The sequence below is a fragment of the Enterobacter cloacae complex sp.6700776 genome (genome assembly GCF_048284255.1).
In the GTDB taxonomy this organism is placed as follows: Bacteria; Pseudomonadota; Gammaproteobacteria; order Enterobacterales; family Enterobacteriaceae; genus Enterobacter; species Enterobacter intestinihominis.
The window spans coordinates 1-230,686 of record NZ_JBLVYK010000006.1 but is presented as its reverse complement, the minus strand read 5'-3'; the positions used below and the strand labels follow the sequence as shown (position 1 = coordinate 230,686).

207 protein-coding genes, 3 tRNA genes, 1 pseudogene, 1 riboswitch and 1 other annotated feature (1 of these 213 cut by a window edge) are annotated in these 230,686 nt (G+C 54.9%); of the genes and pseudogenes, 106 read left to right on the top strand and 105 right to left on the bottom strand.

Annotated features, from left to right (window positions below; genetic code table 11):
• The 14 genes from dksA to ACNQ0T_RS12180 all read left to right on the top strand — a co-directional run.
• On the top strand, positions 1–321 hold the 3' portion of the coding sequence (dksA, locus tag ACNQ0T_RS12245) for an RNA polymerase-binding protein DksA (protein ID WP_001155232.1). It extends 135 nt beyond the left edge of the window; the window shows 321 of its 456 coding nt (coding positions 136–456); the start codon falls outside the window, past its left edge; the stop codon is at positions 319–321.
• A 59-nt stretch (positions 322–380) separates the two neighbouring features.
• Positions 381–1,271 carry a tRNA glutamyl-Q(34) synthetase GluQRS gene (gene gluQRS / locus ACNQ0T_RS12240; protein ID WP_022647088.1) on the top strand — a complete coding sequence of 297 codons (891 nt, stop codon included), beginning with the start codon at positions 381–383 and terminating at the stop codon, positions 1,269–1,271.
• 42 nt (positions 1,272–1,313) lie between these two features.
• Positions 1,314–2,711 (top strand): polynucleotide adenylyltransferase PcnB, encoded by a 1,398-nt coding sequence (gene pcnB / locus ACNQ0T_RS12235; RefSeq protein WP_071785222.1) that lies wholly within the window; start codon positions 1,314–1,316, stop codon positions 2,709–2,711.
• Positions 2,708–3,187: a 2-amino-4-hydroxy-6-hydroxymethyldihydropteridine diphosphokinase gene (folK, locus tag ACNQ0T_RS12230; protein ID WP_038415362.1), complete on the top strand. Its 480-nt coding sequence runs from the start codon at positions 2,708–2,710 to the stop codon at positions 3,185–3,187. Before pcnB ends, folK begins: the two co-directional genes overlap by 4 nt.
• Positions 3,188–3,310: 123 nt before the next feature.
• Positions 3,311–4,102, top strand: a complete 792-nt coding sequence (gene panB / locus ACNQ0T_RS12225; RefSeq protein ID WP_022647086.1) for a 3-methyl-2-oxobutanoate hydroxymethyltransferase — start codon at positions 3,311–3,313, stop codon at positions 4,100–4,102.
• Positions 4,103–4,113: 11 nt separating this feature from the next.
• A complete protein-coding gene (gene panC, locus ACNQ0T_RS12220; protein ID WP_022647085.1) occupies positions 4,114–4,965 on the top strand; it encodes a pantoate--beta-alanine ligase in 852 nt (283 codons plus the stop codon).
• 31 nt (positions 4,966–4,996) lie between these two features.
• On the top strand, positions 4,997–5,377 hold the full coding sequence (gene panD / locus ACNQ0T_RS12215) for an aspartate 1-decarboxylase (protein ID WP_022647084.1): 381 nt from the start codon (positions 4,997–4,999) through the stop codon (positions 5,375–5,377).
• Between the two features lie 324 nt (positions 5,378–5,701).
• A complete protein-coding gene (locus ACNQ0T_RS12210) occupies positions 5,702–6,313 on the top strand; it encodes a fimbrial protein (RefSeq protein ID WP_023299349.1) in 612 nt (203 codons plus the stop codon).
• 85 nt (positions 6,314–6,398) lie between these two features.
• A complete protein-coding gene (locus tag ACNQ0T_RS12205) occupies positions 6,399–7,142 on the top strand; it encodes a fimbrial chaperone (protein WP_022647082.1) in 744 nt (247 codons plus the stop codon).
• 81 nt (positions 7,143–7,223) lie between these two features.
• Positions 7,224–9,818: an outer membrane usher protein gene (locus ACNQ0T_RS12200; RefSeq protein ID WP_417930095.1), complete on the top strand. Its 2,595-nt coding sequence runs from the start codon at positions 7,224–7,226 to the stop codon at positions 9,816–9,818.
• 38 nt (positions 9,819–9,856) lie between these two features.
• Positions 9,857–10,426 carry a fimbrial protein gene (locus ACNQ0T_RS12195; protein ID WP_032625598.1) on the top strand — a complete coding sequence of 190 codons (570 nt, stop codon included), beginning with the start codon at positions 9,857–9,859 and terminating at the stop codon, positions 10,424–10,426.
• 26 nt (positions 10,427–10,452) lie between these two features.
• Positions 10,453–11,016 (top strand): hypothetical protein, encoded by a 564-nt coding sequence (locus ACNQ0T_RS12190; RefSeq protein WP_023299346.1) that lies wholly within the window; start codon positions 10,453–10,455, stop codon positions 11,014–11,016.
• 14 nt (positions 11,017–11,030) lie between these two features.
• A complete protein-coding gene (locus ACNQ0T_RS12185) occupies positions 11,031–11,633 on the top strand; it encodes a fimbrial-like protein (RefSeq protein WP_417930093.1) in 603 nt (200 codons plus the stop codon).
• A gap of 20 nt (positions 11,634–11,653) precedes the next feature.
• Positions 11,654–12,739, top strand: a complete 1,086-nt coding sequence (locus tag ACNQ0T_RS12180; RefSeq protein WP_050581694.1) for a fimbrial protein — start codon at positions 11,654–11,656, stop codon at positions 12,737–12,739.
• 3 nt (positions 12,740–12,742) lie between these two features.
• Here the strand turns inward: ACNQ0T_RS12180 and ACNQ0T_RS12175 are convergent, their stop codons facing one another.
• Positions 12,743–13,990: a polysaccharide deacetylase family protein gene (locus ACNQ0T_RS12175; RefSeq protein ID WP_032670914.1), complete on the bottom strand. Its 1,248-nt coding sequence runs from the start codon at positions 13,988–13,990 to the stop codon at positions 12,743–12,745.
• Positions 13,991–14,053: 63 nt separating this feature from the next.
• Complete coding sequence (locus ACNQ0T_RS12170) at positions 14,054–14,494, bottom strand: PTS sugar transporter subunit IIA (RefSeq protein ID WP_023299342.1); 441 nt, start codon at positions 14,492–14,494, stop codon at positions 14,054–14,056.
• A 173-nt stretch (positions 14,495–14,667) separates the two neighbouring features.
• On the opposite strand from ACNQ0T_RS12170, the gene ACNQ0T_RS12165 reads away from it, so the two are divergent.
• The gene (locus ACNQ0T_RS12165; RefSeq protein WP_048966468.1) at positions 14,668–16,038 is read left to right on the top strand and encodes an RCC1 domain-containing protein; all 1,371 of its coding nucleotides are present in this window, start codon (positions 14,668–14,670) and stop codon (positions 16,036–16,038) included.
• A 41-nt stretch (positions 16,039–16,079) separates the two neighbouring features.
• On the opposite strand, the gene ACNQ0T_RS12160 is transcribed toward ACNQ0T_RS12165, so the two are convergent.
• Positions 16,080–16,850 (bottom strand): ABC transporter permease, encoded by a 771-nt coding sequence (locus ACNQ0T_RS12160; RefSeq protein WP_022647074.1) that lies wholly within the window; start codon positions 16,848–16,850, stop codon positions 16,080–16,082.
• Positions 16,847–17,773 (bottom strand): ABC transporter ATP-binding protein, encoded by a 927-nt coding sequence (locus ACNQ0T_RS12155; protein ID WP_003856300.1) that lies wholly within the window; start codon positions 17,771–17,773, stop codon positions 16,847–16,849. The genes ACNQ0T_RS12160 and ACNQ0T_RS12155 overlap by 4 nt, the downstream gene beginning before the upstream one ends.
• Before the next feature lie 107 nt (positions 17,774–17,880).
• Between ACNQ0T_RS12155 and can the strand changes: the two genes are divergently transcribed.
• Positions 17,881–18,543 carry a carbonate dehydratase gene (gene can, locus ACNQ0T_RS12150; protein WP_003856301.1) on the top strand — a complete coding sequence of 221 codons (663 nt, stop codon included), beginning with the start codon at positions 17,881–17,883 and terminating at the stop codon, positions 18,541–18,543.
• 64 nt (positions 18,544–18,607) lie between these two features.
• Here the strand turns inward: can and hpt are convergent, their stop codons facing one another.
• The gene (gene hpt, locus ACNQ0T_RS12145) at positions 18,608–19,144 is read right to left on the bottom strand and encodes a hypoxanthine phosphoribosyltransferase (protein ID WP_003856303.1); all 537 of its coding nucleotides are present in this window, start codon (positions 19,142–19,144) and stop codon (positions 18,608–18,610) included.
• Between the two features lie 206 nt (positions 19,145–19,350).
• On the opposite strand from hpt, the gene ACNQ0T_RS12140 reads away from it, so the two are divergent.
• A complete protein-coding gene (locus ACNQ0T_RS12140; RefSeq protein WP_023299340.1) occupies positions 19,351–21,741 on the top strand; it encodes a glucose/quinate/shikimate family membrane-bound PQQ-dependent dehydrogenase in 2,391 nt (796 codons plus the stop codon).
• An 86-nt stretch (positions 21,742–21,827) separates the two neighbouring features.
• Here the strand turns inward: ACNQ0T_RS12140 and cueO are convergent, their stop codons facing one another.
• Positions 21,828–23,387: a multicopper oxidase CueO gene (cueO, locus tag ACNQ0T_RS12135; RefSeq protein ID WP_032625523.1), complete on the bottom strand. Its 1,560-nt coding sequence runs from the start codon at positions 23,385–23,387 to the stop codon at positions 21,828–21,830.
• Positions 23,388–23,532: 145 nt separating this feature from the next.
• Here cueO and ACNQ0T_RS12130 point away from each other — a divergent pair, with 145 nt between their 5' ends.
• The 3 genes from ACNQ0T_RS12130 to speD all read left to right on the top strand — a co-directional run bounded on the left by ACNQ0T_RS12130 (position 23,533) and on the right by speD (position 25,646).
• Positions 23,533–23,880 carry a YacC family pilotin-like protein gene (locus ACNQ0T_RS12130; RefSeq protein ID WP_003856306.1) on the top strand — a complete coding sequence of 116 codons (348 nt, stop codon included), beginning with the start codon at positions 23,533–23,535 and terminating at the stop codon, positions 23,878–23,880.
• Positions 23,881–23,981: 101 nt separating this feature from the next.
• Entirely contained in the window at positions 23,982–24,851 is an 870-nt protein-coding gene (speE, locus tag ACNQ0T_RS12125) for a polyamine aminopropyltransferase (RefSeq protein WP_022647071.1), read from the top strand.
• The gene (speD, locus tag ACNQ0T_RS12120) at positions 24,852–25,646 is read left to right on the top strand and encodes an adenosylmethionine decarboxylase (RefSeq protein WP_022647070.1); all 795 of its coding nucleotides are present in this window, start codon (positions 24,852–24,854) and stop codon (positions 25,644–25,646) included.
• Between the two features lie 31 nt (positions 25,647–25,677).
• Here the strand turns inward: speD and yacL are convergent, their stop codons facing one another.
• Positions 25,678–26,040: a protein YacL gene (gene yacL, locus ACNQ0T_RS12115; RefSeq protein ID WP_022647069.1), complete on the bottom strand. Its 363-nt coding sequence runs from the start codon at positions 26,038–26,040 to the stop codon at positions 25,678–25,680.
• Between the two features lie 183 nt (positions 26,041–26,223).
• Positions 26,224–28,821, bottom strand: a complete 2,598-nt coding sequence (gene acnB, locus ACNQ0T_RS12110; RefSeq protein ID WP_417930091.1) for a bifunctional aconitate hydratase 2/2-methylisocitrate dehydratase — start codon at positions 28,819–28,821, stop codon at positions 26,224–26,226.
• Positions 28,822–29,208: 387 nt separating this feature from the next.
• Here acnB and ACNQ0T_RS12105 point away from each other — a divergent pair, with 387 nt between their 5' ends.
• Both ACNQ0T_RS12105 and ACNQ0T_RS12100 read left to right on the top strand, forming a co-directional pair.
• Positions 29,209–30,726 (top strand): DUF3300 domain-containing protein, encoded by a 1,518-nt coding sequence (locus tag ACNQ0T_RS12105; protein WP_155025544.1) that lies wholly within the window; start codon positions 29,209–29,211, stop codon positions 30,724–30,726.
• Between the two features lie 10 nt (positions 30,727–30,736).
• On the top strand, positions 30,737–31,528 hold the full coding sequence (locus ACNQ0T_RS12100; protein WP_417930090.1) for a DUF2950 family protein: 792 nt from the start codon (positions 30,737–30,739) through the stop codon (positions 31,526–31,528).
• 52 nt (positions 31,529–31,580) lie between these two features.
• On the opposite strand, the gene lpdA is transcribed toward ACNQ0T_RS12100, so the two are convergent.
• The 4 genes from lpdA to pdhR all read right to left on the bottom strand — a co-directional run bounded on the left by lpdA (position 31,581) and on the right by pdhR (position 38,636).
• Positions 31,581–33,005, bottom strand: a complete 1,425-nt coding sequence (lpdA, locus tag ACNQ0T_RS12095; RefSeq protein WP_003856313.1) for a dihydrolipoyl dehydrogenase — start codon at positions 33,003–33,005, stop codon at positions 31,581–31,583.
• A 175-nt stretch (positions 33,006–33,180) separates the two neighbouring features.
• A complete protein-coding gene (gene aceF, locus ACNQ0T_RS12090; protein WP_417930088.1) occupies positions 33,181–35,070 on the bottom strand; it encodes a pyruvate dehydrogenase complex dihydrolipoyllysine-residue acetyltransferase in 1,890 nt (629 codons plus the stop codon).
• A 14-nt stretch (positions 35,071–35,084) separates the two neighbouring features.
• A complete protein-coding gene (gene aceE, locus ACNQ0T_RS12085) occupies positions 35,085–37,748 on the bottom strand; it encodes a pyruvate dehydrogenase (acetyl-transferring), homodimeric type (RefSeq protein WP_022647064.1) in 2,664 nt (887 codons plus the stop codon).
• 123 nt (positions 37,749–37,871) lie between these two features.
• Positions 37,872–38,636 (bottom strand): pyruvate dehydrogenase complex transcriptional repressor PdhR, encoded by a 765-nt coding sequence (gene pdhR, locus ACNQ0T_RS12080; protein WP_006173806.1) that lies wholly within the window; start codon positions 38,634–38,636, stop codon positions 37,872–37,874.
• Between the two features lie 537 nt (positions 38,637–39,173).
• Between pdhR and aroP the strand changes: the two genes are divergently transcribed.
• The 3 genes from aroP to ACNQ0T_RS12065 all read left to right on the top strand — a co-directional run bounded on the left by aroP (position 39,174) and on the right by ACNQ0T_RS12065 (position 43,067).
• The gene (gene aroP / locus ACNQ0T_RS12075; protein ID WP_023299335.1) at positions 39,174–40,544 is read left to right on the top strand and encodes an aromatic amino acid transporter AroP; all 1,371 of its coding nucleotides are present in this window, start codon (positions 39,174–39,176) and stop codon (positions 40,542–40,544) included.
• Between the two features lie 164 nt (positions 40,545–40,708).
• Positions 40,709–42,106, top strand: a complete 1,398-nt coding sequence (locus ACNQ0T_RS12070) for a glycoside-pentoside-hexuronide (GPH):cation symporter (RefSeq protein WP_022647062.1) — start codon at positions 40,709–40,711, stop codon at positions 42,104–42,106.
• Positions 42,107–42,116: 10 nt separating this feature from the next.
• On the top strand, positions 42,117–43,067 hold the full coding sequence (locus ACNQ0T_RS12065) for a family 43 glycosylhydrolase (protein ID WP_417930086.1): 951 nt from the start codon (positions 42,117–42,119) through the stop codon (positions 43,065–43,067).
• 18 nt (positions 43,068–43,085) lie between these two features.
• Here the strand turns inward: ACNQ0T_RS12065 and ampE are convergent, their stop codons facing one another.
• Both ampE and ampD read right to left on the bottom strand, forming a co-directional pair.
• On the bottom strand, positions 43,086–43,940 hold the full coding sequence (gene ampE, locus ACNQ0T_RS12060; RefSeq protein WP_417930085.1) for a beta-lactamase regulator AmpE: 855 nt from the start codon (positions 43,938–43,940) through the stop codon (positions 43,086–43,088).
• Entirely contained in the window at positions 43,937–44,500 is a 564-nt protein-coding gene (gene ampD / locus ACNQ0T_RS12055) for a 1,6-anhydro-N-acetylmuramyl-L-alanine amidase AmpD (protein WP_046619925.1), read from the bottom strand. Before ampD ends, ampE begins: the two co-directional genes overlap by 4 nt.
• Positions 44,501–44,587: 87 nt before the next feature.
• Here ampD and nadC point away from each other — a divergent pair, with 87 nt between their 5' ends.
• From nadC to hofC, 4 genes are all read left to right on the top strand, one after another.
• Positions 44,588–45,481: a carboxylating nicotinate-nucleotide diphosphorylase gene (gene nadC, locus ACNQ0T_RS12050; protein WP_022647058.1), complete on the top strand. Its 894-nt coding sequence runs from the start codon at positions 44,588–44,590 to the stop codon at positions 45,479–45,481.
• Between the two features lie 174 nt (positions 45,482–45,655).
• Positions 45,656–46,093 carry a prepilin peptidase-dependent pilin gene (ppdD, locus tag ACNQ0T_RS12045; RefSeq protein WP_023299332.1) on the top strand — a complete coding sequence of 146 codons (438 nt, stop codon included), beginning with the start codon at positions 45,656–45,658 and terminating at the stop codon, positions 46,091–46,093.
• A 12-nt stretch (positions 46,094–46,105) separates the two neighbouring features.
• Positions 46,106–47,485: a type II secretion system protein GspE gene (gene gspE, locus ACNQ0T_RS12040; RefSeq protein ID WP_046619924.1), complete on the top strand. Its 1,380-nt coding sequence runs from the start codon at positions 46,106–46,108 to the stop codon at positions 47,483–47,485.
• Entirely contained in the window at positions 47,475–48,659 is a 1,185-nt protein-coding gene (gene hofC / locus ACNQ0T_RS12035) for a protein transport protein HofC (RefSeq protein WP_284098133.1), read from the top strand. Before gspE ends, hofC begins: the two co-directional genes overlap by 11 nt.
• A 33-nt stretch (positions 48,660–48,692) precedes the next feature.
• On the opposite strand, the gene ACNQ0T_RS12030 is transcribed toward hofC, so the two are convergent.
• Positions 48,693–49,736 carry a GMP reductase gene (locus ACNQ0T_RS12030; RefSeq protein ID WP_022647054.1) on the bottom strand — a complete coding sequence of 348 codons (1,044 nt, stop codon included), beginning with the start codon at positions 49,734–49,736 and terminating at the stop codon, positions 48,693–48,695.
• A gap of 228 nt (positions 49,737–49,964) precedes the next feature.
• On the opposite strand from ACNQ0T_RS12030, the gene coaE reads away from it, so the two are divergent.
• The 3 genes from coaE to yacG are packed head-to-tail and all read left to right on the top strand — an operon-like array spanning position 49,965 to position 51,532.
• Positions 49,965–50,585: a dephospho-CoA kinase gene (gene coaE, locus ACNQ0T_RS12025; RefSeq protein ID WP_022647053.1), complete on the top strand. Its 621-nt coding sequence runs from the start codon at positions 49,965–49,967 to the stop codon at positions 50,583–50,585.
• On the top strand, positions 50,585–51,328 hold the full coding sequence (zapD, locus tag ACNQ0T_RS12020; RefSeq protein ID WP_022647052.1) for a cell division protein ZapD: 744 nt from the start codon (positions 50,585–50,587) through the stop codon (positions 51,326–51,328). The genes coaE and zapD overlap by 1 nt, the downstream gene beginning before the upstream one ends.
• A gap of 9 nt (positions 51,329–51,337) precedes the next feature.
• The gene (gene yacG / locus ACNQ0T_RS12015) at positions 51,338–51,532 is read left to right on the top strand and encodes a DNA gyrase inhibitor YacG (protein ID WP_003856332.1); all 195 of its coding nucleotides are present in this window, start codon (positions 51,338–51,340) and stop codon (positions 51,530–51,532) included.
• A 34-nt stretch (positions 51,533–51,566) separates the two neighbouring features.
• Here the strand turns inward: yacG and mutT are convergent, their stop codons facing one another.
• From mutT to leuO, 23 genes are all read right to left on the bottom strand, one after another.
• Positions 51,567–51,959 (bottom strand): 8-oxo-dGTP diphosphatase MutT, encoded by a 393-nt coding sequence (gene mutT, locus ACNQ0T_RS12010; protein ID WP_032625594.1) that lies wholly within the window; start codon positions 51,957–51,959, stop codon positions 51,567–51,569.
• 57 nt (positions 51,960–52,016) lie between these two features.
• Positions 52,017–54,722: a preprotein translocase subunit SecA gene (gene secA / locus ACNQ0T_RS12005; protein WP_022647050.1), complete on the bottom strand. Its 2,706-nt coding sequence runs from the start codon at positions 54,720–54,722 to the stop codon at positions 52,017–52,019.
• Between the two features lie 59 nt (positions 54,723–54,781).
• On the bottom strand, positions 54,782–55,285 hold the full coding sequence (secM, locus tag ACNQ0T_RS12000) for a secA translation cis-regulator SecM (RefSeq protein ID WP_032621757.1): 504 nt from the start codon (positions 55,283–55,285) through the stop codon (positions 54,782–54,784).
• 280 nt (positions 55,286–55,565) lie between these two features.
• A complete protein-coding gene (lpxC, locus tag ACNQ0T_RS11995) occupies positions 55,566–56,483 on the bottom strand; it encodes a UDP-3-O-acyl-N-acetylglucosamine deacetylase (RefSeq protein ID WP_003856337.1) in 918 nt (305 codons plus the stop codon).
• 101 nt (positions 56,484–56,584) lie between these two features.
• The gene (ftsZ, locus tag ACNQ0T_RS11990; protein WP_022647048.1) at positions 56,585–57,736 is read right to left on the bottom strand and encodes a cell division protein FtsZ; all 1,152 of its coding nucleotides are present in this window, start codon (positions 57,734–57,736) and stop codon (positions 56,585–56,587) included.
• Positions 57,737–57,798: 62 nt separating this feature from the next.
• Positions 57,799–59,055 carry a cell division protein FtsA gene (ftsA, locus tag ACNQ0T_RS11985; RefSeq protein WP_003856340.1) on the bottom strand — a complete coding sequence of 419 codons (1,257 nt, stop codon included), beginning with the start codon at positions 59,053–59,055 and terminating at the stop codon, positions 57,799–57,801.
• On the bottom strand, positions 59,052–59,894 hold the full coding sequence (gene ftsQ, locus ACNQ0T_RS11980; RefSeq protein WP_417930082.1) for a cell division protein FtsQ: 843 nt from the start codon (positions 59,892–59,894) through the stop codon (positions 59,052–59,054). Before ftsQ ends, ftsA begins: the two co-directional genes overlap by 4 nt.
• 1 nt (position 59,895) lies before the next feature.
• Complete coding sequence (locus tag ACNQ0T_RS11975; RefSeq protein ID WP_154051881.1) at positions 59,896–60,816, bottom strand: D-alanine--D-alanine ligase; 921 nt, start codon at positions 60,814–60,816, stop codon at positions 59,896–59,898.
• Positions 60,809–62,284: a UDP-N-acetylmuramate--L-alanine ligase gene (murC, locus tag ACNQ0T_RS11970; protein ID WP_417930081.1), complete on the bottom strand. Its 1,476-nt coding sequence runs from the start codon at positions 62,282–62,284 to the stop codon at positions 60,809–60,811. Before murC ends, ACNQ0T_RS11975 begins: the two co-directional genes overlap by 8 nt.
• A gap of 59 nt (positions 62,285–62,343) precedes the next feature.
• Positions 62,344–63,408 carry an undecaprenyldiphospho-muramoylpentapeptide beta-N-acetylglucosaminyltransferase gene (gene murG / locus ACNQ0T_RS11965; protein WP_023299322.1) on the bottom strand — a complete coding sequence of 355 codons (1,065 nt, stop codon included), beginning with the start codon at positions 63,406–63,408 and terminating at the stop codon, positions 62,344–62,346.
• Positions 63,405–64,649, bottom strand: coding sequence for a cell division protein FtsW (gene ftsW / locus ACNQ0T_RS11960; RefSeq protein ID WP_022647044.1), 1,245 nt, complete (start codon positions 64,647–64,649; stop codon positions 63,405–63,407). Before ftsW ends, murG begins: the two co-directional genes overlap by 4 nt.
• Positions 64,649–65,965 carry a UDP-N-acetylmuramoyl-L-alanine--D-glutamate ligase gene (gene murD / locus ACNQ0T_RS11955; protein WP_023299321.1) on the bottom strand — a complete coding sequence of 439 codons (1,317 nt, stop codon included), beginning with the start codon at positions 65,963–65,965 and terminating at the stop codon, positions 64,649–64,651. The genes ftsW and murD overlap by 1 nt, the downstream gene beginning before the upstream one ends.
• 2 nt (positions 65,966–65,967) lie before the next feature.
• Complete coding sequence (mraY, locus tag ACNQ0T_RS11950) at positions 65,968–67,050, bottom strand: phospho-N-acetylmuramoyl-pentapeptide-transferase (RefSeq protein WP_003856353.1); 1,083 nt, start codon at positions 67,048–67,050, stop codon at positions 65,968–65,970.
• Complete coding sequence (murF, locus tag ACNQ0T_RS11945; protein WP_038415337.1) at positions 67,044–68,402, bottom strand: UDP-N-acetylmuramoyl-tripeptide--D-alanyl-D-alanine ligase; 1,359 nt, start codon at positions 68,400–68,402, stop codon at positions 67,044–67,046. Before murF ends, mraY begins: the two co-directional genes overlap by 7 nt.
• Positions 68,399–69,886, bottom strand: a complete 1,488-nt coding sequence (gene murE / locus ACNQ0T_RS11940; protein ID WP_032625481.1) for a UDP-N-acetylmuramoyl-L-alanyl-D-glutamate--2,6-diaminopimelate ligase — start codon at positions 69,884–69,886, stop codon at positions 68,399–68,401. The genes murF and murE overlap by 4 nt, the downstream gene beginning before the upstream one ends.
• Positions 69,873–71,639, bottom strand: coding sequence for a peptidoglycan glycosyltransferase FtsI (gene ftsI, locus ACNQ0T_RS11935; RefSeq protein WP_022647040.1), 1,767 nt, complete (start codon positions 71,637–71,639; stop codon positions 69,873–69,875). Before ftsI ends, murE begins: the two co-directional genes overlap by 14 nt.
• A 15-nt stretch (positions 71,640–71,654) precedes the next feature.
• Positions 71,655–72,020, bottom strand: a complete 366-nt coding sequence (gene ftsL / locus ACNQ0T_RS11930; RefSeq protein WP_003856363.1) for a cell division protein FtsL — start codon at positions 72,018–72,020, stop codon at positions 71,655–71,657.
• Entirely contained in the window at positions 72,017–72,958 is a 942-nt protein-coding gene (rsmH, locus tag ACNQ0T_RS11925) for a 16S rRNA (cytosine(1402)-N(4))-methyltransferase RsmH (protein ID WP_003856366.1), read from the bottom strand. Before rsmH ends, ftsL begins: the two co-directional genes overlap by 4 nt.
• A gap of 2 nt (positions 72,959–72,960) precedes the next feature.
• Positions 72,961–73,419, bottom strand: coding sequence for a division/cell wall cluster transcriptional repressor MraZ (mraZ, locus tag ACNQ0T_RS11920; RefSeq protein ID WP_014830641.1), 459 nt, complete (start codon positions 73,417–73,419; stop codon positions 72,961–72,963).
• 591 nt (positions 73,420–74,010) lie between these two features.
• Positions 74,011–75,015 (bottom strand): catabolite repressor/activator, encoded by a 1,005-nt coding sequence (gene cra / locus ACNQ0T_RS11915; RefSeq protein ID WP_003856369.1) that lies wholly within the window; start codon positions 75,013–75,015, stop codon positions 74,011–74,013.
• Between the two features lie 176 nt (positions 75,016–75,191).
• Positions 75,192–75,686 carry an acetolactate synthase small subunit gene (gene ilvN, locus ACNQ0T_RS11910; RefSeq protein WP_001252742.1) on the bottom strand — a complete coding sequence of 165 codons (495 nt, stop codon included), beginning with the start codon at positions 75,684–75,686 and terminating at the stop codon, positions 75,192–75,194.
• A gap of 1 nt (position 75,687) precedes the next feature.
• Positions 75,688–77,412 carry an acetolactate synthase 3 large subunit gene (gene ilvI / locus ACNQ0T_RS11905; protein WP_046619887.1) on the bottom strand — a complete coding sequence of 575 codons (1,725 nt, stop codon included), beginning with the start codon at positions 77,410–77,412 and terminating at the stop codon, positions 75,688–75,690.
• A gap of 376 nt (positions 77,413–77,788) precedes the next feature.
• A complete protein-coding gene (leuO, locus tag ACNQ0T_RS11900) occupies positions 77,789–78,733 on the bottom strand; it encodes a transcriptional regulator LeuO (protein ID WP_022647036.1) in 945 nt (314 codons plus the stop codon).
• A 627-nt stretch (positions 78,734–79,360) separates the two neighbouring features.
• Here leuO and leuL point away from each other — a divergent pair.
• The 5 genes from leuL to leuD all read left to right on the top strand — a co-directional run bounded on the left by leuL (position 79,361) and on the right by leuD (position 84,220).
• Positions 79,361–79,447, top strand: a complete 87-nt coding sequence (leuL, locus tag ACNQ0T_RS11895; protein ID WP_057979999.1) for a leu operon leader peptide — start codon at positions 79,361–79,363, stop codon at positions 79,445–79,447.
• A gap of 91 nt (positions 79,448–79,538) precedes the next feature.
• Positions 79,539–81,110: a 2-isopropylmalate synthase gene (gene leuA, locus ACNQ0T_RS11890; protein WP_022647035.1), complete on the top strand. Its 1,572-nt coding sequence runs from the start codon at positions 79,539–79,541 to the stop codon at positions 81,108–81,110.
• Positions 81,110–82,201 (top strand): 3-isopropylmalate dehydrogenase, encoded by a 1,092-nt coding sequence (gene leuB, locus ACNQ0T_RS11885; protein ID WP_022647034.1) that lies wholly within the window; start codon positions 81,110–81,112, stop codon positions 82,199–82,201. Before leuA ends, leuB begins: the two co-directional genes overlap by 1 nt.
• Positions 82,202–82,203: 2 nt before the next feature.
• A complete protein-coding gene (gene leuC / locus ACNQ0T_RS11880; RefSeq protein WP_417930079.1) occupies positions 82,204–83,604 on the top strand; it encodes a 3-isopropylmalate dehydratase large subunit in 1,401 nt (466 codons plus the stop codon).
• A 10-nt stretch (positions 83,605–83,614) separates the two neighbouring features.
• Positions 83,615–84,220, top strand: coding sequence for a 3-isopropylmalate dehydratase small subunit (gene leuD, locus ACNQ0T_RS11875; RefSeq protein WP_046619885.1), 606 nt, complete (start codon positions 83,615–83,617; stop codon positions 84,218–84,220).
• A 92-nt stretch (positions 84,221–84,312) separates the two neighbouring features.
• Here leuD and ACNQ0T_RS11870 read toward each other — a convergent pair whose 3' ends face one another.
• The 3 genes from ACNQ0T_RS11870 to sgrT form a co-directional block, all read right to left on the bottom strand.
• Complete coding sequence (locus ACNQ0T_RS11870; RefSeq protein ID WP_010427008.1) at positions 84,313–84,465, bottom strand: Hok/Gef family protein; 153 nt, start codon at positions 84,463–84,465, stop codon at positions 84,313–84,315.
• 216 nt (positions 84,466–84,681) lie between these two features.
• Positions 84,682–85,860: a sugar efflux transporter gene (locus tag ACNQ0T_RS11865; protein ID WP_063163138.1), complete on the bottom strand. Its 1,179-nt coding sequence runs from the start codon at positions 85,858–85,860 to the stop codon at positions 84,682–84,684.
• A 120-nt stretch (positions 85,861–85,980) separates the two neighbouring features.
• A complete protein-coding gene (sgrT, locus tag ACNQ0T_RS11860) occupies positions 85,981–86,133 on the bottom strand; it encodes a glucose uptake inhibitor SgrT (protein ID WP_003856388.1) in 153 nt (50 codons plus the stop codon).
• Positions 86,134–86,221: 88 nt separating this feature from the next.
• Here sgrT and sgrR point away from each other — a divergent pair, with 88 nt between their 5' ends.
• The 4 genes from sgrR (at position 86,222) to thiQ (ending at position 91,300) form a co-directional block, all read left to right on the top strand.
• Entirely contained in the window at positions 86,222–87,877 is a 1,656-nt protein-coding gene (sgrR, locus tag ACNQ0T_RS11855; RefSeq protein WP_022647030.1) for an HTH-type transcriptional regulator SgrR, read from the top strand.
• Between the two features lie 36 nt (positions 87,878–87,913).
• Positions 87,914–88,014, top strand: a riboswitch (TPP riboswitch).
• 31 nt (positions 88,015–88,045) lie between these two features.
• The gene (thiB, locus tag ACNQ0T_RS11850; RefSeq protein ID WP_417930077.1) at positions 88,046–89,029 is read left to right on the top strand and encodes a thiamine ABC transporter substrate binding subunit; all 984 of its coding nucleotides are present in this window, start codon (positions 88,046–88,048) and stop codon (positions 89,027–89,029) included.
• Positions 89,005–90,615 carry a thiamine/thiamine pyrophosphate ABC transporter permease ThiP gene (thiP, locus tag ACNQ0T_RS11845; protein ID WP_022647028.1) on the top strand — a complete coding sequence of 537 codons (1,611 nt, stop codon included), beginning with the start codon at positions 89,005–89,007 and terminating at the stop codon, positions 90,613–90,615. Before thiB ends, thiP begins: the two co-directional genes overlap by 25 nt.
• On the top strand, positions 90,599–91,300 hold the full coding sequence (gene thiQ, locus ACNQ0T_RS11840) for a thiamine ABC transporter ATP-binding protein ThiQ (protein WP_032621321.1): 702 nt from the start codon (positions 90,599–90,601) through the stop codon (positions 91,298–91,300). The genes thiP and thiQ overlap by 17 nt, the downstream gene beginning before the upstream one ends.
• Positions 91,301–91,343: 43 nt before the next feature.
• On the opposite strand, the gene ACNQ0T_RS11835 is transcribed toward thiQ, so the two are convergent.
• Both ACNQ0T_RS11835 and araC read right to left on the bottom strand, forming a co-directional pair.
• Positions 91,344–92,111 carry a DedA family protein gene (locus tag ACNQ0T_RS11835; RefSeq protein ID WP_017383796.1) on the bottom strand — a complete coding sequence of 256 codons (768 nt, stop codon included), beginning with the start codon at positions 92,109–92,111 and terminating at the stop codon, positions 91,344–91,346.
• Between the two features lie 118 nt (positions 92,112–92,229).
• Positions 92,230–93,075: an arabinose operon transcriptional regulator AraC gene (gene araC / locus ACNQ0T_RS11830; RefSeq protein ID WP_032625458.1), complete on the bottom strand. Its 846-nt coding sequence runs from the start codon at positions 93,073–93,075 to the stop codon at positions 92,230–92,232.
• A 335-nt stretch (positions 93,076–93,410) separates the two neighbouring features.
• Here araC and araB point away from each other — a divergent pair, with 335 nt between their 5' ends.
• From araB to rluA, 6 genes are all read left to right on the top strand, one after another.
• Complete coding sequence (araB, locus tag ACNQ0T_RS11825; RefSeq protein ID WP_417930075.1) at positions 93,411–95,120, top strand: ribulokinase; 1,710 nt, start codon at positions 93,411–93,413, stop codon at positions 95,118–95,120.
• 10 nt (positions 95,121–95,130) lie between these two features.
• Positions 95,131–96,633, top strand: coding sequence for an L-arabinose isomerase (araA, locus tag ACNQ0T_RS11820; RefSeq protein WP_063163142.1), 1,503 nt, complete (start codon positions 95,131–95,133; stop codon positions 96,631–96,633).
• 86 nt (positions 96,634–96,719) lie between these two features.
• A complete protein-coding gene (gene araD, locus ACNQ0T_RS11815; protein ID WP_023299308.1) occupies positions 96,720–97,415 on the top strand; it encodes an L-ribulose-5-phosphate 4-epimerase in 696 nt (231 codons plus the stop codon).
• 155 nt (positions 97,416–97,570) lie between these two features.
• Entirely contained in the window at positions 97,571–99,928 is a 2,358-nt protein-coding gene (polB, locus tag ACNQ0T_RS11810; RefSeq protein ID WP_417930073.1) for a DNA polymerase II, read from the top strand.
• A gap of 127 nt (positions 99,929–100,055) precedes the next feature.
• Entirely contained in the window at positions 100,056–102,962 is a 2,907-nt protein-coding gene (gene rapA, locus ACNQ0T_RS11805) for an RNA polymerase-associated protein RapA (RefSeq protein WP_241512329.1), read from the top strand.
• Positions 102,963–102,974: 12 nt separating this feature from the next.
• Positions 102,975–103,634, top strand: a complete 660-nt coding sequence (gene rluA / locus ACNQ0T_RS11800; protein ID WP_003856412.1) for a bifunctional tRNA pseudouridine(32) synthase/23S rRNA pseudouridine(746) synthase RluA — start codon at positions 102,975–102,977, stop codon at positions 103,632–103,634.
• Positions 103,635–103,665: 31 nt separating this feature from the next.
• Here the strand turns inward: rluA and djlA are convergent, their stop codons facing one another.
• Positions 103,666–104,481 (bottom strand): co-chaperone DjlA, encoded by an 816-nt coding sequence (gene djlA / locus ACNQ0T_RS11795; protein ID WP_023299305.1) that lies wholly within the window; start codon positions 104,479–104,481, stop codon positions 103,666–103,668.
• A 239-nt stretch (positions 104,482–104,720) separates the two neighbouring features.
• On the opposite strand from djlA, the gene lptD reads away from it, so the two are divergent.
• From lptD to apaH, 6 genes are read left to right on the top strand one after another with little or no spacing between them, the layout of a single operon-like run.
• A complete protein-coding gene (lptD, locus tag ACNQ0T_RS11790; RefSeq protein WP_023299304.1) occupies positions 104,721–107,072 on the top strand; it encodes an LPS assembly protein LptD in 2,352 nt (783 codons plus the stop codon).
• A 53-nt stretch (positions 107,073–107,125) separates the two neighbouring features.
• Positions 107,126–108,412, top strand: a complete 1,287-nt coding sequence (gene surA, locus ACNQ0T_RS11785; protein WP_003856417.1) for a peptidylprolyl isomerase SurA — start codon at positions 107,126–107,128, stop codon at positions 108,410–108,412.
• A complete protein-coding gene (gene pdxA, locus ACNQ0T_RS11780; RefSeq protein ID WP_022647019.1) occupies positions 108,412–109,398 on the top strand; it encodes a 4-hydroxythreonine-4-phosphate dehydrogenase PdxA in 987 nt (328 codons plus the stop codon). Before surA ends, pdxA begins: the two co-directional genes overlap by 1 nt.
• Complete coding sequence (gene rsmA / locus ACNQ0T_RS11775; RefSeq protein WP_003856423.1) at positions 109,395–110,216, top strand: 16S rRNA (adenine(1518)-N(6)/adenine(1519)-N(6))-dimethyltransferase RsmA; 822 nt, start codon at positions 109,395–109,397, stop codon at positions 110,214–110,216. The genes pdxA and rsmA overlap by 4 nt, the downstream gene beginning before the upstream one ends.
• Before the next feature lie 3 nt (positions 110,217–110,219).
• On the top strand, positions 110,220–110,597 hold the full coding sequence (gene apaG / locus ACNQ0T_RS11770) for a Co2+/Mg2+ efflux protein ApaG (protein ID WP_417930072.1): 378 nt from the start codon (positions 110,220–110,222) through the stop codon (positions 110,595–110,597).
• Positions 110,598–110,601: 4 nt separating this feature from the next.
• On the top strand, positions 110,602–111,450 hold the full coding sequence (gene apaH / locus ACNQ0T_RS11765; RefSeq protein WP_022647017.1) for a bis(5'-nucleosyl)-tetraphosphatase (symmetrical) ApaH: 849 nt from the start codon (positions 110,602–110,604) through the stop codon (positions 111,448–111,450).
• 39 nt (positions 111,451–111,489) lie between these two features.
• On the opposite strand, the gene folA is transcribed toward apaH, so the two are convergent.
• The 3 genes from folA to kefF all read right to left on the bottom strand — a co-directional run bounded on the left by folA (position 111,490) and on the right by kefF (position 114,472).
• A complete protein-coding gene (gene folA / locus ACNQ0T_RS11760; protein WP_003856431.1) occupies positions 111,490–111,969 on the bottom strand; it encodes a type 3 dihydrofolate reductase in 480 nt (159 codons plus the stop codon).
• A 114-nt stretch (positions 111,970–112,083) separates the two neighbouring features.
• The gene (gene kefC / locus ACNQ0T_RS11755) at positions 112,084–113,949 is read right to left on the bottom strand and encodes a glutathione-regulated potassium-efflux system protein KefC (RefSeq protein WP_417930071.1); all 1,866 of its coding nucleotides are present in this window, start codon (positions 113,947–113,949) and stop codon (positions 112,084–112,086) included.
• Positions 113,942–114,472: a glutathione-regulated potassium-efflux system oxidoreductase KefF gene (gene kefF / locus ACNQ0T_RS11750; RefSeq protein ID WP_023305423.1), complete on the bottom strand. Its 531-nt coding sequence runs from the start codon at positions 114,470–114,472 to the stop codon at positions 113,942–113,944. The genes kefC and kefF overlap by 8 nt, the downstream gene beginning before the upstream one ends.
• A gap of 1,070 nt (positions 114,473–115,542) precedes the next feature.
• Here kefF and ACNQ0T_RS11745 point away from each other — a divergent pair.
• Positions 115,543–117,876 (top strand): autotransporter outer membrane beta-barrel domain-containing protein, encoded by a 2,334-nt coding sequence (locus ACNQ0T_RS11745; protein WP_417930069.1) that lies wholly within the window; start codon positions 115,543–115,545, stop codon positions 117,874–117,876.
• Between the two features lie 50 nt (positions 117,877–117,926).
• Here the strand turns inward: ACNQ0T_RS11745 and ACNQ0T_RS11740 are convergent, their stop codons facing one another.
• The 10 genes and pseudogenes from ACNQ0T_RS11740 to ACNQ0T_RS11695 form a co-directional block, all read right to left on the bottom strand.
• Complete coding sequence (locus ACNQ0T_RS11740) at positions 117,927–118,160, bottom strand: YgdI/YgdR family lipoprotein (protein WP_003856439.1); 234 nt, start codon at positions 118,158–118,160, stop codon at positions 117,927–117,929.
• A 182-nt stretch (positions 118,161–118,342) separates the two neighbouring features.
• A complete protein-coding gene (gene carB / locus ACNQ0T_RS11735) occupies positions 118,343–121,567 on the bottom strand; it encodes a carbamoyl-phosphate synthase large subunit (protein ID WP_032625437.1) in 3,225 nt (1,074 codons plus the stop codon).
• Positions 121,568–121,585: 18 nt separating this feature from the next.
• Positions 121,586–122,734, bottom strand: a complete 1,149-nt coding sequence (carA, locus tag ACNQ0T_RS11730) for a glutamine-hydrolyzing carbamoyl-phosphate synthase small subunit (protein ID WP_023299297.1) — start codon at positions 122,732–122,734, stop codon at positions 121,586–121,588.
• Positions 122,735–123,188: 454 nt separating this feature from the next.
• On the bottom strand, positions 123,189–124,010 hold the full coding sequence (gene dapB, locus ACNQ0T_RS11725) for a 4-hydroxy-tetrahydrodipicolinate reductase (protein ID WP_417930068.1): 822 nt from the start codon (positions 124,008–124,010) through the stop codon (positions 123,189–123,191).
• A 205-nt stretch (positions 124,011–124,215) separates the two neighbouring features.
• Positions 124,216–125,166 carry a 4-hydroxy-3-methylbut-2-enyl diphosphate reductase gene (gene ispH / locus ACNQ0T_RS11720; protein WP_417930066.1) on the bottom strand — a complete coding sequence of 317 codons (951 nt, stop codon included), beginning with the start codon at positions 125,164–125,166 and terminating at the stop codon, positions 124,216–124,218.
• Position 125,167: 1 nt separating this feature from the next.
• Positions 125,168–125,617 (bottom strand): FKBP-type peptidyl-prolyl cis-trans isomerase, encoded by a 450-nt coding sequence (fkpB, locus tag ACNQ0T_RS11715; RefSeq protein ID WP_022647009.1) that lies wholly within the window; start codon positions 125,615–125,617, stop codon positions 125,168–125,170.
• Positions 125,618–125,733: 116 nt separating this feature from the next.
• On the bottom strand, positions 125,734–126,234 hold the full coding sequence (lspA, locus tag ACNQ0T_RS11710) for a signal peptidase II (RefSeq protein WP_023299295.1): 501 nt from the start codon (positions 126,232–126,234) through the stop codon (positions 125,734–125,736).
• Positions 126,234–129,050 (bottom strand): isoleucine--tRNA ligase, encoded by a 2,817-nt coding sequence (ileS, locus tag ACNQ0T_RS11705; protein ID WP_038415308.1) that lies wholly within the window; start codon positions 129,048–129,050, stop codon positions 126,234–126,236. The genes lspA and ileS overlap by 1 nt, the downstream gene beginning before the upstream one ends.
• A 45-nt stretch (positions 129,051–129,095) precedes the next feature.
• The gene (gene ribF, locus ACNQ0T_RS11700) at positions 129,096–130,022 is read right to left on the bottom strand and encodes a bifunctional riboflavin kinase/FAD synthetase (protein ID WP_023299293.1); all 927 of its coding nucleotides are present in this window, start codon (positions 130,020–130,022) and stop codon (positions 129,096–129,098) included.
• Between the two features lie 7 nt (positions 130,023–130,029).
• Positions 130,030–130,247 (bottom strand): annotated as a pseudogene (locus tag ACNQ0T_RS11695) (DUF2575 domain-containing protein).
• Between the two features lie 101 nt (positions 130,248–130,348).
• Here ACNQ0T_RS11695 and rpsT point away from each other — a divergent pair.
• A complete protein-coding gene (rpsT, locus tag ACNQ0T_RS11690) occupies positions 130,349–130,612 on the top strand; it encodes a 30S ribosomal protein S20 (RefSeq protein WP_003856458.1) in 264 nt (87 codons plus the stop codon).
• 58 nt (positions 130,613–130,670) lie between these two features.
• Here the strand turns inward: rpsT and nhaR are convergent, their stop codons facing one another.
• The 4 genes from nhaR to dnaK all read right to left on the bottom strand — a co-directional run bounded on the left by nhaR (position 130,671) and on the right by dnaK (position 136,124).
• A complete protein-coding gene (gene nhaR, locus ACNQ0T_RS11685) occupies positions 130,671–131,570 on the bottom strand; it encodes a transcriptional activator NhaR (protein WP_003856462.1) in 900 nt (299 codons plus the stop codon).
• Positions 131,571–131,628: 58 nt separating this feature from the next.
• A complete protein-coding gene (gene nhaA, locus ACNQ0T_RS11680) occupies positions 131,629–132,804 on the bottom strand; it encodes a Na+/H+ antiporter NhaA (RefSeq protein WP_045621246.1) in 1,176 nt (391 codons plus the stop codon).
• A gap of 173 nt (positions 132,805–132,977) precedes the next feature.
• On the bottom strand, positions 132,978–134,123 hold the full coding sequence (dnaJ, locus tag ACNQ0T_RS11675; protein WP_417930064.1) for a molecular chaperone DnaJ: 1,146 nt from the start codon (positions 134,121–134,123) through the stop codon (positions 132,978–132,980).
• An 87-nt stretch (positions 134,124–134,210) separates the two neighbouring features.
• The gene (gene dnaK / locus ACNQ0T_RS11670) at positions 134,211–136,124 is read right to left on the bottom strand and encodes a molecular chaperone DnaK (RefSeq protein WP_006810169.1); all 1,914 of its coding nucleotides are present in this window, start codon (positions 136,122–136,124) and stop codon (positions 134,211–134,213) included.
• 296 nt (positions 136,125–136,420) lie between these two features.
• On the opposite strand from dnaK, the gene satP reads away from it, so the two are divergent.
• Positions 136,421–136,987, top strand: coding sequence for an acetate uptake transporter (gene satP, locus ACNQ0T_RS11665; protein ID WP_022647004.1), 567 nt, complete (start codon positions 136,421–136,423; stop codon positions 136,985–136,987).
• Here satP and ACNQ0T_RS11660 read toward each other — a convergent pair.
• The 3 genes from ACNQ0T_RS11660 to tal all read right to left on the bottom strand — a co-directional run bounded on the left by ACNQ0T_RS11660 (position 136,964) and on the right by tal (position 140,060).
• A complete protein-coding gene (locus ACNQ0T_RS11660; RefSeq protein ID WP_417930062.1) occupies positions 136,964–138,286 on the bottom strand; it encodes an MFS transporter in 1,323 nt (440 codons plus the stop codon). The genes satP and ACNQ0T_RS11660 overlap by 24 nt on opposite strands.
• Positions 138,287–138,408: 122 nt before the next feature.
• Positions 138,409–138,996: a molybdopterin adenylyltransferase gene (gene mog, locus ACNQ0T_RS11655; RefSeq protein WP_003856479.1), complete on the bottom strand. Its 588-nt coding sequence runs from the start codon at positions 138,994–138,996 to the stop codon at positions 138,409–138,411.
• A gap of 110 nt (positions 138,997–139,106) precedes the next feature.
• Positions 139,107–140,060 (bottom strand): transaldolase, encoded by a 954-nt coding sequence (gene tal, locus ACNQ0T_RS11650; RefSeq protein WP_003856481.1) that lies wholly within the window; start codon positions 140,058–140,060, stop codon positions 139,107–139,109.
• 262 nt (positions 140,061–140,322) lie between these two features.
• On the opposite strand from tal, the gene ACNQ0T_RS11645 reads away from it, so the two are divergent.
• Together ACNQ0T_RS11645 and yaaA are read left to right on the top strand one after the other, a co-directional pair.
• Positions 140,323–141,756, top strand: coding sequence for an alanine/glycine:cation symporter family protein (locus ACNQ0T_RS11645; RefSeq protein WP_038415297.1), 1,434 nt, complete (start codon positions 140,323–140,325; stop codon positions 141,754–141,756).
• A gap of 66 nt (positions 141,757–141,822) precedes the next feature.
• Positions 141,823–142,596, top strand: coding sequence for a peroxide stress protein YaaA (yaaA, locus tag ACNQ0T_RS11640; RefSeq protein WP_250115937.1), 774 nt, complete (start codon positions 141,823–141,825; stop codon positions 142,594–142,596).
• Between the two features lie 31 nt (positions 142,597–142,627).
• Here yaaA and ACNQ0T_RS11635 read toward each other — a convergent pair whose 3' ends face one another.
• From ACNQ0T_RS11635 to yjjY, 7 genes are all read right to left on the bottom strand, one after another.
• Positions 142,628–142,915, bottom strand: coding sequence for a DUF2502 domain-containing protein (locus ACNQ0T_RS11635; protein ID WP_155019170.1), 288 nt, complete (start codon positions 142,913–142,915; stop codon positions 142,628–142,630).
• A 248-nt stretch (positions 142,916–143,163) separates the two neighbouring features.
• Positions 143,164–144,450, bottom strand: coding sequence for a threonine synthase (gene thrC / locus ACNQ0T_RS11630; protein ID WP_003856490.1), 1,287 nt, complete (start codon positions 144,448–144,450; stop codon positions 143,164–143,166).
• A gap of 3 nt (positions 144,451–144,453) precedes the next feature.
• Positions 144,454–145,383, bottom strand: a complete 930-nt coding sequence (thrB, locus tag ACNQ0T_RS11625) for a homoserine kinase (RefSeq protein ID WP_417930060.1) — start codon at positions 145,381–145,383, stop codon at positions 144,454–144,456.
• A 1-nt stretch (position 145,384) separates the two neighbouring features.
• Positions 145,385–147,847 carry a bifunctional aspartate kinase/homoserine dehydrogenase I gene (gene thrA, locus ACNQ0T_RS11620; RefSeq protein WP_022646997.1) on the bottom strand — a complete coding sequence of 821 codons (2,463 nt, stop codon included), beginning with the start codon at positions 147,845–147,847 and terminating at the stop codon, positions 145,385–145,387.
• A 24-nt stretch (positions 147,848–147,871) separates the two neighbouring features.
• Positions 147,872–147,989, bottom strand: a sequence feature (Thr leader region).
• Positions 147,928–147,996: a thr operon leader peptide gene (gene thrL, locus ACNQ0T_RS11615; protein ID WP_015572623.1), complete on the bottom strand. Its 69-nt coding sequence runs from the start codon at positions 147,994–147,996 to the stop codon at positions 147,928–147,930. It overlaps the preceding feature by 62 nt.
• A 211-nt stretch (positions 147,997–148,207) precedes the next feature.
• The gene (locus tag ACNQ0T_RS11610; protein WP_155025529.1) at positions 148,208–148,894 is read right to left on the bottom strand and encodes a tRNA/rRNA methyltransferase; all 687 of its coding nucleotides are present in this window, start codon (positions 148,892–148,894) and stop codon (positions 148,208–148,210) included.
• A 399-nt stretch (positions 148,895–149,293) separates the two neighbouring features.
• Positions 149,294–149,434: a protein YjjY gene (gene yjjY / locus ACNQ0T_RS11605; RefSeq protein ID WP_001541509.1), complete on the bottom strand. Its 141-nt coding sequence runs from the start codon at positions 149,432–149,434 to the stop codon at positions 149,294–149,296.
• A 95-nt stretch (positions 149,435–149,529) separates the two neighbouring features.
• On the opposite strand from yjjY, the gene arcA reads away from it, so the two are divergent.
• A complete protein-coding gene (arcA, locus tag ACNQ0T_RS11600; RefSeq protein WP_003856501.1) occupies positions 149,530–150,246 on the top strand; it encodes a two-component system response regulator ArcA in 717 nt (238 codons plus the stop codon).
• A 48-nt stretch (positions 150,247–150,294) separates the two neighbouring features.
• On the opposite strand, the gene creA is transcribed toward arcA, so the two are convergent.
• Positions 150,295–150,765 carry a protein CreA gene (gene creA, locus ACNQ0T_RS11595; protein WP_003856503.1) on the bottom strand — a complete coding sequence of 157 codons (471 nt, stop codon included), beginning with the start codon at positions 150,763–150,765 and terminating at the stop codon, positions 150,295–150,297.
• A 214-nt stretch (positions 150,766–150,979) separates the two neighbouring features.
• Between creA and robA the strand changes: the two genes are divergently transcribed.
• Positions 150,980–151,849, top strand: coding sequence for an MDR efflux pump AcrAB transcriptional activator RobA (gene robA, locus ACNQ0T_RS11590; protein WP_022646995.1), 870 nt, complete (start codon positions 150,980–150,982; stop codon positions 151,847–151,849).
• On the opposite strand, the gene gpmB is transcribed toward robA, so the two are convergent.
• A complete protein-coding gene (gpmB, locus tag ACNQ0T_RS11585; protein WP_006810187.1) occupies positions 151,846–152,493 on the bottom strand; it encodes a 2,3-diphosphoglycerate-dependent phosphoglycerate mutase GpmB in 648 nt (215 codons plus the stop codon). The genes robA and gpmB overlap by 4 nt on opposite strands.
• A gap of 48 nt (positions 152,494–152,541) precedes the next feature.
• Here gpmB and yjjX point away from each other — a divergent pair, with 48 nt between their 5' ends.
• The gene (gene yjjX / locus ACNQ0T_RS11580) at positions 152,542–153,057 is read left to right on the top strand and encodes an inosine/xanthosine triphosphatase (protein ID WP_022646994.1); all 516 of its coding nucleotides are present in this window, start codon (positions 152,542–152,544) and stop codon (positions 153,055–153,057) included.
• A gap of 27 nt (positions 153,058–153,084) precedes the next feature.
• Here the strand turns inward: yjjX and trpR are convergent, their stop codons facing one another.
• Positions 153,085–153,414: a trp operon repressor gene (gene trpR, locus ACNQ0T_RS11575; RefSeq protein ID WP_003856511.1), complete on the bottom strand. Its 330-nt coding sequence runs from the start codon at positions 153,412–153,414 to the stop codon at positions 153,085–153,087.
• A 55-nt stretch (positions 153,415–153,469) separates the two neighbouring features.
• Positions 153,470–155,407 carry a murein transglycosylase gene (gene sltY, locus ACNQ0T_RS11570; protein WP_022646993.1) on the bottom strand — a complete coding sequence of 646 codons (1,938 nt, stop codon included), beginning with the start codon at positions 155,405–155,407 and terminating at the stop codon, positions 153,470–153,472.
• A 226-nt stretch (positions 155,408–155,633) separates the two neighbouring features.
• On the opposite strand from sltY, the gene ettA reads away from it, so the two are divergent.
• Positions 155,634–157,301 carry an energy-dependent translational throttle protein EttA gene (gene ettA / locus ACNQ0T_RS11565; RefSeq protein ID WP_014882470.1) on the top strand — a complete coding sequence of 556 codons (1,668 nt, stop codon included), beginning with the start codon at positions 155,634–155,636 and terminating at the stop codon, positions 157,299–157,301.
• Between the two features lie 126 nt (positions 157,302–157,427).
• Here ettA and ACNQ0T_RS11560 read toward each other — a convergent pair whose 3' ends face one another.
• A complete protein-coding gene (locus tag ACNQ0T_RS11560; protein ID WP_275062544.1) occupies positions 157,428–158,327 on the bottom strand; it encodes a LysR family transcriptional regulator in 900 nt (299 codons plus the stop codon).
• Positions 158,328–158,434: 107 nt separating this feature from the next.
• Here ACNQ0T_RS11560 and ACNQ0T_RS11555 point away from each other — a divergent pair, with 107 nt between their 5' ends.
• On the top strand, positions 158,435–159,436 hold the full coding sequence (locus tag ACNQ0T_RS11555) for a zinc-binding alcohol dehydrogenase family protein (protein WP_046619848.1): 1,002 nt from the start codon (positions 158,435–158,437) through the stop codon (positions 159,434–159,436).
• Positions 159,437–159,547: 111 nt separating this feature from the next.
• Here the strand turns inward: ACNQ0T_RS11555 and nadR are convergent, their stop codons facing one another.
• The 3 genes from nadR to serB all read right to left on the bottom strand — a co-directional run bounded on the left by nadR (position 159,548) and on the right by serB (position 163,245).
• A complete protein-coding gene (gene nadR / locus ACNQ0T_RS11550; RefSeq protein ID WP_003856522.1) occupies positions 159,548–160,780 on the bottom strand; it encodes a multifunctional transcriptional regulator/nicotinamide-nucleotide adenylyltransferase/ribosylnicotinamide kinase NadR in 1,233 nt (410 codons plus the stop codon).
• A 35-nt stretch (positions 160,781–160,815) separates the two neighbouring features.
• Positions 160,816–162,201 (bottom strand): DNA repair protein RadA, encoded by a 1,386-nt coding sequence (gene radA / locus ACNQ0T_RS11545; protein WP_003856523.1) that lies wholly within the window; start codon positions 162,199–162,201, stop codon positions 160,816–160,818.
• 75 nt (positions 162,202–162,276) lie between these two features.
• Complete coding sequence (gene serB / locus ACNQ0T_RS11540) at positions 162,277–163,245, bottom strand: phosphoserine phosphatase (RefSeq protein ID WP_003856524.1); 969 nt, start codon at positions 163,243–163,245, stop codon at positions 162,277–162,279.
• A 117-nt stretch (positions 163,246–163,362) separates the two neighbouring features.
• On the opposite strand from serB, the gene ACNQ0T_RS11535 reads away from it, so the two are divergent.
• Both ACNQ0T_RS11535 and lplA read left to right on the top strand, forming a co-directional pair.
• Positions 163,363–164,007: a YtjB family periplasmic protein gene (locus ACNQ0T_RS11535; RefSeq protein ID WP_015572615.1), complete on the top strand. Its 645-nt coding sequence runs from the start codon at positions 163,363–163,365 to the stop codon at positions 164,005–164,007.
• 39 nt (positions 164,008–164,046) lie between these two features.
• Positions 164,047–165,063: a lipoate--protein ligase LplA gene (gene lplA / locus ACNQ0T_RS11530; RefSeq protein ID WP_337257895.1), complete on the top strand. Its 1,017-nt coding sequence runs from the start codon at positions 164,047–164,049 to the stop codon at positions 165,061–165,063.
• A gap of 85 nt (positions 165,064–165,148) precedes the next feature.
• Here the strand turns inward: lplA and deoD are convergent, their stop codons facing one another.
• The 4 genes from deoD to deoC all read right to left on the bottom strand — a co-directional run bounded on the left by deoD (position 165,149) and on the right by deoC (position 169,473).
• Positions 165,149–165,868, bottom strand: a complete 720-nt coding sequence (gene deoD, locus ACNQ0T_RS11525; protein ID WP_003856538.1) for a purine-nucleoside phosphorylase — start codon at positions 165,866–165,868, stop codon at positions 165,149–165,151.
• 125 nt (positions 165,869–165,993) lie between these two features.
• Positions 165,994–167,217, bottom strand: a complete 1,224-nt coding sequence (gene deoB, locus ACNQ0T_RS11520; protein ID WP_417930058.1) for a phosphopentomutase — start codon at positions 167,215–167,217, stop codon at positions 165,994–165,996.
• Positions 167,218–167,270: 53 nt separating this feature from the next.
• The gene (gene deoA / locus ACNQ0T_RS11515; RefSeq protein WP_206226953.1) at positions 167,271–168,593 is read right to left on the bottom strand and encodes a thymidine phosphorylase; all 1,323 of its coding nucleotides are present in this window, start codon (positions 168,591–168,593) and stop codon (positions 167,271–167,273) included.
• Positions 168,594–168,693: 100 nt separating this feature from the next.
• Positions 168,694–169,473 (bottom strand): deoxyribose-phosphate aldolase, encoded by a 780-nt coding sequence (deoC, locus tag ACNQ0T_RS11510; protein ID WP_003856543.1) that lies wholly within the window; start codon positions 169,471–169,473, stop codon positions 168,694–168,696.
• Between the two features lie 263 nt (positions 169,474–169,736).
• On the opposite strand from deoC, the gene ACNQ0T_RS11505 reads away from it, so the two are divergent.
• Complete coding sequence (locus ACNQ0T_RS11505; protein ID WP_048965867.1) at positions 169,737–171,272, top strand: YjjI family glycine radical enzyme; 1,536 nt, start codon at positions 169,737–169,739, stop codon at positions 171,270–171,272.
• On the top strand, positions 171,247–172,107 hold the full coding sequence (locus tag ACNQ0T_RS11500) for a YjjW family glycine radical enzyme activase (protein WP_417930055.1): 861 nt from the start codon (positions 171,247–171,249) through the stop codon (positions 172,105–172,107). The genes ACNQ0T_RS11505 and ACNQ0T_RS11500 overlap by 26 nt, the downstream gene beginning before the upstream one ends.
• On the opposite strand, the gene ACNQ0T_RS11495 is transcribed toward ACNQ0T_RS11500, so the two are convergent.
• From ACNQ0T_RS11495 to ACNQ0T_RS11460, 8 genes are all read right to left on the bottom strand, one after another.
• Positions 172,102–172,884 carry a TatD family hydrolase gene (locus tag ACNQ0T_RS11495; RefSeq protein ID WP_046619838.1) on the bottom strand — a complete coding sequence of 261 codons (783 nt, stop codon included), beginning with the start codon at positions 172,882–172,884 and terminating at the stop codon, positions 172,102–172,104. The genes ACNQ0T_RS11500 and ACNQ0T_RS11495 overlap by 6 nt on opposite strands.
• Positions 172,881–173,933: a patatin-like phospholipase family protein gene (locus ACNQ0T_RS11490; protein ID WP_023299272.1), complete on the bottom strand. Its 1,053-nt coding sequence runs from the start codon at positions 173,931–173,933 to the stop codon at positions 172,881–172,883. The genes ACNQ0T_RS11495 and ACNQ0T_RS11490 overlap by 4 nt, the downstream gene beginning before the upstream one ends.
• Positions 173,934–174,055: 122 nt before the next feature.
• Positions 174,056–174,217, bottom strand: coding sequence for a DUF1328 domain-containing protein (locus ACNQ0T_RS11485; protein WP_003856556.1), 162 nt, complete (start codon positions 174,215–174,217; stop codon positions 174,056–174,058).
• Positions 174,218–174,342: 125 nt separating this feature from the next.
• Entirely contained in the window at positions 174,343–174,960 is a 618-nt protein-coding gene (osmY, locus tag ACNQ0T_RS11480) for a molecular chaperone OsmY (protein ID WP_022646982.1), read from the bottom strand.
• Positions 174,961–175,264: 304 nt separating this feature from the next.
• On the bottom strand, positions 175,265–176,854 hold the full coding sequence (prfC, locus tag ACNQ0T_RS11475; RefSeq protein ID WP_022646981.1) for a peptide chain release factor 3: 1,590 nt from the start codon (positions 176,852–176,854) through the stop codon (positions 175,265–175,267).
• Positions 176,855–176,946: 92 nt separating this feature from the next.
• Positions 176,947–177,624 (bottom strand): pyrimidine 5'-nucleotidase, encoded by a 678-nt coding sequence (gene yjjG, locus ACNQ0T_RS11470; protein WP_022646980.1) that lies wholly within the window; start codon positions 177,622–177,624, stop codon positions 176,947–176,949.
• Positions 177,625–177,643: 19 nt separating this feature from the next.
• Entirely contained in the window at positions 177,644–178,087 is a 444-nt protein-coding gene (gene rimI / locus ACNQ0T_RS11465) for a ribosomal protein S18-alanine N-acetyltransferase (RefSeq protein ID WP_032625392.1), read from the bottom strand.
• Positions 178,056–178,469, bottom strand: coding sequence for a DNA polymerase III subunit psi (locus ACNQ0T_RS11460; RefSeq protein WP_022646978.1), 414 nt, complete (start codon positions 178,467–178,469; stop codon positions 178,056–178,058). Before ACNQ0T_RS11460 ends, rimI begins: the two co-directional genes overlap by 32 nt.
• Positions 178,470–178,571: 102 nt before the next feature.
• On the opposite strand from ACNQ0T_RS11460, the gene rsmC reads away from it, so the two are divergent.
• The 4 genes from rsmC (at position 178,572) to ACNQ0T_RS11440 (ending at position 180,064) form a co-directional block, all read left to right on the top strand.
• On the top strand, positions 178,572–179,600 hold the full coding sequence (rsmC, locus tag ACNQ0T_RS11455; protein ID WP_032625390.1) for a 16S rRNA (guanine(1207)-N(2))-methyltransferase RsmC: 1,029 nt from the start codon (positions 178,572–178,574) through the stop codon (positions 179,598–179,600).
• Positions 179,601–179,744: 144 nt separating this feature from the next.
• Positions 179,745–179,831 (top strand) — tRNA-Leu (locus ACNQ0T_RS11450).
• A 28-nt stretch (positions 179,832–179,859) separates the two neighbouring features.
• Positions 179,860–179,945: transfer RNA gene (locus tag ACNQ0T_RS11445), tRNA-Leu, on the top strand.
• A 32-nt stretch (positions 179,946–179,977) separates the two neighbouring features.
• Positions 179,978–180,064 (top strand) — tRNA-Leu (locus ACNQ0T_RS11440).
• Positions 180,065–180,105: 41 nt separating this feature from the next.
• Here the strand turns inward: ACNQ0T_RS11440 and ACNQ0T_RS11435 are convergent.
• Positions 180,106–180,375 carry a DUF1435 domain-containing protein gene (locus ACNQ0T_RS11435; RefSeq protein WP_026080652.1) on the bottom strand — a complete coding sequence of 90 codons (270 nt, stop codon included), beginning with the start codon at positions 180,373–180,375 and terminating at the stop codon, positions 180,106–180,108.
• 216 nt (positions 180,376–180,591) lie between these two features.
• On the opposite strand from ACNQ0T_RS11435, the gene ACNQ0T_RS11430 reads away from it, so the two are divergent.
• Positions 180,592–181,656 carry a GGDEF domain-containing protein gene (locus ACNQ0T_RS11430; RefSeq protein WP_417930054.1) on the top strand — a complete coding sequence of 355 codons (1,065 nt, stop codon included), beginning with the start codon at positions 180,592–180,594 and terminating at the stop codon, positions 181,654–181,656.
• 95 nt (positions 181,657–181,751) lie between these two features.
• Complete coding sequence (gene fhuF / locus ACNQ0T_RS11425; RefSeq protein ID WP_022646974.1) at positions 181,752–182,540, top strand: siderophore-iron reductase FhuF; 789 nt, start codon at positions 181,752–181,754, stop codon at positions 182,538–182,540.
• Between the two features lie 77 nt (positions 182,541–182,617).
• Here fhuF and ACNQ0T_RS11420 read toward each other — a convergent pair whose 3' ends face one another.
• The gene (locus tag ACNQ0T_RS11420) at positions 182,618–183,964 is read right to left on the bottom strand and encodes a PTS cellobiose transporter subunit IIC (RefSeq protein WP_006810218.1); all 1,347 of its coding nucleotides are present in this window, start codon (positions 183,962–183,964) and stop codon (positions 182,618–182,620) included.
• A gap of 328 nt (positions 183,965–184,292) precedes the next feature.
• Between ACNQ0T_RS11420 and ACNQ0T_RS11415 the strand changes: the two genes are divergently transcribed.
• Entirely contained in the window at positions 184,293–184,751 is a 459-nt protein-coding gene (locus tag ACNQ0T_RS11415) for a YbaK/EbsC family protein (RefSeq protein ID WP_022646971.1), read from the top strand.
• Positions 184,752–184,788: 37 nt separating this feature from the next.
• On the opposite strand, the gene bglJ is transcribed toward ACNQ0T_RS11415, so the two are convergent.
• Positions 184,789–185,424 carry a DNA-binding transcriptional activator BglJ gene (gene bglJ, locus ACNQ0T_RS11410; protein ID WP_032625381.1) on the bottom strand — a complete coding sequence of 212 codons (636 nt, stop codon included), beginning with the start codon at positions 185,422–185,424 and terminating at the stop codon, positions 184,789–184,791.
• On the bottom strand, positions 185,421–186,158 hold the full coding sequence (locus ACNQ0T_RS11405; protein ID WP_022646969.1) for a helix-turn-helix transcriptional regulator: 738 nt from the start codon (positions 186,156–186,158) through the stop codon (positions 185,421–185,423). The genes bglJ and ACNQ0T_RS11405 overlap by 4 nt, the downstream gene beginning before the upstream one ends.
• Before the next feature lie 389 nt (positions 186,159–186,547).
• Here ACNQ0T_RS11405 and ACNQ0T_RS11400 point away from each other — a divergent pair, with 389 nt between their 5' ends.
• The 9 genes from ACNQ0T_RS11400 (at position 186,548) to ACNQ0T_RS11360 (ending at position 193,841) form a co-directional block, all read left to right on the top strand.
• Positions 186,548–187,324, top strand: coding sequence for a threonine/serine ThrE exporter family protein (locus ACNQ0T_RS11400; protein ID WP_017383842.1), 777 nt, complete (start codon positions 186,548–186,550; stop codon positions 187,322–187,324).
• Positions 187,315–187,788, top strand: a complete 474-nt coding sequence (locus tag ACNQ0T_RS11395; RefSeq protein WP_032621429.1) for a threonine/serine exporter — start codon at positions 187,315–187,317, stop codon at positions 187,786–187,788. The genes ACNQ0T_RS11400 and ACNQ0T_RS11395 overlap by 10 nt, the downstream gene beginning before the upstream one ends.
• A gap of 44 nt (positions 187,789–187,832) precedes the next feature.
• Positions 187,833–188,285 (top strand): MarR family winged helix-turn-helix transcriptional regulator, encoded by a 453-nt coding sequence (locus tag ACNQ0T_RS11390; protein ID WP_022646966.1) that lies wholly within the window; start codon positions 187,833–187,835, stop codon positions 188,283–188,285.
• An 84-nt stretch (positions 188,286–188,369) separates the two neighbouring features.
• Positions 188,370–188,798, top strand: a complete 429-nt coding sequence (locus ACNQ0T_RS11385; RefSeq protein ID WP_003856578.1) for an organic hydroperoxide resistance protein — start codon at positions 188,370–188,372, stop codon at positions 188,796–188,798.
• Between the two features lie 124 nt (positions 188,799–188,922).
• Positions 188,923–189,468, top strand: coding sequence for a primosomal protein DnaT (dnaT, locus tag ACNQ0T_RS11380; RefSeq protein ID WP_023299265.1), 546 nt, complete (start codon positions 188,923–188,925; stop codon positions 189,466–189,468).
• Positions 189,465–190,202: a DNA replication protein DnaC gene (gene dnaC / locus ACNQ0T_RS11375; protein ID WP_003856580.1), complete on the top strand. Its 738-nt coding sequence runs from the start codon at positions 189,465–189,467 to the stop codon at positions 190,200–190,202. The genes dnaT and dnaC overlap by 4 nt, the downstream gene beginning before the upstream one ends.
• 84 nt (positions 190,203–190,286) lie before the next feature.
• On the top strand, positions 190,287–190,769 hold the full coding sequence (locus ACNQ0T_RS11370; RefSeq protein ID WP_022646964.1) for a DUF2501 domain-containing protein: 483 nt from the start codon (positions 190,287–190,289) through the stop codon (positions 190,767–190,769).
• Between the two features lie 271 nt (positions 190,770–191,040).
• Positions 191,041–193,332, top strand: a complete 2,292-nt coding sequence (gene opgB / locus ACNQ0T_RS11365; protein ID WP_417930052.1) for a phosphatidylglycerol--membrane-oligosaccharide glycerophosphotransferase — start codon at positions 191,041–191,043, stop codon at positions 193,330–193,332.
• Positions 193,332–193,841: a GNAT family N-acetyltransferase gene (locus tag ACNQ0T_RS11360; protein ID WP_023305400.1), complete on the top strand. Its 510-nt coding sequence runs from the start codon at positions 193,332–193,334 to the stop codon at positions 193,839–193,841. Before opgB ends, ACNQ0T_RS11360 begins: the two co-directional genes overlap by 1 nt.
• A gap of 318 nt (positions 193,842–194,159) precedes the next feature.
• Here the strand turns inward: ACNQ0T_RS11360 and tsr are convergent, their stop codons facing one another.
• Together tsr and hpaR are read right to left on the bottom strand one after the other, a co-directional pair.
• Positions 194,160–195,824 carry a methyl-accepting chemotaxis protein gene (gene tsr, locus ACNQ0T_RS11355; protein WP_023305399.1) on the bottom strand — a complete coding sequence of 555 codons (1,665 nt, stop codon included), beginning with the start codon at positions 195,822–195,824 and terminating at the stop codon, positions 194,160–194,162.
• A gap of 83 nt (positions 195,825–195,907) precedes the next feature.
• A complete protein-coding gene (gene hpaR / locus ACNQ0T_RS11350; protein WP_006810239.1) occupies positions 195,908–196,348 on the bottom strand; it encodes a homoprotocatechuate degradation operon regulator HpaR in 441 nt (146 codons plus the stop codon).
• Between the two features lie 268 nt (positions 196,349–196,616).
• On the opposite strand from hpaR, the gene hpaG reads away from it, so the two are divergent.
• From hpaG to yjiA, 14 genes are all read left to right on the top strand, one after another.
• Positions 196,617–197,894, top strand: coding sequence for a 4-hydroxyphenylacetate degradation bifunctional isomerase/decarboxylase (gene hpaG, locus ACNQ0T_RS11345; RefSeq protein ID WP_063854308.1), 1,278 nt, complete (start codon positions 196,617–196,619; stop codon positions 197,892–197,894).
• Complete coding sequence (gene hpaE, locus ACNQ0T_RS11340) at positions 197,891–199,357, top strand: 5-carboxymethyl-2-hydroxymuconate semialdehyde dehydrogenase (RefSeq protein WP_022646959.1); 1,467 nt, start codon at positions 197,891–197,893, stop codon at positions 199,355–199,357. Before hpaG ends, hpaE begins: the two co-directional genes overlap by 4 nt.
• 2 nt (positions 199,358–199,359) lie before the next feature.
• Positions 199,360–200,211, top strand: coding sequence for a 3,4-dihydroxyphenylacetate 2,3-dioxygenase (gene hpaD / locus ACNQ0T_RS11335; protein ID WP_417930050.1), 852 nt, complete (start codon positions 199,360–199,362; stop codon positions 200,209–200,211).
• A 9-nt stretch (positions 200,212–200,220) separates the two neighbouring features.
• The gene (locus tag ACNQ0T_RS11330; RefSeq protein ID WP_045309044.1) at positions 200,221–200,601 is read left to right on the top strand and encodes a 5-carboxymethyl-2-hydroxymuconate Delta-isomerase; all 381 of its coding nucleotides are present in this window, start codon (positions 200,221–200,223) and stop codon (positions 200,599–200,601) included.
• A 100-nt stretch (positions 200,602–200,701) separates the two neighbouring features.
• Positions 200,702–201,505, top strand: coding sequence for a 2-oxo-hept-4-ene-1,7-dioate hydratase (hpaH, locus tag ACNQ0T_RS11325; protein ID WP_417930048.1), 804 nt, complete (start codon positions 200,702–200,704; stop codon positions 201,503–201,505).
• Positions 201,506–201,515: 10 nt separating this feature from the next.
• Entirely contained in the window at positions 201,516–202,313 is a 798-nt protein-coding gene (gene hpaI, locus ACNQ0T_RS11320; RefSeq protein WP_045621223.1) for a 4-hydroxy-2-oxoheptanedioate aldolase, read from the top strand.
• Positions 202,314–202,334: 21 nt separating this feature from the next.
• Positions 202,335–203,681, top strand: coding sequence for a 4-hydroxyphenylacetate permease (gene hpaX, locus ACNQ0T_RS11315; RefSeq protein ID WP_032625355.1), 1,347 nt, complete (start codon positions 202,335–202,337; stop codon positions 203,679–203,681).
• Positions 203,653–204,543, top strand: coding sequence for a 4-hydroxyphenylacetate catabolism regulatory protein HpaA (gene hpaA, locus ACNQ0T_RS11310; RefSeq protein ID WP_022646953.1), 891 nt, complete (start codon positions 203,653–203,655; stop codon positions 204,541–204,543). Before hpaX ends, hpaA begins: the two co-directional genes overlap by 29 nt.
• Before the next feature lie 195 nt (positions 204,544–204,738).
• The gene (hpaB, locus tag ACNQ0T_RS11305; RefSeq protein ID WP_417930046.1) at positions 204,739–206,301 is read left to right on the top strand and encodes a 4-hydroxyphenylacetate 3-monooxygenase, oxygenase component; all 1,563 of its coding nucleotides are present in this window, start codon (positions 204,739–204,741) and stop codon (positions 206,299–206,301) included.
• Between the two features lie 17 nt (positions 206,302–206,318).
• Positions 206,319–206,828, top strand: a complete 510-nt coding sequence (locus ACNQ0T_RS11300; RefSeq protein WP_003856606.1) for a 4-hydroxyphenylacetate 3-monooxygenase reductase subunit — start codon at positions 206,319–206,321, stop codon at positions 206,826–206,828.
• 120 nt (positions 206,829–206,948) lie between these two features.
• The gene (locus ACNQ0T_RS11295) at positions 206,949–207,206 is read left to right on the top strand and encodes an HTH domain-containing protein (protein WP_023305395.1); all 258 of its coding nucleotides are present in this window, start codon (positions 206,949–206,951) and stop codon (positions 207,204–207,206) included.
• A 219-nt stretch (positions 207,207–207,425) separates the two neighbouring features.
• Positions 207,426–209,579 carry a carbon starvation CstA family protein gene (locus ACNQ0T_RS11290; protein WP_022646950.1) on the top strand — a complete coding sequence of 718 codons (2,154 nt, stop codon included), beginning with the start codon at positions 207,426–207,428 and terminating at the stop codon, positions 209,577–209,579.
• A 96-nt stretch (positions 209,580–209,675) separates the two neighbouring features.
• A complete protein-coding gene (locus ACNQ0T_RS11285; protein ID WP_003856610.1) occupies positions 209,676–209,879 on the top strand; it encodes a YbdD/YjiX family protein in 204 nt (67 codons plus the stop codon).
• A 10-nt stretch (positions 209,880–209,889) separates the two neighbouring features.
• Positions 209,890–210,843: a GTPase gene (gene yjiA / locus ACNQ0T_RS11280; RefSeq protein ID WP_417930044.1), complete on the top strand. Its 954-nt coding sequence runs from the start codon at positions 209,890–209,892 to the stop codon at positions 210,841–210,843.
• A 60-nt stretch (positions 210,844–210,903) separates the two neighbouring features.
• Here the strand turns inward: yjiA and ACNQ0T_RS11275 are convergent, their stop codons facing one another.
• Positions 210,904–212,262, bottom strand: a complete 1,359-nt coding sequence (locus ACNQ0T_RS11275; protein ID WP_417930042.1) for an esterase-like activity of phytase family protein — start codon at positions 212,260–212,262, stop codon at positions 210,904–210,906.
• Between the two features lie 409 nt (positions 212,263–212,671).
• Between ACNQ0T_RS11275 and ACNQ0T_RS11270 the strand changes: the two genes are divergently transcribed.
• Positions 212,672–213,217 carry a YfaZ family outer membrane protein gene (locus tag ACNQ0T_RS11270; RefSeq protein ID WP_023299248.1) on the top strand — a complete coding sequence of 182 codons (546 nt, stop codon included), beginning with the start codon at positions 212,672–212,674 and terminating at the stop codon, positions 213,215–213,217.
• A gap of 178 nt (positions 213,218–213,395) precedes the next feature.
• Here ACNQ0T_RS11270 and ACNQ0T_RS11265 read toward each other — a convergent pair whose 3' ends face one another.
• Positions 213,396–214,766, bottom strand: coding sequence for an NAD-dependent succinate-semialdehyde dehydrogenase (locus ACNQ0T_RS11265; protein ID WP_317578771.1), 1,371 nt, complete (start codon positions 214,764–214,766; stop codon positions 213,396–213,398).
• A gap of 150 nt (positions 214,767–214,916) precedes the next feature.
• Here ACNQ0T_RS11265 and ACNQ0T_RS11260 point away from each other — a divergent pair, with 150 nt between their 5' ends.
• The 7 genes from ACNQ0T_RS11260 (at position 214,917) to ACNQ0T_RS11230 (ending at position 224,955) form a co-directional block, all read left to right on the top strand.
• Positions 214,917–215,660, top strand: a complete 744-nt coding sequence (locus ACNQ0T_RS11260) for a helix-turn-helix domain-containing protein (protein WP_417930040.1) — start codon at positions 214,917–214,919, stop codon at positions 215,658–215,660.
• A 48-nt stretch (positions 215,661–215,708) separates the two neighbouring features.
• Positions 215,709–216,356: a LysE family translocator gene (locus ACNQ0T_RS11255; protein WP_045621212.1), complete on the top strand. Its 648-nt coding sequence runs from the start codon at positions 215,709–215,711 to the stop codon at positions 216,354–216,356.
• A 101-nt stretch (positions 216,357–216,457) separates the two neighbouring features.
• Positions 216,458–217,639 (top strand): restriction endonuclease, encoded by a 1,182-nt coding sequence (locus ACNQ0T_RS11250; RefSeq protein WP_045621211.1) that lies wholly within the window; start codon positions 216,458–216,460, stop codon positions 217,637–217,639.
• 49 nt (positions 217,640–217,688) lie between these two features.
• A complete protein-coding gene (locus tag ACNQ0T_RS11245; protein ID WP_045621209.1) occupies positions 217,689–219,311 on the top strand; it encodes a type I restriction-modification system subunit M in 1,623 nt (540 codons plus the stop codon).
• Positions 219,301–220,599, top strand: coding sequence for a restriction endonuclease subunit S (locus ACNQ0T_RS11240; RefSeq protein WP_045621207.1), 1,299 nt, complete (start codon positions 219,301–219,303; stop codon positions 220,597–220,599). The genes ACNQ0T_RS11245 and ACNQ0T_RS11240 overlap by 11 nt, the downstream gene beginning before the upstream one ends.
• A 96-nt stretch (positions 220,600–220,695) precedes the next feature.
• Positions 220,696–223,959: a type I restriction endonuclease subunit R gene (locus tag ACNQ0T_RS11235; protein ID WP_417930037.1), complete on the top strand. Its 3,264-nt coding sequence runs from the start codon at positions 220,696–220,698 to the stop codon at positions 223,957–223,959.
• Positions 223,960–224,022: 63 nt separating this feature from the next.
• Positions 224,023–224,955, top strand: coding sequence for a hypothetical protein (locus ACNQ0T_RS11230; protein WP_045621204.1), 933 nt, complete (start codon positions 224,023–224,025; stop codon positions 224,953–224,955).
• Between the two features lie 59 nt (positions 224,956–225,014).
• On the opposite strand, the gene tssD is transcribed toward ACNQ0T_RS11230, so the two are convergent.
• Genes tssD through ACNQ0T_RS11215 form a run of 3 tightly spaced genes read right to left on the bottom strand, consistent with a single transcriptional unit; the run spans position 225,015 to position 226,381 of the window.
• The gene (gene tssD / locus ACNQ0T_RS11225) at positions 225,015–225,506 is read right to left on the bottom strand and encodes a type VI secretion system tube protein TssD (protein ID WP_045621202.1); all 492 of its coding nucleotides are present in this window, start codon (positions 225,504–225,506) and stop codon (positions 225,015–225,017) included.
• The gene (locus ACNQ0T_RS11220; RefSeq protein WP_045621201.1) at positions 225,507–226,019 is read right to left on the bottom strand and encodes a hypothetical protein; all 513 of its coding nucleotides are present in this window, start codon (positions 226,017–226,019) and stop codon (positions 225,507–225,509) included. It lies immediately after the preceding gene.
• Positions 226,019–226,381, bottom strand: a complete 363-nt coding sequence (locus ACNQ0T_RS11215) for a tlde1 domain-containing protein (RefSeq protein WP_045621199.1) — start codon at positions 226,379–226,381, stop codon at positions 226,019–226,021. Before ACNQ0T_RS11215 ends, ACNQ0T_RS11220 begins: the two co-directional genes overlap by 1 nt.
• 241 nt (positions 226,382–226,622) lie before the next feature.
• Between ACNQ0T_RS11215 and ACNQ0T_RS11210 the strand changes: the two genes are divergently transcribed.
• Positions 226,623–227,894, top strand: a complete 1,272-nt coding sequence (locus ACNQ0T_RS11210; RefSeq protein WP_171932810.1) for a DUF445 domain-containing protein — start codon at positions 226,623–226,625, stop codon at positions 227,892–227,894.
• Here the strand turns inward: ACNQ0T_RS11210 and ACNQ0T_RS11205 are convergent.
• From ACNQ0T_RS11205 to ACNQ0T_RS11195, 3 genes are read right to left on the bottom strand one after another with little or no spacing between them, the layout of a single operon-like run.
• Positions 227,891–228,967, bottom strand: a complete 1,077-nt coding sequence (locus tag ACNQ0T_RS11205) for a DUF2955 domain-containing protein (RefSeq protein ID WP_126502853.1) — start codon at positions 228,965–228,967, stop codon at positions 227,891–227,893. The two genes, ACNQ0T_RS11210 and ACNQ0T_RS11205, sit on opposite strands and share 4 nt — an antisense overlap.
• Positions 228,957–230,024 (bottom strand): HlyD family secretion protein, encoded by a 1,068-nt coding sequence (locus ACNQ0T_RS11200; protein ID WP_088581776.1) that lies wholly within the window; start codon positions 230,022–230,024, stop codon positions 228,957–228,959. Before ACNQ0T_RS11200 ends, ACNQ0T_RS11205 begins: the two co-directional genes overlap by 11 nt.
• Positions 230,021–230,491, bottom strand: a complete 471-nt coding sequence (locus ACNQ0T_RS11195; RefSeq protein ID WP_022646938.1) for a MarR family winged helix-turn-helix transcriptional regulator — start codon at positions 230,489–230,491, stop codon at positions 230,021–230,023. The genes ACNQ0T_RS11200 and ACNQ0T_RS11195 overlap by 4 nt, the downstream gene beginning before the upstream one ends.
• Between the last annotated feature and the right edge of the window lie 195 nt (positions 230,492–230,686).

The following is a 230,686-nucleotide window of genomic DNA, read 5'->3' as shown; positions in this document are numbered from 1 at the left end:
GCATGGCGTAATCAACTCAGGGATGAAGTCGATCGCACCGTTACACATATGCAGGATGAAGCTGCTAACTTCCCGGATCCGGTCGACCGTGCCGCTCAGGAAGAAGAGTTCAGCCTCGAACTGCGTAACCGTGACCGCGAGCGCAAACTGATCAAAAAGATCGAGAAAACGCTGAAAAAGGTCGAGGACGAAGATTTTGGCTACTGCGAATCCTGCGGTGTTGAAATCGGTATTCGTCGTCTGGAAGCGCGTCCAACAGCCGATCTGTGCATCGACTGTAAAACGCTGGCAGAAATCCGCGAAAAACAGATGGCTGGCTAACGCCTTCCCTCTCACTACTCTGCTAAGGCGGGAGTTTCTCCCGCCTTGTTACCGTTGATATGTCTGAATCTCACTATATCGGGCGCTTTGCGCCATCTCCCTCCGGTGAATTACACTTCGGCTCATTAATTGCCGCGCTCGGCAGCTACCTACAGGCTCGCGCCCGTCAGGGTAAATGGCTGGTTCGCATTGAAGATATCGATCCTCCGCGTGAAGTTCCCGGTGCGGCAGAAACTATTCTGCGTCAGCTGGAACATTACGGTCTTCACTGGGACGGCGACGTACTCTGGCAGTCTCAACGCCATGATGCCTACCGTGAACGTCTGGCGTGGCTTGCTGAACAGGGCCTTTCCTATAACTGCACCTGCACGCGTGCGCGAATTCAGAGCGTGGGTGGCGTTTACGACGGCCACTGCCGTACGCGGCACAACGGCCCTGAGAATGCCGCCGTACGGCTGATACAGCGCGCTCCGGTGACGCAGTTTACCGATGTCCTCTCAGGAACCATTCAGGCGGATGATCGTCTGGCGCGTGAAGATTTTATTATTCACCGTCGTGATGGCTTGTTTGCCTATAACCTGGCGGTGGTTGTCGATGACCATTTCCAGGGCGTCACGGAAATCGTGCGTGGGGCGGATTTGGTTGAGCCTACCGTGCGGCAAATATCGCTTTACCAGCAGTTTGGCTGGACGGTGCCGGATTACATTCATCTGCCGCTGGCGGTCAATGAACAGGGGAGTAAGCTGTCAAAACAGAATCATGCCCCGGCGCTGCCTGACGGCGATCCGCGCCCGGTATTGATCGACGCGCTGCGATTTCTCAACCAGAATGTAACGCAGGAATGGCAGGATCTGAGTCTGGATGAATTGCTGAAAACGGCCATTGCTGACTGGACGCTTATGGCCGTGCCAAAAATCCAGCATTCTCAAATGCGTTGCGCTGAGCTATGATTAGCCGCTTTTTTGATAACAAAACACACTACGAGGTGTACTATTTTTACCCGAGTCGCTAATTTTTGCCGTAAAGTGCTGAGCCGCGAAGAGAGCATGGCGAATGATGCTATTGCACAGCCACACATGTCGGTCATTCCGCGTGAGCAGCACAATATTTCCCGCAAAGATATCAGTGAAAATGCCCTCAAGGTGCTCTATCGTCTGAATAAAGCAGGCTACGAGGCCTATCTCGTCGGCGGCGGGGTGCGCGATTTACTGCTGGGCAAAAAACCAAAAGATTTCGACGTGACGACCAGCGCCACGCCTGAACAGGTGCGTAAATTATTCCGCAACTGCCGTCTGGTTGGTCGCCGTTTCCGTCTGGCGCACGTGATGTTTGGACCGGAAATTATTGAAGTGGCGACCTTCCGCGGTCACCACGAAGCGGGCGTCAACGATCGCACAACTTCCCAGCGCGGCCAAAACGGCATGCTGCTGCGCGACAACATCTTCGGCTCTATTGAAGAAGATGCTCAGCGTCGCGATTTCACCATCAACAGCCTTTACTACAGCGTGGCGGATTTTACCGTGCGCGATTACGTCGGCGGTATGCAGGATCTGAAAGACGGCCTGATTCGCCTGATCGGCACGCCGGAAACGCGCTATCGCGAAGATCCGGTCCGAATGCTGCGCGCCGTGCGTTTCGCCGCCAAGCTAAACATGCGTATCAGCCCGGAAACCGCAGAGCCGATCCCGCGCCTGGCGACGCTGATTAACGACGTCCCCCCTGCCCGTCTGTTTGAGGAGTCGTTAAAGCTGCTCCAGGCAGGCTACGGGTTTGAAACCTACAATTTGCTGCGTGAATACAACCTGTTCCAGCCGCTGTTCCCGACCATTACCCGCTACTTCACCGAAAACGGTGACAGCGCAATGGAGCGGATGATTGCACAGGTGCTGAAGAACACGGATACCCGTATTCATAACGATATGCGCGTGAATCCGGCGTTCCTGTTCGCGGCCATGTTCTGGTATCCGCTGCTGGAAACGGCGCAGCGCATTACCCAGGAGAGCGGCCTCGCCTATTATGATGCGTTCGCGCTGGCGGCAAACGACGTGCTGGACGAAGGCTGTCGCACGCTGGCGATCCCGAAACGTATTACCACGCTGGTGCGTGATATCTGGCAGCTTCAGCTGCGTATGTCCCGCCGTCAGGGTAAACGTGCCTGGAAACTGATGGAGCATCCTAAGTTCCGCGCCGCGTTCGATTTGCTCTCTCTGCGTGCTGAAGTCGAAAGAAACCAGGAGCTACAGCGCCTGGCGCAGTGGTGGGGAGAATTTCAGGTCTCTGCACCACCGGAGCAAAAAGATATGCTCACGGATCTCGATGACGAGCCGGCACCGCGCCGTCGTCACCGTCGCCCGCGCAAGCGCGCGCCGCGTCGTGAAGGCACAGCATGACCCTGGCGTATATTGCCATCGGCAGCAATCTGGCCTCTCCGCTTGAGCAGGTTAACGCTGCCGTTCAGGCGCTGGGGGAGATCCCGCAAAGCCATATCGTGGCGGTCTCCTCCTTTTACCGTACGCCCCCGCTCGGCCCGCAGGATCAGCCTGATTATCTGAACGCCGCCGTGGTGCTGGAAACAGCCCTTGACGCAGAAACGCTGCTGGATAATACCCAGCGTATTGAGCTACAGCAGGGTCGCGTACGTAAAGCCGAACGCTGGGGACCGCGCACGCTCGACCTCGATATTATGCTTTTCGGCCACAAGGTGATTAACACCGAGCGCCTCACCGTTCCGCACTATGACATGAAAAACCGTGGGTTTATGCTCTGGCCGCTGTTTGAAGTCGCCCCCGATCTCACCTTCCCTGACGGCACCTCGCTGAACGCCGTTCTGCAAAGCCTCAACGCGGAAAAACCGGTCCGCTGGTAATCCCGTGTCACCCCCGATTAGCCATGTGTTAAATATGGTTAATCGATTGCCTAAAATCATTGTTCCCTCGAATGTTACTGTTAGAATGCGCAAAGATCCGCTTTTGGGCCATCAGGAAACAGTATGAAACCAACTACCATCTCCTTATTGCAGAAATGCAAGCAGGAAAAGAAACGCTTCGCCACTATCACCGCGTATGACTACAGCTTCGCAAAACTGTTTGCCGAAGAAGGGATCAACGTCATGCTGGTCGGAGACTCGTTAGGGATGACGGTACAAGGACATGATTCTACTCTGCCGGTCACGGTCGAGGATATTGCTTACCATACCCGCGCCGTGCGCCGGGGTGCGCCCGCCTGCCTGCTACTTTCCGATCTGCCGTTTATGGCGTATGCCACCCCGGAACAGGCCTTTGAAAATGCGGCAACAGTGATGCGCGCCGGCGCCAATATGGTCAAAATCGAAGGCGGCGACTGGCTGGTCGATACGGTGAAAATGCTCACCGAACGGGCCGTGCCAGTTTGCGGGCACTTAGGGCTGACGCCGCAGTCCGTGAATATCTTTGGCGGTTATAAAGTTCAGGGGCGTGGCGATGCGGCGCAGACGCTGTTTGATGATGCCCTGGCGCTGGAAGCCGCTGGTGCACAGCTGCTGGTGCTGGAGTGTGTGCCGGTTGAGCTGGCTAAGCGTATCACTGAGGCGCTGTCGATTCCGGTGATCGGCATCGGCGCGGGCAACGTCACCGATGGCCAGATTCTGGTCATGCACGACGCCTTCGGGATCACCGGCGGTCACATTCCAAAATTTGCTAAAAATTTCCTGACAGAAGCAGGCGACATGCGTGCTGCTGTGCGGCAGTATATTGCCGAGGTTGAGTCCGGCGTTTATCCGGGCGAAGAACACAGTTTCCATTAAGGAGTCCAGGTGTGCTAATCATAGAAACTCTGCCGCTGCTGCGCCAGCATATCCGCCGTGCACGTCAGGAAGGTAAACGTATCGCCCTGGTCCCGACCATGGGCAATCTGCACGACGGCCATATGAAGCTGGTCGATGAAGCGAGAGCCCGTGCAGATATCGTGGTAGTCAGTATCTTCGTTAACCCGATGCAGTTCGATCGCGAAGACGATCTGGCGCGCTATCCACGTACCTTGCAGGAAGATTGCGAGAAGCTCAAAAAACGTCATGCGGATATCGTCTTCGCACCGGCCCCCGCAGATGTTTATCCTCAGGGTACCACTGAAGCGACCTACGTCGACGTACCGGGTATTTCGACCATGCTGGAGGGTGCCAGCCGTCCGGGCCATTTCCGCGGCGTTTCCACCATCGTCAGCAAGCTGTTTAACCTGGTGCAGCCGGACATCGCCTGCTTTGGCGAGAAAGATTTCCAGCAGCTGGCGCTGATCCGCAAAATGGTTGCCGATATGGGCTACGACATAGAGATTGTCGGCGTGCCGATTGTACGTGCGAAAGATGGCCTGGCGCTTAGCTCCCGTAACGGCTATCTGACTGCGGAACAGCGTAAAATTGCGCCAGGCTTAAGCAAAGTCATGAATACCATGGCAGAGCAACTGCTGGCAAAAGAATTAACCGCAGAAGAAATCATCGCTCTGGCTGAACAGGCGCTGAACGAGAAAGGTCTTCGTGCTGACGACGTTCAAATTCGGGATGCCGATACGCTTCTGGAACTCTCAGATACCAGCAAACGTGCGGTAATTCTGGTGGCGGCTTGGCTCGGCCAGGCCCGCCTTATCGACAACAAAGTGGTTGAACTGGCGTAGTTTTACTACCCGGAAGTGAAAGGTAAACGTAATGATTCGCAAAATGCTACAAGGTAAGCTTCACCGTGTGAAAGTCACCCAGGCCGACCTGCACTATGAAGGCTCCTGCGCGATCGACCAGGATTTTCTCGACGCGGCGGGTATTCTCGAAAACGAAGCTATTGATATCTGGAACGTTAATAACGGCAAACGCTTTTCAACGTACGCGATTGCCGCTGAACGCGGGTCTAAAATCATCTCCGTTAATGGGGCAGCGGCGCACTGCGCGGACGTGGGTGATATCGTCATTATTGCCAGCTTTGTGATGATGTCTGACGAAGAGGCACGTCGCTGGCAGCCAAAAGTGGCATACTTTGAAGGCGATAATGAAATGAAACGTATTGCGAAGGCAATTCCGGTTCAGGTTGCCTAAGCCAATAGTACTGTTATAAATTACCCGACAAATAGGTTGGGTAATTTATACATAATTAAAATGAATAGCGTTCTTTTTATATATTTTTATTAATATATTCAAGTCACCCTGCCGAACACCTGCTCATCAAAATGATGAACAATTATTATCATTCACTATTAAATAATCATATTGACTTAAAGATCGTTTAAGTATTTCTAACGCCTAACGGCTTCTCACAACCATTACTCATCACTTAGAATCCTTTTCCCGAAGCATCTGTTCGGAACGAACATAAGCCTTGCTTATGTTCACTTTTCTAGCATTTAAATATGGATATAAAAAATGTCTTTTAATAAATTAGGTCTGGCAACTGTAGTAGCAATGGTTCTGAGTGCGGGTTCTGCAATGGCAGCTGATATTCCTTCAGATACAGGCACTATTACTTTCCACGGTATGGTTTCTAATAACACCTGTAAAGTATCCCTGGATCAGAAGATTGACCAGGATGGTAATGATTTTGACGTTAACCTGGATACCGTGTTTGTAAAAGACTTCGCTAATGCGCTGGGTACCACCAGCACCCTGGGAGAAAAGAAATTCTCCCTTACCCTGACAGGTTGTGATTCTGCTACCGTCAACCAGGCATCTGCTCAGTTTGATTCCTGGGCGGGTTCTTCTTCAACTTCCGGCGGTCTGCTGGTTCCACCATCAAATACTCAAGGCGCCGCTAAAAACGTCAATCTGGTACTGTCAAACGATGGCAACTCCGCTACCGATCAGATCAAACTGGATCAGACCAACAATACCCAGAAAGCAACGATTGATACCACAGGCGCAGGCGCACTTTACTACCGTGTAGCGTATACCCAGGGTCAGAACTGGGATGCGGCCAACAACCCAGTGTCAGCTGGTGTGGTTCAGGCACAAGCTGCATTCACCATGATCTACGAGTAATTTTAAGCGTATAAATAAAATGCTCATATTATCCCCTGACGTACGTCAGGGGACTATTGATATCATTCCAACAGGAAGTGGAAAAATGTTAAGCACATCATTTTATAAAGGATTTAAAGCTGCCTGCTTTACAGCTGCTGCTGTCGCGTCATTCCAGGCAAGCGCAGATATCGTTATTTCGGGAACACGTATTGTTTATCAGCAGTCGCAAAAAGATGTCATCGTTTCTTTAGACAACCGTGGCAAAAAACCACTATTAGTTCAATCATGGCTCGATGACGGTCGCGATGACACCAATCCACAGGAATTAAAACTACCGTTTATTATTACTCCACCAGTATCCCGAATTGATCCGCAAAAAGGTCAATCCGTTCGGATCTCGTACCTGGGTGGTTCATTGCCGCAAGATCGCGAATCCCTATTCTGGTTCAATGTGCTCGAGATTCCACCGAAGTCAAAAGTGAAAGACGGTGAAAATCCTAACCAGCTCCAGCTGGCATTCCGCACACGTATTAAACTCTTTTTCCGACCTGACGGCCTGAAAGGTACGCCAGGAGATGCAGCAGCCAAAGTAACGTGGTCACAACAAAAACAAGGTAATACGCTAAACCTGATCGCACACAATGATTCCCCTTACAACGTATCTATTTCAAATGTAAAGCTGAAATCAGCAAATAAAGAGTACCAGGTTGAGCATAAATCTATTTTACCGTTTAGTACTCAAATTATGCAGGTAAAAGGTTTAGGTAGTACTGCCACCGGCACTGTTGCTTACGAAACCATTAATGACAATGGCGGCTCTGATACTTTTGAAAGCAAAGTAAATTAATAACCGCACCACCGCCACATTATAAATATAACACGTATGAATGATTCATAGCATTCATACGACGACTTGTCTGGATGAAGCATGCTATTTCAACGATCAATTTTATGTCTCGCAATCTGTGCAGCATTTCCTCTGCATGCCAGCGAGACTGAAAAAAAAGCTGTAGACACCTCATCCGAAACAGAATCGGCCATTGAATTTAATGACCAGTTCCTTATCGATAATGGTGGAGGTATCAATGTCGATCGTTATGCTTATGGCAACCCAGTTCTGCCAGGTACTTACCGTGTAAAAGTGAATTTGAATGGCAATTCAAAATCCACGGTCGAGATGACATTCATTGATAACAAAACGCCACGTGCCTCAGCATGTCTGACTAAACTCACGCTGACACAGGCAGGCGTTGATACCAGCATACTAGGCGATGATGTCAAAAACGACGAAACGTCTTGCGTAGATATCAAAAAATATTATCCCGGTGCTTCTGAAAATTTTGATAGTAGCAAGCAGGAAATGGATCTTAATTTCCCGCAAATCTACGTGCTTAAGCTTCCAGCAGGGTATGTCGATCCTTCATTATGGGATAATGGTGTTCCGGCCGGATTACTCTCATACGATCTTAATACCTGGCACAGCGAGTCAAACGGCACCAATTCAGATACCGCTTATGCGGGCTTGCATTATGGCCTGAACGTGGGGCCGTGGCGTTTACGTTCTCGCGGCAGTCTGAACTGGGACAGCGATAATGGCACACATTATTCCAGCCAGGATATCTACCTCCAGCGAGACATCACACCACTTAACGCACAGATGGTAATGGGTGATTCCTACACACGCGGTGATGTCTTTGACTCGGTGAGCCTGCGTGGTGCGCGTATGTATAACGATGACCGCATGCTCCCGGAAGGCACCTCTGGCTACGCGCCAGTAATTCGTGGTGTGGCAAACAGTAACGCCAAGGTTAGCGTAACGCAAAGCGGCAATAAAATTTATGAAACCACCGTTCCACCCGGTGCTTTCGAGATCAATGACCTCAGTACAACAGGCTATGGCAATGATTTGATTGTCACTGTAGAGGAAGCCGATGGAAGTAAACGGACGTTTACCGTTCCGTTCTCCTCAGTTACACAAATGCTCCGCCCAGGCTCCAGCCGCTGGGATGTGGGTTTAGGTGAGCTGAATGATGATTCATTGCACGATAAGCCAAACGTTGGCTACGCAACTTACGCGTATGGTCTGAATAATACCTTTACCGGTTACGTGGGTGCGCAATATACGGATATGGATTTCTACGCCGGCCTGCTTGGTCTGGCTATGAATACCCGTATTGGTGCATTCGCATTAGATGTTACCGGGTCCTATGCCGATATCGACGGGCTGGACACGCTTAAAGGGCAAAGTTATCGGCTGACCTACAGCAAAATGCTTGAAGCTACTAACACATCTCTTAACGTGGCAGCTTATCGCTTCTCTACAGAAGATTATCTCAGCCTTAACGATGCCGCCTCATTGCAGGACAGTATTCATCACGAGGAATATGGCAATCGATCTTATGACAGCAATGCCGAGCTTTATGCTGATTATCAGCGTACCAAAAACCAGATACAGGTCAGCCTGAATCAGCCATTGAATGTTAACGGTGATGAATACGGCTCACTCTATATTAGCGGCACCTGGCAGGATTACTGGAATGACTCTAGCTCCACTTCCGACTACAGCGTGGGTTACAACAATAGTTTTGCTTACGGTAGCTATAGCGTTTCTGTGCAACGCACGTACAACGAAACAGGGGAAAAGGATGACAGCGTTTATTTAAACGTCAGTATTCCATTCAGCATATTCAATAAAGATAGCGCGCAGTCAGGCGGATTCAATAACGTCAACATGAGCCTGCGCACTGATTTAAAAGGCGGTACCAGTTTTAACTCTACGGCAAGCGGCAACTCCAAAAACAGTGAAGTGAGCTATTCCGTTAGCGCCTCATCAAGCGGGGGCAACTACGGCAACCTGAACCAGGTCAGTGGCTATAGCTCATGGAACAGTCCTTACGGGCCGCTCGGTGTCTCAGCGTCCTTTGGCGATGACAATAGTAAACAGTATTCCGCGAGTTATAACGGCGGAATGGTTGTCCACTCGGGTGGCATTGTATTTACATCCGGCAGTATCGGCGAAACGGATTCACTTGCGCTGGTAAAAGCAAGTGGCGCAACGGGTGCTCGGCTGGGTTACGGCCAAAGCCGCATTAACAGCTCCGGGTACGGGATTATGCCGTATATGTCAGCCTACAGAGAAAACCGAGTATCGCTCGATATCAGCACTCTCGAAGCAGACGTTGAAATCAAAAATACCAGCGCTGTTGCCGTACCTCGCAATGGCTCCGTTGTATTAGTGAATTTTGAAACGGATGAAGGTCGTTCGCTTGTTCTGGAATTACAACGTTCTGATAACGGCTTTATTCCGTTAGGTGCAGACGTTCTGAATGAGAAAAACGAATCTATCGGAACGGTAGGCCAGGCAGGACAAGCTTATGTACGCGGTGTGGAAGACAAAGGCGCTCTCCGGGTGGTATGGGGAAGCGATGGATCCAGCTCTTGCACGGTGCATTATCAGATTCCTGAAAATGCGAAGAAAGCAGGCTTAACCACGATTCTGAGTAATCAACAGTGCCAAATGTAATGATGTTAAAACAGGGAATCACACCCATGGGAAATAATATGAAGAAAAATCATTGCGGTTATTCATTAATCGCATTAGCAATGTTAGCGATGTCAGGTTCTGCTGCGGCAGCCGATCTCAATGTTAACTTCACTGCCAATATCCGCGAAACCACCTGCGATATGAAACTGGTCGGCGGTACGGGTTCAGATACGCAGCAAACGCTGACTATCGGTAATAACGGTCAGGTACGTTTAGATGATGTCAAAGCCGGAACGGCAAATGCCAATTTCAAAATTGTGCTCGTTGAATGCCCGGCGTCGCTAACCTCGTTAAAAACAACCGTAAAAGGAACCAAATCAGGTTATTTAGCTAGCGGCCTTGTTAACCAGATTGCAAAAACTAACGGTGGCGCTGATTACTCTGCGGCTGAAATCGCCAGAGCCGATGCACCAAATACTCCTTTTATCATTAACTCAACCCTGGATTCAGAGCGCCTGGTCTGGAGTCCGACAGAAATCCAGAATAAGGAAGTTGCTCTGGTGGCCACCTTACGTGAAACAAAAGAAAACAGCATGACCATTGGTGATTTTCAGGCCGTGGCGACCTTTGAATTTAGCTACGAGTGATTAGTGCAGGAAAACGGAGCAACATTATGAAATTCAATTCTACTTTTATCGCCCTGTCCGTTTCTGCTCTTCTGTTCTCGGGAATGGCAAGCGCAGCAATTACAGGCACCCCTAGTGTCGAATTAACGATTAAATCAAAAATTGTATCAGGCACATGTACCGCAAAAGTACTTAACGATGCAGGCACAGCCTCCACTGAAATTGCGTTCGGCGACGTATACAAATCCGATCTGGTGAACAAAACCCGTGTCGAGCCGCTCAAGATTAGTTTCACCAACTGTTCTGGAGTAACCAAGGCAACGGTGTCCGCTGCGAAAGGCGCTGGTGGTGAATGCAGTGGCGTCAACAAGACGGGTGATTCTTACTCTGGCGGCTTAGCAACGGGCTTTGAGATCTGGTCGGGTGTTGTCGATACTGGCGAGCTTATGAGCTGTAACACGCCTCCGGCTGCTAAGGATGTCACCATTACTGATGGTACCGGTGAATTCCCGATGAATTCCCGTATCGTTATCGGGCAAGGCCAAACCATTGCTGATGTAGGCGCGGGGGCGGTTACTGCGCCAGTCACGTTTACTATCGCTTATCCATAATACCAGGAACCAGTATGCAACAATCACCGTTTATTTTATACCAGCCCGGTCTTGTGTTGCTTATGGGCTTGGCTGGTGGCATTTTGCCTGGCGTAAGCCAGGCAAGCTCAGGATTAGACGTAAATATTACCGCTAACATTGTTAATAGCACCTGTAAGATGACCGTGGAAAATGACGGCGAAATTTATCTCCCCAATGCGATGCGCAGTTGGTTTTATAACCCGGATGGTAGCGATCGTTTTACTGCAACCGATGATGCAGGCGGTACGCCTTTTAAGATCCATGTAGATGATTGCTATGGAGACAGCAGTACGGCTAAAAAGCTGAGTTTTAGCTTTTCGCCGCAGTCGGGTTTCTGGCCAGGACAAAATCAGGTTTTCAAAAGTGATGATACCGCCGCAGGCGCGGCAAAAAATGTCGGCGTCGTCGTTTTCTCTGAAAAATATAAAAAGAATGTTTTAAACAACGACGGCACGTCAAAAATCACTTATGACGTAAGCGGTCAGGATACTGCATTTTTAACGGATTATCAGTTCTATGCCCGATATCAAAATATTGGCGTAGTGGCTGGTGGTGTCGTTACCAGTAAAGTATTGGTTGACGTCACTTACGAATAATAATCAGAACAGGAAAAAGGATGAGAATGTTCAACTTTATAAGACAGGGTTTCAACGTGAAAGGCACAATGACGTTTGCCATGGCGAGCGCGTTATTTACCCTCAGCCACTCCTGCTGGGCAGGGGAGTGCCAAATGAATAATGGAAAAGGCGGCACAACCACGCTAATCAATTCTGACTACTCAGGTGGCACCGTACGTCTTCCCCCTCCGGGTAACTACGCCAGTACTCTTTTTAACGTTAACCTGACACCAGGCATTCAGGCCAAATGTGGTCCGGGGGACGATGGTTTTAACCTCGTGTCACAAACAAACCCGACCTTGCTAATGGGGAGTAGTTATGGCAGGGCTATGTTTGAAACAAATATTCCGGGGATTTATTATTCCGTAAGGGTGCACACCGCAGAAAGCACTGGAGGCATGGGTGGTTACTTCGCTATGAATACTACTGGCTGGACTACCGTTGCCTCCTCCGGAAAATCTGACCCGTGGGATGAAAAATGGATAAACACCTCAGTTCAAATTTATATTGATGAAGGTTACAGAGGCAACCCGAACAAAGAAACCTCAATCAGACCCAAACCCGGCACTCTGGGTAAAATGGCTATTGGTAATCCAGATGATAGTGACAACCAACCATGGACATTTATGGTCAACGAGGACTCATTCCAGATCCCGATCGTTCTTCCAACCTGCGACATGGCCATGCTATCGGATGGTACTAATAATGTTAACCTGGGAGAATATTATGTTTCAGACATTAAAAACAATCGGGTTAAGGATATCCCTTTTTCCATTAGCTTAAGCAATTGTACCGGTGTGGCAAATATCACAACCAAACTCACCACCTCAAAGCTAACCGGAAAAAACAATGATCTTCTTGGTAATACGCTTACGTCCGGAGCTGAGGGCGCAGGCGTGAAAATCATGTATAACGGAACCTCTCAACTTCTGCCGAACAATCCTGACTCATCCTATGTCATAACGGATTACCAAACCCCTGAATCCAAGCAAATTAATTATGTTGCTCAACTGGTAGCAAACGGAAACACAGTGAAACCGGGGTCGTTTAAAGCCACCGGCGTATTCACCCTTTCATACGACTAACCGCTATCCCTGCGGCTGATTACTGATCAGCCGCGACATCGTCTCCAGTGAATCCGTTCTTAAGATATACAAACGCTTCAACAGGAACGGATTATCCCCCGGCTTCACCTTCCCTTTCATCGTCGTCACTGCCAGATGAAAACCAGCGTCATTCGCTGCCTTTATCGCTTTATTGTCATAGCCGCCAAATGGATACGACACATACAATACGCGCGGGTTGAACTGAGCCAGTGCACGACGTGAGCGTTCAAAATCAAACAGGATCACGTGATAGCTACGGCTCAACAGGATGGGGTGTTTATAGCCATCCACGCGATGCAGGAAATGAGTGTGAGACTGAATGTCGAACACATCCTGGATGCCCTTGATTTCCTGAACGCTCATAAACTGTAGCGATTTTGGATCCCACTTCTGCGGATGGCCTTTGATTCGGGATGAAATTATAAACGCCGTCGCGTTGAAGCCATATTCTTTCAGCACCGGATACGCATAGCGGCTCACCGATTTGAGGCCATCATCAAAGGTGATCACCACCGCTTTCGCGGGCAGGTTCATCTTGTTACGCACGTACCCTTCAAGCTGGTACATCGTCAGCGTGGTGTAGCCCTGATCGCGTAACCAGGCCATCTGATTATTAAACGCACGTACGCTGGTCGTCGTGGAGGTATGTCGAAAACGGGTGTTCTCTTCATCACGCAAAATATGATGGTAGGTCAGAACCGGTAGCCCGTTATCTTCCTGCGCATCCAGGCTGCTTACCCATGCCAGACGATTACCGATACGGATCTGGAACCAGGTCTGGTTCAGGCGGTCTTTCAGCTTATTCAGAATCGGATAGCGAAGATTAGCGCTTAAGGTGCCAAAGGGCGCGCTTCCGCTGCTGGGGGCGTTATACACCGGCGTGTCTTTCCAGGTAATGAGGTTTTGATTACTGAGCGGCTTGTTCAAGTCACCCAGGCTATCCTCAACGCGTTGTTTGCCCTGAACTTTTTCAAGGTGGTCTTTATCAATAAACCCCGTACCGAATCCGAAACGAAATTCATAGTAATCCGCCGCGGCCGGAAAGACAGCGAGGATCTGCCCGGCGCGGACATTCCCCACATTCACAACGGCATTTCCCACCTGCGCCCAGATGGCCGCATCTTCGGTGGTTTGCATATATTGGGCAGGAAGGCCTTGCTGACTGGTCAGGCTGGCAGACGCACCACCGGAAACCACGAGCAGAAGGATAAAGATAACGCGCTTGAGCATGGAATATAAATCGACACAGAAAATCAGCCGCCATTGTAACAAAAGCGGCATCAATACCAATGTTTAATGCTTATACAGATCGTGAAGCAGAACAAAAGGCGGGTTCTTCTGCTGCTGGTGCCACAAGCTGCTCACGCCCGGCGAGCCCTGCGCCACAATGGCGTGACGAAATTCAGCGCTGCTCAACGTTGCGCGCAGCGGATACATCGCTTCGAGTAAAGGCAGGCTGATACCGGAGATTACTTCACAGTTATCGTGCTTATGGCTCATTAGGGCAGCCGCACGGTATGGCGCCGCGCCGGATCTGTCAGTGAGAAAAATCACGCCATCGCCGGTGTCGGTTTCATGCAGCGCGTCACACATCATCCGGCTGAGCATATTGGTGCTCAGCCCTCGCCAGTAATTTACCGCACGACATTGCGCCAGGGGGCCAAATCGGGCCTCCAGCTTAAGCAGCATTTCCTGTGCCTCTTCATCGTGGCAGGTGATCACCAATCCTAGCATCTGTTCACTCCTTTGCTCAGATAAAAACTCAACTGATTATAGACTGCGTGAGTGTGATTACGTTCAATTTTAAAGATTAATTATTTTAACAATTGTATTTAAGAACAATTAACTATAACTAGCAACTCGCAAATGAAAAAATCATAAAAGGATACATTACCAAAGGGGATAACATGCAAAGCTACGATTTAAAAATAATGGGTGGCCGAACTCAAATTGGATCAGGATGGGGTAATAACGAGCATAAACTCGTTGCGCTTGATAAAATAACTCTAGCTCCAGTCATTGTTGACTGGAGCTACGAGGATACTCCTGAAAAAATTTTTACTGGTAGTCGATTTACCGATACGGAGCCAACAAAACGGCTTTTAGTCAACTCTGATATATACGTGCGTGGCAGCCTGGTTAATATAAGCAATATAGGTGGAGCAGGTGCTTCCTTCGCCGCTATTCAGGATAATGGTATGGTCGTCGCATGGGGATTGCCGGGAGAAGCGGATACTACCCCAACCAGTGATCGTAACCATGATGTTCAAGTTGTCTGTGGCTCAGAAGAAACCTCAGTAGGTATTAATAAACTTAATCAGATTTTTGTATGGGGACGAACCTCTGATGAGCCTATCCCCGAAGATATTGCAGCCCTTAACGATATAAGTTTTGTGAAAACTTTTAAAAAATGGGGTGAATATGAGTATAGTGCTTTCCTGGCCATAAGAAAAAACAAACAAATTGTGCAATGGAACGATGTTGGGTTCCCTTGGACAATGCCTGAACATATTGCAGAAATGAAAGATTTTATTGCCATAGAATCCACCGATGGTGCATTCGCTGCGATAAGAGAAAATGGCCATGTCGTTGCATGGGGAGATCCAAAATCTGGTGGCAGACTACCGGAACATTTAAATGATATATCTGATGCCACAAAGATATTCGGCAATCACGATACCTTTCTTGTTCTGCACAAAAGTGGAAAGATCTCCACATGGAGTGAAGCTGAATATAACAGCATAGCGCCAGAATACATTACCACTCTCAGCGACATCAAAAATATTTACCCCTTTTATGGTGGTTTTATTGCATTGCGGGAAAATAACATGCTGGTCTCATGGGGTGATCATGCTGAACCTATCCCAGCCGAAATAGCCTCGCGCTCAGATATAATCGATGTTCAGGTTGGAAGAAACCAGGCTGCCGCAGTACTTCTTCCGGGAGGCAAAGTCTTCTCATGGGGTGAATTGTCGAACCCTTATTTTATACAGCAACCAGAAAATCTATCAGAGGTAATATATATTTGCGCAGGAGCAGACTGTATAGCCGCACTCAAAAGAGATGGCAGCGTAGTTGCCTGGGGCCATCCCGATCAGGGCGGTGATACTTCTCCTGTTGCGGATGAGCTATATAATATTAGAGCAATCTATAGTTCTACTTATGGATTCTGCGCCCTTCGCAATGACGGAAAGGTAATCGTTTGGGGTGAATATGGGGGGGATATGCGCAATGTTCCTCCAGAACTTCAGAACAACATTACTTATGCATGGGAGTGAGTAATATGTCCCGGTGACGCGCACGTCGCCGGGACATACTATTAGCTACGCAGCCCGCGTCCGCGCTGGATCAGATACCAGCACAGCAGATAGAATGCCACGATAAACACCACCAGCACCACAACGGTGGTGAACAGCGGGACATCGGCAATGCCGAGGAAGCCAAAGCGGAAGCCGCTGATCATGTAGACAATCGGGTTCAGGTGCGACAGCGCCTGCCAGAACGGCGGCAACAGCGTCAGGGAGTAAAACACCCCGCCCAGATAGGTCAGCGGCGTCAGCACGAAGGTCGGGATCAGGCTGATGTCATCAAACGTTTTAGCAAACACCGCGTTCAGCAGCCCGGCGAGGGAGAACAGGATCGCCGTCAGCAATAATGTGAGCGCCACGAACAGCCACGAATGCACCTGGAACGGGACGAAGAACAACGAAATCGCCGTCACCAGAATCCCCACGCACAGCCCGCGCGCTACGCCGCCGCCCACGTAACCGGCGATGATCACATGCGTTGGCACCGGGGCCACCAGCAGCTCTTCAATGTTGCGCTGGAACTTGGCGCTAAAGAACGACGACGCTACGTTCGCGTAAGCGTTGGTGATCACCGCCATCATGATCAGGCCCGGCACGATAAACTGCATATAGGTAAAACCGTGCATCTCACCAATGCGGGAGCCAATCAGGTTACCGAAAATGATGAAGTAGAGCGTCATGGTGATCACCGGCGGCACCAGGGTTTGCACCCAGATACGCATAAAGCGGTTAATCTCTTTTGCCCAGATGCTTTTCAGCGCGACCCAGTAAAGATGCGTCATGCCTTGTCTCCTTGTTTGTCGTGCACCAGAGAGACAAACAGCTCTTCCAGTCGGTTTGCTTTGTTACGCATGCTTAATACCTGAATGCCCTGCGCACTCAACTGTGAGAACACGCTGTTGATACCCTGCTCGCGCAGCACTTCTACCTCCAGCGTCGAGGTATCGACCAGGCGATAGTTGTAGCCCTCCAGTTTCGGCAGCGCGCTTTTCGCCGCCAGATCGAGGATAAAGGTCTCTGATTTGAGCTTGGAGAGCAGATTCTTCATCGAGGTGTTTTCCACCAGCTCACCGTGCTGAATGATGCCGATATTGCGGCACAGCATTTCCGCCTCTTCCAGGTAGTGCGTGGTCAGAATGATGGTGGTGCCTTTATCGTTCAGATCTTTCAGGAAGCCCCACATGGAACGACGCAGTTCAATATCCACGCCAGCAGTCGGCTCATCAAGGATAAGCAGCTTTGGCTCGTGCATCAGCGCGCGGGCAATCATCAGGCGGCGCTTCATCCCCCCGGACAACATCCGCGCGCGTTCGTTACGCTTCTCCCACAGGTCGAGCTGTTTCAGATACTTTTCGCTGCGCTCAAGCGCCTCTTTGCGCTCAACGCCATAATAACCCGCCTGGTTAACAACAATCTGCTGTACCGTCTCAAACGGGTTGAAGTTGAACTCCTGCGGCACCAGCCCCAGCTGACGCTTGGCGTTGACCACATCTTTTTGCAGATCGTAGCCAAACACGCTGACGCGGCCGGAGGTTTTGTTGACCAGCGAGCTGATGATCCCGATGGTGGTGGATTTCCCCGCCCCGTTCGGCCCCAGAAGCGCGTAGAAATCTCCCGCTTCGACTTTAAGATCTATCCCGCGCAGCGCCTGAACGCCCCCCGGGTAGGTTTTTTTGAGCTGTTCAAGCTCCAGTGCAATCGCCATGAATTCAACTTACCTTAAGTTCTGACACACGTTGTGTGGTTTCATTAAAAGTCGGGTTACCCTATAGTAGCGCAACGCAATCACTTGGTTACAGGTCGCTAACCTCCATGAACGACATAGATACACTCATCAGCAACAATGCACTATGGTCAAAAATGCTGGTGGAGGAAGACCCCGGATTTTTTGGAAAACTCGCGCAAGCGCAGAACCCGCGCTTTCTCTGGATTGGATGTTCTGACAGCCGTGTCCCCGCCGAACGTCTGACGGGTCTTGAACCTGGCGAACTGTTTGTTCACCGCAATGTGGCTAACCTGGTTATTCATACCGATCTCAACTGCCTTTCGGTTGTGCAGTACGCCGTTGACGTTCTTGAGGTTGAGCACATCATTATTTGTGGCCACTACGGCTGCGGCGGCGTGCAGGCGGCGGTCGAAAACACAGAGCTGGGGTTAATCGATAACTGGCTGCTGCACATTCGTGATATCTGGTTCAAACATAGCTCACTGCTGGGCGAAATGCCGCAGGAGCGCCGTCTCGACACCTTGTGTGAGCTGAACGTAATGGAGCAGGTCTATAACCTGGGCCACTCGACGATTATGCAGTCTGCCTGGAAACGCGGGCAGAAGGTCTCCATCCACGGCTGGGCGTACGGTATTCACGACGGTCTGCTGCGCAATCTGGAAGTGACCGCCACCAACCGCGAAACGCTGGAACAGCGTTACCGCTCGGGAATTGCCAACCTCAAGCTTAAGCATGTGAACCATAAATAACAAAGCCGGGGGTTTTCACCCTCTCCCTGTGGGAGAGGGCTGGGGTGAGGGCATCAGCCCGCAATTATTCGTCCAGAATCACTACTTTCCCAACATACGGCAGATGGCGATAACGCTGCGCGTAATCAATGCCGTAACCCACCACGAATTCGTCCGGGATGGAGAAACCAACGAACTCCACCGGCACCTGCACTTCACGGCGCTCAGGCTTATCCAGCAGGGTACAAATCGCCAGTGATTTTGGTTCACGCAGGCTCAGGATCTCACGCACTTTAGAGAGCGTGTTACCGGAGTCAATGATGTCCTCAACAATCAACACATCTTTGCCACGAATATCTTCATCCAGATCTTTCAGGATTTTCACATCACGGGTTGTGGACATGCCGCTGCCGTAACTGGAGGCGGTCATAAAATCGACCTCGTGCGGCACCTGCACTTCACGGCACAGGTCTGCCATGAACATGAAAGAACCACGCAACAGACCGACCAGCACCATTTCGCTGCCGCTGTCCTTGTAATGTTCGGTGATTTGACGACCCAGTTCGGCGATACGCGCTTTGATCTCGGCTTCCGGGATCATCACTTCAACAGTATGTTTCATATTACTAACCAAATGATTTTAGTGAAAATCTCTCAATGCGGATGACTCTCGCTCCGGCATCGATACGCAAGCCAACCATTATACCAGTAAATGGATTGCCCTGGCGTATGAGTTATAAAAAGCAATATTTGTGATTCCGATCACAGTTGTTAATACCTATAATTAATTGCTAGCAAATAATTAACAAAACTGACGAGTACTTTTCTATGGCTGAAACAAAAACTAAACAGCCGCGTCTACTGGTGACATTAACAGCCGCGTTTGCCGCATTCTGCGCGCTGTATTTGTTAATCGGTGGCGTATGGCTGGTCGCGATTGGCGGCTCCTGGTACTACCCGATTGCGGGTCTGGTTATGGTTGGCGTAACCGTCCTGCTTTTACGCAGAAAACAATCTGCTCTGTGGCTGTACGCAGCGTTACTGCTCGCAACCATGATCTGGGGCGTCTGGGAAGTCGGGTTCGACTTCTGGGCGTTGACGCCGCGCAGCGACATTCTGGTCTTCTTCGGTATCTGGCTGATCCTGCCGTTTGTCTGGCGTCGTCTGATCGTCCCTTCCAGTGGTGCTGTAGCCGGTCTGGTCGTTGCCCTGCTGATTAGTGGCGGCATCCTGACCTGGGCCGGATTCAACGACCCGCAGGAGATCCACGGTACGCTGAACACTGAATCCACACCGGCTGCGGCTATTTCGCAGGTGGCTGACGGCGACTGGCCAGCCTATGGTCGAAATCAGGAAGGTCAACGTTACTCCCCGCTAAAGCAGATCAACGCGGACAACGTGAAAAACCTGAAGGAAGCCTGGGTATTCCGTACCGGCGACCTGAAGATGCCAAACGATCCGGGTGAGCTGACCAACGAAGTGACCCCGATTAAAGTGGGCAACATGCTCTACCTGTGTACGGCGCACCAGCGTCTGTTCGCGCTTGACGCGGCCACCGGTAAAGAGAAATGGCACTTTGATCCACAGCTGAACTCCAACCCGTCGTTCCAGCACATCACCTGCCGCGGCGTCTCTTACCACGAAGCGCGCGCTGATAATGCCAGCCCGGAAGTCATTGCCGACTGTCCTCGCCGCATTATGCTGCCGGTGAACGATGGCCGCCTGTTTGCCATCAACGCTGAGACCGGTAAGCTGTGCGAAACCTTCGCTAACAAAGGCATTCTGAATCTTCAGACCAACATGCCGGACACTACGCCGGGTCTGTATGAGCCGACCTCCCCGCCAATCATTACCGATAAAACCATCGTGATTGCCGGTTCGGTAACGGATAACTTCTCTACCCGCGAAACCTCCGGCGTTATCCGTGGTTTCGACGTGAACACCGGAAAACTGCTGTGGGCCTTCGACCCGGGCGCGAAAGATCCCAACGCGATCCCATCGGATGAACACACCTTTACCTTTAACTCACCGAACTCCTGGGCACCGGCAGCGTATGACGCGAAGCTGGACCTGGTTTACCTGCCGATGGGCGTGACCACGCCGGATATCTGGGGTGGTAACCGTACGCCGGAGCAGGAACGTTACGCCAGCTCCATCGTGGCGCTGAACGCAACGACCGGTAAACTGGCATGGAGCTACCAGACCGTTCACCACGATCTGTGGGATATGGATATGCCGTCCCAGCCGACGCTGGCGGACATTACCGTTAACGGTAAAACCGTTCCGGTGATTTACGCCCCGGCCAAAACCGGCAACATCTTCGTGCTGGATCGCAGCAACGGTAAGCTGGTTGTTCCTGCGCCGGAAAAACCGGTTCCGCAGGGTGCGGCCAAAGGCGACTACGTCACCAAAACGCAGCCGTTCTCTGATCTGAGTTTCCGTCCGGAGAAAGACCTCAGCGGTGCAGACATGTGGGGTGCCACGATGTTTGACCAGCTGGTATGCCGCGTGATGTTCCACCAGCTGCGCTATGAAGGCATCTTCACGCCGCCGTCAGAGCAGGGCACGCTGGTCTTCCCGGGTAACCTGGGGATGTTCGAGTGGGGTGGGATCTCCGTTGACCCTAACCGTCAGGTCGCCATCGCTAACCCAATGGCGCTGCCGTTCGTTTCCCGTCTGATCCCACGCGGTCCGGGTAACCCAATGGAGCAGCCTAAAGATGCGAAAGGCAGCGGTACCGAAGCCGGTATCCAGCCGCAGTATGGCGTTCCTTATGGTGTGACCCTGAATCCGTTCCTTTCTCCGTTCGGTCTGCCGTGTAAACAGCCTGCCTGGGGTTACATCTCCGGTCTGGATCTGAAGACCAACAAGATCGTCTGGAAGAAACGTATTGGTACGCCACAGGACAGCATGCCGTTCCCGATGCCTGTTCCAGTGCCGTTCAATATGGGTATGCCAATGCTGGGTGGCCCAATCTCCACCGCCGGTAACGTGCTGTTCATCGCGGCAACCGCAGATAACTACCTGCGCGCGTACAACATGACCAACGGTGAAAAACTGTGGCAAGGCCGTCTGCCAGCCGGTGGACAGGCTACGCCGATGACCTATGAAGTGAATGGCAAGCAGTACGTTGTCATCTCCGCAGGTGGTCACGGTTCGTTTGGCACGAAGATGGGCGACTATATTGTCGCGTATGCACTGCCTGACGACGCTAAGTAATGAAAAAGCCCGGTGGCGCTAACGCATACCGGGCTTTCGGGTGTCCTATGTAGGCCGGGTAAGGCGAAGCCGCCACCCGGCTTTTTTTATACGGTAAAGCCCAGCATCATCCCCGTATCTTCATGCTCCAGCAGATGGCAGTGGGCCATATAGGCAAACTCTTTCGGCGCTTCGTGATCGAACTTCACCAGCACCTCGCTGACACCGCCTTCCACCCTCACCGTATCTTTCCAGCCCCGGCGATGCGCGTCCGGCGCTTTACCGTTCTCAGAGAGAATACGGAACTGCGTGCCGTGGATATGGAACGGGTGCAGCATCATGTCGCCTTCGCCTGAAATTACCCAGCGTTCAAACTGCCCTTTCGTGGCGGCGAACATGGGCGTGTTCATATCGAACGCTTTGCCGTTGATGCGGTTGGCGTTGTGGAAATCGAAACCATGGCCGCCGTGATCCATGCCGCCCATTTTACCGTGGTCCATATTCATATGGCCCATCATCTGGCCGTGGTGCATTCCCGCCATGGCCTGATTGCCGTACTTCTTCATCAGCGCCTGCATGCCCATCATGTCGAGCATCGGGTCCATGGAGAGCTGAAGTTTACGCTGCGTAAGCCCGTCCAGCGACGGGAGTGCGGGTAGCGTGGTGAGGGCGTCCGGCAGCGTACCGGAAGCGGCGATCTGTAGCGGCTGAATGCGCAGGACCGGATGGGGTTTATCAAACGGCGCAACGGCCATCCCCATCTGGCTGACCGGCAGAGTCACCAGGTCAAACGCTTTGCCATCGCTGATATCCACCAGCACCTCGAAGCGCTCGCCCATCAGCATCGGCAGCTCGCTCACCTTCACCGGTTCCGGCAGCAGGCCGCCGTCGCTTGCCACCACATACAGCGGGCGTTTATCGCTGGTGGCGAAGTTCAGCGAGCGGGCGTTACAGCCATTTAGCAGGCGTAAACGCAGCCAGCCTTTTGGCGCGGCATGCTGCGGGTAGATTGCGCCGTTGGTCAGCAGCGTATCGCCAAACCATCCTACCGCCGCGCTCATTACGTCCAGCTGATAGTCAATTTGCCCGTCAGCGCTGAATTTTTTGTCCTGCACAATCACCGGGACATCGTCGATACCCCACTGTTTTGGCAGGCGCAGCAGGCGGCTTTCATCGTCTTCAATCAGCACCAGACCGGCCAGCCCCATCGCCACCTGATGGCCCGTTTTGCCATGCTGATGCGGGTGGAACCAGCAGGTCGCCGCACGCTGGTCAGGAGTAAAGGTGACGCTGCGTTTACCACCAGGCCTGATGACGCCCTGAGGCCCCCCATCCACTTCGCCCGGGACTTCCAGCCCATGCCAGTGCAGCGTGGTCTCTTGCGCTAGCGTGTTGTGAATGTCTACCGTCACCGCCTTCCCTTTGCGTAACTGCAACGCAGGGCCGAGCAAATTGCCGTTATAACCCCACGTCGTGGCGGCGTGCTGACCGAACGTGGTTTTACCGGCCTGCACCACAAGCTGAATGCGGCTGCGGGCATCTGCGGCGAGTAATTCAGGTATGGGTAAAGCAGGTCTGTCGGCGGCAAAAACGGCGCGGCTCCAGAGCGGTAACGCGCTGGCAACCCCCAGCGCGGCAGAAAATTTTAAAAAATCACGACGTTGCATGTGCATTTCCTTATTTCCAGCAGGCGATCTTTTGAGCATAAACCCTCCCCTTACCGGAAGGTCAAGCACGGCGGCAATAATAAAGATCGTCGGCCTGGCATCAAGTATGCTAACGTTAATTTTCCGTGATGCAGTGGTAAAGGCAATGAAGACGTTTTTCAGAACAATTTTGTTCGCCAGCCTGATGGCGATGTGTGCGAACAGTTACGCGCTAAGTGAAAACGAAGCGGAAGATATGGCCGATCTGACGGCAGTTTTTGTTTTTCTGAAAAACGATTGTGGTTACCAGAATTTACCCAATGGGCAAATTCGTCGCGCACTGGTCTTTTTTGCCCAGCAGAACCAATGGGATCTCAGCAACTACGACAGCTTCGACATGAAGGCGCTCGGTGAAGACAGCTACCGTGATTTAAGCGGTATTGGCATTCCCACTGCTAAAAAATGCAAAGCGCTGGCTCGCGATTCACTCAGCCTGCTCGCCTACGTGAAGTAACCTTCCCGACGCCCCTTGTTGACCCGCTAACCGCTTCACGGCGGTGTTGTGTTGCGCCCATCTGCCGGATGTAATGGATGTTAACGAAGGAGGTGCTCCCCATGACCGAAAAAACGGTATGGCAAGAAACGCTGCATGACCAGTTTGGTCAGTATTTTGCCGTGGATAACGTGCTCTATCATGAGAAAACCGATCATCAGGATCTGATAATCTTCGAAAACGCCGCCTTTGGCCGCGTAATGGCGCTGGACGGCGTGGTGCAAACCACCGAGCGCGACGAGTTTATCTATCACGAAATGATGACCCACGTCCCGCTGCTGGCCCACGGCCACGCGAAGGACGTGCTGATTATCGGCGGCGGCGACGGCGCGATGCTGCGTGAAGTCTCGCGTCATCAGAATGTCGAAACCATCACCATGGTGGAAATCGACGCCGGTGTGGTGTCGTTCTGCCGCCAGTATCTGCCCAACCACAATGCTGGCAGCTATGACGATCCGCGGTTTAATCTGGTTATCGACGATGGCGTCAATTTTGTTAACCAGACCACGCAAACGTTTGATGTCATTATCTCTGACTGTACCGACCCTATCGGTCCGGGCGCGTCGCTGTTTACCTCGTCGTTTTACGAAGGCTGCAAGCGCTGCCTGAAGCCTGGCGGGATTTTTGTGGCGCAAAACGGCGTTTGCTTCCTGCAACAGGATGAAGCGCTTGATAGCCACCGTAAGCTGAGCACCTATTTTGCTGACGTCAGCTTCTACCAGGCGGCGATCCCCACTTACTACGGCGGGATCATGACCTTTGCCTGGGCGACGGATAACGACGTCCTGCGCCATCTCTCCACCGAAATTATCCAGGCCCGCTTCCACCAGGCCGGACTCAAATGCCGATACTACAACCCGGCGATCCACACCGCAGCCTTTGCGTTGCCTCAATATCTGCAAGACGCGCTGTCCTCAAAGGAGGTGAACTAATTGAAAAAGCTTAAACTGCATGGCTTTAACAATCTGACCAAAAGCCTGAGTTTTTGTATTTACGATATCTGCTACGCCAAAACAGCAGAAGAGCGCGATGGTTATATCGCCTATATCGATGAACTCTACAACGCCAACCGTCTGACCGAGATCCTGACAGAGACCTGCTCGATTATCGGCGCCAACATCCTGAATATCGCGCGCCAGGATTACGAGCCGCAGGGAGCAAGCGTCACCATTCTGGTCAGTGAAGAGCCGGTTGACCCGCAGCTTATCGACAAAACCGAGCACCCCGGCCCGCTGCCAGAAGTGGTTGTCGCCCACCTGGATAAAAGCCATATCTGCGTACACACCTACCCGGAAAGCCACCCGGAAGGCGGACTGTGTACCTTCCGCGCGGATATTGAAGTGTCGACCTGCGGCGTGATTTCACCGCTGAATGCGTTGAATTATTTAATCCACCAGCTGGAATCCGATATCGTCACTATTGATTATCGCGTACGCGGTTTTACCCGTGATATCAACGGCATGAAGCACTTCATCGATCATGAGATCAACTCCATTCAGAACTTCATGTCCGACGACATGAAATCGCTGTACGACATGATGGATGTGAACGTCTATCAGGAGAATATCTTCCACACCAAAATGTTACTTAAGGAATTCGACCTTAAGCACTACATGTTCCACACGAAACCGGAAGATTTAAGTGAAGAAGAGCGTAAGGTCATTACCGACCTGCTCTGGAAAGAGATGCGCGAAATTTACTACGGCCGTAACATTCCGACCGTGTAATCGTGGACCGAAGCAGGGACGCTTCGGGGAGTTACTTCTGTTTCATAAAGTCGCGGTAGGCGTTCACCACTTTCAGGAAATCTTCCACACCGCACAGCGACAGGCTCTCTTCGTCGTAGTAGCTCATCCCCTCTTCCATCTCATCACCCGAGAACTCAAGCTGGTTGGCACGCACCATCACCTCTTCGCCATCCATCCACAGGGTGTATTCGTGTCCGGCGCGTTGCCAGGAGCGTTCACTGCCTTTCACCGTTTCCGCTGCCTGTTCGACTTCATCCAGCAGCGCGAGGTTCTCTTTCACCTCTTCGTTAAACCAGTGTCCAACGGCTTCGTGCCCCATCGACATTCGCACTTTCACCACGCCGGTGATGTCGCGCAAAAATTCGTAATCCATAGCGTTTTCCTCTGCAAAGCCATTAGGGTAATTATCGCAGCAGAGAGGAAGAAAAAAAGCGGGAGAGGTGGGAGGAATGAAAATAAAAAAAATACCCCTCACCCTGGCCCTCTCCCAAAGGGAGAGGGAATAAAATCCCCCTCGCCCCTTTGGGGAGAGGGGTTAGGGGTGAGGGGTTGGTTTTTATACTGCCGTCTGGAAGATCACCCCGTCAGCCTTCTCGGTGTACTGAGAGAGCTGGTCGAAGTTCAGATAGCGATAGGTATCCACCGCCGTCTTATCTACCTGAGCCACAAAGGTCTGGTACTCTTCCGGCGTTGGCAGTTTGCCAATCAGCGCCGCAACCGCTGCCAGCTCCGCAGAAGCCAGGTAGACGTTCGCCCCGGTACCCAAACGGTTCGGGAAGTTACGGGTGGAGGTGGAGACCACTGTCGCACCGTCGGCCACGCGCGCCTGGTTGCCCATGCACAGGGAGCAGCCCGGAATTTCAATACGCGCCCCGCTCTTACCGAACACGCTGTAGTAGCCCTCTTCGGTCAGCTGCGCCGCATCCATACGGGTTGGCGGCGCCACCCACAGACGGGTCGGCAGCTGGCCTTTGTGAGTATCCAGCAGCTTACCGGCAGCACGGAAGTGGCCGATGTTGGTCATACAGGAGCCGATGAACACTTCGTCGATCTTATCGCCCTGTACGTCAGAGAGCAGACGCGCATCGTCCGGATCGTTTGGCGCACACAGGATTGGCTCTTTGATATCCGCCAGATCGATGTCGATCACCGCCGCGTACTCTGCGTCAGCGTCAGCTTCCAGCAGCTGCGGATCCGCCAGCCATTTTTCCATGCCCTGAATACGACGCTCCAGCGTACGGCGGTCGCCGTAGCCTTCCGCAATCATCCACTTGAGCAGCACGATGTTGGAGGTCAGATACTCAATAATCGGCTCTTTGTTCAGCTTGATGGTACAGCCCGCCGCAGAACGCTCGGCAGAGGCATCGGTCAGCTCGAACGCCTGCTCAACTTTCAGATCCGGCAGACCTTCAATTTCCAGAATGCGGCCAGAGAAGATGTTTTTCTTGCCCTTCTTCTCAACGGTCAGCAGACCCTGTTTGATGGCATACAGCGGGATTGCGTGAACGAGGTCGCGCAGTGTGATGCCCGGCTGCATTTTGCCTTTGAAACGCACCAGCACGGATTCAGGCATGTCCAGCGGCATCACGCCGGTCGCTGCGGCAAACGCCACCAGACCGGAGCCCGCAGGGAAGGAGATACCAATCGGGAAACGGGTATGGGAGTCACCGCCGGTACCCACGGTATCCGGCAGCAGCATGCGGTTCAGCCAGGAGTGGATAACGCCGTCGCCCGGACGCAGGGAGACACCGCCACGGTTCATAATGAAGTCAGGCAGCGTGTGGTGCGTAGTGACGTCAACCGGCTTCGGATATGCCGCAGTGTGGCAGAAGGACTGCATCACCAGGTCAGATGAGAAGCCCAGGCACGCAAGGTCTTTCAGTTCATCACGGGTCATTGGACCGGTGGTGTCCTGAGAGCCCACGGAGGTCATTTTCGGCTCGCAGTACGCGCCAGGACGGATACCAGCGACGCCGCAGGCGCGACCGACCATTTTCTGTGCCAGCGAGAAGCCGCGATTGCTTTCCGCCACGTCTTTCGCCTGACGGAACACGTCACTGTGCGGCAGACCCAGCGCTTCACGCGCTTTGGTGGTCAGGCCACGGCCAATGATCAGCGGAATACGGCCACCGGCACGCACTTCGTCGATCAGCACGTCGGTTTTCAGCTCGAAGCTTGCCAACAGTTCGTTGGTTTCGTGGTTGCGCACTTCGCCTTTATACGGGTAAACGTCAATCACGTCGCCCATGTTCAGGTTGCTCACGTCCACTTCAATTGGCAGAGCGCCCGCATCTTCCATGGTGTTGAAGAAGATTGGCGCAATTTTGCCGCCGAGGCACAGGCCGCCGCCGCGCTTGTTCGGCACGTGCGGAATGTCGTCGCCCATGAACCACAGCACGGAGTTGGTGGCGGATTTACGGGAAGAACCGGTACCAACCACATCACCGACGTAGGCCAGCGGGAAACCTTTCTCCTGAAGCGCTTCGATCTGTTTAATCGGGCCCACTACGCCCGGCTGATCCGGCTCGATCCCTTCACGGGCGTTTTTCAGCATCGCCAGAGCGTGCAGGGGAATATCAGGACGAGACCACGCGTCCGGAGCCGGAGAGAGGTCATCGGTGTTGGTTTCACCGGTAACCTTAAAGACGGTCACGGTAATTTTTTCAGCAAGCGCAGGGCGGTTCAGGAACCATTCGGCATCGGCCCAGGACTGCATCACCTGCTTCGCGTAAACGTTGCCTGCTTTGGCTTTTTCTTCTACATCGTAGAAGTTATCGAACATCAGCAGCGTTGAAGAGAGCGCTTTGGCAGCAATCGGTGCCAGCTTTTCGTTGTCCAGCGCGTCAATCAGCGGATGAATGTTATAGCCGCCCTGCATGGTGCCGAGCAGTTCAATGGCTTTTTCAGGAGTAACCAGTGGGGAGGTGGCTTCGCCTTTGGCGATAGCAGCAAGGAATCCGGCTTTTACGTAGGCAGCTTCATCTACGCCAGGCGGTACGCGGTTGATCAGCAGATCTAACAGGAATTCTTCTTCGCCCTCAGGCGGGTTCTTCAGCAGCTCGACGAGCGCGGCCATTTGGGTTGCATCTAAAGGTTTGGGTACAATTCCCTCGGCGGCACGTTCTGCTACGTGCTTACGGTATTCTTCTAGCACGACGGTTCTCCTCGCTCTCATTGTCATATGCGGCGGGCGTTCTCTTCACGCTCCTGTGAGACAGCAGTTTGTAGGGTAAATGCCCGATACCGCGTCGGGCAGCATAGCAGGATTTCTGCACAGTGTTAATCTGTTTACAAAAAAGCAACATTAAATTATTTGCTGAATCGTTAAGCATGGTATACCGGGGAGACGAGGCGAATCTTGTCCTCTTTCCCGTCGCCTTTTCAGCTATCCGATATGATTGTGTAATAAATACTCACACTCTTTATCCGGACGCTCCGGTTGGTTTCCCAACAATAGTCAAAACTGTAAAACACGAGTGAATGATACTCGCGGCAACAGCAACGCCTCACGGCACTGCACTCGTCTCGTTGGAGTCAATCTATGAAGTTGCCTTTTAAACCACATCTTCTTGTTCTGCTTTGCAGTGCGGGGCTGTTTGCCGCCTCGGGTGTCATGTACGTTAAAAGCCGCGCAACGGAACCTGCTACGCCTGCTCCGGTTACACAACAACCTGGCGCACCGGTAGCCCAGCCTGCGCCCGTCGCTGCCCCGGTCTACACTGCGGCGCAAATCGACCAATGGGTTGCCCCTGTCGCGCTTTACCCGGATGCCCTGCTGTCGCAAATCTTGATGGCGTCGACCTACCCGTCAAATGTTATTCAGGCCGCGCAGTGGTCGAAAGACAATCCTAAAATGCAGGGTGATGCCGCCCTGCAGGCGGTAGCCACCCAGCCGTGGGATCCCAGCGTAAAATCCCTGGTTGCGTTTCCTCAGCTGATGTCGTTGATGGGCGAAAATCCGCCATGGGTACAAAATCTGGGAGACGCCTTCCTTGCACAGCCGAAAGATGTGATGGATTCCGTACAGCGGCTGCGCCTGCTGGCCCAACAAACGGGTGCGCTGCAATCCACACCGCAGCAGACGGTCACCACCGTCACGAAACCTGCATCGACAAAAACCACGACAACCGCAACGCCTACCAGCCCAACGGTGATCAAGATTGAATCCGCCGATCCGCAGGTAGTGTATGTTCCCACGTATAACCCGAATACGGTTTATGGTACCTGGCCTAACACCGCTTACCCGCCGGTCTATCTTCCGCCTTCACCCGGCGAGCAATTCACTGACAGTCTGGTTAAAGGATTAGGTTTTAGCCTCGGGGTCGCTACAACCTACGCCATTTTCAGCAATATTGACTGGGATGACGACGACTGGGATCACCATCATCACGATGATGACTGGGACAATCACGGCGGTTATAACCGCAACGGTGATAACAACATCAATATCAACGTGGATAATTTCAACAGAATCAGCGGGCAGCACCTGAACGGTAATAACCACACCTGGCAGCACAATCCTGCCTATCGTGAAGGCGTGCCTTACCCGAATAACCAGCTGGCTAACCGCTTCCACTCTACACATACAGCCACCGGGCTAAGCGCGACGCAGCAAAAACCAGTCAATCGCGACAGCCAGCGCCAGGCCGCTCTCAGCCAGATGGAACAATCAACGGGTAAAACCCTCCCACACTCAGTACATACAGCCACGCGGGATGCTCAACGTCTGGCCTCAACGCAACAGTTGAAGCAGATCTCGCAGCGAAATAACTATCGTGGATATGACACCAGGCCACAGGCCGTAAAACGGACGAGCACGCCGCAGCGTGAACATCATCAGACTGACATGCACAGACAGGAGAAGCGGGTTTCACAGACGGTACAGCAGCCAGCCAGGCTGCATCGGGCCAATGCCCTGAGCGGCAACGACAGCCGCTCCGCGAACTGGCAGGCGCAGCAGCAGCGCGGGGCGCAAAGCCGGCAGCTCGCTACTCGTCAACATCAGCCGCGCCAGCTCACTGGCGAACGCGCTGAACGCCATGAATTCCGTCATCGTTAAGGGAGCCGACATGAAACGTCAATTACTCAGTGGAATGGTGTTGTTCATGGTCTCGGCGGCCGTCATGGCACAGCAATCGTTCAGTTCGCCAGAACAGGCGACCAGTGCGTTGGCAAGCGCCATCAGCGAGCAAAACGAAAGTGCGATGAACAATTTGCTCGGTGAAAACTGGCGCAATTTCCTGCCGCCCGAAGGCGTTGATCCCGAAGCGGTCGATCGCTTCCTGCGCGACTGGAACGTTCATCATAAAACCGTCATCAGTGGCAACGTGGCGCACCTGGTGGTGGGCGATAACGGCTGGCAGCTACCGATCCCGGTGGTCAAAACGGCATCTGGCTGGCAGTTTGATATGCAGGAAGCCGCAGAAGAGATCCTGACCCGCGAAATCGGGCGCAACGAACTCGCAGCCATCGAAGCGCTTCACGCCTATGTTGATGCCCAGCAGAGCTATTTTGCGATGAACCAAAAGTACGCGCAGAAGATAGTCAGTTCTGAAGGTAAAAAGGATGGACTGTACTGGCCCGTCGCTCCCGGTGAAACGCCCAGCCCACTGGGTCCGGCGTTCAGTCCTCCACAGTCGGGGGCGGGTTACCATGGTTACCGATTCCGCATCCTGCCGGATAAAAATGGCTTTGCCATGGTCGCCTGGCCGGTGAACTACGGTCAGACGGGGGTAATGAGCTTTGTAATTAACCAGGATGACGCGGTTTATCAGGCAGATCTCGGCAACGATTCGGCGCAGAAAGCGCAGGCTCTTAGTGAATACCAGCCGGATAAGACCTGGCAGCCTGTCACACCCTGAACGCAGCGCATAAAAAAAGCGGCCTGAGGCCGCTTTTTTCATCTGAAGAAACTTATTTCTTCTTCGCTTTCGCGTTTGGCAGGTCAGTAATGCTACCTTCAAACACTTCTGCCGCCAGGCCCACGGACTCATGCAGAGTCGGGTGTGCGTGGATGGTCAGCGCGATGTCTTCTGCGTCGCAGCCCATTTCGATAGCCAGACCGATTTCACCCAGCAGCTCGCCGCCGTTGGTACCGACAATCGCACCACCGATGACGCGGTGAGTTTCTTTGTCGAAGATCAGTTTGGTCATACCGTCTGCGCAGTCGGACGCGATAGCACGGCCAGAAGCAGCCCACGGGAAGGTGGCAGTTTCGTAGCTGATGCCTTTCTCTTTCGCTTCTTTCTCAGTCAGACCAACCCATGCAACTTCTGGCTCGGTATACGCGATAGATGGGATCACTTTCGGATCGAAGTAATGCTTCATGCCGGCGATAACTTCAGCGGCAACATGACCTTCGTGAACACCTTTGTGCGCCAGCATTGGCTGACCGACGATATCGCCGATAGCAAAGATGTGCGGCACGTTGGTACGCAGCTGTTTGTCAACGCGGATGAAGCCACGGTCGTCCACTTCCACGCCAGCTTTGCCCGCGTCGAGGTTTTTACCGTTCGGCACACGGCCAATAGCCACCAGCACGGCGTCGTAACGCTGTGGTTCGGATGGGGCTTTTTTGCCTTCCATGGAAACGTAAATACCGTCTTCTTTCGCTTCAACGGCAGTCACTTTGGTTTCCAGCATCAGGTTGAATTTCTTGCTGATGCGTTTGGTGAAGACTTTAACGATATCTTTGTCGGCTGCCGGGATTACCTGGTCGAACATTTCAACCACGTCGATCTCTGAACCCAGCGCATGGTACACAGTACCCATTTCCAGACCGATGATACCGCCGCCCATAACCAGCAGACGCTTAGGAACGGTTTTCAGCTCCAGCGCATCGGTGGAATCCCACACGCGTGGATCTTCATGTGGAATGAATGGCAGTTCGATTGGGCGAGAGCCTGCCGCGATGATCGCGTTGTCGAAGTTGATCACGGTTTTGCCGTTTTCGCCTTCCACTTCCAGGGTGTTCGCACCGGTGAATTTACCCAGACCGTTTACCACTTTCACTTTACGGCCTTTGGCCATACCCGCCAGACCGCCGGTCAGCTGAGTGATAACTTTCTCTTTCCAGGTACGAATTTTGTCGATATCGGTTTTCGGCTCGCCGAAGACGATACCGTGTTCAGCCAGCGCTTTGGCTTCTTCGATAACTTTCGCTACGTGCAGCAGCGCTTTAGAAGGGATACAGCCGACGTTCAGACAAACACCGCCGAGGGTGCTGTAACGTTCTACGATGACGGTTTCCAGACCTAAATCCGCGGCGCGAAATGCTGCGGAGTAACCTGCCGGGCCTGCCCCAAGTACTACGACCTGAGTTTTGATTTCTGTGCTCATCATGACCTCTTAATGTATACCCGTCGTCCACCGGGTCGTTCTATCCGCCCGTATTTTACAAAATTGTTAACAATTTTGAAACAACAAACGGCTCACGAATTATCGCTTTCACCAATAACCTCAAAAACCCCATGAGATTATCAGAAAAAAGCCGGCCGACTGGCCGGCTTTTCGATTACATCACCAGGCGGCGAATGTCGCTCAGGGTGTTGTTGATGATGGTGATGAAACGCGCACCATCAGCCCCGTCGATTACGCGGTGGTCGAAGGACAGAGAGATTGGCATCATCAGACGCGGCACGAACTCTTTGCCATTCCACACCGGCTCCATCGCGGACTTGGACACACCGAGGATAGCCACTTCCGGCGCGTTTACAATCGGCGCGAAGTGGGTGGTACCCAGGCCGCCGATGCTGGAGATAGTGAAGCAGCCGCCCTGCATTTCGCCGGCAGTCAGCTTACCATCACGCGCTTTTTTGGAGATGGTGGTCAGTTCACGGGACAGCTCGGTAATGCTCTTCTTGTTCACGTCTTTGAAGACCGGAACCACCAGACCATTTGGCGTATCAACCGCAACACCGATGTTGATGTATTTCTTCAGCGTCAGCTTCTGGCCGTCTTCGGACAGGGAGCTGTTGAAGCGTGGCATCTGCTCAAGAGCAGCGGCAACGGCCTTCATGATAAAGACCACTGGGGTGAACTTCACGTCCAGCTTACGCTTCTCAGCTTCGGCGTTCTGCTGTTTACGGAACGCTTCCAGATCGGTGATATCGGTCTTATCGAAGTGCGTAACGTGCGGGATCATCACCCAGTTACGGCTCAGGTTAGCACCAGAGATTTTCTGGATACGGCCCAGCTCCACTTCTTCGATTTCACCGAACTTACTGAAGTCCACTTTCGGCCATGGCAGCATGCCCGGGATACCGCCGCCAGCGGCTGCCGCAGGTGCAGCTTCGGCGCGTTTCACCGCGTCTTTCACGTAAGCCTGAACGTCTTCGCGCAGGATACGACCTTTACGGCCGGTGCCCTTCACTTTCGCCAGGTTCACACCGAATTCGCGCGCCAGGCGACGAATCAGCGGAGTCGCGTGGACGTAAGCGTCGTTTTCAGCGAACTCAGATTTTTCTGCTTTAGCAGCAGGGGCAGCAGCAGGTTTAGCAGCCTGAGCCGGTGCAGCAGCAGGTGCCGGAGCAGCCGCGGCAGCCGGAGCGGCGGCAGGCGCTGCGCCTTCCACTTCGAAGACCATGATCAGAGAGCCGGTAGACACTTTGTCGCCGGTGTTGATTTTGATCTCTTTAACGGTACCGGCGAACGGCGCAGGCACTTCCATGGAAGCTTTGTCGCCTTCAACGGTGATCAGTGACTGTTCAGCGGCAACTTTGTCGCCCACTTTCACCATCACTTCGGTCACTTCAACTTCGTCACCGCCGATGTCCGGTACGTTAACGTCTTTCGCGCCGCCAGCAGCCGCTGGTGCAGCGGCCGGAGCCGGAGCAGCAGCCTGAGCAGGCGCAGCGGCAGGTGCAGCACCCGCCACTTCGAAGACCATGATCAGCGAGCCGGTAGACACTTTGTCGCCGGTGTTGATCTTGATTTCTTTAACGGTACCGGCGAACGGTGCTGGCACTTCCATAGAGGCTTTGTCGCCTTCTACGGTGATCAGTGACTGCTCAGCCGCAACGGTGTCGCCCACTTTCACCAGGATTTCGGTAACTTCAACTTCGTCACCGCCGATGTCAGGCACATTTACTTCTTTCGCTGCCGCTGCTGGAGCAGCAGCAGGAGCGGCTTCTTTCTTCTCTTCCTGCGCAGGTGCAGCAGCTGCTGCACCGTCGGCGGAATCGAAAATCATGATCAGTTTGCCAGTCTCGGTTTTATCGCCAACAGAGACTTTGATCTCTTTAACGATGCCAGCCTGAGGAGACGGGACTTCCATAGAGGCTTTGTCGCCTTCTACGGTGATCAGCGACTGTTCAGCTTCAACTTTGTCGCCTACTTTGACCAGGATCTCGGTGATTTCAACTTCATCAGCCCCGATGTCCGGTACATTGATTTCGATAGCCATTATTCTTTTACCTCTTACGCCAGACGCGGGTTAACTTTATCTGCATCGATGTTGAATTTGGTGATTGCGTCCGCAACCACTTTCTTATCGATTTCGCCACGTTTAGCCAGTTCGCCCAGTGCTGCTACTACCACGTAGGAAGCATCAACTTCGAAGTGGTGACGCAGGTTTTCGCGGCTGTCAGAACGACCGAAGCCGTCAGTACCCAGTACGCGATAATCATCAGCTGGAACGTAAGTACGAACCTGCTCAGCGAACAGTTTCATATAGTCAGTAGACGCCACCGCTGGCGCGTCGTTCATCACCTGAGCGATGTACGGAACGCGTGGGGTTTCCATTGGGTGCAGCATGTTCCAGCGCTCACAATCCTGGCCATCACGCGCCAGTTCAGTGAAGGAGGTCACAGAGTACACATCGGAACCCACACCGTAGTCTTTCGCCAGGATCTGCGCTGCTTCACGAACGTGACGCAGGATAGAACCGGAGCCCAGCAGCTGAACTTTACCTTTGCTACCTTCGATGGTTTCGAGTTTGTAGATACCTTTACGGATACCTTCCTCGGCACCTGCTGGCATTGCCGGCATGTGGTAGTTTTCGTTCAGGGTGGTGATGTAGTAGTAAACGTTCTCTTGCGCTTCACCGTACATGCGCTGCAGACCGTCATGCATGATGACTGCCACTTCGTACGCGTAAGACGGGTCGTAAGAGATACAGTTAGGGATAGTCAGAGACTGAATGTGGCTGTGACCATCTTCGTGCTGCAGACCTTCACCGTTCAGGGTCGTACGACCAGAAGTACCACCGATCAGGAAGCCGCGAGCCTGCTGGTCGCCTGCCTGCCAGCACAGATCACCGATACGCTGGAACCCGAACATGGAGTAGTAGATGTAGAACGGGATCATCGGCAGGTTGTTGGTGCTGTAAGAGGTCGCAGCAGCCAGCCAGGATGCGCCTGCGCCCAGCTCGTTGATACCTTCCTGCAGGATCTGACCTTTCTCGTCTTCTTTGTAGTATGCAACCTGCTCACGGTCCTGCGGGGTGTACTGCTGGCCGTTCGGGCTGTAGATACCGATCTGACGGAACAGACCTTCCATACCGAACGTACGCGCTTCGTCGGCGATGATTGGAACCAGACGATCTTTGATTGACTTGTTCTTCAGCATCACGTTCAGGGCACGAACGAAAGCGATAGTGGTAGAGATCTCTTTGTTCTGCTCTTCCAGCAGCTGAGAGAAGTCTTCCAGGGCTGGCAGTTCCAGCTTCTCGGTGAAGTTAGGCTGACGAGCAGGCAGGTAGCCTTTCAGCGCCTGACGACGTTCGTGCAGGTACTTGTGCTCTTCAGACCCTTCCGGGAAGGTGATGTAAGACAGGTTTTCTACCTGCTCATCGGTCACTGGAACGTTGAAACGGTCGCGGATATAACGCACGCCGTCCATGTTCATTTTCTTAACCTGGTGAGCGATGTTTTTACCTTCTGCGGTATCACCCATGCCGTAACCTTTGATGGTGTGGGCCAGGATCACAGTCGCTTTACCTTTGGTTTCCTGCGCTTTTTTCAGTGCAGCGTAAACTTTCTTCGGATCGTGACCACCGCGGTTCAGCGCCCAGATCTGCTCGTCAGTCCAGTCTGCAACCAGGGCTGCGGTTTCAGGATATTTGCCGAAGAAGTGCTCACGAACGTAGGCACCGTCTTTGGATTTGAAGGTCTGGTAGTCGCCGTCAACGGTTTCGTTCATCAGCTGGATCAGTTTACCGCTGGTGTCTTTACGCAGCAGCTCATCCCAACGACCGCCCCACATGACTTTGATCACGTTCCAGCCTGCACCCGCGAAGATGCCTTCCAGTTCGTTAATGATCTTGCCGTTACCGGTTACCGGACCATCCAGACGTTGCAGGTTACAGTTGATGATGAAGCACAGGTTGTCCAGCTTCTCACGGGTCGCGATGGTGATCGCGCCTTTAGATTCTGGCTCATCCATTTCACCGTCGCCCAGGAAGGCGTAAACGGTCTGCTCAGAGGTGTCTTTCAGACCACGGTGTTCCAGGTACTTCAGGAATTTAGCCTGATAGATTGCTCCAATTGGACCCAGACCCATAGATACGGTCGGGAACTGCCAGAACTCAGGCATCAGTTTAGGGTGCGGATAAGAAGACAGACCCTTACCGTGAACTTCCTGACGGAAGTTGTTCATCTGCTCTTCAGTCAGACGACCTTCCAGGAAGGCACGTGCATAGATGCCCGGAGAGATGTGGCCCTGGAAGTACACCAGATCGCCGCCGTCTTTCTCGTTGGCTGCACGGAAGAAGTGGTTGAAGCACACTTCGTAAACGGTCGCAGAGGACTGGAAGGACGCCATGTGGCCACCCAGTTCCAGATCTTTCTTGGATGCGCGCAGAACGGTCATGATAGCGTTCCAGCGGATAGCAGAACGGATACGGCGTTCCAGATCCAGATTGCCCGGGTATTCCGGTTCGTCTTCGACGGCAATCGTGTTTACGTAGTTGCTAGCCCCTGCACCTGAAGCCACTTTCACGCCGCCTTTGCGCGCTTCTGAAAGCAGCTGATCAATCAGATACTGAGCACGCTCAACACCTTCTTCACGGATGACCGATTCGATCGCCTGTAGCCAGTCGCGAGTTTCGATCGGATCCACGTCATTTTGGAGACGTTCTGACATGGGGGTATTCCTTATCTATCTAATACGTTGATTTGTCTGGAACCTGTCCCATTGTGCTCTCGGTTAAGAACACAATAAGACAGGTTCTGCGTTTAGTTGCCGCGCTCTAAAAGTACCTGGCGCTTAATCCTTTCGTTGCTGTATGCGGCGCAATGAACGCTCGCGACGCGATTGTTCACGGCTGCGGTCCAGCAAGATTTCCTCAATGAAAGCCAGATGGCGGTGCGACGCTTCACGCGCCTGCTCCGGTTCCCCGGCCATTATCGCCTCGAATACTCGGGTGCGATGGTTGCTTACCAGCGGGAGCATCTCCCGACGGGCATACAACAATTCAAAATTCTGACGAACGTTCTGGGCCAGCATGGGCTCCATGCAGCGTAGCAGATGGAGGAGCACCACGTTGTGCGCTGCTTCGGTGACGGCAATTTGATACTGGACAACGGCGCTGGATTCGGCGTCTAAGTCGCCGGACTGCTGTGCCCGTTCAATGGCCTGATGCAGCTCGCGAATACGTACGCGGTCTTCATCAGTGCTGCGAAGGGCGGCGTAATAGGCCGCGATACCTTCCAGCGCGTGACGGGTCTCAAGCAGATCAAACTGGGATTCTGGGTGGTCAGAGAGAAGTTCTACCAGCGGGTCGCTGAAGCTCTGCCACAGGCTGTTTTGCACAAAGGTTCCGCCACCCTGACGACGGAGCAACAGGCCCTTTGCTTCGAGACGTTGAATCGCCTCACGCAGAGAGGGGCGTGAAACGTCGAACTGTTTTGCCAGCTCGCGTTCTGGCGGGAGTTTCTCGCCCGGGCGCAGTGTCCCTTCGAGAATCAAAAACTCCAGCTGCTGCTCAATCACATCGGAAAGTTTTGGTTGGCGAATTTTGCTGTAGGCCATATTCCCTGTCTTACGCCTTTTTGCCCGGAGTCAATTGGTCTTACCAATTTCATGTTCGTATCGCTAAAGTAACAAAGTATTCACCTTCTGTCCATATTGGTTTTGATTGAAATCAGGAAACCCGGCACATTTTAACAACCTTACAGAACTAACGTTTCAGGAATGTAACTTTGCACAAATGAAATGGTTACTCCCAAAGGGGCAGTTTTAACCATATTTAAACGAGGGATTTTGCAATCTGAAGCGATTCAACAAGGCAAAATATGAAAATTCGTCCACTTATGACGCATTTCTATTCTATAGGTTGGGGTATGAGGGGTTAACGTACCGATTTACAATTGGTTTCTTTTTATTCAAGTCGTCATCATCCCTTCATAAAGCAGGTGCATTCGCTGGCACTTACCACTATTCTGGCGCTAACGGAAGCCATCTCCGCTTTTTTCGGTATCGTTAACCGTAAAGAAATAAATACAGAATATGGACTTTCATAATTACACACGCACAGCGTGAACATAACAACCACACACGAGGTTTCAAATGGAAGCTCAACAGCATGGCGATCAGCTAAAGCGCGGCCTTAAAAACCGCCATATTCAGCTCATCGCCCTGGGCGGTGCTATTGGTACTGGCCTGTTTCTGGGCAGTGCGTCCGTTATCCAGTCGGCCGGTCCGGGCATCATTCTGGGTTACGCGATTGCAGGTTTCATTGCGTTTTTGATTATGCGCCAGTTAGGGGAAATGGTCGTTGAGGAGCCGGTTGCAGGCTCTTTTAGCCACTTTGCCTATAAATACTGGGGCAGCTTTGCGGGCTTCGCCTCTGGATGGAACTACTGGGTTCTTTACGTGCTGGTTGCTATGGCGGAACTCACCGCCGTCGGTAAATACATTCAATTCTGGTACCCGGAGATCCCCACCTGGGCGTCTGCGGCAGTCTTCTTCGTGCTGATCAACGCCATCAACCTGACCAACGTGAAAGTGTTTGGGGAAATGGAATTCTGGTTCGCCATTATCAAAGTAATTGCCGTTGTAGCGATGATCATTTTTGGCGGCTGGCTGCTCTTCAGCGGCAACGGTGGCCCGCAGGCAACCGTGCGCAACCTCTGGGAACAGGGCGGGTTCCTGCCGCACGGCATGACCGGCCTGGTAATGATGATGGCGATCATTATGTTCTCCTTCGGCGGTCTGGAGCTGGTGGGCATCACCGCCGCGGAAGCCGACAACCCGGAGCAGAGCATCCCGAAAGCCACAAATCAGGTTATCTACCGTATTCTGATCTTCTACGTGGGCTCCCTGGCGGTCCTGCTCTCCCTGCTGCCATGGACACGCGTCACGGCGGATACCAGCCCGTTTGTGCTGATCTTCCACGAGCTGGGCGACACCTTCGTGGCGAACGCGCTCAACGTCGTAGTGCTGACCGCCGCGCTCTCTGTTTATAACAGCTGCGTTTACTGCAACAGCCGTATGCTGTTCGGCCTGGCGCAACAGGGCAACGCACCGAAAGCGCTGCTTACCGTTGATAAACGTGGCGTACCGGTTAACACCATTATCGTGTCGGCGGTCGTGACGGCGCTTTGCGTTCTGATTAACTACCTGGCACCGGAATCGGCCTTCGGCCTGCTGATGGCGTTGGTGGTTTCCGCGCTGGTGATCAACTGGGCGATGATTAGCCTCGCGCACATCAAGTTCCGCCGCGCCAAGCAGCAGCAGGGCGTAACCACGCGCTTCCCTGCCCTGCTCTATCCGCTGGGGAACTGGGTTTGCCTGCTGTTCATGGCGGCCGTGCTGGTCATCATGCTCATCACGCCAGGCATGGCGATTTCCGTCTACCTCATCCCGGTGTGGATTGCGATCCTCGGCGTGGGCTATATGGTGAAACAGAAAAATGCCAAAACGGTGAAAGCGCACTGAGTGTTTTCTCGCTGTACCCGCGGTTGCGGGTACAGCGTCTTGTTACCTTCCTCACAAATTCACGCCAACAGCAAAATCCTCCATATCACCGCCCTTATATTGCAACGCATATATCCGTTTGCCAGCGAATAATTCTCTCCATACCGAAACCCGGAGATCTGTCGATGGATAACAACAAACTGTCAGTAAAAGAAAAGATCGGCTATGGCATGGGTGACGCCGGATGCAACATTATCTTTGGCGCCATCATGTTATTTGTTAACTATTTTTATACGGATATTTTTGGTCTGGCGCCTGCGCTGGTTGGGGTACTGCTGCTGTCCGTTCGCGTGATTGACGCCGTAACGGACCCAATCATGGGCGCGATTGCCGACCGTACCCGCAGCAAATATGGCCGATTTCGTCCATGGCTACTGTGGATTGCCTTCCCCTATGCGCTGTTCAGCATCCTGATGTTCACCACCCCAGAGTGGAGCTATAACAGCAAAGTTATCTATGCATTTGTCACCTACTTCCTGCTGTCGCTGACCTATACCGCCATCAACATTCCGTACTGCTCGCTCGGTGGCGTGATCACCAACGACCCAAAAGAGCGCGTAGCCTGCCAGTCCTATCGTTTTGTTATGGTCGGTATCGCCACGCTGCTGCTGTCGCTTACGCTCCTGCCAATGGCTGACTGGTTCGGTGGGGATAACAAAGCCAAAGGCTACCAGATGGCGATGACCGTGCTGGCGCTGATTGGTACCTGCATGTTCCTGTTCTGCTTCGCCACGGTGCGCGAGCGCGTTCGCCCGGCTGTACAAACCCACGACGAACTGAAAAACGACCTGAAGGATGTGTGGAAGAATGACCAGTGGGTGCGCATTCTGCTTCTGACGCTCTGCAACGTCTGCCCGGGCTTTATCCGCATGGCGGCCACCATGTATTACGTCACCTGGGTAATGGGGCAAAGCACCCATTTCGCCACGCTGTTTATCAGCCTGGGCGTTGTCGGCATGATGTTCGGCAGTATGCTGGCGAAAGTGCTGACCGACCGCTGGTGCAAGCTGAAGGTCTTCTTCTGGACCAACATCGCGCTGGCGATTTTCTCCTGCGCCTTCTACTTCTTCGACCCGAAAGCGACGACAACCATTGTTGTGCTTTACGTCCTGCTGAATATCCTGCACCAGATCCCATCCCCTCTGCACTGGTCACTGATGGCCGACGTGGACGACTACGGTGAATGGAAAACCGGGAAACGTATCACCGGGATCAGCTTCTCCGGCAACATCTTCTTCCTGAAGCTGGGTCTGGCGATTGCCGGGGCGATGGTTGGCTTCCTGCTCTCCTGGTACGGTTATGACGCGGGCGCAAAAGCGCAGAGCGCGGATGCCATCAACGGCATTGTGCTGCTCTTTACCGTCATTCCTGGCATTGGATATTTAATTACCGCGGGCGTTGTACGTCTGCTGAAAGTGGACCGTGAGACCATGAAGCAAATCCAGTCCGATCTGGAGAAGCGTCGCACCAACTATCGTGAACTGAGCGACTATCAGGAATTTAAAGCCGCTGAGACTAAATAAGGAAAGCCGAATGCAAACCTGGCCAAACCCGTTTATTGAACAACGCGCCGACCCGTATATCCTGCGCCACGAAGGACAATATTACTTTATCGCCTCCGTGCCGGAGTATGACCGGCTGGCGATCCGCCGCGCGGACTCGCTGGAAGATTTAGGCAATGCCGAAGAGGTAGTTGTCTGGCGCAAGCCCGACACCGGCCCGATGAGCCAGCTGCTCTGGGCACCGGAACTGCATCATATCGACGGCAAGTGGTACATCTACTTTGCCGCCACACATACCCAGGCGCTCGACGAACTCGGGATGTTCCAGCATCGCATGTTCGCCATTGAATGCGCAGATCGCGATCCGCTCACCGGTACATGGGTGGAAAAAGGGCAAATCAAAACCCCGTTTGACACCTTCGCGCTGGATGCCACTACCTTTGTGCATCAGGGCAAACGCTGGTATCTGTGGGCGCAAAAAGCCCCGGACATTTCCGGTAACTCCAATCTTTACCTGTGTGAAATGGAAAATCCGTGGACGCTGAAAGGCGAGCCGGTGATGCTCAGTAAACCGGAATATGACTGGGAGTGCCGCGGATTCTGGGTCAACGAAGGCCCGGCGGTGCTGTTCCATGGCGATAAGCTATTTATCAGCTATTCCGCCAGCGCCACCGACGAGAATTACTGCATGGGATTACTGTGGATAGACGTAGATGCCGATCCGCAAAACCCGGCTAACTGGCATAAATCCCCGCACCCGGTGTTCGTCACCAGCTACGAAAACCGTCAGTATGGACCAGGCCATAACAGCTTTACGCAGACGCCGGAAGGCGACGATGTGCTGGTCTACCACGCGCGAAACTACACTGAAATTGAAGGCGATCCGCTTTACGATCCGAATCGCCACACTCGCCTGAAGCTCGTCCGCTGGGACGACAACGGGATGCCTGATTTCGGCATCCCGCCTGCGGATACGCTGTAACGGCTTCGGCGCGCTGGGTCAGACCAGCGTGCCGTAAATCGTCAGCAACGCCACAATCACCACCACCACAAACGACGTTTTTTTCGCCATCGAGACGGCAGATTTAGGCGTTTCGACTTTGTTCGTGTGCGGCTCGCGAGCCAGCGAGAATTGAGCCAGTCGGGTTAAGACCTGATACTGCGCGGTATGGCGGTCTGCAAGGGAGGCAAACCACGCTGGCAACGCCTTTTCACCGTGACCGATGAGGGCATAGACCACGCCGACCAGTCGCACCGGAAGCCAGTCGAGCACGTGCAGAATGGCATCAATGCCGGACTGGAGACGTTCATGCGGCGTAAGGTAGCGGGCAAGCCAGGTCTGCCAGGCGCGCAGAAAAGCATAGCCCATCAGCAGTACTGGTCCCCATGGACCACCCACCACAAACCAGAACAGCGGCGCCAGGTAGTAACGGAAGTTAATCCACAGCAGCGCGTTTTGTAGCTCGCGCAGAAATTCGCGTTCATCGCAGTCCGGCGGTACGCCGTGGATCATCGTCAGCTCGCTCGCCATCGCGCCGCGCGCGTGGACATCATCCCGGGAAGCAGCTTTCAGATACGCGTGATAGTGCAAACGCACCTTGCCCGCGCCAATACACAACACGCCCAGCAGTATCCATACCACCAGCAGCGGCACGTTGAAAAAGAGGCCGTAAAGTGAGCGTAGCAACAGGAACGTAATCACCATCACACCTGCCGTCATAAGCAGCGTGCGTAGCATGGAAAAATGCCTGATCCGGCGGAATAACACTTCCAGCCGATGATCCAGATGCCAGTGCTCGCCGAGCTTAAACAGGCGTTCGGCGATCATAACCAGCAGCATGGTAAACAACGTCATGTTATCTCCTTATCTGACGACGTGGTAAGCATGGCGTGAAACCGGTACCAGTCAAACGCCGGGCCGGGGTCGGTTTTTCTTTCGGGGGCGATGTCGCTGTGCCCCGTAATATTGTCTGCAATGGCGGGATAAAGCCCCACTAAAGTTTGCGTCACAGCAACCAGTTTCTGATATTGCGCATCGGTGTAAGGCGTGGTGTCCGTTCCTTCCAGTTCAATTCCAATGGAGAAATCATTGCACCGCTCGCGCCCCTGATACATCGACACGCCGGCATGCCAGGCTCGCTTATCAAAAGGAACATACTGAACCACTTCGCCATCACGGCGGATCAGGCAGTGCGCCGATACGCGCAAATGCGCAATCTCAGCAAAGTAAGGATGAGCATCGGGATCTATCGTTCCCGTGAATAACGCGTCGATCCACGGACCGCCAAACTCACCTGGCGGGAGACTTATGTTGTGAACCACCAGCAGTGTGGGCTTTTCATCCTCCGGGCGGCAATCGTGGTGCGGCGACGGTACATGTCGCGCGTCCACCAGCCATCCGTTTTCTAACAACATGCTGGAACTCCTTATCTATGGTGCTGTTACTCGGTTCAGAGTAGCATGTTTCAATATTATGATTCGTTACCAATTTGGAGTTTTATCATGCCGCCTCGCCGCTATAACCCCGACCACCGACGTGACGCGCTTCTGGAACGTATTAATAGTGATATCCCGGCAAGCGTTGCCCATGCCCTGAGAGAAGACCTCGGCGGTGACGTCAGCGCCGATAACGATATTACCGCCCAATTGTTGCCAAAAGAGACACGGTCGCACGCGGTAGTCATCACCCGCGAAGCGGGGGTTTTCTGCGGCAAACGCTGGGTTGAGGAGGTCTTTACCCAGCTGGCGGGCGACGAGGTGCAGGTAACATGGCACGTTGAGGACGGTGATGCGGTCACGGCAAATCAGCCACTGTTCGAGCTGGACGGCCCGTCCCGCGTCTTGCTGACCGGTGAACGCACCGCGCTCAATTTTGTGCAAACGCTCTCTGGCGTTGCCAGTGAAGTACGCCGCTACGTTGACCTGCTGGCAGGCACCCGCACGCAGCTACTGGATACCCGTAAAACCCTGCCGGGCCTGCGCACCGCGCTGAAATACGCCGTGCTCTGCGGTGGCGGCGCCAACCATCGTCTGGGGCTATCCGATGCCTTCCTGATCAAAGAGAACCACATTATTGCCTCTGGCTCGGTACGTCAGGCCGTGGAAAAAGCCTTCTGGCTGCATCCGGATGTGCCGGTCGAAGTGGAAGTGGAAACGCTGGATGAGCTGGACGAGGCCATTAAAGCGGGGGCTGACATCATCATGCTCGATAACTTCGACACGGAGCAGATGCGTGAAGCGGTCAAACGCACAAATGGCCAGGCGCAACTTGAGGTGTCCGGCAACGTGACGTTCGACACCCTCCGCGAATTTGCTGAAACCGGCGTCGATTATATCTCCGTTGGCGCCCTGACCAAGCACGTACGTGCCCTGGACCTCTCGATGCGCTTCAAATAACTGATCTTCCCCTCTCCGCCCGGAGAGGGGAAATACGAAACCGCTCGCAATTACGCTGTCCTTCTCTGCAACACTGAATCATTTCCCTGAAAGCCCTTTCACGTTCGCGCTTTTGCCCCTCGTTTCTGCGCGCCGGTACTGCCACAGTAGCGCCACTTAACGTAAGGAGCAGATATGAACAGACAACAAGGATTTACCCTGATTGAGTTAATGGTGGTCATTGGCATTATTGCCATCCTGAGCGCGATTGGCATCCCGGCTTATCAGAACTACCTGCGAAAAGCAGCGCTCACCGATATGCTGCAAACGTTCATTCCCTACCGCACCGCTATTGAGCTTTGCGCCCTGGATCGTGGTGGTGTGGATCGCTGCGACGCAGGAACCAATGGCATCCCCTCCCCGACTACCACGCGTTACGTTTCAGCGATGAGCGTGGCGAAGGGGGTCGTATCGTTAACAGGGCAGGAAAGCCTTAACGGACTTGAAGTGCTCATGACACCGATCTGGAGCGACGGTAACGGTATGACGGGCTGGACGCGTGCCTGCAACATTGCGTCCGACACGGCGCTCAGACAAGCCTGTGAAGATGTTTTCCGCTTCGACAACAACTGACAGGAGTCGACAATGAATACCGAACAGCTTATGACGCTCTGTCAGCGCTATCACGCACTGCTACTCGCAAGCGACACCGAGATGATCAGCATTGCGGTGGTGGGTAATCCTGCCTCTGAGCTGATGGAAGCGTTACGCTTCGCCACGCAGAAACGTATTGATATTGAGTGCTGGACGGCCGAACGGATGGAAAAACGGCTTCAGTCCCTCTCATCATCACACCTGCCGGGAATAGCGCCAAACTCAGCCGCTGACGTGCTCAGTACAACGTTGCAGCAGGCAGTGAACCAGCGGGCTTCTGACATCCATATTGAACCGACGGAGCACGGCTACCAGATCCGTTTGCGAATCGACGGTGTTCTCTACCCGCAACCGCCGGTTTCCGCCGCCCTCGGTACGACGCTTGCCGCACGCCTGAAGGTGCTGGGCCAACTGGATATTGCGGAGCGCCGCCTGCCGCAGGACGGTCAGTTTACGGTGGAGCTGGCAAGCGTCCCCGTCTCTTTTCGTATCGCAACCCTTCCCTGTAGCGGTGGAGAAAAAATCGTGCTTCGTCTGCTTCACCAGGTGCAGCAGGCACTGGAGCTTGAACTGCTGGGGATGAGTGCAGACCAGCAGGCCCGTTTTGCCGGGGCGCTTAACAGCCCTCAGGGGTTGATTCTGGTCACCGGCCCGACCGGTAGCGGGAAAACGGTGACGCTGTACAGCGCGTTACAGGCGCGAAATACCCCTGACGTTAATATTTGCAGCGTGGAAGATCCCGTTGAAATCCCGCTTGCAGGCTTAAACCAGACGCAGATTAATCCGCGCGCGGGGCTGACCTTCCAGAGCGTGCTGCGTGCCCTGCTCAGGCAGGATCCTGACATCATTATGGTGGGTGAAATTCGTGACGGCGAAACGGCAGAAATTGCCATTAAGGCGGCGCAAACCGGGCATCTGGTGCTGTCCACCCTCCATACTAATTCGACGACTGAAACGCTGGTACGGCTGCAACAGATGGGCGTCGCGCGCTGGATGATCTCTTCAGCGCTCTCGATGGTGATTGCCCAGCGGCTGGTGCGTCGTTTATGCCCGTACTGCCGACAGGAAGCCAGCCGCCACACCGAATTACCTCGCACGCTGTGGCCCCGGCCGCTTCCTCGCTGGCAACCCACCGGTTGCGAGCGCTGCTACCACGGTTTTTATGGTCGCGTAGCCATTTTTGAAGTGCTCGTCATCGACGACACGCTGCGGCAGGCCATCGCCAGCGGAGCAAGCACGGAGGTGATTGGGTCAAGCGCTCGTCAGGCGGGAATGACCTCTTTGTTTGAGCACGGCTGCATGGCCGTGGAGCAAGGGCTGACCACGCTCGAAGAGTTGTTGCGCGTCCTGGGAATGCCCGATGGCTGCTAATTCGCTCTGGCGCTGGCGTGCCCTGACCACCGAGGGGGAGGTGCAAACCGGCACCCTCTGGGCCATCGACCGTAACGCAGCTTACACGGCTCTGGTGCTTAAACAGCTGCACCCGCTGGCGCTAAAACGCTGCCAGCAGCGACACCGATGGCAGGTGCAACACTGCTACGATATTTTTCGCCAGCTCGCCACGCTGCTACAGGCCGGACTCACGCTGTCCCAAAGCCTGCACATGCTGGCGGAACAGCATCCTTTGAAGCACTGGCAGGCGCTGCTGCACAGTCTTGCTGATGACCTGAGCGAAGGTTGCGCCCTGTCAGAGGCCATGAAGAAATGGCCAGAGGTGTTTAGCCCCCTTTATGTCTCGATGGTGAAGACGGGTGAGCTGACGGGTAAGCTCGAAGCCTGCTGCCGTCAGCTTGCGCTGCAGCAAAAATCCCAGCAGCAGCTCAGTGCAAAGGTGAAGAAAGCGCTGCGCTATCCGCTGATCATCCTGACGCTGGCCGTTTTCGTGGTGCTGGCGATGGTCACGCTGGTGTTTCCTGAGTTTGCTGCAATCTACAAAACGTTCAACACCCCGCTCCCTTTGCTCACGCAGGCAGTCATGGGGCTGGCGGCCCTGGTTCAGGCGCATATGCTCACCCTTTTGGCCCTGCTCGTGGCAATGGTTGTCATCGCCTGTAAGCTGCGGCGGCATCCGCGCTGGCAGTACGTCCTGTTACATGTACCGGTGATGGGCACGCTGATGCGTGGGCAAAAACTGGGGCAAATTTTTACCGTGCTGTCATTAACCCAGCAGGCTGGAATTGCTTTTTTACAAGGAGTGGAGAGTGTGGAGGAGACCGTTGAGAGTGGCTACTGGCAGGAGAAACTCCGTGAGATACGCAGCGATATCGAACAGGGGATGCCCGTGTGGTCCTCCTTCCAGAAGGCCTCTGTTTTTACGCCACTGTGTATTCAGCTCATTCGCACCGGAGAAGTGTCGGGTTCACTGGATGTGATGCTGATGAATCTGGCCCGCCATCATACGGAACAGACATTTCAGCAGGCAGACAATCTGGCGGCGCTTCTTGAGCCTTTGCTACTGGTCGTGACAGGTCTGATTATTGGCACGCTGGTGGTGGCGATGTATCTGCCAATTTTCCATCTGGGGGATGCAATGAGCGCGGGGTAATGCTGGCGCACGGACGCGCGCCAGCCGTAGCCGTCAGAGGCTATTAAATACGCGGTTTTCCTGCTCCTGAACGCGGATAAACGTCGTGCGTTTCGTCAGCTCTTTCAGGCGGGAAGCCCCCACGTAGGTGCAGGCAGAACGCAGACCGCCGAGGATATCGCGCGCCGTGTTTTCGACCGGGCCGCGCAGTGGCAGCTTCACGGTTTTACCTTCCGCCGCACGGTATTTCGCGACACCACCCACGTGACGGGTCATCGCAGATTCAGAGCTCATTCCGTAGAACAGCATGAATTTCTCACCGTTCTCTTCCACCACGGTACCGCCGCTCTCTTCGTGGCCGGCCAGCATGCCGCCGAGCATCACGAAGTCCGCGCCGCCGCCGAAGGCTTTCGCCACATCGCCTGGCATGGTGCAGCCACCGTCGCTGATGATCTGGCCGCCCAGACCGTGCGCGGCGTCAGCGCATTCAATTACCGCAGACAGCTGCGGATAACCCACACCGGTTTTCACGCGCGTGGTGCAAACGGAGCCCGGGCCAATGCCCACTTTCACAATGTCGGCCCCGGAGAGGATCAGCTCTTCACACATTTCACCGGTCACCACGTTGCCCGCGATGATGGTTTTGGTTGGCCAGGCTTCACGCGCCTTGCTGACGAACTGGACGAAATGCTCGGAATAACCATTTGCCACGTCAATGCAGACAAAATTCAGCGCCGGATTGGCGTTCAGGATCTGTTTGGTTTTCTCAAAATCTGCATCAGACGTACCGGTCGAGACCATCACATGCTTCACCACGTCAGCCGAGGCGGAGGCGACAAACGCATTCCACTCCTCAGGGCTGTAGTGTTTATGTACCGCAGTAAGGATGTCGAATTGCGCCAGCGCGGTCGCCATCTCGAAGGTCCCGACGGTGTCCATATTGGCCGCGATAATCGGCACGCCAGACCACGTCTGACCGGAATGCTTAAAGGTGAATTGACGTTCGAGTTCAACGTCTGAGCGACTTTTCAGTGTAGAGCGTTTAGGGCGGATAAGAACGTCTTTGAAACCTAACTTCAGATCTTCTTCGATACGCATGTGCGGATTCCTGGGGTTAGAGGCAAATATATTAAAAGCACAACTCCAGTGACGCTATCATACGCACTAATACCTGCTCCGCAAGACTGCGAAATTCTCTTTTTTTACGCTACAATCCTATAAATTTACCTGGTAAAAAGCGGGTAAAGAGAGCTAAACATTGGCTGTTGTAAGTTTGAATTTTAAGCAACTGATTTTAAAACTGAATAATTCCCAGGATCTGATTTAATGGGGTATATCGTCGCATTAACCGGCGGCATCGGTAGTGGTAAAAGCACCGTTGCGCACGCGTTTGCTCGTCTCGGCATCACGATTATCGACGCCGATATCATTGCCCGTCAGGTGGTAGAACCCAATACACCCGCCTTAAACGCCATCGAAGCGCATTTTGGTCGCCGTGTGATACAGGCTGACGGCACCCTGAATCGTCGGCAGTTGCGTGAGTGCATATTTTCCGATCCGGCGGAAAAAGCCTGGCTTAATGCCCTGCTCCACCCCATTATCCACCAGGAAACTCAGCGTCAGATTGCCGCAGCCAGTTCGCCCTATGTGTTGTGGGTGATCCCGTTACTGGTGGAAAATCAGCTTCAAAATAAAGCAGACAGAACGCTGGTGATTGACGTTTCCCGCGAAACGCAAATCCAGAGAACCATGGCGCGTGACCATGTTTCACGCGAGCATGCTGAACAAATTCTTGCCGCACAGGCCACGCGCGAAGCGCGCCTCGCCGTTGCGGATGATGTTATTGATAATAACGGCGCACCAGATGCCATTGCATCGGATGTTGCTCGTCTGCACGCGCAGTATCTGACCTTCGCCGCGCAGGCCGTTGCACAGGAAAAACCATAATGTCGACTCATATCCTTTTTGAGCATCCGCTTAACGAAAAAATGCGTACCTGGCTACGCATAGAATTTCTTATTCAACAACTTTCACAACATCTGCCCGTCAACGATCACGCCACCGCGCTGCATTTTTTCCGCAACGTGGGCGATCTGCTGGATGTGATTGAACGCGGCGATGTCCGCACTGAGCTGTTGAAAGAGCTGGAGCGCCAGCAGCGTAAATTACAGGCCTGGGCCGAAGTACCGGGCGTAGATAAAAGTCGAATTGACGCTTTACGCCAGCAGCTAAAAAACAGCAGCGCGACGCTGATGGCCGCGCCGCGCGTTGGACAATTTTTACGCGAGGACCGTCTGATTGCGCTGGTGCGTCAGCGTCTGAGCATACCGGGCGGTTGCTGTAGCTTTGACCTTCCAACGCTGCATATGTGGCTGCACATGCCGCAGGAACAGCGCGATCGCCAGGTGAACAGCTGGATGGGCAGTCTGGAGCCGATGAATCAAACGTTATCCCTGATCCTCGATCTTGTGCGTAACTCTGCCCCGTTCCGCAAGCAGACCAGTCTCAACGGTTTTTATCAGGATAACGGCGACGACGCCGATCTTCTGCGTTTGAATCTCTCTCTTGGCGAGCAGCTTTACCCGCAAATTTCCGGACATAAAAGCCGTTTCGCGATCCGCTTTATGCCGCTGGACAGTGAGCATGGCACCGTGCCGGAACGCCTCGATTTTGAACTGGCCTGTTGTTAAGGAGTGCCGATGTCTGACGTAACCACCGTAAACTGCCCAACCTGTGGGAAAACTGTCGTCTGGGGAGAAGTGAGTCCATTTCGCCCATTCTGCTGCAAACGCTGTCAACTTATAGACCTGGGCGAATGGGCGGCGGAAGAGAAACGCATTCCGAGCGAAGGCGATCTCTCGGATAGCGATGACTGGAGCGAAAACCAGCAGTAACATTTAAAGCCTGCTGGCGCTTCGCTTAGCAGGCCTACGGTTGTGCGACCAGCCGGAGGATCACAGGCTCATTGGCAGGCGGGAATTTTTCCGCATCACTGGCCTGAAGCTCAATCCAGTTACCCGGCTGCCCCTCTTTTCCCCATGGCTCACCTTCCCAGTTTTCCACCAGCCAGAACCACAGCGTGATGTGCCTGTCCGGAAACTGGTACTCCAGCTTATCGAACAGCGTTGCGCCATGCGGGGTGATCCCCACCTCTTCCTGAAGCTCACGCACCAGCGCCTGCTCCGGCGTTTCACCTGATTCGATTTTTCCGCCGGGGAATTCCCATTTGTTGGCCATATGCGCATCGGCGGCACGTTGGGTAATGAAGATCTGGTTTTGCGGGTTGCGAATGATCCCGACAGCAATTTGCAGTGTTTTCATCATGTCACGTCCATAAAAAAGGCGCAGATATCTGCGCCTTTTCGGTTTGTTATGTTCTTAGCTCAGGCGGCCGTGGCACGCCTTGTATTTTTTGCCGGAACCGCATGGGCACGGATCGTTACGACCGACTTTACGATCGCCCGTCTGCGCTGCGATTGCCGCTGCGGCTTCGCTCTCATCGGTCTGATGACTCAGCTGCTGCATCTGTGCCAGACGCTCAGCTTCTTCACGACGCTGCTGCTCCATCGCTTCCACTTCTTCCGGCATACGCACCTGAACTTTGCTCAGAGTGCTGATGACTTCATACTTCAGCGACTCCAGCATGGCAGCAAACATGGAGAAGGATTCACGCTTGTACTCCTGCTTCGGATCTTTCTGCGCATAACCACGCAGGTGGATACCCTGACGCAGGTAGTCCATTGCCGCCAGGTGCTCTTTCCACAGGGAGTCCAGGGTCTGCAACATTACGCCTTTCTCGAAGTGACGCATCATCTCAGCGCCAACCACTTCTTCCTTACGCTTATAGACGTCCAGCGCGGTTTCGTAGATACGCTCGCGCAGGGTCTCTTCGTGCAGCTCAGGCTCTTTGTCCAGCCACTCTTTGATTGGCAGTTCGAGGTCGAAGTCGTTTTTCAGACGTTCCTGCAGGCCTTCGATATCCCACATCTCTTCCAGAGACTGCGGTGGAATGTGCGCGTCGATAGTGGCTTTGAACACATCTTCGCGAATGCTGTTGATGGTTTCGCTCACGTCGGACACGTCCAGCAGTTCGTTACGCTGGGTATAGATCGCACGACGCTGGTCGTTGGCAACGTCATCATATTCCAGCAGCTGCTTACGAATATCGAAGTTGCGGCTTTCTACTTTACGCTGGGCGTTGGCAATCGCTTTGGTAACCCACGGGTGCTCGATCGCTTCGCCAGGTTTCATGCCCAGTTTACGCATCATGCCGGACACACGGTCAGAGGCAAAAATACGCATCAGCGCATCTTCCATGGACAGATAGAAGCGGGAAGAACCGGCATCACCCTGACGGCCCGCACGACCGCGCAGCTGGTTATCGATACGACGAGATTCATGACGCTCGGTACCAATGATGTGCAGACCACCGGATGCCAGCACCGCGTCGTGACGCACCTGCCAGTCGGCTTTTATCTGCGCGATTTGCTCCGGGGTTGGGTTTTCCAGCTCGGCCACTTCGGCCTGCCAGCTACCGCCGAGCATAATATCGGTACCACGACCTGCCATGTTGGTGGCGATGGTTACGGCAGCCGGGTAACCCGCCTGCGCAACGATATCTGCTTCTTTAGCGTGGAACTTGGCGTTCAGCACGTTGTGCTTGATGCCCGCCTTAGTCAGCTCGTTAGACACCACTTCAGATTTCTCGATGGAGATGGTCCCCACCAGAACCGGCTGGCCCTTCGCGGTACGATCGCGAATATCTTCGATGATCGCCTGGATTTTTTCCGCTTCGGTCATGTATACCAGGTCCGGCATATCCTTACGGATCATTGGACGGTTGGTTGGTACTACCACGGTATCCAGCTTATAGATGGAGCTAAACTCAAACGCTTCGGTATCTGCGGTACCGGTCATCCCCGCCAGCTTCTCGTACAGACGGAAGTAGTTCTGGAAGGTGATAGACGCCAGCGTCTGGTTTTCGTTCTGAATATCCACGCCTTCTTTCGCTTCCACGGCCTGGTGCAGACCATCGGACCAGCGACGTCCCTGCATGGTACGACCGGTGTGTTCATCGACGATGATGACTTCACCGTCTTTAACGATGTAGTCAACGTCGCGGGTGAACAGGGCGTGCGCGCGCAGTGCAGCCGTTACGTGGTGCATCAGCATAATGTTGCTCGGGGAGTACAGAGACTCGCCCTCTTCCATAATGCCTTCAGCCACCAGCAGCTCTTCGATTTTCACCAGGCCGCGTTCGGTCAGGTTGACCTGACGCGCTTTTTCATCCACGGAGAAGTGACCTTCACCCTGGAAAGTATCGGAGTCTTCTTTCTCCTGACGCAGCAGGTGTGGAATGATTTTGTCGACTTTACGGTACATCTCGGAGCTGTCTTCGGCCGGGCCGGAGATGATCAGCGGGGTACGCGCTTCATCGATCAGAATGGAGTCAACCTCATCCACCAGCGCATAGTGCAGTTTACGCTGGACGCGCTCTTCAGGGCTGAACGCCATGTTGTCACGCAGGTAGTCGAAGCCGTATTCGTTGTTGGTGCCGTAGGTGATGTCCGCGTTGTAGGCTTCACGCTTCGCAGGTGCCGGCAGGCCGGACATGTTAATGCCCACGGTCATGCCGAGGAATTCGAACAGTGGACGGTTATTTTCGGCGTCGCGTTGCGCCAGATAGTCGTTGACGGTAACAACGTGAACGCCCTTACCCGTCAGCGCATTCAGGTAAGCCGGCAGCGTTGCAGTCAGGGTTTTACCTTCACCGGTACGCATTTCCGCGATGCAGCGCTCGTTGAGCACCATCCCGCCCAGCAGCTGCACGTCGAAGTGACGCATGCCGAACACGCGTTTACTGGCCTCACGTACTACGGCAAAGGCTTCCGGGATCAGGCTTTCTAAGGTTTCGCCTTTCTCCAGACGCGCACGGAACTCCGCGGTTTTTGCTTTCAGTTCATCATCAGAGAGCTTCTCCATCGCCGGTTCCATACCGTTGATGACGTTCACAGCTTTGCGCATGCGGCGCAGGGTACGATCGTTACGACTACCAAAAACTTTGGTTAACAATTTGATTAGCATAATAAATTCTCAAACGCCCCAGTCGGGCAGATAAATTAAGGTATTGAAAAAGGGTTAATTTAGCTGAGGCGTTGAGGCCCGGCACGGATGCCGTGAACCTGGCTAATCCAGGTCGAAACAGAGAAGGATGCGGGGGAAACAAAAGCAGTTTGCGCCGTCTGACTCACGGTCACAGGCGGCTGGTTGTCCTGCGTCAGAAGCGCATTGAGCGTATCGAGCAGAGCAAGGTGCTGAGCCTGGACCGGCAGCGTTTCTTCAGCAACAGGCATCGTCTGCGGCGCCATCGCGAACGACAGATGGCGAATAACCGTGCGAATCGCGTGTTGCTGCCAGTAATCAACGGAGAAATTGGGACGACGGTTGGCTTCAAGCCATGCGAGATTAGTGAAGTTAACCCGCGTGGTGAGATCGTGTTTGGTCGTCGTGGAACGTGCTGGCGTTGCCGCGTCTGCGCTGTTGCTGAGCACAGGCAAGCCGAGACTCGCCGCGACCATCCCCAATAAGAGATGCGGCCAGAAGTAACGTCTGCCAAATTGTCGCCAGCGCGTCAGTATTCCGCTCACTTGCTCCACCACGTTCGCCCGCCAGTGCAGGCTGAGTTCAGTTATTCTTTTTTAGCGCCCAGATATTACCACTAAAGCCAATACACGACAGCAGGAATGACACCTTGCAGCAGGTAAAAACGGTCATTAATGCAGCGAACACACCGTTATTTGGCACCCAACACAGGCCAGGGGTGAGAGAGACAAATCCAGAAAGGGCAGAAATAAAAACGACTGGCTTCCCTGGTCGGAGAGAGTACCAGTTGAACCAGTCGCTTTTCTTACGAAACGGCTTTAACCGTTACGCCAGGACCATAGTCGGGGCTTTGAACGCCAGCGGCAGTTCAGCTTCGTCTTCGAAGGTCACATATTCCCAGGCTTCCTGTTTTGCCAGGACGGCCTGCAACAGTTTGTTGTTCAGTGCATGACCGGATTTAAACGCGGTAAAGGCACCAATGATGTTGTGACCACACATGAAGAGGTCGCCGATCGCGTCCAGCATTTTGTGACGGACAAATTCATCTTCAAAACGCAGGCCATCTTCGTTCAGTACGCGATAATCGTCAACAACGATGGCACAATCGAAGCTGCCGCCCAGGCACAGGCCGCGGGATTGCAGATATTCGATATCACGCATAAAGCCGAAGGTACGTGCTCGGCTGATCTGACGCATGAACGCATCCGCAGAGAAGTTCATCGCATAGCGCTGGGTGCTGGAGTCAATCGCCGGATGGTTAAAATCGATGGTGAAGTCCAACGAGAAACCATTGTACGGTTTGAATTCAGCCCATTTGTCGCCATCTTCGACGCGAACGGTCTCTTTAATGCGAACAAATTTCTTCGCGCAGTTCAGTTCTTCGATGCCGGCATCCAGCAACAAATAAACGAACGGAGCAGCACTCCCGTCCATGATCGGGATTTCTGGCGCATCGACTTCAACCATAATATTGTCGATACCCAGACCCGCCAGGGCGGCGTTCAGGTGCTCTACGGTAGAAATCCGCACGTCATGCTCGTTCACCAGACAAGTACAGAGCATAGTATCACGCACAGATTTGGCATCGGCCGGAAAATCTACCGGTGGATTCAAGTCGGTGCGACGATAGATGACCCCGGTATTGGCCGGCGCAGGGCGTAACGTCAGTGTGACTTTCTTGCCGGTATGTAAACCGACACCCGTCGCCTGAACGATACGTTTAAGTGTCCTTTGTTTGATCATCGTATAATCTCGCCAAATTAACTATCCAACCGAGAGTGTATATCACTAACGGTGGGCCAGTTTAGCACAAAGAGCGCAAATCCCCAAATTCCAGCCAATTCTTAGTCAGCTTGCTTACGCAGGAACGCCGGGATATCCAGATAATCTGGCTCTTTTGCCGTTTGTGGAGTCGGGTCGTTCACCACTTTCGCAGCCGGTTTTTGCTCCTGAGTCAGAGGCGACATACCGTGCTGCTGGTAACGATCCATCACCGGCTGCTGAGTCTGTTTGTTGGTCACGAGGGTGATCTCAGGACGCTTGTCCATACCGATACCGGTGGCCACAACAGTCACACGCAGTTCGTCGTTCATTTCCGGGTCAAGGGACGTACCGATAACAACGGTCGCGTTGTCAGAGGCGAATGCACGGATGGTGTTACCCACGGTTTCGAACTCATCCAGACGCAGGTCAAAGCCAGCGGTAATGTTGACCAGCACGCCGCGCGCGCCAGACAGATCGATATCTTCCAGCAGTGGAGAAGAGATCGCCATTTCAGCGGCTTCTTCCGCACGGTCTTCACCGCTCGCCACGCCAGAGCCCATCATCGCGTAGCCCATCTCGGACATCACGGTGCGAACGTCTGCAAAGTCGACGTTCATCAGGCCAGGACGGGTAATCAGTTCAGCAATACCCTGAACCGCGCCTTTCAGCACGTCGTTTGCCGCGCCAAAGGCGTCCAGCAGAGAGATACCGCGACCCAGCACTTTCAGCAGCTTGTCGTTCGGGATGGTAATCAGAGAGTCCACATGCTTGGACAGCTCGGTGATACCCTGCTCCGCGAAAGCCATACGCTTCTTACCTTCAAAGTTGAAAGGCTTGGTCACGACAGCAACGGTCAGAATACCTAAATCTTTAGCGACTTCCGCCACAACGGGTGCTGCACCGGTACCTGTACCGCCGCCCATACCCGCTGCGATGAAGACCATGTCTGCACCGTCCAGTGCAGCGCGCAGCGCTTCACGATCTTCTTCAGCCGCGTTGCGGCCCACTTCCGGGTTAGCCCCTGCTCCCAGACCTTTAGTGATGCCACCACCGATCTGAATCGTCTGGCCAACAGCCGTTTTACGCAGTGCCTGCGCATCGGTGTTCACCGCGAAGAATTCAACACCTTCGATGCGCTCGCGCACCATGTGCTCTACGGCGTTACCGCCGCCGCCACCGACGCCGATGACTTTAATCACCGCGTCGTTGGTTAATTCCATAGGTTCAAACATAATCTCTCTCTCCGTTGTGCCTGTCGCCCGAGACCGCTAATTCTCTCCGGTCTCTTAAAAAATTAAAATTCTTTTCGCAACCAGGTGTTAAGTCGTTTGACCCACGACCCCACCGAGACGCGTTTTTCCACCTCTGCCTCACCACTTAAATGGGATTCTTTCCCGTAGTGCAGCAGGCCCACCGCCGTTGAATAGTACGGCTCCTGAGCATAATCCGTTAAACCGGTGATATTCAGCGGCGCACCAATACGCACCTGCGTATGGAACACGCGCTGAGCGCAGGCCGCAAGACCTTCAATTTGCGCTGCCCCGCCGGTTAATACAATCCCCGCTGCGAGATGATGTTTCACACCCTGCTGGCGAAGCTGTTCCTGTAACTGCAAAATCTCTTCGTTGACCAGGTTGAGCAGCTCGGTATAACGCGGCTCAATTACCTCAGCCAGCGTCTGGCGTTGCAAACTGCGCGGCGGTCGACCGCCTACGCTCGGTACTTCAACGCTCTCGTCTTTGCCGACGATAGAGCCCAGCGCGCAACCGTGGCGCACTTTAATCGCCTCTGCATCGCTCGGTGGCGTACCAAAGGCGTAAGCGATATCGCTGGTCACCACATTCCCGGCGTACGGGATCACTTTGGTGTGGCGCAACGCACCGCCGGTATAGACAGCCATGTCCATTGTACCACCACCAATATCGACCACACAGACGCCCAGTTCACGTTCGTCTTCGGTCAGCACGGAATAGCTCGCGGCAAGTCCGGCGAAAATTAGTTGGTCAACTTTCAGGCCACAACGTTCAACGGCTTTTACAATGTTCTTCGCCATATCGTTGTGACATGTGATCAGGTGCACTTTTGCCTGCATACGTACGCCCGACAGACCGACCGGATTCTTGATACCTTCCTGGTAGTCGATCGCGTATTCTTGCGGGATCACATGCAGCACACGGTGCTCGTCGCGAACACGCACGGATTTCGCCGTGTGGACAACGTTCTCAACGTCTTCCTGCGTCACTTCTTCTTCAGAAATCGGCACCATACCGATTTCATTCTGGCAACTGATGTGCTTACCAGAAAGGGCCAGATAGACAGAGGAAATCTGGCAATCTGCCATCAATTCAGCCTGGTCGATGGCGCGCTGAACGCATTTCACCACCGACTCAAGGTCGTTTACCCCACCTTTATCCATACCACGGGAAGGGCAACTGCCCACGCCAATGATATTGACCATACCGTCGGGCAGAACTTCCCCTACCAAAGCGGCAACCTTCGCGGTGCCAATCTCCAGTCCTACTACCAATTTTCTGTCCGTCGACTTGATCATTGTTGTTCTGCCTGTACCTGTGCCTGATTTTGTTGCTGATTAGGTTCCTCGACCGGAGCCGGCTCCCAACCGACTGCTGCGCCTGAGTCATAGCGCAAATCAACGTAGCTTATCCGTTTGCCATCCGTCTGCGCCTGCTGCTGTAAAACCGGGTAAAGTTCTACAAAACGCGCCAGACGTTTCATTGTGTCGCCGCGGCCAAGATTGAGCTTAATGCCATTCGTTAAGGTCAGCTGCCAGGAACGGCGCGCCGTCATCGCAGCATCTTTTAACGTAAAGCGATCCTTAGCCAGCACCTGCCCCATCTCACGAAAACCCTGCAATACTTCGTTTTCGCTGCCTTCCGGGCCATACAACATCGGTAAATTCTGCTTGTTGACACGATCGCTCGGGACGCTGAACGAATTTCCGTCTACGTCAACCATATGCTGATCATTCCAACGCGCAATCGGCACATATTCAACCAGATGAATCTTCAATTCATCAGGCCATTGCTTTCTGACACTCGCCTGTTTTATCCACGGCAGACGTTCAATCTGGCTCTGGATAATGTTGACGTCCTGCGTCATAAAGGTGCCAGGCGACCCCAGCGCCAGAATTGACTGGCGAATGTCATCGTTACGCGTGTAGTGACGCTCTCCGGTCACTACCAGCTTCGACAGCGGCAACCGCTGTGCGTCTTCCATCCAGCCCAGCACCATCCAGCCGCTGATAAACACGGTGCACAGCACCCCGATCAGGAAGATAATCCCTGCAAGACGCGTTCCATTACTCCGGCGCGAAGAAGAATATTCTTCTTCGTCATCGCGGTTGCGCGTGTTCAACGCAGCCTGAGACATATCAGCCCGCCTGGTCCAGAATACGTACGACTAATTGCGAGAAGCTCATTCCCGCCTGACGCGCCGCCATCGGCACAAGGCTATGGCTGGTCATACCCGGAGACGTGTTTGCTTCCAGCAGATAAAATTGCCCGTCACCGTCAAGCATCACATCAATTCGTCCCCAGCCTCGGCATCCCAAAACATTCCAGGCTTTAAGCACCAGAGACTGTAATTCCGCTTCACGTTGTGCTTCAAGACCAGCTGGGCAGAAATATTGCGTCTCATCAGAGAGATACTTCGCCTCATAATCATAGAAGACTCCGGCGGGTTGGATGCGAATTGACGGTAAAATTTCTTCACAAAGCATCGCGACGGTAAATTCCGGCCCGCTAAGCCATTTTTCAATCAGAACTTCTTCATCATGTTGAAATGCCAGAGCTAAAGCGTCAGCCAAATCTACAGCTTTATCAACTTTGGACATTCCCACGCTCGACCCTTCACGGCTAGGCTTCACAATAACCGGTAAGCCCAGTGCCGCAATGCGTGTATTAACGCTGTCCGACAAGCCCAATTCAAATTCACGGCGCGTCAGTGCAACCCATGGCGCAACGGGCAGACCCGCCCCCTGCCACAGCAGTTTGCTGCGCAGTTTATCCATGGAGATAGCGGATGCCATCACGCCACTGCCGGTGTACGGCATACCGATCAGCTCCAGCAGCCCCTGCAACGTGCCGTCTTCACCGCCGCGGCCATGCAACGCGATAAAGGCTTTATCGAAGCCCATCGCTTTCAGCTGCGTAACGTCCACCTCTTTCGGATCAACCGGATGCGCGTCCACGCCACCTTCACGCAGGCCCGCCAGCACGGCAGCGCCCGAATTCAGAGAAACCTCGCGTTCGGCGGAAGTGCCGCCAAACAGGACAGCAATCTTATCAGCCATGACGCTCGTCCTCCTGAGTTTGCGGCTTCAGTTTGATTTCAGCTAAGGTACGGGCGATTTTGCCGATATTTCCCGCACCCTGAATCAGGATCAGATCGTTACCCGTCAGGACCGGGGCAAGCATTTCAGCTACCTGCGCCGGGTCGGGGACCAGGATAGGGTCCACTTTACCGCGTCCGCGGATGGTACGACATAAAGACCGACTGTCCGCGCCCGGAATCGGCGCTTCGCCCGCGGCATAAACATCCAGCATCAGCAGGGTATCGACCTGCGAAAGGACGTTGGCAAAATCGTCATATAGATCGCGGGTACGTGTGTAACGGTGCGGCTGGAAGATCATGACCAGATTCTTTTCCGGCCAACCCGCGCGTGCCGCTTTGATGGTTGCGTCAACCTCCGTCGGATGGTGACCATAGTCGTCGACCAGCATCGCAGAACCGGGCTTACCGTTTACCGGCTCCAGTGGGAACTCACCCAGGAAGTCGAAGCGACGGCCCGTTCCCTGGAAGCTTTCCAGCGCGCGCAGGATCGCCTCATCATCAATGCCTTCTTCCGTTGCAACAGCCACCGCCGCCGCCGCATTCAGGGCATTGTGACGTCCCGGCGCGTTCAGGGTGACATGCAGGAGCTCTTTATCCTGGCGTGCCAGGGTGAAATGTCCCTGCGCACCAATCTGCTTATAATCTTCCACGCGTACATCAGCGTCTTCGCTGAAGCCGTAGGTGGTAATTTGACGCCCGACGCGCGGCAGCAGCTCGCGGATCACCGGGTCGTCCACGCACATCACCGCACGGCCATAGAACGGCAGGTTGTGCAGGAAGTTAATAAAGGTCTGCTTTAAGTTCTCGAAGTCGCCCTGGTAGGTATCCATATGGTCAGCTTCGATATTGGTGACGATAGCCACCATCGGCTGTAGATGCAGGAACGACGCGTCGCTTTCATCCGCTTCCGCAATCAGATAACGGCTGTGGCCCAGACGCGCATGCACGCCAGCGGCTTTCACCAGACCACCGTTAACGAACGTTGGGTCGAGACCCGCTTCCGCATAAATGCTGGAGACCATCGCTGTTGTTGTGGTTTTACCGTGCGTACCGGCCACCGCAATGCCGTAACGGAAACGCATCAGTTCCGCCAGCATTTCCGCGCGACGGATCACCGGAATGCGCGCCTCATGCGCCGCAACGATTTCCGGGTTATCCGCGGAGATCGCGCTGGACACTACAACCACGCTCGCATCGCTCACATTTTCCGGGCGATGATTGAAATAGATAGTCGCCCCCAGCGACGCCAGCTGCTGCGTAACAGGGTTTGGCGCCAGGTCAGACCCGCTGATCTGATAGCCTTCGTTAGCTAACACTTCGGCAATACCGCCCATGCCAGCACCACCGATGCCGACAAAGTGAATGTGCCGGACGCGACGCATCTCGGGCACGATAGAACGCAGTTTTGCCAGTTGTTGTGTATTCATTCTCTAAACGCCATCGACTACTTCAAAAAAATCGTGCAGCGCAACACGCGCTGCGAGAATTATGCCTGGGCTGCCAGGCTCACTTCTTTTGCCACCCGTTCCGTTGCATCCGGGATAGCGGTCGCGCGTGCGCGTTGCGCCATCTCCAGTAATACATCCCGGTTCCAGCCCGCCAGGGTAGTGGCGACCGCATCAGCGGTAAATTGTGGCTGCTCAAAAATCTTCGCGGCACCCGCTTTCTCAAGCGGCAGCGCATTCCAGTACTGCTGTCGGTCTTTGTGCTGGAACGGCACAAACAGCGCTGGCAAACCGGCGGCGGCGATTTCGCTCACCGTCAGCGCGCCCGAGCGACAGACCACGACATCGGCCCAGGCATAGGCTGCGGCCATATCATCAATAAATTCAGTCACTTTATGCTGCGGCTGACCTTCCTGCGCGTAAGCCTGCTCAACGCTCTGCTGAGCGCCCTTCCCGCTCTGGTGCCAGATGGTCACCGCATCACCCAGTTTTGCCGCAACCTGTGGCATCGTCTGGTTTAAAATACGTGCGCCCTGGGAACCGCCGACAACCAGCACGCGCACCGGCCCTTCGCGACCCGCCAGACGCGTATCTGGCAGCGGCAGCGCCAGCACGTCCACACGCACCGGATTCCCTACGACATCCGCTTTCGGGAATGCCCCGGGGAAGGCCTGCATAACTTTGGTGGCGATTTTTGCCAGCCATTTGTTGGTCAACCCGGCAATACCGTTCTGCTCATGCAGAACAACAGGGATGCCCAGTGACCACGCCGCCAGTCCTCCCGGACCGGAAACGTAGCCGCCCATGCCCAGAACGACGTCAGGCTTAAAGCGCTTCATAATGTCGCGCGCCTGACGCCAGGCATTGAAAATGCGCACCGGCGCCAGCAGCAGCGCCTTGATCCCTTTGCCACGAAGGCCAGAAATACGAATAAAGTCGATCTCGATACCGTGTTTAGGTACAAGGTCGGCTTCCATGCGGTCTGCGGTTCCCAGCCAGCGTACCTGCCAGCCCTGTTCCATTAAATGGTGCGCAACCGCCAGTCCCGGGAACACGTGTCCGCCGGTCCCGCCTGCCATCACCATTAACCGCTTCGGTTGATTCATCGTGAACCTCGTGTAAACGCCTGAGCTTTCTCCAGACGCGTTTCATAATCTATGCGTAACAAAAACATGATGGCCGTCGACATGATCAACAGACTCGAACCACCATAACTGATCAACGGCAACGTCAGACCTTTGGTCGGCAGCATACCCGCTGCGGCCCCAACGTTTACCAGTGCCTGGAAGCTAAACCAGATACCAATTGAGCAAGCCAGGAAACCGGAGAAGCGGTGATCGATCTCCAGCGCTTTACGGCCAATCGACATGGCGCGGAAAGCGACGAAGAATACCATTAATAGCGCCAATACCACACCGATATAACCCAGTTCTTCCCCAATAATGGAGAAGATGAAGTCGGTATGCGCCTCCGGTAAATACTCCAGTTTTTGCACCGAGTTGCCCAGGCCTTGGCCCCAGACTTCGCCGCGGCCAAACGCCATCAGCGACTGTGTCAGCTGATAACCGCTGCCGAACGGATCTTCCCATGGGTTCCAGAACGAGGTCACACGGCGGATACGGTATGGTTCGGCGAGGATCAGCAGCACCACCGCCGAAATCCCCATCCCGATGATGGCAATGAACTGCCACAGTTTTGCTCCCGCCAGGAACAGCATCGCCAGCGTAGTGACAAACAGTACGACAACCGTACCGAGATCGGGCTGCGCCAGCAGCAGGATCGCAAGCACCAGAATCACGCCCATCGGTTTTAAGAAGCCGCGCAGGTTGTTACGAACTTCGTCGACTTTACGCACCAGGTAGTTTGCCAGGTAGCAGAACAACGAAAGCTTGGTGAACTCTGCAGGCTGAATACGCAGCGGACCAAAGGCGATCCAGCGTGATGCCCCGTTAACGGAGCTCCCGACGACCAGAACGATCAACAGCATGATGATTGAGGCGATAAGCATGGCCGTACTGTGCCGCTGCCAGAACGACATCGGCAGGCGTAAGGTGATCATCGCCAGGCAGAACGCGAGAATGATGTACAGCCCGTCACGCTTGGCAAACAGGAACGGATCGTTTGCCAGACGCTGTCCGACAGGCATCGACGCCGAGGTGACCATAATAAAGCCGGTCGCAGCCAGCCCCAGCGTGAGCCAGAACAGCGTGCGGTCGTACATAATCAGGCTGTCGGAATCTTTATCCCGTGAAGCCATCACCCAGCCTTTCAGCGCCGTAAACAGCCATACCAGGATACCAAACCCTGGCAGACGCGGCATTTTCAGGCGAGGGAGAGATAAACGCATCAGCCTAACTCCTTCGCCAGGCGGGTAAAGACATCGCCCCGCTGTTCGAAATTCTTAAATTGATCGAGGCTGGCACAGGCTGGCGAGAGCAGCACCATATCGCCGGGCTTCACGCGGGGGGCGATAAGGCGCATCGCCTGTTCCATGGTCTCGGTTTGTTCGGCGACCTCAGGACGCAACGCCGCAAGCTCGCTGCCATCGCGGCCAAAGCAATAAAGGCGCACGTTATCACCGTTGAGGTACTGCTTCAGCGAGGAGAAATCGGCTGATTTACCGTCGCCGCCCAGCAGCAGATGCAGTGTGCCTTCAACGTGCAGACCGTTCAATGCCGCCTCGGTGCTACCCACATTGGTCGCTTTGGAATCGTTAATCCAGCGTACGCCGTTGTGTTCCAGCGCCAGCTGAAAACGGTGAGCCAGGCCGGTAAAGGTGGTCAGCGCCTTCAGGCTTGAAGATCGCGGCAGGCCAACGGCATCCGCCAGCGCCAGCGCCGCCAGGGCGTTGGTGTAGTTATGCTGGCCGGAGAGCATCATCTCTTTCACGTTCAGCACCTTCTCACCTTTCACCCGCAGCCAGGTTTCGCCCTGCTGGCGGTTAAGGTGATAGTCACCCATGTTAATACCGAAGCTAATGCAGCGATCGTCTGCGCCACGCACCGGCATGGTGAGTGCATCATCGGCATTCACCACGCAGACTTTGGCATTTTCATAGACACGCAGCTTGGCCGCGCGGTACTGCTGCAAGCCGAACGGGTATCTGTCCATATGATCTTCGGTGACATTAAGGATCGTCGCTGCCGCCGCATGCAGGCTTGAAGTGGTTTCCAGCTGGAAGCTGGAAAGCTCAAGTACAAACAGCTCACACCCTTTATCGAGCAGCATCAACGCGGGCAGACCAATGTTACCGCCCACGCCGACATTTTTGCCCGCCGCTTTCGCCATCTCACCCACCAGGGTGGTGACGGTGCTTTTACCGTTTGAACCGGTAATGGCAACGATCGGGGCCTGCGCCTCCCGGCAGAACAGTTCGATATCGCCAACAATCTCAACGCCTGCATCCGCCGCGGCACTCAGCGAAGGATGCGCCAGCGCCATGCCCGGGCTGGCAACAATCAGATCGGCGACCAGCAGCCACTCATCATTCAGACCACCCAGGTGGCGTTCAACCTGCTCCGGCAGCTTGTCCAGACCCGGCGGAGAGACGCGCGTATCCATCACGCGCGGCGTCACGCCACGCGCAAGGAAAAAGTCCACGCAGGAGAGGCCGGTAAGGCCCAACCCGATGATTACGACTTTTTTGCCCTGGTAATCTGCCATGATTAACGTACCTTCAGCGTTGCCAGGCCAATCAGCACCAGCATCAGCGAAATAATCCAGAAGCGCACAATGACGCGCGGCTCCGGCCAGCCTTTCAGTTCATAGTGGTGGTGAATCGGTGCCATACGGAAGATGCGCTGGCCGCGCAGCTTGAAGGAACCGACCTGCAAAATCACCGACAGGGTCTCAACCACAAACACACCGCCCATAATCACCAGCAGGAACTCCTGACGCAGCAGCACGGCGATAATGCCCAGCGCGCCGCCCAGTGCCAGTGAACCGACGTCGCCCATAAAGACCTGCGCCGGATAGGTGTTGAACCACAGGAAGCCCAGCCCCGCGCCGACAATCGCCGTACAGACGATCACCAGCTCACCAGCGTGTCGCAGGTACGGGATGTGCAGGTAGTTTGCAAAGTTCATGTTACCGGTCGCCCACGCCACCAGCGCGAAACCGCCCGCGACAAACACGGTTGGCATGATGGCCAGGCCGTCCAGACCATCGGTCAGGTTGACGGCGTTGCCGGTGCCGACGATCACAAAGTAAGCCAGCAGAATGTAGAACAGCCCCAGCTGCGGCATCACGTCTTTGAAGAACGGCACCACCAGCTCGGTGGCCGGGGTGTCTTTTCCTGCCAGGTAAAGCGCGAAGGCCACACCCAGCGCAATTACCGACATCCAGAAATACTTCCAGCGGGCGATCAAACCTTTGGTGTCTTTGCGCACGACTTTGCGGTAGTCATCAACAAAACCGATGATCCCGTAGCCAACCAGAACAGTCAGCACGCACCAGACGTAGGGGTTAGACGGATAAGCCCACAGCAGAACGGACACCACAATCGCGGTCAGGATCATGATCCCGCCCATGGTCGGCGTACCGCGCTTGCTGAAGTGTGATTCCGGACCATCGTTGCGTACAACCTGGCCGAAAGAGAGTTTTTGCAAACGGGCAATCATGCGCGGGCCCATCCACAACGAGATGAACAGCGCAGTCAGCAGGCTGACGATGGCGCGAAACGTCAGATAGGAAAAGACGTTAAAGCCTGAATAATATTTGACCAAATGTTCGGCCAGCCAAACTAACATGTCCCGTTCTCCTGTAATGCGTGCACAACCTCTTCCATGGCGGCACTACGTGAACCTTTAACTAAAACAGTCACAATCTGTTTTTCTGTAATCAATGCCTTCAGGCGTTCGATCAGTGCAGATTTATCGGCAAAATGTTCGCCAACTTCACTGGCATCGGAAATGGCCTTGCTCAGCGTGCCTGCGCTCAGTACGCGGTCAAGCCCGGCAGCTTTCGCCGCTTCGCCAACCTGTACGTGGCAGGCTTCGCTTTCATCACCCAGCTCGGCCATATCGCCCACAACCATCACGCGATAGCCCGGCATCTCAGACAAGACCTGCACGGCCGCCGTCATGGAGCCGACATTAGCGTTGTAGGAGTCATCCAGCAGGAGTTTGTTTTCAGCCAGCTGGATTGGGAACAGACGCCCCGGCACGGCTTTTAAATTCGCCAGACCAGTTTTTATCGCAGCGTGTGAGGCCCCTACCGCCATTGAGAGCGCTGCCGCAGCAAGCGCATTGGCGATGTTATGACGACCCGGCAGAGGCAGCAGCACGTCGATGTCGCCCGTTGGGGTCATGAGGGTGAACTCGGTGCCGTGTGACGTCACATGAATGTTGGTCGCCGAAAAATCACTGTTTGCCGCATTCGGGGAGAAGCGCCAGGTTTTGCGTGAACCAATGATGCTCTGCCAGTTCAGCCAGTCATTGTTATCGGCATTCATAATGGCGATGCCGTCATCCGGCAGGCCGGTATAAATTTCACCTTTCGCTTTCGCCACACCGGCCAGCGAACCAAAACCTTCAAGATGTGCCGCCGCCAGGTTATTCACCAGCGCCGCTTCCGGACGCGTCAGGCTCACGGTCCAGGCGATTTCGCCTTGATGGTTAGCCCCTAACTCAATCACCGCATATTCATGCTCGTGGGTCAGGCGCAGCAGCGTCATCGGTACACCGATATCATTATTAAGGTTGCCCGCCGTATAAAGCGTGTTTCCGCACTGGCTAAGGATCGCCGCCGTCATCTCTTTAACGGAGGTTTTGCCCGACGAGCCCGTCAGCGCCACGACGCGTGTTGGCACCTGCTGGCGAACCCATGCCGCCAGCTCACCAAACGCCAGGCGCGTATCTTTCACCACAATCTGCGGCAAATCGATATCGAGCTTACGGTTGACCAGCAGCGCACCCGCGCCGTTATCTTTAGCCTGTTGCGCAAAATCGTGGGCGTCAAAACGTTCACCCTTCAGCGCCACAAACAGGCAGCCCGCCGTCACCTTACGGGTGTCGGTGGTCACAGCCTCGATGGTCAGATCCTGACCATGCAGCATCCCCTGCAATACCGCAGCGGCCTGGCTTAACGTAATGCTAATCATGCCACCACTCCCAGCAGACGCGCTGCCGTCACGCGGTCGGAGTAATCCAGACGACGATTGCCGACGATCTGATAATCTTCATGACCTTTACCGGCCAGCAGAACTACATCGTTCTCCTGCGCCTGCATAATGGCGTTAGTCACGGCCTCCGCACGGCCTTCGACCACGCGCGCACGCCCAGCATCCAGCATGCCCGCCAGAATGTCGTTGATAATGGCCCTCGGCTCTTCGGTACGCGGGTTGTCATCGGTCACCACGGGAATATCCGCGAACTGCTCAGCGATGGCGCCCATCAGCGGACGTTTGCCCTTGTCGCGATCGCCACCGCAGCCAAACACGCACCAGAGCTTGCCAGCGCAGTGCAGACGCGCCGCTTCCAGCGCTTTTTCCAGCGCATCCGGCGTATGGGCGTAATCCACGACCACCGTCGGCTTGCCCGGTGCGCTGAACACTTCCATGCGGCCACAGACCGGTTGCAAACGCTCAGCCGTTTTCAGCAGATCCGCCATCGGGTAATCCAGCGCCAGCAGCGTCGCCAGCGCCAGCAGCAGGTTACTGACGTTGAAAGCCCCCATCAGGCGGCTTTCAATTTCACCTTCGCCCCAGGTGGAAGCAAAGCGGATCGTCGCCCCGCTATCGTGGTAGTTCACTTCGACTGCCTTCAGCCAGCGGCCACGACAGTTCGGATTAATGCGATCTTCCATCGACACCGCCACCGCATCTGGCAGTTTTTCCAGCCAGCGGCGACCGACTTCGTCGTCGGCGTTAATGATCGCCTGCCCGTGGTGGTGAGTGGAATAAAGCAGCCATTTCGCCGCTTCGTAGTGCTCCATATCACCATGATAATCAAGGTGATCGCGGCTCAGGTTTGTAAAGACAGAGGCGGCAAATTTCAGTGCCGCCACGCGATGTTGTACCAGACCATGGGAGGAGACCTCCATCGCCGCGAAGGTCGCCCCCTGCTCTGCAAGGCCTGCCAGCACACGCTGCACGTCAACCGCCGAGCCTGTAGTGTTTTCCGTCGGGCTTACTTTGCCCAGAATACCGTTCCCCACCGTGCCCATGACGGCACCGGTTTCACCCAGCAGCTGAGCCCATTGCGCCATCAGCTGAGTGGTGGTGGTTTTTCCGTTGGTTCCTGTCACGCCAACAAGCTTTAACTGGTCGGAAGGTTCGTTGTAAAAACGTCCTGCCAGCGCGGAGAGGCGCTCATTCAGCTGGCTGAGATAGATGACCGGCACGCCGTGCATTTCACGGATCTCACCGTCTGTTGCCTCATCTTTGGCCTCAGCAATAATGGCAGCAACACCTTGCGCAATCGCCTGCGGGATATAACGACGCCCGTCCGCCTGATGACCTACCACTGCCACAAAAAGATCGCCAGAAGCCGCTACGCGGCTATCCAGTACCATCTCTCGCAGTGCTCGCGCAGGTAGCATAGGCACCCACGGAGCAAGAAGGTCGCGCAAATTACGATCTGCCACCTGTTCCCTCGCCTTGATTAATTACAAATTCACTTTTTTCGCCCGTCGCCAGCGCATCCGGTTCAATGTTCATGGTGCGCAACACGCCGCCCATAATAGCCCCGAACACAGGCGCGGAGACGGCGCCGCCGTAGTATTTACCCGCCTGCGGATCGTTGATGACGACCACCAGCGCAAAACGCGGATTGCTTGCAGGCGCTACGCCTGCGGTATAGGCAATGTATTTGTTGATATAGCGGCCGTCCGGCCCCACTTTTTTCGCTGTACCGGTTTTGATGGCGATACGATAGCCCTTAATCGCGGCCTTCACGCCACCACCACCGGGCAGCGCGACGCTTTCCATCATATGTACGACGGTACGAACGATAGATTCCGGGAAAACACGTTCCCCCGGAACCGGTGGATCAACTTTGGTGATCGACAGCGGGCGATAAATGCCATAGCTGCCAATCGTTGCGTAGACTCGCGCTAACTGTAAGGGAGTTACCATTAGCCCGTAGCCGAAAGAGAAGGTGGCCCTCTCTATGTCAGACCACCGTTGTTTTTGAGGATATAAGCCACTGCGTTCTCCGACCAACCCCAAATTGGTCGCCTTTCCCAGCCCAAAACGTGAGTAAGTATCTACTAACGCTGAGGACGGCATCGCTAACGCCAGTTTTGACACACCGACGTTACTCGACTTCTGTAAGACCCCGGTCAGGGTCAGTTCGCTGTAACGTGCCACGTCTTTTATTTCGTGGCCGTTAATTCGATAAGGGATCGTATTCAGAACGGTATTTTCGTTGACGATGCCTCGCTGTAGAGCCGTCATCACCACCATAGGTTTTACGGTTGAACCGGGTTCAAACACATCGGTGATGGAGCGGTTACGCATCGCATCTTTTGCTGTACCGGCAAAATTATTCGGGTTGTATGAGGGACTACTGGCCATCGCCAGCACTTCACCTGTCGCCACATCCACCAGCACGGCACTGCCCGATTCCGCCTTGTTAAACGCGACGGCGTTGTTCAGCTCACGATAGACCAGCGCCTGCAAGCGCTCATCAATACTCAGGGCCAGGTTGTGCGCGGCCTGGCTGTCTGTCGAGGAAATATCTTCAATGACGCGACCATAGCGGTCTTTACGCACGATTCGCTCGCCAGGCTGGCCGGTAAGCCACTTGTCGAAGCTTTTTTCAACGCCTTCAATCCCCTGGCTATCCACGTTGGTGAAGCCAATCAGGTGCGCGGTGACTTCGCCGGAAGGATAATAACGGCGGGATTCTTCCCGCAGATGAATGCCGGGCAGCTTGAGTTTTTTAATGTAGTCAGCCATATCAGGGTTCACCTGACGGGCAAGATAGATGAAGCGCCCTTTCGGGTTGGCGTTAACGCGTGACGCCAGCTGATCCAGCGGCATTTTCAACGCGTCTGAGAGCGCCTTCCAGCGGTTATCAAGGGTGATCCCGCCTGCATCATGCAGCTCTTTAGGATCGGCCCAGATCGCCTTCACCGGTACGCTCACCGCCAGCGGGCGGCCGGAGCGGTCGGTGATCATCCCACGAGAGGTAGAAACTTCCTGCACGCGCAGAGAACGCATATCACCCTGACGTACCAGCATGTCAGGCGCGATGATTTGTAGCCACGCCACGCGTCCCAGCAGGAAACCCAGCGCCAGTAAAATGCAGCCGCAAAGCAACGCAAAACGCCAACTGATAAAGTTGGCCTGTTCTTCCTGGCGTTTTGGTTTTAGCGTTTTTGCCGCTGCTTTCATGCGTCGCGTTTTCCCTTATTTTTGTACTACGATATTTTCCTGCGAAGGATCAACATGCTGTAATTGCAGTTTTTCCGTTGCGATCCGTTCAACCCGGCTGTGATCGCCGAGCGCGTTTTCTTCAAGGATCAGATTTCGCCATTCAATATCCAGCGCATCGCGTTCCAGTACCATCTGTTCGCGCTGCGCAGTTAACAAACGGGTATGGTGAGCGGTGGTTACCACCATGACTGCCGTCACAATGATGCAAATGAACAAGCAGAGTGGCAGCTTCCCAAACCGCAAAAGATCGTCGCCGATCACGCCAGGCAAGGCATGGCGCTCGTTGCTTCCTAACGATCCCTTAACTTTGCTTAGGGTCTCTGTCACTCTGCTGATCATGCGTTCGTCCTCTCTGCAATACGCAGCACTGAACTACGGGCACGTGGATTCTCTGCCACCTCTTCTTCGCCCGGCATCAACTTGCCTAATGCTCGCAACTGACGGCCTCCCAGCTTTCTGAGTTGTTCTTCCGTCATCGGCAGCCCAGCTGGAACCTGCGGACCGCGGCTCTGTTCACGCATAAAGCGCTTAACGATGCGATCTTCCAGCGAATGGAAGCTGATGATGGATAACCGCCCACCCGGGGCCAGCACGTCGAGCGAGCTTTTTAGCGCCAGCTCTATTTCCTCCAGTTCACTGTTTACCCAGATACGAACCGCCTGGAAGGTACGGGTCGCAGGATGTTTGTGCTTGTCCTTCACTGGCGTTGCCGCCGCGATGACTTCTGCCAGCTCTTTGGTACGGGTCATTGGCTCAACGCGGTTGCGCTCCACGATGGCGCGCGCAATACGTTTGCCAAAGCGTTCTTCGCCGAAGGTTTTGATCACCCAGGCAATATCCGCTTCGTCAGCAGTTTGTAACCACTCGGCGGCAGACTGGCCGCGGGTGGGGTCCATACGCATATCCAGCGGACCGTCGCGCATAAAAGAGAAGCCGCGTTCTGCATCATCAAGCTGTGGTGAAGAGACACCAAGATCGAGGAGGATCCCGTCGATTTTGCCGGTCAGGCCGCGCTCGGCGACATAATCCGCAAGCGCAGAGAAAGGTCCATGCACGATGGAAAAGCGAGGGTCATCGATGGTTTGCGCAACGGCAATCGCCTGCGGATCGCGGTCAATTGCCAGCAGGCGCCCTTCCGCTCCAAGCTGAGAGAGGATCAAACGCGAGTGGCCACCGCGACCAAAAGTGCCATCAATATAGATGCCATCTGGACGAATATTCAGGCCGTTAACGGCCTCATCCAGCAGCACCGTTGTATGTTTATAATTTTCCATCATATTTATAGAGACAAGTCCTGCAGCCGTTCCGATAATGTTGCGGAATCAGACTGCTCAGCGTCGATATCTTCCTTGACCTGTTGATACCAGGTCGTTTCGTCCCACAGTTCAAACTTGTTGAACTGCCCGACCAGCATCACTTCTTTAGTCAGACCGGCATGTTGCCGCAACACAGGCGCAATCAATAATCGCCCGGCGCTATCCATCTGACATTCACTGGCATGTCCCAATAACAACCGCTGTACGCGGCGTTCCTGCGGGTTCATGCTCGACAGTCGCGACAGCTTTTGCTCAATGATTTCCCATTCAGGCAAAGGATAAAGCAGCAGGCAGGGGGAGTTGATGTCAATGGTGCAAACCAGTTGACCCGAAGCGTTCTCAATCAGCTGGTCACGGTATCGGGTTGGTACCGATAAACGCCCTTTGCTGTCGAGATTGACTAACGTTGCTCCACGGAACATGCCAGCCTCACCCCTCCTCACCACTTTAACCCACAAATTCCCACCTGAAGGAGTTTACGGAGCGAGGGAAAAGCTTGTCAAGCCAGGACTCTCTCTGTACGGACCCGAAAGCATCCTATTTACAGAGCAAGAGTGACCTGGCTAATAACTAAACAACTGGCGAGGCAAAATTAACGTTATGAATATTTGTAAGAAAAAAACCGAATATGCACACGAGCGTTAAGACTCACTCAATATCATCGCAGGGAAATATAAAGTGTCAGTTTGCGACGCGGGCAGCATTTTAAGGCATATCGCCGGGGGATAACAGCACCAGTTTAATCCCGAGGCAATATGGATTCGTTCGTGTACATTGAGGCCTGGAGGGAGAGTGAAAAATGGCTGAATATTCATCGGCTGGCGCCTGTTTGTAACAAAACAATACAAAGAAATGTCAGTCAAAAATTTATAATTGTGCTTTTTAACACCAAAATGGATTCAGAAAAATAGCAGGCTATGAATCTTAGAGATAAATCCTAATTTTTATCCGGGAATTATTTATCGCAATAAATTCGCCGCAAAAGGGGCAGTTATACCGCCCCTGTGGAAATATTAATGGCGGCTCAAAATTCCGCGCCGATAGAGATTACGTTTGATACGCGTAAGCCCGGGTTTCGGCTTGCGGGGTTCATCCAGGCTTGCCAGAACAATCTCCAGCACGCGCTCGGCGACGTCGCGGTGACGCTGAGCCACGGCCAGCACTGGGCATTGCAGGAAGTCGAGCAGTTCGTTATCACCGAAGGTAGCAATCGCCAGATCGGATGGCAGCTTGCCATCGCGACGTAACGTCACGTCCATCACTCCCTGCAACAGAGCAAACGAGGTGGTAAACAACGCCTGCGGCATCGGGTGCGTTTCCAGCCATTTCTCGAACAGCTGGGCAGCCGCTTCGCGCTCATAACTGTTGGCATAGAGATAATGAACGTCACGCGGATCGTCTTTCCATGCCGTACGGAACCCTTGTTCACGCAGGAAGCTTACCGAAAGTTCAGGCAAAGCGCCAAGATACAGCACCGTTTCAGCCGGGAAGGTACGCAGCTCGGCAGCCAGCATTTCTGCATCGTCCTGATCGGCACCCACGACGCTGGTGAAATGTTCACGATCGAGCGCACGATCCAGCGCCACTATCGGGAACGGATCGTTCGCCCAGCGCTGATAGAACGGATGCTCGGGTGGTAAAGAGGTCGACACGATGATGGCATCAACCTGACGTTGCAGCAGATGCTCAATGCAGCGCATCTCGTTGTCGGGCTGATCCTCGGAGCAGGCAATCAACAGCTGATAGCCCCGCTGACGAGCCTGACGTTCCAGATAGTTGGCGATGCGGGTATAGCTGGTGTTTTCCAGGTCCGGGATCACCAGGCCAATAGAGCGGGTGCGCCCGGCACGTAAACCTGCGGCGACAGCATTCGGATGGTAATTATGCTCACGAACGACTGCCATCACTTTCTCAACGGTCTTATCGCTGACACGATACTGCTTTGCTTTACCGTTAATCACATAGCTGGCCGTGGTTCTCGACACGCCGGCGAGCCGGGCGATTTCATCCAGTTTCACAATTGCCCCTCAAAAAAAGAAAAGAGTCCATGGCCCTGTCAAGGTTATGGTTAAATATTTTAACATCTAAACGCAGAATAGCCTTCACGGCAACCGCTTTTGTCTGCGTTGTCGGCGGATTACGCAAAAAAAAGCCCGGCTTTGGCTACCGGGCTGAAAGAGGCGAACCTATTGCGCTACTCACGCATGATTTTATCGCCGCGCGAGAGGCCAACAACGCCAGAGCGCGCAACTTCAACAATTTTTGCCACATCCCTGACAGAGGCCAGGAAAGCGTCCAGCTTATCGCTCGTTCCGGCAAGCTGGACAGTATATATAGAAGGCGTGACGTCAATAATCTGCCCACGGAAAATATCCGTGTTGCGCTTGACCTCTTCACGGCCGTAACCGCTGGCCTGAATTTTCACCAGCATCACTTCACGTTCGACGTAAGCACCCTGCCCCAGCTCGCTGACGCGCAGTACGTCCACCAGCTTGTGCAATTGCTTTTCGATCTGCTCAAGCACTTTCGCATCGCCGACAGTCTGGATCGTCATGCGCGAGAGCGTAGGGTCATCGGTCGGTGCCACGGTCAGGCTTTCAATGTTATAGCCGCGCTGGGCAAAAAGCCCAATAACCCGCGACAGTGCGCCCGACTCATTTTCCAGTAATACAGATAATATCCGGCGCATATCAGGTTCTCTCCGTTTTGCTTAACCACATTTCATCCATGCCACCGCCACGAATATGCATCGGATAAACGTGCTCTGTGCCATCGACGATAACGTCCATGAAGACGAGGCGATTGTTTTTAACGTGCTCAAGCGCTTCGCCGAGCTTCGCTTCCAGCTCTGACGGATCGGTTACCCGCATGCCAATATGACCATAGGCTTCAGCCAGACGGACAAAGTCCGGAAGTGATTTCATATAGGACTGGGAGTGACGGCCCGAATAAATCATATCCTGCCACTGTTTTACCATGCCGAGGTAACCGTTATTCAGGTTCAGCACCAGCACTGGCAGTTCATATTGCAGCGCAGTAGAAAGTTCCTGAATATTCATCTGTATACTACCGTCACCCGTTACGCAAATAACCGTTTCGTTTGGCAACGCCAGCTTTACCCCCAGCGCGGCGGGCAAACCAAAGCCCATCGTGCCGAGCCCGCCTGAGTTGATCCAGCGACGCGGTTTATCAAACGGGTAATACAGCGCAGCAAACATCTGATGCTGGCCCACGTCAGAAGTGACATACGCATCGCCATTAGTCAGACGCCAGATCGTCTCGATCACCGCCTGCGGTTTGATGTTCTCACTTTGCGTGTCGTATTTAAGGCACTGACGGCCACGCCATTGCTCGATTTGTTGCCACCAGTCGCGGATCTCGTCCAGCGGTTGAGAGGCGGTCTCCTGCGCCAGCAGATCCAACATTTGATCCAGCACCTGTCGTGCGTCTCCCACGATCGGCACATCCGCCGGCACCGTTTTAGAGATAGAAGTAGGATCGATATCAATGTGCAGCACCGTCGCATTCGGGCAGTATTTTGCCAGGTTGTTCGTGGTGCGATCGTCAAAACGCACGCCGACGGCAAAAATCACGTCAGAATTGTGCATCGTCATATTGGCTTCGTAGGTGCCGTGCATACCCAGCATGCCCAGCGCCTGCCGATGCGTGGCAGGGAATGCCCCCAGCCCCATCAGTGATGACGCAACAGGAAGATTGAGCTTCTCGATCAGTTCGCGTAGTTGCGTTTCGCAGGCTGCATTGACGGCGCCGCCCCCCACATAGACCACCGGTTTTTTCGCAGACAGCAGCGTTTGAAGCGCACGTTTAATCTGTCCTTTGTGCCCTTGCGTGGTCGGATTATACGAACGCATGCTCACCGACTCAGGCCAAAGGTAAGGCAGTTTATTCGCCGGATTGAGAATATCTTTTGGCAGATCGACAACCACTGGCCCAGGACGACCGCTGGCGGCCAGCCAGAAGGCTTTTTTCAGTACGCCCGGGATATCTTCAGTTTGTTTAACCAGAAAGCTGTGCTTCACCACGGGGCGTGAGATCCCCACCATGTCGCACTCCTGAAACGCATCATAGCCAATCAGCGACGTCGCCACCTGTCCGGAAAGAATGACCAGTGGAATAGAGTCCATATACGCAGTCGCTATGCCGGTAATGGCATTGGTCGCCCCCGGCCCGGAAGTGACCAGCACAACACCCACTTCGCCCGTGGCGCGGGCCAGGCCGTCAGCCATATGCACAGCAGCCTGTTCATGACGAACCAGAACATGATCAATACCGCCTACCGTGTGCAGCGCGTCATAAATATCGAGAACCGCGCCTCCGGGATAGCCAAACACTTGTTTCACGCCCTGATCGATAAGCGATCGGACGACCATTTCCGCGCCAGACAACATCTCCATGCTTTGCCTCCAGGCTTTTGTTATAGACGGTCTACAGAATTCATTTCCGCGCCGTCTTCTGACAGGGTAAACCCATCTTATAATGTGCAGAGTGATGGATACCTTAACCGCTCGTTATGAGGCAGGCAATTAGCAAACGGGATGCGGGAATGAGCAATAAAAGCAGAAAAAACAGCTGACAGACATGAATATGGTGAATTCGTCTGGTATGAGTGGAGACAATAATAATTCATCTCTTAAAAAGAGGATGGATCAGGAAATCATCTATTTTTGAGCATGCATAAGTAACTGAAAAAATGAACACAGAACATAATATCGCCAGTTTTAAAAACCGCAGAATAAACCGCATGACGCCATGCGGTTTATTCACCAGAACCTAGCGACGGCAAATATTGATCAGCAGCTCTTCCATCCACTGATGCCCTTTATCCCGACCCGCAGCCTCATGCCAGGAAAGATAACAGGTACGGCTATTAAGCTTGAGCGGCAGAGGTAAAATTTGCAGATTCAGTGAATCGGAGAACTCTTCAGCAAGCCAGCGCGGCGCAATAGCGACTAACTGCGTCTGAGAAACGACATTTAATACGCTGACCATGGCCATTCCCTGATAAGCCACGCTGGCTTGTTTATCGGCGGTGTCATACCACGGCTGACTGAATGAGGCATATCTGTCAAGAGCAACAACGGCGTGTTGCTCACTGTAAACATCGCTTTCACGCAGCGGCGAATTCATACGGGGATGTTTTTTACTGGCGACTAACACCATTTCGTCTTTGAACAACGGAACACAGGCAAACTCTGGACGGCGGAACTCTTCGTATCCCAGAACAAACTCTGTTTCCTGATAACGAAGCTGGTGTTCAGTGTTTTGATTTAATGATGATTTAAAAACGAGATGAATATTTGGGGCGATCTGTTCAACTTTATTATATATAACAGACGTCAAATAATTATCTAACGGACTGCAAACACAGAGATGGAAAACCCGCTCACTGCTTAAGGGTTCAAAGCCCGAACCGGGAAGTTCATTTTGAACCAGCTGTAGCGCCTGACGAATCGAACCGAATAGCTGGAATGCACGCGCTGTGGGCTGAATTCCCCTCCCATAACGAACGAATAACTCGTCGTTAAACATCACCTTAAGTCTGGCTACGGCATTACTCACGGCAGGCTGAGACATTCCCAGAGATTGCGCTGCTCGCGTAATATTCTGCTCCTGCATCACTGCATCGAATACAGTTAACAAGTTAAGATCCACTGTGCGTAACTGAGGCTTAACCCCATCATAAGTCTGTGGTTGGTTAATATTATTTTCTGGCATTTCTGACTCCACCGTCACGCTAAATTCCCTTTGCCCAGGTACAGTAATAACTTCGAAAAATATGATTTACCATGCATATACAACAAGCGAAAGGAAATTATTTAAAATTCGGAATATATAAAGAGCCCCATTCACCGAGCGGCTTTACGCACCCCATAAATGAAGAGTTAAAAATCGTTCAAAAGATATCTCAAACTTTATTGTGAGCATGAAACCATAAACCAGACAAATACACAATCAACGCTCTCATTAATAATGACTTAAGCGTTAATAAACTATTAATAGTATACAACGCATATTCATTAACAAATTGATATCAATTTTGATAACTTACTTACCCGTAAATCATTCATGAAGTTTATAAATCAATGATATGAAACACATTCCATTTCATAGCATGTTGGTGAAAATAGTATGTTCAATTGCTACCAATTATATTCAAATTATTCCAGAGATGAATCCCCAGTCCAATAATAGACAATAAAATCGGTTAGCCACGCAAAAACCAGCACAATTAGCTAATGTATTCTCCCTGCGTTGGGTCTCCGTTTTGTCCGGGAGGGGTTGACATGAGTCGGCGTATCCAGTACCACTAAAAGCATATCGCATTCACCTGGAGCAGGATTCATGATTCGCACCCTTCGTTTCACCGGTCTACTACTACTAAACGCATCCACTGTGCGCGGTAGACTGGCGGGCGAAATTCAGCGTTGAATCGTCTTCAGTAAAACTAAAAACCCGCGCCACTGCGCGGGTTTTTTTATGCTCGTAGCAAGGCGCCCTAAGACTGACAAGGACCTAACCCATGAGCCAGCAAGTCGTTATTTTCGATACTACTTTACGTGACGGTGAACAGGCATTACAGGCGAGCCTGAGTGTTAAAGAAAAACTGCAAATTGCGCTGGCCCTGGAACGCATGGGTGTAGACGTAATGGAGGTCGGTTTTCCTGTCTCCTCGCCGGGTGATTTTGAGTCAGTGCAGACCATCGCCCGCACCATCAAAAACAGCCGCGTGTGCGCTCTGGCTCGCTGCGTTGAGAAAGATATCGATGTGGCCGCGGAATCCCTGAAAGTTGCAGAAGCTTTCCGTATCCATACTTTTATAGCCACCTCCCCCATGCACATTGCAACCAAGTTGCGCAGCACGCTGGATGAAGTGATCGAACGTGCGGTGTATATGGTTAAACGGGCGCGTAACTACACTGACGACGTGGAATTTTCCTGTGAAGATGCAGGCCGCACGCCGATTGACGATTTGGCCCGTGTAGTGGAAGCCGCTATTAATGCCGGAGCCAGAACCATCAACATCCCGGATACCGTCGGCTACACCATGCCGTTTGAGTTTGCCAACATCATTACTGGTCTGTATGACCGCGTACCAAATATTGATAAAGCCATTATCTCTGTACACACCCACGATGACCTGGGTCTGGCCGTTGGCAATGCTATCGCGGCGGTGCACGCCGGCGCGCGTCAGGTAGAAGGCGCGATGAACGGCATCGGCGAACGCGCAGGCAACTGTTCGCTGGAAGAAGTGATCATGGCGATCAAAGTGCGCAAAGACATCATGGACGTGCACACACGCATCAATCACAACGAAATCTGGCGCACCAGCCAGACCGTCAGCCAGATTTGCAACATGCCGATCCCGGCCAACAAAGCGATTGTCGGTACGGGCGCGTTCGCTCACTCTTCCGGTATTCACCAGGATGGCGTGCTGAAGAACCGTGAAAACTACGAAATCATGACTCCGGAATCCATCGGTCTGAACCAGGTTCAGTTGAACCTGACCTCACGCTCTGGTCGCGCGGCAGTGAAGCACCGTATGGAAGAGATGGGCTACAAGGACAGCGATTACAACATGGATCAGCTGTACGACGCCTTCCTGAAGCTGGCGGACAAGAAGGGCCAGGTGTTCGATTACGATCTGGAAGCGCTGGCATTCATCAACAAACAGCAGGAAGAGCCAGAGCACTTCCGTCTGGACTACTTCAACGTCCAGTCCGGCTCAAGCGACATCGCCACCGCCTCCGTGAAGCTGGCCTGCGGGGATGAAATTAAAGCGGAAGCCGCCAACGGCAACGGCCCTGTGGATGCCATTTACCAGGCGATTAACCGCGTCACTGAGTACGACGTAGAGCTGGTGAAATACGACCTGACGGCTAAAGGGCACGGTAAAGACGCCCTGGGTCAGGTGGATATCGTCGTCAATTATAACGGTCGCCGCTTCCACGGTGTGGGTCTGGCGACAGATATCGTCGAATCCTCCGCGAAAGCGATGGTGCATGTCCTGAACAACATCTGGCGCGCCGCCGAAGTCGAAAAAGAGTTGCAACGCAAAGCTCAGAATAAAGAGAACAACAAGGAAACCGTGTGATGTCGAAGAATTACCATATTGCTGTGTTGCCGGGTGACGGTATTGGCCCGGAAGTGATGGCACAGGCGCTGAAAGTACTGGAAGCCGTTCGTTCGCGTTTTGCGATGAAAATTACCACCAGCCACTACGATGTGGGCGGTATTGCAATTGATAACCACGGTACGCCATTGCCGAAAGCCACTGTGGAAGGCTGTGAAAATGCCGATGCCGTGCTGTTTGGCTCCGTGGGCGGCCCTAAGTGGGAACATTTGCCGCCAGCAGAGCAGCCGGAGCGCGGTGCGCTGCTGCCGCTGCGTAAACATTTCAAACTGTTCAGCAACCTGCGTCCGGCGAAGCTGTACCCGGGGCTGGAAGAGTTTTGCCCGCTGCGCGCGGATATCGCGGCCAACGGTTTCGACATTCTCTGCGTGCGTGAGCTGACCGGCGGCATCTACTTCGGTCAGCCAAAAGGTCGCGAAGGCAGCGGTCAGCATGAGAAAGCGTTTGATACCGAGGTCTATCACCGTTTTGAAATTGAACGTATCGCCCATATCGCGTTTGAGTCAGCGCGCAAACGCCGCCGTAAAGTGACCTCTATTGATAAAGCGAACGTGCTCCAGTCTTCCATTTTGTGGCGCGAAATCGTCAGTGAAGTCGCTAAGCAGTACCCGGACGTTGCGCTGTCGCATATGTATATCGACAACGCAACGATGCAGCTGATCAAAGATCCGTCTCAGTTTGACGTGTTGCTGTGCTCCAACCTGTTCGGCGATATTCTCTCGGATGAATGCGCCATGATCACTGGCTCCATGGGCATGCTGCCCTCGGCCAGCCTGAACGAAGAAGGCTTTGGCCTGTACGAACCGGCGGGGGGCTCCGCGCCGGATATCGCAGGCAAAAACATCGCCAACCCGATTGCGCAGATCCTCTCCCTGGCTCTGCTGCTGCGCTACAGCCTGGATGCAGGCGATGCAGCAACCGCAATTGAAAACGCCATTAACCGGGCGTTAGAAGAAGGCGTCCGTACCGGTGATTTAGCACGCGGCACGGCGGCAGTCAGTACCGATGAAATGGGCGACATCATTGCCCGCTATGTCGCTGAAGGGGTGTAATCATGGCTAAGACGTTATATGAGAAGTTGTTTGATGCGCACGTTGTTTACGAGACGCCAGACGAAACCCCACTGTTGTACATCGACCGTCATCTGGTACACGAAGTGACGTCTCCTCAGGCATTTGACGGCCTGCGAGCGCACAAGCGCCCGGTGCGTCAGCCGGGTAAAACCTTTGCCACGATGGATCACAACGTTTCCACCCAGACCAAAGACATTAATGCATCTGGCGAGATGGCGCGTATCCAGATGCAGGAGCTGATTAAGAACTGTAACGAGTTTGGCGTGGAGCTGTACGATCTGAACCACCCCTATCAGGGCATCGTCCACGTAATGGGGCCTGAACAGGGTATTACTCTGCCGGGCATGACCATTGTCTGCGGCGACTCCCACACCGCGACGCACGGCGCATTTGGCGCCCTGGCGTTCGGGATTGGCACCTCTGAAGTGGAACACGTTCTGGCAACGCAGACCCTGAAGCAGGGCCGCGCCAAAACCATGAAGATTGAAGTGAAGGGGAAAGCTGCGCCGGGTATCACCGCGAAAGATATCGTGCTGGCGATTATCGGCAAAACCGGCAGTGCAGGCGGTACCGGTCACGTCGTTGAGTTCTGCGGCGACGCTATCCAGGCGCTGAGCATGGAAGGTCGTATGACCCTGTGCAACATGGCCATTGAGATGGGTGCCAAAGCAGGCCTGGTGGCCCCAGACGACACCACCTTCAACTATGTGAAGGGGCGTCTTCATGCGCCGAAAGGACAGGATTTTAACGACGCGGTAGCGTACTGGAAAACCCTGAAAACGGACGAGGGGGCAATTTTTGATACCGTTGTGACGTTGCAGGCGGAAGAGATCGCCCCGCAAGTCACCTGGGGCACCAACCCGGGCCAGGTCATTTCCGTCAACGACAGCATTCCTGACCCGGCTTCCTTCGCCGATCCGGTCGAGCGCGCGAGTGCGGAAAAGGCGCTGGCCTATATGGGGCTGAAACCCGGCGTACCGCTGACCGACGTGAGCATTGATAAAGTGTTCATCGGCTCCTGCACTAACTCCCGTATCGAAGATTTACGCGCTGCGGCAGAAATTGCAAAAGGCCGCAAAGTGGCACCGGGCGTGCAGGCGCTGGTTGTGCCGGGCTCCGGTCCGGTGAAAGCCCAGGCGGAAGCGGAAGGTCTGGATAAGATCTTTATCGAAGCAGGCTTCGAGTGGCGCCTGCCCGGCTGCTCCATGTGTCTGGCGATGAACAACGACCGCCTGAATCCGGGCGAGCGCTGTGCCTCCACCAGCAACCGTAACTTTGAAGGCCGTCAGGGCCGCGGTGGGCGCACCCACCTGGTCAGCCCGGCAATGGCCGCCGCTGCGGCAGTCACCGGTCATTTCGCCGATATTCGCAGCCTGAAATAAGGAGACAATCATGGCAGAGAAATTTACCCAACATACGGGCCGTGTTGTCCCGCTGGACGCCGCTAACGTCGATACTGACGCGATCATTCCTAAACAGTTTTTGCAGAAAGTGACGCGCACGGGTTTTGGGGCGCATCTGTTCAACGACTGGCGCTTCCTCGACGATAAAGGCGAAGTGCCGAACCCGGAATTCGTCCTGAACTTTCAGGAATACAAAGGCGCCTCCATTTTGCTGGCGCGGGAAAACTTTGGCTGCGGATCGTCGCGTGAACACGCGCCATGGGCGCTGACCGATTACGGTTTTAAAGTGGTTATCGCCCCAAGCTTCGCGGATATCTTCTACGGCAACAGCTTCAACAACCAGCTGCTGCCGGTAACGCTGAGTGACGAACAGGTCGATGAACTGTTTGCACTGGTGCAGGCAAATCCGGGGATGTCGTTTGAAGTGGATCTGGAAGCAGAAGTGGTGAAAGCCGGTGACAAGACCTACAGCTTTAGCATTGATGCGTTCCGTCGCCACTGCATGCTGAACGGTCTGGATAGCATTGGCCTGACGCTGCAACACGAAGAGGCTATCTCCGCCTACGAGAAAAAACAGCCTGCGTTTATGGGCTAAAGGCAATGGCCCGCAGGGCGCGGGCCATTGATAAGGGTGCGTTGAGGCGTAACCACTCTGGAGAGGCGGGGAAACTTTCCCCGCCAATACCGCTAACGTTTTGCTTCGTAAGCCAACACTGCCGCCAGCTCTGTTTTCTCCTGTCTGAAGTGCAGCTCACACAGCGAGTCACGCACCATCCAGGTGAAGATCAACAACGTCGTACAGATCAGAAACAAACCTAACAGCAGAGTACGTTTTGGCATTCCAGCCTCCTTATTGCTTTTCGGCAATGAAGAGACTAACCTCGCAATGTTGGTTGTGAAGTTGGTCTCCCCATCATTTTTTTGATGTGGGACTCTCCACTGTTTGCCTCTTGCGAAAGCCTGAGGCAAACAGCCTCAAGCACCCGTCACGCACTCTATGCGCCTTCTCTGCTCCTGTCAGAAAATCGTTTCATTTCGTGAAGCCGCCTTCCAGAATCAAACGTCTTTAACCCGGCACGTTAACACAAGCGTGATGACCGAAATCGCTGCGATCACCCAGTACACGGATGCATGTCCATAGCTTTGCGACAGCGCCCCCTGAATCACCCCTGCCAGAATCACGCCGGTAGAGATACTGTTAGTAAACAGCGTGGTCGCGGAGCCTGCTCGCCCCGGCATTAAATCCTGGAACCAGAGCATGCCGATCCCGGCAACGATTCCGATAAATACCGCGTTAAATAGCTGTAACGCCAGCAAAGCTTCCCGCGAATGGAAAAGGATTAACCCCGCGTAGAACACCACCCCAGCCGCCACGGCGACGACCATCATCCGACGCTTTCCGAAACGTTTTACGTAGTAACCCGCCAGAATCATCGCCGGGATCTCCAGCCCGGCAGCGGTGCCCATCAGGATCCCCGCGAGCTTGTCGGTCAGTCCCAGATCGCTGCTGATCCACAGCGGCATATCGATAATGTACATGGTGTTGCAGGTCCACATCAGCGTGGAGGCGATAAACAACATGCGGACGTTTTTATCCTGCCAGCCGCTTACCTGGGTGATGGGCTTGTCCGTCACCTGCTCTACGCGCGCCACCGATGGCAGCACAAAGGCTATCAGCGCCAGGCTGATGGCAAAAATTCCCGCGGCGATGGTGAACATGACGGTGAAACCGTAGTTCAGCGCCAGCATGAACGCCAGCGGGGGGCCGATGACCCATGCGAGAGAGAGCTGCGCACGCATCACCGAGCTGAACATCACCACTTCCCGCGCCGAGTTGTCGGCGTACTCCCGGGCCAGGGCGAAGAGCTGCGGCATGGCGGTGTTCGCCAGAGAGGCCAACAGCACGCCACAGGTGATAAGCGTCAGGTAGTGACGATTAAAGGCAAACAGCAACGCGTTGCCCACGGCCATGGCGCAACAAAAGAGGATCAGCTTGCGGCGATCGCCCTGGCTGTCGGATCGTTTCGCCAGCCACAGGCTGACGAGGATCCCGGCAATGGCGTTGACGGTGTAGAACAGGCCTACCCAAAATGGCTGCGCCCCAACCTCACGGCTGAGAAACAGGCTCAGCGTCGGCGCCTGTAGCGCACCGGCCACGCCCATCATGAAGGCCACCAGCATAAAAGCGGCGTACACGCCGTTCAGGCGTCGCCCCATCGTCATCAACCAGAGCATGCGCAAGTCCTTGTGAAAGCGAATCGAATTTGGGTGAAATAGTAAACGAAAAAAGCCAGCAAAAACATTTTGCTGGCGGGTGATTAGCACCAATACTCAGTCACACATGATCGAGGCGAGTTAGCGAGAAGAGGTCGGTTTCGTAACGTCCCACTGCATCAGATCTTCCAGTATTCTCAGCCGCTGCTCTGCGCACTGGCGAGCCAGCCAGGACACTCCCTTTGTCGCTGAAAAATAGTGCTGATAAAACTGACGTGCGGTAGACCTCTTCATAATTTACCTCCTCGCTTCATCGATAAGGATTATTGGCTTAATATAGGGATTAATAAATTGCTGATTTTTTGTCAGGAGTTCCTCTTTTATGCCTTCTGGTCGTCTGCAACAACAATTTATCCGCCTCTGGCAGTGCTGCGAGGGGCAATCGCAGGAGACCACGCTGAACGAGCTGGCTGAGCTCCTCAACTGCTCCCGGCGTCATATGCGTACCCTCCTTAACACCATGCAGCAGCAGGGCTGGCTAAACTGGGAGGCCGAAGCCGGACGCGGTAAGCGCTCGCGCCTGACTTTCCTCTATACCGGCCTGGCGTTGCAGCAACAGCGGGCGGAGGATCTGCTGGAGCAGGACCGCATCGATCAGCTGGTCCAGCTGGTGGGCGACAAAGCCGCCGTGCGCCAGATGCTGGTCTCGCATCTGGGACGCAGCTTTCGTCAGGGACGCCACATTCTGCGAGTGCTTTACTATCGCCCAATGAAAAATCTGTTGCCCGGTACGGCGTTACGTCGCTCTGAAACCCACATGGCCCGGCAGATTTTTAGCGGCCTGACGCGGATAAATGAGGAAAACGGGGAACTGGAAGCGGATATTGCCCATCACTGGCAACAGGTGTCTCCGTTGCACTGGCGCTTCTTTTTACGTCCCGGCATTCATTTCCACCATGGACGCGAGCTGGAGATGCGCGACGTTATCGATTCCTTAGAGCGCGCCCGCACGCTGCCGCTCTATTCGCATATCGCGCGGATCCACTCCCCAACGGCATGGACGCTGGATATTGAGCTATCGCAGCCGGACAAATGGCTTCCGTGGCTTCTGGGCTACGTGCCCTCGATGATCCTGCCTGCCGAGTGGCGATCCCTGAACAATTTTTCCAGCCAGCCGATTGGCACGGGCCCCTACTCCGTTTCACGGAACAACAGTAATCAGCTGAAGATCCGCGCCTTTGATGATTACTTTGGCTATAGGGCGCTGATCGACGAAGTCAACGTCTGGGTACTACCGGATCTCAACGAAGAGCTGAGCGCAGGCCTGACGCTGGAAGGGCCAACAGCCGGTGAAAAGGCTTTCGAAAGCCGCCTGGAGGAGGGCTGCTACTACCTGCTCTTCGATAGCCGCAGCCATCGCGGGGCGAATCACGACGTACGCAGGTGGATCAGCCATGTTCTGGCGCCCGCTAACCTGATTTATCACGCAGAGGAGCAATACCAGACCTGGTGGTTCCCGGCCTATGGCCTGCTTCCGCGCTGGCACCATGCGCAGCCAGTACGCAGTGAAAAACCTGCCGGACTGGAGACCATCACCCTCAGCTACTATCGCGATCACATTGAACACCGGTTTATCGCAAGGATCATGAGTAAGCTGCTGGCAGCCGAGGGCGTGACGCTGGCGATACAGGAAGTGGACTATGATGAATGGCACCGTGGAGATGTTATCAGCGATATCTGGCTCAACAGTGCGAACTTCACGCTGCCGCTTGATTTTTCGCTCTTCTCTCACCTGTATGAAGTGCCCCTGATTCAGCACTGTATCAATCGGGACTGGCAGCGAGACGCCGCACGGTGGCGGGCAGGAGAAATGGATCTGGCCGCCTGGTGTCAGGAGCTGCTGGCCGGGCAGACGATCGTACCGTTGATTCACCACTGGCTGCTGATCCAAGGGCAGCGCAGCATGCGCGGCCTGCGAATGAATACCCTGGGCTGGTTTGATTTTAAATCCGCGTGGTTTGCGCCGCCGGAGCCATAACGCTTTCGTAATATTCACCAAATCATTACAATAGCGCCGTTCTCAACGGGGTGCTGCATCACTGATGTGCGCTGAGATAATACCCGTCGAACCTGATCCGGATAACGCCGGCGAAGGGATTTGAGGCTGTCTCTCAAAATCCTTTGCCACTCAACCCTGAGGTGCAAAGTGTTAAAAAACGTTCTTCCTCTGCTGGCGCTGTTTGCGCTGCCTGTTTTTGCTAAGCCTGTCCTGACGGTCTACACCTACGACTCCTTCTCCGCCGACTGGGGCCCCGGCCCGGCGGTGAAAAAAGCCTTTGAAGCCGACTGCAACTGCGAGCTGAAATTCGTGGCACTGGAAGATGGTGTCTCTCTGCTTAACCGGCTGCGTATGGAAGGCAAAAACAGCAAAGCCGACGTGGTGCTCGGGCTGGATAACAACCTGCTGCAAGCCGCCACTCAAACCAGACTGTTCGCCAAAAGCGGCGTGGCGGCAGATGCCGTCAACGTGCCGGGCGGCTGGCAAAACGACACCTTCGTTCCCTTTGATTACGGTTACTTTGCGTTTGTCTACGATAAAAACAAGCTGAAGAATCCGCCCAAAAGCCTGAAAGAGCTGGTCGAAAGCGATCAGAAGTGGCGCGTGATTTATGAAGATCCGCGCACCAGCACGCCGGGTCTGGGGCTGCTGTTGTGGATGCAGAAAGTCTATGGCAACAAAACGCCTGAGGCGTGGCAGAAACTGGCTGCGAAAACCGTTACCGTCACCAAAGGCTGGAGCGAAGCCTACGGCCTGTTCCTGAAAGGCGAAAGCGACCTTGTGCTGAGCTACACGACTTCTCCGGCCTACCACATTATCGCCGAGAAGAAAGACAACTACGCCGCCGCGAACTTTGCTGAAGGGCATTATTTGCAGGTGGAAGTGGCCGCCCGCACCGCCGCGAGCAAACAGCCGGAGCTCGCCGAGAAATTCCTGAAGTTTATGGTTTCACCGGCATTCCAGAATGCTATTCCGACAGGAAACTGGATGTACCCGGTCACTGATGTTGCGCTGCCGGCAGGTTTTGAGCAGCTGAACAAACCGCAAACCTCCCTGGAATTTACGCCGCAGCAGGTTGCCACCCAGCGCGCCGCATGGATAAGTGAATGGCAACGCGCCGTCAGCCGCTGATCCCCGGCTGGTTAGTTCCCGGGCTGCTCGCCGCTATACTGATGGTGGTCGTCAGCCTGGGTGCATTCCTTGCGCTGTGGTTTAACGCGCCAGAGAGCGATCTGCTTGCCCTCTGGCACGACAGCTATCTCTGGCACGTCATCCGTTTCTCCTTCTGGCAGGCGTTTCTCTCCGCGCTGCTGTCGACGCTCCCGGCCATTTTCCTCGCGCGCGCCCTCTATCGCAGACGTTTCCCCGGCAGGCTTGCCCTGCTGCGGCTGTGCGCGATGACGCTGATCCTGCCCGTGCTGGTGGCGGTGTTCGGCATTCTGAGCGTCTATGGTCGGCAGGGATGGCTGGCATTCCTTTTCAACCTGCTTGGTCTGGAATGGACCTTCTCGCCATACGGCCTGAAAGGCATTCTGCTGGCGCATATTTTTTTCAATATGCCGATGGCCACGCGCCTCTTTTTACAGGCGCTGGAAAACATTCCCGGTGAGCAGCGTCAGATTGCCGCCCAGCTTGGCATGCGCGGCTGGTCGTTCTTCCGCTTTGTCGAATGGCCGTGGCTGCGACGCCAGATTGCCCCGGTTGCCGCGCTAATCTTTATGCTCTGCTTCGCCAGCTTCGCGACCGTACTTTCTCTCGGCGGCGGGCCGCAGGCCACCACCATTGAGCTGGCGATCTATCAGGCTTTAAGTTACGACTACGATCCGGGCCGCGCCGCGCTGCTGGCGATCGTGCAGATGGTATGCTGTCTGGCACTGGTGTTACTCAGCCAGAGGCTAAGCAAAACGATCCCCGCAGGAAGCAATAACATGACAGGCTGGCGCGATCCGCAGGACAGCCTGTATAGCCGCGTCGCGGATTTTATGCTGATCGCACTGGCACTCCTGCTTTTGCTGCCCCCGCTGCTGGCCGTTATCGTTGATGGACTGAATCGCAATGTGTTGTCGGTACTGCAACAACCTGTCCTGTGGCAAGCGACGTGGACCTCCTTGCGCATTGCGCTGGCAGCCGGGCTACTGTGCGTGATCCTGACCATGATGCTGCTCTGGAGCAGCCGCGAGCTGTACGCGCGTCATGCCCGTAAAGCCGGACACGCGCTGGAACTGACGGGTATGCTGATCCTGGCGATGCCGGGCATTGTGCTGGCGACCGGATTCTTTTTACTGTTCAACAGCACCATCGGCCTGCCGGAAAGCGCCGACGGCATCGTCATTTTTACCAACGCACTAATGGCCATCCCTTACGCGCTCAAGGTACTGGAAAACCCGATGCGCGACGTCAACAGCCGCTACAGCTTGCTGTGTCAGTCGCTGGGCATGCAGGGCTGGCAGCGCCTGAAGGTGGTAGAATTGCGCGCACTGAAACGCCCGCTCGCCCAGGCGCTGGCGTTTGCCTGCGTGCTGTCAATTGGCGATTTTGGCGTAGTGGCGCTCTTCGGCAACGAGGATTTCCGCACGCTGCCGTTCTGGCTTTATCAGCAAATCGGCTCCTATCGTAGCCAGGACGGCGCCGTCACGGCGCTGCTCCTGTTGCTGCTGTGCTTTGCGTTATTTACCGTTATCGAAAAACTTCCGGGGCGTGATGTTAAAACTGACTGATGTAACCTGGCTTTATGAGCATCTGCCGATGCGTTTTACCCTCTCCGTTCGTCAGGGAGAGCGAATCGCAGTGCTTGGCCCCAGCGGGGCCGGAAAAAGTACCCTGCTCAATCTGATTGCCGGTTTTTTGCAGCCTGCCAGCGGGTCGATCGTCATTGATAACGGCGAGTTTACCTACGCTCCGCCGGCTAAGCGCCCGGTGTCGATGCTGTTTCAGGAAAACAATCTGTTCAATCATCTTACGGTCTGGCAGAACATCGCGCTGGGTATGGATCCGGGGTTAAAGCTCAGTGCTGCGCAGCGTCAGACGCTGGAGGCGATCGCCGAACAAATGGGCCTGTCTGCGTTTATCAACAGACTACCGGGGGAGCTTTCCGGCGGCCAGCGCCAGCGCGTGGCGCTGGCACGCTGTCTGGTGCGCGAGCAGCCGCTGCTGCTGCTCGATGAACCCTTTTCGGCGCTCGACCCGGCTCTGCGTCAGGAAATGCTCTCGCTGGTTGAGGAGGTGTGCGAGCGCGAACAACTGACGATGCTGATGGTTTCGCACAGCATTGAAGATGCCGCACGCATCGCGCCGCGATCGGTGGTGATCGCGGAGGGACGTATTTTGTGGGATGGAGAAACAGAAGAACTTCTGAGTGGTAACGCAGGGGCATCTTCATTGTTGGGCATTCGTGCGGTCTGATGCCCTTACCCTGGCCCTCTCCCACGGGGAGAGGGAAAACACCTTAACGGCTCACCACCTTCAACAGGATCTCGCCGTACACCGGCATCAGCGGGTGGCGGATCAGCGCCACCAGCGCTACCACCGCCACGCCGAGCGTAAGTGGGGCCAGCCAGAGCAGGCGCGTGCGCGGGAGATAGCGGGTCAGGCGATCGACGCTCGCTTTCGCGCTGCGCCACAGGCGCCAGCAGAGCCAAACCGCCAGCCACAGCAGCACCGCCGTACCCAGCAGCAGCCATTTAAACTCACCGCTTTGCATACCGTCAGGAATATCAATCGCCGCGCCCGCCAGGATACCCGGCAGGAAGTAGAACGGCGGCCAGAAGACGCAGCCGATGATATTCGGCACCACAAACTTCGCGACGGGCAGATCCAGCATCCCGGCCACCATCGGCACCAGTGGACGCGTTGGCCCAACGAAGCGCCCCACGAGGATGGTGAACATGCTGTGCTGGTGCAGCGCATGCTCGGTTTTATCCAGCAGCGCTTTGTTTTTTTTCATGAACGACCAGCGGTGTAGCGGCTTCTTAAAGCGCCAGCCCAGCCAGAAGGAGATCCAGTCCCCCAGCAAACAGCCGATAATACCGGCCATCCACGCCTGCCAGAAATTGACCTCGCCGCTGCCGATAAGCGCCCCAAGCCCCGCCATCATCACGGTGCCGGGCAGGATCAGCCCGACCAGCGCCAGCGACTCCAGAAACGCCACCAGCGCCACGGCGATGAGCGAATACATAACGGACTGGGTAATAAAATGTTCCAGCAATGCCTGCATAACTATTCCGGTCAGAAAACGAATCAGCGATTCTGCTTAGCGCCCTGCACCGCGTCAAGGCATCAATTGTCTGAATAGTTTACAAGATGCGCCTGAAGTTCACCTGAATGTTTACCGATTATTCACATCCCGCACGGAATTCGCTCGGGCTGGCACCGGTGCACTTCTTAAACACGCGAGAGAAATAGAGCTGATCTTCAAAGCCGACGTTACGCCCGACGGTGGCGATAGGCATTCGGGTGGTGCTGAGCAGCAGTTTCGCCTGGCTGATGCGCTGATCCTCGCGCCAGCTGAGCACGCTCACGCCAAGCTGCTGGCGGAACAGATGCGACAGCCGTGACGGCGACAGGCACACATGCTGGGCGACGCTGGCAATATCAAACTGGCTGTCGGCAAGGTGGTCGCTGATGTACTGGCAGGCGTCGCGGACGCGGTTGTCCAGCGGCGGATTAAGCGACTCGTTGATGGCCTCCATGCGGCGCAGCAGCACCTGTTCAAGCAGATTGATGGCCAGCAGTTCAGCGTAGCGCCCTCCCGCCTGCCCTGCCTCAATAATCTGTGCAAACAGCTCACGGAACTGCGCCAGATGCGCCTCATCCGGGCGATAAAAACCGGTTTGCGCGAAAATGGCCGGCCACGAGAGCCACTCCTGCCAGTAGGCGCGCGGACGGAAATAGACCCACTGGTGATACCACTCTTTGGCATCCGGGTGGCGCCCGTAGTGGTGGATCTCCCCCGGCGGGAACAGCAGCATATCGCCGGGGCGGCAGATAAACTGCCGATCGCCGTTTTTAATCACCCCTTCCCCGCGAACGGTCAGGTTCAGAATATACCCTTTCATTCCGAGCGGTCGATCGACGTAGAAATCGAGATACCCCTCGGCCTCAATGGGCGTCAGCCCCGCCACCAGATGGGCGTTAAATGAGTATCCCGGCAGCAGGGGATCGTTTTGCGGTTCGGCCATAGATTCAGTTCTCCCAAGGGTCCTGAAGGAAACCAATTGTCCATATCGATAAAAGCAGTATAAAAATGGCCCGCGAAAAGATCCAAAAAGCATCACGCCTCTTTTACGTCCGCCATGTTTCAGCCTTTTCCCCTGATTTCTCCGCCAGCACGGGCGGATAAGCAGTAACAAAAGTGTCTATAAGTACGGCAGAAATGTCCACATTGAATATTTGCACGGCGTCACACTTTCAATCGTAACAGCAATTTAATCCATAAGATTAGCGGATCCTGCCTGACGATTTTTGTCCCCAGTCTCTAATGTTCTTCCATACCTGTTTTGGATGGAGCAACACCATGGCAATTGCAATTGGCCTCGATTTTGGCAGCGACTCAGTTCGCGCGCTGGCAGTGGACTGTACGACTGGCCGGGAGATAGCAACCAGCGTTGAGTGGTATCCGCGCTGGCAAGAGGGGCGCTACTGCGATGCGCCGAACAACCAGTTCCGTCACCACCCGCGCGATTACATTGAATCAATGGAAGCGGCGATCAAAACCGTGCTGGCGGAGCTGACGGACGCCCAGCGGGCCGACGTCGTGGGGATTGGCGTCGACAGTACCGGTTCAACGCCGGCCCCGGTTGATGCAGAAGGCCGCGTACTGGCGCTTCGCCCGGAGTTTGCCGATAACCCGAACGCCATGTTTGTGCTGTGGAAAGACCATACCGCCGTGGAAGAGGCGGAAGCCATCACCCGCTTATGCCACCAGCCGGGCAAAACCGACTACTCGCGCTACATCGGCGGGATCTACTCCAGCGAATGGTTCTGGGCAAAAATCCTGCACGTTACCCGCGCGGACGCGTCGGTCGCACAGGCAGCGGCGTCATGGATTGAGCTGTGCGACTGGGTTCCCGCCCTGCTTTCCGGCACCACTCGCCCGCAGGCTATTCGCCGTGGCCGTTGCAGCGCCGGGCATAAATCGCTGTGGCATGAAAGCTGGGGTGGTCTGCCTCCGGCAGCGTTCTTCGATGAACTCGACCCGATCATCAACAAAAACCTGACATACCCGCTGTTTACCGACACCTTCACCGCCGATATTCCGGTCGGCATGCTCTGCGAGGAGTGGGCGAAACGCCTCGGTCTGCCGCAAAACGTGACCATTTCCGGCGGCGCGTTCGACTGCCATATGGGCGCCGTGGGCGCGGGTGCGCAGCCTAACACGCTGGTGAAAGTGATTGGCACCTCCACCTGCGACATTCTGACGGCGGATAAAACGACCGTTGGCGACCGCGCGGTGAAGGGTATCTGCGGTCAGGTTGACGGCAGCGTGGTGCCTGATTTTATCGGCCTCGAAGCGGGTCAGTCCGCGTTTGGCGATATCTACGCCTGGTTTGGCCGGGTGCTCGGCTGGCCGCTGGATCAGCTGGCGGCCGCGCATCCTGAACTGAAAACCCAGATTACCGCGAGCAAAAAACAGCTCCTGCCGCAGCTCACCGAAGCCTGGGCAAAAAATCCGTCTCTCGATCACCTGCCGGTGGTGCTGGACTGGTTCAACGGCCGTCGTACGCCGTTTGCCAACCAGCGTCTGAAAGGGGTGATTACCGATCTCAACCTGGCGACCGACGCGCCCGCGCTGTTTGGCGGCCTGATCGCCGCCACCGCGTTCGGCGCGCGCGCCATTATGGAGTGCTTCACCGGGCAGGGCATTGACGTGAACAACGTGATGGCTTTGGGCGGTATCGCCCGTAAAAACCCGGTGATCATGCAGGCCTGCTGCGACGTGCTCAACCGTCCGCTGCAAATTGTGGCCTCCGATCAGTGCTGTGCGCTGGGCGCAGCGATTTTCGCTGCCGTGGCCGCAGGCGTCCATCCGGATATCCCGACCGCGCAACAGCATATGGCGAGCGCCGTCGAAAGTACGCTCCAGCCGCAGGCTCAGCAGGCACAACGCTTTGAACAGCTTTATCAGCGCTACCAGCAATGGGCAAAAAGCGCCGAACTTCACTATCTCCCTGTCGCCGCCCCGGCCAAAAGTACCGCGGACACTACGGCAACCCTGACACATTAAGGACACGATAATGACCATTTTTAATAATTATGAAGTGTGGTTTGTGATTGGCAGCCAGCATTTATACGGACCGGAAGCGTTGCAGCAGGTGACGAAACACGCGGAGCACGTTGTGAATGCGCTGAACGCGGAAGCCAAACTGCCGTGCAAACTGGTGCTGAAGCCGCTGGGTACTACGCCGGACGAAATCACTAACATCTGCCGCGATGCCAATTACGATGACAAATGCGCTGGCCTGGTGGTGTGGCTGCACACCTTCTCGCCAGCCAAAATGTGGATCAACGGCCTGGCTATCCTCAACAAACCGCTGCTGCAATTCCACACTCAGTTCAACGCCTCCCTGCCGTGGGACAGCATCGACATGGACTTCATGAACCTGAATCAGACCGCGCACGGCGGTCGCGAGTTCGGCTTCATCGGCGCACGTATGCGTCAACAACATGCTGTGGTGACCGGCCACTGGCAGGACGGCCAGGCACAAAAACGCATTGGCTCCTGGATGCGTCAGGCGGTCTCTAAGCAGGATACCCGTCACCTTAGAGTGGTGCGTTTCGGCGACAACATGCGTGAAGTTGCCGTAACCGACGGCGACAAAGTGGCCGCGCAGATCAAGTTCGGCTTCTCCGTAAATACCTGGGCGGTGGGCGACCTGGTGCAGGTGGTGAATGACATCAGCGATGGCGACGTGAACGCGCTGGTGGACGAGTACGAAAGCAGCTACCGCCTGACGCCTGCGGCACAGGTCAACGGTGACAAGCGCCAGAACGTGCTGGATGCCGCACGCATTGAACTGGGCATGAAGCGCTTCCTGGAACAGGGCGGCTTCCATGCCTTCACCACCACCTTTGAAGATCTCCACGGCCTGAAACAGCTCCCGGGTCTGGCGGTACAACGTCTGATGCAGCAGGGCTACGGTTTTGCGGGCGAAGGCGACTGGAAAACTGCCGCTCTGCTTCGCATCATGAAGGTGATGTCAACCGGTCTGCAGGGCGGCACCTCTTTTATGGAGGACTACACCTACCACTTCGAGAACGGCAACGATCTGGTGCTCGGCTCGCACATGCTGGAAGTGTGTCCCTCTATCGCCGTCGAAGAGAAACCGATCCTCGATGTGCAGTACCTCGGCATTGGCGGCAAAGCGGATCCGGCCCGTCTGATCTTCAACACCCGTACCGGCCCGGCCATTAACGCCAGCCTGATCGACCTCGGCGACCGTTTCCGCCTGCTGGTGAACTGCGTCGATGCTGTGGAAACTCCGCATTCTCTGCCGAAACTGCCGGTCGCGAACGCCCTGTGGAAAGCGCAACCTGACCTGCCAACCGCGTCGGAAGCCTGGATCCTGGCCGGCGGCGCGCACCACACCGTCTTCAGCCACGCGCTTGACCTGAACGATATGCGTCAGTTTGCCGAGCTGCACGACATCGAACTGACCGTGATTGATAACGACACCCGTCTGCCAGCCTTTAAAGACGCGCTGCGCTGGAACGAAGTCTATTACGGTTCAAAACGCTAAGCCCTGAATGCCCGGTGGCATTTCGTTTACCGGGCCTACGGTTCTGTAGGCCGGATAAGCGAAGCGCCATCCGGCAGGAGACGACAATGTTAGAAGATCTCAAACGTCAGGTACTCGAAGCCAACCTGGCGCTGCCAAAACATAACCTGGTGACCCTGACTTGGGGCAACGTCAGCGCCGTTGACCGGGAAAAAGGCGTGTTCGTGATCAAGCCTTCGGGCGTGGATTACACGGTGATGACCGCGGAAGATATGGTGGTGGTCAGCATCGAAACGGGTGAAGTGGTTGAAGGCGATAAAAAGCCCTCCTCCGATACGCCCACTCACCGCCTGCTGTATCAGGCCTTCCCGACCATCGGTGGGATTGTGCATACCCATTCGCGTCACGCGACCATCTGGGCGCAGGCGGGCCAGCCAATTCCGGCCACCGGCACCACCCACGCGGACTACTTCTACGGCACCATTCCCTGCACGCGTCTGATGACCGATACGGAGATCGGCGGTGAGTACGAATGGGAAACCGGGAACGTGATCGTCGAAACCTTCGAAAAACAGGGTATCGACGCGGCGCAAATGCCCGGCGTGCTGGTGCACTCCCACGGTCCGTTTGCCTGGGGTAAAAACGCGGAGGACGCGGTGCACAACGCGATCGTGCTGGAGGAAGTCGCCTACATGGGGATCTTCTGCCGCCAGCTGGCACCGCAGTTGCCGGATATGCAGCAAACCCTGCTCGATAAGCATTATCTGCGCAAGCACGGCGCGAAGGCGTACTACGGGCAGTAAAACATTGTCCGGTGGCGCTGCGCTTATCGGGCCTACGGATCCTGTTGGCCGGATAAGCGTAGCGCCATCCGGCAAAACAGGCACTGTATAAAACCCCAGCAAACACCCCTCAACCAGGCTATAATCAGGCCTGGTTTGTTTTGTGGGATAGCGGCGTGGCACAGGCGCAAGAAGGCTTTTTACTGACCCGACACTGGCGGGATACCCCTCAGGGCACCGAGGTTGCGTTCTGGCTGGCGACGGATAACGGCCCGCTGCACGTTACCCTGCCGCCTCAGGAGTCCGTGGCGTTTATCCCTGAACACCACGTCGAGAAAGTAAAGCAGCTGCTGCGCGGTGAAAACGGCTGGCGCCTTACTCCCCTTGAGCTAAAAGACTTCCACCGCCAGCCGGTTTATGGCCTCTACTGCCGCGCCCATCGCCAGCTGATGCGCTATGAAAAATTGCTCCACGAAGCGGGCGTGACGCTCTACGAAGCGGACATTCGCCCGCCGGAACGTTTTCTGATGGAGCGGTTTATCACCGCCCCCGTCTGGGTGGACGGCGCTGAGCAGAACGGTTGTCTCGTGAACGCGCGCCTGAAGCCTAACCCGCACTATCGCCCGCCGCTGAAGTGGGTCTCGCTGGATATCGAAACCACCCGTCACGGCGAGCTGTACTGCATCGGCCTTGAAGGCTGCGGGCAGCGGGTTGTCTATATGCTCGGGCCCCCGAACGGCGATGCGTCCGCGCTGGATTTTCATCTGGAATACGTTACCAGCCGACCACAGCTGCTGGAGAAGCTTAACCAGTGGTTTGCCGAGCACGACCCGGATGTATTGATCGGCTGGAACGTGGTGCAGTTTGACCTGCGCGTGTTGCAAAAACATGCCGAGCGGTACCGCATTCCCCTGACGTTAGGGCGCGGAAACACGGAGCTGGAGTGGCGTGAGCACGGTTTTAAGAACGGCGTATTCTTCGCACAGGCTAACGGTCGCCTGATTATCGACGGCATCGAGGCGCTGAAATCCGCCTTCTGGAACTTCTCTTCCTTCTCGCTGGAAGCGGTCGCCCAGGCGCTGCTCGGCGAAGGTAAATCCATCGACAATCCCTGGGACCGAATGGACGAGATCGACCGGCGCTTTAATGAGGATAAGCCAGCGCTCGCTACCTATAACCTGAAAGACTGTGAGCTGGTAACGCAGATTTTCCATAAAACCGAGATCATGCCCTTCCTGCTGGAACGCGCAACGGTAAACGGTCTCGCGGTCGACAGGCACGGCGGCTCGGTAGCGGCCTTCAGCCACCTCTATTTCCCGCGGATGCACCGGGCGGGCTATGTGGCCCCTAACCTCGGTGACGTGCCGCCGCAGGCCAGTCCCGGAGGTTACGTGATGGATTCACGGCCCGGGCTGTATGATTCGGTGCTGGTGCTGGATTATAAAAGTCTGTACCCGTCGATTATCCGCACATTTCTGATTGATCCGGTAGGGCTGGTCGAGGGGATGGCGCAGCCAGACGATGCGCACAGTACTGAAGGTTTTCTCGGGGCACGCTTCTCGCGCGAAAAGCACTGCCTGCCTGAGATCGTGGGAAACATCTGGCACGGCCGCGACGAGGCAAAACGCCACGGCAACAAGCCGCTCTCACAGGCGTTGAAAATTATTATGAATGCCTTTTACGGGGTGCTGGGCACCAGCGCCTGCCGCTTCTTTGATCCGCGTCTGGCGTCGTCCATCACCATGCGCGGGCACGACATTATGCGCCAGACCAAAGCGTTGATTGAATCCCGGGGTTATGACGTTATTTATGGCGACACCGATTCCACCTTTGTCTGGCTGAAATCGGCCCATTCAGAAGACGACGCCGCGCAAATCGGCAAAGAACTGGTCGCCTTCGTGAACGCCTGGTGGCGCGAAAATTTGCAAAAAGAGCGGTTAACCAGCGCGTTAGAGCTGGAGTTTGAAACCCATTTTGCCCGCTTCTTAATGCCGACCATTCGCGGAACCGACCAGGGCAGCAAGAAGCGCTACGCCGGACTGATTCAGGAAGGCGACAAGCAGCGGATGGTGTTTAAAGGGCTGGAGACAGTGCGCACCGACTGGACGCCGCTGGCACAGCAGTTTCAGCAAACGCTTTATCTGCGGGTGTTCCGCAATGAGCCGTATCAGGACTACGTGCGCGAGACGATAGCCAGCCTGATGGCGGGCGAACTTGACGCGCAGCTGGTGTATCGCAAGCGCCTGCGCCGCCCGCTGGCGGAGTACCAGCGTAATGTTCCTCCGCACGTCCGCGCGGCGCGGCTGGCGGATGAAGAGAACGTTCGCCGGGGCCGCGCGCCGCAGTATCAGAACCGGGGAACGATCAAATACGTCTGGACAACGAACGGACCAGAACCCGTTGATTACCAGCAGTCTCCGCTCGATTACGATCACTACCTGACCCGCCAGCTTCAGCCTGTTGCGGAGGGAATTTTACCGTTCATCAACGACGACTTTGCTACACTAGTGACAGGACAACTTGGGCTATTTTGACGCGTGACGAAACCGTTGCCATCCAGTACCATAGCGCCCTTTCCATTCCCGGACCCATTTTTCGATGACCGTCTTTTTTGACGGGGTCGAACTATTGCCTGCAATTAAAGATTAGAGCCGAACAACTATGCCTTTTACACTTGGTCAACGCTGGATCAGCGATACAGAAAGCGAACTTGGATTAGGAACCGTCGTTGCCGTCGATGCGCGCATGGTTACCCTCCTTTTCCCTGCTACCGGTGAAAACCGCCTGTACGCTCGCAATGACTCCCCTGTTACCCGCGTAATGTTCAATCCGGGTGATACCGTGACCAGCCATGACGGCTGGCAACTGAAGGTTGAAGACGTAAAAGAAGAGAATGGACTGCTCGCCTACATCGGAACGCGTCTTGATACCGACGAGACAAATGTCATCCTGCGTGAAGTGCTGCTCGACAGCAAACTGGTGTTCAGTAAGCCACAGGACCGTCTGTTTGCCGGGCAAATCGACCGAATGGATCGCTTCTCCCTGCGCTACCGCGCGCGTAAGTTCCAGAGTGAGCAGTACCGCATGCCGTGGAGCGGCCTGCGCGGTCAGCGTACCAGCCTTATTCCCCATCAGCTGAATATCGCCCATGACGTGGGCCGTCGCCATGCGCCTCGCGTGCTGCTGGCTGACGAAGTGGGCCTGGGTAAAACCATCGAAGCAGGCATGATCCTGCACCAGCAGCTGCTCTCTGGCGCTGCCGAGCGCGTGCTGATTGTGGTTCCAGAAACGCTGCAACATCAGTGGCTGGTTGAAATGCTGCGCCGCTTTAACCTGCGCTTCTCCCTGTTCGACGATGAGCGCTATGCCGAAGCCCAGCACGACGCGGACAACCCGTTTGAAACCGAACAGCTGGTCATTTGTTCCCTGGACTTCGTGCGCCGTAGCAAGCAGCGCCTGGAGCATCTGTGCGACGCTGAATGGGATCTGATGGTCGTCGACGAAGCGCACCACCTCGTCTGGAGCGAAGACGCGCCAAGCCGTGAATACATGGCGATTGAGCAGCTTGCCGAGCGCGTACCGGGCGTTCTGCTCCTGACCGCCACGCCGGAGCAGCTGGGTCTTGAGAGCCACTTCGCCCGTCTGCGTCTGCTCGATCCCAACCGTTTCCACGATTTTGAGCAGTTTGTTGAAGAGCAGAAAAACTACCGCCCGGTGGCGGACGCCGTCGCGCTGCTGCTGGCCGGTAATCGTCTCTCTAATGATGAGCTTAACACTCTCAGCGATCTGATTGGCGAGCAGGATATTGAGCCGCTGCTTCAGGCCGCGAACAGCGACAGCGATAATGCGGGATCCGCGCGTAAAGAGCTGATCGACATGCTGATGGATCGCCACGGTACCAGCCGCGTGCTGTTCCGTAACACCCGTAACGGCGTGAAAGGCTTCCCGAAACGCGAGCTGCACACCATCAAACTGCCGCTGCCGACCCAGTACCAGACGGCGATTAAAGTCTCCGGCATTATGGGCACCCGTAAATCTGCGGAAGATCGCGCGCGCGACATGCTCTACCCGGAGCAGATTTATCAGGAATTCGAAGGCGACACCGGCACCTGGTGGAACTTCGATCCGCGCGTGGAGTGGTTGATGGGCTACCTCACCGCTCACCGTTCCCAGAAAGTGCTGGTGATCTGCGCCAAAGCCGCTACCGCATTGCAGCTGGAGCAGGTTCTGCGTGAGCGCGAAGGCATTCGCGCCGCCGTGTTCCACGAAGGCATGTCCATAGTTGAGCGTGATCGTGCAGCAGCCTGGTTTGGTGAAGAGGACAGCGGCGCGCAGGTTCTGCTGTGCTCTGAAATCGGTTCTGAAGGCCGTAACTTCCAGTTCGCCAGCAATCTGGTGATGTTCGATCTGCCGTTTAACCCGGATCTGCTGGAGCAGCGTATCGGCCGTCTGGATCGTATCGGGCAGGCGCACGATATTCAGATCCACGTGCCGTATCTGGAGAAAACCGCCCAGTCCGTGCTGGTGCGCTGGTACCACGAAGGGCTGGACGCGTTTGAACACACCTGCCCGACCGGCCGCACCATTTACGATCAGGTGCATGCAGACCTGATCGGTTACCTGGCCGCGCCTGAAAATAGCGAGGGCTTTGATGAGCTGATTAAATCCTGCCGTGAGAAGCACGACGCACTGAAAGCGCAGCTGGAGCAGGGTCGCGATCGCCTGCTGGAGATCCACTCCAACGGCGGTGAAAAAGCGCAGCAGCTGGCCGAAAGCATTGAAGAGCAGGACGACGACACCAGCCTGATCAGCTTCTCCATGAATCTGTTCGACATCGTCGGTATAAACCAGGACGATCGCGGCGAGAACATGATCGTGCTGACCCCGTCCGATCATATGCTGGTGCCGGATTTCCCGGGCCTGCCGGAAGACGGCTGCACTATCACCTTTGAGCGTGATGTGGCGCTGTCCCGCGAAGACGCACAGTTCATTACCTGGGAGCACCCGCTGATCCGCAACGGTCTGGATCTGATCCTCTCCGGCGATACCGGCAGCAGCACCATTTCCCTGTTGAAGAACAAAGCCTTGCCTGTGGGCACGCTGCTGGTGGAGCTGATCTACGTTGTGGAAGCGCAGGCGCCGAAACAGCTTCAGCTTAACCGCTTCCTCCCGCCAACGCCGGTGCGTCTGCTGCTGGATAAAAACGGTACGAATCTGGCCGGCCAGGTGGAGTTTGAAAGCTTCAACCGTCAGTTGAGCGCGGTGAACCGCCATACCGGCAGCAAGCTGGTGAATGCGGTGCAACAGGACGTGCATGCCATTCTGCAACTGGGTGAAACCCAGGCCGAAAAAGCGGCCAGAGTGCTGATTGATGCGGCGCGCAGCGAAGCCGATGAGAAGCTTTCTGCCGAGCTGTCGCGTCTGGAAGCGTTGAAAGCGGTGAACCCGAACATTCGTGACGATGAGCTGGCCGCAATTGAGAGCAACCGCCAGCAGGTGCTGGAAAGTCTGAATCAGGCGGGATGGCGTCTCGACGCCCTGCGTCTTATCGTTGTGACGCATCAGTAAGCGGAGCGCAAAATGGTAATGGAGCCCTACAATCCCCCGATGGATCCGTGGCTGGTCATTCTGTATCAGGACGAGCACATTATGGTGGTTAACAAGCCGAGCGGCCTGTTGTCCGTGCCGGGGCGTCTGGAAGAGCATAAAGACAGCGTGATGACGCGTATCCAGCGCGATTATCCCCAGGCCGAGTCTGTCCATCGTCTGGATATGGCGACCAGCGGCGTGATTGTGGTGGCTCTTAATAAGGCGGCAGAACGTGAGCTGAAGCGTCAGTTCCGCGAGCGCGAGCCGAAGAAGCAGTATGTCGCCCGCGTGTGGGGCCATCCGGCGCAGGCGGAAGGGCTGGTGGATTTACCGCTGATTTGCGACTGGCCGAACCGGCCAAAGCAGAAGGTGTGTTATGAAACCGGCAAGGCTGCGCAGACCGAGTATGAAGTGCTGGAGTACGCGCCGGATAATACCGCGCGCGTCCTGCTGAAGCCGATTACCGGGCGCTCCCATCAGCTGCGTGTGCATATGCTTGCGATGGGTCACCCGATTCTGGGTGACAGATTCTATGCGCCGCCGGAAGCGCTGGCGTTAGCGCCGCGCCTGCAACTGCATGCGCAGACGCTCACCATCACCCACCCTGCTTTCGGCAACGCCATGACGTTCAAAGCCCCGGTGGACTTCTGAAAAAATGGCCCGACACTGTCGGGCCATTTTTTTATTTAAAACCTTTCTGCTCTTTAATCAGCTCGTAGGCTTTCTGGATTTCCTGCGCTTTCTGTTTCGCCATCTCCATCATCTCAGGCGGCAGGCCTTTCGCCACCAGCTTATCCGGATGGTGCTCGCTCATCAGCTTACGATAGGCGCGTTTGATGGTCGTGACATCGTCAGAGGGCTTCACGCCGAGGACATTACAGGCATCTTCAAGCGTAGGGCCACGCTGCGCCTGCTGCCAGCCGCCACCGGACGATTGCTGTTGATAACCGCCGCCAAAGTGCGCGCCACCCTGCATCATGCGCAGGAACTGATCGAACTGCATGCGGGAAATGCCCAGCTCTTCAGCAATCACATACAGGACGTCCCGTTCATTCGGATGCAGAGAGCCATCCGCGAAGGCGGCCTGGATTTGAATTTCCAGAAACATCCGAATTAAATCAAAGCGCCCGAAGCAGATGCTACGGAACTGCCGCATTTTTTCACGCAGCGGGTAGTTATCCGCTTTACCAATCCGGAATGCATTCTGCGCCGCGACGCGGGATTCGCCGTGCAGATTCATGCGATCCATAAAGACGCTGGCAACCTGAATATCGGCTTCCGTTACGCGCCCTTTTGATTTGGTTAAGTGCCCCATCACCTCGAAGGTGGTGGAGAAAAAGAGTGACTGGCGCTCGCGCTGGTTGGCAAACCAGGCCATTTTGCGGCTGCGTGCTTTATCAAACATATGGCCGATAATGAGGCCAAGAACAACACCCCAGAATCCGGCACCCATAATAATTGCGAACGCAACGCCGATTATTTTACCCCAATACTGCATATACTCCCCGAATGGTCATGTTCCTGGCCGACGCAACGCCATCATTACAGTGGTCGCGCCACGGTCAATTGAGGGACATCGCCTATAATTTGCATTATCATACTCGTCATTCGATAGCGAGCCTAACACTCTGGCGCGCAAACGGGCAGGATTAACGCTGGTACTGCGCTGATGAGTAAGATAGTCTCTGAGCGTTTGTAAGCCGTAGCCACTGATGACGGAACAATAAAATACAACGTATGAAAAAACGTATCCCCACCCTTCTGGCCACAATGATTGGCACCGCCCTGTATAGCCAACAGGGGCTCGCAGCCGATCTCGCCTCGCAGTGTATGCTTGGCGTCCCAAGTTACAATCGCCCACTGGTGAAAGGCGATACGAATGACTTACCCGTCACCATTAATGCCGACAGCGCAAAAGGTAATTATCCTGACAATGCAACCTTTACGGGCAATGTCGATATTAACCAGGGTAACAGCCGTCTGCTGGCTGACGAAGTGCAATTGCACCAGAAGCAGCCGGAAGGTGCTCAGGCGCCTGTCCGTACGGTGGATGCGCTGGGTAATGTGCACTATGACGACAATCAGGTCATCCTGAAAGGTCCGAAAGCCTGGTCGAATCTGAATACCAAAGACACCAACGTCTGGGAAGGTGATTATCAGATGGTCGGTCGTCAGGGGCGCGGTACCGCAGACCTGATGAAGCAGCGCGGCGAGAACCGCTACACCATTCTCGAAAACGGCTCGTTTACGTCCTGTTTGCCAGGGTCAAATACCTGGAGCGTTGTGGGCAGCGAAGTGATCCACGACCGTGAAGAACAGGTTGCAGAGATCTGGAACGCCCGTTTTAAACTCGGCCCGGTGCCCATTTTCTATAGTCCTTACCTGCAACTGCCTGTGGGTGACAAACGTCGTTCAGGCTTCCTGATCCCGAACGCCAAGTACAGCACGTCGAACTACTTTGAGTTCTACCTGCCGTACTACTGGAACATTGCGCCCAACATGGACGCCACGATCACGCCGCACTACATCCATAAGCGCGGTAACATCATGTGGGAGAACGAATTCCGCTATCTGACCAAAGCGGGCGCGGGTCTGATGGAGTTTGATTATCTGCCATCAGATAAGGTGTTCCAGGACGAACATCCGAGCGAAGGTGATAAGCACCGCTGGATGTACTACTGGAAGCACGCCGGGGTATTGGATCAGGTGTGGCGCTTCAACATCGACTACACCAAAGTCAGCGATCCGTATTACTTCAACGACTTCGACTCTAAATACGGGTCCAGTACCGACGGTTACGCCACGCAGAAATTCAGCGTGGGCTACGCCATTGAGAACTTTGACGCGACGGTGTCGACCAAGCAGTTCCAGGTATTTGATACGCAATCGCGTAGTACCTATGGTGCAGAGCCGCAGCTGGACGTGAACTGGTACCAGAACGATGTGGGCCCTTTCGACACGCACGTTTACGCTCAGGCGGTCCATTTCGTCAACACCAACTCGGATATGCCAGAATCAACGCGTCTGCATATCGAGCCGACGATCAATCTGCCGTGGTCAAACGACTGGGCGAGCCTGAATACCGAAGCCAAGCTGATGGCCACCCACTATCAGCAGAAAAATCTGGACTGGTATAACAAACGCTATGGCACCGATCTTGAAGAGTCGGTAAACCGTACGCTTCCGCAATTCAAAATGGACGGGAAGCTGATTTTCGAACGTGACATGGCTCTTCTCGCGGATGGATACACCCAGACGCTTGAGCCACGTATGCAGTATCTGTACGTGCCTTATCGCGATCAGAGCAAAATTCAAAACTACGACTCGTCCTTCCTGCAATCAGACTACAGCGGCCTGTTCCGGGATCGTACCTACGGCGGCCTTGACCGTATTGCGTCTGCTAACCAGTTAACGACCGGCGTCACAACGCGCATTTATGATGATGCTGCCGTTGAACGTTTTAACGTTTCTGTTGGTCAAATCTACTATTTCACCGAGTCTCGTACCGGTGATGACGACATTAACTGGGAGAAAGACAACAAAACGGGCTCACTGGTATGGGCGGGCGACACCTACTGGCGTATGACGGATCGTTGGGGTCTGCGCGGTGGTGTTCAGTACGATACACGACTGGACAATATCGCGACGGGCAGCGCTGCCATCGAATATCGTCGTGATGAAGATCGCATGTTGCAGTTGACGTACCGTTACGCCAGCCCGGAGTATATTCAGGCGACACTGCCAAACTATGCGAATACAGACCAATACAAAGACGGTATTTCACAGGTGGGTACCGCCGCGAGCTGGCCGATCGCCGATCGTTGGTCAGTCGTCGGAGCCTACTACTATGACACGAATGCCCAAAAACCTGCTGACCAGATGCTGGGTCTGCAATATAACTCCTGCTGTTACGCAATACGTGTCGGTTACGAACGCAAACTTAACGGCTGGGATACGCAAAACAGTCAGGGCAAATACGATAACGTGATTGGCTTTAATATCGAGTTGCGCGGCCTGAGCTCTAACTACGGTCTGGGCACGCAGCAGATGCTGCGCTCGAACATTCTGCCGTATCGTAGTTCATTGTAATGTGCTTGATTTACAACGTAATCCGCTTTGCGGTTAATTGAAATGGAAAAAGTATGAAGAACTGGAAAACGCTGCTACTCGGTGTCGCTATGGTTGCGAATACCAGCTTCGCGGCCCCACAGGTTGTCGATAAAGTCGCGGCTGTGGTTAACAACGGCGTCGTGCTTGAAAGTGACGTTGACGGTTTGATGAAATCTGTAAAGCTCAACTCGGGCCAGGCAGGTCAACAACTTCCGGATGACGCTACGCTGCGCCACCAGATCCTGGAACGTCTGATCATGGATCAGATTGTCCTGCAAATGGGCCAGAAAATGGGTGTGAAGATCTCTGACGAGCAGCTCGATCAGGCGATCGCCAACATTGCAAAGCAGAACAACATTACCCCGGACCAGATGCGTAGCCGCCTGGCCTATGACGGCATCAGCTATGCCACCTACCGTAATCAGATCCGTAAAGAGATGCTGATTTCAGAAGTGCGTAACAATGAAGTCCGTCGCCGCGTCACCATCCTGCCTCAGGAAGTGGATGCCCTGGCGAAACAGGTGGGTAATCAGAATGATGCCAGCACTGAACTTAACCTGAGCCACATCCTGATCCCACTGCCGGAAAACCCAACCTCCGATCAGGCGGCTGAGGCGGAAAGTCAGGCGCGCGCTATCGTTGAGCAGGCGCGTAATGGCGATGACTTCGGCAAACTGGCGATCACCTACTCTGCTGACCAGCAGGCGCTGAAAGGCGGCCAGATGGGCTGGGGCCGTATTCAGGAGCTGCCATCCCTGTTTGCCCAGGCGCTGAGCACGGCGAAGAAAGGCGACATCGTCGGTCCAATCCGTTCCGGTGTGGGCTTCCACATTCTGAAAGTGAACGACCTGCGCGGTCAGAGCCAGAACATTTCGGTTACCGAAGTGCATGCGCGCCATATCCTGCTCAAACCGTCTCCGATCATGACTGACGATCAGGCCCGTGCGAAGCTGGAACAGATCGCCGCAGACATCAAGAGCGGTAAAACCACCTTCGATAAAGCGGCAAAAGAGTTCTCTCAGGATCCTGGCTCTGCAAACCAGGGCGGTGACCTGGGTTGGGCGGCAGCGGATATTTACGATCCGGCTTTCCGCGATGCGTTAATGAAGCTGAATAAAGGCCAGATGAGCGCGCCGGTACACTCCTCCTTCGGCTGGCATCTGATCCAGCTGATGGACACGCGCAACGTGGATAAAACCGACGCGGCGCAGAAAGACCGCGCGTATCGCATGCTGTTTAACCGTAAGTTCTCTGAAGAAGCCGCAACCTGGATGCAGGAACAACGCGCCAGCGCTTACGTGAAAGTGTTGAGCAACTAATGAAACCGCATCGTGTTGTGATCACTCCCGGCGAACCCGCCGGGATTGGGCCTGACCTTGTGGTTCAGCTCGCCCAGCGCAGCTGGCCGGTAGAGTTGGTTGTTTGCGCAGATGCAACACTGTTACAAGACCGGGCAGCCTTGCTCGGTCTGCCTTTAACGCTCCTCCCTTACGTTGAAGGCCAACAGCCCGCACCGCAGCAGGCTGGTACTCTCACCCTGCTTTCAGTTCCGCTCCGTGCACCTGTTGTCCCCGGTGAGTTACACATCGAAAACGGCCACTACGTTGTCGAGACGCTGGCGCGCGCCTGTGACGGTTGCCTTCAGGGCGAATTTGCAGCCCTGATCACCGGTCCGGTGCATAAAGGCGTAATCAACGACGCGGGCATTCCGTTTACCGGGCATACCGAATTTTTCGAAGAGCGTTCGCACAGCCCGAAAGTGGTGATGATGCTGGCAACCGAAGCAATGCGCGTTGCGCTGGTAACAACGCACCTGCCGATCAAAGCCATTCCGGATGCCATTACGCCTGAACTCCTGCGTGAGATCATTGGCATTTTGCATCACGATCTGCAAACCAAATTCGGTATTCCGCAGCCGCATGTGCTGGTTTGCGGCCTGAATCCGCACGCGGGTGAGGGCGGACATATGGGCACTGAAGAGATCGACACCATCATTCCGGTGCTTGAGGAGATGCGGGCGAAGGGGATGAACCTCAGCGGGCCACTGCCTGCCGACACCCTTTTCCAGCCCAAATACCTGGATAAAGCCGATGCCGTACTCGCGATGTACCACGATCAGGGTCTGCCCGTGCTAAAATACCAGGGATTTGGTCGCGGGGTGAATATCACCCTCGGCTTACCCTTTATTCGAACGTCCGTTGACCACGGTACTGCGCTGGATCTGGCAGGCCAGGGAAAAGCGGATGTCGGCAGTTTTATCACGGCGCTTAATCTCGCCATCAAAATGATTGTTAATACTCAATGACTAATCGAGTCCATCAGGGCCACTTAGCCCGTAAACGCTTCGGGCAAAACTTCCTCAACGATCAGTTTGTGATCGACAGTATCGTTTCTGCCATTAATCCGCAGAAAGGCCAGGCCATGGTCGAAATCGGCCCGGGTCTTGCCGCGCTGACCGAGCCGGTAGGCGAACGCCTTGACGAACTGACCGTTATCGAACTCGACCGCGATCTGGCCGCGCGTCTGCAAACGCACCCTTTCCTCGGGCCGAAGCTGACGATTTATCAGCAGGATGCGATGACCATGAACTTTGGCGAACTGTCTGAAAAAATGGGACAGCCGCTGCGCGTGTTCGGTAACCTGCCGTACAACATCTCCACCCCGCTGATGTTCCATCTGTTTAGCTATACTGATGCCATTGCCGACATGCACTTCATGTTGCAAAAAGAGGTCGTTAACCGTCTGGTTGCAGGGCCGAACAGTAAAGCGTATGGTCGTTTAAGCGTGATGGCGCAATATTACTGCAACGTGATCCCGGTATTAGAAGTGCCGCCTTCCGCGTTCACGCCACCACCAAAAGTGGATTCTGCGGTTGTGCGCCTGGTGCCACATAAAACGATGCCGTATCCGGTCAAAGACCTGCGCGTGCTGAGCCGTATCACGACTGAAGCCTTTAACCAGCGCCGTAAAACGATTCGTAACAGCCTTGGCAATCTGTTTACCGTTGACGTGTTAGCTGAGTTGGGCATCGACCCGGCAATGCGTGCGGAAAATATTTCCGTAGAGCAGTACTGCAAGCTGGCTAATTACATCAGCGACAATGCGCCGCCGAAGGAGAGCTAAGCCATGATTGATTCGCCCCGCGTCTGTGTTCAGGTTCAAAGCGTCTACATTGAGTCCCAATCCACACCGGATGAAGAACGTTTTGTCTTTGCTTATACCGTAACCATTCGCAATCTGGGGCGGATGCCTGTGCAACTGCTCGGGCGCTACTGGCTTATCACCAACGGCAATGGCCGCGAAATTGAAGTCCAGGGTGAAGGTGTGGTCGGTGAACAACCCCATATCGCCCCTGGCGAAGAGTATCAGTACACCAGCGGTGCGGTCATTGAAACGCCACTGGGTACCATGCAAGGCCATTACGAAATGGTCGATGCCGCCGGTAATGCTTTCCGCATTGCTATTCCTGTGTTCCGTCTCGCCGTACCTACACTTATTCATTAATCTAATGTCTACATATCTGATTGGCGACGTTCACGGTTGCTACGATGAACTGATCGCATTATTAAAACAGGTCGATTTTACTCCCGGGCAGGACACGCTCTGGCTTACAGGCGATTTAGTGGCGCGCGGCCCTGGCTCCCTTGACGTCCTGCGTTACGTCAAATCTCTGGGCGACAGCGTGCGGCTGGTACTGGGCAACCACGATCTGCATCTGCTGGCCGTATACGCCGGGATCAGCCGTAATAAGCCGAAAGATCGCATTACCCCCCTGCTGGAAGCACCGGATGCCGATGAGTTGCTCAACTGGCTGCGTCGCCAGCCACTGCTACAGATTGACGAAGAGAAAAAGCTGGTGATGGCTCATGCCGGCATCACGCCTCAGTGGGATCTTGAGACGGCAAAAACCTGCGCGCGCGACGCCGAAGCGGTGCTGGCGAGCGACTCCTACCCGTTCTTCCTCGATGCGATGTACGGCGACATGCCGAATAACTGGAGTGATGACCTCAGCGGCCTGGCGCGACTACGTTTTATCACCAATGCTTTTACGCGGATGCGCTACTGCTTCCCGAACGGGCAGCTGGATATGTATTGCAAAGATACGCCGGAAAATGCCCCTGCGCCGCTTAAGCCATGGTTTGCGATTCCGGGCCCCGTGACAAACGAATATAGCGTGGTATTTGGGCACTGGGCATCACTGGAAGGAAAAGGCACCCCGGAAAATATCTATGCGCTGGATACCGGATGCTGCTGGGGCGGGGATTTAACCTGCTTACGCTGGGAAGATAAAACCTACTTTGTCCAGCCATCCAACCGACAGCTGGATTTAGGCGAGGGAGAGGCGGTCGCCTCCTGAAGATGTTTATCCTCTCCCTTTGGGGAGAGGATAAAAACGTTAACGACGTTCCAGAATTTCGAAGCAGTAGCTGTGCGAGTTCTGCGCATCCGCATCGTGAAACTCACTGAATACGGACTCCCACTCGTCCGGATCGTAATCCGGAAAATGGGTATCCCCTTCCACTTCCGCATCAATGTGCGTCAGATACAGTTTCTGCGCTTTTGGCAGGAACTGCTCATACACGCGACCACCACCGATCACCATGATCTCTTCGGCATCGCCGCAGGCGGCAATCGCTTCATCAACGGATTTCACCCACTGCACGCGATCGTCAGTGCCCGGCTGGCTACTGATCACAATATTCTTACGACCCGGCAATGGACGACCAATCGACTCCCAGGTCAGGCGGCCCATCACTACCGGCTTGTTTAACGTAGTACGTTTAAACCATGCGAGATCGGCAGGCAGGTTCCACGGCATGGCGTTTTCCATGCCGATAACGCGGTCTACCGCCAGCGCTGCAATCAGACTGATCATTGAAAATTTCCCGGATGCAAAAAATTGCCGCCACTATACGGAAAGCTTAATCTTTCGTCGACTGGCGGCAGGGTAAAGAATTAGAAATTTTTTAATATTGCTGGCAACTCCACTTCACGCAGAGGGTTTACTCTCCGGTTCATCCGCAGGATCGCCGGTATGCTTGCCCTCTTCCGTCCCTTGCCAGCCGTGGCGCTGAACCAGCGACAGGTGATTACGATCCTCGTTGATGATTTCCGTCAGCATGGTGCTGGTGCGTTTAAACACCGCTGCGCGTTCGGTTGCCGTACTGCTCGCCATCGCCACCATCTCTTCAACCATCTCATGGTTAAAGCGGCGGAACAGATCGGCACGTTCACGCGCTTCATACGCACCAAGCCCCAGACTTTCCAGCGCCATGCGGCCAGATTTGAGCGCCCCTTCGAAGGTTTCACGTTCAGGGGCTGCCACCCCCGCCTGACGCAGCTGGATGTAGTGATCCACATCGCGCGCACGTGAGATAATGGTCAGATGCGGAAAATGCTCTTTAACCAGCTCAACCATCTGCATGCTGGTCTCAGGATCGTCGATGGCGTTAATCAGCACCTCGGCTTTCGCCGCTCCGGCGGATTCCAGCAGGTCCGCCCGGGTCGCATCACCGTAAAACACTTTCATATCGAATTTACGCAGCGTATCAACATGGTCAGGATCGTGATCGAGGATAACCATTTTCACACCGCTGGAGAGCAGTAAACGACCGGCGATCTGCCCGAAGCGGCCAAATCCGGCGATGATCACGCGAGGCTGCTCCTCGTCGATCTTATCGGCTTCTCGCTCCTGTTCGCTTCCCGTTTTTTCCAGACGCGTCAGCAGCACCAGCAGAATTGGCGTTGCGGCCATCGACAGCGCGACCGCCAGCGTCAGCGCTTTTGCCCATTCTGGATCGAGTACATTTGCCATTTGCGCTGCGCCAAAGACCACGAAAGCAAACTCACTCCCCTGCCCCAGCAGCACAGCAAACCAGCGGCGTTGCGGTTTTGGCACGTTTAACGGTCGGGCAATCAGCCACAGCATCGCCATTTTAATGACCAGGAAACCCACCAGCAGAATGATGATGCGCAGCGGGTGGGTTACCAGCGTCCCGAAGTCGATAGACATCCCGACGCCGATGAAAAACAGCCCAAGCAGCAATCCTTTAAACGGCTCGATATCGCTTTCCAGCGCGTGACGATATTCGGAGCTTGCCAGTAAGACCCCTGCGAGGAAAGCGCCCATCGCCATCGACAGCCCAGCCTCTTCAAGCAGCAATCCAAAACCAAACACCAGGAATAACGCAACGGCGCTGAATACTTCGCGCAGGCCAGAGCGAGCCACAAAGCGCAGCAACGGACGCGTTACGTAGCGCCCCAGAAGAATTACCAGCGCCAGCGCACCGACAACCTTCAGCGCAGATAAGGCAAATGCCCCCAGCGTCGTTGATGCGCCGCTGGTTGCCAGCAGCGGGATCATCGCTACCAGCGGGATGGCGGCAATATCCTGGAACAGCAGTACGGAGAAGGTGCTGCGCCCCATTTGCGAGACCGTCAGGTTACGTTCGTTCATTGCCTGCATGGCAATCGCCGTCGAGGAGAGCGCCAGCGTCATGCCGATCAGCTCTGCGACTTTCCACTCCATCCCCAGCAAAATGCAGAACCCGCCCAACAGCAGACCGCAGGCCAGCATTTGCAAAGCGCCACCGCCAAACACCGAGGCGCGCAGTTTCCACAGCCGCTGCGGATCCAATTCCAGGCCAATCACAAACAGCATCAGCACCACGCCGATTTCCGCAAAATGCAGGATTGACTCGGCATCCGTCACCAGCCGAAAGCCCCAGGGGCCAATCACACACCCGGCAATCAGATAGCCGAGCACCGAGCCCAGCCCCAGACGGACCGCCACGGGCACAATTAATGCCGCCGCGCCGAGGTAAATCAGCGCCTGTATCATCGTATGGCTATCCATTGTGCCCCTCCTGCCACTCGAGTAAGCGTTGTTTGTAGTGACGAGCCTGCGCCTGCAAGGTTTCATCGTCGCAGACAAAGGTACAGTGCATTGCAAAGGGCGGAAGCCAGTTCAGGCCACAGTAAAGGGCGGTAGCCTGGAGCGGCTGCGCCAGCACGTCAAATCCGGGGAAAGCGCCAATCTCAAAGTGGCTTTCACCCCCACCGGTGGTTACAGCCCACATCAGGCTTTTTCCCTGAAGCGCTTTGCCGTTGTGTCCGTATGCCCAACCGTGCGACAAGACTTTATCGATCCACAATTTCAGCAGCGGAGGTGTGCTGTACCACTGCATCGGATGCTGCCAGACGATCAGATCGGCACGAGAGAGCGCCTCCTGTTCGGCGGCGACATCGATACTGAAATCAGGATAGAGTTGATAGAGGGAACGTATCTCAACGTTTTCGAGCGTCCTTGCCTGCTCAAGCATCCGTTTATTCGCATGCGAATGTTGCGGATAGGGATGCGCATAAATTATCAGAACCATGAATATGCCTGTCTTTTACTTTTCTTGTAGCATTGAGTGTAGACAGTTACCACCCCGACTTAAAGGGGCTATCTAACGGTTAAAAGTAAAACGCAAGTATTGGCAACCCATCCCACCTTACCAGCGACAGTGGCGCTAAACACGAAGAGCGATACGCGAGACAAATTCATCCTACAAAATAGTTATGGCCATTCATATTATCAACAGATATTTTTAGCGAAACTTAAGTCATTATTTAATAAATCAACCTGTACATAACCCATTGAAAAAATAATAATTTTATGCTTTTTTGTTTTAAGCTCACGCTTTAAGACGGACTAAATACGTTTTACGCACGTTATCTAATGTTCCTTCTCACTCAAATGGATGTGTACATGAGCAACAATTTCTTTAGATTAAATCATACAACCAAAACTCTTGGAAAGATATTTCCTGCCTTGTTGATATGCACCCCTGCGGTTGCATTTTCTGCAACGATTGACCAATCAACTTCTGTTCCTCAAGATTTCTCAGCCGATGCTGAATATATTATTAATAAAAACGTGACGATCTCCTCCGCCGGTAGTGAAGCGGCGGTATCGGTCTCTGGGTTTGCGATCGATAATGTCACTAACAAAGGAAATATTTCCGGTACAGGAACTGGCCTGGATATTAATACTGGCGCGCAACGTGTAGTTATTAACAATGACAGTGGTGCAACCATTTCTTCCACCACAGCGAATGCTGTCAATATTCAGTCATTACTCGGCGATTTCAACAACAATGGAAATATCATCGGTGCGGAAAATGGCATTTATGTCAGTGAAAGCTCCTCAGCAGTAAATATTACCAACACCAGCACTGGAGTAATAAAAGGAAAAACAGGCCTGAGTTCTCAGACTGGCATTGGTATTAATAACAGTGGTGCAATTATTGGTACAAGCGGTAACGCTATCACACTAGGCACTGGCAATACAAAGATATTAAACAGTGGTACGGTACAAGGAACCCAGAACGGCATTAATGTAAAAGATACGGCAAAAGTAGATATTACGAATAGCGGAACGATTAGTGGCGATACTGCGGCTATTATGTTCGCCAGCAATAAAAATAACACCCTGGTACTTGATACGGGTTCCACTCTTATCGGTGACGTTATTTCCACCAATTCCATGGGAAACACTCTCACTCTGATCGGCACCGGTACGGAAGACAGTAACTTCGTGGGTCTGAATGAAGGCGACGGTTTTGCCAGCGTAAAAATGGAGGGTGAAAGCTGGGCACTGTCGGGCGATCTCGACATTATTGGCTCTGGCGACTCCTTGCTGATAGAGACTGGCGCGTTAACCCTGTCGGGTGCGGTATCGAATACCGGTAATACGCGGGTGGCCAAAGACGCCTCGCTGCAACTGGGCGATGGCGAAAAAACTGCGACGCTCAGCGGTGGGCTCACCAACAATGGTACCGTCATTTTTAATCAGGGTAGCGATTTCACTTTCGCCACCGACATGACCGGTAGCGGTAACGTCGAAAAAGTTGATTCCAACACGCTGACCCTGACAGGCAAAAATAGCTATACAGGGAATACGGTTCTGCACGGTGGCACCACGCTGGTCTCCACCGGAGCAACGCTCGGCGTCAAGGGCAGTAACGCCACCGTTACCGTTGAAAACGGCGCGACCTTTGCCACCGCAGGCGAAGTGAACAACAACATCGCGATTCTTAGCGGCGGTACGCTGGCGGCATGGAATGCAGTCCAGGGTAACTCCACGCTCAGCGCTTCCGGTGTTGATACCATCAACGGCAACGTGGCTAATGGCGGCACGCTGTTGCTGAGTGCGGCTGATAATAGCGTTGGCAATAATTTTACGATTAATGGCGACTACACCGGCTCTGACGGTAGCCAGATTGTGATGAACAGCACTCTGGGTGAAGATAACTCACCAACTGACCACCTCACCATTACGGGCAGCAGCTTCGGTCAGTCCGGCGTCAGCATTACCAACATTGGCGGCGCAGGCGCGCAAACCATTAACGGTATGGAAATTGTCAGCATTGGCGGCAGTTCCGAAGCCCAGCTGACGCTGGCAAAACCGGTCGTCGCAGGCGCCTGGGAATATAACCTCTACCAGCACAGTGACGGAAACTGGTATCTGGAATCAAAGGCGACGCCTTCTGATGATCCTTCCGACGACACCGATGACGGTGGCAATAATGATGACGGCGGTAACACCGACGGCGGTGGCAACACCGATAATGGTGGTAACACAGATGACGGTGGTAACACAGATGACGGTGGTAACGCCGATGATGGTGGTAACACCGACAACGGCGGCAACACTGACAACGGCGACAACACCGATAACGGCGGCAACACTGACAACGGTGGCAACACCGATAACGGCGGCAACACCGATAACGGCGGCAACACCGATAACGGCGGCAACACTGACAACGGCGGCAACACCGATAACGGCGGTAACAGTGCCCCGGAAGTTATGGCACCTGAAGTGGGTGCTTACTTAGGTAACTACCTTGCCGCGCAGAGCATGTTCCTGCATAAGCGCGACGATCGCGACCAGCTCACTTTCCGCAATGAAGACGATCTGAACACCTGGATGTACGTTAAGGGTCGCTATCATGAGAACGATGCGGGTGGCGATAAAGTCAGCTACGACACCACCACCACCGTTCTGCAAGTCGGCAGCGATTTCATGAGCAAGCCAATGGATAACGGCATCCTGCGTGCCGGTGGTATGTTCGGTGCAGGCCAGGCGAAGACCCACTCTGATGCGAAGCACAACGAGCGTGACGCACAGGGTAAGGTTGATGGCTTTAATGTTGGGCTGTACGCCACCTGGCAGGAAGATCAGAAATTACGTCTGGGCAGCTACGTTGATACCTGGGCCGCTTATAGCTGGTACAACAACAAAGTCACCAGCAATCGTAACGATGAAGATTACGATAGCGAAGGTTTCGCCGCGTCTGTTGAAGTCGGCCACGCGTGGGTTATCCAGTCTGAAAATGAACGTACATGGAAGATCGAGCCACAGGCGCAGGTGATCTACAGCTATCTCGATCAGGAAAATCACACCGATCGCGACGGCGTTCGCGTAACCACGCTGGACAATGACAGCGTCTTTGGTCGTCTTGGCGTTAAAGCAAGCTACTTCCAGCAGAAGGACGTCAAGGCCTGGCAGCCATACGTCGCAGTTAACTGGTTGAAAGGTGCTGGTCAAAACGATCTGGCATTCAACGACGAAACCGTCAGCAACGATACGCCAGAAGATCGTGGTCAGTTAGAGCTGGGCGTAACCGGCAACCTGAACGAAACCACAACGATCTCCCTGCGTGCCAGCGGTGAGTGGGGTGAAAACAGCTATGCCGCTTACGGCGGTCATATTTTGTTAAATCATCGCTGGTAATCGATCATTCTGACGCAAAAAAAGCAGTGGCATGTGCCACTGCTTTTTTTTTAGTTATCCAGCTCACCCATTGATTTAACCTGGTCACGGTTAATCTGTTCAGTTTGACCGGTTTCGGCGTTTTTGTACGATACCAGACCGGTATCGTCATCCACCTGCGGTTTCCCGTCAGTAACGATAGTTTTACCATCGGTGGTTTTTACGGCCTGATTTGACGAACAGCCCGCCACGGTGAACATTGCAGTGGCAGCCAGAACGGAAGCGATCAGTAGTTTATTTTGCATGGTGTTTTCCCCTGCTCTCAGTTGAATTTTCGTTATCGACCTAACCATTTTAGGCTAACTGACTGAAAGCGGATGAAAAACCAGAAGGTTCTTAAGATGGGTAAAGAAAACCGTAGGGCGGGTAAGCGAAGCGCCACCCGCCACTTGCCCGGCGGCGCTAACGCTTGCCGGGCCTACGCAGATTACTTGCTAATCTGAGCGTGCATTTCCTGCACCGAAATCACCTTCTCGGTGGCATCCGCATTCAGCGCCATGGCCGTCGCGAAACCGCCGTTCAGGGTGGTGTCGTAATGCACTTTATACTGGAGCGCGCTGCGGCGAATCAGCTTGGAGTCTTCAATCGCCTGGCGACCTGCGGTGGTGTTGATGATGTAGGTGTACTCACCATTCTTGATACGGTCCTGAATGTGCGGACGACCTTCATGCACCTTGTTCACCAGACGCGGGTTGATCCCAGCTTCACCCAGCACAATTGCCGTGCCGTGGGTTGCATCCAGCTCGAAGCCCTGTTTAAGCAGCTTAGCGGCCAGGTCAACCACGCGCTCTTTATCGCCTTCGCGAACGGAGAGCAGCGCACGGCCCGATTTTCTCATGGTGGAGCTGCTGCCCAGCTGTGCCTTGGCAAACGCTTCTGCGAAGGTGCGGCCCACGCCCATCACTTCCCCGGTAGAGCGCATCTCTGGCCCTAACAGTGGGTCAACGCCCGGGAATTTGTTGAACGGCAGCACCACCTCTTTCACCGAGTAGTACGGCGGGATGATTTCTTTCGTGACGCCCTGCTGAGCCAGCGTCTGGCCAGCCATCACGCGCGCCGCCACTTTCGCCAGCGGAATACCGGTCGCTTTAGAGACGAACGGTACGGTACGCGCCGCACGCGGGTTGACTTCAATCAGATAAACTTCGTTGTCTTTCACTGCGAACTGGACGTTCATCAGGCCGCGAACCTGCAACTCGAAGGCCAGCTTCTGCACCTGCTGACGCATCACATCCTGAATCTCCTGGCTCAGGGTGTACGCAGGAAGAGAACATGCGGAGTCACCGGAGTGCACGCCAGCCTGCTCGATGTGCTCCATGATGCCGCCAATCAGCACCATTTCGCCGTCGCAGATAGCGTCAACGTCGACTTCAACCGCGTCGTCGAGGAAGCGGTCAAGCAGCACTGGCGCATCGTTGGAAACGCTCACCGCCGTCTGGAAGTAGCGACGCAGGTCGGCTTCGTCATAGACGATTTCCATCGCACGGCCGCCCAGTACGTAGGATGGACGCACCACCAGCGGGTAACCAATCTCTTTCGCTTTCTCAACGGCCATTTCAATCGCGGTCACGGTGGCGTTCGCCGGCTGTTTCAGCTTGAGACGATCAACTGCCTGCTGGAAACGCTCGCGGTCTTCCGCACGGTCAATCGCGTCCGGACTGGTGCCGATGACCGGCACACCTGCTGCTTCCAGCGCACGCGCCAGCTTCAGCGGAGTCTGGCCGCCATACTGCACGATCACGCCTTTCGGCTTCTCGATGCGCACGATTTCCAGCACGTCTTCCAGCGTAACCGGCTCGAAGTAGAGGCGGTCGGAAGTGTCGTAGTCGGTCGAGACGGTTTCCGGGTTACAGTTGACCATGATGGTCTCGTAACCGTCTTCGCGCAGCGCCAGCGAGGCATGCACGCAGCAGTAGTCGAACTCAATGCCCTGGCCGATACGGTTTGGACCGCCGCCCAGCACCATAATCTTGTCGCGGTCGACGGACGGGTTCGCCTCGCACTCGTCTTCATAGGTGGAGTACATGTACGCGGTATCGGTCGAGAACTCTGCCGCACAGGTGTCCACGCGCTTGTAAACCGGGTGCAGGTCATACTGGTCGCGCAGCTTGCGGATCTCCGCTTCACGTACGCCCGCCAGTTTAGCCAGACGCGCATCGGCGAAGCCTTTACGCTTCAGCATGCGCAGGAAGTCTGCGTCAAGGCCGTTGATGCCCAGCTCTGCCACTTTCTCTTCCAGACGCACCAGCTCTTCAATCTGCACCAGGAACCAGCGGTCGATGTTAGTCAGGTTAAATACGCCGTCGACGGAGAGGCCCGCACGGAAGGCATCGGCGATGTACCAGATACGCTCTGCGCCCGCGTCTTTCAGCTCGCGGCGGATTTTGGTCAGTGCTTCCGGGTCGTCCAGGCTGACTTTCGGGTCAAAGCCGGTCGCGCCCACTTCCAGGCCACGCAGCGCTTTTTGCAGGGATTCCTGCTGCGTGCGGCCAATCGCCATGACTTCACCAACGGATTTCATCTGGGTAGTCAGACGGTCGTTCGCGCCGGCGAATTTCTCGAAGTTAAAGCGAGGAATTTTAGTCACAACGTAGTCGATGGACGGTTCGAAGGACGCTGGCGTGCGGCCACCGGTGATGTCGTTCATCAGCTCGTCAAGGGTGTAACCCACCGCCAGTTTCGCCGCCACTTTCGCAATCGGGAAGCCGGTGGCTTTGGAGGCCAGTGCGGAGGAACGGGACACGCGCGGGTTCATTTCGATAACAATCAGACGGCCGGTTTTCGGGTTCACCGAGAACTGCACGTTCGAGCCGCCGGTTTCCACGCCGATTTCACGCAGTACCGCCATCGAGGCGTTACGCATGATTTGGTACTCTTTGTCGGTCAGCGTCTGAGCTGGCGCAACGGTGATGGAGTCGCCGGTGTGGATCCCCATCGCGTCGAAGTTTTCGATGGAGCAGACGATGATGCAGTTGTCGTTTTTATCACGCACCACTTCCATCTCGTACTCTTTCCAGCCAATCAGCGATTCATCAATCAGCAGCTCTTTGGTTGGGGAGAGATCCAGGCCGCGCTCGCAAATCTCTTCAAACTCTTCGCGGTTGTAGGCGATACCGCCGCCGGTGCCGCCCATGGTGAAGGAAGGACGGATGATGCACGGATAGCCCACGTCAGCCGCGACGGCCAGCGCTTCTTCCATGTTGTGTGCGATACCGGAACGCGCGGTGTCGAGGCCAATTTTTTTCATTGCCACGTCGAAGCGACGACGGTCTTCTGCTTTATCAATCGCGTCGGCGGTTGCCCCAATCATGGTCACGCCGAACTCTTCCAGCACGCCCTGACGCTCCAGCTCCAGTGCACAGTTCAGCGCCGTCTGGCCACCCATGGTCGGCAGCACCGCATCCGGACGCTCTTTCTCGATAATTTTGCGTACCACTTCCCAGTGAATCGGCTCGATGTAGGTCGCATCTGCCATTTCCGGGTCGGTCATGATGGTGGCCGGGTTAGAGTTGACCAGGATGACGCGGTAACCCTCTTCGCGCAGGGCTTTACACGCCTGCGCGCCGGAGTAGTCAAATTCGCAGGCCTGGCCGATCACGATCGGGCCAGCGCCAAGGATCAGGATGCTTTTTATATCTGTACGTTTTGGCATGGTCTTCTCAGCTCCTGATTATTTAGCAGTCTTACGGTATTGCTCGATAAGTTCGATGAAGTGATCGAACAGCGGCGCGGCATCGTGTGGGCCCGGGCTGGCTTCAGGGTGGCCCTGGAAGCTGAACGCAGGCTTATCGGTGCGATGGATACCCTGCAAGGTACCATCGAACAGTGACTTATGCGTCACGCGCAGGTTAGCTGGCATCGTCGCTTCATCCACAGCGAAGCCGTGGTTCTGCGCGGTGATCATTACCGTGTTGTTGTCGATATCTTTCACCGGGTGGTTACCACCATGGTGGCCGAACTTCATCTTGACGGTGTTCGCTCCGCTCGCCAGCGCCAGCAGCTGATGGCCGAGACAGATGCCGAATACCGGGATATCGGTTTCAAGGAAGGACTTAATGGCGTCGATAGCGTAGTCACACGGCGCCGGGTCGCCAGGACCGTTAGAGAGGAAGATGCCGTCCGGGTTCATCTTCAGAACATCTTCCGCAGACGTTTGTGCCGGGACGACCGTCAGGCGGCAGCCACGGTCAACCAGCATACGCAGGATGTTGCGCTTGGCACCAAAATCGTAGGCCACCACGTGGAACGGCAGCTCGCTTTCCGGTTTCGCTTCCGGCAGGTCGCCTTCCAGCGTCCAGCTTCCCTGCGTCCAGCTGTAGGCTTCTGTGGTAGTCACTTCTTTCGCCAGGTCCATCCCGTTCAGGCCCGGGAAGGCTTTCGCTTTTTCCAGCGCCAGCGCCGCATCGAGGTTGTCCCCTGCGATGATGCAGCCATTTTGTGCACCCTTCTCGCGCAGCAGACGCGTCAGCTTACGGGTATCGATATCGGCAATCGCCACAATGTTATGGCGCTTCAGGTAAGAAGAGAGGTCTTCGGTGTTGCGGAAGTTGCTGGCAATCAGCGGCAGGTCGCGAATGACCAGGCCTTGCGCATGTACCTGAGAGGATTCTTCGTCAGCCGCATTGGTGCCGACATTGCCGATATGAGGATAAGTAAGAGTAACGATTTGGCGAGAATAGGAAGGATCAGTGAGGATTTCTTGATAACCGGTCATTGAAGTATTGAAAACGACTTCCCCAACCGCCGAACCCGTTGCCCCTATGGCCCGACCGATAAACTGGGTTCCGTCTTCCAGAACCAATAGCGCTGACTTAATCAAAACACCCTCCAGAGAATATTCACTCACTTTATTTGCATATTAATTCATAACCATGTCATGGATCAATGCAAATGTGTTGCCAGCGGATTTTTGGCAAACGGCGGCATTCTGGGGATTTGCCATGTAAAAGTCAACTTAAAACGGGGATTTTGTTTATTCTTTTGCAGGCCTGATGGCTTGATTTCAAATTAAGCGGCAAAAAGATCAACTAAATCACTGTGGAAACCGCTTGCGCAGGCAGTTTAAAAGAAACAGTCGTCTTGCGGGGATAGAAAGTGGACCAAACGGTCAAAATTTACAGTGCGGCAACATAAAATAGCTTGAAAACATTTACTTTAAATGAGTTAAATACAACAATCCTTTGAAATAGACAAAATAAAAGGGCAATAAAATATTGCCCTATGCAATCAAACAGTTACGACTGCAATAACCACATCACGATGGGTAATAACGCTTACAAATTGTTGAGTTCGAGCACATCTCGCATATCAAAAAGACCATTTGGCTTACCTTTTAGCCACAGTGCGGAGCGTACCGCCCCGTTTGCAAACGTCATGCGGCTGGATGCTTTATGTGTGATTTCGACCCTTTCACCAATATCGGCGAACATAGCGGTATGTTCGCCGACGATATCACCCGCGCGAACGGTGGCAAAACCAATGGTGCCAGGCACGCGCTCGCCAGTGTGACCTTCGCGAGAATAGACCGCGATGTCTTTCAAATCTTTATCCATTGCATAAGCAATCGCTTCGCCCATCGCCAGCGCCGTGCCAGATGGGGCATCGACTTTATGGCGGTGGTGCGCTTCAATAATCTCAATGTCGGTATAGTCGCCCATCACCTTCGCTGCCTTTTCCAGCAGTTTCAGCATAACGTTAACGCCTACGCTAAAGTTCGCGGCGAAGACAATTGCAATGTCGGCGGCTGCTTCATGAATGGCCTGTTTACCGGCATCATCGAAACCGGTGGTGCCAATCACCATCCCTTTACCGTGCTGGCGGCAAAACGCCAGGTGAGTCAAAGTGCCTTCCGGACGGGTAAAGTCGATGAACACGTCAAAGTCTTCTTTCACCGCCTCCAGGTTGCTCTGCACGGTAACGCCTGTCTTGCCCGCGCCTGCCAGCTCGCCCGCATCGGAGCCCAGCAGGGATGAACCTTCACGCTCCAGCGCCGCGCCAAGTGCCACGCCATCCATCTGTAGTGCCGCCTGAATCAGCTGGCGACCCATACGTCCACCCGCGCCCGCAATGGCGACACGGATCTGTGCATCATGCATAGTTATTCTCTTACGTTAAAATGATGTAAACCGTTTTCAGATTAACCAGCCTTCGCTAAGGCTGCCAACTGAAAACACCAATAATTAGAATTTAACGTGAAACCGACTCAGATATCAGTAAAAGACATGATTTTGTCGTCACGATAAGATACGAAGCAAAAAAAAGGCCAGCACAGAAGGTGCTGGCCTTTCATCAGAAAAGAAATTATTCCACTTCGCGGGCGTCGATTCGCAGCTCTTTCGGCACTTCAAAGACAATGTTCTCTTCACGGCCTTCCAGCGGCACCGCTTCGCCACCACCCAGCTCTTGCAGGCGGGCAATGACGTTTTGCACCAGAATATCTGGCGCTGAAGCACCTGCGGTAACACCGACGCAGGCCGCGTTTTTCACCCACGCTTCCTGAATGTCCGTTGCGTCGTCGATCAGAAACGCCACTTTCCCCATACGCTGCGCCAGTTCGGCCAGACGGTTAGAGTTAGAGGAGTTTTTTGAACCGACCACCAGCACCACGTCCGCCTGTTCAGCCAACGCGCGCACGGCTTCCTGACGGTTGGTGGTTGCGTAGCAGATATCATCTTTGCGCGGCCCGACGATTTTTGGGAAGCGCTGGCGCAGGGCGTCAATCACGTCTGAGGTGTCGTCCACGGAAAGCGTCGTCTGGGTCATAAACGACAGACGCGCTTCGTTTTTCACATTCAGCGTAAAAACGTCTTCCGGCGACTCAACCAGATACATACCCCCTTCCGGGTTGCTGTACTGACCCATGGTGCCTTCAACTTCCGGGTGACCGGCATGGCCAATCAGAATCGACTCTTCACCACGACGGCTTGCACGCGCCACTTCCATATGCACCTTGGTCACTAACGGACAGGTGGCATCGAATACGGTCAGATCGCGGCTTTTGGCTTCGTTACGTACGGCCTGGGATACGCCGTGCGCGGAGAAGATGAGGATTGCGCCGTCCGGCACTTCGCTGATCTGCTCGATAAAAATCGCACCGCGCTCGCGCAGGCTGTCGACCACGTAGCGGTTGTGCACCACTTCGTGACGCACGTAAATCGGCGCGCCGTAAATCTCCAGCGCATTTTCAACAATGCTGATAGCGCGGTCTACACCAGCGCAAAAACCGCGCGGGTTAGCCAACAGGATCTGCATTTCAGTCCTCCAGCGCCGGATCGATCTCCAGCACTTCTACATCAAAATGAACGGTACGCCCGGCAAGCGGATGGTTGAAGTCAACGGTGATGGAATCCCCGTTGATTTCGCGGATCACGCCAGGCATTTCGCTGCCGTCCATAGCGGTAAAGAGCATAATCGCCCCGATCTCCGGTTCACCCGCATCCATAAACTCACGGCGCGAGAAGTACTGAATCAGATCCGGGCTTGGCACACCGAATGCCGCATCCGGCTCCAGTGAGAACGCTTTTTTCTCACCCTCTTTCAGCCCGAGAAGCTGTTGTTCGAGGCCTTCAGACAGGGAGGTGTCGCCCAGACGAAACAGCGCCGGTTTGCCATTGTTGCGGGTGGACTCGGCCGTGGAGCCGTCATCCAGCTTCAGCGTGAAATGAACGAGAACCGCGCTGTTGCTCTGTACGGATTTAGACATGCAAATTGCTCGCTTGTTTTGGGTCACCTGTTGCCCGGTGGCGCTACGCTTACCGGGCCTACGGGGGCCACAAATTCTGTAGGCCGGGATCGCTACGCGTCACCCGGCTGGTTTTGTTACACCTGCTCTTTCGCGGCCGGTTTAGGCAAGAAGCCTTCCAGCACGATTAACGCTGCACCAACGCATATTGCGCTATCGGCGAGGTTAAAGGTCGCAAAGTGCCAGTCGCCGACGTAGAAGTCGATCATATCGACTACAAAGCCGTGCCACAGGCGGTCAAACAGGTTACCCAGTGCGCCACCAATGATCAGCGCGTAGGCGATGTTATTCAGCTTTTGCGTGGCCTTCGAGCGGTACATCAGCACCGCGAGCACGACGCAGATACCCATTGCGATACCTGCGAAGAACCAACGCTGCCAGCCACCGCTGTCGGCAAGGAAACTAAACGCCGCGCCGTAGTTGCGGGCGTAGTGCAGGTTAAGCGACGGGAACAGCGGGACCGTATCCCCCAGAGCGAAATTCTGGAGGATCAGGAACTTGCTGCCCAAATCAATAATCAGCACCACTACCACCAGCCACAGCCAGCGCAGTCCTGTTGAACAGAGAGTTTTACTCATCAGGCAAACTTACGTTTTTCGCCGTCGCCGGCGACGTTGCTTACACAGCGTCCGCAGATGTCTGCGTGTTCCGCCACCTGGCCGACATCGGTAGTGTAATGCCAGCAACGCGGGCATTTTTCACCGTCGGCTTTGCTCAGTGCGACCTTCAGTCCTTTGAGCAGTTCGCTCTGCTGAGCATCAGCAGATGCCTCGGCATAATCCGCAACTTTCGCACCGGAGGTCAACAGGACAAATCGTAATTCATCGCCCAGCGCGGTCAGCTTCGCGGCCAGCTCAGGCTCTGCGTACAGGGTCACCGTCGCTTCCAGAGAGCCACCGACTTTCTTGTCAGCGCGCGCCTGCTCGATTACCTTGTTCACTTCGCCACGCACTTTCAGCAGCTCGTCCCAGTAGGCGTCGTTCATTGCTTCAGTGCTGGAGAGGTCGAACAGACCTTCGTACCACTCGCCGGTGAAGACATACTTCTCACGGTCGCCCGGCAGGTAACCCCAGATTTCATCTGCGGTGAAGGACATGATCGGCGCCATCCAGCGTACCAGCGCCTCTGCGATGTGGAACAGCGCGGTCTGGCAGCTACGACGCGCCACGCTGTCCGCTTTCGCGGTGTACTGGCGGTCTTTGATGATGTCGAGATAGAACGACCCCATCTCAATGGAGCAGAAGCGCATCAGGCGCTGCACCACTTCGTGGAAGTCGTAAGACTCATAGGCTTTCAGAATATCTTCCTGTGCCGCTTTCGCGCAGCCTACCGCCCAGCGATCGAGCACCACCATCTCTTCCGGCTTCACCATGTCTTTTACCGGATCAAACCCGTTCAGGTTCGCCAGCAGGAAGCGCGCGGTGTTACGGATACGACGATAGCTGTCAGCAGCACGTTTCAGGATCTCGTCAGACACCGCCATTTCGCCCGTGTAGTCGGTGGATGCCACCCACAGGCGTAGAATATCCGCGCCCAGCTTGTTCATCACGTCCTGCGGAGAAACGGTGTTACCGATGGATTTGGACATCTTACGGCCCTGACCATCCACGGTGAAGCCGTGGGTCAGTACCTGGCGGTAAGGTGCTTTGCCCTTCATGGCGGTGGAGATCATCAGGGATGACATGAACCAGCCGCGGTGTTGGTCGGAGCCTTCCAGATACATGTCGGCAGCGTGACCGGCGAACTCAGGGCGCACGTCAACCACGGAGGAGTGGGTAGACCCGGAGTCGAACCACACGTCCAGGGTATCCGGCACTTTCTCGTAGTTGTCCGCGTCAGCGCCCAGGATGTCACGGGAATCGAGATCCCACCACGCCTGAATGCCGTCAACTTCAACGCGCTTCGCCACCTCTTCCATCAGTTCCAGGGTGTTCGGGTGCAGTTCCTGCGTCTCTTTATGCACGAACAGCGACATCGGCACGCCCCAGGTGCGCTGACGGGAGATACACCAGTCAGGACGGTTAGCCACCATGGATTCGATACGCGCCTGGCCCCAGTCCGGGATCCACTGCACGCCTTTGATCTCTTTCAGAGACTGCTCGCGCAGGCCTTTCTGGTCCATGCTGACGAACCACTGCGGGGTCGCACGGAAGATAATCGGGGTCTTATGGCGCCAGCAGCACGGATAGCTGTGCTGCATTTTCTCAACGTGCAGCAGCGCGCCGCTGGTGCGAAGCATGTCAACGATGATGTCGTTGGCTTTAAAGACGTTGATACCGTCCAGCGCCGGGTAGGTGCCAGGCAGGTAAGAGCCATCCGGACCGACCGGGTTGGCGATTTCCAGACCGTATTTCAGGCTGATGTTGTAGTCGTCAGGACCGTGGCCGCCGGCGGTATGCACCGCACCGGTACCCGCGTCCAGCGTGACGTGGTCGCCCAGGATCGCCGGAACGTCGAAGTCCAGGAACGGGTGTTTGAAGCGCATCAGCTCCAGCGCGTCGCCTTTTACGGTGCCCAGCACGCTGTAATCGGTGATGTTCGCGCGTTTAAGCACGCTTTCAACCAGATCTTTTGCCAGGATAACCGCGCGACCATCAATTTGTACCAGCGCGTACTCAAACTCACCGGACAGGGAAATGGCACGGTTGGCTGGTAACGTCCACGGGGTGGTGGTCCAGATAACCAGCGAGACTGGACCGCTTACGCCTGGCAGGCCAAATTTAGCTTTGATCGCATCCTGATCGACCGCTTCGAACGCCACGTCGATAGAAGGCGAGGTTTTGTCGTAATACTCTACTTCCGCTTCTGCCAGCGCAGAACGGCAGTCCACGCACCAGTGCACCGGCTTAGCGCCTTTATGCAGGTGACCGTTACCGATGATTTTACCCAGCGCACGGATAATGTTGGCTTCGGTTTTGAAGTCCATGGTCAGGTACGGGTGCGACCAGTCGCCTAGCACGCCCAGACGGATGAAGTCAGCGCGCTGACCGTCTACCTGGGTGGCAGCGTATTCGCGGCATTTCGCGCGGAACTCTGCGGCGGTGAACTTCTCACCCGGCTTACCGTACTCTTGCTCCACTTTCAGCTCGATTGGCAGACCATGGCAGTCCCAGCCCGGAACATAAGGCGAGTCATATCCCGCGAGTCCTTTGGACTTCACGATAATGTCTTTCAGAATCTTGTTTACAGAGTGACCAATATGAATGCTGCCATTCGCATAGGGAGGGCCATCATGCAGAATGAAGGTTTTTTTGCCTTTTTTGGCTGCACGAATGATGCCGTACAGGTCATCATCAGTCCAACGCGCCAGCATTCCCGGTTCGCGCTTGGCGAGATCGCCGCGCATCGGGAACCCTGTTTCCGGCAAATTCAGGGTTGATTTATAGTCACTCATCAGATTCTCGGTTCCGTATTTATCACGTAGGCAGTTAAGCCGGTTCTAAAGCCCAAAAAACTCGCGGGCCGTTAATTCATCTCGCGCGATTTGCGCCTTAAGTTCATCCAGCGAAGCGAATCGCTGTTCATTGCGTATTTTTTTACGCAGTATCACATCTATATGGCGACCGTAGAGGTCCATTACAACGTCCAGCAGGTGTACTTCTAACTGTTGACGCACACCGGAAACCGTTGGACGTGTACCAATGTTGGCAACACCGTAGAAAGGCTTCTCACCCAGTCCTGCCACTTCCACCGCATAGACCCCTTTAACCGGGGAGACCTGACGACGCAGCGGTATATTCGCCGTCGGAAAACCTATCGTGCGGCCCAGCGCATCGCCATGGACCACACGACCTGAAATTGTGAACGGATGACCCAGCAGCGTTTCTGCCGTGTCCAGTTCATCGTTCGCCAGCGCCTGACGTACCGCCGTGCTGCTGACGCGCACCCCGCCCTCACAGAAGGTCATCGTACTGGTGACGTCAAACCCGTACTCCAGGCCAGCCTTCTGTAATAACAAGAAATCGCCCTGACGACCAGCGCCAAAGCGGAAATCATCGCCCACGGCGAGAAACTGCACGCCAAGCTGCCTGACCAACAGATCGCTGACAAAGTTTTGTGCGGTCAGCGCGGCAAACCGACGGTCGAAGCGTACGCACAGGACGTAGTCCACGCCGGACTCCGCCAGGTAGCGTAACTTCTCACGCAGACGCGTCAGCCGCGCGGGGGATTTCTCGCCGGCAAACAGCTCCAGCGGCTGCGGTTCGAAAATCATCACCACAACGGGCAGGCCACGCGCCTCCCCTTCTTTACGCAATCCCTGCAACAGCGCCTGATGCCCACGATGCACGCCGTCAAAATTACCAATGGTCAGTACGCACCCGTGCGGGGCTTGACTGAGATTATGTATGCCGCGTATCAGCTTCATGACTGGCTCAAAACAGTGAAAATCGCCAAAGTATACCTTGTACGGCGGTTAAGGTTAACCGGCGATTGTTCACGCGAAACAGAAAGCCGTATGATTTCATCAGGCTGCCCTTTCACAGCAAAAAAATCTGCCCGAGAACTGCGATTTTTATGCCGAAAGGCTGTATTCACGAAAGACAAGCTGGTAGAATCCTGCGCCATCACTACGTAACGTAGCGTCGCTCATTAACGGCGCTTATTTGCACAAATCCATTGACAAAAGAAGGCAAAGAGGGCATATTCCTCGGCCTTTGAATTGTCCACATAGAACATATTTGGGAGTTGGACTTGGCTAATATCAAATCAGCTAAGAAACGTGCCGTTCAGTCTGAAAAGGCTCGTAAGCACAACGCAAGCCGTCGCTCTATGATGCGTACTTTCATCAAGAAAGTATACGCAGCAATCGAAGCAGGCGACAAAGCTGCAGCGCAGAACGCATTTAACGAAATGCAACCAATCGTGGATCGTCAGGCTGCTAAAGGTCTGATCCACAAAAACAAAGCAGCGCGTCATAAAGCAAACCTGACCGCGCAGATCAACAAACTGGCTTAATCGCTACTTGTTGTTGCTTGTTTGAAAGAACCCGCTTAACGCGGGTTTTTTTATGTCTTCAGATTGCCGGCGGCGTAAACAGCGCCGAGTAGTCGCGGTTGCAGATTCGCTGCACCGCCGGGTGCTGAATCATCCTTTCGGCGAATATGGCGTGATACTCTTCCATCACGTTATCCACCCTGCCAATCTCGGTAATCTTGTCGTCTGAATAGAGATCGTGCGCGTACAGCGTCGGGGCAACGAAGATAGCGTTGTGCGCCTCGCCAAAAGCCTTCATCAAAGCCGCATCGTCGAACTCACCGAGGATCTCCACGTTCAGCCCCTGCGAGTTAAACCAGTTCAGCAGCTTACGTCCGAGCATAGACCGCCTACCCGGCACCAGCAGGCGGCGCTCTTCCAGGCAGGCAGGAAACGGTTTTTCCGGCGGCGGATTAATGCACCAGAAACTGACGCCGCATTCGCCAATTTTCACCGAGAACAAGCCTTCCTGCTGCGTGGAGTCGATTGGGCAATCCGAAATGATCATATCCAGCTTATGCTGGCTCAGCTGTTCCAGCAGCATCTCGTGAGTGGACTCAAAGCAGCGTAAATGAATCTGTTCATCTTCCACCACCGCCGCATCCAGCACACCGCTTACCAGCCGTTTGGACAACGCATCCGCCACGCCCACGTCAAAGAGCAGGTTCGACTCTTTGCGATAGTTAACGATATCCAGCATCTCCTGGCTCAGGGTGAACATCTTGTCCGCATAGCGGAACACCAGTTCGCCCAGCTCGCTCGGCTCAATGCCACGTCCTTTCCGCTTAAAAAGCTTGCCCTGTAAGCGCTCTTCCAGGGCTTTGATTTGCCCGGTAATAGTTTGTGGTGTCAGGTAGAGCGCCTCTGCCGCTCCCACGACCGAGCCCTGCTTGTAGACATGCCAGAAGTAATAGAGATGGTTATAGTTCAAATGAGACATCACGTTTTCACTCCCTGATAGTTTATCGGGAGAAGGCTTCCCTTCTCCCGGTTTCCTGTTATGCCTGGACAGCCTGTCCGGACAACTTCACCTTCAACAAGGTATAACCAATAACCGCGGCCAGTAACGACCCGATAAGAATGCCGAGTTTCGCCCAGACGATAAGCTCAGGCGCGCTGGCACCAAACGCCAGCGTCGAGATAAAGATCGACATGGTGAATCCAATACCGCACAGCACGCCGATGGCCATAATCTGACTAAAGGTGGTTCCGTTTGGCAATGACGCCAGCTTCAGCTTCAGCGCCAGCCAGCAGAACAGGCTGATACCCAGCGGCTTACCGATAAACAAACCAGCGATGATACCCAGCGGCAGCACAGAGGTGAGTCCGTCCAGGGTAACACCGGCCAGGGAAACACCCGCGTTGGCAAATGCAAACAGCGGCAGGATCATAAAGCCCACCCACGGATGAAGCACATGCTCCAGCTGTCTGGCAGGCGATTTGCCGTCCTGCTCCTTCAGCGGAATAAAGAAGCCAACGATGACGCCCGCCAGCGTGGCATGCACGCCAGACTTCAGCACCGCCGTCCACAGCACCATCCCCACCAGAATATAAATACCCGTGCGTCGGACGTTGAAGACGTTCAGCAACGCCAGCACCGCAATAGCCACGGCCGCCACGCTCAGCGACAGAACCGACAGATCGCTGGTGTAGAACAGCGCGATAATCACGATAGCGCCCAGGTCATCGATAATCGCCAGCGCCATCAGGAAAATTTTCAGTGCTACCGGGACGCGGCTACCGAGCAAGGCTAAGACCCCGAGCGCAAACGCGATATCCGTTGCGGCCGGGATCGCCCAGCCGTCACGCGCAATCGGATCCTGCCACGCAAACGCGAGAAAGAGCAACGCGGGAACGATCATCCCGCCAATCGCCGCGATCACCGGAAACGCCGCGCGCTGACGGCTGGCAAGAGAACCGATCACCAGCTCACGTTTGACCTCCAGGCCTACCAGCAGGAAGAACACCGCCATCAGCGCATCGTTGATCCACAGCAGCATGTTCTTGTTAATTTCCAGCGCCCCGACCTTCAGCTCGACGGGGGTTTCCAGAAATGCGTGATAGAGATCGCGCGTCATGCCCATATTGGCGAGCAGCATGGCGGCTGCAGCAGCAATAATCAGGATGACGCCGCCGGATGCCTCACTGCTAAAGAAACGGTGTAGTAATTTCACGTTTAAACTCTCTTTTACAACAATACCTCGGTAAAACCATAATATCAGCGCAAACAGATCGGTAAAAACAGATTAATATTGGTTATAGATTCAGTTTAACCGAGGAATAACGCTATAAAGCAAAAAGCCCGGAATCGCTTCCGGGCTTTAAAGGATAGTAACCAGCTGGCAGGTTAGCGGGTTAAATCGTCGAAGAATTTTTTGACGCCATCGAAGAAGCTTTTGGAGCGCGGGCTGTTTTTCTCACCCGTCGGGCCACCAAAACTCTCCTGAAGCTCTTTCAGCAGCTGTTTCTGCTTGTCGTTCAGGCCGACCGGCGTTTCAACGACCACGCGGCATAACAGGTCACCCTGCGCGCCACCGCGAACGGATTTAACGCCTTTGCCGCGCATGCGGAACAGCTTCCCGGTCTGGGTTTCGCCAGGGATTTTCAGGTTAACGCGACCGTCCAGGGTCGGCACTTCGATTTCGCCGCCCAGCGCCGCCATCGCAAAGTTGATCGGCACTTCACAATACAGGTTGTTACCTTCACGCTCGAAGATGGCGTGCTGTTTAACCTGAACCTGAACGTACAGATCCCCTGCCGGTGCGCCGTGCTCGCCAGCTTCACCCTCACCTGCCAGACGGATGCGGTCGCCCGTATCCACGCCTGCCGGGATCTTAACGGACAGCGTTTTGGTTTTCTCCACGCGACCGTGACCGTGGCATTTGGTGCACGGATCTTTAATCAGCGTACCGCGACCATGACAATGCGGACAGGCCTGCTGCACCGCGAAGAAGCCCTGGCGCATCTGCACCTGACCGGAACCGTGACAGGTTGGACAGGTCTGTGGCTGAGTCCCCGCTTTCGCGCCGCTGCCGTGGCAAACGTCACACTCTTCCAGCGTCGGGATACGGATCTCTTTGGTTACGCCACGAACCGCTTCTTCCAGTGTCAGGTCCATGTTATAGCGCAGATCTGCGCCGCGCGCCGCGCGCTGACGACCACGACCGCCGCCGAAGATATCGCCAAATACATCGCCAAAGATGTCGCTGAAATCAGCGCCGCCGCCGAAGCCGCCGCCACCAAATCCACCGCCGCCCATGCCGCCCTGTTCAAAGGCCGCGTGACCATACTGGTCATAAGCCGCACGTTTTTGTGCATCGGTCAGGACTTCATAGGCTTCTTTAATCTCTTTAAATTTGGCTTCAGCCTCTTTGTCACCCTGATTACGGTCAGGGTGGAATTTCATGGCCAGGCGCTTATATGCCTTTTTGATTTCACGCTCTTCCGCAGTTTTCAGAACGCCTAAAATCTCGTAATAGTCTTGCTTTGCCATTGGTTTTTTTAAGCCCCTTAACATGCGAGCACGGGCGTGGAGAATACTCCTACGCCCGTGCCGATTAATTACCCTGCATCAGGGCGATTATTTTTTATCTTTCACTTCTTCGAACTCAGCGTCGACAACATCGTCGTCTTTCGCGTTGTTCTGGGAAGCATCAGCGCCCGCCTGCTGCTGTGCGTGCTGCTGCTGAGCGATTTCCATCAGCTTCTGAGAAACCTGTGCCAGCTCCTGCATCTTCGCTTCAATGTCCGCTTTGTCTTCGCCTTTCAGAGACGTTTCCAGCGCGCTCAGTGCAGTTTCGATCGCAGTTTTGTCTTCCGCTGGCAGTTTATCGCCCGCTTCTTCAACCTGCTTACGGGTGCTGTGCAGCAGATGGTCACCCTGGTTACGGGTCTGAACCAGCTCTTCGAACTTACGGTCGGATTCCGCGTTAGCTTCGGCATCACGAACCATTTTTTCGATTTCCGCTTCGTTCAGGCCAGAAGATGCCTTGATGGTGATCTTCTGCTCTTTACCGCTGTTTTTGTCTTTCGCAGACACGTGCAGGATACCGTCAGCATCGATGTCGAAGGTGACTTCGATCTGTGGCATGCCGCGTGGTGCCGGGTTAATACCGTCCAGGTTGAACTGACCCAGAGATTTGTTATCCGCCGCACGCTTACGCTCACCCTGAATCACATGGATGGTTACCGCAGACTGGTTGTCTTCAGCGGTGGAGAACACCTGGCTGTGTTTCGTCGGGATAGTAGTGTTTTTGTTGATGAGCGGAGTCATCACGCCACCCATGGTTTCGATACCCAGTGACAGCGGAGTAACATCCAGCAGCAGTACGTCTTTCACTTCACCCGTCAGAACACCACCCTGAACCGCAGCACCGATAGCAACCGCTTCGTCCGGGTTCACGTCTTTACGTGGCTCTTTACCAAAGAATTCAGCAACTTTCTTCTGAACCATTGGCATACGGGTCTGACCACCTACCAGGATAACGTCCTGAATATCAGACACGGACAGGCCAGCGTCCTGCAATGCAACTTTCAGTGGCTCGATAGAACGGTTCACCAGGTCTTCTACCAGGCTTTCCAGTTTCGCACGGGTCACTTTGATGTTCATGTGTTTTGGACCGGTCGCGTCTGCGGTGATGTACGGCAGGTTCACGTCGGTCTGCTGAGCGGAAGACAGTTCGATCTTCGCTTTCTCAGCGGCTTCTTTCAGGCGCTGCATGGCCAGCGGGTCGTTACGCAGGTCAATGCCCTGATCTTTCTTAAACTCGTCAACGAGGTAGTTGATCAGACGGGTATCGAAGTCTTCACCACCCAGGTGGGTATCACCATTGGTTGCCAGAACTTCGAAGGTTTTTTCGCCGTCAACGTCGTCGATTTCGATAATAGAGATATCGAAGGTACCACCACCCAGGTCGTAAACCGCGATAGTACGGTTACCAACTTCTTTATCCAGACCGTAAGCCAGCGCAGCTGCGGTTGGTTCGTTGATGATACGTTTTACTTCCAGACCTGCGATACGGCCAGCATCTTTGGTTGCCTGACGCTGAGCATCGTTGAAGTAAGCAGGTACGGTGATAACAGCTTCAGTTACCGGTTCACCCAGGTAATCTTCCGCGGTTTTCTTCATTTTCTTCAGCACTTCAGCAGAGATCTGCGGAGGTGCAGTTTTGGTGCCTTTCACATCAAGCCATGCATCGCCGTTATCGGCTGCGATGATTTTGTAAGGCATGATGGAAACGTCACGCTGAACTTCTTCGTCCTGGAAGCGGCGGCCAATCAGGCGTTTGATTGCAAACAGGGTGTTTTGCGGGTTTGTCACTGCCTGACGTTTAGCCGGCTGACCAACCAGAGTTTCACCATCCTGGGTATAAGCAATGATAGAAGGCGTGGTGCGATCGCCCTCGGCGTTCTCCAGCACACGTGCAGTAGTGCCATCCATAATCGCTACACAAGAGTTGGTAGTACCCAGGTCGATACCAATAATTTTACCCATCTAAACGTCTCCACTAAAAATTCAGTCAACATGTGGTTGTGTACCTGTAATAAGGGCAGAACGTGCTTTTTCAACTGCCCAGATTTGATTTTTTTCAGGTCCACACACTGCGGTTGCTTACAAGATGGGGTCACAACGGCATCCATCAAGGGGGAAGGATAAAAAATTTTTTAATTTCACCCCGATGAGATCATAGACGGCGCCGATGCCGCCCATTATGATGCCGCGCCCCGTCAGGTAGAACTGGCGCGGGTTTAACCATTTCACCATATTAATGATGATTTTTTTGAGGACTTATGGGCAACACTAAGTTGGCTAATCCGGCTCCGCTGGGCCTGATGGGTTTTGGCATGACCACCATTCTGCTGAACCTGCACAACATCGGGATGTTCCCGATGGACGGCGTAATCCTGGCGATGGGCATTTTTTACGGCGGTATCGCGCAAATTTTCGCGGGCCTGCTGGAATATAAGAAAGGCAATACCTTCGGCTTAACCGCCTTTACCTCTTACGGTTCGTTCTGGCTGACGCTGGTCGCCATTCTGCTGATGCCTAAAATGGGCCTGGCAGATGCTTCAAACGCCCATTTCCTGGGCGTGTACCTGGGACTGTGGGGCGTGTTCACCCTGTTCATGTTCTTCGGCACCCTGAAGGCGAACCGCGCGCTGCAATTCGTCTTCCTGAGCCTGACCGTGCTGTTCGCTCTGCTTGCCGCGGGTCACCTGGCGGATAACGAAGGCATCGTTCACGTTGCCGGCTGGGTCGGTCTGGTGTGCGGCGCAAGCGCTATCTACCTGGCAATGGGTGAAGTGCTGAACGAGCAGTTCGGCCGCACCGTATTACCGATTGGTGAAAAACACTGATCCCTCTGTCGTGCCCGCGTCGCGGGCACGACATCCCTCTGACTGGCGAAGCCACATCCCCAATACCAGCCCCATCAGCGATAACGCCAGCACGTACCATGCAGGTGCAAGGGGTGACAGTCCCATCAACACCGTGACCACAATCGGGGTCAGCCCACCGAAAATGGCATACGAGACGTTATAAGAGAAAGAGATGCCGGTGAAGCGTACCTCCGGCGGGAAGGCGCGGACCATTACGTACGGTACGGCGCCAACGACGCCCACGCACAGCCCGACGATGCCGTACAGCAGGAACAACTGTTCAGGATGGCTGCCCGCAAGATGGTAGAATGCCCAGCTCGACGCGGCCAGCAGCAGGCTGCCGACAATAAAGGTCACGCTGGCACCGAAACGATCCGCCGCCAGTCCCGCGGCCAGACAGCCAAAGCAGAGCATAATTGTCGCGATACTGTTCGCCTGTAACGTCACAGCAGGCGCAAAACCGTACTGTTTTTGCAGCCAGACCGGCGACATCAAAATGACCACCACGATACCCGCAGACAGCAGCCAGGTCAGAAGCATCGACACGACTACCGCTTTTTTATGCCGCACTACTACGGTTTTTACCGGCAATTCTTGCGCCAGCGCCTTCCGCTGCTGCATTTCCAGAAATACTGGCGTCTCCTGCAACCAACGTCGCAGGTACATTGCCACCAGCCCAAACGCCCCGCCCAGCAGGAACGGGATACGCCAGCCCCAGTCGTGAACGGCCTGTTGCGTCATGCCGGTATTGATGATGGTTGCAACCACAGAGCCAAGCAGGATCCCAATCGTCAGTCCTGCGGTCAGCGTTCCGCACGCAATGCCGATGCGGCGCACCGGGACGTGCTCAGCGACAAACACCCACGCGCCCGGCACTTCCCCGCCGATGGCCGCGCCCTGGAGAATACGCATCAGCAGCAGCAATAACGGGGCGATAATGCCCATCGACTCATAGGTAGGCAAAAGGCCAATCGCCAGCGTCGGCACGGCCATCAGCAGGATGCTGAGGGTAAACATCTTCTTGCGCCCAACCAGATCGCCAAAGTGCGCCATTACAATGCCGCCCAGCGGACGCGCCAGATACCCGGCAGCGAAAATGCCGAAGGTTTGCACCTGACGCAGCCATTCAGGAATATCCGCCGGGAAAAACAGCGCCCCCACGACGGCGGCGAAGAAGACAAAGATGATGAAGTCGTAAAACTCCAGCGCGCCGCCCAGAGCAGCGAGCGTGAGGGTTTTGTAGTCCTGTCGATTCAGAGGTCGGGTGTTATGTGACATAGCGAACCATTGTGCATGTGTTGTGGATTATTTTTTACAGCAATCGTAAAGAAAAAATTACTATATCGTAAATCCATTTACACGCTACTGCGGCTGGCGCTAATGTCACATTTAAAGCATTTTCAGGAGATTGTTTCGCGGCGAGCGCTTTTAGGGCGAAATGCTGCTACCACGTTGCCGTCAGTTTCCACGTACGGACCGTCAAGCAGTTGTATACAATACGGTACACTTGCAAAGATACCGTGGACGATAACGCTCCCGTCTTCGGCTTTTACTCCTTCCAGCGTTTCTTTTATCGACTTCGGCTGCCCCGGCAGGTTCAGGATCAGCGCCTGTTTGCGGATCACCCCGACCTGACGGGAAAGAATGGCCGTCGGGACAAAGTGTAGACTGATCTGGCGCATCTGTTCACCGAAGCCCGGCATTTCACGATCGGCGATAGCCAGCGTCGCGTCCGGCGTTACATCGCGGCGCGCGGGGCCGGTTCCGCCCGTCGTCAGCACAAGGTGGCAGCTCATCTCATCCACCAGCTCACACAGGGTCTGCTCGATGATCGGCTGCTCGTCCGGGATCAGGCGAGTCTGGATCTCAAACGGGGTAGTGAGCGCGCTGCCCAGCCACGCTTCCAGAGCAGGGATGCCTTTATCCTGATAAACACCGCTGGAGGCGCGGTCAGAAATCGACACTAAGCCGATGCGTAAGGTATTCATATCCATTCCATTCAAAAAGTACTGATTAAAGGGAATGATACACGCAGAGAGAAAATTCAGACAGAGGCGGGGGAAAGAGGCGTGACCGGGAACCCGGTCACGCAGAATGATTACAGCAGGTCGCCGATCATTTTTTCCAGTTTTTCCTGGTCGATAGCAAACTTACGGATACCGTCCGCCAGTTTATCTACGGCCATTGGATCCTGGTTGTGCTGCCACAGGAACTCGGACTCGGTGATGCGCTCTGGGCGCGCTTTCACTTCACCGGTGTAGGACAGTTTACGCTCGATAGCTCCTTCGCTTTCTGCCAGCTCTTTCAGCAGCGCAGGGGCGATGGTCAGGCGGTCACAGCCAGCCAGCTCAATGATTTCACCGACGTTACGGAAGCTTGCGCCCATAACAACGGTCTCATAGCCGTGCTGTTTGTAGTATTCGTAGATTTCCGTCACGGAAATCACGCCTGGATCTTCAGACGCCGCATACTCTTTCTTGTCGGTGTTGGCTTTGTACCAGTCCAGAATACGGCCCACAAACGGAGAAATCAGGTATACGCCAGCTTCGGCACATGCACGCGCCTGTGCGAAGGAGAACAGCAGAGTCAGGTTACAGTTGATCCCTTCTTTTTCCAGCTGTTCAGCGGCGCGAATGCCCTGCCAGGTAGAGGCCAGTTTGATCAGGATACGGTCGTTGCTGATGCCCGCATCGTTGTACAGTTTGATCAGGCGTTTTGCTTTGGCAATAGACGCTTCGGTGTCGTAGGACAGGCGAGCATCAACTTCAGTAGAGATACGGCCAGGAACGAGCTTCAGGATTTCCAGACCGATGTTTACTGCCAGTTTGTCAGTCGCATCCACAACCTGCTGCGCGCGGTCATTGCTCTGTGCTTTTGCCCAGGTCACCGCCTCGTCGATCAGTTTGCGATACTCAGGGATCTGCGCGGCGTTAAGGATCAGAGAAGGGTTGGTTGTAGCATCCTGCGGCTGGTACAGCTTCATTGCCGCAATATCTCCGGTGTCAGCGACGACAGTGGTGAACTGACGAAGGGAGGTCAATTTATCCGTCATGATAGTGTTTCTCTTTTAACGTTCCCTGGATAATTCACACTACCGACAGCCTGCCAGCAGCGGAAAAATGACAGGTTTACTTGTTAGGGGGATGTAACCGGTCTGCCCTGATGATAACACGAGTGAGAGGCAGCGCAACCGCAGACAGTGCGCTTAGGCAGAGTATGATAAACTCAGAATATAAACAGGCTGCTAAGTAACAGCATGCACAATCAGTGGTAGCGCTTACATATTCACGTTGGCATCAACAAGAGGGACGTTAGTGCCTGATTTCTTTTTCTTTATTAACGAAGTTCTCTGGGGTTCAATCATGATATACCTGCTTTCAGGGGCAGGTATCTGGTTTACGTGGCGCAGCGGACTGATTCAGTTTCGCTATATTCGCAAATTTGGCAGAAGTCTGAAAAACAGCGTCACACCACAGCCGGGCGGCCTGACCTCATTTCAGGCGCTCTGTACCAGCCTGGCCGCGCGCGTCGGCAGCGGTAACCTGGCCGGTGTCGCGCTGGCAATCGGCGCGGGCGGTCCGGGCGCGGTATTCTGGATGTGGGTGACGGCGATTATCGGTATGGCCACCTCCTTTGCTGAATGCTCGCTTGCGCAGCTCTACAAAGAAAAAGACGGCAACGGTCAATTTCGCGGCGGCCCCGCCTGGTATATGGCTCGCGGACTGGGAATGCGCTGGATGGGCGTCCTGTTCTCAATCTTTTTACTGATGGCCTATGGTCTTATTTTCAATACCGTTCAGGCTAATTCCGTCGCCCACGCGCTGCGCTTTGCCTTCAATTGTCCGGAGTGGCTGACGGGCAGCGCGCTTGCCCTTCTCACCCTGCTGACCATTGTGACCGGGCTGAGAGGGGTTGCCCGCCTGATGCAGTGGCTGGTTCCGCTGATGGCGCTGCTGTGGGTGTCAACCAGCCTGATGGTATGCGCGATACATATCGACGAAGTGCCGAACGTCATCGTCACTATTTTCCAAAGCGCGTTCGGCTGGCGCGAAGCGGCTTCCGGCGCGCTGGGTTACACCCTTAGCCAGGCGCTCACTGCGGGTTTTCAGCGAGGCATGTTCTCCAACGAGGCGGGAATGGGCTCCACGCCGAATGCCGCCGCAGCGGCCGCATCCTGGCCCCCGCATCCCGCCGCGCAGGGCATTGTACAGATGATTGGCGTCTTCACAGACACCATTGTTATCTGCTCCGCCAGTGCGATGATAATGTTGCTGTCCGGCGCCGTTGAACATCCATCCGGCAGTACAGCAGGCATTCACTGGGTACAACAGGCGCTGGTCTCCCTCGTCGGCGGTTGGGGCGCAGGCCTTGTCGCCCTTGTCGTGGGGCTTTTTGCCTTCAGTTCTATTGTGGTGAACTATATCTATGCCGAGAACAACCTTATTTTCCTGAAAGTTGACTCGCGTCTGGCCCGCAACATCCTTCGCGCGGGTGTGCTGGCCATGGTATTTGTCGGTTGCCTGCTCAGCATGCCGATGATCTGGCAACTGGCGGATGTCATTATGGCGCTGATGGCCATCACCAATTTGACGGCAATTTTGCTTCTTTCACCGGTTGTGGCGCTGATCGCGCGCGATTATCTGCGTCAGCGCAAGCTCGGCGTACAGCCCGTCTTTGACGCCTCACGCTATCCCGAAATCGAATCACAAATTGCTCCTGGCACCTGGGATGATTTGCCGCGGCAATAACAGCTATCGATCAATTCAGGGCGATTTTTTGTTAAAGTCGCTCTAAATTTCCTGCAAGGACTGGATATGCTGATTCTGATTTCACCTGCCAAAACGCTCGACTACCAGAGCCCGCTCGCCACTGAGCGTTATACCCAGCCGGAATTGCTGGACTACTCGCAACAGCTGATCCACGAGGCGCGTAAGCTTTCGGCTCCGCAAATCGCTTCGCTGATGAGCATCAGTGATAAACTCGCCGACCTGAACGCCACCCGTTTTCATGAGTGGCAGCCTGACTTCACGCCCGCTAACGCCCGCCAGGCGCTGTTGGCCTTCAAAGGTGACGTCTACACTGGCCTGCAAGCAGAAACGTTTAGCGAAGCCGATTTCGATTTTGCCCAGCAGCATCTGCGCATGTTATCCGGCCTGTACGGGGTGCTGCGCCCGCTGGATCTGATGCAGCCGTATCGTCTGGAGATGGGTATCCGCCTGGAAAATGCTAAAGGCAAAGATCTGTACCAGTTCTGGGGCGATGTCATTACCGATAAGCTTAACGCGGCGCTGCAAGCCCAGGGGGACAACGTGGTGATCAACCTGGCCTCCGATGAGTACTTCAAATCGGTGAAGCCGAAAAAGCTGAATGCGGACATTATCAAGCCGGTGTTCCTCGACGAGAAAAACGGCAAATTTAAAGTGATCAGCTTCTACGCCAAAAAAGCGCGCGGTCTGATGAGCCGTTTCATCATTCAAAACCGCCTGACGAAGCCAGAGCAGCTCACTGGCTTTAACAGTGAAGGGTATTTCTTCGACGAGGCATCGTCAGTAAAAAACGAGCTGGTGTTTAAGCGTCACGAGCAATAAAAGACAACCCCGCCAGCTGGCGGGGTTTGTGTTAATGGTGCTTCCGGTCCGGCCCCGGGCGATGATCGTCATGACGGTGATGATCGTGACGATCGCGATGTTCATCGTGCGGACGCCAGTGGTTATCGCGCCAGTCATAGTGCGCTTTCCACCAGTCATGGTCGCGCCAGCGGCCGCCATCCCAGTAGTGTCCGTTATTATCCCGATCGCCAATTTGCAGTTTTACCGCAGGGACGAGGGTGATCTCAGCTGCCTGCACCGCCATGGGAGCGACCAGCATCAGTGAAAGCGCGAGAAGTGCAGGTTTCAGTGTAGACATAGGTGACTCCTTATTCTTCTTGCCCAACGTGGGCCGATGTAAGGAGAGTACGTGATGGGAACGGTGGATGTTATTCTCTGCAATCCTAAACCCTAAGTGACCGCATTTATTGGGAATTTCTGCTTTTTTCCTGCTGTTTTTCTCCTTATTTTCTCCATAAAAAAGCCGGGTGGCGGCTTCGCCTTACCCGGCCTACTTTCTGAAATGTTCCAGGCCCGGTAAGGCGTAGCCGCCACCGGGCAATAAACTCACGCTCGGGTCATCATCAGCTTACGCAGTGCGGCAAAGTCTGCGGGCAGCTCATGGGACAGCAACGGCAGGTCGGCGCGCTCGGCCAGCTCTTTTGGCAGCGGCAGCGTTTCACCCAGGATCGCTTCCACGCTCTCTTTGAACTTGGCCGGATGGGCGGTACCGAGGAACAGGCCATACTCACCCGGTTGAAGCTGATCGCGCAAGGCACGATAGGCAATCGCCGCGTGCGGCTCAGAGGTATAGCCCACCGCTTTCAGCTCGCGCATGGTGGCTTTCGTGGTTTCGTCCGTCACCGCTGCGTAGCCCAGGTCGCCCAGACGCCAGACCTTACGGCGGAACAGCTCTTCCACACGCGGCCAGTTGTTAGGCTGTGACACATCCATCGCATTGGAGAGCGTGGCCTGCGTCGCGTTCGGCGCCCATTTTCCGTCCTTCAGGAAACGCGGCACGGTGTCGTTGGCGTTGGTAGCGGCGATAAAGCGCTTCACCGGCAGGCCGAGTGATTTCGCCAGCAGGCCCGCCGTCAGATCGCCGAAGTTCCCGCTTGGCACAGAAACTACCAGCTGATTGCGCGCGTCCTGCGGCAGCTGGGCCACCGCTTCGAAGTAGTAGCAGATCTGCGCCAGCAGACGGCTGATGTTGATGGAGTTGGCAGAGTTCAGCCCCAGCGCCGCCTTCAGCTCTTCGTCATCAAAGGCCTGCTTCACCAGCGCCTGGCAGGCATCGAAATCGCCGTCGATCGCCACGGTTTCAATGTTGCCCCCAAGAGTGCAGAACAGTTTTTCCTGAAGCGGGCTGATTTTGCCTTTCGGATAGAGGATCACCACGCGGACGTTTTTCAGGCCGTAGAACGCATGAGCCACCGCCGCACCGGTATCACCTGAGGTCGCGGTCAGGATGGTCACCGGTTTGTCGCCGCTGATGTGGGTCAGCATCTGCGCCATAAAGCGACCGCCGAAATCCTTGAACGCCAGCGTCGGGCCGTGGAACAGCTCCAGACAGCCAACGTCAGGCTCCACCTGCTTCACCGGGGCCGGGAAAGCAAACGCCGCGCGCACGCGCTCTTCGAGCAGCTCCTGCGGGATTTCGTCACCAATAAACGCAGACAGAATTTTGGTGCTGCGGGTGACAAAGTCCTGCTTAAGCAGTTCATCGATTTCAGTCAGCTGAAATTCCGGCAGGTCGTGGGGGAAGAACAGCCCCTGATTTTTGCCCAAACCCTGCGTTACCGCCTGCGCAAAGCTGACCTGCTCGTTATGATCTTTAAGGTTGTAGAGTTTCATTCGTTATCCCAGTACTCGTGCGCCAGCCGTGTCCAGACGGCAAATATGAACAAAGCCTTCCTGATTTTGCAGGTAGTGTTTAGAGAGCCAGTCCGCCACGCGCTGCGCGGTGTCTGGCTTGTCGCATAAGGCGAACAGCGTTGGGCCGGAGCCGGAGATGCCGCACGCCTGTGCGCCGATATCCATGGATGCCTGTCGCGCTTCGTTAAAGCCCGGCAGCAGCTTCGTGCGATACGGCTCGGCAATAACGTCTTTCATCAGTTTCGCCGCCAGCTGCGGCTGTCGGGTATAGCAGGCATGAATAAAGCCCGCCAGATGACGCCCGTGGGCGATACAGTCCTGACGACGATACTGCGCCGGCAGGATCGCACGCGCTTCGGCGGTAGAAACCTTAATGCCCGGATAGGCAAGCACCCACAGCCACTCATCAAACCCTGGCATCTGCTGGCTGATGATGCCATTTTCTTCAATCATCAGCTGCATGCCGCCAAGGAAGCACGGCGCCACGTTATCATAATGAATGCTGCCGGAGATGCGCCCTTCCAGCTCGCCCATCAGCGCCAGCAAGCGGCTGTTGTTCAGCGGCTTGCCGCAGTGCTCATTCATCGCCACCAGCGCGGCGACCACCGAGCAGGCGCTGGAGCCGAGTCCCGAACCAATCGGCATGCTCTTTTCCAGCGTCATGGCGACCGGCACGTTTTTACCGATCTCCTGACAGAAGCGTTCCCAGCACTGATAAACGATATTCTCACGCGGTTCAGGCGGCAGCTTGCTGGCAAAACGGCCGACGTTATTCAGGCTGAAGCGCTCTGCCGCCTCAACCGTTACCGTATCGCCCAGCAGCGAACCATCCACCGGCGTAACCGCCGCGCCCAGCACGTCAAATCCGACGCTCATATTGGCGCTGGAAGCCGGGGCATATACTTTAACCATCTTAAACTCCTAACTTCCATGACAGGGTACGCAGCAGATCGGCAAACACGCCCGCCGCCGTCACATCATTCCCTGCGCCATAGCCGCGAAGTACCAGCGGCAGTGGCTGATAATAATGGCTGTAGAACGCCAGGGCGTTCTCGCCGTTTTTCACCTTGTACAGCGGATCGTTGCCATCCACTTCGGCAATCTTCACGCGGCAGACGCCGTCTTCTTCAATATTGCCAACATAGCGCAATACCTTACCTTCATCACGGGCTTTCGCAACGCGGGCGGCAAAGGCGTCGTCAAGCTGCGGCAACCTGGCCATAAAAGCGCTGACGTCGCCGCTGTCATCAAATTCTGCTGGCAGCACCGGCTCAATCACGATATCCGAAAGCTCCAGCTCGCGGCCGGTTTCGCGCACCAGGATCAGCAGCTTACGCGCCACATCCATACCGGAGAGGTCGTCGCGCGGATCCGGCTCGGTGTAGCCCAGCTCGCGCGCGGCGCGGGTGGCTTCCGACAGGCTCATCCCTTCGTCCAGCTTGCCGAAGATAAACGACAGGGAGCCGGAGAGGATGCCGGAGAAACGCTGTAGTTCGTCGCCCGCGTTCAGCAGGTTTTGCAGGTTCTCGATGACCGGCAGGCCTGCGCCCACGTTGGTGTCATACAGAAACTTGCGGCGCGACTTGCTCGCCGCCAGACGCAGCTGGTGATAGTAATCCATCGACGAGGTGTTGGCCTTTTTGTTCGGCGTCACCACATGGAAACCTTCGCGCAGGAAATCCGCGTACTGATCGGCCACAGCCTGGCTGGAGGTACAGTCGACGATCACCGGGTTAAGCAGGTGATACTCTTTCACCAGACGGATCAGACGACCCAGGTTGAACGGCTCTTTCGCCTCTTCCAGTTCCGCCTGCCAGTTTTCCAGGTTCAGACCGTGGACGTTAGTCAGCAACGCTTTCGAGTTCGCAATTCCGCAGACGCGCAGATCGATATGTTTCTTCTTAAGCCACTCCTGCTGGCGCTTTACCTGCTCCAGCAGCGCGCCGCCGACGCCGCCGACGCCCACCAGGAACAGCTCAATCACCTGGTCGGTGTTGAACAGCATCTGATGCACCACGCGCACGCCGGTAGTGGCGTCATCGTTATCCACGACAACGGAAATTGAACGCTCTGATGAGCCCTGGGCAATCGCCACGATATTGATATTGGCCCGCGCCAGGGCGGCAAAGAATTTGGCGGAGATTCCGCGCAGGGTGCGCATGCCGTCGCCTACCACGGAGATCACGGCCAGACGCTCCTGAATAGAGAGCGGCTCCAGCAGCTCTTCTTTCAGCTCCAGGTAGAACTCTTCTTCCAGCGCGCGACGGGCGCGCAGGCAATCGCCCTGCGGGACGCAGAAGCTGATGCTGTATTCGGAAGAAGACTGCGTGATCAGCACCACGGAGATCCCATTACGGGACATGGCCGCAAACACGCGTGCCGCCATGCCAACCATACCTTTCATACCCGGGCCAGAGACGCTGAACATCGCCATGTTATTAAGGTTCGAAATGCCTTTTACCGGCAGGTCATCTTCATCAGCGCTGGCGCCAATCAGCGTACCCGGCGCCTGCGGATTACCGGTATTTTTAATCAGGCAAGGGATCTGGAACTGGGCAATCGGGGAGATGGTACGTGGGTGAAGCACTTTGGCGCCGAAGTAGGAAAGCTCCATCGCTTCCTGGTACGACATCGACTTCAACAGCCTGGCGTCCGGCACCTGGCGCGGGTCGCAGGTATATACACCATCAACGTCAGTCCAGATCTCACAACAGTCTGCACGTAAACAGGCCGCCAGCACGGCAGCGGAGTAGTCAGAGCCGTTACGCCCCAGCACCACCAGTTCGCCCTTCTCGTTACCGGCGGTGAAGCCTGCCATCAGGATCATGTGGTCAGACGGGATTTTGCTCGCCGCAATGCGGCGTGTCGACTCGGCAATGTCGACGGTGGATTCAAGGTAGTGTCCCACAGCCAGCAGTTTTTCAACCGGATCGATGACCGTCACGTGGTGACCGCGCGCTTCCAGCACGCCTGCCATGATGGCGATAGAGAGTTTTTCACCCCGGCAAATTAGCGCCGCGTTGATGCTGTCCGGGCATTGACCCAGCAGGCTGATACCGTGAAGGACATGTTTAATCTGGGCAAATTCGAGTTCAACGGTGGTTTTCAGCTGCGCCAGCGGGAAGCCAGGCTGGGCGTCTGCCAGCCCCTGAAGCAGTTCAGCGAAGATACGCTCGGCGTCGCTGATGTTCGGAAGTGCATCCTGGCCACCGATGGTTTTTTCAATCATCGCCACCAGGTGGTTCGTGATTTTTGCCGGGGCAGAGAGCACGGTAGCAACCTGCCCCTGCCTGGCGTTACTTTCCAGGATATCGGCAACACGCAGAAAACGCTCTGCATTTGCCACTGATGTACCGCCGAACTTCAACACTCGCATGGTTCTACCTCATTTCCTTTAGCCGAAAAAAAAGCCCGCACTGTTCAGGTGCGGGCTTTTTTCTGTTTTTCCTGTACGCGTCAGCCCGCATCGTTACCTGTGGTAATGATGATGGTTGTAGTAATGGTGGTGATGCTGATGCGTTTCATGGATGTTGTGTACTCTGTCATTATTATCTGTCTGTGCTCTATTCTTTTAGGGTTAAAGGATCGGACACCTTAAGTCAATGAATTTTTAATTTGATCACAATTCGGGACATTCTCACGTCCCGCTGCGTGCAGATTTATTTTCATCGGAATACCCCAGATGCAACCCCAGACATCAGCAGGATCGGCCATAATAAAAACCTATGACACTATTTTACTCGGCTAATTTTTTTTCGATATCATGAAGCAATCGGTGCAGCATTGCCGTGTCGCGCTGTTCAAGACGCCCCAGGCGCTGCTGTAACCAGTCCACCATTTTTTGATCGTCAGCGACGCCCAGTTGCTCGAGAAGCTTATCTGCACGAATACGCAGCGCCGCCAGCTGGTTTTCATCCGTTACTGACGCTGGCGGCTGAGGAATTTGTATTAAGGATGCTAATTGATAGCAGTACACCATCACCGCCTGCCCCAGATTGAGTGACGGATAATCCGCCACCATCGGCGCGCCCGTCAGGACGTCAGCCAGTTCCAGTTCTTCGTTAGTTAGCCCGGAATCTTCTCGCCCAAACACCAGCGCGGCTTTCTCCAGCCACTGGCTTTTTTCTTCCAGTAGTGGCACCAGTTCAGCAGGCGTGGCGTAATAATGAAACTTCGCCCGGCTGCGCGCAGTCGTCGCGACGGTAAACGAAATATCGTGCAGCGCCTCAGCGAGCGTAGCGTAAGTGGTTATATTATCGAGAATATCACCCGAACCGTGCGCCACCCATCGCGCAGCAGGCTCCAGATGCGCCGTGCTGTCTACGATACGCAAATCGGTAAAACCCATGGTCTTCATGGCACGCGCCGCAGCGCCAATATTTTCAGCTCTTGCTGGTGCCACCAGCACAATCGACAGATGCATTTATGCTCTCTTTTTAATCAGTTAGCAGGTAAAAATGTGATTCACTTCAACATATTACGCAGCACGAATTTACAATTTTGCAACACAAATCACCGAAATAGCGTTTCATAACAATTAAAAAAAGCTAAACTATTTTGTGGCTGAACAATCAGTTAGAATGTTAACAGAAGTCCATTATCCTTATGTTTTGTAATGATAATGACCTTATGAATACTCTTTTCCGATTGGATTCGTACCGTTTATCAATCAATGTCCGCAACTAGTTGGTTTATTGAAAAATTGTGACAAAGGCTAGCATTCAGCTACGATGATTTCATCAAACTGTTAACGTGCTACAATTGAACTTGATATATGTCAACGAAGCGTAGTTTTATTGGGTGTCCGGTGTCACTTAGCCTGTTATGTTGCTGTTAAAATGGTTAGGATGACAGCCGTTTTTGACACTGTCGGGTCCAAAGGGAAAGTACCCACGACCAAGCTAATGATGTTGTTGACGTTGATGGAAAGTGCATCAAGAACGCAATTACGTACTTTAGTCACGTTAAGCCGATCATGTTAATTTGCGACATGCATCAGGCAGGTCAGGGACTTTTGTACTTCCTGTTTCGATTTAGTTGGCAATTTAGGTAGCAAACATGCAGACCCCGCACATTCTTATCGTTGAAGACGAGTTGGTAACACGCAACACGTTAAAGAGCATTTTCGAAGCAGAAGGCTACGATGTCTTTGAAGCGACCGATGGCGCAGAGATGCATCAGATCCTTTCTGAAAATGATATCAACCTGGTGATTATGGATATCAATCTGCCGGGCAAAAACGGGCTTCTTCTGGCGCGCGAACTGCGTGAACAGGCGAACGTCGCGTTGATGTTCCTGACAGGCCGTGACAACGAGGTTGATAAAATTCTTGGTCTGGAAATCGGCGCGGATGACTACATCACCAAGCCGTTCAACCCTCGCGAGTTAACCATTCGTGCACGCAACCTGCTGTCCCGCACCATGAATCTGGGTACGGTCAGTGAAGAGCGTCGTAGCGTCGATAGCTACAAATTCAACGGCTGGGAACTTGATATCAATAGCCGTTCGCTGATTAGCCCGAACGGTGAGCAGTACAAACTGCCGCGCAGTGAATTCCGCGCGATGCTGCACTTCTGCGAAAACCCGGGCAAGATCCAGTCCCGTGCAGAACTGCTGAAGAAAATGACCGGTCGTGAGTTGAAGCCACACGATCGTACCGTTGACGTAACCATCCGTCGTATTCGTAAACATTTCGAATCTACGCCTGATACGCCGGAAATCATCGCCACGATCCATGGTGAAGGCTATCGTTTCTGCGGTGACCTCCAGGAGTAATCCTCCCGTCACGCAGTAAAAAACGGCGCTTTTGCGCCGTTTTTTTTATCAATGCCACGGCATAATCGGCACCGCGCTAATCGCGTTTTTCGGTGAGCCTTCCACGACTTTGTCGGAATAAGCCAGATAAGCCAGTGTGTTGCGCTTCGCGTCATAAAAACGGACCACCTGTAGCTTTTTGAACACCAGCGAGGTCCGTTTCTGGAATACAACGTCGCCCTGCGCTTTGCCGTTTTTAATTTTGTCACTCAATTCCACCGGACCAACCTGCTGGCAGGAGATGGCCGCGTCAGACGTGTCTTCAGCCAGCCCCAGGCCGCCTTTAATCCCGCCGGTCTTCGCCCGGCTGACATAGCAGGTGACGTTTTTAACGTCCGGATCGTCAAAGGCCTCCACCACAATTTTGTGGTCCGGCCCAAACATTTTAAACACGGTGTCCACGGAGCCAATTTGCTCCGCCTGTGCCACGCGCCCTGCCATCAGCGCCAGTGCTGCAAAGACTAAAACCTTGTATTTCATATTGTTACCATTCATAAAAATTACGCTGAGCGATTATTCAACAGGTTAGATAAAAATGTAGCAAGATCACAGGATTAGAATATATCCGCACTTAAATCACCACAAAAAGCATTTATGCGCAAAAAAAACACTGAATGCTAAAACGTCAAAAAATGCTATTATCCGCTAACCTGTAAACAGGCACCTGCGGCAGTTTTAAGGATGAGGATAGTATATGGATCAGGCTGGAATTATTCGCGACCTGCTCACCTGGCTGGAAGGTCATCTCGACCAGCCTTTGTCACTGGATAATGTGGCGGCAAAAGCAGGCTATTCCAAGTGGCATCTGCAAAGGATGTTCAAGGATGTCACCGGTCATGCTATCGGTGCCTATATTCGCGCACGTCGTTTATCAAAGTCTGCTGTCGCGTTGCGCCTGACCGCGCGACCAATCCTGGATATTGCCCTGCAATATCGCTTCGATTCACAGCAAACCTTCACTCGCGCCTTTAAAAAACAGTTCTCGTTAACGCCAGCGCTTTATCGCCGCTCGCCGGACTGGAGCTCCTTTGGTATGCGTCCGCCGCTGCGTCTGGGCGAGTTTGCGATGCCAAAATATGAAATCATCACCTTGCCGGAAACGCACCTGGTCGGCACCACGCAGAGCTACTCCTGTTCCCTGGAGCAGATCTCCGAGTTCCGCCATCAGATGCGCGTTCAGTTCTGGCGCGAATTTTTAAGCCACGCTCCGGCGATCCCGCCGATTCTGTATGGCCTGAACGAAACGTATCCAAGCCAGGAAAAAGATGACGAGCAGGAAGTGTTCTATACCACGGCGCTGACGCCTGACATGGCAAACGGTTACATTCATGGCTCGAAGCCTGTCGTGCTGGAAGGCGGCGAGTATGTGATGTTCTCATACGAAGGGTTAGGAACGGGCGTTCAGGAGTTCATCCTGACCGTTTACGGGACCTGCATGCCGATGCTGAATCTGAATCGCCGTAAAGGTCAGGACATTGAGCGCTACTATCCGGCGCAAGATGCAAAACCGGAAGAAGGCCCTATCAATCTGCGTATGGAATTCCTGATTCCGGTACGTCGTTAACGCTGCAACTCATCCAGTGCAGGGGCATCAAGATGCGAAATGTCCCCTGCCATCTCAACCACCCACCCCGATGCCAGCCAGGCACTTTCCTGATAGTCGATACGGGAAATGGAACAGTTGCGCAGACGCAAACGGCGCTCGGCGTAAGCCGGCAGCCCCAGAATGGTACTCACCAGGCAACCCAGCGCGATACCGTGGCTCACCAGCAGCGGTCGGCTACCTGCCGGGAGTTTCAGGCACTCGGCCAGCGCGGCATGCATGCGCACGCTCAGCTCCTGCATGGATTCCCCCTCAGGGATGCGACCATCTTCAGTGCCGTTCACCAGCGTGCGACGCCAGCCTTCTTCGGTTTCCGTCAGCGTATCGATAGGGCGTTTTTCCAGCACGCCCATATCCAGCTCGCGCAGGCGCGGTTCAAGGGTCACGTCGCAGCCACAGGCATCGGCGATGATGCGTGCCGTCTGCTGCGTGCGGCCTAAATCACTGGAGATGACGTGAGTGATACCCAGCGTTCTGGCGCGTTCCGCCACCTGCCACGCTTGCTGCACACCTTTGTCGGTGAGAGGACTGTCTGACTGGCCTTGAATACGTCGCTCGGCGTTCCACTGCGTTTCACCGTGGCGAACAAGGTATACCTGTAACATGCTTTTTTTCCGTTATACTGCGATGAATTTTTTAAATCGAGCTTAATTATGCACCATGTTGTCTCTGCTACCACCAATCCTGCCAAAATTCAGGCAATTCTAAGGGCATTTGAAGAGATCTTCGGCGAAGGATCCTGCCATATTGACGCCGTCGGCGTCGAGAGCGGTGTGCCGGAACAGCCGTTTGGCAGCGAGGAAACACGCGCTGGCGCACGAAATCGCGTGGCGAATGCAAAAGCCGCCGCGCCAGATGCTGACTTCTGGGTCGCGATTGAAGCAGGTATCGACGAAGGGGCGACCTTCAGCTGGGTTGTTATCGAAAGCCGCGAGCAGCGCGGCGAAGCGCGTTCAGCCACGCTGCCGCTGCCGGAGGTCATACTGGAGAAAGTCCGCGCGGGTGAGGCGCTGGGGCCGGTAATGTCGCACTACACCGGCATTGATGAGATTGGTCGTAAAGAGGGGGCGATTGGCGTCTTTACCGCGGGCAAGCTCACCCGTTCGAGCGTTTACCACCAGGCCGTTATTCTGGCGTTAAGTCCGTTCCATAACGCGATTTATCGTTAAGTTTGTAGGCCGGATTAGGCGAAGCCGTCATCCGGCGTTTTTAAGCAATACCGCTTCCAGCCACTGACGCAGTTCAACCGGCGCCGACTTCAGGCTGTTTGAACCCCGGGTAATCGTCGCGATGCCCGCGCCCAGCTCGTTTTTCAGCTCGCGCTGGCTCATTTCGCCGCGCAGCAGTTCCTCAATAATGCGTACCCGTGTACCCAGCGCTTCACGCTCGTCTGGCGTTAGCATCAGCTGTAGCAAGGGTAAATGCAGATCTTTGTCGTAAGACTGGCGGAGCAACTCCACAAAACGAAGCCACTCCTGATGACGCTGTTCGGCCATGGCCGAGGAATACGGGGAATGCTGGGTCATGTTATGCTGCCTCTTGTACTCATTAACGAGTACAGCATAACACAACCCGCGCCGATCAGTAACGTCTCTGCCACTCGGCATCGCTCATCAGGGCATCTTTCTCCCCCATGAAGTGCCGATAGTAGGCGTCATACGCCAGCACGTTCTTCACATATCCGCGCGTTTCCGAGAACGGAATGCTCTCGACGAACGCCACGGCGTCGAGTCGCCCTGCGCTGTTGCCAAGCCATGTCCGCACGCGGCCTGGCCCGGCGTTGTACGCGGCTGACGCGAAGATGCGGTTATTACCGAACTGCTGATAGACGTACTGCAAGTAGCTGGTACCGATGTTGATGTTGGTCTCCGGATCCAGCAGCTGGGACGGGCTGCTGTAGCCTGGGATATTAAACATCTTCACCGTGTGCGTCGCGGTGCCCGGCATAATTTGCATCAGGCCGCTGGCCCCCACCGGCGAACGCACTTTCGGGTTCCAGGCGCTTTCCTGACGGGCAATGGCCATCGCGTAGCTTTGCGGAATATCTTTGCCGCTGGTGTAGCGATCGAACAGATCCTTATAAGCCAGCGGGAAACGCTCTTCGAGATGATCCCACAGCTTGCCGGCGATCGTCGCCTGCACGCTCAGATCCCACCAGCGATTATCAAACGCATAGCGGGCAAGCTGCGCCTTCTCGTCGGTGGTACGGCTGGTGACCAGGTTGGCCCATTCGCTGCGCGCGGTATTATCCAGATTCCAGTACATCAGCTCGCGCACGCGCGCCATTTCCGGACCCTGCGTCAGCGCCGGGTTCGCGTTGGCTGGCGCTTTGTCGATCTTCAGGGTGTACTCCTCACCCAGACGTTGCGCCGCCGCCATCGGGTAGAAGCCGCGCTGCTGCATCAGGGAGTGGAGGATCGCTTTGGCTTCGTCTTCACGACCACGCTCCAGCAGCAGGTCCGCCTGCCAGTAACGCCATTCATCTTTCTCTTTAGCATCCATCGGCAGGCGCGCCAGCCAGGTATTGAGGCCACGACGATCGCCCGTTCCCAGCGCCATGCGCACGCGACGCTCCACCAGCGAGACAGAGTTTGAACGCATTACCGCGTCGTCACGCCAGCGCGCCTGTTCGTCGGTGACATCTGTTCCCATCAGTCGCCATGCCACAATATCGCGCAGTTCCTGGGTTTGATCGTCATTAAGCTGCTGGGCCTGCACCAGCTGCGGGATCATCAGCCGGGCGTTTTCCACATCCTCACGCGCCACGCTGGCAAAGGCCACCGCCGCCATCTGGCGGGTAAAATCGGTCGCGCCGGTGGTACGCGCAAACGTCAGCACGGTATTGGGATCGTTTGCCAGACTGATAACGGCAGAGGCAATGGTCTGATAATCCGCGGGCATCTGGCCCGCCAGCACGGTAACCAGCCGGGTGTTTCCGGCCTTCATCGCCAGGCGAATACGTTCCAGGTAAGAGAGCGGATCCTGCTTGCCCGAGGCGCGCCAGGCGCTGAACAGCGGGTCACAGGCGTTTGGCTGGCTTTTGCCCGTCAACCACAGCTCTTTCGCGCCGGTCCAGGCTTCCTCCTGCTGACCGGTCGCCCATTTCGCATAATAGTAATTACACTGCGCTTCCGTCGCGCCCGGCTTATCCGGGCTGAAAGCCAGCAGGCCGCGCCAGTCTTCGCGACGGGCCAGCTCGTTCACAAACCGGGACTTCAGGGTACGCGCAGGCGGCAGTGTCGGGTTCGCCTGAATGAAGTTATTTACGGTGACGGTCGGTTGATTCATGAGATCATCAGTGATCTGACGATACTCCAGATACGGATACAGCGGATAATCCTTCAGCGTCGGCATCAGCGCCTGCACGGTATCCATCTGCTTGTTGTCCCATGCCTGCTTAATCTGGGCATAGCGGTTACGTTGTTCATCCAGTGAATCGGCATGCACCGCCTGGCTTACCGCCATTACGCATACGCTGGCAGCCAGCAGACGCCAGACCACCCGTTTGGCTTTTTCCACAAGCTCTTCCTCATTGTTTTTCGTCAGTTGCAGCGTCTTGCCACGTTAAAGTTACCTCAACTTATGCTAACCAGGCATCCCACAACGCGCCACGTCATGGACACTTTTTTACCTTTCTTGCGCGTTTTAACACTCCCGACGTTCCTGGCTGGGATTAGGGCGTGAAAAAGGCTACACTTCGAGGCTGAAATTCATTCTCATCACGATAAAAGAGGCGAAGTCCAACGTGGCTCAATTCGTTTATACCATGCATCGTGTCGGCAAAGTTGTCCCGCCGAAACGTCATATTCTTAAAAATATCTCGCTGAGCTTTTTCCCGGGCGCAAAAATCGGTGTTCTGGGTCTCAACGGTGCCGGTAAGTCCACCCTGCTGCGCATCATGGCCGGCATCGATACAGACATCGAAGGTGAAGCCCGTCCGCAGCCTGGCATCAAGATCGGCTACCTGCCGCAGGAACCTCAGCTGAACCCGGAACACACCGTGCGTGAATCCGTTGAAGAAGCGGTATCCGAAGTGGTTAACGCCCTGAAAGGTCTGGATGAAGTGTATGCCAAATACGCCGAGCCGGATGCGGACTTCGACAAACTGGCCGCTCAGCAAGGCAAATTTGAAGAGATTATCCAGGCGCACGACGGTCACAACCTGAACGTGCAGCTGGAGCGCGCGGCAGATGCCCTGCGTCTGCCGGACTGGGATGCGAAAATCGCGAATCTCTCCGGTGGTGAACGCCGCCGCGTGGCGCTGTGCCGCCTGCTGCTGGAAAAACCAGACATGCTGCTGCTCGACGAACCGACCAACCACCTGGATGCGGAATCCGTGGCGTGGCTGGAACGCTTCCTGCACGACTTCGAAGGCACCGTGGTGGCAATTACCCACGACCGCTACTTCCTCGACAACGTGGCGGGCTGGATCCTGGAGCTGGACCGCGGCGAAGGTATTCCGTGGGAAGGTAACTACTCCTCCTGGCTGGAACAGAAAGATCAGCGTCTGGCGCAGGAAGCGTCTCAGGAAGCGGCTCGTCGTAAGTCTATCGAGAAAGAGCTGGAGTGGGTTCGTCAGGGCGCGAAAGGCCGTCAGTCCAAGGGCAAAGCCCGTCTGGCACGCTTCGAAGAGCTGAACAACACCGAATACCAGAAGCGTAACGAAACCAACGAACTGTTTATCCCGCCTGGCGCACGTCTGGGGGATAAAGTGGTTGAAGTGACCAACCTGCGTAAGTCATACGGCGACCGCCTGCTGATCGACGATCTGACCTTCTCCGTACCGAAAGGCGCTATCGTCGGCATCATCGGTCCGAACGGCGCGGGTAAATCCACCCTGTTCCGCATGATGTCCGGTCAGGAACAGCCTGACAGCGGCTCTATCACCCTGGGTGAGACCGTGAAGCTGGCCTCCGTTGACCAGTTCCGTGACGCGATGGACAACAGCAAAACCGTGTGGGAAGAAGTCTCCGGCGGTCTGGATATCATGCGTATCGGCAACACCGAGATGCCAAGCCGCGCCTATGTTGGCCGCTTTAACTTCAAGGGCACCGACCAGGGCAAACGCGTGGGCGAGCTGTCTGGCGGTGAGCGTGGTCGTCTGCACCTGGCGAAGCTGCTTCAGGTTGGCGGCAACGTTCTGCTGCTCGATGAACCTACCAACGACCTGGACATCGAAACCCTGCGCGCGCTGGAAAACGCCCTGCTGGAATTCCCGGGCTGCGCCATGGTTATCTCGCACGACCGCTGGTTCCTTGACCGTATCGCAACCCACATTCTGGACTACCAGGACGAAGGTAAAGTGGAGTTCTTCGAAGGTAACTTCACCGAATACGAAGAGTACAAGAAACGCACGCTGGGCGCAGACGCGCTGGAGCCGAAGCGTATTAAGTACAAGCGTATTGCGAAATAAAAGCAAAACGGCAACTTCGGTTGCCGTTTTTTATGCTTGTTCCCTCTCCCCGTGAGGGGGCCAGAGTGAGGGCATCAGGCCGCACAGTGTGTAGGCCGGGTAAGGCGAAGCCGCCACCCGGCCTTTTTATTTGCCCACGTAATACCGCTTCACCTCATCAAACTGCATCGCAAAGTCGATATAGCTCATCAGCGCAGGCGAATTGAGCTTACGGCTCGGATAGGCCAGCCAGAGATCGTTCCCCTCAACGCGCCACTCCGGTAGCACCTTTACCAGCGCGCCCTTTTCGATTTTATCTTCCAGCAGGAATGCGGGTAACAGCGTGATCCCCGCCCCGGCAATGGCGCATTCTCGGGCGTACACCAGGTTATCCGTCATGTGGGCGTTATCCGGCAGGTAGCGGTAATCCTCACTCTCGCTTCGCAGAAGCCACTCCGACCATGCCCGGTGCGTAATGCAGCGGTGATCCACCAGCTGTCGGGGATGGATTAACGGCGCCCGACGCGCCAGATAGTCAGGCGAGGCCAGCATGTAGCGCGGACAGTGCCCAATCATGCGGCCAATCAGGGAAGAATCCTGCGGTTTGCCGGTGCGCAGCGCCACGTCAAAACCCGACTCGACCAGATCTACCACATCGTCTGAAATTGATACATCCAGCGACACGTCAGGGTAGCGAAGCTGGAACTCGGCATTCATATGCGCCAGCAGCGTCGCGCCAATCCCTGCCGGACAGGTGATCCTCAGCCGTCCGCTGGGGTTTTCTCGCAGCCGCTGAATGGCATACTCCGCGCGCTCGCTGGCCGCCAGCATCTCGCGGCAGTGCACCAGATAGTGCTCGCCCGCAAACGTCAGGCTTATTCTGCGCGTCGTGCGGTTAAGCAGGCGGATCCCCAACTGCTGCTCCAGCTGGCTAATGCGCTGGCTGACGCTGGATTTCGGCAGTTCAGCCTTCTGCGCCGCCGCAGTAAAGCTGCCCATCTCAGCCACCAGCGCAAACAGCGCCATATCCTGTAGCTGTTTAAACATGATTGTTCACCCTGTACGAACGCTGAGTTCTTGATTGTCCATCTTATCATGCAACTGACCACTTAATAGACTAGCCTCAACACAACGCATTCATTGAGGAGAACATCATGTCTGTTAAAGCCATTGCCGTTAACCCAGAAAATCCCTCCACCTTCGTTGAAATTACCCCGCCGATGCCGCAGCCCGGCGAGTACGATCTGCTGGTGGAGGTGAAAGCCGTCTCCGTAAACCCGGTGGATACCAAAGTACATGCAGGCATTGCCAAAAGCGGACTGAAGGAGCCGCGCATTCTCGGGTGGGATGCCAGCGGGATCGTCAAAGCCGTCGGGGCTGGCGTCACCGGATTCAAACCGGGTGACGAAGTATGGTACGCGGGGGATATCACCCGACCGGGCAGCAATACCACGCACCAGCTTATCGATGCGCGCATTGTCGGGCACAAGCCTGCAAACCTTGGCTGGGCCTCTGCGGCAGCACTGCCGCTGACGGCGCTCACCGCGTGGGAAGGCCTGTTTGAACGGCTGAAGATTCAGGATGCCGACGCAGATAAAACGCTGCTGATAATTGGCGGCGCGGGTGGAGTCGGATCGCTGGCGATCCCGTTTGCGAAGCACAACAGCAAGGTGAAGATCGTCGCAACCGCCTCACGAGAAGATTCCGCCCGGTGGTGTCGCGATCGCGGGGCTGACGTTGTCGTAAATTACCGCGACCTGAAGGGTGAACTGGCGAAACAGGGGCTCACCTTTGTGGATTACATTTTTATCCTCAACGACACCGACGGGCACTGGGATGCGGTCAGCGATCTGATTGCCCCTCAGGGACACATTTGTTCCATCGTTGAAAATGCGCATCCGCTAAACCAGGACAAGCTGAAGTCCAAATCTGCCGCCCTGCACTGGGAATTTATGTACACCCGCAGCATGTACCAGACCGCGGATATGGCGCGCCAGGGCGAGATTTTAAATGAGGTGGCGAAGCTGGTGGATAACGGCGTGGTGGAAAGCTCGCTCAGCGAAACGCTGCACGGGCTGAGCGTGGAAAGCATTACCGAAGCGCACCGCATGGTGCTGGAGGGGCATATGCGTGGGAAAGTGGTGGTTGAGTTCTGAGTGGTTTGTTCCCCCTCACCCTGCCCTCTCCCCACGGGGGAGAGGGTAAAGACAGCTCCGTGCGATCCCCTCTCCCCTTTGGGGAGAGGGTTAGGGTGAGGGGTAAGTTTTTTACCCCTGCTCACCCATCATCTCTTTCACCAGCTCGACGCAGCGCAGGAAACGGGTGTCGTAATCCGACTCTTCCACATGCACAAACTCAACGTTGTTCTCGTTGAGCATCTCCACCAGCATGGTCTGGAACTCACGCCTGTCTACCGAGCTGCCCAGGCTGCGCATACCGTCGGCTACCCATGGGGTGTTGTTTTCCAGCAGGATAACCAGATCAAAGCGGTATTCATCAATCAGCGCCTGCACAAACGGGTGCTCACGTCCTTCGTACTTTTTACAGAATGCCTGCGTGGTGACGAAATCGGTATCAATAAACGCGACTTTATTGGCGTATTTCACCGCGAAATCAATGTACTGGGCATGACCAAGCGCGATTTTATCGTAGTCGGAATACTGTAATGCCATCTCGTCACCACCGAGGTGTGAGAAGACGTAATCGCGGCCATACTCCCACGCACTGGTGGTATTGAAGATATTCGCCAGCTTATTCACCAGCGTCGATTTCCCGCTGGACTCGCCGCCGAGGATCGCCACCGTACGCACGAAGAATGGCTTCACCTCGGTCGGAATGTAGTCCCAGTAGCGGAACGGGTTCTCGCGGATCTGCGCCCCGCTGATGTTCATAAAGGTGCGTTTAGGATCGATCAGCACGGTTTCGATGCCCAGATGCTCGCGGAACTGCGGCGCGTCGGACTCTTCAGAGGTGTAGATCCAGTTAGGTGCAATGCCCTTCTCTTCCATAAACGCTTTGATGCCGTTGCTCCACACGTCCCAGCCGTGCGGGTACGGCTCCATGCCCTCTTCGTTAAAGGCATGAATACGAATATTTTTCTGATACTTAAATGTCTGAAGTAGCCAGCGCAGGCGGTCCGGCACGGTGGGCTGCTGCGACATGGCGCTGTCTTCAAACAGCTGGCGATCGCGGGTTTCATCATAACCCATGATGATATGCAGCTCGTCGACCTGACTACAGGCGCGCTGGATCAGATAGATGTGGCCGGTATGCAGCGGGTAGAACTTACCGAACACCACGCCAATGTTCTTTTGCATCCGCGGAAATTCAAGCCCCAGAAAACGGTGCAGCGCTTCCAGCTTCTGCGCGCTGGGGCTTTTGATTTTGGCGTTCAGCAGTTGGCTCAGGTAGCCCTTGGTCATGCCGCTGGCGTCCGCTACCTGCTGTAACGTGCAGCCCTTCTGGCGGATAGCGGTCTTGATGTAGTCAAATGATGACATAAATTACGGTGCCTCCTGCAAAATCGAATACGTAATTATAAGTCGTCAAAGACATTTAACGCATCTGCGAGTTTTTTAACGCCAAAAACCTGCATCCCTTCCGGGATTTTTTTCGGCACGTTGGCGGCCGGAACAATTGCGCGGCGGAAGCCATGTTTTGCCGCTTCGGAGATACGCTCCTGACCGCTCGGCACCGGGCGAATTTCGCCCGCCAGCCCTACTTCGCCAAATACCACCAGATCCTGCGGCAACGGTCTGTCGCGCAGGCTGGAGACCATCGCCAGCAACAGCGCCAGATCCGCGCTGGTTTCCGTAACCTTCACCCCACCAACCACGTTGACGAACACATCCTGATCCGCCATTTGCAGGCCGCCGTGACGGTGCAACACCGCCAGCAGGATCGCCAGGCGGTTCTGTTCCAGACCGACCGCCACGCGCCGCGGATTACCCATCATCGAGTGATCCACCAGCGCCTGAATTTCAACCAGCAGCGGACGCGTCCCCTCCCACAGCACCATCACCGAACTACCGGACGTAATCTCGTCGCCACGGCTCAGGAAGATGGCCGACGGGTTGCTGACTTCGCGCAGCCCCTGCTCGGTCATGGCAAACACGCCCAGTTCATTCACCGCGCCGAAGCGGTTTTTATGGCTGCGCAGGGTACGAAAACGGGAATCCGCATCGCCGTCGAGCATCACCGAGCAGTCGATACAGTGCTCAAGCACTTTCGGGCCGGCCAGCGAGCCGTCTTTGGTGACGTGGCCCACCATCACTATCGCTACGCCGCGCGTTTTGGCAAAGCGCGTTAAGTACGCAGCCGTTTCACGCACCTGCGCCACGCTCCCCGGTGACGACTGAATGTCCGCCATGTGCATCACCTGGATGGAGTCGATCACCATGAGCTTCGGCTGCTCTTCTTCGGCGATCATGCAGATCTGCTCGATGCTGGTTTCCGAGAGCATATTCAGATTGCCGGTCGGCAGACCGAGGCGGTGCGCGCGCATCGCCACCTGCTGGAGTGACTCTTCGCCCGTGACGTACAGGGTTTTCATCTGTTCGGCGAGCTTGCAGAGCGTTTGCAGCAGCAGGGTCGATTTACCCGCGCCCGGGTTACCGCCGATCAGAATAGCGCTGCCCGGCACTACGCCACCGCCGAGCACGCGGTCAAATTCTTTGAATCCGGTTGAGAAGCGCGGCAGCGCCTCAAGGCTGATATCCGAAAGTTTTTGTACCTTCGACACGCCTGCATTGCCCGCATAGCCGCTCAGCCGTTCATTGCGGGCCACGCTCGGCGAAGCCGCCACACCACGCACTTCGGTGATGGTGTTCCAGGCATGACAGGCGCTGCATTGCCCCTGCCAGCGCGGATAATCCGCACCACATTCATTACAGACAAATGCGCGTTTTGGAGCTTTCGCCACGGTTTACCTCGTTATTTCTGTGCGGTCTGCGCGCCGGATAGCGCTGACGCTTACCCGGCCTACAAAAGCAGGCCGCTATTTTTGATTAATGCTGCCGGAGAGAATGCAGAACACGCCCATCAGGTCAGCATGACGGATAGTGACTTCCGTCTTTTCATTCACTTTCGGCTTGGCGTGGTAGGCAATACCCAGTCCGGCAACTTTGATCATCGGCAGATCGTTCGCGCCATCGCCGATGGCGACGGTCTGTTCGACCGGAATGGCGTATTTCTCCGCCAGACGCGTCAGCGTATTGGCTTTGTACTGCGCATCCACGATGTCGCCAATCACTTGTCCGGTAAGTTTGCCGTCCATGATCTCCAGCTCGTTTGCCACCACGGTGGTCAGACGCAGCTTGTCACGCAGGTAATCGGCAAAGAAGGTGAACCCACCGGAGGCAATCGCCACTTTCCAGCCGAGCGTCTCCAGCTTGAGCACCAGCTGCGTCAGCCCTGGCATCAGGGGCAGTTCATCGCGCACCTGACGCAAAATGTTAGCATCGGCCCCCTTCAGGGTCGCCACGCGCTGTCTCAGGCTGGCGGTGAAATCCAGCTCGCCGCGCATCGCGCGCTCGGTGACTTCAGCCACCAGCTCGCCGCTGCCCGCCAGTTTAGCAATCTCGTCAATACACTCGATCTGAATGGCGGTAGAGTCCATGTCCATCACCAGCAGGCCCGGCGTTTTCAGATGCGGGATCTTGCCGAGCGGGGCTACGTCCAGCCCGGCGTCGTGCGCCAGACGCGTGGCGCGCTGCGTCAGGGAACCCGCCAGGCGAATAACCTGATAATCTTCCACGCACCAGGCCGCAACGATGACCATCGCTGCGCCCAGTTTAGTTTGATACTGGGTGAGGCGTTGCTTATCCAGGCCGCGTCCGTACAGCAGCCAGCCGCTACGGCCAGCGTGGTAATCGAGAGGCATCACCTCATCGCCACTTAAAGAGAGCGGCAATCCTGGCCATAAAGAGACATCCGTTGGCAGGTCGCACCAGGTAATGTTCGGCATTGAAGCTCCTGTAATTTCGTTCGCGCCGGAAGGTTCCAGAGGGAAAATAACGCATGAGGCTACCCTGTAACCATCACTTCTGGCAACATTAAGCCGTAAATTTTAAGCAGGTGGAATATGGCTCGCGCAAAACTGAAATTCCGGCTTCATCGCGCCGTGATTGTCCTGATCTGTCTCGCACTATTAGTGGCGCTTATGCAGGGGGCATCCTGGTTTAGCCAGAATCACCAACGACAGCGTAACCCACAGTTTGAAGAACTGGCCCGTACGCTGGCGCGCCAGGTGACGCTCAACGTTGCGCCGTCTATGCGCACCGAAACGCCGGATGACAAGCGGATAGCCCAGGTATTGCGCCAGCTTACGGAAAACAGCCGCATTCTGGATGCGGGCGTGTACGATGAACAGGGCGACCTGATTGCCCGCGCGGGTGAGCATGTCGACGTGCGCGACAGGCTGGCGCTGGACGGCAAAAAAGCTGGCGGTTATTTCAATCAACAAATCGTTGAACCCATTCAGGGCAAGAATGGCCCACTCGGCTATTTACGTCTGACACTCGACACCCACACCCTGCCAACCGAAGCCAAACAGGTGGATAACACCACCAATATTTTGCGCCTGATGCTGCTGCTCTCGCTGGCGATTGGCGTGGTACTGGCGCGCACGCTGCTGCAAGGCAAGCGCACCCGCTGGCAGCAGTCGCCGTTCCTGTTAACCGCCAGCAAGTCAGTTCCCGAAGAGGAAGAGAGCGAGAAGAAAGAATAGTGATAAAGTAGGCGGATGATTCGGAAAAGGAACTCTGCCATGTCGACGTTACGCCTGCTTATCTCTGACTCTTACGATCCCTGGTTTAATCTCGCGGTAGAAGAGTGCATCTTCCGCCAGATGCCCGCCACCCAGCGCGTCCTGTTTCTCTGGCGCAACGCTGATACGGTCGTTATTGGCCGCGCGCAAAATCCGTGGAAAGAGTGTAACACCCGCCGTATGGAAGAGGACAACGTCCGCCTGGCGCGCCGCAGCAGCGGCGGCGGTGCGGTGTTCCATGATCTCGGCAACACCTGCTTTACCTTTATGGCGGGCAAGCCGGAATACGACAAAACCATCTCGACCTCCATTGTGCTCAACGCGCTCAATTCGCTCGGCGTGACGGCTGAAGCCTCGGGTCGTAACGATCTGGTGGTGAAAACACCTGAAGGCGACCGGAAAGTGTCAGGCTCAGCCTACCGCGAAACGATGGATCGCGGATTCCACCACGGCACATTATTGCTGAATGCCGATCTGAGCCGTCTGGCAAACTATCTGAACCCGGACAAGAAAAAGCTCCAGGCGAAAGGCATTACCTCCGTGCGCGGTCGCGTGGCGAATCTGGTGGATCTGCTGCCGGGGATTACTCATGAGCAGATTTGCGACGCGATCCGTGAAGCCTTTTTCAAGCATTACGGTGAACGCGTAGAAGCCGAGGTGATTTCTCCGGATAAAACCCCGGACCTGCCCAACTTCGCGGAAACCTTTGCGCGCCAGAGCAGCTGGGAGTGGAACTTCGGTCAGGCACCGGCGTTTTCACACCTGCTGGATGAGCGATTTACATGGGGCGGCGTTGAGCTGCACTTTGACGTGGAGAAGGGCCATATCACCCGCACGCAGGTCTTTACGGATAGTCTCAATCCTGCACCGCTGGAGGCGCTGGCCGCACGTTTACAAGGCTGTCTGTATCGGGCGGATATGTTGCAGCAGGAGTGTGATGCATTAATTGGGGATTTTCCGGAGCAGGAAAAAGAGCTGCAGGATGTATCGGCGTGGATTGCTCAGGCCGTGCGCTAGTAAAAAAGCCCGCTGGCGCTGCGCTTAGCGGGCCTACAAAACCGTAGGCCGGGTCAGGCGAGGCCGCCACCCGGCACAACAGCTCTTACTCTTTATCGCCCAGCAGAACGGATTCCAGCGCGATTTTGATCATGTCGTTGAAGGTGGTCTGACGCTCGGCAGCGGTGGTCTGCTCGTGAGTACGGATATGGTCAGACACGGTGCAGATGGTCAGCGCTTTCGCACCGAATTCAGCCGCCACGCCGTAGATACCGGCCGCTTCCATTTCCACGCCCAGAATGCCGTATTTTTCCATCACGTCGAACATGTCGCCTTCTGGCGAGTAGAACAGATCGGCAGAGAACAGGTTGCCCACGCGCGCGTCAACGCCCAGCGCTTTTGCTGCGTCAACCGCGTTACGCACCATGTCAAAATCAGCGATGGCCGCAAAGTCATGATCTTTAAAGCGAATGCGGTTGACTTTAGAGTCGGTGCACGCGCCCATGCCGATCACCACGTCACGCAGCTTAACGTCCATGCGCACCGCGCCGCAGGAGCCGACACGGATGATTTTCTTCACGCCGAAATCGGTGATCAGCTCTTTGGTATAGATGGAGCAGGATGGGATACCCATGCCGTGACCCATCACGGAGATTTTGCGGCCTTTATAGGTACCGGTGAAGCCCAGCATGCCACGCACGTTGTTCACTTCACGCACGTCTTCGAGGAAGGTTTCTGCAATGTGTTTCGCGCGCAGCGGGTCGCCCGGCATCAATACGACGTCAGCGAAATCACCCATTTCTGCATTAATGTGAGGAGTTGCCATCTTCAGTTCCTTTTACATTGTTGTTTTTGCCGGGTGGCGGCTGCGCCTTACCCGGCCTACATTCTGTTCTCCCTCTCCCTGTGGGAGAGGGTCGGGGTGAGGGCATCAGGCCTCACCCAATCCGTTTAGAACATAGCCTTGCCATATTCCATGTCAGACGTACCAAAGTATTTCGCAATCGTCTGGCCGATGTCCGCGAAGGTTTCACGATGACCCAGCGAGCCCGGTTTGACTTTCGGGCCGTACACCAGCACCGGAATGTGCTCACGGGTGTGGTCGGTACCGGTCCAGGTCGGGTCACAGCCATGGTCAGCGGTCAGGATCAGAATGTCATCTTCCCCCACCAGCTCCATCAGCTCTGGCAGACGGCGGTCAAACAGCTCCAGACCCGCGGCATAACCGGCAACGTCGCGACGGTGGCCCCAGGAGGAGTCGAAGTCCACGAAGTTGGTGAAGACAATGGTCTTGTCGCCCGCTTCTTTCATCTCTTTGATGGTGGCGTCGAACAGCGCATCCAGACCGGTCGCTTTGACCTTTTTGGTGATGCCGCAGTTAGCGTAGATGTCCGCGATTTTACCTACGGAAACGACCTGGCCGTCTTTCTCGTCGACGAGTTTTTGCAGCACGGTCGGCGCCGGTGGCTCCACGGCCAGATCGTGACGGTTGCCGGTACGCTGGAAGTTACCCGCTTTGTCGCCGATAAACGGACGCGCGATAACACGGCCAATGTTGTAGCCGCCTTCGGTCAGCTCTTCACGGGCGATCTCGCACAGCTCGTACAGTTTATCCAGGCCAAACGTCTCTTCGTGGCAGGCGATCTGGAACACAGAGTCAGCAGAGGTATAGAAAATCGGTTTGCCGGTTTTCATGTGCTCTTCGCCGAGCTGATCCAGAATCACGGTACCGGAAGAGTGGCAGTTGCCGAGGTAGCCCGGCAGGTTGGCGCGCTTCACCAGCTTATCGAGCAGCTCCTGCGGGAAGCTGTTCTCGTGATCGGAGAAGTAACCCCAGTCAAACAGCACCGGCACGCCAGCGATTTCCCAGTGACCGGACGGCGTATCTTTACCGGAAGAGAGCTCGTGCGCCCACGCGTAGGCGCCCACCACTTCCGCGTTTCCGTCCATACCGGCTGCGATTTTACCGGTAGAACCTTCATGCGCTTTTACCAGCCCGAGGCGGGTCAGGTTTGGCAGGTTCAGAGGGCCTTTACGACCGTTGTCCGCTTCGCCTTTTACACAGGCTTCCGCGATGTGACCCAGGGTATCGGAACCCACGTCACCAAAACGTTCTGCATCTTCGGTTGCGCCGATGCCGAATGAGTCCAGCACCATAATAAATGCACGTTTCATAATTGTTCTCCGTACTTAGTGCTTCATAAAAATGCGATCAGATCAGTATACCGCTATTCAGTAATACGACGATAGACCGTCGGTGTGGTTTCCGGTGCTTTATCGTCAAGAGTTATTGCCGCCTTCACCGCTTTCGCCGCGTCCTGCCAGCTGGCTTCGTCTTTCGCGTGGATCACCGCCAGCGGACGTTGGCCGTCAACGCTGTCGCCCAGACGGGCCATATCGGTAAAGCCGACGCTGTAATCAATGGTGTCCGATGCCTGACGACGACCGCCGCCCATAGACACGACCGCCATGCCGAGCGCGCGGGTATCCATAGCCGAGACAAAGCCTTCACTGTCCGCATAGACCGCTTTGCTGAGCATCGCGGTGGGCAGGTATTTCGCGTATTTTTCCACGAAGTCGGTCGGGCCTTTCTGCGCCGCCACCATCCGACCAAAGATCTCCGCCGCTTTGCCGTTGTCCAGCACCGCCTGAAGCTTCGCGCGGGCTTCCGCGTCGTCTTTGGCCAGCTTGCCGGAGATGAGCATCTCAACGCACAACGCCATGGTGACATCGAACAGGCGCGGGTTACGGTATTCGCCTTTGAGGAACTGCACGGCCTCGCGGACTTCAACAGCGTTACCGGCGCTGGACGCCAGCACCTGGTTCATGTCCGTCAGCAGTGCGGTGGTGCGCACGCCCGCGCCGTTGGAAACGCCAACGATCGCTTCAGCCAGCGCCTCAGAGAGTTCATAGGTCGGCATAAACGCGCCGCTGCCCACTTTCACATCCATCACCAGCGCGTCCAGCCCTTCCGCCAGCTTTTTGGCGAGGATAGAGGCGGTGATCAGCGGGATGGAGTCTACGGTCGCGGTAATGTCACGCGTCGCGTAGAAACGCTTGTCTGCTGGCGCAAGAGAGCTGGTCTGGCCGATAATCGCCACGCCAACGTCTTTAATAATGTCGCGGAAGCGGTTGTCATCCGGGAAGATATCGAAGCCCGGAATGGCTTCCAGTTTGTCGAGCGTACCGCCGGTATGACCCAGGCCGCGCCCGGAAATCATCGGGATGTAACCGCCGCAGGCTGCCACCATCGGGCCAAGCATCAGGGAGGTCACGTCGCCCACGCCGCCGGTGGAGTGTTTGTCCACAATCGGGCCGTTGAGGTTGAGGCTTTTCCAGTCCAGAACGGTTCCTGAATCTCGCATCGCCATGGTCAGGGACACGCGCTCAGGCATCGACATATCGTGGAAGAAAATGGTCATCGCCAGAGCCGCAATCTGCCCTTCAGAGATGGTGTTATCACGAATGCCGTTGATAAAGAAGCGGATCTCTTCGTCGCTTAATGCATGACCATCACGTTTTTTACGAATAATTTCTTGTGCGAGAAACACGGTAACCTCCATGCGGAATCGGGTGAATGGCGGCGGGTATGTTGACCCGCCCTACGATCCTGTAGGCCGGGTTAGCGTAGCGCCACCCGGCAATTCAAACTTAGTAGCTGCTAGCGCTCTTACCGTCACCGTGACCCAGCGCTTTCAGCAGGCTGGCCAGCAGGCTGGACGCGCCGAAGCGGTAGTGGCGGGAGTCCGCCCAGTCGGCGCCGAACAGCTCGTCGGCAATCGCCAGGAACTGCTGCGCGTCTTCTGCGGTACGCACGCCGCCTGCCGGTTTGAAGCCAACGGTTTTGGACACGCCCATATCACGGATAACTTCCATCATGATGCGCGCGCTTTCCGGAGTCGCGTTGACCGGCACTTTACCGGTAGAGGTTTTAATGAAATCCGCGCCCGCTTTGATAGAGATTTCAGACGCTTTACGAATCAGCGCCTCTTCTTTCAGCTCGCCGGTTTCGATGATCACTTTAAGCAGCACGTTTGCCGCCGCACATGCGTCTTTACAGGCTTTCACCAGGTCAAAACCGACCTGCTCGTTGCCGGCGATCAGCGCGCGGTACGGGAATACCACGTCAACTTCGTCTGCGCCGTACGCAATCGCCGCGCGGGTTTCCGCCAGCGCGATCTCGATGTCGTCATTACCGTGCGGGAAGTTAGTCACGGTCGCAATGCGCACGTCCGGCGTGCCCTGTTCTTTCAGCGTTTTGCGGGCAATCGGGATAAAACGCGGGTAGATACAGACGGCGGCGGTATTACCCACTGGCGTTTTTGCCTGATGGCACAGGGCGATGACTTTTTCATTGGTGTCGTCATCATTCAGGGTGGTCAGGTCCATCAGTTTCAACGCGCGCAGGCTGCTTGCAGTTAAATCGGTCATAACATTCTCCAACGGCAGTGCCGTATAAATTTTACCTTGCGGGTCTGTGAGTATTCTAACATTCACCCGCATCCACACTTCGACATTCATCACAGTTAATGAAAACTGTGTGCAAATTTGCATTACTGTAATGAGATCTTCTTCAAACTTTCATGCGTCAACCGCCGACAAAAGCAGCGATACCCCCTGTCGGATCAAAAGCCCCGGCAGGCTGGCTTCTTACAATTCGTTCACCATCCGCAGAACCCTCAAGGAAGTTGAACATGCCCGACGCCCTGCAACAACGATGCCAGCACATTGTGACCAGCCCGGTGTTAACCCCGGAACAAAAACGTCATTTTCTGGCGCTGGAAGCGGAGAACAATCTGCTCTATCCCGCTCTGCCAGAGGCGGCCCGCGCCGCGCTGGACGAGGGATACATCTGCGACATGTTCGAAGGCCATGCGCCTTACAAACCGCGCTACGTGCTGCCGGACTACGCTAAATTTCTGGCTAACGGCTCAGAATGGCTGGAGCTGGAAGGGGCGAAAGATCTGGATGATGCCCTCTCACTGCTCACTATCCTTTATCACCATGTTCCGTCCGTCACATCGATGCCAGTCTATCTGGGTCAGCTCGATGAGATACTCAACCCATATGTTAAAATTCTAACACAGGATGAAATCGATAGCCGAATAAAACGTTTCTGGCGTTACCTGGACAGAACCCTGCCCGATGCCTTTATGCATGCCAATATCGGCCCGGCGGATACGCCCGTCACGCGTGCCATTTTGCGAGCGGACGCAGAGCTGAAGCAGGTCGCGCCGAACCTGACCTTTATTTACGACCCGGACGTCACCCCTGACGATCTGCTGCTGAGCGTGGCGAAAAACATTTGCGAGTGCAGTAAGCCGCATATTTCCAATGGCCCGGTGAATGATAAAATTTTCACAAAAGGTCGTTATGGCGTGGTGAGCTGTTACAACTCCCTGCCGCTGGCGGGCGGCGGCAGCACGCTGGTGCGCCTTAACCTGAAAGCGATTGCGGAGCACAGCCGCTCACCGGAAGACTTTTTCACCCGTACCCTTCCCCACTACTGCCAGCAACAAATCGCGATCATTAATGCGCGCTGCGATTTTTTATATGAACAATCCGGCTTCTTTGAGAATAGCTTCCTGGTGAAAGAGGGGCTGATTGATGCCGATCGTTTTGTACCGATGTTTGGCATGTACGGTCTGGCCGAAGCGGTAAACGTGCTGTGCGAGAAAGCAGGCATTACGGGACGGTACGGTAAAAACGAGCAGGCCAATGCGCTGGGCCACCGCATCAGTGAACAGCTGGCGGCGTTCGTAGAAAACACGCCGGTGAAACACGGCTGGCAGCACCGCGCGATGCTGCACGCGCAGTCAGGGATCAGTTCTGATTCAGGCACCACGCCGGGGGCGCGTCTGCCGTACGGTGACGAGCCAGATCCCATCAGCCACCTGCTGGCCGTAGCCCCGCACCATAAACACTATCATTCGGGGATCAGCGATATTCTCACCCTGGATGAGACGGTTAAACGCAATCCTCAGGCGGTGGTGCAGCTGTGCCTGGGAGCGTTCAACGCCGGTATGCGTGAGTTCACCGCGAATGTGGCCGGAAACGACCTGGTGCGCGTCACCGGGTATATGGTGCGGCTCTCCGACCTGGAGAAATATCGGGAGGCCGGCTCGCGCACCAACACCACCTGGCTCGGCGAGGAGGCCGCGCGCAATACCCGTATTCTGGAACGTCAGCCACGCGTGATAAGCCATGAACAGCAGATGCGCTTTAGTTAGTCAGGTTATTCCCTTCTCCTGCGTGGACGGGCCGGGCAGCCGCCTGGCGCTGTTCCTCCAGGGCTGTAACCTGCGCTGCAAAACCTGCCACAACCCGTGGACCATCGGGCGCTGCAACGACTGCGGCGACTGTGTTCCCCACTGTCCTCATGATGCGCTGACGATTCAGGCCGGGCGCGTCTGGTGGCAGGAGAGTCACTGTCAGCAGTGCGATACCTGCCTGCACCTGTGTCAGCAGCAGGCGACGCCGATGGCGCAGCGATACAGCGTCGAGGAGATCCTCTCACGGATCCGCACGTCCGCGCCGTTTATTGAGGGCGTGACCGTCAGCGGGGGTGAGGCCACCACGCAGCTGCCGTTTGTGGTTGCGCTGTTCACCGCGATCAAAGCCGATCCGTCCCTGCGCCATCTGACGTGCATGGTGGACAGCAACGGCCTGTTAAGCGAAACCGGCTGGCAAAAGCTGTTACCGGTGTTTGACGGCGCGATGGTGGATCTGAAAGCCTGGGGCAATGAACATCACCGTTTTCTGACCGGGCGTGAAAACACGCTGATCAAGCAGAGCATCCGCTGGCTGGCCGATCGTCATCGCCTGACGGAACTGCGCCTGCTGGTGATCCCCGATCGGTGTGATTATCTGCAACATCTGTCATCGCTGACCGCTTTTATCCACGCGTTGGGGAACGTTCCGGTGCGGATCAACGCGTTTCATGCCCATGGGGTTTACGGGGAGGCGGCGCGATGGCGGAGCGCCACGCCGGAGGACATCGAGCCGCTGGCGCAGGCCCTGGAACGACAGCAGATCACGGTGATCCGCCCGGCCCTTTATCTATAGCGTGATGCCGAAGACCGCGCGGGTATTTTCCAGCAGCGTGCTGGCAATCACATCTTCAGGCTCCTGACGCAGCTCGCACAACACATCAAAAACGCGCGCCGCCTGCTCCGGGCGGTTGGGCTGGCCCTGAAAACCATTCAGCGGCATGTCAGGGGCATCCGTTTCCAGCAGGAGCGAAGACAGGGGGAGTTGCGCCATCACATCCCGGGTTTTGCTGGCTCGCGGATAGGTGATGGTGCCGCCGACGCCAATTTTATAGCCCAGCTCGATAAAACGCTGCGCCTGCTGAAGGCTTCCAGCGAAGCCATGGACCACGCCCCTGCGCGGCACGTCGATGCGCTTCAGGTGCATCGCCAGTTTGTCATGGGTGCGCCTGGAGTGGAGGATCACCGGCAGATCGTGGCGCTTTGCCAGCCGGAGCTGCGCATCCAGGATCGTCTGCTGGCGTTCAAACTGCGGATCTTCACGATAGAGATCGAGGCCGATCTCACCGATGGCAACCAGCTTCGTATCCGCGTTTTGCAGCGTGGCATCCAGCCTGTCGAGATGGTCATCAAGATGGTGCTCAATCACGATCGGATGCAGACCCAGCGCGGCATACAGCGCATCGTGACCCTGGGCAAGCGCCAGGACTTTCTCGAATCTCGCCGCTTCAATAGCGGGCACAATAATGGCTCTCACACCGGCCTCAGCCGCACGCGCAATACTTGATGTTTCCTCCCCGCTAAACGGCGGGAAATCAAAGTGGCAATGGGTATCGATAAAAGAGTGCGTCACGCCAGGTCCTCGTTATCGAGTATGCCGTCGTTGGCCTGCGGCGCGTCCACCAGCGGCATCGCCACCGCGTCATTGGCCACACTAGCGGGTGGCAATATGATGCTTTTATGCCGATGAAGAGGCGGTTGCTCGGCCAGCATTTTCCCGACGGTCGCCAGGAAGTATCGCCCGCATAGCCGCCCCGTTTTGTAATCCATACGCAACGCAGGCAGCCGACTGCCCAGCGCCATGCTCAGCAGCGGCTTCGGCGGATAAATTTCAAAGATGCGCAGCTTGCCCGGTGGTTTTTCAATAAAACGCTGCATCGCGCCATAGGTGGTTTCATGCTGCTTCGCGATATTCACCAGCGGTTGCAGGCTGCTGTCGCCCAGCCAGCGTTCCATCCGCTTAAACCACTGTGGGGTGTAATACATCTGCGAAGGCACCGTGCGGATCACCACAATGGTTTTCGCCCCGCGCCGCGCGGCCTCCTGTACCGGCACCGCGTCGCTGATACCGCCGTCAAGATAGTTTATCCCCTCCAGCAGCGCGCCGGTACGGTAGAAACCCGGGATCGCGCTGGAAGCGCGAATGATATCCAGCCAGTTCTCTTTCTGCGGCGAAAAGTAACCCGGCGAATAGTCATCGCCACGGCTGGCGCACATCCAGAACGCTTTGCCGGTATCGAACAGTCGTGACGCGGTATCCATGGCCAGCGGCATCTGGCTGGAGGTGGCATCCAGTAACCAGTCGAGATCGATCAGGTTCCCGCCGCGCACGAAGCGTACCGGATTGAAGAATTCTTTGGAGGTGGTGTAGCGCATAATCACTTTGCGCGCATAGCCGGGCTGGTTGCAGACATAGGCGGAGAGGTTCTGCGCCCCGGCAGAGGTACCGAAGTAGAGATCGAACGGGTTGAATTGCGCGCGCATAAATTCGTCGAGCACGCCGGCGGTAAAAATACCGCGCTGCCCGCCCCCTTCACAGACCAGCGCAAGCTGGCCTGCATGAAACGGTTTTAACGTCAGCGGCGCAATATTGCCGAGCGTCACGGGAATTCGTTGCCCCACCTCTGCCTTCCTGTTTTCATTATTTTGATGAGACACAGTAACGCACATTCCCGATGGTTCTCAAACGAGAAAAAGCCAGTCACGAGGACTGGCTTGAGTTTGTTTAATAACTATTGCGTTTGCTACGGGCGACGTCGACCCGTAAACAGGCTGACCAGGAACAGAATAATACCGACGACGAAAACAATTTTCGCTGCCCATGCCGCGGTACCCGCCAGTCCACCAAAGCCCAATGCGGCGGCAATTAACGCGATAACCAGAAATATAATGCCCCAACGAAACATAAGCCTCTCCTTTACCATAGTTAATGTCGGCCGCTAAACGTGAGCGCTCAGGTCACTCACCGGCTTTTCCAGAGTCGTTTTTATTTCGCCCGCGGTTTTCAGCCAGACGGGCGAGTGGTACTGCTTTACTTCGTTTTCAGATCGTTTTTGACGCTTTTCACACCATCAATAGCTTTCGCAATTGACTCGGCACGATCGCTTTGTGCCTGGTTCTCAACCGTACCGGACAGCTGGACCACACCATCAGTGGTTTCAACTTTCACCATACGGGATGGCACGATGTCGTCAGCTAACAGTTTAGCTTTGATTTCGCTGGTAGTTGCTGCATCTCCGGCATAGCCCTTCACCGACGATTCTTTGCTGTCACGTACGTGCAGTTTGTCGCTTACAGAGCTTACGCCCTCAACGCCTTTCGCTACTTTAACGGCCTCTTCAGCCTGAGTCTGGCTTTCAACGAAACCGCTCAGAGTGACAACCTTGTTGTCGGTTTTAACAGAAATATCGGTGCTCTTAATGGATTCATGATCCACCAGTGCGGCTTTCACTTTTGCTGTGATAGAGCTGTCATCCATGAAATTACCGACTTTATTCATAGAGCTATCGATTTTTTCCCCTGCGGTATTAGCGGTATTTTGCGCTTTATCCATGGTGCTGGATTCCGCCAGAGCAGAACCGCTTACCAGGACACTACCCAACGTTACAGCCAGCAGAGTTTTAGAAATCTTCAGTCTTGTCATATTCATCGATTTATTCCTGTGTTTTGCCCGTTATTTGGGCGACATACTTCCCTAAATCTTGGTTTTATATATTGCGAATTAACACACGGGCGAAATGGAGAACCAGTGGACATGCATTGAACAGTTAATTCATCCACGCCCGGTGCTAAACACTGAGTTAAATATAGATCACAATCAGAGGGGTGCATTCAGAATTGGGGAAAAAACGAACGAATAGCGAAAAATTACGTTGAATTAAGAACATTCCGCAAGGGTTTAATAACACTGGAATTAAAGAAGAGCACGGCGGCTGCCGTGCTCTGTGAGGGAATTAATGCTCGCGCGTTTTGCGGAACTGAACGTCGGGATAACGTTCCTGCGTCAGGTTCAGGTTAACCATAGTCGGGGCGATATAGGTCAGATTATCGCCACCGTCCAGCGCCAGCTGAACTTCGTTCTTACGCTTAAACTCTTCGAATTTCTTCACGTCTGAACATTCAACCCAGCGCGCGGTCGCCACGTTCACCGATTCGTAAATCGCTTCCACGTTGTACTCGCTCTTAAGACGGGCAACTACCACGTCAAACTGGAGCACACCCACCGCGCCCACGATCAGATCGTTGTTGGCGATAGGGCGGAACACCTGTACAGCCCCCTCTTCCGAAAGCTGGACCAGGCCTTTCAGCAGCTGCTTCTGCTTAAGCGGATCGCGCAGGCGAATGCGGCGGAACAGTTCCGGCGCGAAGTTCGGGATACCGGTGAACTTCATCATTTCGCCCTGCGTGAAGGTATCGCCGATCTGAATGGTACCGTGGTTGTGTAAACCAATGATGTCACCCGGATAGGCTTCTTCCACGTGGGAACGGTCGCCTGCCATGAAGGTCAGCGCGTCGGAAATCACTACGTCTTTACCAATACGCACCTGACGCAGCTTCATGCCCTTTTCGTACTTACCGGAAACCACGCGCATAAAGGCGACGCGGTCACGGTGTTTCGGGTCCATGTTGGCCTGAATTTTAAAGACGAAGCCGGAGAACTTCTCTTCCTTCGCTTCTACTTCGCGGGTGTCGGTTTTACGCGGCATCGGCTGCGGGGCCCACTCAACCAGACCGTCGAGCATATGGTCAACGCCGAAGTTGCCGAGTGCGGTACCGAAGAAGACCGGGGTAATGTCACCGCTCAGGAACAGTTCTCTGTCGAACTCGTGAGAAGCGCCTTTGACCAGCTCAAGCTCATCGCGCAGTTGCGCGGCCAGCTCTTCACCGACAGCGGCGTCCAGCTCCGGGTTGTCCAGCCCTTTCACGATGCGGACTTCCTGAATAGTGTGGCCCTTACCGGTCTGATACAGGTAGGTTTCGTCTTTATAGAGGTGGTAAACCCCTTTGAACAGCTTGCCGCAGCCAATCGGCCAGGTGATTGGCGCGCAGGCGATTTTCAGCTCGTTTTCCACTTCATCCATCAGCTCCATCGGATCACGGATGTCACGGTCGAGTTTGTTCATAAAGGTGAGGATCGGCGTATCGCGCAGACGAGTGACTTCCATCAGCTTGCGGGTACGATCTTCAACACCTTTCGCCGCGTCGATCACCATCAGGCAGCAGTCCACCGCCGTCAGGGTACGGTAGGTATCTTCGGAGAAGTCTTCGTGCCCCGGGGTGTCCAGCAGGTTCACCAGGCAGTCATGATACGGGAACTGCATCACGGAGGTGGTAATCGAAATACCACGCTGCTTTTCCATCTCCATCCAGTCGGATTTAGCATGCTGGCTGGAGCCACGGCCTTTAACGGTACCCGCGGTCTGGATCGCCTGTCCGAACAGCAGCACCTTCTCGGTGATGGTCGTTTTACCGGCATCCGGGTGCGAGATAATGGCAAAAGTGCGGCGTTTGGCCACCTCTTGCAGATAAGGAGACAACGTCATAATCAATTCTTCTTAGGTAAGCGCGGCAGCAGGCCGCGCATCATGGAATACGAAAAATGCGGCTATTTTACCCATCAACAGGGGGCAGGCAATCATTGTTTACACAGGAGCTGCTCCAGTTCGTTCAATGACGTAACGGTCCAGGTCGGCTCGATGCCTTCCGGCAGCGTGCGGCCATGCGCATTCAGCCAGACGGTCGACAGGCCCGATCTCATACCTCCCAGAATATCAGATTCTGCCGTATCCCCCACCATCAGCACGCGATCGCGGTCAGGATTGCCCGCTTGCGCCAGCGCATAATCGAAAATACGCGGATCCGGCTTCGGCACGCCTACCTCTTCGGAGATCACCAGCGCGTCGAAATGATCGCGCAAGCCAGTGCGTTCAAGGCGGATCTGCTGAAGCGCGGTAAAGCCGTTGGTGATGATCCCAAGCTTCACCTTCCCTTTCAGCGAATCCAGCAGAGAAACGGCGCCGGGCAGCGGCGCGCAGATATCCGCCATCGCATTCAGGAAGGCCTCGTTCAGCACCCCAGGACTGATGTTTAACCGTTCAGCCCAGACGTCAAAACGCTGATGCTGAAGCTGTAACGCGGTGATGGCTCCGTTCTGGTAATCCACCCACAGCGGCTTGTTCACCGCCTGATAGTCCTGAAAATCTTCCGCGGTGAACGTCACGCTATAGTCGAGAAACATCCGCTGTAGGCCGCCGAACGAGTCAAACGTAAACAGCGTTTCGTCGGCATCAAAGAAAATCCAGTCCCATTTCATCGTTACAACCTTATTTTCGTTATCCAATCGGCAGAGCCATGATAATGGCGTCTTCACGTCCCTCTGCGGTGGGGTAGTAGTTACGGCGGATAGTCGCCTCGTTGAAGCCTAAGCTTTCATAGAGCGCGATGGCGGCGACATTGGACGCGCGCACCTCAAGCCACAGGGTGAAAACGTCACGGGTTTCCAGCTCACGAATGAGGTGCTCAAGCAGCTCCCTGCCCAGCCCGCGGCGCTGGTAAGCGGGATCGACCGCGATATTAAACAGCGTCGCCTCGTCCAGAACGACCTGCGTGATGGCGAACGCGGCCATCGCACCGTCAACGTCCAGGCGGAGATTTAAATAGCGTTCGCCCTGATTGCTGGCAAACGTCTTTTCGCTCCACGGAAAGGCATGGGCGCGTGTTTCAATCGCGAACGCGGTGGCCAGGTCAGCCGTCGTGAGGGAAGAAATCGTGTTCATATTCGCAAATTTGTTGCCATAGCGCGCTACGCGCTTTTGGGTTGGCTTTCAGTTCGTCCAGCGCTGGCGAGCTGATCTGGCTTCCTTCAAGAGGTAGCTCATCCACCGCCCCGATTCGCCAGCTGTTACAGCGGCTGTCAGGGGGAAGCATCGCGACGCTTTCGGGCGCCAGCTGTAATACCTGATCGTTTGTCACCTTCAGGGTGCGAAGGACATCCTCAATCAGGGGTTCGTTCAGGGCAGGCGGCGCTTCTGCCACCATCACCAGGCGGACATGCGCAGGGATGGAGATGGCTATTTCGCCCCGCAACGCCGTCGGGCGACGCAAAGCCCACTGGGTGATGCCCAGCTGCTGCAACTGCCAGTCTCGTCGGGATGTCATAGCGAAAACTCCTGTCTCTCAGGCGCGCAAATATAGCAAATGTGTCGAAACTGCGCCATCTACCTACTATAATCCCCGCCTGAGTTTATTGAGGAACAATTCATGTCTGCATTTACCCCGGCAAGTGAAGTCTTGCTGCGTCACAGTGATGATTTCGAAGAAAGCCGTATTCTGTTTGCCGGAGATATGCAGGATGACCTGCCCGCACGTTTCGACTGTGCTGAAAGCCGTGCCCACACCCAATACTACCACCACTGGCAGGTGCTGAGCCGCCAGATGGGCGAGCGCGCACGCTTTAGCCTGGTGGCGGAGCAGAGCGATATTGCTGACTGCGATACGCTCATTTACTACTGGCCGAAGAACAAACCGGAAGCCCAGTTCCAGCTGATGAACCTGCTTTCTCTGCTGCCGGTCGGCTGCGATATTTTTGTCGTCGGTGAGAACCGCAGCGGGGTGCGAAGCGCAGAGCAGATGCTCGAAGGCTACGCGCCGTTGACGAAAATCGACAGCGCCCGACGCTGCGGCCTGTATCATGGCCGTCTGGAAAAACAGACCACTTTTGATGCCAACACCTTCTGGGACGAGTACCAGCTTGACGGACTGACCATTAAAACCCTGCCGGGTGTGTTTAGCCGTGACGCGCTCGATACGGGCAGCAAGCTGCTGCTGTCCACCCTGACGCCGCACACCAAGGGCAAGGTGCTGGATGTCGGCTGTGGCGCGGGCGTGCTGTCAACGGTTCTCGCCAGCCACTCACCAAAAGTGCGTTTAACTCTGTGTGACGTGAGCGCCCCGGCGGTAGAAGCCAGCCGCGCCACGCTTGCTGCGAACGGCATTGAAGGCGAAGTGATTGCCAGTAACGTCTTCTCCGACGTGACCGGTCGCTTTGACATGATCATCTCTAACCCGCCGTTCCACGACGGGATGGAGACCAGCCTTGAAGCGGCGCAAACGCTGATCCGTGGCGCAACCCGTCACCTTAACAGCGGCGGTGAGCTACGTATTGTGGCGAATGCCTTCCTGGCGTATCCGAAAGTGCTGGATGAAACCTTCGGCTTCCACGAAGTAATCGCCCAGACAGGCCGCTTTAAGGTGTATCGCACCGTGATGACGCGCCAGGCGAAAAAGTAATTCCCCTGCCCGGCGATGGCTGACGCTGCCATCGCCCATTTTTGCAGCAATCAAAACAACGTGCGCAATTTTCTGTTGACGTAAAGCTGAAAACATCTAGAATGCGCCTCCGTGGTTACGATACTTTTACAGTGTCGATGGTATGCGAAGGTGGCGGAATTGGTAGACGCGCTAGCTTCAGGTGTTAGTGTCCTTACGGACGTGGGGGTTCAAGTCCCCCCCCTCGCACCATAAATCACGTTGATATTGCTCGCACTGGGCGAAGGTGGCGGAATTGGTAGACGCGCTAGCTTCAGGTGTTAGTGTCCTTAGGATGTGGGGGTTCGAGTCCCCCCCCTCGCACCAACGAGGCGATATCAAACCAGTAAGATGACTGTGCGAAGGTGGCGGAATTGGTAGACGCGCTAGCTTCAGGTGTTAGTGTCCTTACGGACGTGGGGGTTCAAGTCCCCCCCCTCGCACCAATTATCTTACATCCCTTCAGCAGTACCCTTTTTTTTCCCTTTTATTTCAAACTCATCAGAATCACCAGCAGTCCACTGATTAGCGCAACGCATGATGGCAACAGCACGTAATGCCGTAACTGTTTGTGCCAGATCATCGCGGATGTCACCAGCAAGCCCGAAACAATCATTGCTTTCCAGACATCAATGGGAAGATCGGCAAACATCAGCCCACCGATTATGGAACCAGGCAGCAATATTCCCCACCCACTTCCCAGCGCTTTGCTCAACATGGTTTCACCTCTCGCACTGATAATGATAACCAGTATCATATGATAGTAATTATCACTTGTCAGCATGCGACGTAAGAAATTGCGCCAGCAATTGCTTTCCCATAATGACAGAGAATGTGTAAGGTGATAAATTGCCCACCTGTTAACTTCCGATAACGTTTTTCTGATAATAAAAATTCAATTTTGTAGCGACCAATAATACATAACAACACCTTGCTCATTGTTTTAATTGAGTTTTAATAAAAACGCACGCATATGACATCACAATCCTGGCTGTCCTTAGTCAACAAGAAATATCAGCTTTCTTTACGTTTATTTTTATTTCTGAACGCTGCATCAGCATTGTTCTCGGTAACAAACCCTCTCTATTCCGTTCGTGTGTTATCAGTCCCCCTGTTTGCCGTATTGACTGCCAGCACTGGCTTACTTATCTGGCACTGGAAAAATAGCACGCGAAAAATAAATATCCCTGCTGTTTCAGCTATTTTTGGGTTTTTATGGGCATGGCAGATCGTCTCAAAATTTCTGTTAATAACGCACGATCACGCAACCTATTTAATGATGGCGCTATTAACAGTGCTTTTTATAGGGTCTCTGGCTTTCGCCAGAAATATTAAAGCCTTTACGTTACATTCATTTCCCGCTTTTATATCCTGCCTGTGGCTTAGCCCGTCCGAAAACTGGCTGAGAATGGCCTATTTTTTCGCGCTGCCGGTGGTCGCCATTGGTATCCATCATGTTCTTCAGCGGCGTAATGACCGTTTCGCCCAGGAGCTGCTTTCCGAACTGCTCGAAGAGCGTGAAACCCTGACCGATCTCAGCATGATGGACCCGCTCACCGGCCTATATAACCGTCGCGGGCTGCAAAGCCGGCTTGAGAACCTCCCCAGGCCTGACACCGGCGAGCACTTTGTGCTGCTGATGGATATCGACCATTTCAAAGCCTATAACGATCATTACGGCCATATGATGGGCGATCAGGCCTTGATCAGGGTCTCGGCTGCGATCCGCGACGCCGTGCGCTCACGCGATGTTGTCGCCCGGTTTGGCGGGGAAGAATTTATGGTGCTGTTAAGTAACATCCCGCTGGAGCAAGCGCGCCAGACAGCTGAACGCATACGTCAGAAGGTTTACGATCTCAAAATCCCCCACATGTTTAACGAAAGCGTCGCCACTAACGTGACCATCAGCATTGGCATAGCCATGTTCGAAGGTGAAGACGTTGATGGCGCACTGGCGAAAGCCGATAAAGCCCTCTATGAAGCCAAGCATATGGGACGCAACAGCATTCTGCTGAGCGACGAGCTTCATATCGCCTGAAACCGCCTTCACAGCGCCAGGATAAAACGCTTGCGCTCGGTTTTATCTATAGTTAGGATTGGCAATCATTATCATTTAGATTTGTAATCCACACTATGGCGACTCGTACCGCACACATCGTTGAGCCACTGCTCTGGCGAGCTCCACTCTCCGCCGGAGAAACGACGCTTGCGGATGCCATTCGGGAAAAAATCGCCGTAACACGCGCCCATCTGCTGGATTTCATCAAACTGGATGAAGCACCGCCGCATCATGCTCTGACGCTGACTCAGTGGCAACGACCTGCCGAGCTGCGGTCACTGCTGGCAACCTATTCCGACCATATTTATCGTAACCAACCGACGCTGGCGCGGGAAAATAAACCGCTGCTTTCCCTCTGGGCACAATGGTATATCGGGCTGATGGTGCCGCCTGTCATGCTGGCCCTGTTGACCCAGGAAACGATGCTCGATCTCTCGTCGGAACATTTCCACGTCGAATTCCATGAGACCGGACGCGCCGCCTGTTTCTGGATTGATGTACACGAAGATCCGAGCGCGAGTCACCTGTCAGCGCAGGCGCGTATGGAACGGTTGATTACAAGAGCGCTGGTTCCGGTCATTGATGCGCTGGAAGCGACGGGGGAGATCAACGGCAAACTGATCTGGAGTAATACCGGGTATCTTATCCACTGGTATTTAACGGAGATGAAGCCGCTGCTCGGCGACGAGAAAGTGGATGCGCTGCGTCAGAGCTGTTTCTTTGCCAGACAGCTGTCGGATGGGCGGGATAACCCTCTTTACCGCACCGTGGTTCCGCGTGAGGGACTTCTGGTGCGTCGTACCTGCTGTCAGCGCTACCGTCTGCCGGATGTCCAGCAGTGCGGCGATTGCACGCTTAAGTAGTCTGGCCCTGCCTGAAACCCGCAGAGAGAGGGAGCAAACACTAAAAACGGCAACCTGCGTTGCCGTTTTGCTTTTATCTAGGCTACCTGCTGATTTTCCTCTTCCCCATTACGCTGTGCTTCTTCCGCTTCCTGCTGAAGCAACTGTTTCTCGTACACCTTGAAGAACGGGAAATAGATAATGGCGGAAACGCAGGCCAAAACCAGCACCAGAATGGCTGCACGGAAATCCCAGCCCAGCGCCCAGGCGGCACCAACCGGAGCCGGTGCCGTCCACGGCACAACGGAAATCACGCGGCCAATCAGATCAAACTTCATCGCTGCCCATGCCAGCACGGCATTGACCATCGGCGCCAGCAGGAAAGGAATAAAGAACACCGGGTTCATCACAATCGGCGTACCAAAAATCACCGGTTCATTGATATTGAAAATGCTTGGCACCACGCTCAGGCGTCCAATGGAGCGCAGGTGCGCGGAGCGGCTACGCAGGTAACAGAACACCAGCCCCATCGTCGCTCCTGACCCACCGATCACAATAAAGAACGTCCAGAAGGCTTCCATAAAGATGTGTGGTAAAGGCAGGCTCGCCGCCAGCGCGGTCTGGTTCGCCCCCAGGTTCGTCAGCCAGAACATTTGCAGCATACCCGAGACAATCGCTGCGCCGTGGATCCCGGCAAACCACAGCAGGTGGCCAATCAGCACCGCCAGCAGGATCGCTGGCAGCGAGTCCGCCGCAGAGACCAGCGGTTTGAATATCGACATGATGGCCTGTGGGATCAGCATACCGAACTGCGACTGGATCAACAGACTCAGCGGATAAAGCGTCAGCACCACCACCAGCACCGGGATCAGCAGGTCAAACGAGTTTTTGATCATCGGCGGAACCTGGTCTGGCAGGCGGATCCCGATATTGTGTGCTTTCAGGAAACGCATCATCTCAACGCAGTAAATCGCCACCAGGATTGCGGTGAAAATCCCGGTCCCTCCAAGGCTATCAACCGGTAAGGCGCCTTTGGTTTTAGGCGCGGCGACCAGCAGGAACGCCATCAGCGACAGCATCGCGCACATGAACGGATCCAGCTGATGGGTTTTAACGTAATGTTTGCCCAGGTTGTAGGCGATAGCCGCACAGATATAGAGGGACATCACCCCCATCGTCATATCAAACGGCGTCAGAATTTGACCTTCAAACTGCTTCGCCATATCCAGCCAGGCGCGGGCAAAGCCCCAGGTGGTATCTGGCGAAAAAGGTGGGTAAGCGAACACTAATAAAAACGACCCGACAATCATAAACGGCATTGCCGAGATGAACCCGTCACGAATCGCCATAACGTGACGCTGGGAAGAGATGCGCCCCGCAATAGGGCTGACATAATTTTCAACGAAGCGGAAAATCAGATTAAATGCAGCATGGTTGGCAGACATAGCAGATCTCCTGTCAGACGTTCGTTTCGGACGTTCTCACGTCACACGTTGTTCCATACATCAGCGTCACAACCTTGCCGGATCGTGTACCTGCGGTACTGCTCAAACGGAATGGTTTCATAATTAGCTCTTATTATTAGATACAGGGGAGGTTACACACTCAGTATTAATCTCTGCATCACGCTCTGCAACCGGTTACTGTAACCGGTTTCTGTGAATGTGAAGGCGATCCAGAAATCGCCCCTGACGGATATTTGTTACTTAAGGGATATTTACAGCGACTAAATTCTTATGACAGATTACGGAAGATATTTGTCAGGAGGAATCAATGAGTTTGCAGTCTGTACAGCAGTTTTTCGCCGAACACGCTCCGGATATAGAAATCATCGAGCTTAACCAAAGCACAGCGACTGTTGCCCTTGCTGCTGCCGCGCACAACGTTGAACCCGGCCAAATTGCCAAAACGCTGTCACTGAAAATTAAAAATGATGTGATTCTGGTGGTTGCAAAAGGCGATGCGCGTCTGGATAACAAAAAGCTCAAAGAGACATTCGGCGCAAAAGCCCGCATGCTCAGCTGCGATGAGGTAGTAACCCTGACGGGTCATCCTGTTGGCGGCGTCTGCCCTTTTGGACTGGAAAATCCGCTCTCTGTTTACTGTGACATCACTTTAAAACAGTACGCCGAAGTGTTACCCGCAGCGGGCGCCATCCACAGTGCGGTGCGTATATCGCCCGACAGAATGGCGGAACTGACCGCAGCAAAATGGGTTGATGTTTGTATTTGAACGTTGCGCCAGAAAAATTCTGGCGCATCACTTAACACTACGAGAAAGAAGGAACGGTGAGAGCGGAACGGCGAATTTCCCTGACCGGGAGATGCGCCAGGATATCTGCCGCATCCAGTAATCCCACATCAGAATTGACGCCCAGTTTTACCATTGCGTTAAACTTATGCGCCCGGATGGTTTTGATATTGCGTTCAAGCTGTGCCGCAATTTCAGGGATCGAAAAACCCGATGACATATATCGCAGAATCGCCCTTTCAGTTGGGCTTAGCATACGATGCTGGCTCACACACCAGTGATTGTACACGTTGTCGTTCACGTGATGCGTTTCGCTAAGTAATGTCTCCAGCCCCTCCATTAACTGCTTCAGCGGAACCGATTTACTGATAATTCCATGTAAGCGAGAAGGCGAAAGATGGCTGACCAGTCTCGCCTCCATTTCATCAGAGGCCAGCACGATACGCTTGACGTCGCTGTGGGTGAAGGTGAGATCCCGCAAACAGGCCAGACAGTTTCGCCGCTCCTCACGCTCATCGGACAATGAATAAATTACGGCAAAGAATGAGATTTCCGAGAGCGCCGCTTTGAAGTTGTCAAATCTGGCAAACAGGTGCACCTGGTAATGGCTCAGGGCGGGCATCGCAAAAAGATGCTTCAGCCCCATAGCGCTCATTGAGCAGCTTTCGATGACGGCGATATGTTTTGTTGCAGTGGTCTTTTCCATTCCTCAAACTCTCCATAAGCCGACATTAAACTGAGTTCTCGCATTCCCTGGGTACTGCTTATCCACGCGTACATATCGGCATTACTGCGAAGTGATAAGCGACGCATTGCACTGTTTTTCTGTGCACTGATCGTTTTATTACTTTTATTAAGTAGCGTGGCTATTTGGTTGATTCCCCAACCTTTACCTAACAAACGCAACACCTTGCGTTCAGAGTGGGTAAGCGCAATCATTTGCTCACTCTCCTCTTCAATATCAGGATTTTCCGGTATCAATAACGTCTGGCTTATTCGCTCGGCACGTTCACTCCCCGCGCGAATAGCGTTAATTACGCCTTCAATGGGTTCCATATCCGAAAGCAGCGTGCTTTCCGGACGCATAAGAAGCTCTACTGCAAGTGGATAAAGGGGGCGCGAAACGAGGAATATCCAGTGAATATCCCGGTACTGATTCATTAACCCATAATATTGCTCAAGCGTGCCGCGTGGATTACGATACTCACCCGAAATATCGGCAATAACGACCCCAGCGCGACGCAATTGTAATAACGTCAACTCCTGCATCGAACGGCAGTACGTTATCTCAAAATCGGGAAAATGACGCGACATGACGCCACCTAACCCATTTTGCATAACCGGTACTCTGCTGATCACCACTCCGTGTTTACCATTCAATGGCAACATAGACCCTCCCTGTCATGAATTCTTTATTTAAGAACGAACTAACCCTGCAAGGTTAAACACGTTTGCATTCCGAAGTACAAACGGGTTAATACTCGCAAAATAGAACAAATATCACATGGGTTAAGAAACGCCCAATACAGGCCTAATATCGCATAAAGACCATTTAAATTTAATTCAAATTGCGTGAAAAGATCGAAAATATGAAATTAGAAATACTTAATATATTGTTTTTATAAATCCTAATTTCATATTCATTAAATAAATAACAATGCTGTCTTTCCTCCGCCCCCATCGCGCCACTGATCGCACAAATGTTGATCTGGCCCAGCGCAAAGGGCCCTGCACTTTGTGTTAAAAGTAAGCAATCTCTCTTCTCTTCAGGGCGTTTCATGCAGGCAGATCGGTCTACGCAACGTGCCACCACGCGGCTATGTATTCAGTGCGGGCTTTTTCTCTTACAGCACGGCGCAGAAAGCGCCCTCGTCGAAGAGCTCTCCACACGCCTTGGGCTGGCGCTGGGGATGGACAGCGTTGAGAGTTCCATCTCGTCAAATGCCATTGTGCTGACCACCATTAAAGACGGACAGTGCCTGACCTCCACCCGTAAAAATCATGACCGCGGCATTAACATGCACGTCGTGACGGAAGTGCAGCACATCGTGATCCTTGCTGAACACAAGCTGCTCGATCTCCGGGAGATAGAAAAACGTTTCAATCAAATCAAACCCCTCCGGTATCCGCGCTGGCTGGTTGTGCTGATGGTGGGACTGTCCTGCGCCTGCTTCTGCAAGCTCAACGCGGGCGGCTGGGACGGCGCTGTCGTGACCTTCTTTGCCAGCAGCATCGCAATGTATGTCCGCCAGCTGTTGACGCACAGACAGCTACATCCGCAAATTAACTTCTGCATCACGGCATTTGTGGCGACAACCGTATCCGGCCTGCTTTTGCGCCAGCCCTACTTCGCCAGCACGCCTACTGTTGCGATGGCCGCCAGCGTATTGCTGCTGGTGCCAGGTTTTCCCTTAATTAATGCCGTCGCTGATATGTTCAAAGGCCATATCAACACCGGTCTGGCACGCTGGGCGATAGCCAGCCTGCTGACGCTGGCGACCTGTATCGGGGTGGTAATGGCCATGACACTCTGGGGGTTACGCGGATGGGCGTGATGGATTTTATGCTCGCACTGGCACAGGACATGCTCTTGTCTGCCCTTCCCGCCGTTGGTTTTGCGATGGTGTTTAACGTCCCACAGCGTGCATTACCCTGGTGTGCGCTGCTGGGTGCCATTGGCCACGGCTCTCGTATGATCATGATGACAGCGGGCTTTAATATTGAATGGTCGACGTTTATCGCCTCCATGCTGGTTGGCAGCATCGGTATTCAGTGGTCCCGCTGGTATCTGGCGCACCCGAAGGTATTCACCGTGGCGGCAGTGATTCCTATGTTCCCGGGCATTTCAGCCTATACGGCGATGATCTCCGCCGTCAAAATCAGCCATTTTGGCTACAGCGAACCCCAGATGATCCTGCTCCTGAGCAACTTCCTTAAAGCCTCGTCGATCGTGGGTGCGCTCTCCATCGGCCTGTCGATCCCCGGCTTATGGCTTTACCGCAAACGTCCACGCGTATAATAAAATCGCTTGCAATTGTATCGTGCGCTATCTATATTCATTTCATGGACGCAAAAACGAACGACACCACCAACGCGCTTCTGCTGGATAACCAGCTCTGTTTTGCCCTCTATTCGGCAAATCTGGCGCTTAACAAGCTGTACCGGCAACTGCTGGCGCCGCTTAATCTGACCTACCCGCAATACCTGGTGATGCTGGTGCTCTGGGAACAGGATGATATTACGGTGTCAGACATTGGCGAGCGGCTATTCCTGGATTCCGCCACGCTGACTCCCCTGCTGAAACGCCTGGAAAGCGCAGGATTGATCCTCCGCCAGCGTTCCCGTCAGGATGAGCGTCAGGTCGCCGTCACCCTGAGCGACGCGGGTCGGGCGCTGCAACAGCAGGCCGTGACGATACCCCACGCCGTGGGCTGTGCAGCGCAGTGTGATACCGACACCATGCTGGCGCTCAAGCAACAGCTCGAAAGTTTGCGCCAACAGCTGCATCGCGCGTAAGGCTGTACTTTACGCGTCTAATTTTAACTTAAAACATCGCGCGCTATTTAATAGCGCATATAAACGTAAGATGAGGAACCTGCCATGTCTTTAGAAAAAGTTGTCTACACTGCCAAAGCCAAAGCAACCGGAGGCCGTGATGGCCGCGCCACGTCTTCCGATGGCGTTCTGGATGTCAAACTGGGTGTGCCAAAAGAGATGGGCGGCATGGGGGGTGAAGTAACCAACCCTGAACAGCTGTTCGCTGCGGGCTACTCCGCCTGCTTCCTGGGCGCAATGAAGTTCGTTGCGGCTCGCGATAAATTCGCTCTGCCAAAAGACGCCTTTATTGAAGGCGAAGTAGGGATCGGCCCGCTGCCAACCGGTTTTGGTATCGAAGCGAAGCTGAACATCCACGTTGAAGGGATGGACGCAGCGGAAGCCAAAAAACTGGTGGATGCGGCGCACATCGTCTGTCCGTACTCTAACGCGACGCGCGGCAATATCGACGTGACGCTGAACATCATCGCGTAACCAGCCCCTGTGATTTTAGCCCCGGTAAGCGTAACGCCACCGGGGAAATCCTCTCCTTTCCTCCCCTCTCTCTGTGCTACCATAACCCTCAATCACGCCCGTAGTAATCAGTTGAGAAAGTGTTATGTCCTCCAGAATTCTGACCACCAGCATTGCTGGCATTGATGCCTTTATGCGCGATCCTCGCGGTGTGTTGACGCACGCCGAAGGCGGCACGCTCGCGGTATTTGCCGACAACGCCCCGGCGTTTTATGCGGTCACGCCGGAGCGTCTGGCGCAGCTTCTGGAAATTGAAGAGAAGCTGTCGCGCCCGGCGAGCGATGTCATGCTGGATAATCAGTTTTTTGACGAACCCGCCAGCGCCCCGGTGGCCGTTCCAATGGGGAAATTTCCCATGTACGCCGGTTGGCAGCCGGACGCCGATTTTCAGCGGCAGGCGGCCTTATGGGGAATAGCCCTCTCGCAGCCCGCAACACCGGAAGAGCTGGCAGCCTTTACCGCATACTGGCAAGCTGAAGGAAAAGTCTTCCACCATGTTCAGTGGCAGCAAAAATTCGCGCGCAGTCTGCAAATCAACCGCGCCAGCAACAACGGCCAGCCAAAACGTGATATCAATGCTTTTTCAGAACCGGACAAAAAAATCCCTGATGGATTCCGAGGTGCGAAATGAAAAACGTCGGCGACCTGATGAAACGTTTGCAGAAGATGATGCCTGCCAACGTGAAGCCCGCCTTCACCACCGGTGAAGAGCTGCTGGCATGGCAAAAAGAGCAGGGTAAAATTCGCGCGGCTGCCCTCGCCCGCGAAAACCGCGCGATGAAAATGCAGCGCACCTTTAACCGCTCGGGCATTCGCCCTCTGCACCAGAACTGCTCCTTCGAGAATTATAAGGTCGAGTCTCAGGGGCAGATGAACGCCCTTAACCAGGCGCGCCAGTACGTGGATGAATTTGACGGCAACATCGCCAGCTTCATCTTTAGCGGAAAACCCGGCACCGGGAAAAATCACCTCGCCGCCGCTATCTGCAACGAGCTGCTGCTGCGCGGGAAGTCAGTGCTGATTATCACCGTGGCCGATATTATGTCCGCCATGAAGGACACCTTCAGTAATCGCGAAACCAGCGAAGAACAGTTGCTGAATGATTTAAGTAACGTGGATTTGCTGGTCATCGACGAGATCGGTGTCCAGACGGAGTCCCGCTACGAAAAAGTGATCATCAACCAGATTGTCGATCGCCGTTCGTCGTCAAAACGCCCAACCGGTATGTTGACGAACCACAATATCGACGAGATGACCCGACTTCTTGGCGAGCGGGTGATGGATCGCATGAAGCTGGGTAACAGCCTGTACGTCATCTTCGACTGGGACAGCTACCGCAGCCGCGTCACCGGCAAAGAGTATTAAGATATTTCCAGGGAGCGCCAGAAGAGCAGAGGTATATACTGAACCCACTTCTGGCCCAAAACGGACCTTGTTGAGTAAATCATTATGAAAAAACAATTTCTTATCAGCATCCTTACTGGCGCCCTGCTGGTGACTGGCGCAGCGCAGGCCGCATCATGGCAGGAGTCGCTCTCCAGCGCAGCAAGTGAGTTAACCAAAGAGAGCGGCACGTCCCAGGGCGGACTGTCAGCCTCGTCCCTCACCGGCCTGCTGGGCAACAGCTCCCAAAGCCTGAGTGCCGGAACGATGAACAACGCCGCGGGTATTCTGGAATACTGCGCGAAGCAGAAACTGGCTTCCGTCACCGATACCGAAAACATCAAAAACCAGGTGTTGGGTAAACTGGGACTGGACACCCAGGAGCAGAAAGCGGACACCAACTATATGGACGGTATTCAGGGCCTGCTGAACGCGCAAAATGGTCAGCAGCTGAACCTCAGCACCCTTGGAAATTCATCTCTGGCGAAACAGGTGAAAACGAAAGCCTGCGATCTGGTGCTGAAACAAGGCGTTAATTTCCTCTCCTGATTGTCCCCCTTTTTCTGCCACAACACGCCGCGTTTATTACATTAGTCTTATACCGCGGCGTGAAGTGCGTTTTTTTACCCCCTGCCACCACCTCAGCCTCCGTATGCCACGATGCGACTGTATTCAAAAATCCGATTTTATAAACCAAATCCTAACAACAGCACACTTTCGTGACACTAAAATTGCAGCTAAGCGACATCGCAATTACATTGTATTACCCAAAAAATAAGCAATTAGCCGGCTAAGCGTCCGGCATGATGAGGATCTGCTGTTGTCAGAGTTAATGTCCCTTGTCCTTTTCCTGGCTTCCATCGGCGTTTATGCCTGGAAAGCCGGTCGTCACACCTGGTGGTTTGTGGCCACCCTGGTGGTGCTCGGTATTTTTATTGTTTTAAACATTACGTTATATGCCAGCGATTACTTTACCGGCGACGGTATTAACGACGCGGTGCTCTACACATTGACCAACAGTCTGACCGGCGCAGGTGTGGGTAAGTACATCCTTCCGGGTCTGGGGCTGGTGGTCGCCCTGGTGGGCATCTTCGCCGCGCTGGCCTGGGTTCTGCGCCGTCGCCGTCACCGTCCGCATCATCATGGCTACAGCCTGCTGGCGCTGTGCCTGGCGCTGGCCTCCGTGGATGCCAGCCCGGCATTCCATCAAATTACCGAGCTGGTAAAATCCCAGTCGCGCGATGGCGATCCGGACTTTGCGGCCTATTACAAAGAACCCTCGAAGAAAATCGATAACCCTAAACTCAACCTGGTCTATATCTACGGCGAAAGTCTGGAACGCACCTGGTTTGACAACGATGCTTTCCCGAACCTGACGCCAGAGCTTGGCGCGCTGAAAAACCAGGGCCTCGACTTCAGCCACACCATGCAGTTGCCTGGCACGGATTACACCATCGCCGGGATGGTGGCTTCCCAGTGCGGCATTCCCCTGTTCGCCCCGTTTGAAGGCAACGCCTCCGCCTCGATGTCGAGCTTCTTCCCGCAGAACATTTGCCTCGGCGATATCCTGAAAAACTCGGGCTATGAAAACTACTTTATGCAGGGCGCTAACCTGCGCTTTGCCGGGAAAGATGTGTTCCTGAAATCCCACGGTTTCGATCACTTATATGGTTCCGAAGAGCTGAAAACCACGGTCGCCGATCCGGCCTACCGCAACGACTGGGGCTTTTACGACGATACCGTTCTGGATGAAACCTGGAAGAAATTCGAGGAGCTTTCCCGCGCCGGTAAACGCTTCTCGCTGTTTGCGTTGACCGTCGACACGCATCATCCGGATGGTTTCGTCTCACGCACCTGTAAACGTCAGGGCTACGACATTGACGGTAAAAACAACAAGTCGTTCAGCGCTGTGACCTGTAGCCAGGAACATATCGCGGCGTTAATCGAGAAAATCAAAGCGTCGCCGTATTTCAAAAATACGGTCATCGTCGTTTCATCTGACCATCTGGCGATGAAAAACAGCGCCTGGGATGAGCTGAATAAGCTGGATCGCAGCAACCTGTTCTTTGTGCTGCGCGGCGATAAACCGCAGCAGGAGATCATTGCCGCTAAACGTAACTCGATGGATAACGGCGCTACCGTGCTGGATATTCTGGGTGGCGATAACTTCATTGGCCTGGGCCGCAGTACGTTGTCGGGCCAGTCCCTGTCGGAAATCTTCCTCAACATGAAGGAAAAAATCCTCGCCTGGAAGCCGGATATCATTCGCCTGTGGAACTTCCCGAAAGAGATAAACGACTTCACCATCGATCAGGATAAAAAAATGATCGCGTTCTCCGGCAGCCATTTCCGCCTGCCTCTGCTGCTGCGCGTGTCGGATAACCGCGTCGAGCCGCTGCCGGAAAGCGAATACTCCGCGCCACTGCGCTTCCAGCTGGCGGAATTCGCCCCGCGCGATAATTTCGTCTGGGTCGATAAATGCTACAAAATGGGCCAGCTCTGGTCACAAGAGCTGTCACTGTCCACCGACTGGTGCGTCTCACAGGGGCAACTCGGTGGCGAGCAGACCGTGCAACACGTTGATAAACCACAGTGGCAGGGGAAAACCGCGTTTAAAGATACGGTCATTGATACCGCACGCTATCAGCGCAACGTTGACCTGCTGAAAATCGTCGACAACGACATTCGTTATAAAGCTGACAGCTTTATTTTTAACGTTGCCGGCGCGCCTGAAGAGGTGAAGCAGTTCAGCGGTATTTCACGTCCCGAATCGTGGGGGCGCTGGTCTAACGCGCAGTTAGGTGATGAGGTGAAAATTGAGTATACCCATCCGCTGCCGGAGAAATTCGATCTGGTGATCACCGCCAGGGCATTTGGTCCCAACGCAAACCGTCCTGTGCCGGTGCGCGTCGGCGATAAAGAACAGATGCTGACGCTGAGCAATGATGTCACCACCAGCACGCTGCATTTCGTTAACCCCACGCGCAGCAATACGCTGGTCATTGTGCCGCCCGAGCCGCAGTCCACTAACGAAGGGAATATTCTCGGTCACGCTCCGCGCAAGCTGGGGATCGGCATGGTGGAGATTAAAATTGTGAGCAGCGCTGGCTGATGACGGCGTTCACCCTCCGCCCGACGCGCATCGACGACGTCGCTGCCCTGCCCGCCATTGAACGCGCGGCGGGGCAGCGATTTCGCGACGTTCCTGAGCTGGCCTGGCTGGCAGACAGCGAGGTTATTTCCGTTGAAGATCACCTCGGTTACGCCGGACGCGGATTAAGCTGGCTGGCGCTGGCTGACGACAGGCCCGTGGGCTTTATTCTCGCCGAAGCCCAGCCATCTTCGCTGTTTATTGTGGAACTTTCGGTTCATCTGGACTGGCAGGGACGAGGTCTCGGACGCCGGTTGATTAACCGTGTCGCAGAGCATGCCCGCACGCTGGGGCTAACCTCGCTGACGTTAACGACGTTTCGTGATGTCCCGTGGAACGCGCCCTACTACAGGCGATTAGGGTTTGAAATGATGACGACGCTGACGCCGGAAATGCGCCAGAAACGTGAAGAAGAGACGGCGCACGGTTTAGCGTATGGTTCCCGCTGCGCCATGCGCCTGCCTCTGTAAAATCGCCCGGTGGCGCTGCGCTTACCGGGCCTACAAAACCCAATTCCGCAGGCCGGGTAAAGCGAAGCCACCCGGCAAATTGCACAATACGTAGGCCGGGTAAGGCGCAGCCGCCACCCGGCAAAACGCACATCCCGTAGGCCGGGTAAGGCGCAGCCGCCACCCGGCGAAACGCACATCCCGTAGGCCGGGTAAGGCGCAGCCGCCACCCGGCAAAACGCACATCCGTAGGCCGGGTAAGGCGCAGCCGCCACCCGGCAAAACGCACATCCCGTAGGCCGGGTAAGGCGTAGCCGCCACCCGGCGAAACGCACAACGTCAGAACGTTTCCCAGTTATCGCCCGCATCTGCGGTCGCCGGTTTACGCGCCACTACCGGTGCGGCAACGCTTTTCGCGGAGGCGAACTCGCGCGCCTTCATCTGTTCCTGCTGAATACGGAACACCGCAACGGCCTGCGTCAGACGGCTCGCCTGCTCTTCCAGTGCCGCCGCGGCCGCCGCAGACTCTTCCACCAGCGAGGCGTTCTGCTGGGTCACGCGATCCATCTCAGCCACCGCCAGCCCCACCTGGTCGATACCGCGGCTCTGCTCATCAGACGCAGACGCGATTTCGCCCATGATGTCCGTCACGCGCGTTACCGCATTCACGATCTCACCCATGGTTTCACCGGCGCTTTCTACCAGCGTTGAACCCAACTCCACGCGCCCCACGGAGTCTTCAATCAGGCTCTTGATCTCGCGAGCCGCCTGGGCGCTGCGCTGCGCCAGGTTTCGTACTTCACCTGCAACCACCGCAAAGCCGCGGCCCTGCTCGCCCGCACGTGCCGCTTCTACCGCCGCGTTCAGCGCCAGAATATTAGTCTGGAAAGCAATCCCGTCGATCACGCTGATAATATCGGCGATTTTCTGCGAACTGCCGGCGATGTCGCGCATGGTCTGCACCACGTTATCCACCACTTTCCCGCCTTTCTGCGCGGTTTCGGATGCGCTCAGGGCCAGGTTGCTCGCCTGACGGGCATTCTCGGCGTTCTGCTTCACTGTGGCGGTCAGCTGTTCCATGCTGGCGGCGGTCTCTTCCAGAGAGGCAGCCTGCTGCTCGGTACGGGATGAGAGATCGTTATTGCCCATCGAGATTTCGCTCGCACCGCTGTAAATGGCGTTTGCGCCGTTACGCACGTCACCCACGGTACGCACCAGCTCGCCCTGCATATGGCGCAGGGAGTCAGCCAGTTCACCCATCTCGTTGGAGCCTTCCACGTCGATGCGCTTCACCAGGTCGCCGCTGGCGATATGACGAATGCTGTCAATCAGACGGTTCAGCGGCGAAATCAGTGCCTGACGAATACCCAGCCAGACGGCAACAATCACCACCAGCACCGCAGCCAGCACGCTAATCAGCACCCAGATAGCCTGGCGGTAAGAGCTGTTGCTGTCTTCAACCGCGGTCTGATAGAGCGCGTCGTTTTGTTGCAGGTAGCTGACGTACTGCTTCTCAAAGCCATCCTGATAGCTCTGGGTCGGCTGGTCGAAGAACTCGTTGATCTTGCCCGCCCCCAGCAGCTGGATCAGCTCGGCCAACGCGCCGTGGTAGATATCGTAATTACGTTTGATTTCCAGTGCCGCAGCGTCGCTCTGACGCGGGTCACGCGGAAGTGCTTCGTAATCCGCCCAGTTTTTTTCCGCCTGTTTCAGAGACGCAGAGGCAATCTGCATCAGCTCGGCGACGGTTGAGCCGCTGCCGATATTGTTCTGATCCATCATGTAGCGGATACCCGCGCGGTTCAGGGTGTTACGGGTTTGCAGCAGCGCCACCCAGCTACCGTTCAGGGTGGATTGTTGCTGGCGAATGGTTTGCAGAATGGTGAAATTCTCTTTGTCATGCTTCAGGGCATTGAAGAAAAGACCACCGGATGTGAGTTGTAAAAGGCCAAATATCGCTAAAACCAGCAGTAAGCTGGTGACAATCTTGATACGATTTAACATGTTTTCTCTTTCCTCAGACAGATACAGAATTTTCGGCCTGGAAAGGGAAAACTTTACGAAAATCATCCTGGATTTTAGGGTTTTTACTCTTCGTCCCGCGCGGCAATATGTCGGTTTCCGAGTTCAATAAACTCTTCCAGCAGCGCCGTGAGCTGCTTCATCTTCTCCGGGGTATATTCCGCCTCAATCTGCTGGTACGCCTCTTCCACCTGAGCCTGAGCACGCTGGTACAGCGCGTTGCCTTCTTTCGTCAGCGATACGTACAGCTTGCGCTGGTCATTCACCGGCTTTAAGCGCAGCACCAGACCGTCGCGCTCCATCCGCGTCAGAATGCCGGTCAGGCTTGGGCGCAAAATGCAGGTGCGGAACGCCAGATCATGAAAATCCATGGAGGGATGCTCGGCCAGCACGCGGACGATACGCCACTGCTGCTCGGTCAGATTATGCCGTTTCACTATCGGGCGGAAGTAGCCCATCGCCGCTTCACGCGCCTGCAACAGCGCGATGGTTAATGAATCATGCATCACCTTCCCCTTACATCATTAACAAGTAAACAATTTAAAACAGATGCTTTTATAGACAATACGTTGTAACCCAAAAAGTCTAACAGAAACAACGTCATTTTTTTAATGCATTGATTTTAATGATAATTAACCCATTGGTGTAAATTTATTGTTATTCATATCACAAATTATTCACTTCTGATTGCGAAACGAACAGCAAAAGCATAAAACCAGATCATTAACATATTAATGAAATCAAAACTGGACAGTCGGTTTGAGGAGTATGGGAATGAAAGGTACTGTTTTTGCCGTAGCGCTAAACCACCAAAGCCAGCGTGCGGCCTGGGCTGAGGCGTTTGAAAAAGCCCCCTATAACGCGCCGCCAAAAACGGCGGTGTGGTTTATCAAGCCACATAACACCGTTATTCGCGCAGGCGAGCCGATTCCCTTCCCGCAGGGAGAAACCGTGTTAAGCGGCGCAACGGTGGCGCTGGTGGTGGGCAAAACCGCCAGCAAAGTACGCGTTGAAGAGGCGGCGGCGTACATCGCTGGCTACGCGCTGGCCAACGAAATCAGCCTGCCGGAAGAGAGCTTCTACCGCCCGGCTATTAAAGCCAAATGCCGGGATGGATTTTGCCCGCTCGGCGAACCTGTCGCCGTTGATAACGTGGACAACCTGACCATCATCACCGAGATCAACGGTCGCGAAGCGGACCACTGGAACACGGCCGATCTGCACCGCAACGCCGCCGAACTGCTGAGCGCCCTGAGCGAATTTGCCACCCTGAACCCCGGCGATGCGATATTGCTCGGTACCCCGCAAAGCCGCGTCGAAATTCGCCCGGGCGATCGGGTACGCATTCTGGCAGAGGGATTTCCGCCGCTGGAAAACCCGGTGGTGGAGGAACGCGACGTTACCATCGCTTCGCGCACGCCGCCGCACGCCACGCTGTTCGCCCTCGGCCTGAACTACGCCGATCACGCCAGCGAGCTGGACTTCAAACCGCCCACCGAGCCGCTGGTGTTTATCAAAGCGCCGAACACCTTTAACGGCGACAACCAGACCTCGGTGCGCCCAAACAACATTGAATACATGCATTACGAAGCCGAGCTGGTGGTGGTCATCGGTAAAACCGCGCGTAAGGTCAGCGAAGCCGAGGCGATGGACTATGTTGCGGGCTACACGGTGTGCAACGACTACGCCATCCGCGATTATCTCGAAAACTACTATCGCCCGAACCTGCGGGTGAAAAGCCGCGACGGGCTGACCCCCATCAGCCCGAACGTAGTGCCAAAAGAAGCCATCCCTGACCCGCACAACCTTCGTCTTCGCACCTACGTCAACGGTGAACTGCGTCAGGAAGGCACCACCGCCGATCTCATTTTCAGCATCCCATTCCTGATTGCGTATCTGAGCGATTTCATGACCCTGCAACCGGGCGACATGATTGCCACCGGCACGCCGAAGGGGCTGTCCGACGTGGTGCCGGGCGATGAGGTGGTAGTGGAAGTGGAAGGCGTAGGCCGCCTGGTAAACCGAATTGTCAGTGAGGAGACTGCAAAATGAAAAAGATTAACCACTGGATCAACGGGAAAAACGTCGCCGGAAGTGAGTACTTCCAAACCACTAACCCGGCCTCCGGCGAGGTGCTGGCAGAAGTGGCCTCCGGCGGCGAAGCCGAAATCCATCAGGCCGTTGCCGCCGCCAAAGAGGCGTTCCCGAAATGGGCCAACCTGCCGATGAAGGAGCGTGCGCGCCTGATGCGTCGCCTGGGGGATCTGATTGACCAGAACGTGCCGGACATTGCCGCGATGGAGACCGCCGACACCGGCCTGCCGATCCACCAGACCAAAAACGTGCTCATTCCACGCGCCTCGCACAACTTTGAGTTCTTCGCCGAGGTGTGCCAGCAGATGAACGGCAAAACCTACCCGGTCGATGACAAGATGCTCAACTACACCCTCGTGCAGCCGGTAGGCGTTTGTGCGCTGGTGTCGCCGTGGAACGTGCCGTTTATGACCGCCACCTGGAAGGTCGCGCCGTGCCTGGCGCTGGGTAACACCGCGGTGCTGAAGATGTCCGAGCTCTCCCCGCTGACCGCCGACCGTCTGGGCGAGCTGGCGCTGGAGGCGGGCATTCCGGCGGGCGTGCTGAACGTAGTGCAGGGCTATGGCGCCACGGCGGGCGACGCGCTGGTGCGTCATCATGACGTGCGCGCCGTCTCCTTCACCGGCGGCACCGCCACCGGGCGTAACATCATGAAAAACGCCGGGCTGAAGAAGTATTCCATGGAGCTGGGCGGCAAATCTCCGGTGCTGATTTTTGAAGACGCGGACATTGAGCGCGCGCTGGACGCCGCCCTGTTCACCATCTTCTCCATCAACGGCGAACGCTGCACCGCCGGCTCGCGCATCTTCATCCAGCAGAGCATCTACCCGGAGTTCGTCAAACGCTTTGCCGAGCGCGCCAGCCGCCTGCGCGTGGGCGACCCGACCGATCCGAACACCCAGATTGGCGCGCTGATCAGCAAGCAGCACTGGGAGAAGGTCTCCGGCTACATCCGCCTCGGCATTGAAGAGGGGGCAACCCTGCTGGCGGGCGGCCCGGACAAACCGACCGATCTGCCTGCACACCTGAAAGGCGGCAATTTCCTGCGCCCGACGGTGCTGGCGGATGTCGATAACCGCATGCGCGTGGCGCAGGAAGAGATCTTCGGGCCGGTGGCCTGCCTGCTGCCGTTTAAGGACGAAGCGGAAGGCCTGCGCCTGGCAAACGACGTGGAGTATGGCCTGGCGTCGTACATCTGGACGCAGGACGTCAGCAAAGTGCTGCGTCTGGCGCGCAACATCGAAGCGGGCATGGTGTTCGTCAACACCCAGAACGTGCGCGACCTGCGCCAGCCGTTTGGCGGCGTGAAGGCCTCCGGCACCGGGCGTGAGGGCGGCGAGTACAGCTTCGAGGTCTTCGCGGAGATGAAAAACGTCTGTATCTCCATGGGCGACCATCCGATTCCAAAATGGGGGATCTGATCATGGGAAAATTAGCGTTAGCGGCAAAAATCACCCACGTGCCGTCAATGTATCTCTCTGAACTGCCGGGCAAAAACCACGGCTGCCGCCAGTCAGCCATCGACGGGCATAAAGAGATCAGCAAGCGCTGCCGCGAGCTGGGCGTCGACACCATTATCGTCTTCGACACCCACTGGCTGGTGAACAGCGCGTATCACATCAACTGTGCGAACCATTTTTCAGGCGTCTACACCAGCAACGAGCTGCCGCATTTTATTCGCGACATGACCTACGACTACGACGGCAACCCGGAACTCGGCCAGCTGATCGCCGACGAAGCGGTGAAGCTTGGCGTGCGCGCCAAGGCGCACAACATCCCGAGCCTCAAGCTGGAGTACGGCACGCTGGTGCCGATGCGCTACATGAACGCAGATAAGCACTTCAAAGTGGTCTCCATCTCGGCGTTCTGCACGGTACACGACTTCGCCGACAGCCGCAGGCTGGGCGAGGCCATCGTCAGCGCCATCGAAAAATACGACGGCACCGTGGCGGTGCTCGCCAGCGGCTCGCTGTCGCACCGCTTTATCGACGACCAGCGCGCGGAGGAAGGGATGAACAGCTACACCCGCGAGTTTGACCGCCAGATGGATGAGCGGGTAGTGAAGCTGTGGCGCGAGGGGCAGTTCAAAGAGTTTTGCAGCATGCTGCCGGAGTACGCCGACTACTGCTACGGCGAAGGCAACATGCACGACACGGTGATGCTGCTGGGGATGCTCGGCTGGGACAACTACGACGGTAAGGTGGAGTTTCTCACCGAGCTGTTCGCCAGCTCCGGCACCGGCCAGGTCAACGCCGTTTTCCCGCTGCCCGCGTAAGGAGCCACCATGCCGCACTTTATTGCTGAATGTACCGACAACATCCGCGAGCAGGCCGACCTGCCGGGGCTGTTTGCCAAAGTGAACGAGGCGCTCGCCGCCACGGGTATTTTCCCGCTCGGCGGTATCCGCAGCCGCGCCCACTGGCTGGACACCTGGCAGATGGCCGACGGCAAGCACGATTACGCCTTTGTGCATATGACGCTCAAAATCGGCGCCGGGCGCAGTCTGGAGAGCCGGGAAGAGGTCGGTGAAATGCTGTTTGCGCTGATCAAAACGCATTTTGCAGAGCTAATGGCGGGCCGTTATCTGGCGCTCTCTTTCGCCATGGAAGAACTCGATCCGACGCTGAACTACAAACAAAACAACGTGCACGCGTTGTTTAAGTAGACATCTTTTTCGCCCGGTGGCGCTTCGCTTACCGGGCCTACAACGGCTCGAACGTAGGCCGGGATCGCTACGCGCCACCCGGCAACAACAGGATATCGCCATGCTCGACAAACACACCCATACCCTGATCGCCCACCGCCTGCATCAGGCGGAACAATCCCGGGAGCAGATCCGCGCGATCTCGCTTGAGTATCCGGAGATCACCATTGAAGACGCCTACGCCGTCCAGCGCGAATGGGTGAGCCTGAAAATTGCCGAAGGCCGCGTGCTGAAAGGCCACAAGATCGGCCTCACCTCCAAAGCGATGCAGGCCAGCTCGCAGATCAGCGAGCCAGACTACGGCGCGCTGCTGGACGATATGTTCTTCCACGACGGCAGCGACATTCCCGTGGATCGCTTTATCGTCCCGCGCATCGAAGTGGAGCTGGCCTTTGTGCTGGCAAAACCGCTGCGCGGCCCGAACTGCACGATCTTCGACGTTTACAACGCCACGGATTACGTCATCCCTGCCCTGGAGCTGATCGACGCCCGCTGCCACAACGTTGACCCGGAAACCCAGCGCCCGCGCAAGGTATTCGACACTATCTCCGATAACGCCGCCAACGCGGGCGTGATCCTCGGCGGCCGCCCGATTAAACCCGACGAGCTGGATCTGCGCTGGATCTCCGCCCTGCTCTACCGCAACGGCGTGATCGAAGAGACCGGCGTGGCCGCAGGCGTCCTTAATCATCCGGCGAACGGCGTGGCGTGGCTGGCGAACAAACTCGCGCCATACGACGTGCAGCTTGAGCCAGGCCAGATCATCCTCGGCGGCTCGTTTACCCGCCCGGTTGCCGCCAGCAGAGGCAACACCTTCCACGTCGACTACGGCAACATGGGCTCCATCAGCTGCCGCTTTGTGTAAGGAGATGATCATGCAAAACGCATTCAAAGCGGCGCTGAAAGCGGGCCGACCGCAAATCGGGTTATGGCTGGGGCTAACCAGCAGCTACAGCGCTGAGCTACTGGCCGGGGCCGGTTTTGACTGGCTGCTGATCGACGGGGAGCACGCGCCGAACAGCGTGCAGACCGTTCTCACTCAGCTACAGGCCATCGCCCCTTATCCCAGCCAGCCGGTGGTGCGCCCGTCGTGGAACGATCCGGTGCAGATCAAGCAACTGCTGGACGTGGGGGTGCAAACCCTGCTGGTGCCGATGGTGCAAAACGCCGACGAAGCGCGGCTGGCGGTCAGTGCCACCCGCTATCCGCCCGCGGGCATTCGCGGCGTCGGCAGCGCGCTGGCGCGGGCGTCGCGCTGGAACCGTATCCCGGACTATCTGCATCAGGCTAACGACGCCATGTGCGTGCTGGTGCAAATCGAAACCCTAAGAGCGTTAAAAAACCTGCCGCAGATCCTGGACGTGGACGGCGTCGACGGCGTGTTTATCGGCCCGGCGGATCTGAGCGCCGACATGGGCTTTGCCGGTAATCCGCAGCACCCGGAGGTGCAGGCCGCCATTGAGCAGGCGATCGCGCAGATACGCGCTGCCGGTAAAGCCCCCGGCATCCTGATGGCCAACGAGGCGCTGGCAAAACGCTATCTCGACCTCGGCGCGCTGTTTGTCGCCGTCGGCGTCGACACCACCCTGCTCGCCCGCGGCGCGGAAGCGCTGGCGGCACGTTTTATCGAACAACCGGTTACGTCAGTTAATAACAATAAATCCGTCTACTAAACGTAAGATCTGGAGCGCAGCATGACGACCTCTACCCTGCAAGATAAGAAAGCTATAGAACATCGCGTTATCAACAAGCTGTTCCGTCGTTTGATCGTGTTTCTCTTTATCCTGTTTGTCTTTTCGTTTCTCGATCGCATCAACATCGGCTTTGCCGGGCTAACGATGGGCAAAGATCTGGGCCTCACGTCGACCATGTTTGGCCTGGCCGCGACCTTGTTTTACGTCACCTACGTGCTGTGCGGGATCCCCAGCAACATCATGCTGGCGAAAATCGGCGCGCGGCGCTGGATCGCCGGGATCATGGTGGTGTGGGGCATCGCCTCTACCTGCACCATGTTCGCCACCAGCCCCGAAACGCTCTACGTCCTGCGCATGCTGGTGGGCATTGCCGAAGCCGGTTTCCTGCCGGGGATCCTGGTCTATCTCACCTGGTGGTTCCCGGCGTATCACCGCGCCCGCGCCAACGCGTTGTTTATGATCGCCATGCCGGTGACCATGATGCTCGGCTCGATCCTCTCCGGGTACATTCTGGCGATGGACGGGCTGTGGAACCTGAAGGGCTGGCAGTGGCTGTTCCTGTTGGAGGGGCTGCCGTCGGTGGTGCTCGGCGTGGTGACCTGGTTCTACCTTAACGACACCCCGGATCAGGCCACCTGGCTGGATGATGATGAAAAGCAGGCACTCAAAACGATGATCGCCCGCGAGCAGGAACTGGCCATTGCGCACGTCGCCACGCCGCGATCGACGCTGCGCGAGGTGCTGACGCCCGCCGTACTGCTCTACACGCTGGCCTACTTCTGCCTGACGAATACGCTGAGCGCGATCAACATCTGGACGCCGCAGATCCTGCAAAGCTTCAACACCGGCAGCAGCAATATCGTGATTGGCCTGCTGGCGGCGATCCCGCAGTTTTGCACCATCCTCGGGATGATCTGGTGGAGCCGCCGCTCCGACAGGCTGAAAGAGCGAAAAAAGCACACCATCCTGCCGTATCTGTTTGCCGCGGCGGGATGGATGCTGGCCTCGGCGACCGATCACAGCCTGATCCAGCTGCTTGGCATCATCATGGCCTCAACCGGATCGTTTACCGCCATGGCGATATTCTGGACCACGCCGGATCAGGTTATTAGCCTGCAATCCCGCGCGGTGGCGCTGGCGGTGATCAACGCCATCGGCAACGTCGGGTCTGCCGTCAGCCCATTGCTGATTGGTATTCTGCGCGACGCGACCGGCAGCTTCAGCTCGGGGCTGTGGTTTGTGGCGGGTCTGCTGGTGGTGGGCGCGCTGGTGCTGACGCGCATTCCGATGACGCAGCGGGTTCAAAAGAGGAACGATCATGTGCCAGAGCCCTATCGCCAACATTGATATCAGCAAGGAGTACGACGAAAGTCTGGGCACCGACGATGTGCACTACCAGTCGTTCGCCCGCATGGCGGCCTTTTTTGGCCGCGACATGCAGGCGCACCGCCACGACCAGTATTTTCAGATGCATTTTCTCGACACCGGGCAGATTGAGCTGCAGCTCGACGACCACCGCTACTCGGTGCAGGCGCCGCTGTTCGTTCTGACGCCGCCGTCGGTGCCGCACGCGTTTATCACTGAATCCGACAGCGACGGCCACGTGCTGACGGTGCGCGAGGATCTTATCTGGCCGTTGTTAGAAGTGCTCTACCCCGGCACGCGGGAGGCGTTCGGCCTGCCGGGGATCTGCCTGTCGCTTGCCGACAGGCCTGACGAGCTGGCGGCGCTGAAGCATTACTGGCAGCTCATTGCCCGGGAATCCACGGAACAGCTGCCGGGCCGTGAGCATACGCTGGTCCTGCTGGCGCAGGCCGTATTTACCCTGCTGCTGCGCAACGCGAAGCTCGACGACCACGCTTCAGGCGGCATGCGCGGCGAGCTGAAGCTGTTTCAGCGCTTTAACCAGCTGACAGATGCTCATTACCACGAGCACTGGACGGTGCCGGAATACGCCAGCGAACTGCATCTTACCGAATCCCGCCTGACCGATATCTGCCGCCGCTTTGCCAACCGCTCGCCGAAACGGCTGATCTTCGACCGCCAGCTGCGGGAAGCCAGGCGCTTGCTGCTGTTTTCCGACAGCACAGTGAGCGAAATTGCCTGGCAACTGGGGTTTAAAGATCCGGCCTATTTCGCCCGTTTTTTCAACCGACTGACGGGGTGCTCACCCAGCGCATACCGGGCGCAGAAAGTACCGGTTTCCTGAACGCATCACGGTTCGTAGGGCGGGTAAGCGCAGCGCCACCCGCCGAAAAGCCGCACAGATCACAAAACAACATCCCACCCGAAAAGTACCTGCCGTTGTCCCAATCGTCCCTTCACGTTCCGCCCCTCTCACGCTTCAATTAAACAACAAAAACAAAACATAAATTTAACAACCATCTTCCGATACGAGGTCCCTATGAAGCCTGAAGATTTCCGCGCTGATGCCAAACGTCCGTTAACCGGTGAAGAGTATTTAAAAAGCCTGCAAGATGGCCGTGAGATTTATATCTACGGCGAGCGCGTTAAGGACGTCACTACCCACCCGGCATTTCGCAATGCGGCGGCGTCCATCGCCCAGATGTACGATGCCCTGCACAAGCCAGACATGCAGGATACCCTCTGCTGGGGCACCGACACCGGCAGCGGCGGCTACACCCATAAATTCTTCCGCGTGGCGAAAAGCGCCGACGATCTGCGCCAGCAGCGCGATGCCATCGCCGAGTGGTCGCGCCTGAGCTACGGCTGGATGGGCCGCACACCAGACTACAAAGCCGCGTTCGGCTGCGCGCTGGGGGCTAACCCTGCCTTCTACGGTCAGTTCGAGCAGAACGCCCGCAACTGGTACACCCGTATTCAGGAAACCGGCCTGTACTTTAACCACGCCATCGTCAACCCGCCTATCGACCGCCATAAACCGGCGGACGAGGTGAAAGACGTTTACATCAAGCTGGAGAAAGAGACCGATGCCGGGATCATCGTCAGCGGCGCGAAAGTGGTGGCCACCAACTCTGCGCTGACCCACTACAACATGATTGGTTTTGGCTCTGCGCAGGTGATGGGCGAAAACCCGGACTTCGCGCTAATGTTCGTCGCGCCGATGGATGCCGAAGGGGTGAAGATGATCTCCCGCGCCTCTTACGAGATGGTGGCAGGGGCGACCGGCTCCCCGTACGACTACCCGCTCTCCAGCCGCTTTGACGAGAACGACGCCATTCTGGTGATGGATCATGTGCTGATCCCGTGGGAAAACGTGCTGATCTACCGCGATTTCGACCGCTGTCGTCGCTGGACGATGGAAGGTGGCTTCGCCCGCATGTACCCGCTTCAGGCCTGCGTGCGTCTGGCAGTGAAGCTCGACTTCATCACCGCTCTGCTGAAGAAATCGCTGGAGTGCACTGGCACCCTCGAGTTCCGCGGCGTGCAGGCGGATCTCGGCGAAGTGGTGGCGTGGCGCAACATGTTCTGGGCGCTGAGCGACTCCATGTGCTCCGAAGCCACGCCGTGGGTAAACGGCGCGTACTTGCCTGACCACGCGGCGTTACAGACCTACCGCGTGATGGCGCCAATGGCCTACGCGAAAATCAAGAACATCATCGAACGCAACGTGACCTCCGGGCTGATCTACCTGCCGTCCAGTGCGCGGGACCTGAACAACCCGCAGATCGACCAGTATCTGGCGAAGTATGTGCGCGGCTCCAACGGGATGGATCACATCGAACGCATCAAGATTCTGAAACTGATGTGGGATGCCATCGGTAGCGAGTTTGGCGGACGTCACGAGCTGTACGAAATCAACTACTCCGGTAGCCAGGATGAGATCCGCCTGCAATGCCTGCGTCAGGCGCAAAGCTCCGGCAACATGGACAAGATGATGGCGATGGTTGACCGCTGCATGTCCGAGTACGACCAGCACGGCTGGACCGTACCGCACCTGCACAACAACACTGATATCAACATGCTGGATAAGCTGCTGAAATAACGCAGCGGGAGGTTTCAATGCAATCTGAAGAACGCCTGCGTTTTCGCGACGCGATGGCCAGCCTGTCGGCGGCGGTGAATGTGGTCACCACCGAGGGCGATGCGGGCCGCTGCGGCATTACCGCCACCGCCGTCTGTTCGGTCACGGATACCCCGCCCTCGGTCATGGTCTGCATCAACGCCAACAGCGCCATGAACCCGGTCTTCCAGGGCAACGGCAAACTGTGCGTCAACGTGCTGAACCACGAGCAGGAGATCATGGCCCGCCACTTTGCCGGGATGACCGGCATGGCCATGGAGGAGCGCTTTGCTCTCTCCTGCTGGCAGAAAGGACCGCTGGCGCAGCCGGTGCTGAAAGGCGCCCTGGCAAGCCTGGAAGGTGAGATAACCCAGGTGCAAACCATCGGTACCCATCTGGTCTACCTTGTGGAGATTAAGAACATCATCCTAAGCAGCGAGGGGCACGGCCTGATCTACTTCAAACGCCGTTTCCACCCGGTGATGATGGAGATGGAAGCCGCGGTTTGATCCCGTTGCACAAAAAAACGCTAAGGTTTCCGCAAAGGTGCGCCGTTAACTATCCATAAGATAAATTTTCCGGGGCGGCTGGCGACGTCGTCAGCCGCCCCCTTAACGCTGGAAAGTCTTATGGCCTCTTCACCCCGAAGCCGCTCGGCTGAACGTCTGGTTGACATCATTATTGCTCTGCACCGCAACGGAAGCGTTAATCGCCGCGATCTGATGCAAAAATTTGGCATTACCGAACGTACGGTGTACCGCGATCTACAGGCCCTTTCCCCGATTATCGAACACGACGGCAAAGGACGCTATCAGCTGCTGCCCGCATATCAGCCCTGCCGCTGCACGCAATGCCCTGATGCGAACGACGAAACCCCGCAGGGCTAGATTATTCTCAGTGATCTCAATCACATATTTTCTCCCGCCGGGGGTGAGCATTAACCACTCACCCTCGCTTTTGACCGCTCACGCATCGCTTTCAACCACTCACCCATTTACCGTGCTTTACACGCGCGAGGATCTGGCACGATCGCTCCAGCATTAATCAATACCTCCTCACAACGAACCCTGACCCTTTTTTCTTTACATAAAAAACCAGGTCTTACTATGGATACTAAAAAACTACTTAAGCACGTGCCCTGGGCCATCCTCGGGATCATCGGCGCTTTCTGTCTGGCGGTTGTCGCATTACGCCGGGGCGAGCACGTCAGCGCCCTGTGGATCGTGGTCGCGTCGGTTTCCGTCTATCTTGTGGCTTATCGCTACTACAGCTTGTACATCGCGCAGAAGGTCATGAAGCTCGACCCGACGCGCGCCACCCCGGCGGTCATTAACAATGACGGCCTGAACTATGTGCCAACCAACCGTTACGTGCTGTTTGGTCACCACTTCGCCGCCATTGCAGGCGCGGGTCCGCTGGTCGGTCCGGTGCTGGCTGCGCAGATGGGCTACCTGCCGGGTACGCTCTGGCTGCTCGCGGGCGTGGTGCTGGCGGGAGCGGTGCAGGACTTTATGGTGCTGTTTATCTCCTCGCGCCGTAATGGTTCGTCGCTGGGCGAGATGATCAAAGAGGAGATGGGCCGCGTGCCGGGCACGATCGCCCTCTTCGGCTGCTTCCTGATCATGATCATCATCCTGGCTGTGCTGGCCCTGATCGTGGTGAAAGCGCTGGCCGAAAGTCCGTGGGGCGTCTTCACCGTCTGCTCTACCGTGCCGATTGCGCTGTTCATGGGCATCTACATGCGCTTCCTGCGCCCTGGCCGCGTTGGCGAGGTGTCGGTCATCGGTATCGTGCTGCTAGTCGCCTCCATCTACTTCGGCGGCGTGATTGCCCACGACCCGTACTGGGGCCCGGCGCTGACCTTTAAAGACACCACCATCACCTTCGCGCTGATCGGTTACGCGTTCATCTCAGCGCTGCTGCCGGTGTGGCTGATTCTGGCTCCGCGTGACTACCTGGCGACCTTCCTGAAAATCGGCGTGATCGTCGGGCTGGCAATCGGGATTGTGATCATCAACCCGGAGCTGAAAATGCCGGCGGTGACGCAGTACATTGACGGTACCGGTCCGCTGTGGAAAGGCGCCCTGTTCCCGTTCCTGTTTATCACCATTGCCTGCGGTGCCGTGTCTGGCTTCCACGCGCTGATCGCCTCCGGCACCACGCCGAAGCTGATGGCCAACGAAACCGACGCGCGCTTCATCGGTTACGGCGCGATGCTGATGGAATCCTTCGTGGCGATCATGGCGCTGGTAGCGGCGTCGATTATCGAGCCTGGCCTGTACTTCGCGATGAACACCCCACCAGCGGGTCTCGGCATCACCATGCCAAACCTGCATGAGATGGGCGGCGAAAATACCGCGCTGATCATGGCGCAGCTGAAAGACGCCAGCGCACACGCGGCGGCGACCGTCAGCTCCTGGGGCTTCGTGATTTCGCCTGAGCAGATTATGCAGACCGCGAAAGACATCGGCGAACCATCCGTGCTGAACCGCGCAGGTGGCGCACCGACGCTGGCGGTGGGTATCGCACACGTGTTCCACAAAGTGCTGCCGTGGGCGGACATGGGCTTCTGGTACCACTTCGGTATTCTGTTTGAAGCGCTGTTCATCCTCACCGCGCTGGATGCCGGTACGCGTGCAGGCCGCTTCATGTTGCAGGATCTACTGGGTAACTTTGTGCCGTTCCTGAAGAAAACCGACTCTCTGGTAGCAGGTGTTCTGGGTACTGCGGGCTGCGTAGGCCTGTGGGGTTACCTGCTGTATCAGGGCGTTGTAGACCCGCTGGGCGGCGTGAAGAGCCTGTGGCCGCTGTTCGGCATCTCTAACCAGATGCTGGCGGCTGTGGCCCTGGTGCTGGGCACCGTTGTCCTGGTGAAGATGAAACGCACCAAATACATCTGGGTAACCGTGGTGCCTGCGCTGTGGCTGCTGCTCTGCACTACCTGGGCGCTGGGTCTGAAACTGTTCAGCACCAACCCGCAGCTGGAAGGCTTCTTCTTCATGGCTAACCAGTACAAAGAGAAGATTGCCGCAGGCGGCGCGGATCTGACCGCGCAGCAGATTGCCAACATGAACCATATCGTGGTGAACAACTACACCAACGCGGGTCTGAGCATTCTGTTCCTGGTGGTGGTGTACAGCATTATCTTCTACGGCATTAAAACCTGGATGAAAGTGCGTAATGCCGATGGCCGTACGGACAAAGAGACCCCGTACGTGCCGGTGCCGGAAGGCGGCGTGAAGACGTCTTCACACCATTAATAAAATGGCGGGTGGCGCTGCGCTGACCCGCCCTACAACGTTACTGTAGGCCCGGTAAGCGTAGCGCCACCGGGCTTTTTCTTATCAGGACACGTTATGTTTGGTAACTTAGGCGAAGCAAAAAAATACCTCGGTCAGGCGGCGAAAATGCTGATTGGCATTCCGGACTATGACAACTACGTTGAGCATATGAAGACCAACCATCCGGATAAGCCGTACATGACCTACACTGAATTCTTCCGCGAGCGTCAGGAAGCGCGCTACGGCGGAAGTGGAGAAGGCGGCGTCCGCTGCTGCTAAAGGAGAAACCATGACCCCGATTGCCGTTACCCTGCTGACCGGTTTTCTCGGCGCCGGTAAAACCACCCTGCTGCGCCACATCCTGAATGAACAGCACGGCTTCAAAATCGCCGTCATTGAAAACGAATTTGGCGAAGTCTCCGTTGACGATCAGCTGATTGGCGACCGCGCCACGCAGATCAAAACCCTGACCAACGGCTGCATCTGCTGCACCCGCTCCAGTGAATTAGAAGACGCCCTGCTGGACCTGCTCGACAGCCGCGATCGCGGTGACATCCACTTCGACCGTCTGGTGATCGAGTGCACCGGCATGGCCGACCCCGGCCCGATTATTCAGACCTTTTTCTCCCACGATATTCTGTGCCAGCGCTACCTGCTGGACGGCGTCATCGCCCTGGTCGACGCGGTCCATGCCGACGAGCAGATGAACCAGTTCACCATCGCCCAGTCTCAGATTGGCTACGCCGACCGCATTCTGCTGACCAAAACCGACGTGGCGGGTGAAAGCGAAAAACTGCGTGAGCGCCTGACGCGCATCAACTCGCGCGCACCCATTTATACCGTGACGCACGGCGATATCGACCTGTCTCAGCTGTTCAACACCAACGGCTTTATGCTGGAGGAGAACGTCACCGCGAAACCGCGCTTCCACTTTATGGCAGACAAGCAAAACGACGTAGCGTCGATTGTGGTGGAGCTGGACTACCCGGTGGACATCAGCGAGGTCTCGCGCGTGATGGAGAACCTGCTGCTGTCGTTTGCCGACAAGCTGCTGCGCTATAAAGGAATGCTGTGGATCGACGGCGAGCCGAACCGCCTGCTGTTCCAGGGCGTGCAGCGCCTGTACAGCGCCGACTGGGATCGTCCGTGGGGCGATGAACCGCCGCACAGCGTGATGGTGTTTATTGGAATACAGCTGCCGGAAGAGGAAATTCGGGCAGCGTTTGCGGGACTACCGAAATAACCGCCTTGCTTCCCCTCTCCCCTGTGGGGAGAGGGCCAGGGTGAGGGGTAAAGTCCAATATTATTTCAACGCCTCCGGCAGCGTCACAATCCACAGCTCGCTGTCGGAATCCGGCTTCTTCAGCGGCTTGACGCTGAGGGTAGTTTCAACCGCTTTGTCATCCAGCGTCAGCTTGCCTTCCGCGTTCACCCGATAATCCTTGAGCTTCTTGCCCTCGGCCGGGTTGTGCATCGCCACCTTCACGCCAAAGTCGTTATCGTTCGCCACCGCCAGCGTTTTGTCGTCAATCAGCGCCAGCCCTTCGGCCTTTTCCTGCTGCCAGCCCAGCGCACGCAGATCGACCACCTGCGTTTTTTCCGCAAGTGTAATGCCGCGCTGCGCCAGCGTTTTCTCATCGTCAAACTCCGGGTATTCGCCCGGCTTGTCGAAGGCGGCCAGATCGCTCGCCTTGCTCAGATCCACCCTGTAGATGAGGTTACGCATTGCGTCGTTTTTATCTTCGCCCTGTTCAATCAGCAGGATAGTGTAGTTATCCAGCGCCACGATATCGCCGATTTTGGCGTCGCTGTTTTTGCTGTAGGCCGCGCTGTCGACAGGGTAGCCGTACATCGCGGTTTTTCCGGTCGCCGGATCGAAGCTGACCAGTCGCGTAAACAGCGCCTGCTTTTTGCTTTTCCCGTCGATATCCAACGTACTCTGGACAGCGGCGATAATACGTCCGTCCGGCATGCGGGTCAGGCCTTCAAATCCCCGGTTTGCCTGGCGCCATTTGATAACATTTGGCAGACCGCCGGCGATGGATTTCTCCCCTTCCGCCGCCTGTGGGCCGTGGATCGCGAGGATTTTCCCTTTACTGTCAATATTAATCAGGAACGGGCCATACTCATCGCACAGCCAGTAGCCGCCCTTCCCGTCCGGCGTGATGCCTTCCGTATCCAGCCCGCGGTTATCGCCTTTCAGCACTTTTAAGGTGTCGCTTAGCGCGATTTCATTGGTGGAACCAATCACGCCACTTTGCAGCGGCAGACCGTTGATTTCGCCTTTATCGTCATGCAAAGGACGCGCGTCCACGGCCTCCGCTTTACCGTTTTGCACGCGGATCGTCATTAGCTGCGGGGCGAAATCCGGGGTAACAAAGATTTTAGCGTCATTTTTCCCCATTTTTGGCGAATCCGCGTTAGGACCGCGATCGGTCACGGTCATAAACGTCAAGGCGTCGCCCTGCTTGCCCATAAACAGCAGGCCAGAGCCAATCCCCACAGGCAGCCCGTTCGGAAACGCGCTGGCAAACGCACCGCTGTATTTGACATGCGCGCCTTCGGGAAAACTGACGACGTAACGCTCCGCGGTTGGCTGTGCCGCCAGGCCAGAGAAAGAGAGCGCACAACCAATTAGCACAGGAATGATTTTTCTTTTCATAGTGTTAGCACCCAGTAAGTGAAGCCAACAACGTAATGAAGAAACGTGTCAGAAAAATGACATGGTGAAAGCGGTTCGGCACGACGGGGCGTATAGCCACCTCCAGAAATGTAAACCTGTGTCTTTATCTGTGACAACTGAAACACTTTTGGAAATTATTAGAAACTCAATTAATTCATCCTGAACTAATTTTTCCGACCCGTTCAGCGTACGTTTAATGAGAATCCTGAACCCTTCCTAAACGCGAATGCATTACGTATTGACTCCTTGCCGGGTCAACATTCGAACAACATTTAAAATTCAAAAACCAAACAAAATCAGCATAAAAACGTGACAAACATCGCATTTGCAGAGATAAACAGCTCTTGTTAAGGTGCCCTCAGATTAATTTGATGACGAGGAAAAACTCATGAAAAAGCTCAACGTTCTCCTTCTTTCCGCTCTGACTGCCGTATCGGGCTCCGCACTGGCCATGGGCGGCAGCATTGAGCAGGGTAAAAACTTTACCAACCTGAATGTGGAAATGGGGAAATCAACCTCCGGTCTGTACACCGAAGGTAGCTGGCTGAAAAACACCGATGACGGCACCACAACCGGTGGCGTAGGTGCAGGCTACAACTTTGAAGTCGGCCCGGTGATGCTGAACGCAGGCGCTAAGGCCCTCTACGTTGGCCCGAAAAAAGGCGATAACGGCGTGGCGTTCCCGGTCGGCGGCGGTGTGAACGTTGCCCTGACCGACAGCATCAGGGTATTCGGTGAAGGCTACGTTGCGCCAGACGGCCTGAACAACAGCGTGAAAAACTACGTTGAAGCGAACGGTGGCGTAAGCTGGACGCCAGTGAAGCCGGTGACGCTGAAGGTGGGTTATCGTCACGTGAGCGTTGATGGTAAAGACGGTCGTCCTAACCACACGCTGATTGACGGCGCATATGTTGGCGGTGGCGTGTCCTTCTAAGCCTGTTTGCCCGTTTCGCCCGGCGGCGCTACGCTTGCACGGGCCTACAATGAAGGGTGCAATTTATGAATATTATTGCACCTTGTAGGCCGGGTAAGCGCAGCGCCACCCGGCAAAAAAGGCGATGAGACTGTTAATAAAAAAACCTGCCGGATGGCAGGTTTTTTTATGTCCGACATTACTTGCGAACGACCACCAGCTTCTGGTTCACAAACTCTTTGATCCCCAGGTCCGACAGCTCGCGTCCGTAACCCGAACGTTTTACGCCGCCGAACGGCAGTTCTGCCGCCGTATCGGTGAGCCAGTTGATGTACACCATCCCGGTCTCAATACGCGATGCCATCTTCTTCGCGCGCTCAATATCCTGGCTGAACACCGCTCCGCCCAGGCCGTAGTGGGAGTCGTTCGCCAGCGCGACCGCCTCGTCGTCGTTTTTCACCACGTAAATCTGCGCTACCGGGCCAAAGAACTCTTCGAAGTACGCCGGGTTGTCGCGTGAGATGTTGGTCAGGATGGTCGGCTCAAAGAAGCTCCCGTCTCGCTGCACAGGTTTGCCGCCATAGTGCAGCGTAGCGCCGTTTTTCACCGCCTCGTTAACCTGTTTGGTCAACGTGTCGAGCGCGTCTTTAGAGGACAGCGGCCCCAGCGTGGTGCTTTCGTCCAGCGGATCGCCAATCTTCACCTGCTTAAATGCCTCGGTGAATTTGCTCAGGAAGGCATCGGCAATCTTTTCATGCAGGATAAAGCGCTTCGCCGCGGTACAGACCTGCCCGGCGTTGTTGAGCCGCGCGTTAACGCCGATCTTCACCGTTTTATCCAGGTCCGCATCGTCGAGCACCACGAATACGTCGTTACCGCCAAGTTCCAGCGTGGATTTCTTAATGTGCTTCGCCGCCTGGGCCGCTACCACGCTGCCCGCTTTTTCTGAACCGGTTAGCGCCGCGCCCTGTACGCGATCGTCAGCGATTATGTTCGCCACCTGATCGGACGAGATAAACAGGTTGGTCCACGCCCCTTCCGGCGCGCCCGCCTCACGCACCAGATGGGCGAAGGTTTCCGCACAGTGCGGCACAATGCTGGCGTGTTTAGCGATGACAGGGTTACCCGCCGCCAGGTTTGGCGCCAGAACGCGCATCAGCTGATAGTACGGGAAGTTCCATGGTTCGACGGCCATCAGCACGCCGATGGGGTGATGTTCAACCCATGCTTCCCCGAGTTCAGAGTCATACTTCACCGGGGCCAGGAACTGCTTCGCGTTGTCCGCATAGTAGCGGGCGATTTGCGCGCACAGCTTCACCTCGCCGCGGCTCTGTTCGATGAGCTTACCCATCTCCTGGCTGGCGATTTTCGCCAGCTCCTCCACGCGTTCGTCGATCAGGTCCGCCAGCTTATGCAGTACCGGCAGGCGCTGGCTTATGTCGCCTTTCGCCCAGTCGGAGTGATAGAGCGCATCGGCTGCCTTCAGCGCCGCTTCAACATCTGCGTCAGTGTGGGAGGGATATTCTTTGATGAGCTGGTTAGTGGCAGGATTTACTGTCTGATAAGCCATATCGAATCTCCATGTTTTACCGCTTAGGGTATTAAGGGTAGTCAACATGACTGGCTATGGACGTAAAGTTGGGTATATCCGGAAGGTTCTGAGTAAAGCGATGCCATACCGTGGCTGGCGTGGTATAAAAAACTTTCAGAAGGAGTTGCTATGACCGATACCCGCCACATCCGTCAGACCTTTCACCGCGCCTCGGGCCTTGAACTACGCAGCACGTGGCAGAGCATGCAGGCGTACAAACGCCATTGCCACCCTCAGCTCTCCATCGGCGCAATTATGGAAGGCCAGACATGCTGCGTGTGTAATGGCAGAGAATACATCCTCCAGCCCGGGGACCTGATTGTGATCCCGGCTTATGTCCCACACAGCTGCAACCCTGTTGCCGGGCAGCCGCGCAGTTATCATATGCTTTATATCGATACGGACCTTCCCCTTGCGGTTCAGGTGATTCGCAACGCTACGCTGTTTATGTATTACCGGGAAGTTGTTGAGATGATGTCCCCTGCGTCCGTGGACAGGCTGCTTACTGCCCTTCCCCATTGCATGGATGAGGCAGAAAAACCTGGATCAACCAGCCAGCAGGTTCAGCAGGCATTTCTTTCCAGTCTTTCCAGCCCGCCTTCCCTCGACGCACTTGCGCAACGATTCTCGCTGCGAAAGGAGACGCTGATCCGTACCTTCAAGAAGGACACGGGCCTGACGCCTGGCAGCTTCCTCAATATCTTCCGCGTAGAGTACGCCAAAGCGCGGCTGCGTGCCGGGGATGATATCGCCGATGTCGGCTACCAGAGCGGGTTTGCCGACCAGAGCCATTTTCATAAGACCTTTGTGCGCTACACCGCCGCCACACCGCGCCAGTACGCTACGGGCCGATCAATATCAGACAATAAATAAGTTCTGTGTTTCCGTAATCTGGCCCCAGTTTTGCATTCTGAGGTCGCTATGGAACTGTTCTTCCCTTCCGCTTTTCTCGCCCTGGCGCTGGCGCATTTTGTTGCCCTGTTAAGCCCGGGCCCGGATTTTTTCCTGCTGATGGGCTACGCCGCCCGCTACCGACTGCGCGGCAGCGCCGGGTTGTGCTTCGGTATCGCCGCGGGTAACGGGCTGTATATCTTACTGGTGATTATCGGCTGGAGCGCACTGCGCCAGTTTGCCTGGCTGTTTACGCTGATAGAGCTTTGCGGGGCACTGTATCTGCTGTGGATCGGCTCGCATCTGGTGCGCAGCCAACCGCAGGCGCTGGCGCTTGCTGAAACCCGACAGCGGTGTCCTTCTCTGATGAAGCAGATCCTGCTGGGGCTGGGGTCGGCGCTGTTAAATCCGAAAAATGCGCTGTTCTACCTGGCGCTGATGACGGCGTTACTCGGGCCGGACGTCACGCTGCTCCAGCAAACAACGTGCGGCGTCTGGATGGTGACGGTGGTGCTGGTGTGGGATCTGGCACTGGTGTCGATGATGGGGCTATCGGCGGCGCAACAGAAGCTTAGCCGTTCGCTGTGGTGGATTGAGCGCACGGCGGGCGTGGTGCTGATGGGGTTTGGTGGGTGGGTGCTGTGGCGGCTGCTGGTAAATAGTGTGTTGCCCCTATAGAAAGCAACGCCTTTATTACCTTACAAAATAAGTGACTTAGCTATTAGTATTTCTTCCCTGACGTGGCAAGCTAACGCCACAGCAATCGTTAAGGGAACAACGTGAAAAATTACAAAGTCATTACGCCACTTTTTCCAACCTATGCGCAGGTTCAGGCAATGATGAAAGCCGTCTCCGGCTATTCAGTGAATTCGGTACGTAACATGATCAGTGCGATTCAGGAACAAACCGGCACGCCGCAAAACCCGGTCGACTGGTCCGAACCAGATATGTGGATCAACGAACGCCTGAAAGGCGAAGACGCTGAGATCGCGCTGCGAATATGGAATCAGGATAGCCACATCCTCAATCCGCGCCATAGCTACGGTAGCTATTTGTTTCTTAACTCTTCTGTCTTCGAGCTGATGGAAACGACGCCGAAAGATACCTGGGTCCCTACCCAGCGCGGGCAGCAATTCCTGAATAATGACGATGCCACGTTACGCGCGCTCGACGATAAAGAAGGGTTACTGCAACTCCTTGAACTGCTTGCAGGACGTGAAATGTCCCGTCGTGCTGACTTACTCCCGGAATGGCAGGCTTTTTTACACCAGCATTCAAAATTCGCTTCTACCAGTTCTATCAAAAGCACGCTCTACTCGCGCCTCTACAACCTGATCGATCGCGATATGGTCGCCCGTGAAGGGATGAGTTACTACATCACCGATAAAGGCCGGGCATGGCTAGCGAATGCGTTACCGGCCCGAAAAGCCGACCCACGAAAAGAACTTCTGGACGCGGTTAAGCGCTATAACCAGCAGCAAAAAGAGCAGCTTCGCGAACAAATCAGCACCATGAATCCCTATAAGTTTGAGCATTTGATTGGTCAACTTCTGGAGGCAATGGGTTATGAACAGGTGGAAGTGACCAAAGCGTCGGGCGATAAGGGCGTCGACGTTGTCGGCAGAGTACAGGTGGGCATTACCACCATCACGGAAGTGGTGCAGGTTAAGCGTATGCAGAGCAATATTACCCGCCCTGTTATCGATCAGTTACGTGGGGCGTTGCCTTATCACAGCGCGATTCGGGGCACGCTCATCACCACGGGTCGTTTTGCCGGGAACTGTGAAAAAGCGGCTCTGCATCCCGGTGCGGCTCCTATTACCCTGATAGATGGTGACCGACTGCTAGAACTGCTGATTGAGAATAATGTCGGCATCCGACGTAGCAACGCGGTCGAGCTGCTGGATGTGGATTTACAGCTTTTTGATGAGCTGGAAGAGGGATTAAAAGGCGAAATTTAACGTCTTAATCGCTACAATAGACGCCAAATTTTTCCTGAATGAGTTCATCATGGCCAAAGCACCAACAAAAAAAGCCAAAGCAAAGAAAGGCTTTGAAGACACATTATGGGATACCGCGAACCAGCTTCGCGGTAGCGTTGAATCCTCCGAGTACAAGCACGTGGTACTGAGCCTCGTGTTCCTGAAATTTATTAGCGATAAATTTGAGTCTCATCGTAAGAAAATGCTCGCCGATGAAGAGCAAAAAATGTTTGTTGATATGGAAGTGTTCTATCAGCAGGACAACATCTTTTATTTGCCGGAAGAGGCCCGCTGGTCATTTATCAAAAATAATGCCAAGCAAGGCAACATCGCCGTTCTGATTGATACCGCCCTCTCCACCATTGAGAAGAACAACCCGACGCTGAAAGGCGCGCTGCCAGATAACTACTTCAGCCGTCAGGATCTGGAGACCAAGAAGCTGGCATCGCTGATCGACACCATCGACAACATCGAAACGCTGGCGCACGAAACCGACGTTGAAGCGCTGTCGAAAGAAGACCTGGTCGGCCGCGTGTACGAATACTTCCTTGGCAAGTTTGCCGCCACCGAAGGCAAAGGCGGCGGTGAGTTCTATACGCCAAAATGCGTGGTGACGCTGCTGACCGAAATGCTCGAACCGTTCCAGGGCAAAATCTATGACCCGTGCTGCGGCTCGGCGGGGATGTTTGTCCAGTCGGTGAAGTTCGTTGAAAGCCACCAGGGGAAAAGCCGCGATATCGCCCTGTACGGTCAGGAACTGACAGCCACTACCTTTAAGCTGGCGAAGATGAACCTCGCGATTCGCGGCCTGTCCGCCAACCTTGGCGAACGTCCTGCGGATACCTTCTTCAGCGATCAGCACCCGGATTTAAAAGCCGACTACATTCTGGCAAACCCGCCGTTTAACCTGAAAGACTGGCGTAACGACGCCGAGCTGACCAACGATCCGCGCTTTGCAGGCTACCGCACGCCACCAACCGGTAACGCCAACTACGGCTGGATTTTGCATATGCTCTCCAAGCTGTCGGCCAACGGCACCGCCGGTTTTGTGCTGGCGAACGGTTCGATGAGCTCCAACACCAGCGGCGAAGGCGAGATCCGCGCGCAGATGATCGAAAACGATCTGATCGACTGCATGATCGCCCTGCCCGGCCAGCTGTTCTACACCACCCAGATCCCGGTCTGCCTGTGGTTTATGACCAAATCGAAGGCGGACGACCCCGCCAAAGGCTACCGCAACCGTCAGGGTGAAACGCTGTTTATTGATGCGCGTAATCTCGGCACCATGATGAACCGCACCACCAAAGAACTCACGGCGGATGATATCGCCACCATCGCAGATACTTACCATGCGTGGCGCAGCACGCCGGAAGAGCTGGCCGAGCGTGTTAAGCGTGGTGACAGCAAGCTGGAGCAGTACGAAGACCAGGCCGGGTTCTGCAAGGTTGCCAACATTGAAGAGATCAAGGCTAATGACTATGTGCTGACACCGGGCCGCTACGTCGGTGCCGCCGAGCAGAAAGATGACGGCGTGGCGTTTGAAACCAAAATGCGCGAGTTGTCGCAGACGTTGTTTGAGCAGATGAAGCAGGCGGAAGAGCTGGATAGAGCGATTCGTCAGAACCTGGAGGTGTTGGGTTATGGGGAATAAGTGGACAGAATGTGAATTAGGCGTTTTTATTGAGCTTAAACGTGGTTACGATCTTCCTAAAAGCGCTCGAAACGAAGGCAGCATCCCAATAATTTCCTCATCGGGTTTTACTGATTACAATGACAAACCAATGGTTAAGGGGCCAGGGGTAGTAACAGGTCGATACGGAACAATCGGTGAGGTTTTCTATTCTGAAGAAGACTTTTGGCCTTTAAATACAACACTTTATGTTGTTGATTTTAAGGGGAACGATCCGTTATTTGTGTACTATCTTCTTCAAACAATATCATATGCAGACTATACAGATAAAGCCGCAGTACCAGGGATAAACAGGAATCATCTGCATAAAGCCAAAGTTAAAGTACCTATTTCTCTGGAGATACAACAAAAAGTGGCTGCCCAGCTATATCAATTAGAGAAAAGAGTCACGCTTGGCAAGCAAATCAACCAAACCCTGGAACAAATGTCCCAAACCGTGTTTAAATCTTGGTTTGTGGATTTCGACCCGGTGATTGATAACGCGCTGGATGCGGGAAACCCAATCCCGGAAGCGCTGCAATCTCGCGCCGAAATGCGTCAAAAAGTACGCAAAAGTGCAGATTTCAAACCACTTCCGGCGGATATTCGTGCACTATTCCCGGCTGAATTTGAAGAAGCAGAGTCGGGCTGGGTTCCTATGGGGTGGAAAGATGGATCACTTCCTGATATAGCTTTTATAAATCCCACGTCATGGGGAACCAAGAATCAGCCTAATTATGTTAATTATGTAGATCTTTCTAATGCAAAAGATGGAATAATCAGCTCCATTGATAAAATATCATTTAAAGAAGCGCCAAGCCGAGCAAGAAGAATATTAAAAAAAGACGATCTAATCTTTGGTCTTGTTAGACCTGCAAATAGATCGTTTGCATATGTACATATTGATGGTTTAACTGGTAGTACTGGTTTCGCTGTGATCAGAGCGAAAAATACAATTTATAAAAATTTCATTTATTATTTTGTTACCTACGACAAAAACGTTGAAGAACTGGCAAGAATTGCAGATGGCGGCGCATATCCGGCAATTAAGCCTGATGATATATGCTCTTTACCTTTAATAATCCCATCAGAGGAGATCGTTCAGAGGTTTGATGAGTTAACAAGCAATTTTAGATACCTGATGAATAATTCATTAGTTCAAAACGACTTTCTAACCGCCCTCCGCGACACTCTGCTCCCCAAACTCATCTCCGGCGAGCTGCCCCTGGAGGATCTCCCCGACCTCATCAAACAAACAGAAGCCGCATAACGCATTTTTGCCCCTGTAAAATCAGGGGCTTTCTGGTAAGGTTTTCTCTTATTACAGGAATCCTTACCAGAAAACCAGCCAGGGCCGGAGCGGGATATGCATCTCTCATTCAGTGAAACGAAGTTAGAACAAGCAATAATTGAACTGCTACAGGAGCAGGGTTACCAGCACCTGACAGGCGACAATGTGCCGCGTTCCAGCCTCGATCAGGTGATAATTGAAGACGATCTTCACCACTATCTCGCATCCCGCTATCAGGCTGACGGTATTACGGAAGACGAAATCCAGCGGCTGATTAAACAGTTGACCACCCTGCCCGCTTCCGATCTCTACGAAAGCAATAAGATCTTTTGCACCTGGCTGGCTAATGGCTTCCTGTTTAAACGCGACGATCGTCAGCAGAAAGATCTCTATATCGAACTGCTCGATACCCGGCACCTGCCCGCCGCGCTGCGTAAGCTATTCGATAGCGAAGAGGTACCACTGCAACAGGCGGCTGAAACGCCTGCAAGCTATCTTATCCAGCCGTTGAACCGCATTAAGATCGTTAATCAGCTGACCATCACCGGCAAAGAAAACCAGCCGCGCATTCCGGATGCCATCCTGTATATCAACGGCCTACCGTTAGTGGTGTTTGAATTTAAAAGCGCGGTGCGAGAGCAGGAAGTCAATATTGGTGATGCGTATAAGCAGCTATGCACCCGCTATCGTCGCGATATTCCGCAGCTGTTTATCTATAACGCGCTGTGCATCATCAGCGATGGCGTGAATAACCGCATGGGCAACCTGTTCGCGCCGTATGAGTATTTCTACTCCTGGCGCAAAGTCACTGGTAATGAAAACCGAGAGCAGGATGGCATTCCTTCCCTACACTCAATGATTCAGGGACTATTTCACCCGGTACGCCTGCTGGATGTGATTAAAAACTTTATCTGCTTCCCGGATAAAGCCAAACACGAAGTGAAAATCTGCTGCCGCTATCCGCAGTACTATGCCGCGCGCAAGCTCTACTACAGCATTGAGCGAGCGCGTAAACCTTACGGTAACGGTAAAGGCGGCACCTACTTTGGCGCCACGGGCTGCGGTAAGAGCTACACCATGCAGTTCTTAACACGTCTCCTGATGAAAAGCGTCGAGTTTGCCAGCCCGACCATCGTGCTGATCACTGACCGTACCGATTTGGACGATCAGCTCTCCACGCAGATGTGTAATGCCAAAAATTATATCGGTGACGATACCGTGGAGCCAGTCACCAGCCGCGACGATCTGCGAGAAAAGCTTGCCGGTCGTAATAGCGGCGGCGTCTTCCTGACCACCATCCATAAATTTACTGAAGACACCGAATTGCTCTCCGAGCGAAACAACGTCATTTGTATCTCTGACGAAGCGCACCGCAGCCAGGTCAATCTGGATCAGAAAGTGATCGTCGATAAAGAGAGCGGCAAGGTACGCAAGACCTGGGGGTTCGCCAAATATCTGCACGACTCGCTGCCAGCGGCCACCTATGTCGGTTTCACCGGGACGCCTGTAGACGCTACGCTGGATGTCTTCGGCGCGGTAGTGGACAGCTACACCATGACCGAATCCGTTCAGGATGAGATCACGGTACGCATCGTCTATGAAGGCCGTGCTGCAAAAGTGATCCTGGATGCCAGCAAGCTGGAAGAGGTAGAGAAATATTACGAAGAGTGCGCTAACGCGGGCACCAATGAGTGGCAAATCGATGAAAGTAAAAAAGCCAGCGCTACCATGAACGCGATCCTCGGTGATGAGGATCGCCTGAAGGCGCTGGCGGAAGATTTTGCCAAACACTATGAAAAACGCGTCGCTGAAGGCTCAACGGTGAAAGGTAAGGCAATGTTTGTCTGCGCCAGCCGGGAAATTGCCTGGGATTTGTATCGTCAGTTAAAAGACTGTCGTCCGGCGTGGTTTGAGGTCAAACAGGCCCCTGAAGGGGTTGTGCTTACCGAGCAGGAGCAGAAAGAGCTGCCACCGTCCGAAATGGTCAAGATGGTGATGACGCGAGGTAAAGACGATGACGCCAAACTGTACGACCTGCTGGGCAGCAAAGAGTATCGTAAAGAACTGGATAAACAGTTCAAAAATGCAAAGTCGAATTTCAAAATCGCTATTGTGGTCGATATGTGGCTCACCGGTTTCGACGTCCCGGAACTGGACACTATCTATATCGATAAGCCGCTGCAAAAACATAACCTTATCCAGACCATATCCCGTGTTAACCGCAAGCTGGAAGGAAAAAGCAAAGGCCTGGTGGTGGACTATATCGGCATCAAGCGCCAGATGAACCAGGCACTGGCGATGTATTCCCGCATTGATGCCACCAACTTTGAGGACATTCAGCAGTCGGTCATTGAGGTAAAGAATCATCTCGACCTTCTGTCGCAAGTTTTCCACGATTTCGACAGCCGCGCTTACTTCACAGGAGAGCCTCAGGCTCAGCTGGCATGTTTGAATCTGGCGGCAGAATTTGTCTTGCGTACCCAGAAAATTGAACGTCGATTTATGGGGCTAGTGAAGCGCCTGAAGGCAGCCTACGATGTCTGCTGCGGCAGCGAGGCGCTATCGCAGCCAGAGCGAGATCGTATCCATTTCTATCTTGCCGTGCGTTCCATCGTCTTTAAGCTGACCAAGGGTGATGCTCCTGACGTTACCCAGATGAACGCCCGTGTGCGAGAGATGATTTCTGACGCATTAAAGGCAGATGGCGTGGAAGAGCTATTTTTCCTGGGCGATAAGAAAGCGGAATCGATCGATATTTTCGACGAGGATTATCTGGCGCGTATTAATAAGATCAAGCTGCCCGCAACAAAGATCCAGCTCCTGCAGAAACTGCTTGAGAAAGCCATCAGCGACTTTAAAAAAATTAACCAGCTTCAGGGGATCAACTTCACCCGTCGCTTCCAGTCCATCATGGATAAATATAACGAGCGCCGGGAAGACGACGTGCTGAATGGTGAAGAGTTTGATCACTTCAGTCAGGAAATGACTGACATTATCTATGATATTAAAACCGAAATGGGCACTTATGCAGATTTGGGGATTGATATCGAAGAGAAAGCGTTTTATGACATCCTGGCACACATGCGTGACAAGTATCAGTTTACTTACGAAGACGACAGGATGCTGGCGCTGGCAAAAGAGATGAAAGCAGTCGTTGATAACACGTCGAAGTATCCAGACTGGAGCAAACGTGATGATATCAAAGCCAAACTAAAAGTTGAGTTGATTCTTTTACTGCATAAACATAAGTTCCCTCCTGTAGCAAACGACGAGGTCTATCTGGGCGTACTGATGCAGGCAGAGAATTTTAAAGAAAATATGGGATCGATAAAAATGTAATATGTCAAATGATTTTGGCAAAGTCTGTTCTTCCAGTGCAAAAAGAATTATAAGGAGCATATTATGGCCGAAGGATTAAAAATGTTTTACGCGCGTGATGAGCGCAATGTACACTCCCGCATTCCTGTAGAAGATATTAAAGAGAGTAATAGAGAGGGGCTGATATGTGAGTTCTGCCCCGCTAAAATCAGCTGGGTCAAGGCGCACAAACGTAACGGCAAGAACATTTCAGCGTTTTTACGTTTACAGAAAAATGAGGAACATGCATTCAATTGCAAAAACAGCGTCAAATCAGCGATTACTTCGCTTGTAGCCCATTCACAAAATATTGAAGACGGAAAACTTCTCCTCGAAGCGCAAGATTCAGGTTTTATCTTCCGAATGAATGTCCTTATTGAAGCCAGTGCCGCTCTAAGAAAAGCCACTTTAAGATTGGAAGAAGAATCCGATCCGGAAGAGAAAGCACGCAAGCGAATTCGATATAAGAAAACAGAAAAGCATCTCGCTGATTACTTTAACACGGCTGCAGGCATTGCCAAAATCAGAGCAAAAATAGAGGAAAGCAGCGATAAGAAAACACTCTCTGACCTGGTAAAGATAGATTATAACGGCAAGAAAATTAGCTGGAATGACTTTTTCTATGATGAAGACCGTTATCCCATTCTTTTTAAAAAGGCCGCAAAAATCGCTCATCCTGTCGCAATTCTTATAACGGTTAAAAAAGCGCGAGAACACATTAATAATGAAAGGAATAATTTCTTCGCCCTCAAAGGAGAGGTATGCACACTGGAGCACGAGGATAAAAGCAAAGAGTTTTTCGCGCCAGGTTTAACTTGTAACGATGCTACCTTTTTTGAAAACCTCGAACCAAAAGACGAGATTATTGTTGTCGGTAAAGTACGCCCAACAACAAACCACTGGGGTGAAGGGAAAACCTATAAGAATTTGAACTTTACTATTTTTAACAAAAAACAAATCACACGGTTAACAGATTGAAATACATAAGTTATTACACTCTGGCAACGGGAAACCATTTGTCTCCCGTTGCCAGTTAATCAAGCCCCTAACCGATAATCCCAGTCATCCGAATGAATAACGTTACCGTCACGGTAATGCCAGGTAATCTTTTCATAACGAAGCAAAACAAGCTCAAGATGCCCCTGTTTTTCATGGTAAGTCTCTTTCACGTCATGCATTAATGAAAACACCGTGACGACCTTCACCGCTTCCAGCGTTATCGTGAAATAGATTTCTTCCTGACCGGCATCATTGATTCTGTACAGGTCGATAGTCGCTTTCCTGAGCGTACCGCCCGTGCTGAGTGCTTTATAGAGAAAAACGCTGGAGGCATCAATTTCTTTCTCAATAAGAAAGGGACGATGCTGGCGTTTGCTCAATGCTCTGCCGTTGTGCAGGTCAGAATTATAGCTTACGTTATGATAGAGACCCAAAACCTCAATCTGGTTTTCACGGCCTTTAACTTTCACGCTGCCTTTTATGCTATTGCCCGCATCGTCAGTTAATGACATATATCCCGGAATGGCCATTTACATATCCTTATCGAATGGAACAGAGTGTTCAACAGTGGCGATCATAACGGCGAGACATCTTTTACCCGGCGGGCTTTTTATTTTGAACATCTCCCTGATTGAATCCACAAAAAGCTTATTACTCTCAGCCTCCGTTTCGGGGAAATTCGCAAACGCGCAAATTTGTTCAACAGTGAGTAACGGTTTATTGTTATTTAAGATTGCCAGGACACCTTCAGGGTTATGTGGGATGGCTTCAGAAAGCGCCGCCTTTAAATCTTCAGCCGTACTGGCGTCCACTCCGGGTTCAAGGGCACTCGCCACGGCTAACCATGCCTGAGTTCCTTTACTTATCTCTGGTATGACATGATTCCACCATTCCGACTCACCCGTATCATTTGAATCCAGCTCCGCTACAACAGACATGGCGCCTTTGCCGTTTATCATCTGCAAGATCTGTTCAGGAGTGTGGTTTTTGGCAAATAAACCCATCGGTAAACACAAGAAGAATAGCGCAATAATATACTTCATTATCGCACCACCAGTATTGTATCACCCGATTCATAAATCATATGACGTTTGTCCTGACTGTTCATAATGATGCAACCTGCTGATGCAGAGCCTGGCGGCTGGCCTTTTTTATCACCATGAATTTGAAAATGATCTCTACCAAAGGTATTGGTCCCCGCTATAGGCTCAAGAATAATGGCCTCTGCACTTTTATGATTATTCCACCCGGCAATAAAATAAATACCTCTGGGAATGGGGCCTCTGTTTCGTTGACTTTCACACTCTGGCTTATCTTTCGATTCACCCGCACCGCTGTAGCAGTTAGCAACAAACTCACCATTATGGCTCAATACCCCCGTCGAAACTTTATAATCCCATGTCATCAATACCGTCTCCTTTCATAAATAGTCCTTTATCTTATGGCTAATAAGAGCGTTAAAATCACAACGATGGTCACAAAACATGACGTCCAAAATAAACAAGCACAAAAAATATAGAAAAATTAATAATAGATAATTTTGATGTATATAATTTTTATATAAAAGCCGTGTGTTCAGGCAGAGATTACGTCTCCCCCTTTCACCAGCTTTGCACTTTTGGTTCACTTGCCTCTATCCTTACCCCATGGAAAAAATAGCTGAACTCAAACGCGCCAAGCTTCTCGCGCTGTCGCTGCTGCTGATTGCCGCTGCGGCCTTTATCACTACCCTGTTCCTGCCGCAAACCTTCTGGGTACGCGGCGCAAAAGCTATTGCCGAGGCGGCGATGGTCGGCGCGCTGGCGGACTGGTTTGCCGTTGTCGCGCTGTTCCGCCGGGTGCCAATTCCCGTTATCTCGCGCCATACGGCGATTATCCCGCGCAATAAGGACCGCATCGGCGACAATCTTGGCCAGTTCGTGCAGGAAAAGTTTCTGGATACCCAGTCGCTGGTCGCATTAATTCGCCGCTACGAGCCGGCCCAGATGATTGGTGCCTGGTTCAGCAAGCCCGACAACGCCCAGCGCGTCGGGCTGCATCTGATGCAGGTGATGAGCGGTTTTCTTGAGCTAACTGACGACGGGCGCATTCAGCGCCTGCTCAAACGCGCGGTGCATAAGGCTATCGACAAGGTCGATTTAACCGAGACCAGCGCCGTCATGCTGGAAAGCATGACCAAAAACAACCGTCACCAGGTGCTGCTGGACGCCATCATCAACCGTCTGATTACCCTGATTCAGCGCGAGAGCACGCGGGAATTTATCTCTGACCAGATCGTCCACTGGCTGAAGACCGAGCATCCGCGCAAGGCGATGGTGCTGCCCACCGAGTGGCTGGGCGATCAGAGCGCAGAGATGGTGTCGAACGCGGTGAACACGCTGCTGGATGATATCAGCCACGACCGCACGCACCAGATCCGTCGGGCATTTGACCGCGCCACGCTGAAATTTATCGACAACCTGAAAAACGACCCGGAGATGACGGCCAAAGCCGACAATATCAAGCACTATCTGAAGAATGATGAAGCATTTAACCGCTACCTGGGTGAAATGTGGGCTGACCTGCGCCAGTGGCTGAAAAATGACATGCAGAGCGACGATTCCCGCGTGAAGCAACGTATCGCCAACGCCGGGCTGTGGTTTGGTGAGACGCTGTCGAATGATGCCAGCCTGCGTGCGTCGTTGAACGAGCATCTGGAGCAGGCCGCGCACCGCGTCGCGCCGGATTTTGCTGCGTTCCTGACGCGTCATATCAGCGACACGGTGAAAAGCTGGGACGCCAAAGATATGTCACGCCAGATAGAACTCAATATCGGTAAAGATCTTCAGTTCATTCGCGTAAACGGTACCCTGGTAGGCGGAACGATTGGCCTGATCCTGTTTTTACTTTCTCAGTTGCCCGCCGTGCTGGGGCATTAATCCGCTTTTGGCGGCGCGATAACGTAGCGCGTCGCCTCGAAGCGGTTCAGGATCAGGTGCACCAGAAAGACCATCGTCAGCGTGACCACCAGCGCGAAGGTAACGGAGGTGATGCGGTACAGATCGCTGAACACCAGATCGCTGTCCGGATGCATGTTTTGCCCGAACATAATGCCGATGGTGGTAATGCTGGAAAATCCCACCCCGGCCCCGACCTTCTCCATCACGTGCAGGCGCGCGCCAAATGCCAGCCCGAGGCCGATCAGCGGCATCATCAGCAGCATATGGCTGCTGTGATCGTACAGAATAAGCTGAACGACGAGGATATAGAGACAGCCCAGCACCACGCCGACCACGCGCCAGATGGAGCTCATGACCGCGCCGCGGTAGTGCATCGGGAACAGGATCAGAATGCCCGCCATCAGTGCCGAGAGCGAATCGCTTAAGTCGCTCATCTGAAATACCACGAAAATCAGCGTCGCCACGGTGCCGGAGAGCAGCGACTCGTGGCGCACGCGGGCATCGTCTTTCTCTATCAGCGGCGGCGGCTTACGTGGCTCCACGTCCGGCAGCAGGTAATTCATCAGCGCGCTCAGACACACCGCCATCACGCTCGCTTCAATGTTGGAGAACAAAAGCGTGTGCCAGTTGGTGGTGGGGTAGCTCATAAAGTTGAGCATTACGCTCTGGCACACCACGCCCATCGAACCGAACAGAAACAGCGGCCCCTTGCTCATAAAACGAAAGCGCATCACGTACAGGGCAAAGACCACCAGCGTCATAATGACCGGCCATTGCGACAGAAAGCCGATGATGATCACCATTTCGACGCAGTTGAGCGATGCGCTGAAGACAAACTGCTTCGCCACGTGGCGGTTAAACACCGGCACCAGCGACAGCAGCATGATCGGGTAGACCACAAAAAACACGCCGTAGCTGGTGTTGTAGAAGCTCGAAATACTGAGCGCAATCATCCCGGCAAAGACAATGCGCAGGGTCTGGCGGAAGTCGTTTGCCGTGTAGACGATGTTGCCGTGCGGGGTAAATACCCGCGCCAGGGTGCTAATAGACATAGTGAAGCAGGCTCACCAGATGGATTTGCATCCCGGAGAAGAAGCGCGCAAAGGGCCCTTCGCTGTTGTAGAGCTGCACGGTGGCGCGCGCGCCGGTCGGCAGCGACTTCGGTAAGGCTTCGTCCAGCGCCACGTGAATGCGCATTCGCTGGGCATCGCGCACCCAGCGGTTAGAGGTTTCCGGTTCAGAAAGTTGACCGTTAACGGCTTCCTGACCGGCGAGGATCCCCGCGTCACTGCTGGTCACGTGGGCGCGGAAAACCCGTCCCGGAAAGGCGTCAAACACCACGGCGGCGTCGGTCCCCTGGTGGGTATGACGCAGGCTCTTCTCGCGGAAATCCGCCACAATATCCGTCTGCGTATTCACCAGCGCCAGCGCTGCCGAACCGGACGAGGCGTAAAAACCGGGGCTTAATTGCAGATTACTCACCGTGCCGTCCGCCTCGGCGTAGACCTTCGTCCAGCCAAGATTCAGCTCCGCTTCATCCAGCGCGTTACGGTATTTTTGCAGCGTCACGTTACGGTGTTCATTCCGCTCGCCGCGCTGAATGCGCAGGTTATGAATATTCGCCTGAATCGAGCTGACGGACTGCTCGCTGCTCTGCCAGGTAGTGCGGACCTTATCCAGATCCGCCTGCGACACGTTCTGCAGGGTGCTCAGTTTCTGGTAGCGGTCGAAAGTCACTTTGTCGTTACGCGCGGTCAGCACGGCGGTCTTCAGGCTGGCCTGCGCGGCGGCGATCTGCGCGTCCAGTTGTTCGTTGGAAAGGCGAGCCTGCTCAAGCGCGATCTGCGCCGCTTCCACTTTATTGCGAAACGGGGTGTCGTCGAGCTCAAACAGCAGATCGCCTTTCTTCACCTGGCTATTGTTGTGGACATGGACCGCCGCCACATAGCCGGAGACACGGGCAGACACCGGCGTCACCACGCGCATCACGGTGGAATCCGGCGTCAGCGGGATCCAGATATCCGCGACGATAAAGTAGACAAACATCAGCAGGAAAGAGGCAATACTTACCCTTACCCAGCGGGCAAACTTTTGTTCAGGAGTCATTATTTTTCGGTCTTGTTATCTTCTTCGCGGATTGTCCGCAAATTGCAGGCGATTTGATTCAGGGTGGCGCTGAAAATGTCGAGATGTTCAGGCGCGATGTTTTGCGATACGCGCGTCTGAAGCGTCTCAATTACCTGGGTGAGCCTGTTAAGTACAGCTTTTCCCTCAGGCGTCAGCGTCAGAAGCCGGATGCGCTTGTCATACGGCGAGACGGTGCGCAGCAGGTAACCCTGTTTTTCCAGCTGTGTCAGGGTGCGCATTAGCGGCGGCAGTTCAATGCCCTGCACCTCCGCCAGCTCACTCACCGAGACGTTATCCCCGAGCTGATGCAGCTGCATCATCACCGTCCAGCTCGACTGGGTTAACCCAGTATCGAGAATGGCGTCGTCAATGACGGCACGCCACTGGCGCACGATCATCGCCATCCGCATGCCCATCGGCCTGCGGCTAAACAGTTCTTCTTCACTCATGGGGAAACCTCTCGTCACACGCGGTCACGATAATAGTTATCAGGGTAAGTATCAAGAAACGAGAAGTTAAAGCGCAGGAATTGCGAAATGAGATTCTCCCTCTCCCTGTGGGCTGAGGGTTCCCCACAAATTAATGCGAGCACTGAGCAATCCCCTCGCCCCTCCGGGGAGAGGGTTAGGGTGAGGGGAACATAC

Excerpts from the sequence above, each read along its gene's own strand:
- yaaA (WP_250115937.1), top strand. The coding sequence starts at position 141,823 with ATGCTGATTCTGATTTCACCTGCCAAAACGCTCGACTACCAGAGCCCG.
- lpdA (WP_003856313.1), bottom strand. The coding sequence starts at position 33,005 with ATGAGCACAGAAATCAAAACTCAGGTCGTAGTACTTGGGGCAGGCCCG.
- osmY (WP_022646982.1), bottom strand. The coding sequence starts at position 174,960 with ATGAATATGACAAGACTGAAGATTTCTAAAACTCTGCTGGCTGTAACG.
- leuB (WP_022647034.1), top strand. The coding sequence starts at position 81,110 with ATGTCGAAGAATTACCATATTGCTGTGTTGCCGGGTGACGGTATTGGC.
- hofC (WP_284098133.1), top strand. The coding sequence starts at position 47,475 with ATGGCTGCTAATTCGCTCTGGCGCTGGCGTGCCCTGACCACCGAGGGG.
- kefC (WP_417930071.1), bottom strand. The coding sequence starts at position 113,949 with ATGGATAGCCATACGATGATACAGGCGCTGATTTACCTCGGCGCGGCG.
- thrA (WP_022646997.1), bottom strand. The coding sequence starts at position 147,847 with ATGCGAGTGTTGAAGTTCGGCGGTACATCAGTGGCAAATGCAGAGCGT.
- carB (WP_032625437.1), bottom strand. The coding sequence starts at position 121,567 with ATGCCAAAACGTACAGATATAAAAAGCATCCTGATCCTTGGCGCTGGC.
- dapB (WP_417930068.1), bottom strand. The coding sequence starts at position 124,010 with ATGCATGATGCACAGATCCGTGTCGCCATTGCGGGCGCGGGTGGACGT.
- ampE (WP_417930085.1), bottom strand. The coding sequence starts at position 43,940 with ATGACGTTGTTTACCATGCTGCTGGTTATGATCGCCGAACGCCTGTTT.
- dnaC (WP_003856580.1), top strand. The coding sequence starts at position 189,465 with ATGAAAAACGTCGGCGACCTGATGAAACGTTTGCAGAAGATGATGCCT.
- bglJ (WP_032625381.1), bottom strand. The coding sequence starts at position 185,424 with ATGAGCGCTATGGGGCTGAAGCATCTTTTTGCGATGCCCGCCCTGAGC.
- araD (WP_023299308.1), top strand. The coding sequence starts at position 96,720 with ATGTTAGAAGATCTCAAACGTCAGGTACTCGAAGCCAACCTGGCGCTG.
- ACNQ0T_RS11555 (WP_046619848.1), top strand. The coding sequence starts at position 158,435 with ATGTCTGTTAAAGCCATTGCCGTTAACCCAGAAAATCCCTCCACCTTC.
- ACNQ0T_RS12100 (WP_417930090.1), top strand. The coding sequence starts at position 30,737 with ATGAAACGTCAATTACTCAGTGGAATGGTGTTGTTCATGGTCTCGGCG.
- rimI (WP_032625392.1), bottom strand. The coding sequence starts at position 178,087 with ATGAACACGATTTCTTCCCTCACGACGGCTGACCTGGCCACCGCGTTC.
- leuD (WP_046619885.1), top strand. The coding sequence starts at position 83,615 with ATGGCAGAGAAATTTACCCAACATACGGGCCGTGTTGTCCCGCTGGAC.
- hpaH (WP_417930048.1), top strand. The coding sequence starts at position 200,702 with ATGCTCGACAAACACACCCATACCCTGATCGCCCACCGCCTGCATCAG.
- araA (WP_063163142.1), top strand. The coding sequence starts at position 95,131 with ATGACCATTTTTAATAATTATGAAGTGTGGTTTGTGATTGGCAGCCAG.
- ACNQ0T_RS11485 (WP_003856556.1), bottom strand. The coding sequence starts at position 174,217 with ATGTTTCGTTGGGGCATTATATTTCTGGTTATCGCGTTAATTGCCGCC.
- ACNQ0T_RS11195 (WP_022646938.1), bottom strand. The coding sequence starts at position 230,491 with ATGAGTGAAGAAGAACTGTTTAGCCGCAGGCCGATGGGCATGCGGATG.
- kefF (WP_023305423.1), bottom strand. The coding sequence starts at position 114,472 with ATGGTTCTGATAATTTATGCGCATCCCTATCCGCAACATTCGCATGCG.
- ACNQ0T_RS11460 (WP_022646978.1), bottom strand. The coding sequence starts at position 178,469 with ATGACATCCCGACGAGACTGGCAGTTGCAGCAGCTGGGCATCACCCAG.
- mraY (WP_003856353.1), bottom strand. The coding sequence starts at position 67,050 with ATGTTAGTTTGGCTGGCCGAACATTTGGTCAAATATTATTCAGGCTTT.
- satP (WP_022647004.1), top strand. The coding sequence starts at position 136,421 with ATGGGCAACACTAAGTTGGCTAATCCGGCTCCGCTGGGCCTGATGGGT.
- ACNQ0T_RS11835 (WP_017383796.1), bottom strand. The coding sequence starts at position 92,111 with ATGCAGGCATTGCTGGAACATTTTATTACCCAGTCCGTTATGTATTCG.
- ACNQ0T_RS12180 (WP_050581694.1), top strand. The coding sequence starts at position 11,654 with ATGAGAATGTTCAACTTTATAAGACAGGGTTTCAACGTGAAAGGCACA.
- rsmA (WP_003856423.1), top strand. The coding sequence starts at position 109,395 with ATGACTAATCGAGTCCATCAGGGCCACTTAGCCCGTAAACGCTTCGGG.
- thiP (WP_022647028.1), top strand. The coding sequence starts at position 89,005 with ATGGCAACGCGCCGTCAGCCGCTGATCCCCGGCTGGTTAGTTCCCGGG.
- ACNQ0T_RS11560 (WP_275062544.1), bottom strand. The coding sequence starts at position 158,327 with ATGTTTAAACAGCTACAGGATATGGCGCTGTTTGCGCTGGTGGCTGAG.
- ACNQ0T_RS11370 (WP_022646964.1), top strand. The coding sequence starts at position 190,287 with ATGAAAAAACAATTTCTTATCAGCATCCTTACTGGCGCCCTGCTGGTG.
- gluQRS (WP_022647088.1), top strand. The coding sequence starts at position 381 with ATGTCTGAATCTCACTATATCGGGCGCTTTGCGCCATCTCCCTCCGGT.
- pdxA (WP_022647019.1), top strand. The coding sequence starts at position 108,412 with ATGAAACCGCATCGTGTTGTGATCACTCCCGGCGAACCCGCCGGGATT.
- robA (WP_022646995.1), top strand. The coding sequence starts at position 150,980 with ATGGATCAGGCTGGAATTATTCGCGACCTGCTCACCTGGCTGGAAGGT.
- trpR (WP_003856511.1), bottom strand. The coding sequence starts at position 153,414 with ATGACCCAGCATTCCCCGTATTCCTCGGCCATGGCCGAACAGCGTCAT.
- ACNQ0T_RS12200 (WP_417930095.1), top strand. The coding sequence starts at position 7,224 with ATGCTATTTCAACGATCAATTTTATGTCTCGCAATCTGTGCAGCATTT.
- ACNQ0T_RS11740 (WP_003856439.1), bottom strand. The coding sequence starts at position 118,160 with ATGCAAAATAAACTACTGATCGCTTCCGTTCTGGCTGCCACTGCAATG.
- yacG (WP_003856332.1), top strand. The coding sequence starts at position 51,338 with ATGTCTGACGTAACCACCGTAAACTGCCCAACCTGTGGGAAAACTGTC.
- mog (WP_003856479.1), bottom strand. The coding sequence starts at position 138,996 with ATGAATACCTTACGCATCGGCTTAGTGTCGATTTCTGACCGCGCCTCC.
- ACNQ0T_RS11535 (WP_015572615.1), top strand. The coding sequence starts at position 163,363 with ATGGCTCGCGCAAAACTGAAATTCCGGCTTCATCGCGCCGTGATTGTC.
- lptD (WP_023299304.1), top strand. The coding sequence starts at position 104,721 with ATGAAAAAACGTATCCCCACCCTTCTGGCCACAATGATTGGCACCGCC.
- ilvN (WP_001252742.1), bottom strand. The coding sequence starts at position 75,686 with ATGCGCCGGATATTATCTGTATTACTGGAAAATGAGTCGGGCGCACTG.
- leuA (WP_022647035.1), top strand. The coding sequence starts at position 79,539 with ATGAGCCAGCAAGTCGTTATTTTCGATACTACTTTACGTGACGGTGAA.
- ACNQ0T_RS11245 (WP_045621209.1), top strand. The coding sequence starts at position 217,689 with ATGGCCAAAGCACCAACAAAAAAAGCCAAAGCAAAGAAAGGCTTTGAA.
- ACNQ0T_RS11745 (WP_417930069.1), top strand. The coding sequence starts at position 115,543 with ATGTTCGCCAGCAATAAAAATAACACCCTGGTACTTGATACGGGTTCC.
- prfC (WP_022646981.1), bottom strand. The coding sequence starts at position 176,854 with ATGACGTTGTCTCCTTATCTGCAAGAGGTGGCCAAACGCCGCACTTTT.
- ACNQ0T_RS11505 (WP_048965867.1), top strand. The coding sequence starts at position 169,737 with ATGCCCGACGCCCTGCAACAACGATGCCAGCACATTGTGACCAGCCCG.
- apaG (WP_417930072.1), top strand. The coding sequence starts at position 110,220 with ATGATTGATTCGCCCCGCGTCTGTGTTCAGGTTCAAAGCGTCTACATT.
- ispH (WP_417930066.1), bottom strand. The coding sequence starts at position 125,166 with ATGCAGATCCTGTTGGCTAACCCGCGCGGTTTTTGCGCTGGTGTAGAC.
- creA (WP_003856503.1), bottom strand. The coding sequence starts at position 150,765 with ATGAAATACAAGGTTTTAGTCTTTGCAGCACTGGCGCTGATGGCAGGG.
- ACNQ0T_RS12170 (WP_023299342.1), bottom strand. The coding sequence starts at position 14,494 with ATGCTAGGATTGGTGATCACCTGCCACGATGAAGAGGCACAGGAAATG.
- murD (WP_023299321.1), bottom strand. The coding sequence starts at position 65,965 with ATGGCAGATTACCAGGGCAAAAAAGTCGTAATCATCGGGTTGGGCCTT.
- ACNQ0T_RS12205 (WP_022647082.1), top strand. The coding sequence starts at position 6,399 with ATGTTAAGCACATCATTTTATAAAGGATTTAAAGCTGCCTGCTTTACA.
- rsmC (WP_032625390.1), top strand. The coding sequence starts at position 178,572 with ATGTCTGCATTTACCCCGGCAAGTGAAGTCTTGCTGCGTCACAGTGAT.
- hpaD (WP_417930050.1), top strand. The coding sequence starts at position 199,360 with ATGGGAAAATTAGCGTTAGCGGCAAAAATCACCCACGTGCCGTCAATG.
- mutT (WP_032625594.1), bottom strand. The coding sequence starts at position 51,959 with ATGAAAACACTGCAAATTGCTGTCGGGATCATTCGCAACCCGCAAAAC.
- ilvI (WP_046619887.1), bottom strand. The coding sequence starts at position 77,412 with ATGGAGATGTTGTCTGGCGCGGAAATGGTCGTCCGATCGCTTATCGAT.
- deoB (WP_417930058.1), bottom strand. The coding sequence starts at position 167,217 with ATGAAACGTGCATTTATTATGGTGCTGGACTCATTCGGCATCGGCGCA.
- sgrR (WP_022647030.1), top strand. The coding sequence starts at position 86,222 with ATGCCTTCTGGTCGTCTGCAACAACAATTTATCCGCCTCTGGCAGTGC.
- ACNQ0T_RS12175 (WP_032670914.1), bottom strand. The coding sequence starts at position 13,990 with ATGCTCAAGCGCGTTATCTTTATCCTTCTGCTCGTGGTTTCCGGTGGT.
- aceF (WP_417930088.1), bottom strand. The coding sequence starts at position 35,070 with ATGGCTATCGAAATCAATGTACCGGACATCGGGGCTGATGAAGTTGAA.
- panD (WP_022647084.1), top strand. The coding sequence starts at position 4,997 with ATGATTCGCAAAATGCTACAAGGTAAGCTTCACCGTGTGAAAGTCACC.
- ftsW (WP_022647044.1), bottom strand. The coding sequence starts at position 64,649 with ATGCGTTTATCTCTCCCTCGCCTGAAAATGCCGCGTCTGCCAGGGTTT.
- ACNQ0T_RS11275 (WP_417930042.1), bottom strand. The coding sequence starts at position 212,262 with ATGAAAAGAAAAATCATTCCTGTGCTAATTGGTTGTGCGCTCTCTTTC.
- dnaJ (WP_417930064.1), bottom strand. The coding sequence starts at position 134,123 with ATGGCAAAGCAAGACTATTACGAGATTTTAGGCGTTCTGAAAACTGCG.
- arcA (WP_003856501.1), top strand. The coding sequence starts at position 149,530 with ATGCAGACCCCGCACATTCTTATCGTTGAAGACGAGTTGGTAACACGC.
- ACNQ0T_RS12155 (WP_003856300.1), bottom strand. The coding sequence starts at position 17,773 with ATGGCGATTGCACTGGAGCTTGAACAGCTCAAAAAAACCTACCCGGGG.
- apaH (WP_022647017.1), top strand. The coding sequence starts at position 110,602 with ATGTCTACATATCTGATTGGCGACGTTCACGGTTGCTACGATGAACTG.
- ACNQ0T_RS12140 (WP_023299340.1), top strand. The coding sequence starts at position 19,351 with ATGGCTGAAACAAAAACTAAACAGCCGCGTCTACTGGTGACATTAACA.
- ACNQ0T_RS11255 (WP_045621212.1), top strand. The coding sequence starts at position 215,709 with ATGGAACTGTTCTTCCCTTCCGCTTTTCTCGCCCTGGCGCTGGCGCAT.
- nadC (WP_022647058.1), top strand. The coding sequence starts at position 44,588 with ATGCCGCCTCGCCGCTATAACCCCGACCACCGACGTGACGCGCTTCTG.
- ACNQ0T_RS11420 (WP_006810218.1), bottom strand. The coding sequence starts at position 183,964 with ATGTCTGCCAACCATGCTGCATTTAATCTGATTTTCCGCTTCGTTGAA.
- lspA (WP_023299295.1), bottom strand. The coding sequence starts at position 126,234 with ATGAGTAAAACTCTCTGTTCAACAGGACTGCGCTGGCTGTGGCTGGTG.
- tsr (WP_023305399.1), bottom strand. The coding sequence starts at position 195,824 with ATGTTAAATCGTATCAAGATTGTCACCAGCTTACTGCTGGTTTTAGCG.
- yjiA (WP_417930044.1), top strand. The coding sequence starts at position 209,890 with ATGACCCCGATTGCCGTTACCCTGCTGACCGGTTTTCTCGGCGCCGGT.
- deoD (WP_003856538.1), bottom strand. The coding sequence starts at position 165,868 with ATGGCAACTCCTCACATTAATGCAGAAATGGGTGATTTCGCTGACGTC.
- ACNQ0T_RS11610 (WP_155025529.1), bottom strand. The coding sequence starts at position 148,894 with ATGCATCTGTCGATTGTGCTGGTGGCACCAGCAAGAGCTGAAAATATT.
- leuC (WP_417930079.1), top strand. The coding sequence starts at position 82,204 with ATGGCTAAGACGTTATATGAGAAGTTGTTTGATGCGCACGTTGTTTAC.
- lpxC (WP_003856337.1), bottom strand. The coding sequence starts at position 56,483 with ATGATCAAACAAAGGACACTTAAACGTATCGTTCAGGCGACGGGTGTC.
- hpt (WP_003856303.1), bottom strand. The coding sequence starts at position 19,144 with ATGAAACATACTGTTGAAGTGATGATCCCGGAAGCCGAGATCAAAGCG.
- hpaE (WP_022646959.1), top strand. The coding sequence starts at position 197,891 with ATGAAAAAGATTAACCACTGGATCAACGGGAAAAACGTCGCCGGAAGT.
- speE (WP_022647071.1), top strand. The coding sequence starts at position 23,982 with ATGACCGAAAAAACGGTATGGCAAGAAACGCTGCATGACCAGTTTGGT.
- ACNQ0T_RS11660 (WP_417930062.1), bottom strand. The coding sequence starts at position 138,286 with ATGTCACATAACACCCGACCTCTGAATCGACAGGACTACAAAACCCTC.
- ppdD (WP_023299332.1), top strand. The coding sequence starts at position 45,656 with ATGAACAGACAACAAGGATTTACCCTGATTGAGTTAATGGTGGTCATT.
- ACNQ0T_RS11390 (WP_022646966.1), top strand. The coding sequence starts at position 187,833 with ATGGACGCAAAAACGAACGACACCACCAACGCGCTTCTGCTGGATAAC.
- ileS (WP_038415308.1), bottom strand. The coding sequence starts at position 129,050 with ATGAGTGACTATAAATCAACCCTGAATTTGCCGGAAACAGGGTTCCCG.
- yjjX (WP_022646994.1), top strand. The coding sequence starts at position 152,542 with ATGCACCATGTTGTCTCTGCTACCACCAATCCTGCCAAAATTCAGGCA.
- ACNQ0T_RS11300 (WP_003856606.1), top strand. The coding sequence starts at position 206,319 with ATGCAATCTGAAGAACGCCTGCGTTTTCGCGACGCGATGGCCAGCCTG.
- yjjG (WP_022646980.1), bottom strand. The coding sequence starts at position 177,624 with ATGAAATGGGACTGGATTTTCTTTGATGCCGACGAAACGCTGTTTACG.
- thrC (WP_003856490.1), bottom strand. The coding sequence starts at position 144,450 with ATGAAACTCTACAACCTTAAAGATCATAACGAGCAGGTCAGCTTTGCG.
- ACNQ0T_RS11295 (WP_023305395.1), top strand. The coding sequence starts at position 206,949 with ATGGCCTCTTCACCCCGAAGCCGCTCGGCTGAACGTCTGGTTGACATC.
- ACNQ0T_RS11870 (WP_010427008.1), bottom strand. The coding sequence starts at position 84,465 with ATGCCAAAACGTACTCTGCTGTTAGGTTTGTTTCTGATCTGTACGACG.
- ACNQ0T_RS12195 (WP_032625598.1), top strand. The coding sequence starts at position 9,857 with ATGAAGAAAAATCATTGCGGTTATTCATTAATCGCATTAGCAATGTTA.
- ftsA (WP_003856340.1), bottom strand. The coding sequence starts at position 59,055 with ATGATCAAGTCGACGGACAGAAAATTGGTAGTAGGACTGGAGATTGGC.
- aceE (WP_022647064.1), bottom strand. The coding sequence starts at position 37,748 with ATGTCAGAACGTCTCCAAAATGACGTGGATCCGATCGAAACTCGCGAC.
- secA (WP_022647050.1), bottom strand. The coding sequence starts at position 54,722 with ATGCTAATCAAATTGTTAACCAAAGTTTTTGGTAGTCGTAACGATCGT.
- ampD (WP_046619925.1), bottom strand. The coding sequence starts at position 44,500 with ATGTTGTTAGAAAACGGATGGCTGGTGGACGCGCGACATGTACCGTCG.
- tssD (WP_045621202.1), bottom strand. The coding sequence starts at position 225,506 with ATGGCCATTCCGGGATATATGTCATTAACTGACGATGCGGGCAATAGC.
- yacL (WP_022647069.1), bottom strand. The coding sequence starts at position 26,040 with ATGGATTACGAATTTTTGCGCGACATCACCGGCGTGGTGAAAGTGCGA.
- thrB (WP_417930060.1), bottom strand. The coding sequence starts at position 145,383 with ATGGTTAAAGTATATGCCCCGGCTTCCAGCGCCAATATGAGCGTCGGA.
- mraZ (WP_014830641.1), bottom strand. The coding sequence starts at position 73,419 with ATGTTCCGTGGAGCAACGTTAGTCAATCTCGACAGCAAAGGGCGTTTA.
- ACNQ0T_RS11240 (WP_045621207.1), top strand. The coding sequence starts at position 219,301 with ATGGGGAATAAGTGGACAGAATGTGAATTAGGCGTTTTTATTGAGCTT.
- murC (WP_417930081.1), bottom strand. The coding sequence starts at position 62,284 with ATGAATACACAACAACTGGCAAAACTGCGTTCTATCGTGCCCGAGATG.
- nhaR (WP_003856462.1), bottom strand. The coding sequence starts at position 131,570 with ATGTCTCATTTGAACTATAACCATCTCTATTACTTCTGGCATGTCTAC.
- gpmB (WP_006810187.1), bottom strand. The coding sequence starts at position 152,493 with ATGTTACAGGTATACCTTGTTCGCCACGGTGAAACGCAGTGGAACGCC.
- ACNQ0T_RS11865 (WP_063163138.1), bottom strand. The coding sequence starts at position 85,860 with ATGCTCTGGTTGATGACGATGGGGCGACGCCTGAACGGCGTGTACGCC.
- ACNQ0T_RS11415 (WP_022646971.1), top strand. The coding sequence starts at position 184,293 with ATGAGTTTGCAGTCTGTACAGCAGTTTTTCGCCGAACACGCTCCGGAT.
- ACNQ0T_RS11260 (WP_417930040.1), top strand. The coding sequence starts at position 214,917 with ATGACCGATACCCGCCACATCCGTCAGACCTTTCACCGCGCCTCGGGC.
- fhuF (WP_022646974.1), top strand. The coding sequence starts at position 181,752 with ATGGCGACTCGTACCGCACACATCGTTGAGCCACTGCTCTGGCGAGCT.
- zapD (WP_022647052.1), top strand. The coding sequence starts at position 50,585 with ATGTCGACTCATATCCTTTTTGAGCATCCGCTTAACGAAAAAATGCGT.
- ACNQ0T_RS11500 (WP_417930055.1), top strand. The coding sequence starts at position 171,247 with ATGAACAGCAGATGCGCTTTAGTTAGTCAGGTTATTCCCTTCTCCTGC.
- surA (WP_003856417.1), top strand. The coding sequence starts at position 107,126 with ATGAAGAACTGGAAAACGCTGCTACTCGGTGTCGCTATGGTTGCGAAT.
- ACNQ0T_RS12185 (WP_417930093.1), top strand. The coding sequence starts at position 11,031 with ATGCAACAATCACCGTTTATTTTATACCAGCCCGGTCTTGTGTTGCTT.
- ACNQ0T_RS11215 (WP_045621199.1), bottom strand. The coding sequence starts at position 226,381 with ATGACATGGGATTATAAAGTTTCGACGGGGGTATTGAGCCATAATGGT.
- ACNQ0T_RS11205 (WP_126502853.1), bottom strand. The coding sequence starts at position 228,967 with ATGTCTATTAGCACCCTGGCGCGGGTATTTACCCCGCACGGCAACATC.
- ACNQ0T_RS11405 (WP_022646969.1), bottom strand. The coding sequence starts at position 186,158 with ATGTTGCCATTGAATGGTAAACACGGAGTGGTGATCAGCAGAGTACCG.
- can (WP_003856301.1), top strand. The coding sequence starts at position 17,881 with ATGAACGACATAGATACACTCATCAGCAACAATGCACTATGGTCAAAA.
- folA (WP_003856431.1), bottom strand. The coding sequence starts at position 111,969 with ATGATCAGTCTGATTGCAGCGCTGGCGGTAGACCGCGTTATCGGCATG.
- djlA (WP_023299305.1), bottom strand. The coding sequence starts at position 104,481 with ATGCAGTATTGGGGTAAAATAATCGGCGTTGCGTTCGCAATTATTATG.
- hpaI (WP_045621223.1), top strand. The coding sequence starts at position 201,516 with ATGCAAAACGCATTCAAAGCGGCGCTGAAAGCGGGCCGACCGCAAATC.
- ACNQ0T_RS11360 (WP_023305400.1), top strand. The coding sequence starts at position 193,332 with ATGACGGCGTTCACCCTCCGCCCGACGCGCATCGACGACGTCGCTGCC.
- ACNQ0T_RS11330 (WP_045309044.1), top strand. The coding sequence starts at position 200,221 with ATGCCGCACTTTATTGCTGAATGTACCGACAACATCCGCGAGCAGGCC.
- araC (WP_032625458.1), bottom strand. The coding sequence starts at position 93,075 with ATGGCCGAACCGCAAAACGATCCCCTGCTGCCGGGATACTCATTTAAC.
- araB (WP_417930075.1), top strand. The coding sequence starts at position 93,411 with ATGGCAATTGCAATTGGCCTCGATTTTGGCAGCGACTCAGTTCGCGCG.
- ACNQ0T_RS11265 (WP_317578771.1), bottom strand. The coding sequence starts at position 214,766 with ATGGCTTATCAGACAGTAAATCCTGCCACTAACCAGCTCATCAAAGAA.
- rluA (WP_003856412.1), top strand. The coding sequence starts at position 102,975 with ATGGTAATGGAGCCCTACAATCCCCCGATGGATCCGTGGCTGGTCATT.
- nadR (WP_003856522.1), bottom strand. The coding sequence starts at position 160,780 with ATGTCATCATTTGACTACATCAAGACCGCTATCCGCCAGAAGGGCTGC.
- sgrT (WP_003856388.1), bottom strand. The coding sequence starts at position 86,133 with ATGAAGAGGTCTACCGCACGTCAGTTTTATCAGCACTATTTTTCAGCG.
- leuO (WP_022647036.1), bottom strand. The coding sequence starts at position 78,733 with ATGCCAGAAAATAATATTAACCAACCACAGACTTATGATGGGGTTAAG.
- ACNQ0T_RS12105 (WP_155025544.1), top strand. The coding sequence starts at position 29,209 with ATGAAGTTGCCTTTTAAACCACATCTTCTTGTTCTGCTTTGCAGTGCG.
- rsmH (WP_003856366.1), bottom strand. The coding sequence starts at position 72,958 with ATGATGGAAAATTATAAACATACAACGGTGCTGCTGGATGAGGCCGTT.
- ACNQ0T_RS11290 (WP_022646950.1), top strand. The coding sequence starts at position 207,426 with ATGGATACTAAAAAACTACTTAAGCACGTGCCCTGGGCCATCCTCGGG.
- ftsZ (WP_022647048.1), bottom strand. The coding sequence starts at position 57,736 with ATGTTTGAACCTATGGAATTAACCAACGACGCGGTGATTAAAGTCATC.
- ACNQ0T_RS12210 (WP_023299349.1), top strand. The coding sequence starts at position 5,702 with ATGTCTTTTAATAAATTAGGTCTGGCAACTGTAGTAGCAATGGTTCTG.
- hpaB (WP_417930046.1), top strand. The coding sequence starts at position 204,739 with ATGAAGCCTGAAGATTTCCGCGCTGATGCCAAACGTCCGTTAACCGGT.
- ACNQ0T_RS11395 (WP_032621429.1), top strand. The coding sequence starts at position 187,315 with ATGGGCGTGATGGATTTTATGCTCGCACTGGCACAGGACATGCTCTTG.
- ACNQ0T_RS11285 (WP_003856610.1), top strand. The coding sequence starts at position 209,676 with ATGTTTGGTAACTTAGGCGAAGCAAAAAAATACCTCGGTCAGGCGGCG.
- lplA (WP_337257895.1), top strand. The coding sequence starts at position 164,047 with ATGTCGACGTTACGCCTGCTTATCTCTGACTCTTACGATCCCTGGTTT.
- ACNQ0T_RS11385 (WP_003856578.1), top strand. The coding sequence starts at position 188,370 with ATGTCTTTAGAAAAAGTTGTCTACACTGCCAAAGCCAAAGCAACCGGA.
- panB (WP_022647086.1), top strand. The coding sequence starts at position 3,311 with ATGAAACCAACTACCATCTCCTTATTGCAGAAATGCAAGCAGGAAAAG.
- murG (WP_023299322.1), bottom strand. The coding sequence starts at position 63,408 with ATGAATCAACCGAAGCGGTTAATGGTGATGGCAGGCGGGACCGGCGGA.
- ACNQ0T_RS12065 (WP_417930086.1), top strand. The coding sequence starts at position 42,117 with ATGCAAACCTGGCCAAACCCGTTTATTGAACAACGCGCCGACCCGTAT.
- ACNQ0T_RS12160 (WP_022647074.1), bottom strand. The coding sequence starts at position 16,850 with ATGACGCATCTTTACTGGGTCGCGCTGAAAAGCATCTGGGCAAAAGAG.
- hpaR (WP_006810239.1), bottom strand. The coding sequence starts at position 196,348 with ATGCATGATTCATTAACCATCGCGCTGTTGCAGGCGCGTGAAGCGGCG.
- leuL (WP_057979999.1), top strand. The coding sequence starts at position 79,361 with ATGATTCGCACCCTTCGTTTCACCGGTCTACTACTACTAAACGCATCC.
- ACNQ0T_RS11400 (WP_017383842.1), top strand. The coding sequence starts at position 186,548 with ATGCAGGCAGATCGGTCTACGCAACGTGCCACCACGCGGCTATGTATT.
- ftsQ (WP_417930082.1), bottom strand. The coding sequence starts at position 59,894 with ATGTCTCAGGCTGCGTTGAACACGCGCAACCGCGATGACGAAGAAGAA.
- ftsL (WP_003856363.1), bottom strand. The coding sequence starts at position 72,020 with ATGATCAGCAGAGTGACAGAGACCCTAAGCAAAGTTAAGGGATCGTTA.
- deoC (WP_003856543.1), bottom strand. The coding sequence starts at position 169,473 with ATGACCGATTTAACTGCAAGCAGCCTGCGCGCGTTGAAACTGATGGAC.
- ACNQ0T_RS11210 (WP_171932810.1), top strand. The coding sequence starts at position 226,623 with ATGGAAAAAATAGCTGAACTCAAACGCGCCAAGCTTCTCGCGCTGTCG.
- ACNQ0T_RS11635 (WP_155019170.1), bottom strand. The coding sequence starts at position 142,915 with ATGTCTACACTGAAACCTGCACTTCTCGCGCTTTCACTGATGCTGGTC.
- gspE (WP_046619924.1), top strand. The coding sequence starts at position 46,106 with ATGAATACCGAACAGCTTATGACGCTCTGTCAGCGCTATCACGCACTG.
- ribF (WP_023299293.1), bottom strand. The coding sequence starts at position 130,022 with ATGAAGCTGATACGCGGCATACATAATCTCAGTCAAGCCCCGCACGGG.
- ACNQ0T_RS11430 (WP_417930054.1), top strand. The coding sequence starts at position 180,592 with ATGACATCACAATCCTGGCTGTCCTTAGTCAACAAGAAATATCAGCTT.
- hpaA (WP_022646953.1), top strand. The coding sequence starts at position 203,653 with ATGTGCCAGAGCCCTATCGCCAACATTGATATCAGCAAGGAGTACGAC.
- thiQ (WP_032621321.1), top strand. The coding sequence starts at position 90,599 with ATGTTAAAACTGACTGATGTAACCTGGCTTTATGAGCATCTGCCGATG.
- murF (WP_038415337.1), bottom strand. The coding sequence starts at position 68,402 with ATGATTAGCATTACGTTAAGCCAGGCCGCTGCGGTATTGCAGGGGATG.
- aroP (WP_023299335.1), top strand. The coding sequence starts at position 39,174 with ATGGAAGCTCAACAGCATGGCGATCAGCTAAAGCGCGGCCTTAAAAAC.
- fkpB (WP_022647009.1), bottom strand. The coding sequence starts at position 125,617 with ATGTCTAAATCCGTACAGAGCAACAGCGCGGTTCTCGTTCATTTCACG.
- ACNQ0T_RS11220 (WP_045621201.1), bottom strand. The coding sequence starts at position 226,019 with ATGAAGTATATTATTGCGCTATTCTTCTTGTGTTTACCGATGGGTTTA.
- dnaK (WP_006810169.1), bottom strand. The coding sequence starts at position 136,124 with ATGGGTAAAATTATTGGTATCGACCTGGGTACTACCAACTCTTGTGTA.
- ACNQ0T_RS12190 (WP_023299346.1), top strand. The coding sequence starts at position 10,453 with ATGAAATTCAATTCTACTTTTATCGCCCTGTCCGTTTCTGCTCTTCTG.
- ACNQ0T_RS12070 (WP_022647062.1), top strand. The coding sequence starts at position 40,709 with ATGGATAACAACAAACTGTCAGTAAAAGAAAAGATCGGCTATGGCATG.
- dnaT (WP_023299265.1), top strand. The coding sequence starts at position 188,923 with ATGTCCTCCAGAATTCTGACCACCAGCATTGCTGGCATTGATGCCTTT.
- hpaX (WP_032625355.1), top strand. The coding sequence starts at position 202,335 with ATGACGACCTCTACCCTGCAAGATAAGAAAGCTATAGAACATCGCGTT.
- ACNQ0T_RS11235 (WP_417930037.1), top strand. The coding sequence starts at position 220,696 with ATGCATCTCTCATTCAGTGAAACGAAGTTAGAACAAGCAATAATTGAA.
- ACNQ0T_RS11435 (WP_026080652.1), bottom strand. The coding sequence starts at position 180,375 with ATGATACTGGTTATCATTATCAGTGCGAGAGGTGAAACCATGTTGAGC.
- ACNQ0T_RS11230 (WP_045621204.1), top strand. The coding sequence starts at position 224,023 with ATGGCCGAAGGATTAAAAATGTTTTACGCGCGTGATGAGCGCAATGTA.
- cueO (WP_032625523.1), bottom strand. The coding sequence starts at position 23,387 with ATGCAACGTCGTGATTTTTTAAAATTTTCTGCCGCGCTGGGGGTTGCC.
- ACNQ0T_RS12030 (WP_022647054.1), bottom strand. The coding sequence starts at position 49,736 with ATGCGTATCGAAGAAGATCTGAAGTTAGGTTTCAAAGACGTTCTTATC.
- rapA (WP_241512329.1), top strand. The coding sequence starts at position 100,056 with ATGCCTTTTACACTTGGTCAACGCTGGATCAGCGATACAGAAAGCGAA.
- ACNQ0T_RS12165 (WP_048966468.1), top strand. The coding sequence starts at position 14,668 with ATGCAAAGCTACGATTTAAAAATAATGGGTGGCCGAACTCAAATTGGA.
- tal (WP_003856481.1), bottom strand. The coding sequence starts at position 140,060 with ATGACGGATAAATTGACCTCCCTTCGTCAGTTCACCACTGTCGTCGCT.
- ACNQ0T_RS12130 (WP_003856306.1), top strand. The coding sequence starts at position 23,533 with ATGAAGACGTTTTTCAGAACAATTTTGTTCGCCAGCCTGATGGCGATG.
- serB (WP_003856524.1), bottom strand. The coding sequence starts at position 163,245 with ATGCCGAACATTACCTGGTGCGACCTGCCAACGGATGTCTCTTTATGG.
- ftsI (WP_022647040.1), bottom strand. The coding sequence starts at position 71,639 with ATGAAAGCAGCGGCAAAAACGCTAAAACCAAAACGCCAGGAAGAACAG.
- coaE (WP_022647053.1), top strand. The coding sequence starts at position 49,965 with ATGGGGTATATCGTCGCATTAACCGGCGGCATCGGTAGTGGTAAAAGC.
- folK (WP_038415362.1), top strand. The coding sequence starts at position 2,708 with ATGACCCTGGCGTATATTGCCATCGGCAGCAATCTGGCCTCTCCGCTT.
- hpaG (WP_063854308.1), top strand. The coding sequence starts at position 196,617 with ATGAAAGGTACTGTTTTTGCCGTAGCGCTAAACCACCAAAGCCAGCGT.
- ACNQ0T_RS11270 (WP_023299248.1), top strand. The coding sequence starts at position 212,672 with ATGAAAAAGCTCAACGTTCTCCTTCTTTCCGCTCTGACTGCCGTATCG.
- pdhR (WP_006173806.1), bottom strand. The coding sequence starts at position 38,636 with ATGGCCTACAGCAAAATTCGCCAACCAAAACTTTCCGATGTGATTGAG.
- ACNQ0T_RS11975 (WP_154051881.1), bottom strand. The coding sequence starts at position 60,816 with ATGGCTGATAAGATTGCTGTCCTGTTTGGCGGCACTTCCGCCGAACGC.